The organism is Burkholderia sp. JPY481 (assembly GCF_038900515.1).
Taxonomy (GTDB): domain Bacteria; phylum Pseudomonadota; class Gammaproteobacteria; order Burkholderiales; family Burkholderiaceae; genus Paraburkholderia; species Paraburkholderia youngii.
The window spans coordinates 57,672-288,357 of record NZ_JAYMRT010000006.1 but is presented as its reverse complement, the minus strand read 5'-3'; the positions used below and the strand labels follow the sequence as shown (position 1 = coordinate 288,357).

General features: G+C 62.9%; 187 protein-coding genes and 6 pseudogenes (2 of these 193 only partly in view). 105 read left to right on the top strand and 88 right to left on the bottom strand.

The genetic code is table 11. The annotated features are described in order from the left end of the window. Both VSR82_RS17645 and VSR82_RS17640 read right to left on the bottom strand, forming a co-directional pair. Positions 1–156: the 5' portion of a CBS domain-containing protein gene (locus tag VSR82_RS17645; protein WP_368586438.1), read on the bottom strand. The gene continues 534 nt to the left of window position 1, outside the view; only the first 156 of its 690 coding nucleotides appear in the window; its start codon is at positions 154–156; its stop codon lies beyond the left edge, outside the window. A 312-nt stretch (positions 157–468) separates the two neighbouring features. Next, positions 469–1,449 carry an acetyltransferase gene (locus VSR82_RS17640; RefSeq protein ID WP_429462447.1) on the bottom strand — a complete coding sequence of 327 codons (981 nt, stop codon included), beginning with the start codon at positions 1,447–1,449 and terminating at the stop codon, positions 469–471. Between the two features lie 298 nt (positions 1,450–1,747). Here VSR82_RS17640 and VSR82_RS17635 point away from each other — a divergent pair, with 298 nt between their 5' ends. The 3 genes from VSR82_RS17635 (at position 1,748) to VSR82_RS17625 (ending at position 5,417) form a co-directional block, all read left to right on the top strand. Continuing rightward, on the top strand, positions 1,748–3,439 hold the full coding sequence (locus VSR82_RS17635) for a bifunctional aminoglycoside phosphotransferase/ATP-binding protein (RefSeq protein WP_498857963.1): 1,692 nt from the start codon (positions 1,748–1,750) through the stop codon (positions 3,437–3,439). Positions 3,440–3,655: 216 nt separating this feature from the next. After that, on the top strand, positions 3,656–4,303 hold the full coding sequence (locus tag VSR82_RS17630; protein ID WP_410851751.1) for a response regulator: 648 nt from the start codon (positions 3,656–3,658) through the stop codon (positions 4,301–4,303). 82 nt (positions 4,304–4,385) lie between these two features. Next, on the top strand, positions 4,386–5,417 hold the full coding sequence (locus VSR82_RS17625) for an Acg family FMN-binding oxidoreductase (RefSeq protein ID WP_429462452.1): 1,032 nt from the start codon (positions 4,386–4,388) through the stop codon (positions 5,415–5,417). A gap of 41 nt (positions 5,418–5,458) precedes the next feature. On the opposite strand, the gene VSR82_RS17620 is transcribed toward VSR82_RS17625, so the two are convergent. Then, positions 5,459–6,448 (bottom strand): zinc-dependent alcohol dehydrogenase family protein, encoded by a 990-nt coding sequence (locus tag VSR82_RS17620; protein WP_429462454.1) that lies wholly within the window; start codon positions 6,446–6,448, stop codon positions 5,459–5,461. A 168-nt stretch (positions 6,449–6,616) separates the two neighbouring features. Between VSR82_RS17620 and paaA the strand changes: the two genes are divergently transcribed. The 9 genes from paaA (at position 6,617) to paaK (ending at position 16,427) form a co-directional block, all read left to right on the top strand. Beyond that, positions 6,617–7,615 (top strand): 1,2-phenylacetyl-CoA epoxidase subunit PaaA, encoded by a 999-nt coding sequence (paaA, locus tag VSR82_RS17615; RefSeq protein WP_410853325.1) that lies wholly within the window; start codon positions 6,617–6,619, stop codon positions 7,613–7,615. Between the two features lie 80 nt (positions 7,616–7,695). Next, positions 7,696–7,980: a 1,2-phenylacetyl-CoA epoxidase subunit PaaB gene (gene paaB, locus VSR82_RS17610; protein WP_410853326.1), complete on the top strand. Its 285-nt coding sequence runs from the start codon at positions 7,696–7,698 to the stop codon at positions 7,978–7,980. Positions 7,981–7,996: 16 nt separating this feature from the next. Next, positions 7,997–8,809, top strand: coding sequence for a 1,2-phenylacetyl-CoA epoxidase subunit PaaC (paaC, locus tag VSR82_RS17605; RefSeq protein WP_429463614.1), 813 nt, complete (start codon positions 7,997–7,999; stop codon positions 8,807–8,809). Between the two features lie 7 nt (positions 8,810–8,816). Continuing rightward, positions 8,817–9,392 (top strand): 1,2-phenylacetyl-CoA epoxidase subunit PaaD, encoded by a 576-nt coding sequence (paaD, locus tag VSR82_RS17600; protein WP_410849977.1) that lies wholly within the window; start codon positions 8,817–8,819, stop codon positions 9,390–9,392. A 1-nt stretch (position 9,393) separates the two neighbouring features. After that, on the top strand, positions 9,394–10,482 hold the full coding sequence (gene paaE, locus VSR82_RS17595; protein ID WP_013094343.1) for a 1,2-phenylacetyl-CoA epoxidase subunit PaaE: 1,089 nt from the start codon (positions 9,394–9,396) through the stop codon (positions 10,480–10,482). A 44-nt stretch (positions 10,483–10,526) separates the two neighbouring features. Next, positions 10,527–12,221 carry a phenylacetic acid degradation protein PaaN gene (paaN, locus tag VSR82_RS17590; RefSeq protein WP_498857962.1) on the top strand — a complete coding sequence of 565 codons (1,695 nt, stop codon included), beginning with the start codon at positions 10,527–10,529 and terminating at the stop codon, positions 12,219–12,221. Positions 12,222–12,287: 66 nt separating this feature from the next. Beyond that, the gene (gene pcaF / locus VSR82_RS17585; protein WP_498857961.1) at positions 12,288–13,490 is read left to right on the top strand and encodes a 3-oxoadipyl-CoA thiolase; all 1,203 of its coding nucleotides are present in this window, start codon (positions 12,288–12,290) and stop codon (positions 13,488–13,490) included. A gap of 14 nt (positions 13,491–13,504) precedes the next feature. Continuing rightward, positions 13,505–15,064, top strand: coding sequence for a 3-hydroxyacyl-CoA dehydrogenase (locus VSR82_RS17580; protein ID WP_498857960.1), 1,560 nt, complete (start codon positions 13,505–13,507; stop codon positions 15,062–15,064). A 37-nt stretch (positions 15,065–15,101) separates the two neighbouring features. Continuing rightward, the gene (gene paaK, locus VSR82_RS17575) at positions 15,102–16,427 is read left to right on the top strand and encodes a phenylacetate--CoA ligase PaaK (RefSeq protein WP_410849980.1); all 1,326 of its coding nucleotides are present in this window, start codon (positions 15,102–15,104) and stop codon (positions 16,425–16,427) included. Between the two features lie 86 nt (positions 16,428–16,513). Here the strand turns inward: paaK and VSR82_RS17570 are convergent, their stop codons facing one another. Continuing rightward, on the bottom strand, positions 16,514–17,269 hold the full coding sequence (locus VSR82_RS17570) for a TetR/AcrR family transcriptional regulator (RefSeq protein ID WP_368587741.1): 756 nt from the start codon (positions 17,267–17,269) through the stop codon (positions 16,514–16,516). 248 nt (positions 17,270–17,517) lie between these two features. Here VSR82_RS17570 and VSR82_RS17565 point away from each other — a divergent pair, with 248 nt between their 5' ends. The 7 genes from VSR82_RS17565 to VSR82_RS17535 all read left to right on the top strand — a co-directional run bounded on the left by VSR82_RS17565 (position 17,518) and on the right by VSR82_RS17535 (position 25,035). Continuing rightward, positions 17,518–18,441 carry a VOC family protein gene (locus VSR82_RS17565; protein WP_410849982.1) on the top strand — a complete coding sequence of 308 codons (924 nt, stop codon included), beginning with the start codon at positions 17,518–17,520 and terminating at the stop codon, positions 18,439–18,441. Positions 18,442–18,494: 53 nt separating this feature from the next. After that, complete coding sequence (gene bphD / locus VSR82_RS17560; protein WP_368587739.1) at positions 18,495–19,349, top strand: 2-hydroxy-6-oxo-6-phenylhexa-2,4-dienoate hydrolase; 855 nt, start codon at positions 18,495–18,497, stop codon at positions 19,347–19,349. Positions 19,350–19,455: 106 nt separating this feature from the next. Beyond that, on the top strand, positions 19,456–20,994 hold the full coding sequence (locus VSR82_RS17555) for a bifunctional 3-(3-hydroxy-phenyl)propionate/3-hydroxycinnamic acid hydroxylase (RefSeq protein ID WP_368587738.1): 1,539 nt from the start codon (positions 19,456–19,458) through the stop codon (positions 20,992–20,994). A 96-nt stretch (positions 20,995–21,090) separates the two neighbouring features. After that, complete coding sequence (gene mhpD / locus VSR82_RS17550; protein ID WP_429463616.1) at positions 21,091–21,879, top strand: 2-keto-4-pentenoate hydratase; 789 nt, start codon at positions 21,091–21,093, stop codon at positions 21,877–21,879. Positions 21,880–21,892: 13 nt separating this feature from the next. Next, positions 21,893–22,843 carry an acetaldehyde dehydrogenase (acetylating) gene (locus VSR82_RS17545; RefSeq protein WP_498857959.1) on the top strand — a complete coding sequence of 317 codons (951 nt, stop codon included), beginning with the start codon at positions 21,893–21,895 and terminating at the stop codon, positions 22,841–22,843. 13 nt (positions 22,844–22,856) lie between these two features. Next, a complete protein-coding gene (gene dmpG / locus VSR82_RS17540; protein ID WP_429462467.1) occupies positions 22,857–23,873 on the top strand; it encodes a 4-hydroxy-2-oxovalerate aldolase in 1,017 nt (338 codons plus the stop codon). 70 nt (positions 23,874–23,943) lie between these two features. Then, entirely contained in the window at positions 23,944–25,035 is a 1,092-nt protein-coding gene (locus VSR82_RS17535) for a porin (RefSeq protein WP_368583820.1), read from the top strand. A 139-nt stretch (positions 25,036–25,174) separates the two neighbouring features. Here the strand turns inward: VSR82_RS17535 and VSR82_RS17530 are convergent, their stop codons facing one another. The 5 genes from VSR82_RS17530 to VSR82_RS17510 form a co-directional block, all read right to left on the bottom strand. Further along, positions 25,175–26,494 (bottom strand): MFS transporter, encoded by a 1,320-nt coding sequence (locus tag VSR82_RS17530; RefSeq protein ID WP_429462469.1) that lies wholly within the window; start codon positions 26,492–26,494, stop codon positions 25,175–25,177. Positions 26,495–26,539: 45 nt separating this feature from the next. Beyond that, the gene (gene tcuB, locus VSR82_RS17525) at positions 26,540–27,757 is read right to left on the bottom strand and encodes a tricarballylate utilization 4Fe-4S protein TcuB (protein WP_429462471.1); all 1,218 of its coding nucleotides are present in this window, start codon (positions 27,755–27,757) and stop codon (positions 26,540–26,542) included. Beyond that, positions 27,744–29,153, bottom strand: a complete 1,410-nt coding sequence (gene tcuA, locus VSR82_RS17520; protein WP_429462473.1) for an FAD-dependent tricarballylate dehydrogenase TcuA — start codon at positions 29,151–29,153, stop codon at positions 27,744–27,746. The genes tcuB and tcuA overlap by 14 nt, the downstream gene beginning before the upstream one ends. A 52-nt stretch (positions 29,154–29,205) precedes the next feature. After that, entirely contained in the window at positions 29,206–30,171 is a 966-nt protein-coding gene (locus VSR82_RS17515) for a LysR family transcriptional regulator (protein WP_429462475.1), read from the bottom strand. Positions 30,172–30,469: 298 nt separating this feature from the next. Beyond that, the gene (locus tag VSR82_RS17510; RefSeq protein WP_429462477.1) at positions 30,470–32,521 is read right to left on the bottom strand and encodes a hybrid sensor histidine kinase/response regulator; all 2,052 of its coding nucleotides are present in this window, start codon (positions 32,519–32,521) and stop codon (positions 30,470–30,472) included. Positions 32,522–32,821: 300 nt separating this feature from the next. Between VSR82_RS17510 and VSR82_RS17505 the strand changes: the two genes are divergently transcribed. After that, positions 32,822–33,940: a patatin-like phospholipase family protein gene (locus VSR82_RS17505; RefSeq protein ID WP_498857958.1), complete on the top strand. Its 1,119-nt coding sequence runs from the start codon at positions 32,822–32,824 to the stop codon at positions 33,938–33,940. A 187-nt stretch (positions 33,941–34,127) separates the two neighbouring features. Here VSR82_RS17505 and VSR82_RS17500 read toward each other — a convergent pair. The 3 genes and pseudogenes from VSR82_RS17500 to hppD form a co-directional block, all read right to left on the bottom strand. Then, positions 34,128–35,332 (bottom strand): annotated as a pseudogene (locus tag VSR82_RS17500) (amino acid aminotransferase). A gap of 44 nt (positions 35,333–35,376) precedes the next feature. Continuing rightward, positions 35,377–36,759, bottom strand: coding sequence for an amino acid permease (locus VSR82_RS17495; RefSeq protein WP_498857957.1), 1,383 nt, complete (start codon positions 36,757–36,759; stop codon positions 35,377–35,379). 175 nt (positions 36,760–36,934) lie between these two features. Next, positions 36,935–38,008, bottom strand: coding sequence for a 4-hydroxyphenylpyruvate dioxygenase (gene hppD / locus VSR82_RS17490; RefSeq protein ID WP_429462483.1), 1,074 nt, complete (start codon positions 38,006–38,008; stop codon positions 36,935–36,937). Between the two features lie 288 nt (positions 38,009–38,296). Between hppD and VSR82_RS17485 the strand changes: the two genes are divergently transcribed. Continuing rightward, positions 38,297–38,770: an Lrp/AsnC family transcriptional regulator gene (locus tag VSR82_RS17485; protein ID WP_176125529.1), complete on the top strand. Its 474-nt coding sequence runs from the start codon at positions 38,297–38,299 to the stop codon at positions 38,768–38,770. Here the strand turns inward: VSR82_RS17485 and VSR82_RS17480 are convergent. The 6 genes from VSR82_RS17480 to VSR82_RS17455 all read right to left on the bottom strand — a co-directional run bounded on the left by VSR82_RS17480 (position 38,767) and on the right by VSR82_RS17455 (position 44,289). Beyond that, positions 38,767–38,931, bottom strand: coding sequence for a hypothetical protein (locus tag VSR82_RS17480; RefSeq protein WP_429462485.1), 165 nt, complete (start codon positions 38,929–38,931; stop codon positions 38,767–38,769). The genes VSR82_RS17485 and VSR82_RS17480 overlap by 4 nt on opposite strands. Positions 38,932–39,004: 73 nt before the next feature. Further along, positions 39,005–39,202, bottom strand: coding sequence for a hypothetical protein (locus VSR82_RS17475; RefSeq protein ID WP_368583949.1), 198 nt, complete (start codon positions 39,200–39,202; stop codon positions 39,005–39,007). Between the two features lie 135 nt (positions 39,203–39,337). Beyond that, complete coding sequence (locus tag VSR82_RS17470) at positions 39,338–40,090, bottom strand: dTMP kinase (RefSeq protein ID WP_429462487.1); 753 nt, start codon at positions 40,088–40,090, stop codon at positions 39,338–39,340. Positions 40,091–40,099: 9 nt separating this feature from the next. Beyond that, positions 40,100–41,527, bottom strand: a complete 1,428-nt coding sequence (locus tag VSR82_RS17465; RefSeq protein WP_429462489.1) for a tryptophanase — start codon at positions 41,525–41,527, stop codon at positions 40,100–40,102. A 70-nt stretch (positions 41,528–41,597) separates the two neighbouring features. Next, positions 41,598–43,130, bottom strand: a complete 1,533-nt coding sequence (locus VSR82_RS17460; protein ID WP_429462491.1) for a B12-binding domain-containing radical SAM protein — start codon at positions 43,128–43,130, stop codon at positions 41,598–41,600. A gap of 49 nt (positions 43,131–43,179) precedes the next feature. After that, positions 43,180–44,289 carry a hypothetical protein gene (locus tag VSR82_RS17455; protein WP_368583832.1) on the bottom strand — a complete coding sequence of 370 codons (1,110 nt, stop codon included), beginning with the start codon at positions 44,287–44,289 and terminating at the stop codon, positions 43,180–43,182. Positions 44,290–44,813: 524 nt separating this feature from the next. On the opposite strand from VSR82_RS17455, the gene VSR82_RS17450 reads away from it, so the two are divergent. From VSR82_RS17450 to VSR82_RS17400, 11 genes are read left to right on the top strand one after another with little or no spacing between them, the layout of a single operon-like run. After that, a complete protein-coding gene (locus tag VSR82_RS17450; protein ID WP_368583833.1) occupies positions 44,814–45,584 on the top strand; it encodes a Coq4 family protein in 771 nt (256 codons plus the stop codon). Between the two features lie 17 nt (positions 45,585–45,601). Further along, entirely contained in the window at positions 45,602–45,931 is a 330-nt protein-coding gene (locus VSR82_RS17445; RefSeq protein WP_368583834.1) for an acyl carrier protein, read from the top strand. After that, entirely contained in the window at positions 45,928–46,845 is a 918-nt protein-coding gene (locus VSR82_RS17440; RefSeq protein WP_368583835.1) for a hypothetical protein, read from the top strand. The genes VSR82_RS17445 and VSR82_RS17440 overlap by 4 nt, the downstream gene beginning before the upstream one ends. A 26-nt stretch (positions 46,846–46,871) precedes the next feature. Next, positions 46,872–47,954 (top strand): SDR family oxidoreductase, encoded by a 1,083-nt coding sequence (locus VSR82_RS17435; RefSeq protein ID WP_429462495.1) that lies wholly within the window; start codon positions 46,872–46,874, stop codon positions 47,952–47,954. Positions 47,955–47,972: 18 nt separating this feature from the next. After that, complete coding sequence (locus VSR82_RS17430) at positions 47,973–49,634, top strand: nucleotidyltransferase domain-containing protein (protein WP_498857956.1); 1,662 nt, start codon at positions 47,973–47,975, stop codon at positions 49,632–49,634. Between the two features lie 15 nt (positions 49,635–49,649). Continuing rightward, a complete protein-coding gene (locus VSR82_RS17425) occupies positions 49,650–52,427 on the top strand; it encodes a phosphoenolpyruvate synthase (RefSeq protein ID WP_498857955.1) in 2,778 nt (925 codons plus the stop codon). A gap of 53 nt (positions 52,428–52,480) precedes the next feature. Then, positions 52,481–53,485, top strand: a complete 1,005-nt coding sequence (locus VSR82_RS17420) for a fatty acid desaturase (protein ID WP_429462501.1) — start codon at positions 52,481–52,483, stop codon at positions 53,483–53,485. 16 nt (positions 53,486–53,501) lie between these two features. Then, positions 53,502–55,172 carry a fatty acyl-AMP ligase gene (locus VSR82_RS17415; protein WP_429462503.1) on the top strand — a complete coding sequence of 557 codons (1,671 nt, stop codon included), beginning with the start codon at positions 53,502–53,504 and terminating at the stop codon, positions 55,170–55,172. Between the two features lie 2 nt (positions 55,173–55,174). Beyond that, positions 55,175–56,281: an efflux RND transporter periplasmic adaptor subunit gene (locus VSR82_RS17410; protein WP_429463619.1), complete on the top strand. Its 1,107-nt coding sequence runs from the start codon at positions 55,175–55,177 to the stop codon at positions 56,279–56,281. Further along, positions 56,278–59,523, top strand: a complete 3,246-nt coding sequence (locus VSR82_RS17405) for an efflux RND transporter permease subunit (protein ID WP_498857954.1) — start codon at positions 56,278–56,280, stop codon at positions 59,521–59,523. The genes VSR82_RS17410 and VSR82_RS17405 overlap by 4 nt, the downstream gene beginning before the upstream one ends. A gap of 2 nt (positions 59,524–59,525) precedes the next feature. Then, on the top strand, positions 59,526–61,079 hold the full coding sequence (locus VSR82_RS17400) for an efflux transporter outer membrane subunit (RefSeq protein WP_429462507.1): 1,554 nt from the start codon (positions 59,526–59,528) through the stop codon (positions 61,077–61,079). Here VSR82_RS17400 and VSR82_RS17395 read toward each other — a convergent pair. Next, entirely contained in the window at positions 61,016–61,903 is an 888-nt protein-coding gene (locus VSR82_RS17395) for a class I SAM-dependent methyltransferase (protein ID WP_368583843.1), read from the bottom strand. The genes VSR82_RS17400 and VSR82_RS17395 overlap by 64 nt on opposite strands. Before the next feature lie 231 nt (positions 61,904–62,134). Here VSR82_RS17395 and VSR82_RS17390 point away from each other — a divergent pair, with 231 nt between their 5' ends. Then, complete coding sequence (locus VSR82_RS17390) at positions 62,135–62,491, top strand: hypothetical protein (protein WP_429462509.1); 357 nt, start codon at positions 62,135–62,137, stop codon at positions 62,489–62,491. A 20-nt stretch (positions 62,492–62,511) separates the two neighbouring features. Here the strand turns inward: VSR82_RS17390 and VSR82_RS17385 are convergent, their stop codons facing one another. Beyond that, positions 62,512–65,805 carry an adenylate/guanylate cyclase domain-containing protein gene (locus tag VSR82_RS17385; protein ID WP_429462511.1) on the bottom strand — a complete coding sequence of 1,098 codons (3,294 nt, stop codon included), beginning with the start codon at positions 65,803–65,805 and terminating at the stop codon, positions 62,512–62,514. A 249-nt stretch (positions 65,806–66,054) separates the two neighbouring features. On the opposite strand from VSR82_RS17385, the gene VSR82_RS17380 reads away from it, so the two are divergent. Further along, positions 66,055–68,283: a SulP family inorganic anion transporter gene (locus VSR82_RS17380; RefSeq protein WP_498857953.1), complete on the top strand. Its 2,229-nt coding sequence runs from the start codon at positions 66,055–66,057 to the stop codon at positions 68,281–68,283. Between the two features lie 36 nt (positions 68,284–68,319). Here the strand turns inward: VSR82_RS17380 and VSR82_RS17375 are convergent, their stop codons facing one another. Beyond that, positions 68,320–68,496, bottom strand: a complete 177-nt coding sequence (locus VSR82_RS17375; RefSeq protein ID WP_429462515.1) for a hypothetical protein — start codon at positions 68,494–68,496, stop codon at positions 68,320–68,322. A gap of 422 nt (positions 68,497–68,918) precedes the next feature. Between VSR82_RS17375 and VSR82_RS17370 the strand changes: the two genes are divergently transcribed. Next, the gene (locus tag VSR82_RS17370) at positions 68,919–71,528 is read left to right on the top strand and encodes a PAS domain-containing hybrid sensor histidine kinase/response regulator (RefSeq protein WP_429462517.1); all 2,610 of its coding nucleotides are present in this window, start codon (positions 68,919–68,921) and stop codon (positions 71,526–71,528) included. A gap of 43 nt (positions 71,529–71,571) precedes the next feature. On the opposite strand, the gene VSR82_RS17365 is transcribed toward VSR82_RS17370, so the two are convergent. From VSR82_RS17365 to VSR82_RS17290, 16 genes are all read right to left on the bottom strand, one after another. Beyond that, on the bottom strand, positions 71,572–72,690 hold the full coding sequence (locus VSR82_RS17365; protein WP_429462519.1) for an asparaginase: 1,119 nt from the start codon (positions 72,688–72,690) through the stop codon (positions 71,572–71,574). 73 nt (positions 72,691–72,763) lie between these two features. Beyond that, positions 72,764–74,182, bottom strand: a complete 1,419-nt coding sequence (gene aspA / locus VSR82_RS17360) for an aspartate ammonia-lyase (RefSeq protein WP_498857952.1) — start codon at positions 74,180–74,182, stop codon at positions 72,764–72,766. A 95-nt stretch (positions 74,183–74,277) separates the two neighbouring features. After that, positions 74,278–75,744, bottom strand: coding sequence for a cysteate racemase (gene cuyB / locus VSR82_RS17355; RefSeq protein ID WP_429462523.1), 1,467 nt, complete (start codon positions 75,742–75,744; stop codon positions 74,278–74,280). After that, on the bottom strand, positions 75,741–77,036 hold the full coding sequence (locus VSR82_RS17350; RefSeq protein ID WP_410850016.1) for a dicarboxylate/amino acid:cation symporter: 1,296 nt from the start codon (positions 77,034–77,036) through the stop codon (positions 75,741–75,743). The genes cuyB and VSR82_RS17350 overlap by 4 nt, the downstream gene beginning before the upstream one ends. A 188-nt stretch (positions 77,037–77,224) precedes the next feature. After that, positions 77,225–78,145: a LysR substrate-binding domain-containing protein gene (locus tag VSR82_RS17345; protein WP_429462525.1), complete on the bottom strand. Its 921-nt coding sequence runs from the start codon at positions 78,143–78,145 to the stop codon at positions 77,225–77,227. Between the two features lie 94 nt (positions 78,146–78,239). After that, on the bottom strand, positions 78,240–79,715 hold the full coding sequence (locus VSR82_RS17340; protein WP_429462527.1) for an NAD-dependent succinate-semialdehyde dehydrogenase: 1,476 nt from the start codon (positions 79,713–79,715) through the stop codon (positions 78,240–78,242). A 59-nt stretch (positions 79,716–79,774) separates the two neighbouring features. Then, complete coding sequence (locus tag VSR82_RS17335) at positions 79,775–80,482, bottom strand: GntR family transcriptional regulator (RefSeq protein WP_429462529.1); 708 nt, start codon at positions 80,480–80,482, stop codon at positions 79,775–79,777. Positions 80,483–80,493: 11 nt separating this feature from the next. Then, a complete protein-coding gene (locus VSR82_RS17330) occupies positions 80,494–81,582 on the bottom strand; it encodes an ABC transporter ATP-binding protein (RefSeq protein ID WP_429462531.1) in 1,089 nt (362 codons plus the stop codon). A gap of 28 nt (positions 81,583–81,610) precedes the next feature. Further along, positions 81,611–82,405: an ABC transporter permease gene (locus tag VSR82_RS17325; RefSeq protein WP_018436681.1), complete on the bottom strand. Its 795-nt coding sequence runs from the start codon at positions 82,403–82,405 to the stop codon at positions 81,611–81,613. 1 nt (position 82,406) lies between these two features. Next, positions 82,407–83,291, bottom strand: coding sequence for an ABC transporter permease (locus tag VSR82_RS17320; protein WP_410850022.1), 885 nt, complete (start codon positions 83,289–83,291; stop codon positions 82,407–82,409). A gap of 75 nt (positions 83,292–83,366) precedes the next feature. Beyond that, a complete protein-coding gene (locus tag VSR82_RS17315) occupies positions 83,367–84,398 on the bottom strand; it encodes an ABC transporter substrate-binding protein (RefSeq protein ID WP_429462534.1) in 1,032 nt (343 codons plus the stop codon). Between the two features lie 110 nt (positions 84,399–84,508). Then, the gene (locus tag VSR82_RS17310) at positions 84,509–85,477 is read right to left on the bottom strand and encodes a flavin reductase (RefSeq protein WP_429462536.1); all 969 of its coding nucleotides are present in this window, start codon (positions 85,475–85,477) and stop codon (positions 84,509–84,511) included. Further along, positions 85,470–86,399: an alpha/beta fold hydrolase gene (locus VSR82_RS17305; RefSeq protein WP_429462538.1), complete on the bottom strand. Its 930-nt coding sequence runs from the start codon at positions 86,397–86,399 to the stop codon at positions 85,470–85,472. Before VSR82_RS17305 ends, VSR82_RS17310 begins: the two co-directional genes overlap by 8 nt. A gap of 251 nt (positions 86,400–86,650) precedes the next feature. Then, complete coding sequence (locus tag VSR82_RS17300; protein WP_368583861.1) at positions 86,651–87,337, bottom strand: GntR family transcriptional regulator; 687 nt, start codon at positions 87,335–87,337, stop codon at positions 86,651–86,653. Between the two features lie 247 nt (positions 87,338–87,584). Then, the gene (locus VSR82_RS17295) at positions 87,585–88,595 is read right to left on the bottom strand and encodes a BamA/TamA family outer membrane protein (protein WP_429463621.1); all 1,011 of its coding nucleotides are present in this window, start codon (positions 88,593–88,595) and stop codon (positions 87,585–87,587) included. Positions 88,596–88,899: 304 nt separating this feature from the next. Beyond that, positions 88,900–89,253: a BON domain-containing protein gene (locus VSR82_RS17290; RefSeq protein WP_410850027.1), complete on the bottom strand. Its 354-nt coding sequence runs from the start codon at positions 89,251–89,253 to the stop codon at positions 88,900–88,902. Positions 89,254–89,763: 510 nt separating this feature from the next. Here VSR82_RS17290 and VSR82_RS17285 point away from each other — a divergent pair. The 6 genes and pseudogenes from VSR82_RS17285 to VSR82_RS17260 all read left to right on the top strand — a co-directional run bounded on the left by VSR82_RS17285 (position 89,764) and on the right by VSR82_RS17260 (position 97,546). Then, positions 89,764–90,036 (top strand): hypothetical protein, encoded by a 273-nt coding sequence (locus VSR82_RS17285; RefSeq protein WP_368583863.1) that lies wholly within the window; start codon positions 89,764–89,766, stop codon positions 90,034–90,036. Positions 90,037–91,110: 1,074 nt separating this feature from the next. After that, complete coding sequence (locus tag VSR82_RS17280; RefSeq protein WP_429462541.1) at positions 91,111–91,830, top strand: TetR/AcrR family transcriptional regulator; 720 nt, start codon at positions 91,111–91,113, stop codon at positions 91,828–91,830. Positions 91,831–92,678: 848 nt separating this feature from the next. Further along, positions 92,679–92,984, top strand: a pseudogene (locus VSR82_RS17275) (amino acid permease); the annotation flags it as partial. Between the two features lie 384 nt (positions 92,985–93,368). Then, positions 93,369–93,584, top strand: coding sequence for a hypothetical protein (locus VSR82_RS17270; protein WP_429462545.1), 216 nt, complete (start codon positions 93,369–93,371; stop codon positions 93,582–93,584). A 44-nt stretch (positions 93,585–93,628) separates the two neighbouring features. Beyond that, positions 93,629–94,573, top strand: a complete 945-nt coding sequence (locus VSR82_RS17265; RefSeq protein ID WP_429462547.1) for a hypothetical protein — start codon at positions 93,629–93,631, stop codon at positions 94,571–94,573. 574 nt (positions 94,574–95,147) lie between these two features. Beyond that, a pseudogene (locus VSR82_RS17260) lies at positions 95,148–97,546 on the top strand (mechanosensitive ion channel family protein). A 350-nt stretch (positions 97,547–97,896) separates the two neighbouring features. Here VSR82_RS17260 and VSR82_RS17255 read toward each other — a convergent pair. Next, positions 97,897–98,190 (bottom strand): DUF1330 domain-containing protein, encoded by a 294-nt coding sequence (locus tag VSR82_RS17255; RefSeq protein WP_368583870.1) that lies wholly within the window; start codon positions 98,188–98,190, stop codon positions 97,897–97,899. Positions 98,191–98,424: 234 nt separating this feature from the next. On the opposite strand from VSR82_RS17255, the gene VSR82_RS17250 reads away from it, so the two are divergent. The 6 genes from VSR82_RS17250 (at position 98,425) to VSR82_RS17225 (ending at position 104,847) form a co-directional block, all read left to right on the top strand. Continuing rightward, the gene (locus VSR82_RS17250; RefSeq protein WP_176125497.1) at positions 98,425–99,027 is read left to right on the top strand and encodes an amino acid synthesis family protein; all 603 of its coding nucleotides are present in this window, start codon (positions 98,425–98,427) and stop codon (positions 99,025–99,027) included. Then, entirely contained in the window at positions 98,996–99,814 is an 819-nt protein-coding gene (locus VSR82_RS17245) for an alpha/beta fold hydrolase (RefSeq protein WP_368583872.1), read from the top strand. Before VSR82_RS17250 ends, VSR82_RS17245 begins: the two co-directional genes overlap by 32 nt. A gap of 1 nt (position 99,815) precedes the next feature. Continuing rightward, positions 99,816–100,787, top strand: a complete 972-nt coding sequence (locus VSR82_RS17240; RefSeq protein WP_429462551.1) for a flavin reductase — start codon at positions 99,816–99,818, stop codon at positions 100,785–100,787. An 11-nt stretch (positions 100,788–100,798) separates the two neighbouring features. Next, the gene (locus VSR82_RS17235) at positions 100,799–101,836 is read left to right on the top strand and encodes an LLM class flavin-dependent oxidoreductase (RefSeq protein ID WP_429462553.1); all 1,038 of its coding nucleotides are present in this window, start codon (positions 100,799–100,801) and stop codon (positions 101,834–101,836) included. Positions 101,837–101,848: 12 nt separating this feature from the next. Continuing rightward, positions 101,849–103,318, top strand: coding sequence for an aldehyde dehydrogenase (locus VSR82_RS17230; protein ID WP_498857951.1), 1,470 nt, complete (start codon positions 101,849–101,851; stop codon positions 103,316–103,318). A gap of 116 nt (positions 103,319–103,434) precedes the next feature. Beyond that, a complete protein-coding gene (locus VSR82_RS17225) occupies positions 103,435–104,847 on the top strand; it encodes a purine-cytosine permease family protein (protein ID WP_429462557.1) in 1,413 nt (470 codons plus the stop codon). A gap of 90 nt (positions 104,848–104,937) precedes the next feature. On the opposite strand, the gene VSR82_RS17220 is transcribed toward VSR82_RS17225, so the two are convergent. From VSR82_RS17220 to VSR82_RS17195, 6 genes are all read right to left on the bottom strand, one after another. Next, positions 104,938–106,341 (bottom strand): DNA-binding protein, encoded by a 1,404-nt coding sequence (locus VSR82_RS17220; protein ID WP_429462559.1) that lies wholly within the window; start codon positions 106,339–106,341, stop codon positions 104,938–104,940. Between the two features lie 149 nt (positions 106,342–106,490). Then, on the bottom strand, positions 106,491–107,471 hold the full coding sequence (gene lipA, locus VSR82_RS17215; protein WP_429462561.1) for a lipoyl synthase: 981 nt from the start codon (positions 107,469–107,471) through the stop codon (positions 106,491–106,493). A gap of 5 nt (positions 107,472–107,476) precedes the next feature. Further along, positions 107,477–108,586, bottom strand: coding sequence for an acetoin dehydrogenase dihydrolipoyllysine-residue acetyltransferase subunit (locus VSR82_RS17210; protein ID WP_429462563.1), 1,110 nt, complete (start codon positions 108,584–108,586; stop codon positions 107,477–107,479). Positions 108,587–108,589: 3 nt separating this feature from the next. After that, complete coding sequence (locus tag VSR82_RS17205; RefSeq protein ID WP_429462565.1) at positions 108,590–109,594, bottom strand: alpha-ketoacid dehydrogenase subunit beta; 1,005 nt, start codon at positions 109,592–109,594, stop codon at positions 108,590–108,592. Between the two features lie 34 nt (positions 109,595–109,628). Then, positions 109,629–110,612, bottom strand: coding sequence for a thiamine pyrophosphate-dependent dehydrogenase E1 component subunit alpha (locus VSR82_RS17200; protein ID WP_013094295.1), 984 nt, complete (start codon positions 110,610–110,612; stop codon positions 109,629–109,631). A 79-nt stretch (positions 110,613–110,691) separates the two neighbouring features. After that, on the bottom strand, positions 110,692–111,747 hold the full coding sequence (locus VSR82_RS17195) for an ATP-NAD kinase family protein (RefSeq protein ID WP_368583882.1): 1,056 nt from the start codon (positions 111,745–111,747) through the stop codon (positions 110,692–110,694). Positions 111,748–112,199: 452 nt separating this feature from the next. Here VSR82_RS17195 and VSR82_RS17190 point away from each other — a divergent pair, with 452 nt between their 5' ends. Together VSR82_RS17190 and VSR82_RS17185 are read left to right on the top strand one after the other, a co-directional pair. After that, positions 112,200–114,140, top strand: a complete 1,941-nt coding sequence (locus VSR82_RS17190) for a sigma-54-dependent Fis family transcriptional regulator (RefSeq protein WP_429462569.1) — start codon at positions 112,200–112,202, stop codon at positions 114,138–114,140. Between the two features lie 459 nt (positions 114,141–114,599). Continuing rightward, positions 114,600–116,396: a hypothetical protein gene (locus VSR82_RS17185; protein ID WP_498857950.1), complete on the top strand. Its 1,797-nt coding sequence runs from the start codon at positions 114,600–114,602 to the stop codon at positions 116,394–116,396. Between the two features lie 32 nt (positions 116,397–116,428). On the opposite strand, the gene VSR82_RS17180 is transcribed toward VSR82_RS17185, so the two are convergent. The 3 genes from VSR82_RS17180 to VSR82_RS17170 form a co-directional block, all read right to left on the bottom strand. Beyond that, positions 116,429–116,719 carry a hypothetical protein gene (locus tag VSR82_RS17180; protein WP_429462573.1) on the bottom strand — a complete coding sequence of 97 codons (291 nt, stop codon included), beginning with the start codon at positions 116,717–116,719 and terminating at the stop codon, positions 116,429–116,431. Between the two features lie 205 nt (positions 116,720–116,924). Next, on the bottom strand, positions 116,925–118,337 hold the full coding sequence (locus tag VSR82_RS17175; RefSeq protein ID WP_429462575.1) for an ammonium transporter: 1,413 nt from the start codon (positions 118,335–118,337) through the stop codon (positions 116,925–116,927). A 26-nt stretch (positions 118,338–118,363) separates the two neighbouring features. Beyond that, entirely contained in the window at positions 118,364–118,702 is a 339-nt protein-coding gene (locus VSR82_RS17170; RefSeq protein WP_368583888.1) for a P-II family nitrogen regulator, read from the bottom strand. Between the two features lie 392 nt (positions 118,703–119,094). Here VSR82_RS17170 and VSR82_RS17165 point away from each other — a divergent pair. Further along, positions 119,095–119,358: pseudogene (locus tag VSR82_RS17165) on the top strand (VOC family protein); the annotation flags it as partial. A gap of 146 nt (positions 119,359–119,504) precedes the next feature. On the opposite strand, the gene VSR82_RS17160 reads toward VSR82_RS17165, so the two are convergent. Continuing rightward, positions 119,505–120,632: an aminotransferase class V-fold PLP-dependent enzyme gene (locus tag VSR82_RS17160; protein ID WP_429462577.1), complete on the bottom strand. Its 1,128-nt coding sequence runs from the start codon at positions 120,630–120,632 to the stop codon at positions 119,505–119,507. 130 nt (positions 120,633–120,762) lie between these two features. Beyond that, the gene (locus VSR82_RS17155) at positions 120,763–121,272 is read right to left on the bottom strand and encodes a DUF1269 domain-containing protein (protein WP_429462579.1); all 510 of its coding nucleotides are present in this window, start codon (positions 121,270–121,272) and stop codon (positions 120,763–120,765) included. A 244-nt stretch (positions 121,273–121,516) separates the two neighbouring features. Between VSR82_RS17155 and VSR82_RS17150 the strand changes: the two genes are divergently transcribed. The 4 genes from VSR82_RS17150 (at position 121,517) to VSR82_RS17135 (ending at position 128,136) form a co-directional block, all read left to right on the top strand. After that, on the top strand, positions 121,517–122,179 hold the full coding sequence (locus tag VSR82_RS17150; RefSeq protein ID WP_498857949.1) for a dihydrofolate reductase family protein: 663 nt from the start codon (positions 121,517–121,519) through the stop codon (positions 122,177–122,179). 49 nt (positions 122,180–122,228) lie between these two features. Beyond that, positions 122,229–123,176, top strand: coding sequence for a pseudouridine-5'-phosphate glycosidase (locus tag VSR82_RS17145; RefSeq protein WP_429462583.1), 948 nt, complete (start codon positions 122,229–122,231; stop codon positions 123,174–123,176). A gap of 50 nt (positions 123,177–123,226) precedes the next feature. Next, a complete protein-coding gene (locus VSR82_RS17140; RefSeq protein WP_498857948.1) occupies positions 123,227–126,532 on the top strand; it encodes an adenylate/guanylate cyclase domain-containing protein in 3,306 nt (1,101 codons plus the stop codon). 95 nt (positions 126,533–126,627) lie between these two features. Continuing rightward, positions 126,628–128,136, top strand: a complete 1,509-nt coding sequence (locus VSR82_RS17135) for a pyridoxal phosphate-dependent decarboxylase family protein (RefSeq protein WP_429462587.1) — start codon at positions 126,628–126,630, stop codon at positions 128,134–128,136. Positions 128,137–128,188: 52 nt separating this feature from the next. On the opposite strand, the gene VSR82_RS17130 is transcribed toward VSR82_RS17135, so the two are convergent. Beyond that, a complete protein-coding gene (locus VSR82_RS17130) occupies positions 128,189–129,337 on the bottom strand; it encodes a helix-turn-helix transcriptional regulator (protein WP_498857947.1) in 1,149 nt (382 codons plus the stop codon). 511 nt (positions 129,338–129,848) lie between these two features. On the opposite strand from VSR82_RS17130, the gene VSR82_RS17125 reads away from it, so the two are divergent. Both VSR82_RS17125 and VSR82_RS17120 read left to right on the top strand, forming a co-directional pair. Beyond that, positions 129,849–130,109 (top strand): hypothetical protein, encoded by a 261-nt coding sequence (locus VSR82_RS17125; protein WP_410850052.1) that lies wholly within the window; start codon positions 129,849–129,851, stop codon positions 130,107–130,109. A 542-nt stretch (positions 130,110–130,651) separates the two neighbouring features. Then, positions 130,652–131,062 (top strand): BON domain-containing protein, encoded by a 411-nt coding sequence (locus VSR82_RS17120; RefSeq protein ID WP_429462593.1) that lies wholly within the window; start codon positions 130,652–130,654, stop codon positions 131,060–131,062. Between the two features lie 74 nt (positions 131,063–131,136). On the opposite strand, the gene VSR82_RS17115 is transcribed toward VSR82_RS17120, so the two are convergent. Beyond that, complete coding sequence (locus VSR82_RS17115; RefSeq protein ID WP_498857946.1) at positions 131,137–131,640, bottom strand: nucleotide triphosphate diphosphatase NUDT15; 504 nt, start codon at positions 131,638–131,640, stop codon at positions 131,137–131,139. Positions 131,641–131,714: 74 nt separating this feature from the next. Next, positions 131,715–134,195 carry a GcvT family protein gene (locus VSR82_RS17110; RefSeq protein ID WP_498857945.1) on the bottom strand — a complete coding sequence of 827 codons (2,481 nt, stop codon included), beginning with the start codon at positions 134,193–134,195 and terminating at the stop codon, positions 131,715–131,717. A gap of 356 nt (positions 134,196–134,551) precedes the next feature. Between VSR82_RS17110 and VSR82_RS17105 the strand changes: the two genes are divergently transcribed. From VSR82_RS17105 to VSR82_RS17055, 11 genes are all read left to right on the top strand, one after another. After that, positions 134,552–135,472, top strand: coding sequence for a DeoR/GlpR family DNA-binding transcription regulator (locus VSR82_RS17105; protein ID WP_429462597.1), 921 nt, complete (start codon positions 134,552–134,554; stop codon positions 135,470–135,472). Next, positions 135,462–136,283 (top strand): DeoR/GlpR family DNA-binding transcription regulator, encoded by an 822-nt coding sequence (locus VSR82_RS17100; protein WP_410850057.1) that lies wholly within the window; start codon positions 135,462–135,464, stop codon positions 136,281–136,283. Before VSR82_RS17105 ends, VSR82_RS17100 begins: the two co-directional genes overlap by 11 nt. A gap of 1 nt (position 136,284) precedes the next feature. Then, on the top strand, positions 136,285–137,136 hold the full coding sequence (locus VSR82_RS17095; RefSeq protein WP_368583902.1) for an EamA family transporter: 852 nt from the start codon (positions 136,285–136,287) through the stop codon (positions 137,134–137,136). Between the two features lie 298 nt (positions 137,137–137,434). Further along, positions 137,435–138,592, top strand: a complete 1,158-nt coding sequence (locus VSR82_RS17090) for a 2-aminoethylphosphonate--pyruvate transaminase (RefSeq protein ID WP_410850058.1) — start codon at positions 137,435–137,437, stop codon at positions 138,590–138,592. Positions 138,593–138,603: 11 nt separating this feature from the next. Further along, positions 138,604–139,875, top strand: coding sequence for a phosphonoacetate hydrolase (gene phnA / locus VSR82_RS17085; protein ID WP_429462601.1), 1,272 nt, complete (start codon positions 138,604–138,606; stop codon positions 139,873–139,875). 80 nt (positions 139,876–139,955) lie between these two features. Beyond that, entirely contained in the window at positions 139,956–141,404 is a 1,449-nt protein-coding gene (gene phnY / locus VSR82_RS17080) for a phosphonoacetaldehyde dehydrogenase (protein WP_429462603.1), read from the top strand. 61 nt (positions 141,405–141,465) lie between these two features. Then, positions 141,466–142,497, top strand: a complete 1,032-nt coding sequence (locus VSR82_RS17075) for a 2-aminoethylphosphonate ABC transporter substrate-binding protein (protein ID WP_429462605.1) — start codon at positions 141,466–141,468, stop codon at positions 142,495–142,497. 22 nt (positions 142,498–142,519) lie between these two features. Then, a complete protein-coding gene (locus tag VSR82_RS17070; RefSeq protein WP_498857944.1) occupies positions 142,520–143,695 on the top strand; it encodes an ABC transporter ATP-binding protein in 1,176 nt (391 codons plus the stop codon). Continuing rightward, complete coding sequence (locus VSR82_RS17065; RefSeq protein ID WP_429462609.1) at positions 143,688–144,572, top strand: 2-aminoethylphosphonate ABC transporter permease subunit; 885 nt, start codon at positions 143,688–143,690, stop codon at positions 144,570–144,572. Before VSR82_RS17070 ends, VSR82_RS17065 begins: the two co-directional genes overlap by 8 nt. Beyond that, a complete protein-coding gene (locus VSR82_RS17060; RefSeq protein WP_176123549.1) occupies positions 144,556–145,356 on the top strand; it encodes an ABC transporter permease subunit in 801 nt (266 codons plus the stop codon). Before VSR82_RS17065 ends, VSR82_RS17060 begins: the two co-directional genes overlap by 17 nt. A 93-nt stretch (positions 145,357–145,449) precedes the next feature. After that, positions 145,450–147,093, top strand: coding sequence for a Na/Pi cotransporter family protein (locus tag VSR82_RS17055; RefSeq protein ID WP_498857943.1), 1,644 nt, complete (start codon positions 145,450–145,452; stop codon positions 147,091–147,093). A gap of 30 nt (positions 147,094–147,123) precedes the next feature. Here the strand turns inward: VSR82_RS17055 and VSR82_RS17050 are convergent, their stop codons facing one another. Continuing rightward, on the bottom strand, positions 147,124–148,041 hold the full coding sequence (locus VSR82_RS17050) for an AraC family transcriptional regulator (protein WP_429462613.1): 918 nt from the start codon (positions 148,039–148,041) through the stop codon (positions 147,124–147,126). Between the two features lie 99 nt (positions 148,042–148,140). Between VSR82_RS17050 and VSR82_RS17045 the strand changes: the two genes are divergently transcribed. Continuing rightward, a complete protein-coding gene (locus VSR82_RS17045; RefSeq protein ID WP_429462615.1) occupies positions 148,141–148,890 on the top strand; it encodes an SDR family oxidoreductase in 750 nt (249 codons plus the stop codon). Positions 148,891–148,916: 26 nt separating this feature from the next. On the opposite strand, the gene VSR82_RS17040 is transcribed toward VSR82_RS17045, so the two are convergent. Together VSR82_RS17040 and VSR82_RS17035 are read right to left on the bottom strand one after the other, a co-directional pair. Further along, on the bottom strand, positions 148,917–149,240 hold the full coding sequence (locus VSR82_RS17040; protein WP_429462617.1) for an NAD(P)-binding domain-containing protein: 324 nt from the start codon (positions 149,238–149,240) through the stop codon (positions 148,917–148,919). 43 nt (positions 149,241–149,283) lie between these two features. After that, a complete protein-coding gene (locus VSR82_RS17035; protein WP_429463624.1) occupies positions 149,284–150,024 on the bottom strand; it encodes an SDR family NAD(P)-dependent oxidoreductase in 741 nt (246 codons plus the stop codon). A 119-nt stretch (positions 150,025–150,143) separates the two neighbouring features. Here VSR82_RS17035 and VSR82_RS17030 point away from each other — a divergent pair, with 119 nt between their 5' ends. Continuing rightward, positions 150,144–151,034: a LysR family transcriptional regulator gene (locus VSR82_RS17030; protein ID WP_368583914.1), complete on the top strand. Its 891-nt coding sequence runs from the start codon at positions 150,144–150,146 to the stop codon at positions 151,032–151,034. Positions 151,035–151,067: 33 nt separating this feature from the next. Here the strand turns inward: VSR82_RS17030 and VSR82_RS17025 are convergent, their stop codons facing one another. Further along, positions 151,068–151,958 (bottom strand): LysR substrate-binding domain-containing protein, encoded by an 891-nt coding sequence (locus VSR82_RS17025; RefSeq protein ID WP_429462620.1) that lies wholly within the window; start codon positions 151,956–151,958, stop codon positions 151,068–151,070. A 101-nt stretch (positions 151,959–152,059) separates the two neighbouring features. On the opposite strand from VSR82_RS17025, the gene VSR82_RS17020 reads away from it, so the two are divergent. After that, positions 152,060–152,650, top strand: coding sequence for a LysE family translocator (locus VSR82_RS17020; RefSeq protein ID WP_429462622.1), 591 nt, complete (start codon positions 152,060–152,062; stop codon positions 152,648–152,650). A 65-nt stretch (positions 152,651–152,715) separates the two neighbouring features. Here the strand turns inward: VSR82_RS17020 and VSR82_RS17015 are convergent, their stop codons facing one another. The 4 genes from VSR82_RS17015 to VSR82_RS17000 form a co-directional block, all read right to left on the bottom strand. After that, complete coding sequence (locus VSR82_RS17015; protein WP_498857942.1) at positions 152,716–153,816, bottom strand: NADH:flavin oxidoreductase/NADH oxidase; 1,101 nt, start codon at positions 153,814–153,816, stop codon at positions 152,716–152,718. A gap of 253 nt (positions 153,817–154,069) precedes the next feature. Continuing rightward, entirely contained in the window at positions 154,070–154,267 is a 198-nt protein-coding gene (locus tag VSR82_RS17010) for a hypothetical protein (protein WP_368583919.1), read from the bottom strand. An 88-nt stretch (positions 154,268–154,355) separates the two neighbouring features. Further along, positions 154,356–155,705 carry an NAD(P)/FAD-dependent oxidoreductase gene (locus VSR82_RS17005; protein ID WP_429462626.1) on the bottom strand — a complete coding sequence of 450 codons (1,350 nt, stop codon included), beginning with the start codon at positions 155,703–155,705 and terminating at the stop codon, positions 154,356–154,358. A gap of 379 nt (positions 155,706–156,084) precedes the next feature. Beyond that, a complete protein-coding gene (locus VSR82_RS17000; RefSeq protein WP_410850072.1) occupies positions 156,085–156,555 on the bottom strand; it encodes a ribonuclease in 471 nt (156 codons plus the stop codon). 281 nt (positions 156,556–156,836) lie between these two features. On the opposite strand from VSR82_RS17000, the gene VSR82_RS16995 reads away from it, so the two are divergent. From VSR82_RS16995 to VSR82_RS16985, 3 genes are all read left to right on the top strand, one after another. After that, positions 156,837–158,036 (top strand): NnrS family protein, encoded by a 1,200-nt coding sequence (locus VSR82_RS16995; RefSeq protein WP_429462628.1) that lies wholly within the window; start codon positions 156,837–156,839, stop codon positions 158,034–158,036. 887 nt (positions 158,037–158,923) lie between these two features. Continuing rightward, on the top strand, positions 158,924–159,667 hold the full coding sequence (phbB, locus tag VSR82_RS16990; RefSeq protein ID WP_368583923.1) for an acetoacetyl-CoA reductase: 744 nt from the start codon (positions 158,924–158,926) through the stop codon (positions 159,665–159,667). A gap of 699 nt (positions 159,668–160,366) precedes the next feature. Next, the gene (locus VSR82_RS16985) at positions 160,367–160,786 is read left to right on the top strand and encodes a DUF1810 domain-containing protein (protein WP_429462631.1); all 420 of its coding nucleotides are present in this window, start codon (positions 160,367–160,369) and stop codon (positions 160,784–160,786) included. 73 nt (positions 160,787–160,859) lie between these two features. On the opposite strand, the gene VSR82_RS16980 is transcribed toward VSR82_RS16985, so the two are convergent. Together VSR82_RS16980 and VSR82_RS16975 are read right to left on the bottom strand one after the other, a co-directional pair. Further along, the gene (locus tag VSR82_RS16980; RefSeq protein ID WP_429462633.1) at positions 160,860–161,981 is read right to left on the bottom strand and encodes a Vgb family protein; all 1,122 of its coding nucleotides are present in this window, start codon (positions 161,979–161,981) and stop codon (positions 160,860–160,862) included. Between the two features lie 103 nt (positions 161,982–162,084). Beyond that, positions 162,085–162,852 (bottom strand): annotated as a pseudogene (locus VSR82_RS16975) (zinc-binding dehydrogenase). Here VSR82_RS16975 and VSR82_RS16970 point away from each other — a divergent pair. From VSR82_RS16970 to VSR82_RS16955, 4 genes are all read left to right on the top strand, one after another. Then, positions 162,794–163,099: a hypothetical protein gene (locus VSR82_RS16970; protein WP_429462635.1), complete on the top strand. Its 306-nt coding sequence runs from the start codon at positions 162,794–162,796 to the stop codon at positions 163,097–163,099. The pseudogene VSR82_RS16975 and the gene VSR82_RS16970 sit on opposite strands and share 59 nt — an antisense overlap. Positions 163,100–163,342: 243 nt before the next feature. Beyond that, the gene (locus tag VSR82_RS16965; protein WP_498857941.1) at positions 163,343–163,702 is read left to right on the top strand and encodes a hypothetical protein; all 360 of its coding nucleotides are present in this window, start codon (positions 163,343–163,345) and stop codon (positions 163,700–163,702) included. Between the two features lie 460 nt (positions 163,703–164,162). Next, positions 164,163–165,848 (top strand): FAD-dependent oxidoreductase, encoded by a 1,686-nt coding sequence (locus VSR82_RS16960; RefSeq protein WP_429462637.1) that lies wholly within the window; start codon positions 164,163–164,165, stop codon positions 165,846–165,848. Between the two features lie 5 nt (positions 165,849–165,853). Further along, positions 165,854–166,045, top strand: a complete 192-nt coding sequence (locus tag VSR82_RS16955; RefSeq protein ID WP_013094246.1) for a DUF2783 domain-containing protein — start codon at positions 165,854–165,856, stop codon at positions 166,043–166,045. Positions 166,046–166,052: 7 nt separating this feature from the next. On the opposite strand, the gene VSR82_RS16950 is transcribed toward VSR82_RS16955, so the two are convergent. Together VSR82_RS16950 and VSR82_RS16945 are read right to left on the bottom strand one after the other, a co-directional pair. Then, complete coding sequence (locus tag VSR82_RS16950; RefSeq protein ID WP_368583928.1) at positions 166,053–166,907, bottom strand: IclR family transcriptional regulator; 855 nt, start codon at positions 166,905–166,907, stop codon at positions 166,053–166,055. 5 nt (positions 166,908–166,912) lie between these two features. Continuing rightward, positions 166,913–167,716, bottom strand: coding sequence for an IclR family transcriptional regulator (locus VSR82_RS16945; protein WP_410850079.1), 804 nt, complete (start codon positions 167,714–167,716; stop codon positions 166,913–166,915). Positions 167,717–167,920: 204 nt separating this feature from the next. Here VSR82_RS16945 and VSR82_RS16940 point away from each other — a divergent pair, with 204 nt between their 5' ends. The 6 genes from VSR82_RS16940 (at position 167,921) to VSR82_RS16915 (ending at position 175,213) form a co-directional block, all read left to right on the top strand. Next, complete coding sequence (locus VSR82_RS16940; RefSeq protein WP_368583930.1) at positions 167,921–168,880, top strand: MBL fold metallo-hydrolase; 960 nt, start codon at positions 167,921–167,923, stop codon at positions 168,878–168,880. Between the two features lie 124 nt (positions 168,881–169,004). Beyond that, positions 169,005–170,330 carry an MFS transporter gene (locus VSR82_RS16935; protein ID WP_429462642.1) on the top strand — a complete coding sequence of 442 codons (1,326 nt, stop codon included), beginning with the start codon at positions 169,005–169,007 and terminating at the stop codon, positions 170,328–170,330. A 330-nt stretch (positions 170,331–170,660) separates the two neighbouring features. Then, positions 170,661–172,496, top strand: a complete 1,836-nt coding sequence (locus tag VSR82_RS16930) for an extracellular solute-binding protein (protein WP_498857979.1) — start codon at positions 170,661–170,663, stop codon at positions 172,494–172,496. Between the two features lie 16 nt (positions 172,497–172,512). Next, entirely contained in the window at positions 172,513–172,722 is a 210-nt protein-coding gene (locus VSR82_RS16925) for a hypothetical protein (protein ID WP_368583932.1), read from the top strand. 127 nt (positions 172,723–172,849) lie between these two features. Then, positions 172,850–174,745: an FAD-binding monooxygenase gene (locus tag VSR82_RS16920; RefSeq protein WP_429462646.1), complete on the top strand. Its 1,896-nt coding sequence runs from the start codon at positions 172,850–172,852 to the stop codon at positions 174,743–174,745. Between the two features lie 27 nt (positions 174,746–174,772). Next, on the top strand, positions 174,773–175,213 hold the full coding sequence (locus VSR82_RS16915) for a MarR family winged helix-turn-helix transcriptional regulator (RefSeq protein WP_013094239.1): 441 nt from the start codon (positions 174,773–174,775) through the stop codon (positions 175,211–175,213). 40 nt (positions 175,214–175,253) lie between these two features. On the opposite strand, the gene VSR82_RS16910 is transcribed toward VSR82_RS16915, so the two are convergent. The 3 genes from VSR82_RS16910 to VSR82_RS16900 form a co-directional block, all read right to left on the bottom strand. Then, positions 175,254–175,877: a c-type cytochrome gene (locus VSR82_RS16910; RefSeq protein WP_429462648.1), complete on the bottom strand. Its 624-nt coding sequence runs from the start codon at positions 175,875–175,877 to the stop codon at positions 175,254–175,256. Then, positions 175,870–177,159, bottom strand: a complete 1,290-nt coding sequence (soxC, locus tag VSR82_RS16905) for a sulfite dehydrogenase (RefSeq protein ID WP_498857940.1) — start codon at positions 177,157–177,159, stop codon at positions 175,870–175,872. The genes VSR82_RS16910 and soxC overlap by 8 nt, the downstream gene beginning before the upstream one ends. A gap of 156 nt (positions 177,160–177,315) precedes the next feature. Then, positions 177,316–177,516, bottom strand: a complete 201-nt coding sequence (locus VSR82_RS16900; protein ID WP_368583935.1) for a hypothetical protein — start codon at positions 177,514–177,516, stop codon at positions 177,316–177,318. A 232-nt stretch (positions 177,517–177,748) separates the two neighbouring features. Between VSR82_RS16900 and VSR82_RS16895 the strand changes: the two genes are divergently transcribed. Both VSR82_RS16895 and VSR82_RS16890 read left to right on the top strand, forming a co-directional pair. Continuing rightward, positions 177,749–178,576 (top strand): MetQ/NlpA family ABC transporter substrate-binding protein, encoded by an 828-nt coding sequence (locus tag VSR82_RS16895; protein WP_429462650.1) that lies wholly within the window; start codon positions 177,749–177,751, stop codon positions 178,574–178,576. Positions 178,577–178,669: 93 nt separating this feature from the next. Continuing rightward, positions 178,670–179,635: a sulfonate ABC transporter substrate-binding protein gene (locus tag VSR82_RS16890; RefSeq protein WP_410850085.1), complete on the top strand. Its 966-nt coding sequence runs from the start codon at positions 178,670–178,672 to the stop codon at positions 179,633–179,635. 33 nt (positions 179,636–179,668) lie between these two features. Here VSR82_RS16890 and VSR82_RS16885 read toward each other — a convergent pair whose 3' ends face one another. Then, on the bottom strand, positions 179,669–181,069 hold the full coding sequence (locus VSR82_RS16885; protein WP_410850086.1) for an MFS transporter: 1,401 nt from the start codon (positions 181,067–181,069) through the stop codon (positions 179,669–179,671). A gap of 240 nt (positions 181,070–181,309) precedes the next feature. Between VSR82_RS16885 and VSR82_RS16880 the strand changes: the two genes are divergently transcribed. From VSR82_RS16880 to VSR82_RS16860, 5 genes are all read left to right on the top strand, one after another. Further along, positions 181,310–181,858 carry a DUF488 domain-containing protein gene (locus tag VSR82_RS16880; RefSeq protein ID WP_498857939.1) on the top strand — a complete coding sequence of 183 codons (549 nt, stop codon included), beginning with the start codon at positions 181,310–181,312 and terminating at the stop codon, positions 181,856–181,858. A gap of 45 nt (positions 181,859–181,903) precedes the next feature. Next, a complete protein-coding gene (locus VSR82_RS16875; protein WP_498857938.1) occupies positions 181,904–182,530 on the top strand; it encodes a uracil-DNA glycosylase family protein in 627 nt (208 codons plus the stop codon). 381 nt (positions 182,531–182,911) lie between these two features. Next, a complete protein-coding gene (locus tag VSR82_RS16870) occupies positions 182,912–184,021 on the top strand; it encodes a sugar ABC transporter substrate-binding protein (RefSeq protein WP_429462655.1) in 1,110 nt (369 codons plus the stop codon). Continuing rightward, complete coding sequence (locus tag VSR82_RS16865) at positions 184,021–185,031, top strand: ABC transporter permease (protein ID WP_429462657.1); 1,011 nt, start codon at positions 184,021–184,023, stop codon at positions 185,029–185,031. Before VSR82_RS16870 ends, VSR82_RS16865 begins: the two co-directional genes overlap by 1 nt. Further along, a complete protein-coding gene (locus tag VSR82_RS16860; RefSeq protein WP_429462659.1) occupies positions 185,031–185,858 on the top strand; it encodes an ATP-binding cassette domain-containing protein in 828 nt (275 codons plus the stop codon). Before VSR82_RS16865 ends, VSR82_RS16860 begins: the two co-directional genes overlap by 1 nt. Before the next feature lie 21 nt (positions 185,859–185,879). On the opposite strand, the gene VSR82_RS16855 is transcribed toward VSR82_RS16860, so the two are convergent. The 4 genes from VSR82_RS16855 to VSR82_RS16840 all read right to left on the bottom strand — a co-directional run bounded on the left by VSR82_RS16855 (position 185,880) and on the right by VSR82_RS16840 (position 193,171). Then, entirely contained in the window at positions 185,880–188,036 is a 2,157-nt protein-coding gene (locus VSR82_RS16855) for a TonB-dependent siderophore receptor (RefSeq protein ID WP_429462661.1), read from the bottom strand. A 383-nt stretch (positions 188,037–188,419) separates the two neighbouring features. Continuing rightward, on the bottom strand, positions 188,420–189,568 hold the full coding sequence (locus VSR82_RS16850) for a hypothetical protein (protein ID WP_498857937.1): 1,149 nt from the start codon (positions 189,566–189,568) through the stop codon (positions 188,420–188,422). 33 nt (positions 189,569–189,601) lie between these two features. Next, complete coding sequence (locus VSR82_RS16845; RefSeq protein ID WP_429462663.1) at positions 189,602–190,840, bottom strand: lipopolysaccharide biosynthesis protein; 1,239 nt, start codon at positions 190,838–190,840, stop codon at positions 189,602–189,604. Between the two features lie 69 nt (positions 190,841–190,909). After that, positions 190,910–193,171 carry a polysaccharide biosynthesis tyrosine autokinase gene (locus tag VSR82_RS16840; RefSeq protein WP_498857936.1) on the bottom strand — a complete coding sequence of 754 codons (2,262 nt, stop codon included), beginning with the start codon at positions 193,169–193,171 and terminating at the stop codon, positions 190,910–190,912. 402 nt (positions 193,172–193,573) lie between these two features. Here VSR82_RS16840 and VSR82_RS16835 point away from each other — a divergent pair, with 402 nt between their 5' ends. The 3 genes from VSR82_RS16835 to VSR82_RS16825 all read left to right on the top strand — a co-directional run bounded on the left by VSR82_RS16835 (position 193,574) and on the right by VSR82_RS16825 (position 196,761). Further along, positions 193,574–194,485, top strand: a complete 912-nt coding sequence (locus VSR82_RS16835; protein ID WP_429462667.1) for a polysaccharide deacetylase family protein — start codon at positions 193,574–193,576, stop codon at positions 194,483–194,485. 310 nt (positions 194,486–194,795) lie between these two features. Further along, positions 194,796–195,737, top strand: a complete 942-nt coding sequence (locus VSR82_RS16830) for a glycosyltransferase (RefSeq protein ID WP_410853109.1) — start codon at positions 194,796–194,798, stop codon at positions 195,735–195,737. A 103-nt stretch (positions 195,738–195,840) separates the two neighbouring features. Continuing rightward, the gene (locus VSR82_RS16825; RefSeq protein ID WP_368587803.1) at positions 195,841–196,761 is read left to right on the top strand and encodes a glycosyltransferase; all 921 of its coding nucleotides are present in this window, start codon (positions 195,841–195,843) and stop codon (positions 196,759–196,761) included. Positions 196,762–196,827: 66 nt separating this feature from the next. Here the strand turns inward: VSR82_RS16825 and VSR82_RS16820 are convergent, their stop codons facing one another. Then, positions 196,828–197,955, bottom strand: coding sequence for a glycosyltransferase (locus VSR82_RS16820; protein ID WP_368587804.1), 1,128 nt, complete (start codon positions 197,953–197,955; stop codon positions 196,828–196,830). 104 nt (positions 197,956–198,059) lie between these two features. Then, a pseudogene (locus VSR82_RS16815) lies at positions 198,060–198,656 on the bottom strand (sugar transferase); the annotation flags it as partial. Positions 198,657–199,575: 919 nt separating this feature from the next. On the opposite strand from VSR82_RS16815, the gene VSR82_RS16810 reads away from it, so the two are divergent. Continuing rightward, positions 199,576–200,832 carry a glycosyl hydrolase gene (locus VSR82_RS16810; RefSeq protein ID WP_429462672.1) on the top strand — a complete coding sequence of 419 codons (1,257 nt, stop codon included), beginning with the start codon at positions 199,576–199,578 and terminating at the stop codon, positions 200,830–200,832. Positions 200,833–201,744: 912 nt separating this feature from the next. Here the strand turns inward: VSR82_RS16810 and VSR82_RS16805 are convergent. The 4 genes from VSR82_RS16805 to VSR82_RS16790 form a co-directional block, all read right to left on the bottom strand. Next, entirely contained in the window at positions 201,745–204,006 is a 2,262-nt protein-coding gene (locus tag VSR82_RS16805; RefSeq protein ID WP_429462674.1) for a polysaccharide biosynthesis tyrosine autokinase, read from the bottom strand. Between the two features lie 323 nt (positions 204,007–204,329). After that, a complete protein-coding gene (locus VSR82_RS16800; protein WP_429462676.1) occupies positions 204,330–204,767 on the bottom strand; it encodes a hypothetical protein in 438 nt (145 codons plus the stop codon). Continuing rightward, positions 204,767–206,725, bottom strand: coding sequence for an RICIN domain-containing protein (locus tag VSR82_RS16795; RefSeq protein ID WP_429462678.1), 1,959 nt, complete (start codon positions 206,723–206,725; stop codon positions 204,767–204,769). The genes VSR82_RS16800 and VSR82_RS16795 overlap by 1 nt, the downstream gene beginning before the upstream one ends. A 17-nt stretch (positions 206,726–206,742) precedes the next feature. Beyond that, on the bottom strand, positions 206,743–207,387 hold the full coding sequence (locus VSR82_RS16790; protein WP_368587903.1) for an SCO family protein: 645 nt from the start codon (positions 207,385–207,387) through the stop codon (positions 206,743–206,745). 1,058 nt (positions 207,388–208,445) lie between these two features. Between VSR82_RS16790 and VSR82_RS16785 the strand changes: the two genes are divergently transcribed. Both VSR82_RS16785 and VSR82_RS16780 read left to right on the top strand, forming a co-directional pair. Then, positions 208,446–208,763, top strand: a complete 318-nt coding sequence (locus VSR82_RS16785; RefSeq protein ID WP_429462680.1) for a hypothetical protein — start codon at positions 208,446–208,448, stop codon at positions 208,761–208,763. 198 nt (positions 208,764–208,961) lie between these two features. Beyond that, positions 208,962–210,299: a glycosyl hydrolase gene (locus tag VSR82_RS16780; RefSeq protein ID WP_429462682.1), complete on the top strand. Its 1,338-nt coding sequence runs from the start codon at positions 208,962–208,964 to the stop codon at positions 210,297–210,299. A 338-nt stretch (positions 210,300–210,637) separates the two neighbouring features. Here VSR82_RS16780 and VSR82_RS16775 read toward each other — a convergent pair whose 3' ends face one another. Next, positions 210,638–211,423, bottom strand: coding sequence for a COG4705 family protein (locus VSR82_RS16775; RefSeq protein ID WP_368584189.1), 786 nt, complete (start codon positions 211,421–211,423; stop codon positions 210,638–210,640). A 90-nt stretch (positions 211,424–211,513) separates the two neighbouring features. Then, complete coding sequence (locus tag VSR82_RS16770) at positions 211,514–212,386, bottom strand: endonuclease/exonuclease/phosphatase family protein (protein WP_410850979.1); 873 nt, start codon at positions 212,384–212,386, stop codon at positions 211,514–211,516. Between the two features lie 194 nt (positions 212,387–212,580). Here VSR82_RS16770 and VSR82_RS16765 point away from each other — a divergent pair, with 194 nt between their 5' ends. Next, positions 212,581–213,273: a phosphatase PAP2 family protein gene (locus tag VSR82_RS16765; RefSeq protein WP_429462685.1), complete on the top strand. Its 693-nt coding sequence runs from the start codon at positions 212,581–212,583 to the stop codon at positions 213,271–213,273. On the opposite strand, the gene VSR82_RS16760 is transcribed toward VSR82_RS16765, so the two are convergent. Beyond that, positions 213,268–214,161, bottom strand: coding sequence for an SDR family oxidoreductase (locus tag VSR82_RS16760; protein ID WP_410850978.1), 894 nt, complete (start codon positions 214,159–214,161; stop codon positions 213,268–213,270). The two genes, VSR82_RS16765 and VSR82_RS16760, sit on opposite strands and share 6 nt — an antisense overlap. Before the next feature lie 103 nt (positions 214,162–214,264). On the opposite strand from VSR82_RS16760, the gene VSR82_RS16755 reads away from it, so the two are divergent. Beyond that, positions 214,265–215,122 (top strand): helix-turn-helix transcriptional regulator, encoded by an 858-nt coding sequence (locus VSR82_RS16755; protein WP_368584193.1) that lies wholly within the window; start codon positions 214,265–214,267, stop codon positions 215,120–215,122. Positions 215,123–215,209: 87 nt separating this feature from the next. Next, a complete protein-coding gene (locus tag VSR82_RS16750; protein WP_498857935.1) occupies positions 215,210–217,126 on the top strand; it encodes a potassium transporter Kup in 1,917 nt (638 codons plus the stop codon). A gap of 20 nt (positions 217,127–217,146) precedes the next feature. Here the strand turns inward: VSR82_RS16750 and VSR82_RS16745 are convergent, their stop codons facing one another. Beyond that, entirely contained in the window at positions 217,147–218,733 is a 1,587-nt protein-coding gene (locus VSR82_RS16745) for an alpha-amylase family glycosyl hydrolase (RefSeq protein ID WP_498857934.1), read from the bottom strand. A 48-nt stretch (positions 218,734–218,781) separates the two neighbouring features. Here VSR82_RS16745 and VSR82_RS16740 point away from each other — a divergent pair, with 48 nt between their 5' ends. Both VSR82_RS16740 and VSR82_RS16735 read left to right on the top strand, forming a co-directional pair. Next, positions 218,782–220,446 (top strand): alpha-amylase family protein, encoded by a 1,665-nt coding sequence (locus VSR82_RS16740; protein WP_429462692.1) that lies wholly within the window; start codon positions 218,782–218,784, stop codon positions 220,444–220,446. Positions 220,447–220,577: 131 nt separating this feature from the next. Beyond that, on the top strand, positions 220,578–221,591 hold the full coding sequence (locus VSR82_RS16735; protein WP_498857933.1) for a Gfo/Idh/MocA family protein: 1,014 nt from the start codon (positions 220,578–220,580) through the stop codon (positions 221,589–221,591). A gap of 63 nt (positions 221,592–221,654) precedes the next feature. On the opposite strand, the gene VSR82_RS16730 is transcribed toward VSR82_RS16735, so the two are convergent. From VSR82_RS16730 to VSR82_RS16720, 3 genes are all read right to left on the bottom strand, one after another. Then, positions 221,655–222,002: a hypothetical protein gene (locus VSR82_RS16730; protein WP_498857932.1), complete on the bottom strand. Its 348-nt coding sequence runs from the start codon at positions 222,000–222,002 to the stop codon at positions 221,655–221,657. A gap of 133 nt (positions 222,003–222,135) precedes the next feature. Next, entirely contained in the window at positions 222,136–222,393 is a 258-nt protein-coding gene (locus VSR82_RS16725; RefSeq protein WP_176366812.1) for a hypothetical protein, read from the bottom strand. 125 nt (positions 222,394–222,518) lie between these two features. Next, the gene (locus tag VSR82_RS16720; RefSeq protein WP_410850974.1) at positions 222,519–223,292 is read right to left on the bottom strand and encodes a helix-turn-helix transcriptional regulator; all 774 of its coding nucleotides are present in this window, start codon (positions 223,290–223,292) and stop codon (positions 222,519–222,521) included. Positions 223,293–223,403: 111 nt separating this feature from the next. Here VSR82_RS16720 and VSR82_RS16715 point away from each other — a divergent pair, with 111 nt between their 5' ends. Then, on the top strand, positions 223,404–224,483 hold the full coding sequence (locus VSR82_RS16715) for an alcohol dehydrogenase catalytic domain-containing protein (RefSeq protein ID WP_429462699.1): 1,080 nt from the start codon (positions 223,404–223,406) through the stop codon (positions 224,481–224,483). Between the two features lie 19 nt (positions 224,484–224,502). On the opposite strand, the gene VSR82_RS16710 is transcribed toward VSR82_RS16715, so the two are convergent. Further along, positions 224,503–225,207 carry a GntR family transcriptional regulator gene (locus VSR82_RS16710; RefSeq protein ID WP_410850972.1) on the bottom strand — a complete coding sequence of 235 codons (705 nt, stop codon included), beginning with the start codon at positions 225,205–225,207 and terminating at the stop codon, positions 224,503–224,505. Positions 225,208–225,409: 202 nt separating this feature from the next. Between VSR82_RS16710 and VSR82_RS16705 the strand changes: the two genes are divergently transcribed. The 3 genes from VSR82_RS16705 to VSR82_RS16695 all read left to right on the top strand — a co-directional run bounded on the left by VSR82_RS16705 (position 225,410) and on the right by VSR82_RS16695 (position 229,426). Beyond that, complete coding sequence (locus VSR82_RS16705) at positions 225,410–226,684, top strand: glucarate dehydratase family protein (protein ID WP_429462701.1); 1,275 nt, start codon at positions 225,410–225,412, stop codon at positions 226,682–226,684. 71 nt (positions 226,685–226,755) lie between these two features. Continuing rightward, positions 226,756–228,084, top strand: a complete 1,329-nt coding sequence (locus VSR82_RS16700; RefSeq protein WP_368584203.1) for an MFS transporter — start codon at positions 226,756–226,758, stop codon at positions 228,082–228,084. 52 nt (positions 228,085–228,136) lie between these two features. Next, complete coding sequence (locus VSR82_RS16695) at positions 228,137–229,426, top strand: MFS transporter (RefSeq protein WP_498857931.1); 1,290 nt, start codon at positions 228,137–228,139, stop codon at positions 229,424–229,426. 119 nt (positions 229,427–229,545) lie between these two features. Here the strand turns inward: VSR82_RS16695 and VSR82_RS16690 are convergent, their stop codons facing one another. Then, the gene (locus VSR82_RS16690) at positions 229,546–229,851 is read right to left on the bottom strand and encodes a lysozyme inhibitor LprI family protein (RefSeq protein WP_368584205.1); all 306 of its coding nucleotides are present in this window, start codon (positions 229,849–229,851) and stop codon (positions 229,546–229,548) included. Between the two features lie 296 nt (positions 229,852–230,147). Beyond that, positions 230,148–230,686 carry the 3' portion of a glycosyltransferase family 2 protein gene (locus VSR82_RS16685; RefSeq protein WP_410850967.1) on the bottom strand. 442 nt of this gene lie beyond the right edge of the window, so only the last 539 of its 981 coding nucleotides appear in the window; its start codon lies beyond the right edge, outside the window; it ends in the stop codon at positions 230,148–230,150.

Sequence of the window (230,686 nt, the reverse complement as noted above, 5' to 3'; positions counted from 1 at the left end):
ATCGCCCTCGCTGACGATGCCAATCACGCTGCCTTTGTCGTCGAGAACGGGCATGCCGCTGATCTTGCTGTCGGCCAGCAGCTTTGCCGCGTCGTAGACCGAGCTGTCCGGTGCGATCGACACGACCTGGGTCGTCATGATGTCCGAGGCTTGCATAGTGATCTCCATATCGAGTGCCTTGCGCTGCCGCACATCGATGCAGGCTGGCACGAGGCGACGCAATGGACAGGCGCTGAAGGACGCGTCGCCGTGTTCCCTTCGGCACCCACTTCGAATCCGCTCGCCCGGCGTGTCGACCCGTCGTTGCAACGCGTCGATTCCGCCGCGCGATCCGCGTATCGCAAAGAACCGGCCACTGATGATCAGCCCCCGGTTCCAGTACAGCCCAATGATCGATGCGCAGCGGCCGGCAATCGTTGACCTGCATCAAGCCCGCCCCCGCTGACCAACCGATGATGCAGCAATCGGTTACCGGCCGCCCGCCCCCCGAGATTCGCCGCAAAACGCGATGCTGAACGCTGCCGCGAATTCGTCGAGCCGCCCGCGATCGAGCCCATCGATACCCGCGGCAGCGACCCTGCCGTTTCCGCCGAACTTTCTGCAAAGGACGTCGGCGCCTCGCGGGCAATCGAGCGGAGCCCGTACGCTGCCCGTGTATCGGCCATCGGCGCCGGCTGTCAGTACAGCGTGCGCTCGCGCCGGGTCGCGTCGCGCGACGAGATTCGCGAAATCGCCTCGCACGCGCCGCGCCCACGCCGCGTCGGGAAGAATGTGCAGCGTTGCATTGGCGAGCCGCCGGACTTCCACTTGTCCCAACGCCAGTTCGAGGTCTTCCGTGCGCCGCGCCTGCAGTTCGGGCAACACGCTGGTCGACGCAATGAATTCGAGCGGGTCCGCATAGGGTTGGATTGCGCGGTACATGTCGACGGGATCGATGGCAAGATCGGCGACGCTATCCCCGTACGCGTTGTAGTTGATCGCTTCGCCAAGTTCGCGCAGTTTGCGCTCGTCGGACGGGTTCATCGCGCACGCAGCGGCGGCCCGGTGCGCTGCCGGATGCAGATTGTCGCCATAGGCCGCGACCACCGCCCAGCGCGTGTACCGGCCTTGCAGATGGCGGTCCACGAGCAGCGCCGTGCAGATATCCGGTGAGGTATCGATATGCGTCGTCAGCAATGCGTTTGCGGGTATCGGGCCCGAGTAATGATGATCGAAATAGTCGATCTTTACGCCAAGAGCCAGCAACGCGACGAGTGGAGCGCGGTTCGCATCGAGCGAAATATCCAGCACCGTCACGCTGTCGCCCGGCCGCGCGTTCGCGCGGTGCAGCAGCGTGACCTCGCGCTTGGCTCCGGTGATGAGGATGGTGTCGGCAGGCTCGGCGAGCCGCAACTGATGCAGCGCGCAAATGCCGTCGGCATCGCCATTGAAAATATCGAATCGCTTCATCCGCTACTCCACCCGCGCGTCGCTGCCACGATCGCACGCGGTTCGACCGGGGTCAAACGGTGCTCCCGCGCCACTTCATATGGAAGCGTACGCCGGTCTCGTGCGCTTGACCGCCTCGTCGATACAGATCAAGCCGGTTACCATACGCGATGACTTAAATGAGTAGACGATTTTGGCTCGCACGCAAGGCGCGCGCCGTCCGTCCCACTACGTGGAGGTCAACCGTGTCGAATCAGACGCTCGTGTTTCTCCTTGACACGCGGCCCGGCGCGCCGCTCGTCGCGACATGGAGCCTGGCATGAATTCGCCGCCGAGCCGCAAGCCTTCCGCACGCCGGGTTGATGCCACACTTCGCGGCATCCAGCATGCCGCCAACCGATTGCGCGCCGCGCGGCGCAGCCTGCGCGGACTCGACGCGATGCTGCGCAGGCCGGGCACCTACCGTCATCCGGCGGGCAGGATCGTCAGAATCGAAACGCATATATCCGTCGTGTATCTCGCCGGGCGCTTCGCGTACAAGATCATCAAACCCGTCGCACCGGGCTTCGCGGACTTTACCTCCGCCTCGACACGCCAGCGCTGCTGCGAAGCCCAGCTCCGCCTGAACCGGCCGCTCGCGCGAGGCATCTACGCCGGCGTGATACCGATTGCGCGGCGTGCCGGCGTGCTGGCGCTCTGCGCCGGCGGCGTCGCTGTCGAGCACGTGGTCAAGATGCGCCGCTTCGACGAGGCGATGCTCTTTTCGAGCCTCGCGGCAAACGGAGCACTGACGCCGCGCGACATCGACGGCGCGGCGCAGCGGCTCGCCGACTATCACCTGAGCGCACCGCGCAACGCGCCCTCGTCGCGCTACGGCAGCGCGACGCTGGTGCGAACCCAGGTCGAAACCATCAACGCACCGCTGCTGGCCAATTGCAGCCATCCCGCGCTGCCCGGCATTGCCGCGTGGTGCGCGCGACAGCTCGACGAACTCGCGCCGCTGATCGAGCGGCGCCGCGCCGAGGGTTTCGTGCGCGGCTGCCATGGGGATCTGCATCTCGACAACGTGGTTCGCTGGCGCGGCGCCATCGCGATGTTCGACTGTATCGACTTCGACGAAGCGCTACGCTGGATCGACGTCGCGGCGGACGTCGCGTTTCTCGTGATGGACCTGTGCGCGCGAGCCGAACCGCGTCTCGCCAATCGCCTGTTGAACCGTTGGCTGGAAACCTCGGGCGACTATGCGGCGCTGTCTCTGATGCCTTTGTATATCGCCTATCGGGCGCTGGTGCGGGCGTGGGTCGCGTGCCTGAAAGCGGGACACGTGGCCGGCCGCAACGTCGCGGTCCCGCAACCGGCCCTGCGCTACCTCGAAGTGGCGCGGGCGCAAACAGAGAAGCCGCGACCCGTTCTGCTGCTGTGTCATGGCTTTTCCGGTTCGGGGAAATCGGTCGCGAGCCGGGCTCTCGCGGACCTGTGCGGCGCGGTACGCGTGTCGAGCGATGCCGAACGCAAGCGCATGCGGCCAGTGGCCAACGCGCAAATGACGCCCGGCGCCGAGCACTACACGCAAGCTGCGCGTCACGCGATCTACGATCACCTGCTTGGACTCGCGCACGGCGTGCTGCAAAGCGGTCACAGCATGATCGTCGACGCGACCTTTCTCGAATCGAGTCAGCGCGGCACGTTTTTCGCACTCGCCGAACGGCTTAGCGTACCGGCCCGCATTCTCGACTTTCGCGCCGATCCAGCGGTGCTCGCGCAACGCATCGAAGCGCGCCGGCGTGGTCCGCGCGATCTGTCCGACGCGGACACCGCCACGCTCACCCGTCAACTCGCGAGCGCCGACCCACTGACGCCGGCGGAACAGGCGCTGACCTTATCGTTCGACACCGCTGTACCGATGGCAGCGTTCGACTCGCCCGCGTTCTGGCGACCGGTGATCGAGTTGATGCAGCCGGGTATACGAACCGTCGCGGCTGCATCGCGTATTACGGATGCCGCGTGTTAGCCGGGCAATCGGTCAGTGGATAGCGGATCGTGAACGAGCCGCCGATCGCGAAAGCATCGGAGCCAACGGCCCGAAAAGCCGACTAAAATCGACTTGCGTGCGCGAACACGCGTCGATGCCCGGCGATTCCATGCGCATCGATACAGCGCAAAGGCGCGTACTTCGCGATTGCTTCAGGTTTTCCTGCCAATGGACACAACCGGAAGAGATCACCCGATGATCAAGGTGTTGCTGGCCGACGACCACACGCTCGTGCGCGACGGACTGCGCCATATCCTGCAGCAAGCGAACGGTTTCGAGGTAGCCGGAGAAGCGTGCGACAGCGCGACGACGATCGCGCTGATTCGCGCGACCCAGGCACACGTGCTCGTGCTCGACCTGTCGATGCCGGGGCGCAACGGCATTGAACTGATCAAGCAGATCAAGGAGGAAAACCCCGATTTGCGGATTCTGGTGCTGACGATGCACGCCGAGCAGCAATACGCGGTGCGCGCGTTCAAGGCGGGTGCATCGGGCTATCTGACCAAGGAAAGCGCAAGCGCGGAACTGGTCGGCGCGGTGACGAAAGTCGCGTCGGGGGGCGTCTATGTGAGCCTCGCGATGGCCGAACGCTTCGCGCAGAATCTGAACGAGCCGGCCGACACGCTGCCGCATCAGCGGTTGTCCGACCGCGAGTTCGACGTGTTCCGGCGCCTCGTCGAAGGCCAGAGCATCACCGAAATCGCCCATGAACTCTGCGTCAGCGTGAAAACGATCAGCACGCACAAGACGCGCATCCTCGAAAAAATGCAGATGCCGAACGAGAACGGGCTGGTTCGCTATGCGATCCGCCATAAGCTGTTCGACGACGAGAACGATTTGTAGTGCTTCCCTGCCACGGCGCCCGGTGACACGATAACGACACGAACCGCGCGCTTGCGGCCCTGATCCGACAGGAGACTTCGAGATGAGCGATGCCGCGCAACATGATGCCTGGGAAATCGGTGAACCGCACTTCCCCGCCTCCACGCCAGTGGAACAGCAATTGCGCTTTGCGCTGCACTATGCGGTACTCGCGCCGTCGAATCACAACACGCAACCGTGGCGGTTCATCGTCGACGGCGAGACCGTACAGATCTGCGCCGACCGCATGCGCGCGCTTGCCGTGGTCGATCCTTTCGATCGCGAACTTCTGATGAGTTGCGGTGCCGCCTTGTTCAATCTTCGCGTGGCGCTGTGCCGTCTCGGTCTCGCTTATGCGATCACACTGTTTCCAGCGGAAGCGGATCCGGACATCTTGGCGCTCGTGCGCGTCTCGCGCGACGGGCCTCGCGACCCGCACCTCCATGAACTTTTCGACGCGCTGACCGAGCGCGTGACGACACGTGCGCCGTTCGTCGATAACCCCGTTCCCGCCGCACTGCAACGCAAGCTAAGCGACGCCTGCGACGACGAGGGCGCGCTCGCCTGCTGCGTGGAGCAGAAAACCGCGCGCGAGGCGCTCGCGCAACTGATCGCCGATGCGGATCGAGCGCAGTTCGCCGACCCGCGTTTCAGGCGCGAGCTCGCCAGCTGGATTCACCCGCGGCGGCGCGACGATGGCATGCCCGCTTACGGTACCGCTGTGGGCGCGCTGCTCGATTTCGCGGCGCCGCTCGTCAGCATGGCCGTCCGGGTGTTCGATGCGGGTGCGGGACAGCCGGCCACTCATCAGCACCTCGTGGATGGCTCGCCGCTGATGGTCGGTATCGCGACGATGCGCGACGACCGCGAGGCATGGCTCGCGGCGGGACAGGCGCTCGAACGGATGTTGCTGGTCGCGGCATCGGTGGGATTGACCGCTTCCTACCTGAACCAGCCGATCGAAGTGGACGCGCTGCGCGAGCGGCTGCGCACGCTGTTGCGCACGGACGCGTTTCCGCAGCTGCTGCTTCGCGTCGGGCGCGGCCCGCGCGTACGTCATGCGCCGAGGCGGCCGCTCGCCGATGTGGTCTCCTGAAACGCAAGGGAAGCCTGCTCAGCGCAATGCCAGGCCTTCGGCTATACCGTTACCACGATCTTGCCGAACTGCCCGTTGGTTTCGAGGTAGCGGTGCGCGTCGACGATCTCGTCGAACGCAAAGGTGCGATCGATGACCGGCTTCAGCGCGCCGCTTTCGAGGCCTTTGAGCACGAACTCCACCGCGGCCTTGCGGCGCGTCGGGTCGCCACTCGTCAACCAGATGTTGTGCGCCTTCACGGAATTCATCCTGGCGATCATCTGCAGCACCGGCAGCGTCGTGGCACGTTCGTCGAGCGCGCCGTACAGATACGCGATCCCCTGGAAGGACAACGCCTCGATCAGTTTCGCGAAGTTCGGGCCGCCGACCGGATCGAAAGCGACGCGAGCCCCCTTCCCGTCCGTGATCCGCATGATCTCTTCGACAAGGTCCGACTCGTCCGTCACGATCACGTGGGCGGCGCCCGCGTCGAGCAACTGCTGCCTCTTGGCGGCATGGCGCGTGACCGCGATCGACGTCGCGCCCGCGTAATTCGCTAGCTGGATCGCCGCCAGGCCAACGCTGCTCGAAGCGGCCGGCACGACGACATGGTCGCCCGCGCCCACCTTCGCATCTTCGATCAGCGCGCCATATGCGGTCACGAACATCATCCACACCGATGCGGCCTCGGCGAAGGAAAGCGACTTCGGATGCCTGACAACCGCATGCTCCGGCACGATGATGACTTCGCCGTAGGTGAAGTACTGATTCATCGAGAACGACGGGATCACGCTGACCGCGTCTCCGGGTGCGAAATCGACGACGCCCTCGCCCACCGCGTCGACGATGCCGGCCGCCTCGTACCCGAGCCCGGCCGGAAAGCGCACAGGCTCGATGTACCGGTCGGTACGCCACATCGCTTCCGCGCGATTCAGACCGATCGCCTTCACGTTGATGCGAACTTCACCGCGGCCTGGGCCGCGGACCGATTCTTCGACGAATCGAAGCACTTCGGGCGCACCGGCCTCGGAAAACCTGACAGTCCGTGACATCACTACCTCCTGGATGGATTGAGGGTAGAGCAATCTCGCCCGCGTGCACAAAGATGCCGAGGGTATCCCCGATCCTATGCCACTTGGCGACCGAAAGTAAAATTCAATTGACCGACCGGTCGGTTAATTTATACTGCGTCACATTGCCACTTTTTCTGGATGGTGCAGATGTACACCCAATCCCTCGATATCCCCGGCAACGTCGCCCCGCTGGACGCGGATGCGAATTCGCCCGAACAGGCGCGCTTCGACGCGGTCATGGCAGCCGACGGCAAGATCGAGCCGCAGGACTGGATGCCCGACGCGTACCGCAAAACGCTGGTGCGGCAGATCTCGCAGCACGCGCACTCGGAAATCGTCGGCATGCTGCCCGAGGGCAACTGGATCACCCGCGCGCCGAGCCTCAAGCGCAAGGCGATCCTGATCGCCAAGGTGCAGGACGAAGCCGGCCACGGGCTCTATCTGTATAGCGCCGCCGAAACGCTCGGCGTGTCGCGCGAGCAGCTGATCGACGCACTGCACGCGGGCAAGGCCAAGTATTCGAGCATCTTCAACTACCCGACGCCCACCTGGGCCGACGTCGGCGTGATCGGCTGGCTGGTCGACGGCGCGGCGATCATGAACCAGATCCCGCTGTGCCGCTGCACGTACGGGCCCTATGCCCGCGCGATGATCCGCATCTGCAAGGAAGAGTCGTTCCACCAGCGCCAGGGGTTCGATGCGCTGCTCGCGATGATGGCCGGCACCGACGCGCAGCGCGAGCTCGTGCAGCAGGCGGTGAACCGCTGGTGGTGGCCGGTGCTGATGATGTTCGGCCCGAGCGACAAGGACTCGGTGCACAGCAACCAGTCGGCGCAATGGGGCATCAAGCGCATCACCAACGACGATCTGCGCCAGAAATTCGTCGACGCGACCGTCGGGCAGGCGAAGGTGCTCGGCGTCACGCTGCCCGATGCGGAGCTCAAATGGAACGAGGCGCGCGGCCACTACGACTACGGCGACATCGACTGGGAGGAGTTCTGGCGCGTCGTCAATGGCGACGGCCCGTGCAACCGCGAGCGCCTCGCGACCCGCGTGAAGGCCCATGAAGACGGCGCCTGGGTGCGCGAAGCCGCACTCGCCCATGCGGACAAGCAGCGCCAGCGCGCGCAACAGCACGCCGCCTGAGCGGCACGGCGAAACACCCGCGAAAGACCCGCGAAACACCCGCGAAAGATCAGCGAGAGTCAGGAATCAGGAGATCAGCAATGAACAAGGAATGGCCGATTTGGGAAGTGTTCGTGCGCAGCAGGCAGGGCCTCGACCACAAGCACTGCGGCAGTCTGCACGCGGCCGACGCGCCGATGGCGCTGCGCATGGCGCGCGACGTCTACACGCGCCGCCAGGAAGGCGTGAGCATCTGGGTGGTGCCGTCCTCGGCGATCACCGCCTCGGCGCCCGACGAGAAGGCCGAGCTGTTCGAACCGGCGGGCGACAAGATCTATCGCCACCCGACGTTCTACACGCTGCCCGACGAAGTCAACCACATGTAAGCGCGCCATGACCACTATGTCCCCGACCTCTATCACGCCCGAACATCTGCAGTACGTGCTGCGCCTCGCCGATACCGCGCTGATTCTCGGTCAGCGCAACGCCGAGTGGTGCGGCCACGGCCCGATCCTCGAAGAGGACATCGCGCTGTCGAACATGAGCCTCGACCTGATCGGCCAGGCGCGCCTGCTGTACACGCACGCGGCCGCGCTCGAGCAGCAGCTCACCGGCCGTCAGCGCAGCGAAGACGACTACGCGTACTTCCGCGCCGAGCGCGAATTCGCGAACTACACGCTCGCCGAGCTGCCGCACTACGGCCCGCTCGCCGGCACCGCGCAGGCGCAGAAGGACTACGCGGTCACGATCGTGCGCAACTTCCTGTATTCGACGCTGATGAGGCATCTGTGGGGCGCGCTGACGGGCTCCACCGACGAACAGCTCGCCGCGATCGCCGCGAAGTCGATCAAGGAAACGCAGTACCACGTGCATCACGCGGGCGAGTGGCTGATCCGCTTCGGCGACGGCACCGACGAATCGCACCGTCGCGCGCAGGCCGCGCTCGACTACCTGATGCCGTACACGTACGAGTTCTTCAGCGCGGACGCGGTGGAAGACGCGATCGCCGCGGCGGGCATCGGCCCGCGCACCTCGGCGCTGGAAGCCGCATGGCTCGACGACGTGCGCGCCACGCTCGACGCCGCCACGCTGACGCTGCCCGCGGCGCTGCGGCACGTGAGCACCGGCAAGCACGGCGAGCATTCGGAGCATATGGGCTTCGTGCTCGCCGAGATGCAGAGCCTTGCGCGCCAGCATCCGGGCGCGAACTGGTGAGCCCGCGATGACGACCTCGACCGCCCCGCAGCCCGTGAACACCCCCGCCACGACCGCCGCCACCGATCCCGCGCTCACCCGCGCGTGGAGCGTGCTCGAAGCGGTACCGGACCCGGAGATCCCGGTGGTCTCGATCCGCGAGCTCGGCATCCTGCGCGACGTGCGACGCGCGGCGGACGGCGCGCTCGAAGTCGTGATCACGCCGACCTACTCGGGCTGCCCGGCGATGTCGCAGATTGCCGGGGACATCGGCCGTGCGCTCGAGGCCGCGCAACTGACGCCGTACCGCGTGGCCACCGTGCTCGCACCGGCGTGGACCACCGACTGGATCACCGCCGAAGCGCGCGAAAAACTGCGCGTCTACGGCATCGCGCCGCCCACCGGCAACTGCGGTTCAGCCGCGACGTCTGCGCCACAGGAAAAAGTGCTGCGCTTCGTGCCACGCGCGCTGCCCGCACCGGCCTGCCCGCGCTGCGGCTCCGCACACACCGAGCGACTCGCGCAGTTCGGCTCGACCGCCTGCAAGGCGCTGTATCGCTGCCTCGACTGCCGCGAACCCTTCGACTACTTCAAACCGTACTGATATGGCCACCCCGCAATTCCATCCGCTGCGTATCCGCGAAGTACGTCCCGAAACCGCCGATGCGGTGTCGGTCGCCTTCGAAGTCCCGCCCGAACTGCGCGACCAGTATCGCTTCACGCAGGGCCAGTTCGTCACGCTGAAGACGCATATCGACGGTGAGGAAACGCGCCGCTCGTATTCGATCTGCGTGGGTGTCACCGACTACGACCGCGACGGCGAGTTGCGCATCGGCATCAAGCGCGTGCGCGGCGGGCGTTTCTCGAACTTCGCGTTCGACACGCTGCAGCCCGGCCACACGATCGACGTGATGACCCCGGACGGGCGCTTCTTCACGCACCTGAACGCGGAACAGGGCCAGCAGTACCTCGCGTTCTCGGGCGGCTCGGGCATCACGCCGGTGCTCGCGATCATCAAGACGACGCTCGAAGTCGAGCCGCGCAGCACGTTCACGCTGGTGTACGGCAACCGCAGCGTCGACCAGATCATGTTCGCCGAGGAGCTCGAGGATCTGAAGAACCGCTTCATGAACCGCTTCGTGCTGTATCACGTGCTGTCGGACGACCTGCAGGACGTCGAGCTGTTCAACGGCGTGCTCGACCAGCAGAAGTGCGCAGCGTTCCTCGAACAGCTGCTGCCGGCCGACGCGATCGACGAGGCCTTCATCTGCGGCCCCGCGCCGATGATGGATGCGGCCGAGGCGGCGCTCAAGGCTGCCGGCGTGCCGCCCGCGAAGGTGCACGTCGAGCGCTTCGGCACGCCGCTGCCGCAGGCGGGTGTGCCGCCCGTCGAGATCACCGCGGACACGCCCGCGGCCGACCTCGAAATCGTGCTCGACGGCAAGCGGCGCAAGCTGCGCCTGCCGTATCAGGGCGTCAGCGTGCTCGACGTCGGGCTGCGCGCCGGTCTCGCGCTGCCGTATGCGTGCAAGGGCGGTGTGTGCTGCACGTGTCGCGCGAAGGTGCTCGAGGGCGAAGTGAAGATGGAAAAGAACTACACGCTCGAAGAACACGAGGTCCGCGACGGGTTCGTGCTGACGTGTCAGTGTCATCCCGTGAGCGACAAGGTCGTCGTCAGTTACGACGAACGATAAGCGCAAGCGCGTGACACCCCTGTTTTCGATCAGAGTTCCATCTCATGTCTCATTCACTGTTCAGTAAGCACCAGAAGATTCTCAACGAAGCGGTGGCCGCGATCCACACTCGCGGCTACTGGAGTCCGTTCAGCGAAATGCCGAGTCCCAGGGCATACGGCGAAACCGCGGCGGCCGACGGCGAAGCCGCCTTCAGACGTCATCTCGGTCAGCACTTCGAACTCGACCAGCCGAGCAACAACGGCACGGCCGGCAAGGAAAAATCGCCGTTTGGCTTGCAGTTGAACGTGCGGTATCCGAAGCCCGACGCCGACACCCTGTTCGCCGCTGTCGAAACGGCACAAGCCGAATGGCGAAAGGCAGAACCGAAGGCGTGGATCGGGGTCAGCCTCGAGATCCTCGCGCGACTCAACAAGGCAAGCTTCGAGATCGCGCACAGTGTGATGCATACCACCGGGCAGGCGTTCATGATGGCCTTCCAGGCGGGTGGGCCGCATGCGCAGGACCGCGCGCTGGAAGCGATCGCCTACGCGTGGAACGAACTGCGCCGTATTCCCGATGAAGCGTACTGGGAGAAGCCGCAAGGCAAGAACCCGCCGCTGATGATGGCAAAGCACTATACGGTCGTGCCGCGCGGCATCGGCCTCGTGATCGGCTGCTGCACCTTTCCGACGTGGAATAGCTACCCGGGGATGTTCGCCAGTCTCGCCACCGGCAACGCCGTGGTCGTCAAGCCTCATCCCGCTGCGATCCTGCCGCTTGCGATCACGGTCCGGATAGCACGCGAAGTGCTTGCCGAAGCCGGCTTCGATCCGAACGTCGTCACGCTCTTCGCCACCGACCCCGACGATGGACTGACCGTTCAGGCGCTGGCCACCCGTCCGGAAGTTCGTCTGATCGACTTTACCGGCAGTTCGGCCAACGGCTATTGGCTCGAACATCATGCGCGGCAAGCCTCCGTCTACACGGAAAAGGCCGGGGTCAACCAGATCATCATCGATTCGGTGGACGACATCGGGCCCGCCGTTCGCAACATCGCATTCTCGCTCGCGCTGTACTCGGGGCAGATGTGCACCGCGCCCCAGAACATCTACGTGCCGCGCGACGGCATCAAGACGGCGCACGGCGTCATGTCGTTCGACGCCGTTGCGGCAGCGCTCGTCGAGTCGGTCAACAAGCTGACAACGGATGCCGCCAAGGCAGTCGAAGTGACCGGAGCGATCCAGAACGCCGGTGTGCTGACGCGCATCGAGCGCGCCCGCAAAGTCGGCACCTTGCTGCTCGACAGCCGCACCCTCGCCCACCCCGAGTGGCCGGATGCCGAAGTGCGCACGCCGCTGCTTGCGCGACTGGACGCCCGCAAAGACGAAGCCACGTTCGCGGCGGAATGGTTCGGCCCGATAGCGTTCGTCGTCGCGACGGACTCGACCGCCCAGTCGGTCGAACTCGCGGGCCGGATTGCCAGGACCCGCGGCGCACTGACGTTGTCGGTCTACAGCACCAGTGAAGAAGTGGTCGACGCCACCTACGAGGCGGCACTGCGCGGTGGCGTTGCGCTTTCCGTGAATCTGACGGGCGGCGTGTTCGTGAACCAGTCCGCGGCCTTCTCCGATTTTCATGGCACCGGCGGCAATCCGGCTGCCAACGCATCACTCACCGACGCGGCTTTCGTCGCCAACCGGTTCCGCGTGGTCCAGGTCCGGCGCCACGTGCCGCCGAGCGAACCCGCCCATGTCTGATCGCACCGCGCAACCCTGTTGCGGATGCAAAGCCTGAATCGTTCAATATCTCTACCGGAAAACACCATGACCGAAGCCTTTATCTGTGATGCCATTCGCACTCCGTTCGGACGTTATGCAGGCGTACTGAAGGACGTTCGCGCGGACGACCTCGGCGCCGTGCCGATTCACGCGCTGATGCAGCGCAATCCGTCGGTGGACTGGCAGCAGGTCGCGGACGTCCTCTACGGATGCGCGAACCAGGCCGGCGAGGACAATCGCAACGTCGCACGCATGTCCGCCTTGCTCGCGGGCTTGCCGATCGACGTCCCCGGCTCCACGATCAACCGCCTGTGCGGCTCGGGGATGGACGCGGTGGGCAGCGCCGCGCGCGCGATCCGCGCGGGCGATGGCGATCTTTACATTGCGGGCGGCGTCGAAAGCATGACGCGCGCACCTTTCGTGGTCGGCAAGTCGGCGACGGCGTTCTCGCGCTCGGCCGAAATCCATGACACGACGATCGGCTGGCGCTTCGTCAATTCGCTGATGCGCAGCCAGTACGGCGTCGACTCGATGCCCGAAACCGCGGAGAACGTGGCCGACGACTTCGGCGTGGACCGCGACTCGCAAGACCGCTTTGCGCTGCTCAGCCAGCAACGCGCTGCACGCGCTCAGGCCGACGGCACGCTGGCTCAGGAAATCACCGCAGTGCGCATTCCCCAAAGGAAGGGCGAGCCCCTCGTGGTCGATCGCGACGAACATCCGCGTGAGACGTCGCTCGAGGCGCTGGCAAAACTCAAAGGCGTCGTGCGCCCCAACGGAACGGTGACGGCGGGGAACGCTTCGGGTGTCAACGACGGCGCTTGCGCGCTGCTCATCGCAGGTGAAGAGGCAGCGAAGCGCAATCATCTGACGCCGCGCGCCCGCATCCTCGGTATGGCTACGGCGGGCGTCGAGCCGCGCATCATGGGCATCGGACCCGCACCGGCAACCGAGAAGCTGCTTGCGCGCCTCGGCATGACGCTCGACCAGTTCGACGTGATCGAACTGAACGAAGCGTTCGCGTCGCAGGGTATCGCGGTGCTGCGCCGGCTCGGCGTCGCGCAAGACGATCCCCGCGTCAATCCGAACGGCGGTGCGATCGCGTTGGGCCATCCGCTCGGCGCTTCGGGTGCCCGGCTGGTCACCACGGCGACCTACGAACTCGAACGCCGCAATGCACGCTTCGCGCTTTGCACGATGTGCATCGGCGTTGGCCAGGGCATCGCGATTGCAATCGAGCGCGTTTGAGCGGAGCCACTAGCATGTCGAACGCATTGAAGACTTCCACGATCGTCGGCATCGTCGGCGCGGGCGCGATGGGTGCGGGCATCGCCCAGGTGGCCGCGCTCGCCGGACACCGGGTCGCGCTGTTCGATCTCGATGCCGCTACGGTCGCCAAGGCCATTAAGGGCATCGCCTCGAATCTCGCGAGGCTCGTCGACAAGGGCCGCCTCGACGCGACGGCTGCCGCTCAAGCGAACGGAAGGCTGTTTGCGGTCGACCAGCTCGCCGCGATGCGCGATGCGGGGCTCGTCATTGAAGCCGTCGCCGAACGGCTGGAAGTGAAGCGCAAGATTTTTGCCGAGCTCGAAGAGCACGTGGACGACGCCTGCATTCTCGCGACCAACACTTCGTCGATTTCGGTCACGGCGATCGGTGCGACGCTGAAGATTGCTTCGCGCCTCGTGGGCATGCACTTCTTCAATCCCGCGCCCGTGATGGCGCTGGTCGAAGTGGTCAGTGGCCTCGCCACATCGGCGGACGTCGCGAGCTGCGTGTACGAGACGGCCGCCGCGTGGGGCAAGACACCTGTCTACGCGCGCTCGACGCCCGGCTTCATCGTGAACCGCGTGGCGCGTCCGTTTTACGCCGAAGGTCTGCGGCTTCTGAACGAGCAGGCAGCGAGTGCGGAGTCGATCGATGAGGTGATCCGCGAGGCAGGCGGCTTCCGGATGGGACCGTTCGAACTGATGGACCTGATCGGACACGACGTCAATTTCGCGGTCACCGAATCGGTGTTTCGCGCGTATTTCAACGATCCGCGCTTCACGCCGTCGTTGATCCAGCAGGAACTGGTCAACGCGGGTTTTCTGGGCCGCAAATCGGGACGTGGCTTCTACGAATATGGTCCGAACGCCACGCGCCCGTGCCCGCGGCTCGCGCCGCCCACGGATTCTCCGCGGATCGTCAAACTGTTCCCGCAGTCCGGCGTGATCGCGCGGCTTCAACAACGGCTGCTGGATGCCGGACTCGTTACAGCGACGATGCCCGAAACGGAACGCGTCGACGGTGTGGTCGCCCAGATTGACGACGCGCTGCTGCGACTGACCGACGGGCGCACCGCGACTCAATGCGCCCACGACATGAATCACGACAACGTGGTGCTCGTCGATCTCGCGCTCGACTACGCCGGCTGCAGCACGGTCGCGCTCACCCGTGCGCGGCAATGCAGCGATTCGGCCTATGCGGCTGTCGTCGGCGCGATGCAGGCGGCGGGCTACGCGGTCGTGCCGATGGCCGATGTGGCCGGCATGATCGTGATGCGGACCGTCGCGATGCTCGTGAATGAAGCGGCCGATGCAGTCAACCAGGGCGTGTGCACGGCCGCGGATCTCGACCTGGCGATGGAAAGAGGCGTCAACTATCCGTTGGGCCCGCTGCAGTGGGCGGATAAGGCGGGCGTCGCTGTGTTCTCTACGGTGCTGAGCAATCTCTGCACCCATTACGGTGAAGACCGGTACCGCGTTTCACCGCTACTAGCCGCACTGTCGTGGTCGCGTGCGTCATGGCACGCCCGCCCTGCCATCGACAGCGCAGCCTGACTCGAATCAACCCAATTCCAGTATTCCGGAGACTCCCATGGTCCGACGCATCCCCCAATCCGACGAACTCGAATCGATCGAACGCGCCAGCCGCGACGAGCTGCAGGCTCTGCAACTGACGCGCCTCAAATGGTCCGTCCGCCATGCCTACGACAACGTGGCGCATTACCGCAAGGCGTTCGATGCCGCTGGCGTGCATCCGGACGATCTGAAGGAACTCTCCGATCTGGCAAAGTTTCCGACCATGACGAAGAAGGACCTGCGCGATAACTATCCGTTCGGTCTCTTCGCGGTGCCGCGCGACCAGGTGGTGCGCGTGCATGCATCGAGCGGGACCACGGGCAAGCCGACGGTCGTGGGCTACACGGCACGCGACATCGATACGTGGGCCGACATCGTCGCGCGTTCGATCCGCGCTGCCGGCGGCCGTCGCGGCGACACGCTGCACAACGCGTTCGGCTATGGCCTGTTCACGGGCGGGTTGGGCATTCACTACGGCGCGGAGCGGCTCGGCTGCATGGTGGTGCCGATGTCCGGCGGCCAGACGGAAAAGCAGGTTCAGCTGATCCGTGACTTCGAACCGTCGATCATTCTCGTCACGCCGTCCTACATGCTCAATCTCATCGACGAAATGACGCGGCAAGGGATGAATCCGGCCGAATCGTCGCTGAAGGTCGGTGTCTTCGGCGGCGAGCCCTGGACCCAGGCCATGCGCAGTGAAATCGAAACGCGGGCGGGCATCGACGCGGTCGACATCTACGGCCTTTCCGAAGTGATGGGCCCCGGCGTCGCGGCGGAGTGCATCGAAAGCAAAGACGGCCCGGTGATCTGGGAAGACCACTTCTACCCGGAGATCATCGATCCCGTGACCGGCGAGGTGCTGCCGGATGGAAGCGAAGGCGAACTCGTGTTTACTTCGCTGACGAAGGAAGCCATGCCGGTCATCCGCTATCGCACGCGCGATCTGACCTCGCTGTTGCCGCCGACTTCCCGCGCGATGCGCCGGCTCGCAAAGATCACCGGACGCTCGGACGACATGCTGATCATTCGAGGCGTCAACGTGTTCCCGAGCCAGATCGAGGAGCTGATTCTCGCGATGCCCAAGCTGAGCGCGCAATATCAATTGACGGTCAAACGCGATGGGCATCTGGATTCTCTGGCGGTATGCGTCGAAGCGCGGCCGGAAGTCGGCGAGTCGTTGAGCGACCACGATCGCACAGCGCTCGCGCGCGAACTGCAGCATCGCATCAAGACGATGGTCGGCGTGTCGACGACGGTCTCGGTCGCGCTTGCCGGACATATTCCAATGACCGGTACCGGCAAAGCGAAACGCGTCGTCGATCTGCGGGGCGCGAACCTGTAAGCATAGAAGATGGGCGTTGCGCGCGCGGTCCGCGCAACGCCGCTCCACGCGTTCAACGTCCCGTACACCAACGCCCCGAGGCCGAGTCAGCCAGCGATGCCGCCTTTTTGCACCGCTTTGCTTTTCGGCCGTTTCTCCGCCAGCCTGCCAGAGTCCTTCGCCGGTTTAGCCTCGCGCTTGCGCCCCGCTGCCCGTGTCGCTTCCCGGAACGACGCGGCACGCGCTTCGCCTAGCGCAATCAGCGCATCGGTGAGTTGCGCCATGTGTGTTTCCATCGATCTGTTGTCGCCAGATTGAAAGGAGACGAAAGCGCCGTCGAAACCGAGCATGCCGAAATACGCCAGTTCGTCGGCGACCGCTGACGCGGCGGCATCGCCTTCAGCGCTGAACGCGCTGCGGATCATTTCCCGCATATAGTCGCGGCCTTCGTTGCGTACCTCGACCACCGTCTGAATCGCCTCCGGCTCCGCGGCCTCGTTGCTCATCACCATGACGACCAACAGGCGCAGGAAGTTCTCGCGGTGCTGAAACACCTCCCCCGTCTTCTTCAGATACCAGCCCAGACGCTCGCGCGACGTGCCGCCTTCGGGCGGATTCTGGTGAGCTTCGCGCATCGCGGCGAAGAAGCCCCGCGCGCCTTGGGCCATCACCTCCGCCAACAGCCCGGCCTTGGAGCCGAAATGATGATAAATCGCGCTCTTCGGGATTCCGGTTGCTTCGACCAGCGCCGACATCGACGTGCCGGTGTAGCCATAGGCCGACATCACGCGGGCAGCCGCGTCGAGAATTTCCTGGCGCGATCGCTGGCCGCGTCGATTGCCAATTTGCTGTGTGTTTTCCATCCCAAAAGTATATCGCTTCGCCCCCTTTTCTCCCGTATTGTACCGATCGGTTCATTACTGGTTTGCCCTGGCTGTCTGCGATTGGACCGATCGGTACACTAATTCGAACTGTGGGAATGAGCCAGACCATCGTCCGGATTGGGCGTTGCTCCTCATCGCCCGATCGAGACACGGGCACGCACCGCAGAGTGCTTCGCAACATTTCCGGGCCAATGGCCCGTCATCAGAACTTGAACATAGGGAGAGCTATGCACAGCGTGTCGACACTGGGGTATATGGTCCTTGGCGTAAGCGACCTGGCAGCATGGGAGGGGTTCGCCGTCAACGTACTGGGTTTGCAGGTGGGCAGGCGCGTCGCCGGCGAATCGCTCGGCCTGCGTATGGATGATTACGAGCAGCGCTTCCTGTTGGTCAAGAGCGAGCTCGACGACTTCCTCGCCGCCGGCTGGGAATTCGAAACGGATGCGCAGCTCGACGCGTTCGTCGATCAGGCGCGTGCCCGCGGAGCCGGAATCGTCGAGGCGGATCGCGAAATCGCCGAACAGCGCCGCGTAGCCCGCCTGTTCGTATGCCACGATCCCGACGGCATCAGCCACGAGTTCTATAGCTGCGCGTACCGCGCTCACACACGCGACGCGTTCCGCTCCTCGGTACTGCGCGGAGCATTCAGCACCGGACGCCTGGGTGCTGGCCACTTCGTGACCGTACCGAAGCAGAGTGCGCGCGCCAAGGCGTTTTGCCAGGACGTGCTCGGCCTGAAGCTCAGCGACTCGATCACTGGCGAAGCCGCACCGGGCGTGAACCTCGACGTGACGTTCTTTCACGCTCGCAGCGGACGTCATCACTCGATGGCGGTCGCGGACGTTCCGTTCCCGGTCCCCAAACGTATCCACCACATCATGGTCGAGTGCACCGACGCGAACGACGTCGGCCTCGCCTACGACCGCTGCAAGCAGGCCGGCGTGCCGATCCTGATGGAACTGGGCCATCACCCCAACGACCAGATGTTCTCGTTCTACATGATCTCGCCGTCCGGTTTCGCGATCGAATTCGGCGCGGGCGGCATCGTGGTTGACGACGACACATGGGAAATCAAGCGCTACTCCGAACTCAGCGACTGGGGACACAAACTGAATCCGCCGCCCGGCGCGCCCGCCCCCAACGCGCATTGAATCCCGACTCATCACCTAGCTTGACTGCAAGACCAAATTCCTGGAGCCACAGTATGACCTTGACCGAAGCCAACACCAGCAAGTTCGTGACGATCAACGAACCTGGTCTCGAGAACTTCACCATCCATTTCAACGACGCCGGCCACGGCCCGGCCGTCGCCATGCTGCACGGCGGCGGGCCCGGCGCGAGCGGCTGGAGCAACTACTACCGCAATGTCGACGCGCTGGTGAACGCGGGGTTTCGAGTGCTGCTCATCGACAGCCCCGGCTTCAACAAATCAGGCGAGATCGTCAGCGACGTGCCGCGCAACCTGCTGAACGCGCGCGCGACCAAAGGGGTGCTCGACGCGCTCGGCATCGCCAACGTGCATCTCGTCGGCAACTCGATGGGCGGTGCCTCGGCATTGAGCTTCGCACTGGAGTATCCGGAACGCCTCGATCGCATGGTGTTGATGGGACCGGGCGCTCAGGGTCCGAGCATCCTCCAGCCTCAGCCGGGCGAAGGCATCAAACGCATGTTCAAGCTCTATGCGGAACCCACCTATGAGAACTTCGAGGCCATGCTCGAAGTGTTCGTGTACTGGCCTGGCGCAATCACCGAGGAGTTGCGCCGCGGACGCTGGAACAACATCGAGTCGAACCTGAATCACCTGAAGAACTTCATCGCGAGTTCGAAGCTTTGCCCCGTGACGACATGGGACCTGTCCGCACGCTTTCCGCAAATCGCTCACAAGACGCTGATCACGTGGGGCCGCGACGACCGCTTCGTGCCTCTCGATCACGGCCTGCGCATGATCAATACCTTGCAGGATGCGCGACTCCATATCCTGCCGCAGTGCGGCCACTGGGCTCAGTGGGAACACGCCGACGAATTCAACCGCCTCGTCATCGACTTCCTGAATAACTAAAAAGCGGGCGACGGGCGGCGGTCGCCGTCATCGCGGGTCCTTGTGCTGCGAACACGCGCATCCCGCTGCCACCGTGAACATCCAGAATATCTAGTGGAGACAAGATATGACCAATGAGTACGACGCCGAGGTTGCCATCGTCGGCTATGGACCGACCGGCGTGATCGCCGCGCTGACCCTCGCGAAACACGGCATTTCCACCATCGCGTTCGAGCAACACAAAGACATTTACCAGCGTGCGCGCGCCGTCACCGTCAACGACTGGACGATGCGCATCTTCCAGAACCTCGGCGTCGACGAACCAGTGCTGAAGCAGATCGATCCACAACGCGCGCTACGCTGGATGCGCTATGACGGCACCGAGATCTTGCGTATCGAGCACCCGCCTTCGACGCTCGGCATCAAGCCGCGCTTCTTCAACATCTATCAGCCGACGATGGAGTCGACGCTGCGCGAATGCGCGGCGAAGCACGCCGAGTACATCGACGTGCATTACGGCTTCGAGGTCGTATCGCTGGAGCAGGATGAAACCGGCGTCACGGTAACCGCAAAGGACCTCTCGACGGGCGAAACGAAACAGACCCGCGTGCGCTACGTGATCGGCTGCGACGGCGGCAGCAGTGCCACGCGCGGCAAGCTCGGCGTCAAGCTGCTCGGCGATACGCTCGACGTGCAGTGGATCGTGATCGACTGCCGCGTCAAGCGCTGGTGGCCGGACCGCAACCTGCTGACGTTCTGGTCCGACAAGGAACGGCCGGTGGTGGACATCGCGCTGTCTGGCGGCAACCATCGCTGGGAACTGCCGCTGAAGCCTACCGAGTCGGAAGCGGACTTCGCGACGAACGAGGAAGTCTGGCCGCTGCTGAAAGCACTCGGCGTCACCGAGGACGACGTCGAAATCCACCAGTATGCGTTCTATCGCCACCATACGCGGATGGCCGACAAGTGGCGTGTCGGGCGCGTGTTCCTCGCGGGCGACGCGGCGCATCTGATGCCGCCCTGGGCTGGCGCGGGCATGCAAACCGGCATGCGCGACGCGTTCGATCTGGGCTGGAAGCTCGCTGGTGTGCTCAAGGGCACGCTGCCCGAGCAATTCCTCGACACCTACGAAACGGAACGCCGGCCCAATGCGGCGTTCTACACCGGCCTTGCCGTACAACTCGGCCGCATCATCAAGCAGGAACTCTCCGAAGAAGAGCAGGCCGCGCTCAACGCACCGCCTCCGCCCGACGCGCCGGAGCAGCCGCTCATCGCGCCGCCGGTGCTGGAAGCCGGCTGGCTGCGCGGTCCGCTCGCCAACGACAGCATCGTGGGCCGCATGGTGCCGCAACCCGTCGTCGGCGATAACCGCGGGGTGATGGCACGGCTGGACGACCTGCTCGGCGACGGCTTCGTGCTGCTCGGCGACGACGTCGATCCCGCCACGCTGCTCTCGCCCGCTGAAAAAGCGGCGTGGGACCAGCTCGGCGCCCGCTACATCGCTTTGCGCCAGCAGGATCAGCACACCAAGGGCTGCGACGAATTCGTCGACCTCGACGGCGTACTGCGCCCATGGTTGCGCAAGTACGGTGCGCGCGCAGTCGCGCTGCGCCCCGATCGCTTCGTCGCCTGCGCCGACGTCAGCGGTCTTGCGGTTCCTGCCTGACACGCCGCACTAAGTGACATCGGTCGACGAACGGGTAGGCGACGAATGCCGCCTACCCGTATCCCGACACGCCTCAACCCAGGGAGAAACATGAACATGCATGATGCCAACGTCGTCAATGCGCTGGCCTCGCGTCTGCGCAACGCTGAAGCGTCGCGCCAGACCATCTCGCCCGTACGCGGAGATATCCCAGTCGACGACATCGCTACCGCTTACGCAGTGCAGCAGGCGAACGTCGATCTGCGCGTCGCGAACGGCGAGCGCATCGTCGGCCGCAAGATCGGTCTGACGTCGCTCGCCGTGCAGAAGCAGCTTGGCGTCGATCAGCCGGACTTCGGCGCGCTGTTCGCCGGCATGGCCTACGGCGACAGTGAACCGATGCCGCTGTCGAAGCTGATCCAGCCGAAGGTCGAAGCCGAAATCGCGCTGGTGCTCGAACACGACCTCACGCACGACAAGCACACGTTCGTGGACATCCTGCGCGCCAGTGCGTACGCATTGGCCGCGATCGAGGTCGTGGACAGCCGCATCGAGAACTGGGACATCCGCTTCGTCGATACGGTGGCGGACAACGCGTCGAGCGCGCTGTTCGTGCTCGGCAGCCGGCCGGTGCCGCTGTCGCGGATCGACCTCACCGCGTGCGCGATGACGCTGTCGCGCGACGGCGAAGTGCTCTCGCGCGGCAGCGGCGCGGCGTGTCTCGGCAATCCGCTGAACGCCGCCGTGTGGCTCGCGGATCGCATGGTCCAGTTGGGCACGCCGCTGCGCGCCGGCGACGTCGTGCTGACCGGCGCGCTCGGCCCGATGGCCGCCGTCAAGGAGCCGGGCACTTACTGCGCGCAGATCGAAGGCCTCGGCAGCGTGCGTGCGACGTTTACCGCTTGAATCAGGACGCAATATGACTTCCGAAAAACTGAAAGTCGCGATCATCGGCTCCGGCAACATCGGCACGGATCTGATGATCAAGATCATGCGCAACAGCCGGCATCTGGAGATGGCGGCGATGGTCGGCATCGATCCGAACTCCGACGGTCTCGCGCGCGCCGCGCGGCTTGGCGTCGCGACCACGCATGAAGGCGTCGAAGGTCTGACGCGTCTGCCGGTGTTCGAAGACATCGATTTCGTGTTCGACGCGACTTCGGCCGGCGCGCACGTGAAGAACGATGCGTTCCTGCGTGCTCGCAAGCCTGGCATTCGCCTGATCGACCTGACGCCGGCCGCGATCGGGTCGTATTGCGTACCAGTCGTCAATCTCGACGCGCATATCGACGCACCCAACGTGAACATGGTGACCTGCGGTGGTCAGGCGACGATTCCGATGGTCGCGGCCGTGTCGCGCGTCGCCAAGGTCCACTACGCGGAGATCGTCGCGTCGATCAGCAGCAAGTCGGCCGGGCCCGGCACGCGCGCGAATATCGACGAGTTCACCGAGACGACGTCGAAGGCGATCGAAGTGGTCGGCGGCGCGGCGAAAGGCAAGGCGATCATCGTGCTCAATCCGGCCGAGCCGCCGGTGATGATGCGCGACACCGTCTATACGCTGTCGGAGATGGCCGACCTCGACCAGGTCGAGCAGTCGATCGAGGAGATGGTCGCGAAGGTTCACGCCTACGTGCCCGGCTATCGCCTGAAGCAGAAGGTGCAGTTCGATGTAATCCCGGCGAACGCGCCGCTCAATATTCCGGGCCTCGGCATGTTCAGCGGTTTGAAGACCTCGGTGTTTCTCGAAGTGGAAGGCGCCGCGCACTACCTCCCTGCCTATGCCGGCAATCTCGACATCATGACTTCGGCCGCGCTCGCGACCGCCGAGCGCATGGCGCAGGCGCTCGTACAGGCATCAGAGGCTTAAGGAGACTTCCCGCATGGACAAAAAACTCTATATCTCCGACGTGACGCTGCGCGACGGCAGCCACGCGATTCGTCACCAGTACTCGATCCAGAACGTGCAGGACATCGCGCGCGCATTGGACAAGGCGAAAGTCGATTCGATTGAAGTGGCGCACGGCGATGGCCTGCAAGGGTCGAGCTTCAACTACGGCTTCGGCGCGCATAGCGACCTTGAATGGATCGAGGCGGTCGCCGACGTCGTCGAGCACGCGAAGATCGCGACGCTGCTGCTGCCCGGGATCGGCACGATTCACGACCTGAAGGCCGCGTACAACGCGGGCGCACGCGTGGTGCGTATCGCGACGCATTGCACGGAAGCGGACATTTCGAAGCAGCACATCGAATACGCACGCGAACTCGGCATGGACACCGTCGGCTTCCTGATGATGAGCCACATGAGCACGCCGGAGAACCTGGCAGTCGAAGCGAAGAAGATGGAAAGCTACGGCGCGACCTGCATTTACGTGGTCGACTCAGGCGGCGCACTGACGATGAACGACGTGCGCGATCGTTTCCGCGCGGTGAAGGCGGTGCTGAAACCCGAAACGCAAACGGGCATGCACGCGCACCACAACCTGTCGCTGGGCGTGGCGAACTCGATCGTCGCGGTGGAAGAAGGTTGCGACCGGATCGACGCCTCGCTCGCGGGCATGGGCGCGGGCGCGGGCAATGCGCCGCTCGAAGTGTTCATCGCGGCAGCGGAGCGCATGGGCTGGAATCACGGCACCGATCTCTACACGCTGATGGACGCCGCCGACGACATCGTGCGTCCGCTGCAGGACCGCCCGGTGCGCGTCGATCGCGAAACGCTCGCGCTCGGTTATGCCGGCGTGTATTCGAGCTTCCTGCGTCATTCGGAAGTGGCCGCGAACAAGTACGGCCTGAAGACCGTCGACATTCTGGTCGAACTGGGCAAGCGCCGCATGGTCGGCGGTCAGGAAGACATGATCGTCGACGTCGCACTCGACTTGAAACACGCACGCCAGGCTTGATGGGCGCGAATGAGCCGCCTCATTGAAGCTGCCAAAAAAGATCGATCAAATACACTATCTGGAGACTGGAATGAAAAAACATTCCATTGCAATTCTTTTGGGATTTCTGCCTGCCGGATACGCGTTCGCGCAGAGCAACGTCACGCTGTACGGTCTGATTGACGGCGGCGTGTCCTATGTGACGAACCAGGGCGGGCATTCGGTCACGAAGTTTGACGACGGCATCTATACGCCGAACCTGTTCGGCTTGCAGGGCGCCGAAGATATCGGCGCTGGAAACAAGGTCATTTTCAAGCTGGAGAACCAGTTTCAGCTCGGTACGGGCGCGACGGTGCAGCCGGGCATCTTCGGGCGAAACGCTTACGTGGGTCTGGATAGTTCTACCTTCGGCAAGCTGACTTTCGGCAATGTCTTAGATTTCATGACGACGTCGCTGTCCGAGGCAGGCAATGCTCCCGCCGTGTTCACTGGCGGCTTGTACAACTTCGCGGCAGGCCCGTTCCAGAAACTGAATATTCCGCAAAACCCGACCGGCTGGTTCGACTGGAGCCGCACGAGCGGCATCCCGGCGGCCAATTCGATCAAGTATCAATCACCGGTGTTTGCGGGCTTGTCCGCTGGGGCGTTGTATTCGCTCGGCGGAGTGGCTGGTTCGTTCGGGTCGAATTCGACCATGAGCTTCGGGCTGAATTACGGTGCCGGTCCGTTCGGAGTCGGGGCCGCCTACACCAAAGCGAAATATCCCGGCTCCAGCACCGGCTCGCCGCAAATTCCGATCACGAACTGGGGTGTCGGCGCGCACTATGTAATCGGACCCGTCTACACGGTCGCGGACTTCACGACCGTGCGCAACTCGTTCAACGGCGCCGCGGCCTATGCCGCGCAAGTCGGCGCCAGTTGGCAGATTACTCCCGCATGGTCCTTCGGCGGGAACTATATGTACCTGAAGGGTAACGAGGAACTCGACAACAACCACGCGCATCAGCTCGGCGCAACGCTGAACTATTCGCTCTCCAAGCGGAGCATGGTCTATGCGGAGGGCGTTTATCAGAAGGCGAGCGCAGGTTCGCACGCTGCCATCAACGGCATCATGGGTCCCAACGGATCGTCCAGCACGGCGTCGCAGGCCATTGCACGAGTTGGCCTTCGCACCGCGTTCTGATTCTCGACTGACCTTGTAGTTTCATGCGCATCGGGGCCCGCCGAGGAAACTCGGCGGGCCTCATATCATCTGCACGAGAGCGCGCCGCCAGGCATGGCGGCACCCTCTCCATCCAGCTCGGCGCGTCAACGGCAACACGCTAAAAGCGTTGCGCCGTCGAAGCCGCCCGCCCCGCGCGCCGCCGATAGAGTCCAAGCGTCGCGCCAAGCCCGCACAGCGCGGCGAAACTGAGCCAGTAGCCGGGCGCGGCCTTGTCGTGCGTGGTTTCGATCAGGAAGGTCGACACGGCCGGCGTGAAGCCGCCGAACAGCGCCGTCGCGAGACTGAACGCCAGCGAAAAACCCGCGACGCGCACCTCCGCCGGCATCACCTCGGTAAGCGCGGCGACCATCGCGCCGTTATACATGCCGAAGAAGAACGAGAACCACAGCAGCACGCTCAGCATGCGGCCGAAACTCGGCGCCGCGGCGAGCCACGACAATGCCGGATACGCGGTGAAAATCGCCAGCACGGAAATGGCGAGCAGAATCGGCTTGCGGCCGATCCGATCGGACAGCGCGCCGCCGATCGGAAGCCAGATGAAGTTCGACACGCCCACCAGCAACGTCACCATCAGGCTATCCGACGTCGACAGTTTGAGAACGGACTTACCGAAGGTCGGCGTGTAGACGGTGATCAGATAGAACGTGGTCGTCGTCATCGCGGTGAGCAGCATGCCGGCGATCACCGTGCGCCAGTTGCTGAGCAGCATCGCGAAGATCTCGCGCGTCTGCGGATGATGGCGGCGCGCCTCGAACGCGGCGGTTTCCTGCAGCGAACGGCGCAGGAGGAACAGGAACGGTACGATCGCGCAGCCGATGAAAAACGGAATGCGCCAGCCCCACGCGCCGATCTGCTGCGCGCTCATCCAGTGATTCAATCCGTAGCCGAGCGCCGCCGCCATCACGATCGCGACCTGCTGGCTGGCCGACTGCCAACTCGTGTAGAAGCCACGTGCGCCGGGCGTGGCCATTTCCGCGAGATACACCGACACGCCGCCCAGTTCCGCGCCCGCCGAGAAGCCCTGCAACAGCCGCCCGAGCAGAACGAGCGCGGGCGCGAGCAGGCCGATGGTCGCGTAACCGGGCACGCACGCGATCAGGATCGTGCCGCTCGCCATGATCGACAGCGTGACGATCAGGCCGGTGCGCCGCCCTACCTTGTCGATATAGGCGCCGAGAAAGATCGCGCCCAACGGACGCATCAGAAAGCCCGCGCCGAACACGGCGAAGGTCAGCATCAGCGACGCGAACTCGCTCGACGCCGGGAAGAATATCTTCGAGATCGACGTCGCGTAGAAGCCGAACAGAAAGAAGTCGAACTGTTCGAGAAAGTTGCCGCTCGTCACGCGCAGTACGGCCGCGGCTTTGGACGAGCGCGCCCCGACCGGCGTGCCGGCTAGTGGTTCGGTAGCGTTCATGAATATGTCCCCTGTTGTTATGACAATATGCGGCGCGTGTCGCGCCTAGTCCGAGCCGAGACCCAACGTATTGGGCTGGCGCTTTTCGATAGACGATTTGAGCAGCGCCGCCGAACGGAAAATGCCGTGCGCGAACTTGCCGTACGGAAGCGTTGCGAACAACGCGATCACGATGCCCAGATGCACCGCCAGCAGCCACGGCATCGCCGCCGTTTCGCGCAGCGCCAGCAGCCCGAGGCCCGACGCGCTCGTGAGCAACAGCAGCGCGATGAAGGCACGGTCCATCGGACGCTGGCGCGCATCGCCCTGCTCCGGATGGCGCTTCAGGTTGAGCCACAGCAGCCCCAAGGGCCCGACGATCAGGCCGATCCCGCCCGCCGTACCCAGCAATACCGGCAAGCTGAAGAACGGATACGGGGCTTCCTCGCCGAGCAGGTAGTGATAGAGCGTCGCCACCACCGTTGCCGCGAAACACAGCATGAAGCCGTAGAACGTGAAGTGGTGAAAGCGCCGCCGCGCGAGCGTGAAGGCATCGTTCGATTCGTTGCAGCCGTCGCCATGTCCGCCGTCGAGATACCTGAGCGTCAACGCGTGTTTCGCCGCCTCCGTCACGGCCGGCGCGCTCGCGTTCGCGGTTCCTGGCGACACGTCGCGCCAGAAGCGCGTCACGCCGATGCCGAGCGCCACGATGGCAAACAGGAAGACCGCGCCGAACATCGCCGCCAGCAGGTTGTGCGGGAAGATCGCGTAGAAGTTCGCGGGCGCGACGTTGCCGCTCAAACCGCCATGCATGGCCGTGCCGAGCAGCAGAAAGAGAGCTAGCCCCGCCGCCAGCGCGACCGACAGCGTCACGCCATTGCGCTTGTACAACCCGCCTAGCGCCTTGGGCCACGCGTATTCGGTGTAGGTTTCGAGGCGCACTTGCGCCATCGCCTTCGGCACGTTGACCGCGAATTCGTGCGGCGGCGCGTACTGGCACGCGTGGTAACAGGCGCCGCAGTTATGGCACAGATTGGCCAGATAGTTGACGTCGGCCTTGCCGAATTCGAGGCGCCGCGTCATCGCCGGGAACACCGCGCAGAAGCCTTCGCAATAGCGGCACGCGTTGCAGATCTGCATCTGGCGCGCCACTTCGCCTTCGCTTGCGGTCAGCGGCACGATTGGAATCACGCGCGAGCCGCCGCGCGTGCGTTGCATGTCTTGCTTCGATTCGAACGCCGCGGCGCGCGTGCGTTCGGGCGCGAGCGTGTCAGTGTGCTGCACAGGAAACCTCCGTTGTCTGCAGTGCGGCGCGCGCGGCCTGAGTGCCGGCAATGCGCCCGAACGCCGTGCCGATCGACATGCCGACGCCCGCTGTATAGCCCTTGCCGAGCACGTTGCCCGCCATCATCTCGCCCGCGACGAACAGGTTCTCGCTCGCCTCGCCGCCGAAGTGCACCTGGGCGCGGTCGTTGGTCTTCAGGCCGAGATACGTGAACGTGATGCCGGGACGCAATGCGTAGCCGTAGAACGGCGGCGTGTCGATAGGGCGCGCCCAGTGCGTCTTGGGCGGCGTGACGCCTTCGGTATGGCAGTCGTCGAGCGACGTGTGATCGAAGCTGCCGACGCGGCAGGACTCGTTGTAACGCGACAGCGTCTCCATGAAGCGCGCTTCCGGCAGCTTCAACTGCCGTGCGAGTTCGGGCAGCGTGTCGGCCTTTACGCCGGGAAACACCGGCGGCATGAAGCGGCCGATCGCCTTCGAATCGATGATCGAGTAGCCGATCTGCCCCGGCTGATGCGCAACGAGGCGCCCCCAGATCGCATAGCGTTTCGGCCAGAAGTCCTCGCCTTCGTCGTAGAAGCGCTCGGCCTCGCGATTGACGACCACGCCGAGCGACACGCAGTCGATGCGCGTGCAGATGCCGCCGTCATAGAGCGGCGCGCGCGCATCGATGGCCACGCAGTGCGACTGCGACGGATCGCCGATCATGTCCGCGCCGGCATCCATCATGTGGCGGATCAGCACGCCCTTGTTGAAGCGCGTGCCGCGGATCAGGAAGTTGTCGGCGGGCCATTCGCCGCGCTCGTTTTGTCCCCAGGCCTCGCGCAGCCATTCGCGGTTCGATTCGAAGCCGCCTGCCGCCAGCACGCAGGCGCGCGCCTCGAAGCGCTGGTTACCGCTTCGGGCCGCGACGAAACGGCCGCCGTCGAGTTCCACCGAATCGACGGGCGTGTCGTAGCGAATCTCGACACCCAGCGCTTCGGCGCTGCGGTAATAGGCGTTCACGAGCGCCTTGCCGCCACCCATGAAAAACGCGTTGGTGCGCGCCACATGCAGCGCGCCCGACAGCGGCGGCTGAAAGCGTACGCCGTGCTTTTGCATCCAGGGCCGGCACGACGACGACGCGCGAATCGTCAGCCGCGCGAGATGCTCATTCGTGATACCGCCGGTGACTTTCAGCAGGTCTTGCCAGAATTCTTCTTCCGGATAGGCATCGACGAGCACGTCCTGCGGCGCGTCGTGCATGCAGCGCAAATTGCGGGTGTGTTGGGAATTGCCGCCGCGCCATTCGCGCGGCGCGGATTCGAGCAGCAGAACCGACGCGCCGGCTTCGCGCGCCATCAATGCCGCGCAAAGCGCCGCATTGCCTCCTCCGATTACGAGTACGTCGACCATCTTGTGGGCCTCCTTTCGGACGCACTCTAATGGTCGCGCTCGTCCTCCGCCATCAGCGGGCCGTCAACGGGCCTTCAGTTTTTGTGAAGGCCTCCGACTGACGCAGGCGCGCGCCGGGCCAGCGGCCTTCGCGCACCAGTTCGCGCGCGACGTCGGCGAGCACCACGCGCGCGGCGAGCCCCGCGGGTGAAAGCTCGTCGTCGGAGATGCTCGCGATCATATTGGGCCGTGTGGCGAAGCTTTCGGTCACCGGCACGCTAGCCAAAACCGCGTTCTCCGGCCGCGCGAGCGCGGCGCCGGGCTGGATGGTCGCGGCGATGCCCGTGCGCACGACGTCCATCAGCAGCGCGAGGCCGTCCACTTCGGCCGCGATGTTCGGTTCATATTTGGCCCGCTTGAACGCGGCGGACAGCAGCGAGCGCAGGCCGTGCGCGCCGCTCGGAAGGACGAGCGGAAGCTTGCCGAGTTGCCCGAGACGCACGCTCGCGCCCGCCGGCATGTCTTTGAGCTCGTGCCGGCCGATCACGAACAGCCGCTCGTCGAGCAGCGACACGACGCTCCAGCGCTGCGCGGGCTCCGGGCGAAACAGCACGGCAAGATCGATCTGGCGCGCGCTCAGCATCGACGCCAGATACCCGGACAGGCTTTCGACGATGCGCAGCCGCACCTCGGGATAGCGCGCGCGCATGGCCTGCATGAAGGGGACGCCGAGCACGCTGGCGGTGCTCGGCGCCATGCCGACGCTGACGTGGCCCGAGAGCCGGGCAGCGCGCGCGGCGAGCGCCGCGTCGTCGATATGACGCAGCGCGAGTTGCGCCTGACGCCAGAACGCGAGACCGGCATCGGTCGGCACGACGCCGCTGGAAGTGCGCTGCAGCAGGCGCGTCGACAGTTCGCCTTCGAGGCGGCTGATCTGCTGACTCAGCGCGGAAGTGACGACGCCGAGTTCGAGCGCGGCCTTTCCCATGCTGCCGTGTTCGACGACGCTGAGGAAATAGCGTAATTGTCTGAGTTCCATTTCACGATCGGCGTGGACGAGAATCGCGGCTATTGTCGCAGATTGAAAATGGGTACAGACGGCGCGTCACGGCTCGCATTCACGTGCATACCGCGTCATTGGCCGCTCATGATTCGTCGCCCTTCGGGCTTGACTCATCAAACAGCGTACCCGGCCAGCCAGCGTTCCCATCACATCGGGTCATCCCGTAGAACGATCCCAGCGTCATGCGGGCGCAACGCGCCAGTCCGATCGTGATCGAGCGAATCGTCTGGATCACGGCCGGGCAACGATCATCGCCGGGGTGACGGCCGGTGAGTTATCCGCTCGATTGGCGACTGAGGTCCGGATTTTCTCCGGTGATCCGCCTGATGATCGCGAGCAACTCCTCGATATCGACGGGTTTGACGAGATGCGCATCACACCCCGCCTCCGCCGAGTGAGCCACGTCCTCGGGCTGACCATATCCCGACACGGCGACGATCTCGAGGTGCTTGCCCGCCGCCTGATGATCCCTCAGCCGACGCGCGACCTCATAGCCGCTGATTCCCGGCAGCCCAAGATCGAGGAACACGATCTGCGGCTCGAACGCAGCCGCGATGTGAAGCGCGTCTTCGCCGCTGTGTGCGGTGCGCACATCGTGCGTGTCGAGAATCATCGCGAGCGAAAGCGCGGCGTCGCTGTTGTCGTCGACGATCAGAACCCGCAATCGGTCGGACGCCGGCAGACCGGCTTCGGTACCGTCCTTAGCGTCCTGGTTACGGGCCTGGCAAACGGGTAGACGTATTTCGAATTCACTGCCTCTGTTCTTGCCTTCGCTCCTCGCGGCAATGGTCCCGCCGTGCATCTCGGTCAGCGTCTTGCACACCGACAGCCCGATCCCTAGACCGCCCCGCGACGGCTCGCCGTGGCACGAACCCTGGACGAACAGATCGAACACGTGAGGCAGTGCATCGTCCGAAATACCCGTGCCCGTGTCCGACACAGTCACGGACACTTCCTGACCGACGAGCGTCGCGCATACGACGATCCGGCCACCATCGTCGGTGTATTTGATCGCGTTATCGAGCAGATTCGAAAATGTCTGAGTGATGCGCGCCGGGTCGCCGTGCACGTACACCGGATGTTCCAGCGGCAGACGCACGATGTCGTGATGCCGCTGCAACGCAGCCGGCATCGTGATTTCCAGAGCGTGGTCGAGTGCCAGCCTGATATCGAAGACCTCGCGCTTCAAAACGATCTTGCCGGTGGTGATTCTCGAAACATCGAGCAGGTCGTCGATCAGATGCGACAGGTGACCGGTCTGGCGTTCGATCACATTGCGCAGCCACTCGCGTTTGGCGGGATCGGCTCCCGCGCTGTGACCCAGCAGATGCGCGGCGTTGCGCACGGGCGCCAGCGGATTGCGCAGCTCGTGCGCGAGCGTGGCCAGAAAGATGTCCTTGCGGCGATCGGCGTCGCGCAGTTTCGCCTCCGCGTCGGCGCGCTCCGTCACGTCGCACAAGCTGCCAATGAACGTGTAATCGTCCTGATGAACGGGCGGTCGCAGATACCCGAACATTTCGACGGTCCTGAGCGCACGGTCGATTACACGGTGCAGCCGGAACGCGACATGCACCGGCTCGCCGGAGATTCGCCGGGACTGGAAATGACTTCGCAGCAGTTCGACATCGTCCGGATGAACGACCGACGTCATGAACTCGGTTTCCGTCAACGGCCCCCTGTCCTCGGGTTGCCCGGTGATTTCATACATCCGGCGGTTTTCCCACACGCCTTGTCGCGACGCGCCACACCACTCGAAGATGCCGATGCCCGCCGCGCTCGTCGCGACTCGCAGCCGCTCCTCCGTGAGCTTCAGCGCGGTCAGCGCGGTGTGCAGGCTGTCCTGTGCCGCCGCCACCTCGGCCGTCTGACGTTGCATGTGCGCCTCGATCGCGTTTTCGATCATCGCGCGAAAGGTGCGCTCGACAACGTCGTGCGCGCGCATGTGAACGTCGACGGAAGCGGCAACGGGACCGAAATACGCGCGGATCTCGTGCTTCAGAGAGCGCTGCATCAGATCCATGTTGCGAAACAGATCCGTGACCCGCCAGTCGTCCGGCCAGAACCTGCCAGGCTGCGCGATGCCTACATGATCGGATAGGGACGGGTCGCTGTCGGCGACCAGCAAGGACGCGCATACCTCGGCCAGCATGTAGGCGAAACAGTCGGTCAGTCCGTGTCCACTGTCCGCATCGGCGGGGTGCGCGCCCTGCTCCGAGGTCTCGGCGATCCAGCGCTGCATCAGCTGCTCACGGGTACGTCCCAGCTGGCGCGCCAGCCCGTTTAGCGTGATCGCGCCGCGGGAATCCGGATCGAGATCCCGTTTCATCGAGACGCCCCCGGACGAGCGCGGTGAGCCCGCGATGCCGCCCTGGCACGCTGGCTTATGTCAATCAACTTCTCTCTCATGGCCCGTTTTATATCGGATATGTCGCTTGCGACTATTAATAGTATCGATCGGCCGAGGTTGGACTCCGGCCCGCCGCAAATCGTCTCACACTGTACCTGCTGCGGGGCGGCGGTTTAACCGAGACAAACCCGCAGCCGCGTCTGGCGAGGCTAGACCAAACGCGTGACACTTCCGGGTAAGATTGCCGGAACGCGATCAAGACGCGAAGGAGCCATGGCGATGGAGGAACCTCGGAACTCGACGCGACACAAAGGCCCCAAGGTCGCGTTTGCCCTGCAAGGCGGCGGTTCGCACGGCGCGTTCACGTGGGGTGTGCTCGACCGTCTGTTGGAGGCTTCGTCGCAGGCAATGCCACTCGATATCGCGGCAATCAGCGGCGCGAGCGCGGGCGGCATCAATGCGACGCTGTGCGCGGCGGGTCTCGCAACCAGCGGGGCACCGAAAGCACGCGACATGCTGCGCGCCTTTTGGGAAGCGGTATCGCGCGCCGGCGCGCTGGCGGGCAACGCGCTCCTCGGCTTTTCCGAACCCGGCCCATTCGGCGGCTGGAATATCGACTGGAATCCCGCTGCCATCATGCTGGAGGCCGTCGGACTCGTCGCTTCGCCTTATGGCAATCCGTTCTACCGCGATCCGCTCGGGCCGGTGATCCGTTCCGCGCTCCCCGAACACGATCTCGCCGCGCTCAATACGACGCGCGACGGCCCGCAACTATTCATTTGCGCAACCGACGTACGAACCAACCAACGCGCAATGTTCACCCGCCCCGCTATTTCCATTGACGTATTGCGCGCTTCCGCATGCCTGCCGAACGAGTTTCGCACCGTCAGCGTGGGCGGCATACCGTACTGGGACGGCGGCTATCTGGGCAACCCGCCATTGGCGCCGTTGCTCGAGCATGCCCAGGACCTGATTCTCGTGCTCGCGAATCCGTTCGTGCGCCACGATATGCCGCCCAAAGATGCGCGCGGCATTCTCGACCGGCTCAATGAAATTGGGTTCAACGCGTCCGTGGTGCTGGAGATCAACGCAATCGAAGCGGTCAACCGTGTGCTCGATTCGGTCGGCGAGGAAGCGGCGCGCAAGAGCCGCTACAAGCCCGTCAGGTTCCACCTGATCCGCGACGACGATTTTCTGGCGAAGTTCGGTTTCGTGTCGAAGAGCAGCACGTCGTGGTCGTTGCTCAACACGCTGTTCGAGCGCGGCCGTGAAGTCGCCGATGTATGGCTCAAGAGCGACTATGCGAATCTCGGGCAAGCGTCTTCGGTCGACGTCAAGGCTTCGTTGATCGATCCGACGCTCAAGCACAGCGGCAACGCGAGCGCGCGACAAAACTGAAATGGACGGACGGCGCCTCTGACGACATCGCTCGGACTCGTCGAAGCCGGACGCGGCATCTCGATCATGCCGCGTCGCGCGGCGCCCCGCGACGCTCAATCGAGACTCGCGATCCGTCCGCTCGATCCGGCGTGGATGCAGTCGGACTGGTCGCGTATCAGGCTGGCGCGCTCAGCCTGCGGCGGTGTCAATCGCCTGTCCGCGAGATGACTCTCGCGATGGCCTGCGCCGCCGTCGCAACGTTGTTGTCATTGAGCGCGGCGACGCAGATGCGCCCGGACCGGATCAGGTAGACGCCGTGGCGTTCGCGCAGCGTGTCGACCTGCTCCGCCGACAGCCCCGTGTACGTGAACATGCCGCGCTGCTCGAGGTAGCGCGCGAGCAGCGTGTCCGGCACCTTGCCGCGCAGGCGTTCATGGATCTCCGCGCGCATGCGCATGATGCGCCGGCACATCGAGGCAAGCTCCTGTTGCCACGATTGCCGCAGCGCCGGTGTGGTCAGCACCCGCGCTACGATCTTCGCGCCATGCGTCGGCGGATTGCTGTAGTCGCGCGCACGGCGCTCGTCAATTGACCCAATACGCGCGCGGCAATCTCCGCCGACTCGCAAATCACCGACAGTCCACCGCACCGCTCGCCATACAGCGAGAAGTTCTTCGAGAACGAATTGGCCACCAACGCCGGCACGTTCTGGCGCACCAGTTCACGAATCGCGAATGCGTCGGCGTCGATACCTGCGCCGAAGCCTTGGTACGCCATGTCGATAAAGGGCAGCAGGTTGCGCTTTCTGATGACCTCGATCAGCTGCACCCATTGCGCGTCGTTCAGATCGACACCCGTCGGGTTATGACAGCACGCGTGCAACAGGACGACGCTGCGCGCGGGTAGCGCGTCGATGGCCGATAACATCTCTTCGAACTTCAGCCCGCCGCTCGATTCGTCATAGTACGGGTACGCGTTGACTTCGAATCCCGCGCGCTCGAAGATGAAACGGTGGTTTTCCCACGTCGGATCGCTGACCCATACGCGCGAGCCCGCAAAGTAGCGCTTGATGAAATCCGCACCGACCTTCAGCGCGCCCGAACCGCCCAAAGTCTGCACGGTCGCGATGCGCCCCTCGGTACGCGCCGCCGAGTCGTCGCCGAATGCCAGCGATTGCACGGCATCGCGGTAGTGGGCGAAGCCCGCCATCGGCAGGTACGGCTTGGGACCGAGCTCGGCGAGCAGTTGTCCTTCGGCCTCGCGTACCGCTTGCATTACGGGCAAGCGGCCTTGATCGTCGTAGTAAATGCCGATGCTCAGATTGACCTTATGCTCGCGCGAATCCTTCGCGAAGTTCTCGTTCAACGTGAGGATCGGGTCGCCCGCATAGGCATCGATGTGTTCAAACATGCTAGTTCCCTGGATCAGGCCAAAAGATTGCAAAAGCGCGATGCCTAGCGCGTCGCCACGCCGACGGCGACCGAGGCGGCGGCGCGCCTATTGCGCACGCGATAGCCGACGCCCAGCGCAACGAGCCAAACGGGGATCAGGTAGACCGACATGCGCAGATCCGGTATCAGCCACATCACGACCAGAATGCCGGCAAGGAAGATCAGGCAAAGATAGTTGGTAAGCGGATAACCGAGGCTGCGGAACAGGGTCCTCTCACCGGCGCGAGCTTTCGCAGCGCGGAAACGCAAATGAATGATGCTGATCATTGCCCAGTTGATGATCAGCGCCGAGACGACGAGCCCCATCAACACCTCGAATGCCTTGCCCGGCATCAGGTAGTTGATCACCACGCAGGCGGCAGTCGCCACGGCGGAAATCCCCAGCGCGACGAGGGGAATCCCGCGCGAGTTGACCTTCAGCAGAGCGCGCGGCGCATTGCCCTGGCCTGCGAGGCCGTAAAGCATGCGGCTGTTGCAATAGACACCGCTGTTGTACACCGACAGCGCGGCGGTGAGCACCACCGCATTGAGCACGTTGGCGACGAAGTTGCTGTTCATCGCGTGAAAGATCAGTACGAACGGGCTACCACCGGCGACGACTTTTTCCCACGGATACAGCGACAGCAGCACCCCGAGTGCGCCGACGTAGAAAATCAGGATCCGATAGATCACCTGGTTGGTCGCGCGCGGGATCGTGTGCGAAGGATCTTCGGCCTCGGCCGCCGTAATGCCCACGAGTTCCAGTCCACCGAACGAGAACATGATGACGGCCATCGCCATCACGAGACCCGCCACGCCGTTCGGGAAGAAGCCGCCGTGGCGCCACAGATTCGCCACGCCCGCGTCAGGACCCGCATGGCCCGAAATCAGCAGATAGCCGCCAAAGCCGATCATGCCAACGATTGCCGCGACCTTGACGATCGAGAACCAGAATTCGAGTTCGCCGTACGACTTCACGCTGGTGAGGTTGATCGCGTTGATTACGCCAAAGCACACCAGCGCGGACACCCACGTTGGCAGACCCGGCCACCAGTACTGCATGTAGATGCCAACGGCCGACAGTTCCGCCATGGACACCAGCACGTACAGCACCCAGTAATTCCACCCGGAAACAAAACCGGAGAATTGCCCGCAGTATTTGCCTGCGAAGTAACTGAACGAACCTGCAACGGGCTCGTCGACGACCATTTCGCCGAGTTGCCGCATGATAAAGAAGGCGACGATGCCGGCAATTGCGTACCCGAGCAATACGGACGGCCCTGCCGTCTTGATGGTCTGCGCGATGCCGAGAAAAAGACCCGTGCCGATTGCGCCTCCAAGCGCGATCAACTGAATGTGACGATTCTTCAGGCCGCGCTTTAGCGTGCCCTGCTCCTGATGTGCCACGATGTTGTCTCCTGTGTCCTGCGGTTGGTTCTGGACGCCACGCCTCGTTTTTCGCCTGCTCTGGTCAGAGCAGGCGAAATATGCCGAGGCCTCACAGCCGACGCTTGTGACGCCGGTGTCGTGTCTTGCTGGGATTAGGTATTGTTGAAGTGGCGATGAACGGGTTGTATGCGCGTCAAACTATCAGCGTGCCCCGCTCGATCTGATCGCGTTCGAGCGACTCGAACAGCGCCTTGAAATTGCCTTCCCCGAAACCTTCATCGCCCTTGCGCTGGATGAATTCGAAAAACACGGGGCCAAGCAGCGGTTTGGAAAAGATCTGCAGCAGCAGGCGCGGCGAGCCGTCCGCCGTCGTTCCATCGAGAAGAATGCCGCGCGACTGCAATTGGCCAACGGGTTGATCATGGCCCGGCAAACGCGTTTCGAGCGCATCGTAGTAGTAGCTGTTCGGCCCGGTCATCAGCGGCACGCCTGCCATCTGCAGGTTGTCGATCACCGTGATCAGATCGTCGGTCAGGAACGCGATGTGTTGAATACCCTCGCCGTTGAAGGCCATCAGGAATTCTTCGATCTGGCCGCTGCCCTTGCCGGATTCCTCGTTCAATGGAATGCGGATCTTGCCGTCCGGCGCCGTCATCGCCTTCGACGTGAGCCCCGTGTATTCGCCTTCGATGTCGAAGTAGCGTAGCTCCCGGAAGTTGAACAGCGTCTCGTAGAAGTTGGCCCAATACGTCATGCGCCCGCGATAGACGTTGTGCGTCAGGTGATCGACGAGGCGCAAGCCATGACCGGCCGGCCGGCGCTCGACACCTTCGATGAACTCGAAATCGATGTCGTAGATCGACTTGCCGTCTTCGAAGCGGTCGATCAGATAAAGCGGTGCGCCGCCAATGCCTTTGATTGCCGGCAATCGCAACTCCATCGGACCGGTAGCGATTTCGATCGGCTGAGCGCCCAGCGACAGCGCACGGGCGTAGGCCTTGTGCGAATCCTTCACGCGAAACGCCATGCCGCACGCACTCGGGCCATGCTCGGCGGCAAAGTAAGCGGCCTGACTATTGCGCTCACGATTGACGATAAAGTTGATTTCGCCCTGGCGGTAAAGCAGCACGTCCTTCGAACGGTGGCGAGCCACCAGTGTGAAGCCCATCTGCTCGAACAGCGGTTCGAGGACGTTGGGCACGGGCGAAGCAAATTCAACGAATTCGAAGCCCATCAGTTGCATTGGATTGTCAAACAGGTCGGCCATGATCTCTCGGGTTCAGCGAATGGTGAATGATTGATAGCGAGCGACTAGCACTGAGTGTGATGCGGAGGCATGTTATAGAAATGAAAGTAAATTTTCTCTGTTCGTCTAGCAGGCAGCGTCTTCTCGCCACCTGCGCATCTGAGCATTTCTCAACGTACATGCTCGTGTCGCAGCGACATCTGGAATCAGTTTAATTTTTTATCGATGCAATAGGATTTCGTAGCGGACGCAGACAAACCCTGATTTGTGCATTAACATTTCATTTCACTGCGGAACAAGGAAATAACAGTGCATACAATCGACATAGACCGAATCGACGTGCGTTTGCTGGAGATTCTTCAGTCGCGAGGGCGCATCTCCAATCTCGAGCTGGCGGAGGCGATCAAGCTGTCGCCCGCGCAAACGCTGAGGCGTCATCGCCGGCTCGAGGAAATGGGCGTGATCAAGTGCTACGAGACGCGGCTCGATGCGCAACTGCTGGGCTTCGGCGTAGTGGCTTTCATCCAGGTGACGATGGAGCGAGGCCATGTGCGCGACCTGTCGAAGTTCAAGCGAATGATCTCGGAACTCACCCAGGTTCAGGAATGCTTCGTCGTGACGGGTGATATCGATTACATGCTCAAGGTCGTCGCGCACGACCTCAAGGCGCTGTCGGAGTTTCTGCTCGATACGCTGATGCGCATTCCGGGTGTGAGCGGAGTCAAGTCGAGCGTTTGCCTCGATGAAATCAAATGTACGGGCGCGGTCCCGTTGGCGGCCTAGTGAATCGACTCGGAGACCGTACTGACGATCAGCGAAAACAAGCGGTCCATTTCCCCTTCGATCTCGCTGCCGCTGAACGGATCGCGATTGGCGCCGAACACCTCGTCCAGTTCCATCCAGTCGTCCGCAGTCAGATATCGCAACGCAGCCGGCAAAATCACTTCCTCTTCCAGCCGCCTGTGCTGGCTGTAAAACGCCGCGTATTGAACCTCCGCGGCAATGCAGAGCGCAGAACTAGTGCACTCTGCCGACCGACCTCAACATCGAGCGTCCTTGAGCAGTCAGATGCCCTCGCGCGTACCCAGACGCGAGCTTTTCCAGAAATACGAGTTGATGTTCACACAGCGCGTCGAGATCGCCGGGATCGAAATTTTCCGGACGCGGGTTTGTTTCGAGAAGCATGAGCGTTGCGATCTCATGTGGGCTGAGCATCATCGTCTCCTTGGCTCTGACGTTCCATGCAACATGGTCCTGTCTTGAAGGATAGATGCTCACCAAAACGTGTCGACGTGCATTTTGTCGCACACCTCGGCGCCAGAATGCGGCGTCTCCGCGCAGGTCGAAGCCTCAGCATGCCGCCAGGGTTCGTGCAGGATGTGCCGCCGCGATAGAACCCAACCGCCCCGCAACCCGTTCTATAGCCGCGATATGACTGAGTGCCGCACGGTACGTCTCGTCGATACTGCGCTCTCCATCCAGAGCGACCACGCCGTTGGCCTCGAACACGGCGCGATAAGCCGCCACCTGGCGCGTCAGAAAGCTCATCGGCGGCGGCTGGTCTTTCTCGTCGTTCCTTGACCGCACGCGGCGGTGTGAAGTCGCGCCGCAAACGTTCAGACCAAAGGCGACGTCGGGACGCAGCACATGGCCAGCGATGCTGCGGAGCACCGGCGCGGTCTCAGCGGGATCGGCGCGCGTGCCGATCTCGGCCTGAGAGGTGAACACATAGCGGTCGCAAAAGACCACGTCGCCTCGTTCCAGTGCCGGTATGACCGTGTCGGTCAGATGTTGGAGGAGGTCTCCCATGATGGACAGCAGAATGCCCAGCATGTCGACGCGGCGTACGCTTGCGTCGGGCCCCAGGCTGGTTTTGGAGGTATGCCAGTGGCTGTCGACCATATCCCGGAACACCGCGTCTTTGCGGATGCGACTGGTCGGCGTAAACGTCGTCACGCAATTGAGCCCGGCACGCGTGCACGCGCTTTCGAGCTTTTCCATCAGTGAAGACTTCCCAGCTCCATCCACACCGCACAACGTGACTAGCACGCCCGGATAAGCATGGGTTTTGAGCTCGAGCGTTTCGAACACAGCATTCGACATGAAATCACCTCAGACCATAACTTCGCGACACTCCGCGAGCATCTCGTCACGGGCATCGATCGGTGCGAGGACCGCGGTGAAGTGCTTGAGCATCGGCGGCGCCGAGACGATGCGCATTCCGCGGATCGCATCGCGTCGTTGATAGACGCGGACCAACGCGGCCGCAACCGCCGCGAGATGGCTATCAGTGTAGACACGGCGGGGAATGGCGAGCCGCAGCAATTCCAGCCTCGGAGCGCTGAGCGCGCCCGTCGATGGATCTTCTTTCAGGAACGCCAACGAGCCCAGACCGACGGCGCGCACGCCGCCCTCCAGATAAAGCTCGGCAGCCAGCGCCTCGGCTGGAAACTCCGAGCGCGGCACGTGCGGCAGGAAGGCGGCCGCATCGACATACACCGCGTGTCCGCCGGTGGGCCTCAGGATCGGAACCCCGCCGGCAAGCAGTGTGTCGCCTAGCCGTTCGACCTGACCCACGCGGTGTTGCAGGTATCTGTCGTCGACCATCTCGCGCAGACCGATCGCGAGCGCTTCGAGATCGCGGCCTGCCATCCCTCCGTAGGTGACGAAGCCTTCGTGCAGCACGAGCAGCGGCACGACCTGGTCGTAGAGCGCGCGCGACCGTGTCGCGAGCAAGCCGCCGATATTGACCAGCGCATCCTTTTTGCAACTGAACGTGCAGCCCTCGGCATAGGAAAACTGCTCCTTCAGAATTTCCGCCACCGACCGGTTCGCATAGCCGCTCTCACGCTGCTGGATGAAGTAAGCATTCTCCGCGCAGCGCGCCGCGTCGAAGTACACGGAAATCGCAAACTCATCGGCCAACGCTTTCACCGCGCGCAGGTTCGCCATCGATACCGGCTGGCCGCCGCCCGCGTTGTTTGTCAGCGAGACCATGATCAACGGCACGTTGCCGCGCCCTTCGCTCTCGATCACGTTGCGCAGCTTCTGCACATCCACGTCGCCCTTGAATGGATGCTCGACAGCGGGTTGGTAGCCGATTTCGGCGACGCACGATATCGCGGTCCCGCCGGCAATCGATACGTGCGCCTCGGTCGAATCGAACGGAGCGTTGAACGGCACCACCTGGCCCGGGCGCACGAGGGTCCGGAACAGGAAGTGCTCGGCCGGGCGCCCCTGGTGGGTCGGCAACACGTATTCGAAGCCGAGCATGTCCCGCACGGACTGCGTCAGCTTCGTAAAGCTGCGGGAGCCGGCATACGACTCGTCGCCGGTCATGATGCCTGCCCACTGGTTCGCGCTCATCGCGGTAGTGCCGCTGTCCGTCATCAGATCGATATAGACGTCGTCGGCTTCGAGGCGAAACACGTTGTACCCGGCAGCGGCAAGCCGCGCCTGCCGTTGCTCGCGGTCGATCAGCCTGATCGGCTCGACCATCTTGATCCTGTACGGCTCAGGCTGGCTGTTTTCTGGAAGCATGCACTCCTCCTGCGTTGAAAAAATGCGCGGGCCAGCGGATGACTGGCCGCTTCGGGCATCACATACCGCGTCAGGCGCTTTGCTCGATCGGCAAAATCTCGATCGGCGTCCAGTCCGGATCGCCGCCGTCCGCGGACGTGCGGTGACAAGCGCGCGCGTTATGGGCCGCCTCGAAGCGTTTCTCGATCCGGTTCAGGATCGACCAATACGCGCCGCGCTCGCCTTGCGCGATCGCTTCGACCAGCGCGTCGTTCGCGTTGTAGTTGAACAGGCTCGCATTGGTCCCGAAGAACCGCCGGTCATTGCCGATCAGATCGGCAATGAATTGCTGCGGGTCCGGGCCCAATGCGGTCGGCAGATAAAACACCGGATGCAGAAGATCGTCGTTGCCTTCGATATGGCCGTGCAGATTCGGATTGCCGGCATGGAGGCCTTCGCGGCGGATCATCTGTTCGAGCTCGGTGCCCGGGAAGATTCTCAGTCCGACGGTGACCGAAACGCGCTCCGGATCGACCCGCTTGATGAACTCGATCGTCTCGCGCGCGGTCTCCTGCGTCTCGCCGGGCGCGCCGAACAGCAGTTCGATGATGTGCTCGAGGCCGTGGCGCTTCGCGGTATTGACAGCATGTTCGATGTCGGATGCGCTAAAGGTGCGGCGCAGTATCTTCAGCATCGTTGCGCTAGCGGTGTCGACGCCGAAGTTCATGCCCACGCAACCGGCTGCTTTCATCGCGGCCGCGAGTTCATCGGGAAACGGCCGCGGCATACCGTACGCATACCACTGGATTTTGCCGGCGAGCCCGTGCCGGATGATGGCCGCGCACAGAGCCATCGGATGCGCGACGCTCAGATTGAATTCCGAGTCGTTGATATGAAAGACGTTGACCCCGCGCTCCTCGAGCGATGCCATCTCGGCGACGACATCATCGGGCTCGCGCATGCGCACCGAACGGCCTTTGATCTGCGGCTCGACACAATAGATGCAGGAGCGATTGCAGCCGCGTTTCGTTTCGATGCCGATTTGGCCGCCTTTGGCGAAATAGTGCGGGTTGTTCACCAGTTCGCGTTTGTGAGGCCCTATGCTGGCCAGTGGTCCGCATGTGTTGGGCGCGAGCGGCGTAGCGTGCACACCGGCCGTATCGCGGTAGACCACGCCGGGTATGTGCGTAAAACTCCTACCTTCTTCGAGGCAGGTCAGCAACTCGGGAAAGCTGAATTCGCCTTCCCGGACGATGCCGAAGTCCGCGTCGAGGTAAGCAAGCAATTTCTCCGGCATCACCGAGTAGCCCGCGCCGCCCATCACGATCGGGACCGCGCGCGCACGCCGAAGCATCGCGACGATGTCCCTGATGCGGTCGAGAAAGCTGTAGCCGCTGGAGAAATAGACGTCGTCGGTATTTCGCAGCGTCACCCCCCAGTAATCCGGCGCGGTGGTGCGGCAGTGCTCGGCAATAGCCGCCTCGCAATCGTCGGAGAAGCACAGGTCGAGCAAGTTGAGCTCGAACCCTGCTCGCTCCATCGGCGCCGACAGATAGTCGAAGGCAATCGGCGCAATCGCCGGCTTGATCTGGTTCGTGTTGACGAAGGTGACGCGCTTGGCCATGTTCGATCAGTCTCAGTGGAAAGTTTCGCGAGGGTTCACAGGCATGCGGCTAGACGGCGACGTCGATCGACATCTTCTGGCCCGCGCGGGCCACCGTCATCTCGCTCATGAATTCACTGAACCGATGCAGCATCACCGTCGCGAGGTGCTTCGCCTTTTCCTCGCAGTCGGAGAACGCATAGAAGCCCGGACCCGCGCTGCTCATCCCCGCGTACACCGCGCCCTCGCGTTGCATCGTCTCGTCGAACTCACGCATCACGTCGGTCCGGAAGATGCCTTCGAGCACCTTCATGTTGCTCATGCTGTTGAGTTCCCAGCCGTGCTTCAGAAACGCGAACAGGTCATTGCGATGCAGTGCCGGCCTCAGTTTCTGTTCGATGAAGTTGCGCCACGCGACGCCATAGCGCTTCTGCCACTCGACGAAATGCGTCGGCACGAAGCCCGCCTCGGTGGTGCCGGACATGTCCGCGCCTTCGCCATGCGCACGCAGCGCTTCGGTCGACAGCGTGTCGTAGTTGCCAACGGCCGTGGTCACCCACAGGTTTTCCGAACTCAGGTTGCCGAGGAAACGACCGTTGCCGTGCTTCTCGTCGACCCAGACCAGCCCGCCGAAGAACAGGCACGCTTCGCCGACGCCGGTCTCGAGGCCGAAATACACATGCTCGTCATCCTTCGCGGTCTCGACGTAGTTGCGGGTAATCATTTCCCACATGTCGTGCGGCGAAAACGGTGAGCCGAACAACGCGTTCAAGCCGGCGAGCGTCGCGGTGTTGAACGACACGTTCGAGCCGAATCCGCTGTGCTGATGCTGAATGCTGCGCAGCCGATCCACACGGATGTCGTCGCGTGCGTAGCCGACCGTTCGCTTGAACAACTCGAGCATGTGCCGCCCGCTCGGCACGTCGCAGCCGCCTTCGCCGTTGTTCGTCTTCGTGACGGTGATCCGGTGTCCGACCGTGCTCGTCGATACGCCGAGTCCGCCGCCCCCGAAGCCGGGCATCATTTGCATGAAGTCGAATACGGCGAAGTGAAGGCGCCCTGGCACCGAGACTTCGGCACGATCGTAGCTCGGCACCGCGTCGCGCTCCCAGTGCGGCAGCACAGTCAGATTCGCCCCCGGCAGGAACTGCCCCGCTTTCGCCTTCCAGGCCTGATTCATTGCTCTACCTCCGTCCTCGTGAGTTCTACGAATTTCACAGCGCACCGTCCGTGTTCGCGCTGCTAGTGCACTGTTCGTGCCAGGCGTTCTTTTGCTGCGCGAACTGAGTCCCCGTCAGATGCAATGACGCAAGCAGGCAGCCAGATTTCAAAAGGCGGGGCGATACATCCGCACGTATAGATGTTTGGACGTTGACACGTGAACCGGGCCGGTATCAGACGTCCCGCAGTCGAGCGGCAACCAACAGACGCCCTTCACATGTTGGCCCGGCACCGACATTCGGCAGGCTGCGGGGGGCTCCGCCTGAAAGTGCGTCGGCAAATCGCAGACACCGCTTCAATCCGCGCGATAGCCGCGCCGCCTTTTCAGATCTGGGCACTTCGTTCCGTTCTTGCATGGGATGAGGACGACTTGCGTGGTGCCAACGGATGACTGGCATGAACCCTGCAAAAAGCGTCCGCAAGAAGTGGCGCCAGTCGATTGCCACTCGTGACCCGCCTCTTGATCTTTGCCGGGAGCCGCAGATGACAGCAAGCTTGAAGGACGACGCGCTGGCGCGACGCCATATCGATTGGCCGCGCGCGTTGCGAGCGATCAAGGCGTTGAGGGAGAACGTAGACGACATTCAGCACGCGTACGAAGTGATGATCGCGCTCGACGGCGGTCAGATGGAGACGATGTACCAGCGATTCCTGAGCGAGCCGGGCGCCGGCGCGCTGATTTCCGAGCAGCCGTCACTGCTCGGCACGCTCGCAGATACCGACACGCTGCTGCGCTTGCCGCCTGGCTCGTTCGGCCGCGCCTACATGGCGATGATGGAGCGCAGCGGCTACAGCGCCGATGGTCTGCTGCAAGCGAGCCGGCTGGCCGCCGGCCTCGAAGAAATCCTCCCGGGCCCGGACCGTCAGTGGTTCATCGAGCGCAGCGGCTGCATTCACGATCTGCTGCATGTGTTGACGGGCTACGGCCAGGACTGGGCCGGCGAGACCTCGCTTCTCGCGTTCGACTGCGGCCTCGAACCGATGCGTGCGCGCATCGTCGGTCTGCTCGGCACCGCGCTGACCGCGCCGTGGTGGCCGAACTTCTGGGTCCATCGTTTTCTGCGCCGCGCGTGGCTGCGTGGCAAGCGCGCGCGCATTCCCCTCTCATACCGCTGGGAAGAAGCGTTGGAGCGGCCGCTCGCACTCGTCCGCCTGCAACTGGCGATCGAGCCGGTCGCGCTCGCGCATCCCCAAGGCATCCTGGCCGGTGGCCAGACTCTGCCGTGGCGCTACGCCGCGCCGAGCAACGCGTGAACGGAAAGGAACCCAGCATGGCCAGCACACCGAAAAATGCGTCGATGCGCAACACCGTATTCGGCATCGTACGCACGCAGTTACTGCGCGTCTGCCGCGAGCATCAGCGCGACTTCGACGCCGAGATTCACCTCGAGAGTTCGCTGATCGCCGATCTCGGTCTCGACTCGCTATCGCTCGTCGAAGCGGTGGTCGCAGTCGAGCAGGCGTTCGGCATCGAGCGCCTGCCGCTAGAAGCGTTGAACGAAGAACACGCGGAAACGTACTTCACGGTCGGCTCGCTCGTGGACCTGTGCATCCGGCACGCCCCCGTCCGCCTGGACGCCAACGAGGGGATGCGTACATGAGCTCGCGCCTTTCGCTGGCCACCTCGCATGCAAGACGTGGCCGGCTTGCGGCCGCGGCAGTTGCTGTCGGCAACACGCTCGGCCGCTTGCCGCTGGCCGCCGAGGCGCTGCCGATCGCCGGCGCTTTCGTCTGCTCGCTGCTGCTCTACGGACGGATCGCCGGCGTCGCCGTTGAACCGGGCTGGCGTGTGCTCACCGGCCTCGCGTCCTTTTTCCTGCTGTTCGTCCAGCTTCGCTTCATCGACGATCTCGACGATCTCGAACGCGACTATCCCGCCGGGCACGTGCTGTTGGCGGGCCGCGAGGCACGACGCACACGTCTCGTCGCCAGCCTCGCGACAAGCGCGCTGCTGCTCGTTGCGCTGAACACCGGCATGGCGCACGCGAGAACGGCCGCAACTGCCGCCACCGCTCTCGCCTTCGCCGCGCCGTTCGTATTCAAGCGGCTGCTCCCGAGCCGCCCGCTGCTCTGCTTTCCCGCTTTCGAGGGGGCGCCCTTCGTGATCTTCATGTACGGCTATTTCTTGTGGCGCGACATGGCTGGGCGCGAATTGAGCTTCTACGTCGTGACGTGCGTAACGGGCTTGATGTGGAGCGGCTACGAATTCTGGAAGTTCTCGCGCAAGGTCGGCACCACTGCGCTGCAGCCCTATCACCTGTCGGTGCACGGAATCCGCGTCGCGCTGAATCTCCTGCTGATTCTCGCGCTCGGCATCAACGTGGCGCTGTCGCGCCTCGCAGGCCTGTCGCAAACCTATTCGATCTATGCCGCAACGCTGCCACTCGCATGGCTCGTCTGGCTCAACGCGAGTTGGCCGGGCCCTGCGAGCAGGCCGGCTCGGCCACGCTGGGCGGGCACGCGCTTCATCGTCGCCGTCGAGCTCGGACTGCTGGCCGAGATTCTCCTCAAATGACACCCAACCCTGGATGGTCACCCACGATGGATAAGCACGTTCTCGTCACCGGTGCGCGAGGTCTGTTGGGCGCCGAAGTGATCGCCCGGCTCACGGCGATGGGCTACCCGGTCGTCGCATTCCTGCGCTCCGAAGGACCGGTCGTCCGCAACGACGGCACGCCGCTCGCGGCCACCACGTACGACGGCCACCCGCCTGCAGCCGGGAGCTTCGCATGTGTGCGGGGCGACGTCGCCGAACCCCAGCTTGGGCTCGATCCACGCACCTACGAGGCACTGCGCGCGACGACGGGCGCGATCGTCCACTGTGCCGCGCTAACCAGCTTCGGTCGCAAGCCCGAAGTCTACGAGGCGATCAACTTTCGCGGCACCGAACGCATCGTCGAGTTCGCGCAGCCTCGCGACGACGCGCCGATTCCGCTGCTCTACGTGAGCACCGCCTATGTCTGCGGCGAGCGCCCCGGCGTGTTCAGCGAGGACGATCTCGACCTCGGTCAGCGTCTGGGCAATCCGTATGAGCAGAGCAAGTACCGCGCGGAGCAGTCGGTGCGGGCGGCGATGCGCAACGGTCTGCCGGCCGCCGTGCTGCGCCCGTCGATCATCGTCGGCGACTCGGCGACCGGCGTGATCCGCAAGTTCGACACGCTCTACACGGTCGTGCGCCTGACGGCCGCCGGGCTCGTGCGCACGATGCCCGGCGACTACGGCGCGACGCTGAACATCGTGCCGATCGACTGGGTCGCCGACTGCGTCGTCGAGGCGCTGGTGAATTTCCCGCTGGTGCGCGGACGCACGCTGCATCTGACTTCGGGCGCGCCGACCACGCTGCGCGAAATCAACGACGTCTGCGCGGAGTTTCCGTCGTTTCACGTGCCTCGCTATGTGCCGCGGCATGTGTTCGACGCCGCCGCGATGAAACCGCTCGAGCGGCGCTACTACGACGAGGTCGTGAAGCTGTACGAGTCGTACCTGACGCGTCAGGTGCGTTTCGCCCGCGACGCGACCGCCGCGATCCTGCCGGCCCTGCCTCGCGCGACCGGCAAAACGCTGCTGCGCAGGATCTTCCGTTATGGGATCGCGGCGGGCTACTTCGTGCCGCGTACGACTTGACGCTCAGGGAGCCTAACCATGTTGATGACCGATCCGATGCTCGCCGAGCTCTGGCAAAAAGCGCGCAACGCGTTGAGCGCCCAGTTCGAACAGCGGGCACCGTGCGCCGTCTTTCTCGAAGGCTCGATCGCCGAAGGCTTTGGCAACGAGCGCTCCGATGTCGACTTCGTCGCGATCGTCGATAGCGGGCTGGAGCCGGCCACGATGCCGTACATCCTGTTCATCGACGGCCGCCGCATCGAAGTCAGGTTGCTGAGTCCGGCGCGCCTGCGCCGCGAACTCGCGCAGGTTCGCGCAGCACTCGGCAAAGGCCGTCGCGCGGTCGCGCGGCTGTCGTGGAATCTGCTCGAACGGTGCCAGCGCTTCATCGGCGCGCTGCCGATCGACAACCCCGAGTTGATCGAAACGCTGCAAGCGGAGCTTGGCCGCGACGCGCTCTGCGAGGCGGTGGCGCTGTGGTTCGAGGATTTCGCGCGCCATACCGGCCGTTATGCGGTCGCGATGTTCGCGCTCGGCGAGCCCGACTACGCCCGCGCGTGGATCAGGACCGCCGCGTTTCATGCGGCGAAGAGTCATGTGGCGCGCGTCGGCGAGTGCTACATGAGCCCGAAATGGCTGTCGCTGCAGCTCGAACGCGCGGCTGTCGACGCCGGCCTCGCCGGCCGTCTGTGGAACCTGCTCCACGCGCCGCGCGAGCATGGCGCCGACAGCGCGTTCCTCGCGGCCGGGGTTGCGCTCCTCCGAGAGTTCGGCGTCAACGGTGTGAGCCTCGCGGCGGAGAACGTGCTGATCGGCCCGGGCAAGGACGCGACGACCTGGCAGATCGGCGAACGGGTCCATGTGCTGCGAGGCAGCGACGTCTTCGCCCTCGACGACGAAGCCGCCCAGGCGTGGCGTGCGATCACATTCGACACCCCATGCACGGCGATCGCGAGCCGTGGCGACGCGCAGGCGGCGAGCCGGCAGCGCGCGCTGATCGCCGAGTTCAGCCGGCTGGGTCTCGTCAGCCTGCGCTGGAAGGGCAGCGGAGAAATCCACGCGCGAGAGCAGGCGACCTCGACGCCGGTGTCCCGTGCGCCGCTGATCTCGATCGACGGCGCGCGCCTCGCGGCCGGCCGCGCGAGCGGTGCCCAGTTGCTGCCAATGCCCGCCGGGCGCTTCGCCGAAGCGGGCCTCGAGATGGTCTGGGCCAACATCGGCCTCGAGAATGCGCGCGAGGACGCCCAGGGCGCACTGCAGCGCGGCCAATGGAAGGTGCTCGAGTACGCGCTGCAACGGATGATGCAGACCGCCTGCATGGTCACGCTCGGCGCGCACGGCGTGACGCCGCAGTCGACGATGGAAGAAGCGACGCTCGACGCGATCCGGCTGCTGCCTCTCGATACCGCGCTGATCGACGGCATCCGCGAACTCGAACAGTGCTCGATCGGATCGGCAACCGATGCCGAGCGTTACGTCGCGCTGGCCGATGTGCTCGCGCAGCGTCTGCGCAACCTCGGCGGCGACCCGCAATTTCCGGCGAGCTTCGATACGGCGTCGGGCTGGCGCGGCACGATCCACGCCGCCTACGACTGGATCAACCTCGGCGCGCATCTGCACGCGCGTTTTCCGCAGACCGCTCACGGCGGGCGCGGTACCGCCGAGGAAGCAAGAGATCTGCTCGCTTCGTCGAGCACCTGAGCAACGGGGACCTCAATGAATTTCGACACCATTGCACGCGCACGCGGCGAATTCGAAGCGGGCGGAAGCTACGCACCGCACGAGACCGTCGACGCAAGCAGCAGCGCCGACTCAACAGCATCGCCACGCGTGATCCTCACCGCGGCAAGTCCCGCCGAAACCATCGAGCGGCTCGCCGGCAACAAGGGACGATCGCTCCATCGGCTGGCGAATCTCGGTGTAGCGGTGCCGCGCTGGGCGATCCTCGGCACCGACTGCTTTGCGGAGTTCCGCCGCGACGGCGGCCTCGATCAAACCATCGCAGCGCTGCTCAGCGACTTCACGCCCGCGAACGCCGCCGCGATCGCGAGCAAGATCCGCGAGGCCGTGCTGACGTGCGACATCAGCGCCGCGTTGCGCGCCGACATCGCACGCGCGCACGGCACGATCGGAGACGGACCGCTCGCGGTGCGTTCGTCCGGTGTCGAAGAAGACAGCGCGAGCTTCTCGTTCGCAGGCCAGTTCGACACCTTCCTCGATGTACGCGGGCTCGACTCGACGCTCGAACACGTGCGCCGGTGCTGGGCCTCCGCGTATTCCGAGCGCTCTCTGCGCTACCGGCATCAACACGGACTCGACATGGCCGGCGCCGGCATGGCCGTGATCCTGCAGCGCCTCGTTCAGGCGGACACGAGCGGCGTCGTGTTCACGATCAACCCGGCCAACGGCAACCGAGATGAGCTGGTGCTGAGCGCCGTCTACGGGCTCGGCGAAGGACTCGTGTCGGGCGCCGTCGACGCCGACACGATCACCGTGGACCGCCAGACCGGACAGCACAAGCAGGTGGTGATCGGTGAAAAACGCGAGCGTCATGACGGCCGCCACATCCGCGAGGTGCCGGCCGCGCTGCGCGATGCAGCAGCTCTCTCGAACGACGAGATCGAGCGCGTCGTGGCGGCGGCCCGCACGCTCGAAAACAGGTTCGGCGAGCCGCTCGATATCGAATGGTGTATCGCGGAACATCAGTTGTGGATTCTGCAGGCGCGCCCGGTGACCACGCCGGTCGCACCGGCCCCATCGCGGACCGGCGAATTCCAGCTGTGGGACAACTCCAACATCGTCGAGAACTATCCCGGCGTGACCACGCAGCTAACCTTCACCTTCGCGCAGCACGTCTATGCGCAGGTGTTCCGCGAGTTCTGCCGGCTGCTCGCGATTCCGCACAAGCAGCGGCGCGAGATGGACGGCTTCCTCGGCTCGACGCTCGCGTTCCTGAACGGGCGCGTGTACTACAACCTGCTGCACTGGTACAAGCTTTCCGGGCTCGCGCCGTTCCAGGACCTCGGCCGCAAGATGATGGAAGTCCAGATGGGCGTCGACGAGCCGCTCGATCTGGCGAGCTTCGCCGAGCTGATCAAACCGTACAAGGCTGGCTCGCGCGCTGGGCTCGCCTGCATCCGCGCCGTGAGCGGCGCGAAGTTCGCATGGCACTTCGCGCGTCTCGAGCGCAACGTCAAGCGCTTCCGCGCGTTCTTCTATCCGGTCTACGACGAGTTCAACGCGCCCGACTATCGTTCGCTTCCCGCCGACGCCGTCTATGCGCACTACTGCCGCTTCGAGCAGGCGCTACTGGCACGCTGGGGCATGATGATCGTGCTCGAATCGGCGATCGGTCTCAGTTACGGTGTGCTCCGGCGCCTGATCAAGCGGTGGATTCCCGATGCGCCCGACTGGCTCGAAGTGGCGGTGATCGGCGGCATGGACGACATCGAGTCGATCGAGCCGGTTCGCAGGCTGGCCGCGCTGGCCGAAGCCGTGCGGTCAAAGCCTCGGGTCGAAGCGCTGATCCGCAATACCCCGTCAAGCGAAGCGTATGCGGCGCTGCGCGAATGCGGCGCGCCTGAGGTCGTCGCCGACATCGAGCGCTACCTCGCCGACTTCGCGTACCGCAGCAACAACGAGCTGAAGCTCGAAGAACCCGATCTGCGCGAAGACCCTGGCGTGCTGTTCGATATGTTGAAGGCGTCGCTCGCGCATGGCGCCGCGACGATAGATCGCAGCGCCACCGAAGCGCGCATCGACGCGTTGGTGCGTGAGCGGCTTAATCCGCTGCAGCGCTGGATTTTTGCCCGCGCACGCGGCCGCGTGCGCGCCGCGATTCGGGCGCGTGAGACCGTGCGCTTTTGCCGTTCGCGCGCGTTCGGCGTCGCACGCCGGATGTTCCGCGCGATCGGCGAGGGTCTCGCCGCCGACGGCGTGCTGGCCACAGGCCGCGACATCTTCCATCTGCGCCTCGACGAAATCCGCGGCTGCTTCGAAGGCACCGTGTCCCACCGCGAACTGCGCCCGCTCATCGAGCAGCGCAAGCGCGACGACGCGAGCTATCGCGCGATGGACGACCTGCCGCCACGCTTCGTCACGCATGGGCCGGTTGCTGCGTGGCTCAGCAAGCCGGCGAACCTCGCGGCGCTGCACGCGGCGCCTGCCCATGCGGCCGGCGCCACCCTGCGCGGCACACCCTGCTCGCCGGGCTTCGCCGAAGGATGCGCGAAGGTCGTGCGCGAAGCGAACGAATTCGACGGCGGCATCCTCGTCACCTATCGGACCGACCCCGGCTGGGTCCCGGTATTCGCGTCGGCGACCGGCCTGCTGATCGAGCGCGGCAGTCCGCTGACCCATGCCGCGATCGTCGCACGCGAAATCGGCATCCCGACCGTCGTGCAGATTCCCGGCCTCACCACGCGCGTGCAGTCAGGCATGCAGCTCAAGGTCGATGGCCATAGCGGCGTGATCGAACTGCCCGAGCCGACCTGAAACGAATCCCCACCCCCTGACTGACCATGCAACCGCCTCTGAAGGAAACTGCCATGTACCGCCTGCTCAACGATCGTCGCGACCTGCCGCATCTGTGGCTCTACATCGAGTGCGCGCTGATATTCATCCCCGCCGCGGCCGTGCTGTATTGGCTCGGCCACTTCCCCTGGTGGGCGGGCGTGGCCTATGTGATCGTCTGGAACATGTTCGGCGACCGCTTCACGATGAGCTACCACTGCACGCTGCATCGGCGGCTCTTCAGGAAGAAGTACCGTGCGCTCGAAATCCTGCTCGACTGGGTGCTGTGCCCGTTCTTCGGCCAGACGCCGGGCACGTTCTATGTCCATCACATGGGCATGCATCACATCGACGACAACCTGCCACGCGACCTGAGCTCGACGATGCGCTTTCAGCGCGATAGCGTCATCGGCTTTCTGCACTACTACCTGCGCTTCGCCGCGCTGGTGCCGGTCGAGCTCAGCGTCTATCTGTGGCGCTCGCGCAATACGAGGCTGATCCGGCAACTGCTCGTCGGTGAGATCGCGTTCTACGCAGCGATTGGCGCGGCCGCGTACTGGAACCTGCGGGCGACGCTCGTCGTGTTCGTGTTTCCGTTCGTGTTCGTGCGGCTGATGATGATGATCGGCAACTGGGTCCAGCACGCGTTCATCGACCCCGATCATCCGGACAACCCGTACAGGAACAGCACCAATACGATCGACTCGCGTTTCAATGCGCGCGTCTTCAACGCCGGTTATCACATCTACCACCACGTCCGCAAAGGCACGCACTTCAGCGAGCTCACGAAGGAGTTCGCCGCGAACCTGGAGAAGTACGGTCAGGAGGACGCGGTCGTGTTCGATCGCATCGACATCGCGCAGATCTGGCTGCTGCTCGTCACGCGCCAGCACCGCAAGCTCGCCAGGCATTTCGTGCGCTTGCCGGGGGCGCCGGCGCGCAGCGACGACGAGGTGATCGCGCTCTTGCGTCGCCGTCTGCAGCCCATCCGCGACTGGTCGCCCGCTGCTTCGCTCGATCACGGAATCTCGACCAAGTAAGCGGGGAGCCGTCACCATGAACCTGACGCTAGTCGATGCCGTTTCAGCGCTGCCGCGCGGCGACGCACGAGGCCTTCGCTTTGTCTCCTCGCACGGCGACGAGCACTACTATCCGTACGACGCGCTCGAGCGCGAGGCACGCAAGCGTGCGCAAAAGCTCGTCGCACTGGGCCTGAACAAGGGCGACCGTATCGCACTCGTGATCCTCGACCCGGAAGCGTTCATCCTGAGCTTTCTCGGCGCATCGTTCGCCGGTCTGGTGCCGGTCCCGATCTTTCCGCGCGGAAGCCTGAACTTCAGAACCCGCGAACGTTACGCCGAAACCGTCAGTCACATCGTGCGCTCGGCAGGCGCGCGGATGCTACTCACGTCGAACTCGACACGCGAGACCATCGAGGACGTGCTGGCCGCCGACACCGGCCTCGAACGCATCGTGACCGTCGAAGCGCTGCTCGAGAGCGAGCCGCCCGCGTGCGATTTGCCCACGCTGCATCCCGATGATCTGTGCTTTCTGCAATACACGTCGGGCAGCACGTCGCTGCCGAAAGGCGTGATGGTCACGCATCGCAATCTGATCGCGAATGCGACAGCGTTCCTCGGACCGCGCGGCATCGATCTGCACGAGCAGGACGTCTATGTCAGCTGGCTGCCGCTGCACCACGACATGGGACTCATCAGCGTACTCGGCGCGCTGATCTGCGACTTGCCGAGCGTGCTGCTCTCAACCGAAGCATTCGTGCGCCGGCCCGGCCTGTGGATGGAGGCGATCACGAAGTACCGCGGCACGATCAGCTTCGCGCCGAACTTCGCGTATGCGCTCGCCGCGCGCCGCACCCGCGACCAGGACCTCGAAGGCCTGGACCTGAGTCGGCTGCGCGTGGCCGGCTGCGGCGCCGAGCCGATCAATGCGCAAGCGCTACGCCAGTTCTCCGCGCGCTTCGAGCCGGCCGGTTTTCGCGCTGAAGCGCTGCTGCCGTGCTACGGGATGGCCGAAGCAACGCTCGCGATCACGTTTCACGACCACGGCCAGCCGATCGTCACCGACGTCGTCTATGCGGCCCCGCTGGGGCTCGGTCGGGCGATACCGGCCGCGCGTGATACCGGCTTGCGCACGATCGAACTGGTCGGCTGCGGCCATTGCTTTCCCGGACATGAGCTTCGGATCGTCGATGAATCCGGGCGTGCGTTGCCCGAACGCTGCGTCGGCGAGATCGTCACGCGCGGGCCCAGCATCACCGTGGGCTATTACGGGCTGGCCGACGCGAGCGCCGGCGCGTACCGCGACGGCTGGCTGCAGACCGGCGATCTCGGCTACGTCGCCGGCGATCAGCTCTATATCTGCGGCCGCAGCAAGGACCTGATCGTGATTCACGGCTCGAACCTCTATCCGCAGGACATCGAATGGGCGGTGGCCGAGTTGCCGAGCGTGCAAAGCCGCGGCGTCATCGCGTTCAGCGTGATGCGCGACGGCGACGAGACGCTGGTCGTCTGCGCCGAGGGCAAGCCCGCCGAGGCCACGGCGCTGCGCCGGGCGATCGCGCAGAAGGTCGCCGAATGCGCGGGCCTGCAGGTCGGCCACGTCGCGATCGTGCAGGCGGGCAGCTTGCCGCGGACTTCGAGCGGCAAGGTGCAGCGCCGCCGGACCAAGGCCCAGTTCGAAGCCGGCGAGTTGGAGGAACACTCGTGAGCATGCGCTGGCGCGAGATCATGCTGACGGTGTCGGGCGCACTCGCGCTCGCCGCCTGTCACGCGAAAGAAGCCGAGGTGACGCTGCCGCGCCCGGTCATCGCGGTGGTCGTGCATCGGGACAGCAAGCCCGTGCTCGCGACGCTGCCGGGCGAAGTCAACGCACGCTATGCGACGCCGCTGTCGTTTCGCATCGCCGGCAAGCTGATCGAGCGGAAGGTGCGGCTCGGCGATACGGTCACGGCCGGTCAGGTGCTCGCGCGGCTCGATGCCGACGACGCGCAGCGCAGCCTCGCGAGCGCGCAGGCCCAATTGATGGCGGCGCAGCATCGGCTCACCTTCGCCGAGCAGCAACTCGACCGCGACCGGGCGCAGGCGCAGGAACAGCTGATCTCGACGGCGCAGCTCGAACAGACCCAGGATGCGTATGTGGCCGCCGCCGCGCAGCGCGATCAGGCGGTACAGCAGTTCGCGCTGCTGAAGAATCAGACGCAATACACGGTCCTCACCGCGGACCATGCCGGCGTCGTCACCGCCGAAGACGCCGATACCGGGCAGAACGTCGCGGCGGGACAGCCGGTCTACCACCTCGCGTGGTCCGGCGAGGTCGATATCCTCTGCGACGTGCCCGAGAGCCTGCTGAACGCGCTCGCGGTCGGCAGCGCGGCCAGCGTGTCGCTGCCGGCCGTCACGGACCGACGCTTCACCGCGCACGTCCGGGAGCTGTCGCCGGCAGCAGACCCCGGCAGCCGCACCTATCGCGCGAAGCTGACGCTCGATGCGCCAGGCCCCGAGGTCCGCCTCGGCATGACGGCCACCATCACCTTCGCCGACGCGTCCGGCGAGGCGCAAGCGGACGACCCGATCACGCTGCCCGCCAGCGCGCTCTTTCACGACGGCAACGCGCCGGCCGTCTGGGTCGTGCGCCCCGGCGACGAGGCGCTGGAACTGCGCCGGGTCCAGGTGGGCCGCTATGACGACCGCACGATCTCGGTCGCGCGAGGCCTCACCGACGGCGAGCGCGTCGTGCTGCAAGGCGTGCATACCGTCAGCGCCGGCGAAACCGTGCGCGCGGTCGCGCCGTTGCATCCCGAGGACTTCGCATCATGAGAGCGCTGTTCGGCCAGGGCCCCGACGGAGCGGGCGGACCGGGTGAACCGGGCGGACCGCGACGCCCAGCACCGGACGATTCCGGCCGCTTCAATCTGTCCGCGTGGGCGATCCGCAACCAGGCGCTCGTCTTCTTCGCCGTCGTGCTCGCGACGCTGTTCGGCGTGCTCGCCTATTCCCGGCTCGGCCAATCCGAGGACCCGCCGTTCACGTTCCGCGCGATGGTGATCCGCACCTTCTGGCCCGGCGCGACCGCGCGCCAGGTCGAGGAGCAGGTGACCGACCGGATCGGCCGCAAGCTGCAGGAGACGCCGCATCTCGACTATCTGCGCAGCTACTCGCGTCCCGGCGAATCGCTGATCGTCTTCACGATGAAAGACTCCGCGCCGGTGCGCGAGGTGCGCGACACGTGGTACGAGGTGCGCAAGAAAATCGGCGACATCGCGGATACGCTGCCGCCCGGCGTGCGAGGACCGTACTTCGACGACGAATTCGGCGACGTCTACACGAACATCTATACGCTCGCCGGCGACGGCTTCTCGCCGGCCCAATTGCACGACTATGCGGACGAACTGCGCGGCGTGCTGCTGCGTGTGCCGGGTGTCGCGAAAGTCGATTATTTCGGCGACCCCGACGAGCACATCACGATCGAGATTGCCAACGCGCAATTGACGCGCCTCAGCATCACGCCGCAACAGCTCGCGCGAGCGATCAACGCGCAAAACGCGGTTACGCCGAGCGGCACGCTCACAACCGCGTTCGACCGCGTGTTCGTGCGTCCGAGCGGCCAGTTCACCGACCTGAAGGCGATGAGCGACACGCTGATCGACATCAATCACCGCCTCGTTCGTCTCGGCGACATTGCGACGATCAAGCGCGGTTACGACGATCCGCCGGTCTCGCAGGTTCGCACCAACGGCCGCCCGGTGCTCGCCATCGGCATCACGATGCAGACTGGCGGCGATGTGATTCAGCTCGGCAAGCTGCTCGACGCGAAGACGGCCGAATTGCGCGCGCGTCTGCCCGCGGGGCTCGAACTCGTCCAGGTGTCGAGCATGCCGCACGCGGTCTCGCATTCGGTCAACGGCTTTCTGCGCGCCGCCGCCGAAGCGATCGTGATCGTGCTGGCCGTGAGCCTCATCTCACTGGGCTGGCGCGCCGGCGTGGTGGTGGCGATCTCGATCCCGGTCGTGCTCGCGGTCACTGCGCTATGCATGAACGGGTTCGACATCGGCCTGCACAAGATCTCGCTCGGCACGCTGGTCCTCGCACTGGGGCTGCTCGTCGACGATGCGATCATCGCGGTCGAGATGATGGCCGTGAAGCTCGAACAGGGTTGGGGCCGCGCGAGGGCCGCGGCGTTCGCCTACAGCAGCACCGCGTTTCCGATGCTGACGGGAACCCTGGTCACGGTGGCGGGATTCCTGCCGATCGCGCTGGCGAAATCGGCCACCGGCGAATACACGCGCTCGATCTTTCAGGTGTCCGCGATTGCGCTGGTTGCTTCGTGGTTCGCGGCGGTCGTGCTGATTCCGTTGCTCGGCTATCACCTGCTGCCCGAACGCAAGGACAGCGCGCGCGAGACGCCGCCCCGGCGCGCGCTTCGCAAGCTGCGCCGGCGCGACGACGCGCAGACGCGCCGCGCCCCGCTGGCGGCGCCGCGCGCCACCCGCTTTCATGACCGCTTGCGCGACTGCATCGCGTGGTGCGTGAAGCGCCGCCTCGTCGTGATTGGCGTCACGGCTGCGCTGTTCGTCGTCGCGCTGGCCGGCTTCGCGCTCGTGCCGCAACAGTTCTTCCCGAGCTCCGAGCGGCCCGAACTGCTCGTCGACCTGCGGCTGCCCGAAGGCGCGTCGTTCGAAGCGACGCTGCGCGAAGCCGCGCACCTCGAAAAGACGCTAGCGGGCCGGCCCGAGATCGATCATCTGGTCGATTTCGTCGGCGCGGGCGCGCCGCGCTTCTATCTGCCGCTCGACGTCCAGATGCAGCAGCCGAACTTCGCGCAGCTCGTGATCACCGCCAGGTCCGTCGACGAGCGCGCGAAGCTCGAACGCTGGCTCGCGAGCACGCTGCAAAACAGCTTTCCCGCCGTGCGTGCGCGCGTTTCGCCGCTGCAGACGGGCCCCTCGGTCGGCTATCCGGTGCAGTTTCGCGTCAGCGGAAACGACCTCGCCACCGTGCGGGAAATCGCGGAAAAAGTCGCGGCAACCATGAAGGCCGATGCCCGCACGACGGGTGTGCATTTCGACTGGGACGAACCCGGCGAACGCTCGGTGCGCTTCGAGATCGACCAGCAGAAGGCGCGCGAGCTCGGTGTCACGTCGGAAGACGTGGCGAGCTTCCTCGCGATGACGCTGTCGGGCTATACGTTCACGCAGTACCGGGTGCGCGACCGGTTGATCAGCGTCGAGCTGCGCGCGCCGCAGCGTGAGCGGGTCGATCCCGCCGAGATCGTGAACCTCGCGATGCCGACGCCGAACGGCCCGGTTCCGCTCGGCACGCTCGCGCATCTGCACAACGAGCTCGAATACGGGGTGATCTGGGACCGCGACCGTCAACCGACGATCACGGTCCAGGCCGACGTGCGCGGCAACGCGCTGGACCTCGACGTGACCCAGGCGATCGATCGGACGCTTGCGCCGCTACGCGCGTCGTTGCCGATCGGCTACCGGATCGAGACCGGCGGCGCGGGCGAGATCAGCGGCAAGGCGCAGGCGTCGGTGATCGCGCAGTTGCCGCTGATGCTCGTCGTGGTGCTCACGCTGCTGATGATTCAACTGCGCAGCTTCGCGCGCGTGCTGATGGTCGTGCTCACCGCGCCGCTCGGGCTGATTGGCGTGGTCGCCGCACTGCTGCTGTTCGGCAAGCCGTTCGGCTTCGTCGCGATGCTCGGCGTCATTGCGATGTCCGGAATCATCATGCGCAATTCGGTGATTCTCGTCGATCAGATCGAACGCAATATCGCCGCGGGCCAGGGGCGCTTCGACGCGATCGTGGGCGCCGCGGTCCGGCGCTTCCGCCCGATCATGCTGACCGCCGCAGCCGCCGTGCTCGCGCTGATCCCGCTGCTGCAATCGGCCTTCTTCGGGCCGATGGCGACCGCACTGATGGGCGGCATCACGGGCGCGACCGTGCTGACGCTGTTCTTCGTTCCCGCGCTCTACGCGACCGCGTTCAAGGTGCGGCACTTCGAACGCGGTGTGCGAACCGCGTCTCCGACGATCGAATACACGTGGAGCTGATCGTGCGCACAGACTGCAACTCCGTCGACGGGCCGGCGAGCGCGCCGCATTTCACTGGCGCGCCGCGCCGAGCGCGGGCCGTAGCGAGCCATGGCTGGCGCGCGGCGTTCGGCGCGGCCGCTGCGATCGCGCTTGGCGCATGCTCGTTCGGTCCGAGCGGCGAGCCGCCGGCGATGCCCTCGCCCGCCCATTACGGCGTCGAGCCGCAGCCCGCGCAAACGGTCGAGGCGCTCGGTGTCGCGCAGCGCTTCACCCCCGCCGCGCAGCCGGTACCGCAATGGTGGCGCCTGTTCGGATCGACGGCGTTGAATGATCTCGTCGAAGAAGGCCTGCGCAACAGCCCGACGCTCGCCGCCGCCGACAAGCACCTGGCCGCCGCGCACGAACAACTGCGCGCGCAGATCGGCGCCACGCTGCTGCCGTCGGTCGACCTGGTCGCGCAGGCCTCGCGCGGACGCGATCTCGGCATTCCGGTTCCTGGCGCGCCGAATACGCTGCTTTACAACGAGTTCATCGGCGTAGTCCAGGCGCAATACACGTTCGACCTGTTCGGCGCGGTGCGCAAGGCCAACGCGGCGCGCTCCGCGCGGGTCGACATCGACGCGTATCAACGCGAAGCCGCGCGCCGCGCGCTGGCCACCAACATCGTCACGGCGACGATCGAGGCGGCGATGCTGCGGGCCGAAATCGATGCGACCGAGCGCCTGATCGTGCTGGCGGGCGATCAGGCTCACGATACCGAACGGCATTACCAACTCGGATCGCTGACGCGCGGCGACGTGTCCACTGCGCGGCAAAGCATCGCCGCGCTCCAGGTCAGCGTGGCCGATCTGCGGCAACGGTTGACCGTGACCCGGCACGCGCTTGCGGTGCTGCTCGGCCGCACGCCCGACGCGGCGCCGCCCGAGCCCGATCTGGCGAGCCTGCATTTGCCGCGGGACGTGCCCGTCGTGCTGCCATCGGACCTGTTGCGCTCACGGCCCGATATCGCGGCCGCCGAGGCGGCGCTGAAAGCCGCCGCGGCCGATGTCGGCGTCGCCACGGCACAGCTCTTTCCGAGCCTGACGCTGAACGCCTCGATGGGACAAGGCGGGTTCAGTTGGCCGCTCGCGCTGTCGGGCGCCGGCGCGATCTGGAGCATCGCCACGACGATGTCGCAAGCGCTGTTTCATGGCGGCGCGCTCGTCGCGCAGCGGCGCGCGGCCATCGACACCTACGAAGCCGCCGTGTTCGAGTACAAGCAGACCGTGCTGGCCGCGTTCGAGAACGTCGCCGACACGCTCGCGTCGCTCGAACACGACGCGCAGGCGCTCGAAGCCGCGAGCGGCGCCGCCCGCGACGCACGCGAGACGTTCGACGATGCCACGTCGCGTCACCGGCTCGGCGCGCTGCCCGCTGCATCCGCTCGCGGCGGCGAGCAGCAGTACGAAGCAGCGAGGCTGGAAGAAATCCGCCTGGTCGGCCGGCGCCTGGCCGATACGGCGACGCTGTTTCAGGCGATGGGCGAGTTGCCGCCGGGCAACACCCAGACACCCGAGCATCTGGCCGGCAAGTGATCCGCGCGCCGCTCCCGACGGCGCGCGCTTGCGTTCAAGCCTGCGGGTTGCCGCGGAACGCCGACAAGATAAGTCAGACCGAGCGGCGAGCCCTGCACCGGCAGCGTGCCGATGTCCCACTCGAAGCTCTGCTGATCGGGGATACTCGCGACCATCTCACGCATTTCGTCGGGGTTGTAGATGCGCAGCATCGACACGATGCCGTCGAACAGACACAGCAGCGGGATCGCCGGCAGCACATAGGTGAGCGCTAGCCGCGACCAGCGAAACGGTCGGATCAGCGGAGTCAGCGCGAGCATCATCAGCGGCATCACCAGGATGAACACGATACCGAGCAGCCGGTGATCCGCACCCTCGACGACGACGATCGCGCGGCGTTTCGTCACAGCGTCGGCGAGGATCGCGCGCGCATCGTCCGGCCGAAAATGGTGGAACGAGTTGAACATCGTGCGCACGCCGTCGAATCTCGATGGCACGTTCATCGCGTCCACCGGTTCGCTCACATAGGTGACACAGTTGGTCGCCCCGGCCGAGATCCGCTCGTATGCCGCGCGATTGGGATAGAAGTCCGTCAACTGCACCATCACGCGGCCGGACAGCGCGAGCAACGGTGCAAGCGTCTGCCACGGCCCGCCGCCGCCCGAGCACAGATCGACGATCCGGTCGCTGCCGACCCGGCGCATCGCCGCGCGCAGCTTGCCCGCGATCACGTTGAAGCCCTTGTGGGAATTGGCCAGAAAATGCAGCCAATCCGTCCCGCCGTCACGGAGGGCGCGTGGGCACCACGGCTGGTCTTCGATTTCGAGCAGATGCAGGCGTCGCATGATCACGCGGGCAACCGGGGTAACTGAAAACCACGCCGCTCGGTCAGTCCTGGCGAGCGGCAACTTACTACCGAAGTTAAACGAGCAAACGCGCGGCCTTCTTCAACGGTATGAGTCGACTATACGCTGAGCCGCCCCGCGCGGGCGACGCTCGCGGTTCACATCCCGCATAATGACAACGGATTAGGACTTACCCGCATCAGCCGCCGGACGGCGGCCGGGAGATGAACGATGCAAAACGACAGACCGCCGCCGCGGCGGGTGACATATGAGAAAGGGATCCGGATCGGTGGCTCGGGCTGGTTCGGCCGGTTGCTGACCGTCGCCTTGAGCGCGATCCTGTTCGTGGTGGCCGCGATGCTATCGATCGTGCTGTTCGCCGTGCTGTTCGCGGTCGGCACGGTCGTGGTCGGCTATCTGTGGTGGAAGATGCGCAAGTTGCGCCGGCAGGCGGCCGCGTATGGCGACGACGGCCGCACCGTCGACATGGAGGTCGTTCACACGGACACGCCCGACGACGATGGCCGCACCATCGACATGGAGGTGGTCCACAAGGACCCGCCTCGCGACGATTCCGCGCCACGCTGACGATCGGCTCCGCGCGTGCGTCAGGCCGCAAGGACCGCTTCGACCGCGCTCACGTAGTTGCGAAAGCCGGCCTGCTGTAGCGCCTCAAGCAGCCGCAGCAGTTCATGCCGTGCGGCGTCGGTGAGCGGCGCCTGAAGCGCGAGCGCAAGCGCACGGCCACGCGCCGCGAATAGCTCGGACCACGGCAACGGTTCGCGCTGCGTGTAGGCCTCGAGTGCGTCCACGTAGTGCAGCGTGCCGGCAGGATCGCCCGCCTCCAGCATCGCTTCGATGGCGTCGCGGTAAAACCACAGGTGATTGTGGCCGACCGCGCCAAGGCGCAACAGCGCCTCGCCTTCAGCCAGTAGCCGCGTCCGCTCGTCCTTGTCGTCAACCGCGCGGCTCAGTGCGCTCAAGGTCTTTGGCCCGGAAAACTGACTGCCCACTTCGCGTGAGATGGCCAGTGCTTCGCGCAGCGCCATTACCGCTTCACTGCGGCATCCCTGGTCCAGTAACAGGCGCCCCTGCATCTCCAGGTTCTGCGCTTCGAAGCGGCGCGCACCCAGTTGCCGGATCACGCGCAGCTCCTGCGCCAGATGCTTGCTGGCCGCCTGCACGTCGCCCAATTCCTGGCACGCGAATACCCCCAGCGTCTCCCCCAGCAGTTGCGCGCGAGGCTGCCCGATCAGCTCGGCGGTGTGGGCGGCGGCAATGGCGTCCTCGCGTGCCGGACCCGCGTCGTTCAGATAGATGCGGCTGAAGCCCTGCATCGACAGATTGGCGACCTCGATGCGGCCGAAGCCGTGTTCACGGCTCATCGCCACGCATTCGCTGAAATGATGGAACGCGGTGCGCATACGTCCCTGCGCATACGCCGCGTCCGCCAGGCCGCCGAGCGCGCGAGCCTCTGCCTCGGGCAGATCGAGGCGGCGCGCATAGGCGAGACCGCGCTCGTGTTCGGCGCAGCAGGCGTCGATCTTGCCGAGCGGAAACAGAATGTTGCCGCGCAAATAATGGAGGCTTGCCAGCTCGGCCAGCCGGTTGTCCCGCTCCGCGATCCGTTGCGCTTGCGCGAGCAGGCCGAGTGCTTCGTCGAGACCCTCGCTGACCCGCAGACCTTCCGCGAGCCCGAGCTGGCAGTCGCATCGGGCGGTGTCGTCGGTGGCGGCGGCGAGTGCGGCGCGGTAGGTCGCGATCGATCCCGCTATGTCGCCGAGGTCGCGCTGAAGTTCGCCCTTGCAGCAGCTCAGTGCATGGCGGTCCGCGTCCGACTGCGCGATCTCGATGCCCCGCTCGGCCAGCCGCAGCGCGGCTTCGAAACGATGAGCGGCGCGCTCGGCCACCGCCGCGCCCAGGTAGGCGTGCGGCGCATGCGGGTCTTCGGCGCGGTCGAGATGCTGGGCGTGCAACGTGGCATCGCTCTGTGCGAACCATTCGGCCGCGCGCAGATGAAGTTCGCGGCGGCGCGCGCGCAATAAGGTCGAATAGGCGCTTTCCTGGATCAACGCGTGCGCGAACAGGAAGTCCTCGCCTTCCGGCAGCACCAGTGCATTGACGAGCAGGCCGGCGCAGACATAGCCGGGATCGTCGACCAGTTCCCGCAGCAGCGCCAGGCCGAAACGCTGGCCGATCACCGCGGCCGCCTGGAACGCCAGGCGGTCGCGGGGCGCGAGCCGGTCCATCCGCGCGAGTACCAGACTGCGGATCGACGCTGGCACGTTGCTGCCGCTGCCTTCTTCAGCGTTGCGCAGCAGTTGTTCGAGAAACAGCGGATTGCCGCCCGCGCGCTCGATGCAGGCGAGCGCGACGCGCTGCGTCGCATCGATGAAATTGCCCGCCAGGCTCAGCGCCTCGTCCTTGCGCAGCGGTCCGAGATCGATCGTGGCGAACGGAGTGTCGCGGCAACGTGCGCGCCAGCCTGCATCGATCGGATCGCCTTCCACGCGCGAAGTCGTCACCAGCAGGCCCGTGCCGTTGGCAATGCCGGACGCGAACGCCGACAGGTAGCCGACGACTTCGGCGTCGGCCCAATGCAGGTCTTCGACGACGATGAGCGTCGCCGCGTGCGCGCAAGCGTCCTCGGTCAGCTTCGTGGCGAGCGCCTGCTTGCCGCGCTTGCGCGCGCCGTGGTCCATGGCCTCGTAGATGGTTTGCCATTCGGCGCTCGGCGGAAGGTCGAGGAAGTCGTGCAGAAACACGGTCTGCTCGGCCTTGACGATGCCTTGCGCCGCGACCTGCGCGGCAGCGGCCTGCCGCGCCTCGCTCGATGCACCGGCCGGCAAACCGAGCAGGCTGCCGACGATGGTTCGCACCGGGTCCTGGCCCTTGCCGACGCCGAAATCGAGCACGAGGCTTCGATGCAGCGTGAAACCCTGGGCCTGCGCATGGCGGCGCATCTCGTCGACGAGCCGCGTCTTGCCGATCCCGGCTTCGCCTCGCACATGCACGACGTGCCCCGCGCGCTTTGCCATGCACGCATGCAGGATGCCGTGGAACTGTTCGAGCTCGGCTTCGCGTCCGACGAAATGGCTGTGGCTCGTCCTGACCGGCTCGCTGCCGAGCGCGACGAGGCGCCATGGCCGCACCGGCGTGTCAATGCCCTTGAAGCGGCGCTCGCCGATCGCTTCGCAACTGGCGACGTCGCCGAGCGTGCGCGCTGCGTCGTCGGATAACCAGGTTTCGCCCGCTGGCGCGGCAGCCACCAGCCGGGCGGCGAGGTTGACCGGATCGCCATGCACGGTGTAGTCCTGCGCGTCGGCTCGGCCCAGCGCGCCTGCGATGACCTCGCCGCTCGCAATGCCGATGTGCGCCTGCAATGCCCGCCCGGTCTGCGTGGCGAGCCGCGCCACGCCGTCGTGAATGTCGAGTGCGGCACGCGCGGCGCGCAGCGTGTCCGTCTCGTGCGAGCGCGGTGCGCCGAACAGCGCCATCACCGCGTCGCCGATGTGCTTGTCGATCGTGCCGCCATAGGCGAGCACGATCCCGTCGACCAGCGCCGTGTAGCGTCCGATCAGCGCGCGCAAGTCTTCGGGATCGAGCGAGCGCGACAGCATCGTGTATCCGCACAGATCGGCGAACAGAATCGTGACCTGCCTGCGCTCGTCCGCGGGCACTTCGTTGTCGGCGGCAGACTGAGGCGATAGCGGCGCCGCTATCGTTGGCGATGCCGTCGCCGCGGCCAGAATCCGCTTGCGGTGGCCGAGCGACTGTACGCCAAGCTCTTTCAGGTCCGCGTCGGTCAGCTGCCCGAGCAGCGACATGTCGATGTCGTTTGCCGCGAACGCGTGGACGTACTGCTCGAGCCCGAGGCCCCGCAGCCATTTCTCGATATCCATGTTCGTCGCCCTGCCTCCGATGCGTGGCCCCGCGGGCAAAAGCTCTGATGAATAGCGCGCGTGCCGGCCGCCGGCGTGAACGGCCCTGAGGTGCATTGCACTCCCGTGGAGTGCGCCAGCTACGAGGCCGATGAATAATCAGTGTAGGTGTCCGATCAGCACGCTGCATCGCGTTTGACAGCCGTTCGAGCCGCGCAGGATACTGGCTGGCGCGCCTCGCGGCGCCCTCGCATTCGATCGGGAATCCACGTGAAGCCGGGCAAGACCGTTTCCGTCTCCGACGTCCCGCTGCGCTCGCGTTTGGCGGGCCTGCCAGGCGACGTGGCGGCGGGCGCCGTTTCGACGCTCGTCATGCTGTGCTATGCGATGAGCCTCGGCACGATGATCTTTAGCGCCGATCTTGCGCGCTACGCGATGCTAGGCGTGCCTACCGCGCTCGTGAGCTGCGTCGTCACGGCGCTGGTGATCGCACTGACGAGTTCGATGCGCATCAACATCGGCGGACCCGACAGCAATGCGGCGGCCTTTCTCGCGGGCGTGGCGGCGGGTGTGGCCAGCAGCGTGCGCGCGGACGGCGGCTCACCGCAGACGCAGATCCTCACGGTGCTGATCGCCATCGCGCTTTGTTCGGTGATGACGGGCATCGTGCTCTATGCGATCGGCTCGTCCAGGCGCAGCCGCTCGCTGCAGTTCCTGCCCTATCCGGTGCTCGGCGGGTTCCTCGCCGGCACGGGCTACCTGCTGCTCGCCGGGGCGTTCCGCGTGCTGACGGGCCAGCCGCTGGAGTGGCACACGCTCGCGTTGCTCGCGCACCTTCACTGGATCACATGGATTCCCGCGCTCGTCGTCGGCGTGCTCGCCACGGTGCTGATGCGCACGTGGCAGCACATTGCCGCGCTGCCGCTCATACTGGCCTTCGGTGTCGTGCTTTTCTACGTTCTGCTACAGGTTGCCGGAATTTCGATCGATGACGCGCGCGGCATGGGTCTGCTGCTGCCGCGCGTCAAGCTGCAACTTGCCGGGCTGCCGGAGTTGCACCTGGCCGCGAGGCTCGGACAGGGCGCCATCGACTGGTCGGCGGTCGGCGCGCATCTTCCCGAAAGCCTGGTGGTGACATCGGTGTCGGCCGTGACGATCCTGATGAATTCGACGGCGATCGGCACCGCTACCGGAGAGGACGTCGACCTCAATCGCGAGATGCGCGCCGCCGGCCTCGCCAATCTCGCGAGCGGACTGCTGGGCGGCATGGTCGGCTACCAGTCTTTCAATCGCTCGATGCTCAATGCGCGGGTGGGCGCGACGAGCCGGGTAGCGGGCGTGTTCGCGTCGCTTGCGTGCGTGGTCGTGCTCGCCACCTCGCCCGACATCGTGGCGCTGTTTCCGGTGCCAGTGCTGGTCGGTCTTCAACTGTTCATGGGGCTGCGTCTGCTCGTGCATTGGCTCGCGGGCGCCTGGACCAGGCTCGACTGGTATGAGTATCTGCTCGTGCCCGTGATTCTCGGCACCATCGCGGCGTATGGCGTGATCGTCGGCGTGGTCGTGGGCGTCGTTGCGGCGTGTGTGATGTTCACGCTGCTCTACGGCCGGGTCGGCTGCATACGCATGGAGTTCGACCTGCGCGCGCGGTCCTCGAATGTGGAGCGCAGCATCGAAGACACCCAGGCGTTGCGTGCAATCGGCGCCCAGGTATGCGGAATGTGCCTGCAAGGGTTCCTCTTTTTCGGCACGGCCAATTCGATTCTGCAGCGCCTGCGGGAACGCTTCGGTGGGAACAACCAGATGCCGATCCGCTTCGTCGTGCTCGACTTTGCGGCGACCCATGGCATGGATGCGTCCGTATCAATCAGCTTCGTCAAGCTGAGGCAATTCTGCGCGGCAAAAAACGCGGACCTCGTATTGACCGCGCTGCCGCCGCGCTCACGCGATCTGCTCGAGAAGACCGGCACGCTCAATCTGAAGATCCATCAATTCGATACGCTCGATGCGGGTCTCGAGTGGATCGAAGACAAGCTGCTAGCGTCGAACTCGCTCGCGCTCGCGCATGGCGGCGATCTGCGGGCGATGTTGGAGCCGCATTTCACGGCCAGCGCGTTGAACGGCTTGATCGCGTGTCTGGAGGTGCGTGATCTGCTTTCGGGCCAGGCACTGTTTCGTCATCGCGAGCCGGGCGATGCGCTGTATTTCATCGCGCAAGGACGTGTCGCGGTCTCGCTGCCCCTCGCCGATGGCCGTTCCGCGCGTCTGCGCTCGTTCGGCCCTGGCACGGTCGTGGGGGAAATGGCGGTGTACACGCAGCAGCAGCGCAGCGCGGACGTGATTGCCGAGGCGCCGACGCGCGTGTACCGACTGTCGATCTCCCGGCTGCTCGAACTCGAACAGCACGATCCGGCAACCGCGCAACAGTTGCACCGGTTTTTCGTGAAGACGATTGCGTTACGCCTTGCCGTTGCCGATGAGGCGCTACGCGCGGCTTTGTAACTGATGGATGCAGAACCGGCGCATCGCGCGCGATCGTCAGTTGTAGCCGAGGATCGCCGCCGTTGCGACATCCGTGCGGTCGATCGGGTTGCCAGCAAGCAGTACGGTTGGCTCTTTCAACAACAAGCGGTATGACGGCACGTAGGTTTCGCTCATCCCATCCGCGTCGCGCGGCTGACCTTCCTGCGGCTTGCTGTTTTCGGGGTAATTCATCGTTGTCTCCTTCTGGATGGCCGGAGTTCACGTCACGGATGCTTTCAAAGCAGCAATGACCCATGCGTCCGTTGCGGCGAAAACTCGCAGCCTGATATACATCATTGAGCAAATTCAATGCCACGGCGGCATCCGTCCGCAACGAAAGCAAGCGGTGGCAGTACCGACGGTCGACGATGTGAATGTCTTCCGGCACGCACGTCCAACATATCACACTGTGAGATATATTTTTCCATAAACACACCGTTATTGCATGGGCAAGTCTTCGACTGCGTGGCTCGCCTTTACCGCATCAACATTCGCATGGTACAAACATCGTGTTTCGCAGTTCGGGCTGGCTAATGTAAGCAGGCACACCATGCGGGCAGCGCTGGATCATCTTCGGCGCCGTGTCTGCAGAGGAAACCGATGCAAGGACGCTGATGAACGATCCTGCTCACTTCCTTCCCTCATTCGTTTGGCGTGCCGATCGCGACGGCGTCATTCGCTATGCCAACCCGTGGACATCACGGTATCTCGGCATTCCCGCTCTTGAACTGGTCGGGATGCACTGGAAGGCCTTCGTTCATCCCGACGACATCGATCATGTGCTCGACGCAGTGCGGCAGATGCGGGACGGCACGCTGCTCGGCAATGTCGAAGTGCGTCTGCTGCGCGCGGACGGCGAGTATCGCTGGCACGTGTTGCATCTTCAAGCCGAGCGCGACGCGAGTGGCCGCATCGGCGAGACGGTGGGCGTCGCGACCGATATCCACGAAGCCCGTCACGCGTGGGCCATGTACGAGGCGAGCGAGCGACGCCTGAAGGCTGCCTTCCACGGCGCTCGCATGGGTGCGTGGGAATGGGACATGAAGAACCGCGTGGTGCGAATGACCTCGCAACTCGCGGATCTGTACGGCTTTCCGCCCGGCACCGATGCGCTTGCGCTATCCGATCTGGAGAATCAGATCGAGCCCGAGTATCGGGCGCTATTCCAGCGCAAGCTCGATGACGCCCTGCAACACGGCGGTCCCTTCGAATTCGATTTCGTGCTGCATGGTGGCTCGGCTTCGCCACGCTGGCTGCGCATGCGCGGCCATGCGGAATTCGACGAGCACGGCACGCTCGCGCACGTGTACGGCGTCACCTTCGATATCAGCAAGCAGCGGGCAGCCGAAGAACAGCTCAGTCTCAGCGAGCGGCGTTATCGGGTGCTGGTCGAATCGACGGGCGCGCTCGTGTGGTCGGCCGAGCCGAACGGCGACATCCGGCCCGCAGACGAGCACTGGAGCCGGTTCACGGGCGACGACGTGGTCCGTCTGGCGGACTGGGGCTGGCTCGACTACGTTCATCCGGACGACCGCGAGGCGGCCCGGCAGGTGTGGGTCGATGTGCTGCAGCGACGCGCACCCGCATCGACCATGTTCCGCATGCGACGTCACGACGGCCAGTACAGGATGATGCACGCCCAGGCGGCGCCCCTGTTCGACAGCCACGGCAAACTACAGGAGTGGTTCGGCACCTCGACCGATGTGACGCCTCAGTATGAAGCGCAACTGGCGATCGAGGCGCGCAACCTGCGTCTGTCGGTGGCGATGCAGGCGGCGCGGCTGAACATCGTCTGCTTCGACCTGGCCTCGCGCACGCTATCGTTCGAAGAGGGCCTCGCACCGCGGATAGACCATGTGCTCAGCTACGACGAGGCGCTGCGCAACGTGCACCCCGACGACCGCGCGATGCTCGAACAATATGTCTGCCGACTGGCCGAAGGCCACGACCCGGTCGCGAACTTCGAATTCCGTTTGCAGAACGCGCACGGCGAACAATGGATGCACGGCAGCGCGATGCTCCAGCGAAGCGCGGACGGCAAGCCGTTGCGCATCATCGCCAGCGTGATCGACATCACCCAGCGCAAGCAGCTCGAACTGATGCTGCGCGAAACCGATCGCCGCAAGGACGAGTTTCTCGCGATGCTCGCGCACGAGTTGCGCAATCCGCTCGCGCCACTGCGCACGGCCATCGCATTGCTCGACAAGCAGCCCGGCACGGTGTCGCGCCCACATGAGCTGATCGACCTGATGCGCCGGCAGGTCGAGCACATGACGCGAATCGTCGACGACCTGCTCGAAGTGTCGCGCATCACGCAAGGACGCATCGTGCTGCAACTCGAGCCCGTTCTGGTCGGCACGGCCGTCTATCACGCTGTCGAGGCGATCGCGGCGATGGCCGAAGCTCGTCATCAGCAGTTGCACGTCAGTGTTTGCGATCCGACTACGTGGGTATCTGGCGACATCACGCGGATTTCGCAGATCTTCGTCAATATCCTGAACAACGCGAGCAAGTACACGCCGGAGAACGGGCATATCTCGGTGAACGTAGCGGCCGACGACGAATGGGTTTCCATCGTCACGCAAGATACCGGCACAGGCATTTCGGCCGAGCTTCTGCCGAAGGTGTTCGAGCTCTTTTCGCAAGGCGAACGCACGCTCGATCGCTCGGATGGCGGCCTCGGCATCGGTCTGTCGCTCGTCAAGAAGCTCGTCGAAATGCACAACGGCACGATCGCCGTGCATAGCGACGGCCCCAATCTCGGCACCACGGTGACGGTCCGACTGCCGCGTCTGCACCACCATGAGCGCCATTCGGCGGTCGCGCTGTCGGAGCCCGCGCCGGGGCACGCGCGAACCGCGTTGCGCGTGCTGGTCGTCGATGACAATCGCGACGCCGCCGATTCACTCTCGATGCTGTGCGAATCCGAAGGGCATGCTGCCCGCGTCGCGTACTCGTCAGCCGAGGCGCTGGAAGCCGCCCCGTTATTCGCACCGGACGTGGCGTTGCTCGATATCGGCTTGCCGGATATCGACGGATACGCACTGGCGAGACAGCTTCGCCGCAAAGGCGATGCGAAGCCGTTGCTGATCGCGATCACGGGTTACGGACAGACGGACGACAGGCTGCGCGCGCAATCGGCGGGCTTCGACTATCACTTCGTCAAACCCGTCAATATCGACAGCCTGCTGAAGCTGCTTTCGTCGCTGATGCAGGGGCGATAGAGCGGCTATCCGTCGCTTGCGATGCCGCACCGCCGCCAACCGCTCACCACGTGCCGCTAAACGCCTGCTGTACCTTGAGCGCGTCGGTCACGCCGTTGGCCACCAGCAACTGCGTCAGCAAGCGCGCCTTCTGCGGATTCAGATCGAGCGATGCGACGAAGCCGCGCTTGTCGTCGTCCACCTCGACGTTCCGGTTCACGAATCCCGACACGAGGCGGGTCGAACGAACCACCACGATGCCTTTTGCGGCAGCGCGGTCGAGCGCCGCGAGGGCTTCCTTCGACATGTCACCATCGCCTTCGCCGGCTACCACGATGCCCTTCGCACCATCGGCAATCGCATGCTCGATCTGGCGGCCATCCATGTTGCTATGCGCATAGACGATATCGACGCGCGGCAATTGCCCGTTCGCGGGCAGGCTCAGCGCGGTGCGCGCCGATTGCACCGCCGGCATCACGAAGCGCACGCTGGCCGGATCGACGTAACCGATCGCGCCCGCGTTCGGCGACGCGAACGCCTGTACCGCCGTCGTATTCGTCTTGGTGATCCAGCGCGGCGCGTGAATCTGATCGTTCATCACGACCATCACGCCCCGGCCGCGCGACTGCGGGCTCGCCGCCACTTCGACGGCTTCGTACAGATTGTTGGGACCGTCGGCGCTCGTGGAACCGCCCGGGCGCATCGAGCCGACCAGTACCACCGGCTTGTCGGAGTGCAGCACGTTGTTCAGGAAGAACGCGGTTTCCTCGATCGTATCGGTCCCGTGCGTGATCACGACGGCGTCGGCCTCGTTGCGCTCGAAGGCCTCGTCGATCCGCCGCGCAAGCTGCAACCAGATCTTGTCGTTCATGTCCTGCGAGCCGACGTTCGAGACCTGCTCCGCGTTGATGCTCGCGAGCTTCTCGATGCCCGGCACGCCGCGCACCAGTTCCTGCCCCTTCACGTTGCCCGAGTTGTAGCCGATCGCCGAGCGCGGATCGGCGGTACCGGAAATCGTGCCGCCGGTGGCCAGCAGCAGAACGCGCGGCATTGCGGTGACGGCGCTTGCCTGTTGCAATGACGCGTCGGCCGCCTGCGCGCCGGTACCCGCGGCAAGTGCGGCGATCAGCAGTGCCGCCGAACCGCACAACCGCATTGCTTTTCGATTGATCTTGATGCTCATGTTTCGTCTCCACATCGTTTGAAAGAGCCGCGTGCGTATGCACGCGACCTGTGTCCAGCAAAACCGTCGTCGCTCATTGCGCTGGGGACATTTTTCTCGGTTGCGTCAGCATCGCTGGTTGAAGGATCTGGTCGAGCTGCGCCTGGCTCAGCAGCCCTTTGTCGATCACGATCTGCGCGACGCTCTTGCCCGAGGCCAGCGCTTCCTTCGCGACTTCGGTCGAGTGTGTATAGCCGATGTACGGGTTCAGCGCGGTCACGATGCCGATCGAGTTCTCGACGATCGCGCGCAGACGCTCGCGATTCGCGCTAATGCCGTCGACGCATTTCGACGCGAGCGTCAGGCACCCCGCGCGCAAATGGGCGACGCTCTTGAACAGGCTGTGCGCGATGATCGGCTCGAACGCGTTGAGCTGGAGTTGCCCTGCTTCGGCGGCAAAGCTCACCGTCACATCGTTGCCGATGACTTCGAACGCGATCTGGTTGACGACCTCCGGAATCACCGGATTCACCTTGCCCGGCATGATGCTCGAGCCCGCCTGCACCGGCGGCAGGTTGATTTCGCCGAGGCCCGCGCGCGGGCCGCTCGAAAGCAGGCGAAGATCGTTGCAGGTCTTCGACAGTTTGACGGCGACGCGCTTCAGTACGCCGGAAAGCTGCACGAACGAGCCGACATCCTGCGTCGCTTCGACCAGATTCGGCGACGTGGTCAATGCGATACCGGTTATTTCGCTCAGGTGCCTGCATGCAAGCTGCGCGTATTCCGGATGCGTGTTGATGCCGGTGCCGATCGCCGTCGCGCCGAGATTGATTTCGCAGATCAGTTGGGCGGCCTCCTTCAGCCGCTCTTCATCTTCGCCGAGCATCACCGCGAAGGTGCTGAACTCCTGGCCGAGCGTCATCGGTACGGCGTCCTGAAGCTGCGTGCGGCCCATCTTCAGGTCGTTGCCGAATTCCACCGCCTTGCGTTCGAACGACGCGCGCAACACGCCCATCGCATCGACGAGTTGCATGATTCCGGCGTGCGTGGCGATCTTCAGCGCGGTCGGATAAACGTCGTTGGTGCTCTGGCCGAGATTCACATCCTCGTTCGGATGGAGAATCGCGTATTCGCCGCGCTGTCGCCCGAGATGTTCGAGCGCGAGATTGGCGATCACCTCGTTCGCGTTCATGTTGGTCGAGGTGCCCGCGCCGCCCTGAATCACATCGACGACGAAATGCTCGTGCGCGGTGCCTGAACGCACCTGCCGGCATGCATGCACGATGGCCTGCATCTTCACTGCGCTCAACAGGCCGAGATCGTGATTCGCGAGTGCCGCGGCTTCTTTCACGCTCGCCAGTGCGTTGACGAGGTTCGGATACACGGAGATCGGAAGGCCGGTGATCGGAAAGTTCTGCAACGCGCGCAGCGTATGAACGCCGTAATACGCGGTCGCGGGCACGGCGAGATCGCCGAGAAGGTCGTGTTCGATACGTTCGGTCGGTGCAAGCATGAGGTCCTCTCAGGTTCTGAAAACGACAGGCGAGCGGGGTCATCCGGCACACGTCGTGTGCAGGTCCGTCGCGTTGAATGGGTGATGCGGTTGGCTTATCGAGGCGGCGCGGTCGCGCAGGCGACGCACTGCTTCGCGAGCACATCGGTCGGATCGACGACGCTCACGCGCGCGCCGTTCGCGCCGATCACATAGGGCTCACGCAGCAGCAGCGGCAGTTCCGTGCAGCCGAGAACGATTACTTCTACGCCTTCGGCGATGAGCCCATCGATCGCCGCGGCGAGGTCTTGCTGGCACTGCCCGGCGGTGAATCCGGCCTTCACGCCTTGCTTGCCGTAAATCGCGTCCATCACGCGCGCCTGCAGCGCGGGTGACGGCACGACCTGCCGCAAACCCTGCGATTCGAGCGCCTTCTGGTAGACGCCGCTCGCGAGCGTGCCGGAAGTCGCGAGCACACCGACCGAGCGCAGCGCGGGAAACGACTCGCGCAGATAACGCACCGTCACCGTCAGCATATTGACGATCGGCACGCCGAGATAAGGCTGAATCCGCTCGACGAAGGCATGTGCGGTATTGCAAGGAATCGCGATCAGATCCGCGCCGCCCGTTTCGAGCTTCTTGCAGGTCGCGTACAGCGAGATGGTCGGGTCCGGTCCGTCGCCGATCAGATTCTCCGTGCGATCCGGGATCTGCGGGTTCTGCTCGACGAGCAGCTTGATGTGGTCCTGATCGCGCTGCGCGGGCGTCGCCCGCACGATCTTGTGAATGAAATCGACGGTGGCCGCCGGACCCACGCCGCCCACCACGCCGACCTTGAAGATCGTCTCCGGCGTGTGGTACTGGCCGGACACGACATATTGCGCGTAAGCCAGGTTCGAATCGACGAGCGGCACACGCAACGCACCCAGTTCGTCCGCGACCAACGCGATCTCGGTGAGCCCCGGCACGATCACATTGGCGCCCTGCGCGATCAGATCTTCGCAAGCCGCGCGCAGCAACTCGACCGGACGGCCACGCAGATTGCCGCTCTTCACGCCATCCTCGCCATAGACCGCTTCGGTGACGAAATCCGTTCCGTCGCTGATACGCGGATGGATCAGTTCGAATTCGGGCGCCGCGAAGTACTTCTCGAACAGACGCTTGCGCCGCGTATAGGCCGACGCGAGTACGCCCACGCGGCGTACCGCGGGAAATCTTCTGCGCACGTGGCTGCGCACCGCCTCGACCATATCGACGATTTGCAGCGGCGAATTGGCTTTCAGTTCGTCGATGAACGTGTGGCTCAGGAAGCACGGCAGCACGACTGTCGTCACGCCGCGCTTCTCGAAACTGCTGATCAGATCGAAGATGTACAGCTTGCGCTGCGTCAATGTCTCGCTGTCGGCATCGGCGCTGCGAAACGGCTGCTGCTCGAAAATCGCATCGAAGTGCTCGGCGTCGCGCGTGGCCGGCGTCGATTTGATCAGTTTGAAGAACACGTCCGCACTCGCGAGCGGGCCGAGCCCGCCCACCACGCCGAACTTGCGCGCGCTCGTGGCAGCGGTTGCATCGATGCCGCTCATTTCGTCTCGCCTTCGAGCTGACCGAACGAAGCCGTCGCGATCGCCGCGCGGCGCTCCTGGCGCGCCACGCGCTTGCCTTCCCACTTCGCGATGGCCGCCGTCGCGATGCTGTTGCCGATCACGTTGGTCGCCGTGCGCCCCATGTCGAGAATCTGGTCGATCGCGAGCACCAGCACGACGCCCGATGGCGGCAGATGAAACATCGGCGCCACCGCCGCGACGACGACCACCGAGCCGCGCGCGACGCCCGCCATCCCCTTGCTGCTCACCATCAGCACCAGCAGCATCACGATCTGCGTGCTGATCGGCATGTCGATGCCGAACGCCTGCGCGATGAAGATCGCGGCGAACGCCTGATACATCATCGAGCCGTCGAGATTGAACGCATAGCCGAGCGGCAACGTGAAGCCGACCACTTTCTTGTCGACGCCGAATTCCTCCAGCTTCTCCGTCAGGCGCGGATACGCAGCCTCGCTGCTCGCGGTGGAGAACGCCAGCATCGCGGGTTCGCGGATCGCTTTGAGCAAGGCCCAGATCGGCTTGCCGAGAAACGCGTAGCCGGCAAGAATCAGCGCCGCCCACAGCAGCGCGAGCCCTGTATAGAAGCTCGCGACGAGCTTGCCGTACGTGGTCAGCACGTCGAGACCATGCACCGTGATCGCCGAGGCCAGCGCGCCGAACACACCGAGAGGCGCGAGACGCATTACGTAATCGGTCAGTTTCAGCATGGTGGGCACGAGCGCTTCGACGCCCGCGATCAGCGGCGCGACGCGCGGGTCCGACTTGATCACGCTGAGCACGATGCCGAACAGCACCGAGAAGACGAGGATCTGCAGGATATCGTTGCGCGCCATCGCATCGATGATGCTGGTGGGGAACGCGTGCGTGACGAAGTCCTTGAAGTTCAGGCTCGACGTATTGAGGCCGGTGGCCACGTCAGCGCTCGTCTGGGCCATGTGCAAACCCGCGCCCGGTTGCAGCAGATTCGCCAGCACGAGGCCGAGCGCGAGCGAGAACAGCGACGCGCACAGGAACCACGCGATCGAGCGCAGGCCGATGCGGCGCACGTCGCTGGTGCCTTCCATGCCGGCGAGACCCGACACGAGCGTGGCGAACACGAGCGGCGCGATGATCATCTTCACGAGCCGCAGGAAGATATCGGTGATGATCGAAAAGTAGCCGGCGATCTCCTTCGCGTGCGCGGCATCGGCCGCCGTGCGATGGCAGACATAGCCGACGGCCACGCCGAGCAGCATGCCGGCGAGGATGTAGAGGGTGAGCCGATTCTTCATGTGTCTCCGTCCTGGGATGGCGCACGAACGGTCGGCATCGACCGGCGCGCGCTCGGGAATGGCCGGCACATCGCATGTCGATGTACCGCTTTTTTGTGTCTGGACGGAATTCTAGAGACGGCGGAACCGCCTTGAATGCTAGTGTTGCATACGGCTATGCAAGTTTCGCATAACGCGGGATAACCCTATCAGCGCTGTTCGGCGAGCCCCGACGAAGCCCGAAGATGCCGCCACAGCGTATCGAGCAGTTCGCTGCGATTCGTCAGATCACGGTACACGCGCAACTCCAGTTGCAGTTGCCATTCCGAGCGGCCGGCGGCGACGAGTTGGCCGCTATCGAGTTCGGCGGCGATCGAGCTCTTCGGCAGCCATGCGACGCCCTCGCCTTCCAGCACGAGCTTCTTCACGACCTCGGCCATGTCGGACTCGTAATGAAGATGCAAGGCGGGCGACGCTTTGCTTTGCTCCATCAGCAACTTGAAGCAGCGCCCAAAGTAGCTGGTCTCCGTATAGGCGATGAACGGCATCGGATGTTCGATCAGGCCCGGCAGACGGTACACGTGCGCAAGCCGCTGGTTGGGCCTGCATACCGGCATGAAGGTGTCGACGCCCACGGTCACGCATTCGTACCTGGCCGGATCGAGATGCAACGGCAGTTGCGGATGGTGGTAAGCGAACATCAGCTCGCAGTTGCCGTTGACCAGCATCAGTATCGAATCGTGCACATTTGCCGGAATCACGCGCGCGCGTACTTCGCCGACATGCTTCGACAGCGTGCGCAACCACGCGGGCAGGAAGTTCAGCGCGATCGTGTGGCCCGCCGCGATCTGCAGGCTCGTGCCCGCGATGCGCTGTTCGGTGCGAATGATCGCGCGCGTGTCGAACAGCTTGTCGAGGATGTCTTCGGCCGCGTCACGAAACAGTTGGCCTGCCGGAGTCAAGGTCGGCGGAAAGCCGGTACGGTCGACGAGATCGGCGCCGACCCATTGTTCGAGCTGCTGAATCCGTCTGCTGAAACCCGACTGCGTGACGTTGCGAAACTCCGCCGCGCGGGAAAAGCTCTGATAGCGGGCGAGCGCGATGAAGTCTTCGATCCACTTGATTTCCATCAGCCATCGGTCTCCGGTCCGGCGACGAATCGGCTCGCCGCTGCGCCCGCAATTCTACGCTTGGCCGTGCCGCGCGCTGACTATCGGAGCGAGGTCAAACCGCCACGCACAGGTACTTGATCACGAGGTAGTCATCGATCCCGTAGTGCGAACCTTCCCTGCCGAGACCCGACTGCTTCACGCCGCCGAACGGCGCCACTTCGTTGGAGATCAGGCCGGTGTTGATCCCCACCATCCCGTATTCGAGTTGTTCGGCCACGCGCCAGATGCGGCCGATATCGCGGCTGTAGAAGTAGGTGGCCAGACCGAACTCGGTGTCGTTGGCGAGCCTCACCACTTCTTCGTCGCTCGAGAAACGGAACAGCGGCGCGAGCGGGCCGAAGGTCTCGTCTTTCGCCACGGCCATCTGCGCGGTGACGTTGGTCAGCACCGTGGGCTCGAAAAAGCCGTGGCCGAGCGCGTGTCGCTTGCCGCCGGTGACAAGCGACGCCCCTTTGCCGAGCGCATCGGCGATGTGCGCTTCGACCTTGCTGAGCGCCGCGTCGTTGATCAGCGGACCCAGCGTGACGCCGCCCTCCATACCGTGCCCGACCTTCAGGGCTTCGACTGCCGTAGCCAGCTTCGACGCGAACGCGTCGTACACCCGCTCATGCACGTAGAAGCGATTCGTGCACACGCAGGTTTGCCCGTTGTTGCGGTACTTCGATGCAATTGCGCCTTCTACCGCTGCATCGAGATCGGCGTCGTCGAATACGATGAACGGCGCATTGCCGCCCAGTTCGAGCGTGACCTTCTTCACCGTGGGCGCACTTTGCGCCATCAGCAATCTGCCCACCCCGGTCGATCCGGTGAACGACAGCTTGCGAACCACTGAACTGCTCGTCATCGCCCCGCCGATTGCCTTCGGATCGCCGGTCACGACGTTGAGCACGCCCTTGGGCACGCCGGCCCGCTCGGCCAGAACCGCGAGCGCGAGCGCGGAGAACGGCGTGGCTTCGGCGGGCTTCACGACGATCGGGCAGCCCGCCGCGAGCGCCGGGCCCACCTTGCGGGTAATCATCGCGTTCGGAAAATTCCACGGCGTGATCGCGGCGCACACACCGATCGGCTCCTTGAGGACGACGAGCCGCTTGTCCGATGCCGGCGTCGCGAGTGTGTCACCGGCCACGCGTTTGCCTTCCTCGGCGAACCACTCGATGAACGACGCGCCGTAAGCGATTTCGCCTTTCGCTTCGGCGAGCGGCTTGCCCTGTTCCGCGGTCAGGATCAGCGCGAGGTCGTCGGCGTTCTCGATTATCAGCTCGTACCAGCGGCGCATCACGACCGCGCGCTGCTTGGCCGTGCGGGCTCGCCACGCTGGCCACGCGGCGTTGGCCGCATCGATTGCCCGCGTCGTTTCGGCCTCGCCCATCGACGGAACGCTGCCGAGCGTTGCGCCCGTTGCCGGGTCCGATACGTCGAAGCTCGCACCCGAGTCGGCCGGGCACCATTGCCCGTCGATATAAGCCTGATGGCGCAGAAGCGCCGCGTCCTTCAACAGGGTCTTCAATTCCACGTTGCTTTCCTTCATTACACAAAATGCGGTTGATGCGATGTTCCGCGCGCCGGTTGATTGGAAACGCCCGAGTGCTAGCGCGCCTGACGCCATACCGCCTGCTCGTGCCCTTCCGCCAGCAGCTTGCGGGCGATTTCGGCCACCCGGTGCACATGCGCAATCGCGGCCTCGCGCGCGGCCGAGGTATCGCGCGCCTCGATGGCCGAAAGAATCCGGTGCATCTCGTCGACGGCCTGGCGGCCGCGGTCGTCGGAAGCGATCGTCAGCGCTCTGAGCCGGTTGATGCGCGCGGTCAGCGACTGCACGATCTCCCAGGCCACATGCTTTTTCCCGCTGATGAACATGCGTTCGTAGAACGCCGAAGTGAGTGCCCTGACGGCCTGATGATCCTGCGCTTCGAACGCCGCCTGGATCTGCTCGATGAAATCAGCCAGATCGGCAACTGTCTGCTCGTCCGCATGCTGAGCGCACGCCATCGCCGCCTCGCCTTCGAGCAGCGCGCGTATCTCGTAGATCTCCGCCGCCGTATCGAAGTCGAGCACGGCGACGATCGGCCCCTGGTTCTGTATCGAGTCGACGAGCCCTTCCGTTTCCAGATGCCGCAACACCTCGCGCACCACGGTGCGGCTCACGCCGAGAATCTCGCACAGCGAGCGCTCGACGAGCCGCTCGCCGGGATGGAAATGGGCCTCAAGGATCGCCGTGCGCATTTTTTCGAGCGCGAGTTCGCGCAAGGTGGTCGTCGGGCGTTGAACCTTCAGCGATGGCAGTGCGCCGCTCATGACAGTCGCCGTTATGCTTGAGCGAACAGGCGCACATCGCGTGCGTCCCAGTCGACGAGCGCCTGGGTGCCGATCGCGATACCGCTGTCGTGCCGATGCGCGGCCGGCATCCGGATCGAGATTTCCTGCTGCCACGGCGTCGCCACCGCGTAGTGCATCGCGTCGCCGAGATACGTGATATCACGCACCGTCACAGGCAGGCCGCTCGTGCCGCTGGCAGTTTGCAGCGCGCTGATGCGCATCTGCTCGGGGCGGATCATCAAGGTGCCGTCGTCGCCCGCGGTAAGCGCGGGACTGAAGGCGTCCGACGCGATCTCGTGACCGTTCGGAAACACGCCGTTCATGCGGCCGTCGCTGTTCTTCGTGACCTTCACCGGCAAAAAATTCGAATTGCCGATGAAGCTCGCGACGAAGCGCGACGCCGGGTTCGCGTACAGCTCTTCACCGGTGCCCACCTGCTCGATGCGGCCTTTGTTGAACACCGCGATGCGGTCGGACAGGCGCAGCGCTTCCTCCTGGTCGTGCGTGACGTAGAGGATCGTCACGCCCGTCTCCTGGTGGATGCGGCGCAATTCGAGCTGGATTTCCTCGCGCAGCTTCTTGTCGAGCGCCGACAGCGGCTCGTCCATCAGCAGCACGGGCGGATCGTAGGCGAGCGCGCGAGCAATCGCCACGCGTTGCTGTTGCCCACCCGACAACTGCGCGGGCATCCGGTCGCGGCACTCGGACAGATGCACGAGCTTGAGCATCTTGTCGACTTTCGCGTTGATCTCGGCTTGCGGGCGCCGGCGCACGCGCAGCGGAAATGCCACGTTCTCACCCACGGTCAGGTGCGGAAACAGCGTATAGCGCTGAAACACCATGCCGATGTTGCGCTTGTTCGGTGCGACCGCCAACAGCGGTTTGCCGTCGAGCAGCACGCGGCCGTCGGAGGGCTCCTGAAAGCCCGCGACGATATACAGCGTCGTGCTCTTGCCCGAACCGGACGGTCCGAGAAAGGTCATGAACTCGCCCTTGCGCACATCGAGGGAAACCTGGTCGATGGCGACGACGTCGTCGTAGGTCTTGCGCAGACGCTGGATTTGCAGGAATGCAGTCATGGCTTGTTTACCTCGCTGATTACGTCGATTAGCGCGCGCGGCGCAGCACGGCGCCCGCCAGCATCAATACGGTCGTCAATGCGACGAGCAGTGAAGACGCCGCCGCAACGACGGGCGTCAGGTCCTGCCGCAGCGTCGACCAGATTCGCACGGGCAACGTTTGCAAGGTCGGGCTCGACATGAAGATCGACACCACGACTTCATCCCACGACGCCAGAAACGCGAAGATCGCGGCGGCGAACAGGCCGAGCCGGATCGCGGGAAGGGTCACGCGCAGCTTCACGGTCAGCGGCGACGCGCCGCAGATCAGCGCCGCGTCTTCGAGCGCCGTATCGAAGCTCACCAGCGAGTTGCTGATGGAGATGATCGAGAACGGCAGCGCAATGATCAGATGGCCGATCACGAAGCCGGTCATCGTGCCGTTCAGGCCGATGCGCAGAAAGAACGCATACAGCGCGACGGCCAGAACGACGACGGGCAGCACCATCGGTGTCAGGAAGAAGCCTTTCACCGCTTCACGGCCGCGGAACTTGCCGCGCACCAGCGCAAGCGACGCAAGAAAACCGAGCAGCACCGAAAGCGCCATCACGATCACCGCCAGCTTCGCGCTCGTCAGCAGCGAATCGATCCAGCCCGCGTCCGTGAAAAGCTGCCGATACCACTCCAGCGTCCAGCCCGGCGGCGGGAAGATCAGCCACTGCGAATCGCCGAACGACAGCGCGACGATGAACAGGATCGGCAGCAGCAGAAACAGTGCGACGGCCGCGCCTATCGCCACCAGTGCCCAGCGAAGCCCGCCGAGACGATCGAAATCGAGCAACATGTCAGCGTCCTCCCTGAATTGCACGCGCACTGCCGGTGAAGCGCAATTGCAACGCATAGAGCACCAGCGTCACGCTCAGCAGTACGAAAGCGGCGGCACCGGCGAGGCCCCAGTTCAGCAGTTCCTGCACGAGCTGTGCGATGAGTTCGGCAAGCATCATGTAAGACGGGCCGCCGAGCAGCGCGGGTGTGACGAAGTAGCCGAGCGCCATCACGAACACCATCAGCGCGCCGGATGCCACGCCCGGCATCGCGAGCGGCACGAGGATGCGCCAGAACGCCTGCCAGCGGCTCGCACCGCAAACCGCGGCGGCGCGCAGCGTCGACGGATCGATGCCGCGCAGCGTCGCGTGCAGCGGCATCACGAGGAACGGCAGCATGATGTACGTCATGCCGATCGTCACGCCGGTGAGGTTGTTCACGAGCGCGAGCGGCTCGTGAATCAGGCCGATCGCCATCAGCGCGCGGTTGATCGGACCCGTGCCCTGCAACAGCACCATCCACGCGAAAGTCCTTGCGAGCAGGTTGGTCCACATCGACAGCAGCAGGATCGCGAATAGCAAAGAGCTGAGCTTGCGCGGCGCGATCGCGAGCAGCCATGCCATCGGAAAGCCCACTAGCACCGTCACGAGCGTGACGACCGTCGCGACGAGAAAGGTATTGCCGAAGACGCGTAGATACGTGGTCGAACCAACCAGTTGCTGATAGTTCTCCAGTCCCGGCGTCGGCTCGAGCACGCTGCGCAATAGCAGCGACAGCACCGGCAGCAGGAAGAAGATCAGCAGCAGCAGCATGGCCGGCGTCAGCAGCCATATGCTGCGCCAGTCGCGCCGCTTGCGCGCGGCCGTCGCGGGCGGATGCGCGACGGTACTCATTACGTTGGGCATGATGTCTCCTGCTCGGTGTCTCTGTGCGCGCCGATTCACTGCGCGGCGCTCGGCTCTAACGTCGGTCCGTGCGGCTTATTTCGATTGCCATGCGTACCAGCGCTTCGCAATCGCGTCGCGGTTGTCGGCCCAGTACTTCATGTCGAGATTGATCTGCGAGTCCTTGTACTGGTCGGGCAGCGTCTTCGCCATCGCGGCCGGCATCAGCGCGGCCGACTTCACGTTGATCGGCGCGTAACCCGTCTCCGCGGCGAATTTCGCCTGCGCCTGCGGGCTCGTCGCGGCCGCCAGATACTTCATCGCTTCCGCGCGATGCTTGGCACCCTTCGGAATCACGAGCATGTCGGCGGCGGTCAGGTTCTGGTTCCACGAAATGGCCACCGGCACACCGGTCTGCGCGAGCGCGTGCAAGCGACCATTCCAGAACATCCCGATCGGCGCTTCGCCCGATGCGAGCAGTTGCTGCGATTGCGCGCCGCCGCTCCACCAGACGATGTCGCCCTTGATCGTGTCGAGCTTCTTGAACGCGCGATCGAGGTCGAGCGGATAGAGCTTGTTCGGCGGCACGCCGTCGGCGAGCAGCGCGATTTCCAGCACGCCCGGTGCCGACCACTTGTAGAACGTGCGCTTGCCGGGGAATTTCTTGGTGTCGAACAGATCCGCCCACGTCTGCGGCTGTGCGCCCGTGTACTTCGACTTGTTGTAGCCGAGCACGAACGAGTAATAGAAGCTGCCTACCGCGTCCGGCGTCGCGAAGCGCGGGTCCAGTTCGTCCTTCTTCACGACCGAGTAGTCGATCGGCTCGATCAGGCCGGCCTTTTGCGCGGCGTACGCGAAGTCGCCCTCCACATCGACGACGTCCCAGCTCACGTTGCCGCTATCGACCATTGCCTTCAGCTTGCCGTAGTCGGTCGGGCCGTCCATCAATACGGTGACGCCGCTCGCCTGCGTGAACGGCTGCGCCCAATTCTTCTGTTGCGACGACTGCGTGGTGCCGCCCCAGCTCGTGAAGACAATCGGGTCTGCGGCGAGTGCGGGCGCTGTCGCGAACGCCGTCGCGCAAGCAACGAACAACGGTGCGATAAACGGAATGCTTCTGCTGCTCATGTCTGTCTCCGGGATACGGTTGGGTGTTGCTTCGTCGGTCCGGCGGCGAGAAAACGCGCCGGCTTCATCGTTGTGAGTTGTGAGTTTTGGGTTGCAGCGGTGCCGAGCTGTCAATGCGCGAGGCCGAGCGGCTGCACGGTGCCGGCTTCGCTGTCGCCGACATAAATGCCGAACGCGTCCTGCCTGCGTTCGCGCTCATAGCGTTCGAGCATCGAGCGCACGGCGGCGTCGCTCACGTCGTCCCACGGAATCTGGGACAGCGGCACGATGCGCACGCTGCTGTCGAGCCACGGCGAGCCGTTCGGAATCACGCGGCCGCGATAGTAGATATGCACGCCGGGCTCCTTGCCGCTGCCGTCCTCGAATACCGCGAACAGGAAGTCGAGATGCACGCGCAGGCCGAGCTTCGCGAGCACGCCGTGCAGGCTCGCGGGGTCGGTGGCCGGGTCGAGCTTGATGCCGGTTGGCAGCCCCAAACCTTTGCCGGTGTCGACGAGCACCAGCCCGTCGCGATGCTCGAGGATCGCGCCGACTTGCGCGCGCGTACCGGCCGCGGCCAGCGCGTCCTGCGACAGGCTGAAGTTCACGTACGCGCCGCGGCAGTAGCCAAGCGGCGACGAACTCGTTTGCACGAAGTCCACCACGCGACCGATCAGGATGATGTGATCGCCCGCATCGATCACCTGATGCGTCGTGCAGTCGAAGCTCGCCGCTGAGCCATCCATCACCGGCGCGCCCGTTTTGCGCGTGCTCCACGGCACTTGCGAGAACTTGTCCGCGGCCTTCGAAGCGAACACGCCCGACACATGCTTCTGGTCTTCGGCGAGCACGCTCACCGCGAAGCGGTGCGTGTCCGAGAACACCGCATAACTCGCCGCGGTCTTCGCGATGCACACGAGAATCAGCGGCGGATCGAGCGATACCGACGTGAACGAGTTCGCCGTAAAGCCGCGCGGCGAGCCGTCTGCCTGGATCGTCGTGACGACGGTGACGCCCGTCACGAAAGCGCCGAGCGCGCGTCGAAAATCGACGATATCGAAAGCGGGTTGCGCGCTCGGGGCGGTAATCGACTCAGCCATGGCGTTCTCCGGTTGGTACTGCGACTGCGGTAGTTGCTGCGTTCGTTGCTGTGGTCGTTGCGGGCTTCTTCCGTCGCAGCGCCGATGCTTCGACGAGGAAAGCGAGCAGGCTTGCGTTCACGCGCGCCGGGTCGGTGACGTTCATCATGTGGCGCGCGTTCGCGATGATTTCGGCGCGGCCATGCGGTGCCGCCGCGGCCATCGCCCGCGACATCTGCGCGCTCGAATTCGGGTCGCCCTCGCCCGTCAGAAATAGCGCGGGAACCGCGAGACTCGCGAGACGCCCGACATGCGCGTCGTCCGAGCAGGCGAACAGACGGTAGGTGCGCGCGTAGCCCACCGGATCGACGGCAAGCAGCAGCGCGCGCACCGCCCGCGCGGCCTGGGTGAGATGTCCCGGAATGGGATCGCCGAACCAGCGCGACAGTGTTCCGTCCACCCCGGTGTCGGCACGCGCATCGCCGAGCGTGGCCGCGCGCGTCATCACCGCCTCGCGCTGCGCCGGCGTGCGGTCGTACACCGCGTTCAACGCGGCGACGCTCAGCGTGCGCTCGGGGTGGGTCAGCGCGAATTCGAGCGCGACCAGCGCGCCCATCGAGTGCCCCACCACGTGCGCGCGCTCGATCCGCAGCGCGTCGAGCAGCGACGCGAGCTGCGCCGCGTATTCGTCGAGCGAGGGCTCCGCGCTTGGCAGCACGCTGTCGCCGTGCCCCAGCATGTCGTAGACAACGACCCAAAACGATTCGGCTAACGCATCGATCTGCGGCGCCCACACGCTCTGATTCATGCCCACGCCGTGGATCAGCACGACGGTTTCGGCGGCGGCGTCCGATTGCGGCGCGTACACGCTGTAGCAGGTGCCCGCGGTTCGGCCACGCTGACCATGCGAAATCACGCGCGTCGGCGATAAATCGGGCTTCATCGGACACGCTCCACTTCGAACGTCATGGGGTTCTCCTTTCAGGCTTCGAGCCGCAATACAAAATCGATGAGATTATGGTATGCCATCTTATGGCCTACGACAATGCATGACGTATTATGGAATACCATGATATTGGGGGGAGTTGCTCAGGCACGCTTTGGGCTAAGCGTTGTGTGTTTGGCTGATCAAACAAACAAAAAAAGGCCGCCGGCAGATGCCGGCGGCCTTGATGGGGCGGCTGCGGATGGGGTTTAGGCGTCGCCGGTCGCTTCGTTCTGCTCCGCAAGAACCGTCAAAGCCAGTTCCGACACCCGCTTGATATGCGCGAACGACGCTGCGGAAGCCGCGTCGCCGTCGCGCCGCTCGATCGCGTCGAGCAGCAGGTTCATCTCGCGGTTCGAGTCGCTGCCGCGGCCCGGCGTTGCGATGGTCAATGCGCGCAGCCGGTTGATGCGCGCGTTCAGCGACGTGACGACCGCCAGCGACACCTGTTTGTTGGCGGCTTCGAACAGCGTTTCGTAGAAGCGCTCGGTGTATTCGAGCACGCGCGGCAGATCGCGTTTCTCGAACGCGTCTTCGATGACTGCGCGGATCTCGCGCAGTTGCCGCACGACTTCTGGCGTCGCGTTCTCGGCGCAGGCCCGCGCGGCGTTCGCTTCGAGCAGCCCGCGCAATTCGTAAATCTCGCCGACCTGTGCGGGGTCGAGCCGCGCGACGATCGGACCTTGCCGCGCGACGATCTCGACCAAGCCTTCGGTCTCCAGATGCCGCAGCACCTCGCGCACGACAGTGCGGCTCACGCCAAGCTCGTCGCACAGCGTGCGTTCGACGAGGCGGGTGCCCGGCCGGAAATACCCCTGGACTATCGCGGCGCGCAGTTTGTCGAGCGTGAGTTCACGCAAGGTTTTGACATTGCGGTCGATTTTGAGGTCGTGCATAGGCGGCAGTGGGACGATGGACGAAGGCCCCCACCAAGGGCGCGGGCGTGGAATGCCATATTATGACTTATCCGGCGTCCAGGCTTGCACACGAGGGCACAATCAGCCGCCCAGTGGTTCTGCCCAGGGGTTCTTTGCAAAGGAAACCTGTTTCGGATTCTGGCCTGCCCTGACGGGTTGGTTTCCTCGTAGCGATCGATCGTTTCCGTATCGATGACCATGACGAAGGGCGCGATCGCGTCGTGTCTCAACGCCATGCGCTGCCGACCTGTACGTAGAACGCGTTCTGATCCTTGCTGTGGGCAATGTCGATACCAATCGAAACGCCGAGCTTGCGCGCAATCAGATATCGGAACCCGACGCCGACACTCTGGACGTCCTGAGCTTGGGAGAAGCTCTCCAGTCGCCCGTAGGCCTTGCCGGCGCCTGTAAAACCTAGCACTCGCCAACGCGGCGTAAGATCCCACCGCAACTCCGCCTCGATCGAGATCGCATTGCGGTCCTGGTAACGGCCCTTCTGCACGCCACGCAAATCGACGTACGGCTGCGCATAAAACGGAATGTAATTCTGCGTACCGCCGAAGCCCGTGCGCGCGAATTGGCTCTCGAGTTCGGCGAAGCTGCCGGAGCCGGGATAGAAGATGTTGTCGAGCGAATCATAGTCCACGATCAGACTGCCGGCGCCGATCCGCTGATCCTTCTGGAAGTTGCGCACCTCGGTGGGAACGACTCCGCCCGCGAAGTTCGACGAAGCATCGAAGAACACATAACGCACGCCCGCATACCAGCGGCTATTGCCAATGCGCGCAAGAAACTGCTGAAGCAGACCCGCGCCCAGCAAGGTGTAGGCCCTTGGCTGCTTGGATAGACCGAAGTAGTCGAGATGCGCGTCGACTTTCGCGACCGCGCCGAGGTAGCGGAAACGGTCGTCGTCCCACGTGTGGAAATGAGCGGCCGCCGCGGCCCAGGTGCCGTTCTGCGTGTACAGACCACCCAGCGCCGTGACGTTCGGCGGACCACGGTTGGCAGGTTGGCCCGTCGAATCCGTCGCGCCTGATTCGCCAATCGGCCCGGAAAAGAACAGCAGCCCAAGTCCGAAGCCATAGCCAACGGCCGGTTCGGTGATCACGACCGGCACGGGTAACGCGCCTTTGTGTTTGATGAGGAAATCGCTCATGTCGAGTTTCCCATCATCAGGATCGGTAAAACTGAGCGGCTGCTTTTCGTCGACGCACGCGTCAAAGGACAGAGCCGTGATCGTTGCAAGGACAGCGGCGGTCCACGTCGATCTCGTTATATGACTGTGCACGTGTGCACCGGCCCTGGACGAAAAAGCTCGCAGCAATTAGCGGCTGTCAAAAGTGAAGCGGGCGTTCAGAAATCCCTGCTGCGCGTGAGCCACGAGCAGCTATCCTCACGCCGCTCATGCGACGTTCATTGAGTTGCAGACCGATTGAATAGCACCAAGGACAGCGCTCATTCAAATCCTTCAAGCATCCGTTCTCTGGAAATAGTGATTCATGTAACGCAATTTACGATTCACACGACGGAAAACAATAATGTCAGTCGTGAATCGCCAGGGCATTCGTCACCGACGTAACGCCGGGAACGTCCTTCGCAATGTTGCCGGCCTTTTCGATCTGGTAATTATCCGGGACATGCCCTGCGAGCGTCACCGCACTACCTTTGACCAGCACTGTGAAGTGCGAGGTGTCGACCCCACCCTTTGTAAGCGCGCGCAGCACCTTTTTGCTGAGGGCTCCATTCGCTTTTCTAATGTCCGACTTCGATGGAGCCGCCGTCGTGCCCGATTCCGTGGACGTGGCGGCGGACTCGTTTCCTTGCGGCCATGCGTTGATGGACGCGACAGCGATCAATGCTCCACTAGCCAGCTTGAGTGTTCTGTTTGCTTTCATGGCTTTCTCCCTTATTGACGCGGCATCCGCAGTCACGCGCCGACCCGCGCCGCGCCGCAGCCGTACCGCCAATCGCAATCTTCATCTCGGCCCGTCTGTGACGACGTCCAGACAGCACATCCGATCAGAGAGCGACGATCAGGTCTCCGGCGATCGCTGCCGGGTGTACGCCAAAAATAATTCCTCTGTGGCCTGCACGCTATTGGACTTTGGTCTCATATTCGAGCGATGTGTCAGACGAAGCATGCTGAGCAGAGCCGCGAGTGTGATGCCGAATTGGATGAAGGTGCACGCCACGAGCCCCGAAGTGATCACGCGCAGACATGCGGTCGTGTTGGCCTTCACACCTTTCCGGTTCGTGAGTCCGTGGAAGAACTGCGCGCCTAACTAGAGTTTCGTGAGCACCATCGGTCTTCGGTCCCATTGGCTTCATGCACGTGGTCGTATAGGTTGATATTCAACCGACCTTTAGGGCGGCGACATATCCACAAACTCGCACCGGAGTAGATCATGAGGATTTCAGCATTTGCGGCCTCAGCCATCTTCGTTGTAGTGCTATCGAATTCGTACGTATGGGCCCAGGACAATTCAGCAAGCAATGCGCCTGCGACCACAGAGCATCCCGACGAAATCGTGCGGATGCACCAACAGGTTGCAGCAGCTAATCGTGTTTACAACAAGAAGGTAGCCGCTGCAAAGAAAGTTTTCGATGAGAAAAAGACAGCAGCCGGAAAGGAGCGTGATGCTGCAATAGCGGCAGCACACCAGGGAGTTGGCGAATAGGCCGAGTTCGGCGAGCTTTCCTGTAAGTCAATGTTCTTTCGTCAAGGAGGTCCAAATGGCGGCAGACTCCCGACACGCCGGCGAAGTGTTCGGGTGTCCCGCAGTGTTTGGGTCTCTTCGGGCGACACTGCCTTTATAAGATCCGACGTTCGGCAGACGCCTGCAGCAGCATCGCTCTCTCTCGTGCGAATGCTATTCTGTTGTGGGCAGCTACCAGGAATCCACTGCCATTCTTGCGCGGGACGGTAATCCCTCAGTGTCATCCACCATGCTGGGCGAATACATGAAAGAGGCATGACGCGACCTGGCCCGTCCGCCAGTATCGTCATGGAAGCATCCCCGGAGGATTCACATGTTGCTGTTGTCGCTGATGCGACGCGAAATTGCAGCGCCGGTCAAGCTCATCGCGAACGGCGGGGTCGCTCAGCAACCGGGCGCTTCGGTGTTCCCCATATCGAGCACACAGGGGCTGGGAGATTGCGATCCAGTCCGCGTAGGTCCCTGTGTCTGCTAGCTCCCTTGCGTAGCGCAACACCGACTCAGGCAGCTTGATTGCTGGATACCGATTTCTCATCCGTCTCACTCCTCAGGTCAATGCCCGGACAGTGCCGGTCCGTCACGCGCTGTGCGAAAGCGTTCGTGGCGTGCATGACGACGGGATCTGGCTTAGGCCAGACTCGCGCTGCATCGTCAGTGGGGCCGCGCTCGCATTCAGCCGCTTGCGCGGGACCGAAAGCCGTACCGCGACCGTTTCCCCGGCGCGCGCGTCACGCCGCGCAATGTGGACCTGGCTGATACCCAGCATGGCGCGTAACGCTCGCCGCACAATCTGTAATGCGCCACTGAACCGCGGTGTGCGGGTTGCCGGCTCCCAGCGCCGTGACAACCTCGCGTGCAACAGCGGCAAACTCCGCGCCTTTCTTTGCCGGCGTACCAACTCCGCGAGCGACTCCAGGTTCGTCTTCTCCGTCACCCGTGCCCAATGAATCTTCCAATAGGTCCACAAGCCAACACCAGGGTAAGCCATAAGAAATGTACTGCTCGGTTCATAACTTTAGGGACTATCATCGTTCAATGGAAAAGCGGCAAAAGACGACCAATCGTCGAGGTCGGCGATCGCGCCAGGAAATCCTCGACGCGGCATCGCGTGTGATGTCCGCTTACGGTTATGCCGGCACTTCAATGTCCGCCCTTGTCAATGCAACAGGCATCCCGAAGAGTGCGATCTACCATCACTTTGGCTCTAAAGCCGGACTGCTGGCCGAAGTGATGGCTCAGGGGGCCCGGGGCTTTTTCGCAGCCATGCAGGAAGCTCACCGGAATCCACCTGAAGATGGCACACCGCGTGAGCGGCTAGGCTGGTACCTCAAAAAGGTGGGCGAGGTGTTTAAGACTCGGGAAAACTTCCTGCGATTGATGCTCGTCCTGGTCATGAGCAACGAGGCCGCGGAACCTGAAGCTCTGCGGATGGTTATCAAAGTTCGCAACGAGGGCCTCGGCTATATGCGAGAGTTGGTCCAGAACGCTTTCAGCGTTCAGGACGACACCCGGGCATCAGAGGTCGTCGACGACGTTGCTCACTTTGGCATGCTTGGCTTTGACGGTGCCTTTATTTCCTTGCAGTCTGGCGACGAAAGATCAATGGACACGCAAATGGAACAGCTCACCGACGCCATGATCGCACTCGGCGAGGCGCGTGTTGCATCCTTGAAGAGCGCTCGCTCCCGCGCCGAAAACGCGCGCAGAATCATGCATAGCCCTCCCCGGAAATCGAAGACAGTATCATCTGAATGAAAGGGACGCACGGGAGCGATACGTTAAGAGCTATCGGCGTAAGATTACGAGCGCAAAGGTTTTGTGGCAAAAGGCGACCTTACTCAGGATCGCACAATGCGATCAATGCGCTCTCGTACCAGCTAATTTCTGCGCTAGCATCGGAGCTCGATCAGCATGCAGACGCCGACGGCCATTGCGCACGGAGGCTGTCATTGCTATGACCTCCCAACATCTTCCGAACGGGCGGCGTCGCCTATCTCGCATGAAACTGCACCCGGTAGCGGGTCGGAATGCGGTTACTAAGTGCTATTCACGCATGCCAACCCGGGGACATTTCAAATGGCGATTTTTCCACTGAAAGCAGCCGTAGATTTGCCAATTGCATCTCCGTTTGCGGCAGGCCTCCGGTTCCGGCAAGTATTGGTCCGATAATCATTCGATTGATCGGTTCGGTCATCCTGAAAGGCCATTCGGTGCTTCGATGTAAATGGTGAGAAACGGGAGTAACTGAGGCGTACCTGGTCTCACAAAGCGGTGTCGTCCACTTTGCTGCCGGAGAAAGACATGACCGGCGTTCATACAAATCGGTCTTGCATACCCCTCGAAATACCGCTCCTTACTTTCCGCGCAATTCTTGTATTTCCAGTTAACACACGCCAGCAGTAGCGACTTCTACGAAAAGCTTTGCCCTATTGGACCAAGGTCCTATTGTGAGCCGTGTCGTTCCCTAGCAGATTTGAAACGCGATCAGGCGCGCTTTCCATTTTTGCTTCAGGAAATTCGCGCACTCCTCACACAAGAAAGCGCTTTCACTGGTCGGTGCAACGCGAGTCTGCGGCGCGACCGGCTTGTACCGGAGACCATCCATGTCCGATTCGACGTCCACGCCTCGTGCCGCCCCGACACCCGAAAGCGCCGCGACGCCCGCCTCAGCGAACAAGCTGCGCCTCGGCGCGCTCACTGCCCTCGTCGTAGGCTCGATGGTGGGCGGCGGCATCTTTTCACTGCCACAGAACATGGCGGCCAGTGCGGATGCCGGCGCCGTGCTGATCGGCTGGACAATTACCGCGGTCGGCATGCTGATGCTTGCATTCGTGTTCCAGGCGCTAGCCTTGCGCAAGCCCGAACTCAACGGCGGGGTCTATGCATTTGCGAAGGCTTCAGTAGCGGAACCTTCACGGCCGACTTCTGGGGTCAACTGAACCCCAATCTCGGCAGCGCGACGAACCAGGTTCGCAACATGATGCTCGTGACCGGCGTGACTTTCTATTGAGCACTGAGGGGAAAACGTATTGGCGCACGCTCACTTTGCGCAGAGCGGGAACGTCACTGATGCGGATCTGCTCCGTGGAAGACATCCGCCACAAGCCACATCGACTTCCTCAGTGGCGCGCACGTGCTGCCCGACACATACACGACGCCAACCAGACAACTTGCTGAGAAACGCGGTGCTCGTGGGCATTCTCTCTCCAGAATCTAGCAGGCCAGTGGCTGTCCGATCCTGAAATCGATCGTCCGGCAGACCGGTATCGTATGAGTCTCGGCAGGAGATCGCCATGCCCACCTATGTTTCTCTTTCCCTACTTCTATTGCCACTTCTCGGTGCCGGCTGCAATACCCCATCCATTCCCCTTGGCAAGCCGGTCAACATTTCGATCGCCCTCGAGCAAGCCCTCAAGGGCTCATGCAACTTCAGCAATGAACAGGCAGCTCAGAGGCAGGCCCGGGGTGTCGATGCCTACTTATCATGGAGAACCGGCCAGGTTGCTTAAGAATGCGTGCACTGCCGTTACATCGGACTCTTCACACGTCACGGATGTGTGTCGCTCTGTCCTTGCTCCTGCTACCCGGTCTCGTGATTGCCCAGACGACCCTAGCGCGATCTTCGATCAACACTGTGATCGGCGGCAATGTAAAGCAGCACGCGGACGCTGTGCTCGCGATCATGAGCTACACGACGGTCCCGGACGTCACGACCAGCAATCTGTCGGTCAATAACGGCCTGACCGGTAATCCCGGCTTCGGGCAGACGCAATTCGGCGGCGGTTTCACGCTCAGCAGGTCGTTTCCGTTGTACATGGAGGGCACGCTCGCCTACAGCCGCTACGATCCGATTTTCATCGCCACGGATGGCGCCCAGCAGCGTGCGGTGCCCACCAAGTGGAACACCTTCAGCGGCACGGTCGGCCTGGGCTGGGATTTCCGCATCACCGACGAACTGGCATTCCGCCCAATCCTGAACGGTACGATCGGGCGCGTGTCGAGCGACCTGAAGGTGGGGCAGACGCTGTTCAATCACGTCACCGACAGCAACCTGCAGTTCCTCGAGAACGGCTCGCTCGATGCCTACGGCTATGGCGGCTCCCTGACGCTCGACTACGAGCACTACCGCGAAAACTACGAAATCGACGCTGAATTGCGGGCGACCGATATCTACCTGCGCAGTTTCGGCGGTTCATCGCAGGCCGTTCAGGGCTCGGCCACGGCCCAGCAAGTGAGCCTATGGACACGCTGGCGCGCGCCCACCGGCTGGCACGCGCTGGACCGGCCAGTCCGCTATGTGCTCGAAGCCGCTTACTCGCACTATTTCGGCGACAGCGCCGGGGTGCTGGGTTTCAACGACCTCACGTCGCTGGGAGTCGGCCTCGAACTCGATAGCAGCAGGTATCCCATCATCGTCACCCGCACGCGCGCGATGGTGCGCTACGTGTTCGGTCGCAACGTGCACGGCGTGTCGTTCGGATTCGCGATGAGTTTCTAGCGGGTCCGACGAGCCGACCGCAAGGTCCAGCGCGGTAAAAAGTGCAGCGCCGGGCTGCTATCGGACTTTGGTCCCATTGGTTTTGCCCGCTTGACCGTGTACGGTGAGACTCCAGAGACGATTGAACGTCGCCGTGTCCGCAATTTGCCCGGCAGTCAATCATTAAATGTCTTGTCAGGATCGCCCTCCTGGAAACAGGTTCGCTCATGTCGATGGCATTCGTTATGGAAGTCGGAGGCTACCGCTTCTCGAGCGTTCAACGTCTGACGCGCATTTTGCCTTCTCTCGTCGCCGCAAAAACACAGGGCGTCGCACTGCAGCACGCGAGGCACTGATTTTCTCGAGGGGGAAAAGAGTCACTTCTAATGTCTGCTGCGCGAACGCACCCGACTACGCGGCACCGTACTGGTGGCGACCTTCCTGAAGGATGTCCATGAACGCGTTCATGCGGCGTCAATCTGGCCACGCCCGGCCTCTTTCCGCGCCGAATACTCTCGGGGCTGTAGCTGCTCCGTCGCATACACCAAGGATGGGCGGAACGGCAGGACGAACCACACGGCGTGCTCGCGCATGCATGATGCTGATTGGCATCCTCGCGCTGCTGCCAGCATGGGTCAGCGCGGCCGCAGCAGCGCCCTTGCCTGCCCCGCTGCAAAGCAGCATCACCGCTATGACGGGTGCGTCTACACAGCCGCCCTCGGCGCCACAGGCCGCTTCTGCACCTTCGCCCGCCAGTCAGGCAGAACTTACGCGTTCGCTGAACACCCTGATCGTCACGCTTGAGAATGAGAAAGGGCGCGAAGCGCTTATCGCCCAGTTGAAGGGACTCCGCGACGGGACACAAGCTCCGGCACCCGTTGCGGCGTCGGCGCAGACTAATGGCGCTCTTCTCGGCGTGATCGCATCGGGCATTGCGTCGGTCGAAACGAATCTGAACGAAGGCCGGACACCGCTGCACTTCTGGGCGGCACGTTTTGCTTCGGCCGCTAGCGAACTGCGAGCCCTGGTCATGGGCGGGAGGGGCGAGACACTCGGCCAGGCTTTGCTCGGCATCGCCGCGACGCTTGCGGGGTGGGGCGCGTATGCCGCGCTGCTAGTCCACTTGCAGCGGCGCGTCCTTGCGCACTATGGCCGGGACGTCACACTAGCTGCGGATCCGAGTTTCGTGGACCTGTTGAGCTTCACGCTGCGCAAGACAGGGCCATGGATCATCGCGTTCGTAGCGGTACTGCTATTTGGGCAGAGCATGCCCGAAGCCATTGGCCGTACGCTCGGACTCGTGATCGCCTACGCGATCGTCGTGGGTATAACCTTCCGGGTGCTCTGCGTGGTCGTGATTTCGGCGTTTAGCACGGCACACCGGCGTGTCGCAGTGCGGCAGTTGTTGGCGGGCGGCCTCTTGCCGATCTTCGCGATAGGGGCATTCGGCGCGCTCGGCGACGCAATGGCCGACCCTGACGTGACGCGCATTGTCGGCCCGAATGTTGCCGGCATCGTGTCGAGCTTCGCAAACATGGCGGCGGCCGTTTTGAGCGGTTACTTCGCGCTTGCATACCGCCGCCCCGTCACGCATCTGATTCGCAATCGACCTTATTCGCGAAGACGCGACCACAAACTTGCCACCGAAGCGCTCGATATCCTCGCCTCGCTGTGGCACATCCCGATACTGCTGATTGCAGTCGCTTCGGTCGTCGCCACCATTGCTGGACGCAGCGACGAGGGCAACGTATGGCAGCCGTCGCTGCTCAGCGCGCTGTTGCTCGTGCTCACGCTATTTGCGTCGGTGCTGCTGCCGCACCTGACGCGTCGAATGGACAGCCGCGCCGAGCGCCGCGCGCCACACCTGATGCGGCTCCTGCGCTTTGCCAGTTCGCTGCTCGTTCTCGTGATGTGGCTCGCGTACATTCGATTCGAACTGGTTCTGTGGAGTGGCCCGATTGCAAGGCTGGTCAAACGAAGTGCGATGACACCCGGTTTCAGACATGCGCTTTTTACAGTCATCGCGACCGTTTTCGGCGCATGGTTCGTCTGGATTCTCGTCGACACGGTCATTCTCGAGGTTCTAGGCCCGAGCAGTTCACGCAACAAGGCACTGGAGCCCGGCGTTCGTGCGCGTACGATGTTGCCGCTGGTGCGCAATGCAACCCTTGCGACGGTGGCAACCCTGGCCGCCATCATCGGCGCGGCCAGCCTGGGCATCAATCTGACGCCCCTGCTCGCGGGCGCAGGCGTAATCGGTCTTGCATTCGGCTTCGGGGCGAAATCGCTCGTCACTGACCTGATCACGGGACTCTTCATCATCGTCGAGGAGACCATCTCCGTCGGCGACTGGATCGACGTCGATGGCGGCCATGCGGGCATCGTCATGGATCTGACGATCCGCACGGTCCGGTTACGCGACGGGCAGGGCGCGGTACACACGATTCCGTTTTCGCAGATCAAAATCGTGAAGAACCTGTCGCGCGACTTCGCAGAGTGCCGTTCTCTGCTGACATTGATCAAGTCACGCGCATCATCGCGGAAGTGGGCACGGATTTGATCAAAGACTATCGCTTCCGCGACGAGATACTCGCGCCGATCGAGGTGTGGGGGCTCGAGCGCTTCGACACCAACTGGCTAGTGGTGAAAGGGCAGATCAAGACTCGACCGCTGCAGCAGTGGAGCATCTCCCGCGCGTTCAACGCAAGGCTCAAGCTTAAGATGAATGCGGCCGGCATCGAGATCCCATTGCCGCAAATGCAGCTTCATACGTCGTCGGAAGAGACCAACCTGTCGCTGCAAACCGACGATCTCCCCTACGGAGAGGGTCCGCAAGCGGCAAGCGCAGGCAGTGCGGCCCCGCCCCGGCCGGATAGCGCTGCCCTACCGGAACTCCACGTACTGCGGCAGCCGCCCCCTCCCGGGAAACCTGACGGCCAGGCTGTTTCTGCATCGTCAACCGCTCCCCGTCGCGAGGGTGAGATCCGTAATTGAGGCGAGCCTGGCGGTGAAGATTTCCTGCCCGACGTGACGGTGGTGAAGGGCTGGCCACCCTCCCCGCCTTGACAGTACAGTCAGCACGTACATCGATATCCGAACTGATGCCGGCAGGCGAGGAGGTCATCGCAAAGCGAACCCTGGCAGCTTTCCCCGATAAGAACTTGCTGCGTGCCTGGCTGCGCGGCACGCCCCAAGGACGTCAGTACAGATTTTCATTTGCAAATCCGTTTTTGCAGCGCGCCGCGCGCCTAGACCATATTTGTTTGCAACGAGGGAATTGCGAGGAAGAACGAATATTCATACAAACAGTGACTTAGCCATTTTCGTCAGGACACGTTTTGTTTTCAAACATCCACCAAGCCCTCCACGATCGTGATCTGCGCCCGGCAATGTCCATCGCGCTTCTGTTTGGCGGCCTGATACTCCGGCGAGTGATAGCAGTCGAGCGCCGTTTGCATGTCCCTGAAGCGAATCACGACGTGCCGCTCGAACGACTCGCCTTCCAGCACCTCCGACGCGCCGCCGCGCGCGAGAAACACCGCGCCGTACTTGTTGAACGCCTGCGGTGCGATGTCCGTGTAGCCCTTGTATTTCGCCGCGTCGAGCACGGTTACGTGGGCGATCCAATATGCAGCCATATCTCCTCCTTCTAAATCCGGAATGGTTTGCGCAATGCCTGCCGCTTCCTTGATGGTCTGACAAACCGCGCGCTGCGTGTTTTTGGCGTCGCTGCTCGCCGTCAAATCCCTCGCAAAAACGCCCTTCTCCCCGCCCGACGCGGCTTCCGCCGACGCCGCGGGTTAACACTCATGGCATGCCGTAACATGGTATACCACAATGCCTCACACATCCAACCCACGCAGGAAGCTGCCATGAGCCTGATTCGCAAATCCATCCTCCATGTCGAGACCGTCTTCGTCGACGGCGACAAGGTCGCCGCGAAGCCGCTGAAAATGATCGGCGCGGCCGCCGTGATCAAGAACCCGTGGGCGGGCCGCGGTTATGTGGAAGACCTGTCGCCGGAGATTCGCGCGCTCGCGCCGCAACTGAGCGAGCACCTGACCAGGCTGATCATCGACGAAGCCGGTTCCGGCGAAGCGGTCGAAGCGTTCGGCAAGAGCGCGATCGTCGGCCTTGCGGGCGAGATCGAGCACGCGTCCGCGCTGATCCACACACTGCACTTCGGCAACACGTATCGCTCGGCCGTCGGTGCGAAGTCGTATCTGGCGTTCAACAACACGCGCGGCCCCGCCAATGCGCCGCTGCTGATCCCGATGATGGACAAGAACGACGAAGGCCGCCGTTCGCACTATCTGACGCTGCAGTTTGCGATTGCGGACGCGCCGGCCGCAGACGAACTCGTGATCGCGATTGGCGCTGCTACTGGCGGCCGTCCGCATCACCGCATTGGCGATCGCTACAAAGACCTCGCAGAGCTCGGAAATGACGTCAAGAACCCTGCAGCTGTCAAATAAGCGCGTCGCGCACTATCTGGAACAGGGCAGCGGCGAACCGCTGGTGCTGATCCACGGCGTGGGCATGCAGGCGCACGCGTGGTATCCGCAGATCGAAGCGCTGTCGCCCGAGTTCCGGGTGATCTCGGTCGATATGCCCGGCCACGGTCGAAGCGATCCGCTCGAACCGGGCGCCGGCTTGCAACAGTTCGTCGAGTGGGCAGCGAGTTTCATCGAGGCGCTGGATATGGGCCCCGTCAATCTGGCCGGTCACTCGATGGGTTCGTTGATCGCGGCGGGCGTCGCGGTCACGCGGCCCGATCTGGTCAAGCGCGTCGCCGTGTTGAACGGTGTGTATCGGCGCACCGCGCAAGCGCGCGATGCCGTGCTGCGTCGCGCGGCCGAACTGCGCTCGGGCGCCGTCGATGTGGCAACACCGTTGCAGCGCTGGTTCACGGCCGAGGAATCGCAACGGGTTGCCGCGCAACGGGTCGAGTCGTGGCTGAAGTCGGCGGACCTGTGTGGCTACGCGACCGCCTATACGGCCTTCGCGAACGGCGACGACGTATATGCCGACGGCTGGAACACAATCGCCCGCCCTGCTCTCGTGCTCACCGGTTCCGACGATCCGAACTCGACCCCGGCGATGGCCAGACAGATGGCGCAAGCCGCCCGTCACGGCCACGCGGTCGTGATCGACAACGAGCGACACATGGTGAATCTGACCGCGCCTCGCGAAGTCAATCGCGCCCTGCGTGCCTGGTTGCAGACGACGCCGCAGACGCAAGACCACGAATTGGAAGTGTGAAATGAGCCAACAGACGAGCCAGCATGTTAGTCAGGTAGCTAGCCAGGAAGCGCCGAAACTCAACACGCGCGAGCTGCGCGACGCGTTCGGCGCGTTCATGACCGGCGTGACGATCGTGACCACCGCGAGTGACGACGGCAAGCCGCTCGGCTTCACCGCCAATTCGTTTTCGTCCGTTTCGCTCGACCCCGCATTGCTGCTGGTGAGCATCGCGAAGACGTCGAGCAACTTTCAGACGTTTTCCACCAGCGGGCACTTCGCGATCAACATCCTCGCGGAAGGGCAAAAAGATCTGTCCAACATTTTCGCGCGACCGAGCGACGATCGCTTCGCCAACGTGGCCTGGCATCTGAGCCAAAACCGCAACCCGCTGATCGACGACGTCAGCGCGTGGTTCGACTGCACGACGCACGCGGTGATCGACGCGGGCGACCATGCGCTGATCGTCGGCAAGGTCGAGGCGTTCCATTCGGCCGGGTGCGCGGGTCTCGGCTACTACCGCGGCGGCTATTTCACGCCGGCCAGAGTGTCGGCCGAAGTCATCGCGGGCCCGAAGGTGATCGTCAGCGCGATCATCGCGCGCGACGACAAAGTGCTGCTCGTCAAAACAGCAGACGACAAATGGGGACTTCCATCGAAACAGATCGGCAACGAAGGCGCCGACAAGGCACTCGCCGAGATCTTCGAGAAGTACCAGCCCGACGCATCGGCAAGCTTCATCTATTCGGCCTACAACAACACCGAAACCCAATATCAGTACATCTCGTTCCTGTGCAGCGCACCGGATGAACTCGCCGCTTCGGGTCACGCTTCGGGCAAATTCATCAGCCTCGACGACATCGACACGCAAGCGTTGCAGGACAGCGCGTTAGCCAGCATGCTGCACCGCTACCGCGAGGAAAGCCGGTTGAAGAGCTACGGGTTGTACTTCGGCGACCATAGCAACGGCACAGTCCGCCCGCTTCATTCCTGAAAGGTCACATCATGCGATTTTCCCTCTTCGTTCACATGGAGCGCGTCTCCGAGCAGACCAGTCAGAAGCAGCTGTATGACGAAATGGTCGAGCTTTGCCAGATTGCCGATCGCGGCGGCATGCACGCTGTCTGGACCGGCGAGCACCACGGCATGGACTTCACGATCGCGCCGAATCCGTTCATCAATCTCGCGGACCTCGCCAACAAGACGAAGCACGTGAGGCTCGGCACCGGCACGGTGGTGGCGCCGTTCTGGCATCCGATCAAGCTGGCCGGCGAAGCCGCGATGACAGACATCATTTCGAACGGCCGGCTGGAGTTGGGCATCGCGCGCGGCGCGTATTCGTTCGAATACGAACGCCTGCATCCGGGGCTCGACGCGTGGGGCGCGGGTCAACGCATGCGCGAACTGATCCCGGCCGTGAAAAAGCTTTGGGAAGGCGATTACGCGCACGAAGGCGAATTCTGGGAATTCCCTGCCACGACGTCTTCGCCGCTGCCGCTGCAGCGCCCGCACCCGCCAATCTGGGTGGCCGCGCGCGATCCGAACAGCCACGAATTCGCGGTGTCCAACGGTTGCAACGTGCAGGTGACGCCGCTGCATCTGGGCGACGAAGAGGTCGAGAAGCTGGTTGGCCACTTCAACGCCGCGTGCGAGAAGTTCAGCAACCTGCCGCGCCCGCAGATCATGCTGCTGCGTCACACGTATGTGGCGAGCAGCGAAAACGACGCGCAGATCGCCGCCGACGAAGTGAACACGTTCTACAACTACTTCGGCGCGTGGTTCAAGAACGAGAGACCGGTAAGCCGCGGCATGATCAAGACGCTGAGCCCGGAAGAGATCGCTGCTCATCCGTTCTATACGCCCGCGGCGATGCGCAAGAACAACGTGATCGGCACGCCCGAGGAAGTGATCGCGCGCCTGAGGGCATACGAGGCACTCGGCTTCGACGAGTACTCGTTCTGGATCGACACGGGCATGAGCTTCGAGCGCAAGAAGGCATCGCTCGAACGCATGATCAACGACGTGATGCCTGCATTCCGGTAAGGGGCCGACGCCATGGATTCGCATTTTCAGCTGTATATCGACGGACAGTTCGAACCCGGCGCCGCCACGTTCGCGAGCGTGAACCCGGCCACCGGCAAAGCATGGGCGCAGATGCCCGAAGCACGCACCGAGCAGGTCAACCGCGCGGTCGAGGCGGCCAATCGCGCGCTCACCGATTCCGCGTGGGCCGGCCTCACCGCGTCGGCGCGCGGCAAGCTGCTGTACAAACTGGCCGGGCTCGTCGAGAAGGCTGCGCCGCGACTCGCTGAAATTGAAACGAACGATACCGGCAAGATCATTCGCGAGACCTCCAGCCAGATCGCCTACGTCGCCGAGTATTACCGCTACTACGCCGGCATCGCCGACAAGCTCGAAGGCAGCAGCATTCCCGTCGATAAGCCGGACATGCAGGTGTGGCTCGAACGGCAGCCCGTCGGCGTGGTCGCCGCGATCGTGCCGTGGAACAGCCAGTTGTTCCTGTCCGCCGTCAAGCTCGGACCGGCGCTCGCCGCCGGTTGCACGGTCGTGCTCAAGGCGTCCGAGGAAGCGCCGGGGCCGCTGCTCGAATTCGCGAAGCTGGTGCACGAAGCCGGCTTCCCGCCGGGCGTCGTCAATGTGATCACCGGCTTCGGGCCGGAATGCGGCGCGGTACTCAGCGGCCATCGGAAGGTCGACAAGGTTGCGTTCACGGGCGGCCCGGAAACTGCGCGGCACATCGTGTCGAATACCTCGAACAACCTCGCGAAGGTGTCGCTCGAACTGGGCGGCAAGTCGCCCTTCATCGTGTTCGCCGATACCGATATCCAGAGCGCCGTGAACGCGCAGGTCGCGGCCATCTTCGCGGCGAGCGGCCAAAGCTGCGTGGCGGGCTCGCGGCTGCTGATCGAAGCCTCCGTGAAAGAGCGGTTTCTCGCCCTGCTGGTGGAGCGTGTATCGCGCATCCGCGTGGGTTCGCCCAACGAGATGTCGACCGAGTACGGACCGCTTTGCACCGAGAGGCAACTGCGCAACATCGAGAAGGCCGTCGCGAACTCGGTACGCCAGGGCGCCAGGGTACTCGCCGGAGGCAACGCGCTCGCGCGCGACGGCTACTACTACGCGCCGACGATTCTCGACTGCACCGGCGTAAGCAACGCCGACAGCATCACGACGGAGCTGTTCGGGCCGGTTCTTTCGGTCGATACGTTCACCACCGAGCAGGAAGCGATCGACAAGGCGAACAGCACCGCCTACGGTCTCGCCGCGGGCATTTTCACCACCAGCCTGACTCGCGCGCATCGCGTGTCGAAGCGCGTACGCTCGGGGATCGTGTGGATCAACACCTATCGCGCGGTGTCGCCGCTGGTGCCGTTCGGCGGCTTCGGCCTGTCTGGCCACGGCCGCGAAGGCGGCTTGGCCGCGGCGCTCGAATACACGACGACGAAGTCGGTATGGCTGCGCACCTCGGACGAACCGATCAGCGATCCGTTCGTGATGCGCTGAGTCCAACGCGCGGTCCATTCCCCCGCAGCACCGTTTCAAAGCCATAGAGGGCAACGCCATGTCACGTCTATCGAACGTGGCATCGCGCACGCCTGTGCGATAAAGATGGAGACACTATGAAAAGCCCGTCGAACGACAACAGCGTTCTGGCCATTGAAAGCAACTCGATCGAGTACGTCGCTCCGTCGGATCGGCACGGCAAACCGGTCGATCTTTTCACCCTGTGGTTCTGCACGAACGTCGCGCCGCTCGCGGTGATTTCCGGTGCGACTTCCGTACTCGTCTTTCACCTCGATGTGGTGAGCTCGATTCTCGCGATCGCCGCCGGCCAGTTCTTCGGCGCGGTCTTCCATGCGCTGACCTCCGCGCAAGGCCCGCTAGTCGGCGTGCCGCAGATGATTCAAAGCCGCGCGCAGTTCGGCCGTTATGGCTCGCTGCTCGTGGTCGGCTTCACCACGCTGATTTATCTCGGCTTCTTCGTCTCGAACATCATCCTCGCGGGCAAGACGCTGCACACCGCTGTCCCTGTGGTACCGGTGGCGCTTGGCACCGTGCTGGGCGCGATTCTCGCCACGCTGGTCGGCGTTATCGGCTATCACTTCATCCACCGCTTCAACAAGGTGGGCGCATGGTTCATGGGCGGCGCGCTGGTGATCGGCATGATCATGATGGCGCCTGGTCTCGACGCGCGAATTCTTCAGCAAGGCCATTTCGATCTGTCGAACTGGTTCGCGATGTTCGGACTTTGTGCCGTCTGGCAGATCAGCTTCGCGCCCTACACGTCCGACTATTCGCGCTACCTTCCGGCCACCACCGGCTTTATGAAGACCTTCGCGTTCACGTATTTCGGCACGTCGCTCGGCACGATCTTCGCGTTCCTGTTCGGCGTACTTGCGATCAGCACCAGCCACGCCACCGATGCGATGCAAGCCATCCGCACGCAAACCGGCCTGTTCGGCTACGTGCTGATCTTGCTGTTCCTGGTCAATATCATCGGCCACAACGGCATGAATCTGTATGGCGGCGTGTTGTCGTTCATTACCGCCGCGCAAACGTTCCGTCCAAACTGGGTGCCGGGCCGCAACGTTCGCATCGTCGTGTCGACGGTGCTGCTGATTTCGTCTACCGTCACTGCGTTGTGGGCTTCGAGCAACTTTATCGCGATCTTCCTGACCGCGATCTTCGCGATGCGAATCGTGCTCGCGCCATGGGTAGCGATCAATCTCGTCGACTTCTACCTGATCAGCAACCGGCGCTACCGCGTGTCGGAAATCATCAGCAGTAACGGCGGCGTGTACGGTTCGTTCAATTTCAAGGCCATCGCGATTTACGTCTTCGGCATCGCGGTTCAGGTCCCGTTCATGGAGGAGAGCTTCCTCCACGGTCCGTGGGCATCGATCATGGGCGGCGCGGACGTCTCGTGGATCGTCGGACTGGTGGCGACGGCAGTGACCTACTACCTGTTTGCATCGAACGACGGCTCGCGCGCCCGCCATACTTCTCCGGCAGGTGTTCCCGCTGCCGAGTGAGCGGACCCAGCCTTCGACACCGCCGCCCTCCCTACGAGCCCATTGCGCGTCGCCATTCCCGCGACGCGCGCCATCACATCAACGATCCCGTCACGCAGGCGAGCTTTCGGTGTTCAGCTTCGACACCGCACCCGTCTGCTCGTCGTAGCGGTAGCCTTGTTTCTCGAGGTGAGCGGTGATCGTTTCGACGATCACTTGCTGCTGGATCTCCTTGCGCAGCAATTCATGCTCCGGCTTGACCTGACTGAGTTCAGCGGAAAGCCGGCGGCTCAAGGTCGCTTCGCCTGCGCCGCGGGCAAGAACGACCACCATTTTTTCATTCGCCTGAGTCAGCTGCTGCTTCAGTGCGTTCGAGTAGTCGGACCATTTCCTGACGGTCTCCCGTGCTTCGGCAATCGCGGCGGCATGCGCTTCCGCGTCGCGCGACATCTGCGCCTTCAGTGCTTCGAGTTCCTGCGAGTCGACACCCGCCGACGACGCCGATTCCACGTCCTCGGCCTTCTCGCTCGCCGCCGCGCTTTCGGCCAGTTCGGCCGCGCGCTGCTGCTCCGCGTCGGCACGTTCCTGCGCTTCGGACAAGCTGGCCGACAACCGCGCGATTTCGGAGGCGTCCGCATCGCGCTCATCGCTCAGGGTGGCGATTTGCGTCTGGGCATTCTGCAATTCGAGCGCGGCGGCATCCCGTTCGGCCTGCGCGCCCGCGATCTCTTCGCGTCGAGCCGCATGCGCTTCCTGCTCGGCCTGCAGCTCCGCGCGAATCGCTTCGAGCTCGCTCTGAAGACGAGCGACCGCTTCGGCATGCTCCGCTTCCTGCGCCGCGCGCTCTGCTTCGCCTGCCGGCGTTTCGACAACCGGCTCAGCCGACTCGCTCGCCACCTCGCCTTCGCCTGCGGCATCGCTCCCGTCGCCCGCAATCGCTCCACGCCCGGCGGCCTGTTCCGCGCGCTCCAGTTCCGCTTCGAGGTGCGAAACGCGCTCGGCCAGCTCCTGCGCGCGCTTCTCGGCTGCGTCGGTGCGTTGCACCGCGAGCGCGATGTCCTCTTCCAGCCCGGCCACGGCATCGACCTTCTCGTCGTAGGCTCGGGTCATCTTGTCCAGCTGGACTTGCAGCGCATCCAGTTCCTGGACGGTGGTTTGCAGTTCGGCGAGCGCTTCGTCGCGCTCGTTGCTGGCGTCTTCGACACGCTGGCGCATCGCGGCGAGGCGTCGCGCCACCGAGCGTTCCGCTTCGTCCTGCGCCGACGTCCACAGCCGGTCGAGCGCTTCGCGCATGGTGTCCGTCACGGTTTCCGGCAAAGCAGGACGTTCGACGACCTGCGGCACCCGCGCGGCGCGCGTTTCGCGCCACTTGCGCAATGCCGCGGACACCGCGACCACCGAACCGCTATGGACTTCGGACCAGATGGCTACGGGGGACACCTTTTGGCCCTCGTCGGCCATCCGGTTTGCGATTTCAGCTACGAGTTCGTCCGTGATCGTAATGTTGCTTGACATGTCTGCCTCGACAAAGTGCACGTGGTGACGAATACCGTTTCGTCGTCCGGGAGGCAGCCGCACGCTGGGACTCGCCTCGTATAGCCACCAATTGTCGGCTACCTGGCTGGCGGCCAATCGGTCGAAAAGCCGAGGTTACGGGGAGGTATTCACGGGATTGGCGCGCGGCCTTGCGGCGTCCGATCCGCGTGATACGACGAACGCACGAGCGGCCCCGCCACCACTTCGACGAACCCCATCTTCAAACCTTCATCGCGCAGCATGTCGAAAGTCGCGGGCGGCACATATCGCCGCACCGGCATGTGATACCGCGACGGCGCGAGATACTGACCGATCGTCAGCACGTCGACGTCGTGCGCGCGCAGATCGCGCATCGTCGCGAGCAATTCGCCGTCGGTCTCGCCAAGGCCGGCCATTAGCCCGGATTTGGTCAATACCGCCGGGTTCTGGCGTTTCGCGCGCGACAGCAGTTCGAGCGAGCCGCGATAGTCCGCGCCGGCCCGCGCCGCCCGATACAGCGACGGCACCGTCTCGATGTTGTGATTGAAGACGTCCGGCCACGCGCCGGACAGCGCATCGAGCGCGCGCTCGATGCGCCCGCGAAAATCCGGCGTCAGGATTTCGACGCGAATTCCCGGTACGCGCTCGCGCACGAGCTTGATACAGCGCGCGAAGTGCGCGGCGCCGCCGTCGCGCAGATCGTCGCGGTCCACCGATGTAATCACGACGTAGCGCAGCCCGAGCGCCGCGACGGCGTCGGCGAGCCGCGCGGGCTCGTCGTCGTCGAGCGCTTGCGGCCGGCCATGCGCGACGTCGCAGAACGCGCAGCGCCGCGTGCAGATCCCGCCCATGATCATGAATGTCGCGGTGCGCTGCGCAAAACACTCGCCGATGTTCGGACACATCGCCTCCTCGCAGACCGAATGCAACTTGTGCTCGCGCAGCACCGCCGCCACGCCCGCGACGGTTTCGCTCATCATCGGCCGAGCATGCAGCCAGGGCGGCTTCGGCAAGACGGCCGCATGGTCCGCCGGCACGATCTTCACCGGAATGCGGGCGAGCTTGTCGCGATTGCGCTTGCCATGCTGGCCAAGCGCCGTGAAGCTGTCGGTAGGACAAGCGGCGTCCATCGCGGTTATCCGAAGAACTCGTTGAGCAGGCGGTTCACGTCCGATGCAGCCTCCATCTGCACCATGTGCCCCTTGCCGTCGATCACGTGCACGCGCACCTGCGCAGGCAGCCCTTGCGCGTGCGCGGCCGGAATGATCTGGTCCTGCGCGCCCCAGATCACCAGCGTGCACGGCGCGAGCGTGTCGAGCCGGTCGCGATAGACGCGGCTTTGCACCCCGCCTTCGAACGCGGACGCCGCAATCTTGCGCAGCGCGTCGTTCACGCCTTCGAGCCGCTTGTACTTGACGATGTCTTCGACCAGTTGCCGCGTGACCAGCGATCCGTCGGCGAACAGCTTCACCAGATGCGGCTTCAGCGTGTTGCGGCTGCTGCCCGAGACGAAGCCTTCGATGTACTCGCGGTTGATCTCGTCGCCGAGCCCCGCGCCCGCGATCAAGGCCAGCGACGCGACGCGTTCGGGCGCCTTCGCGGCAACCGTCATCGACACGGCGCCGCCCATCGAATGGCCGACCAGATGCGCGCGCTCGATGCCCCGGTCAGCGAGAAACGCGATCACGCTGTCCGCCAGCTCGTCGAGGCTGCCCGTGTCGAGCGCCTTGCCCGACTCGCCATGCCCCGGCAGATCGAGCGCCCACACGGCGCGGTGCGCGGCGAGATCTGCATGGTTGAATAGCCAGTTGTTCAGATCGCCGCCGAAGCCGTGGATCAGCACCGCGGGCGTGCCGCCGTCGCCGATCTTCAGGTAACGCACGGTGCGCCCGCCGATCTGCGCTTTTTCCGGCTGCGGTCCCGCGTCCGCGGCATCCGCGGCGGCCGGCACGAAGTCGCGCTGGAACGCCTCGACGGCAGCATCGATGTCGGCGTCGGACGTCTCGGCGTCCGCGACGACGCCGAGCAACGCGCCGATCGGCAGCGTGTCGCCCTGCTGCGCGATCTGCCGGCGTAATGTGCCGTCGAAAGCGCACTCGACGCCCGACGAAATCTTGTCGGTCTCGACGTCGAGTATCTCGTCGCCCTTCGCGACCTTTTCGCCGACCTCCTTCAGCCAGCCGTTGACCTGCCCCTGCTCCATCGACAGCCCCCACTTGGGCATCGTGATCATGTGAATCGGCATTGCTCAGCTCCTTACTTTCCGCACGGCCGCGGCGATGTTTTCCGCCGACGGGATATACAGGTCTTCGAGCACGCCTGCGAAAGGCGCGGGCGTATGCGGCGCGGTCACGAGTTCGATCGGCGCCTTCAGCGAATGGAACGCGCGCTGCGCGACCAGCGCGGCGATATCGGTCGCCATCGAGCAGCGCGGATTCGACTCGTCGACCACGACGACGCGCCCGGTACGCTCGGCGCTTTCCAATATCGTTTCCTCGTCGAGCGGCGAGGTCGTGCGCAAATCGATCACCTCGGCCTGGATGCCCTCTTTCGCGAGCTTTTCGGCGGCATCGGTCGCGTGATGAACCATGCGGCCATAGGTGACGATCGTCGCGTCGTCGCCTTCGCGTACCACGTTCGCTTCGCCGAACGGAATCGCATACGACTCTTCCGGCACGTCGCCCTCGCGGCCATACAGCAGTTTGTGCTCGCAGAAGATGACCGGGTCGTTGTCGCGGATCGCCTGGATCAGCAGACCCTTCGCGTCGTACGGCGTCGACGGGCACACCACTTTCAGGCCGGGTACGTGGGTGAACAACGATGTCAGCATCTGCGAGTGCTGCGCGGCCGCGCGCAGGCCCGCGCCCTGCATCGTGCGAATCACGACCGGCGTCACTGCCTTGCCGCCGAACATGTAGCGAAACTTCGCGGCCTGATTGAAGATCTGGTCGAAGCACACGCCCATGAAATCGATGAACATCAGCTCGGCCACCGGACGCATCCCGCATGCGGCCGCACCGACCGCCGCGCCGATGAAGCCGCCTTCGGATAGCGGCGTGTCGAGCACGCGCCCCGGATACTTGTGAAAGAGCCCTTTCGTCACACCGAGCACACCGCCCCACGCATCCTGCTCGCCTGGGGACCCGGCGCCGCCTGCGTTGTCCTCGCCCATCACGATGACGGTTTCGTCGCGCGCCATCTCCTGGCTCAGCGCTTCGTTGATCGCCTGCGAAAACGTGATCTTCCGTGCCATGACTGTCTCCTGATTGAATGGTTCGCGCTGTGGATTACGGATAGGACACGTAGACGTCGGTCAGCAGGTCAGCGGCGGTCGGCAGAGGCGCGGCCTTCGCTTCCGTCACCGCGCCGTCGATCAACTGCTTCACCTCGGCATCGACGCCGCGCAATTCGTCGGCGCTGAGCATTTCGGCGCGAACCACGCGCTCCTCGAAGCGCTTCAGGCAGTCTTTTTCGTCGCGCAGCTTCTGCACCTCACCAGGTGCGCGATAGGTTTGCGCATCGCCTTCGAAGTGACCGAAATAGCGGGACAGCTTGACTTCGACGAGCGTCGGGCCACCGCCGCCGCGCGCCCGCTCGATCGCGGCGCCGAGCGCCTCGTGCACCGCGAAGAAATCGAAGCCGTCGACGATCACGCCGGGCATCCCAAAGCCGCTCGCGCGGTCGGCGATGTTGTCGGCCGCGACCGACCACGTCGACGAGGTCGCCTCCGCATAGCCGTTGTTCTCCGCGACGAAAATCGCCGGCAGGCGCCAGACGGACGCCAGATTCATCGATTCGAAGATCACGCCCTGGTTCGACGCACCGTCGCCAAAGAAGCACACGCCGACGCCGCCGGTCTTCTTTAGCTTCGCGGCGAGCGCGGCGCCGCACACGAGCGGACCGCCCGCGCCGACGATCCCGTTCGCGCCGAGCATCCCTTTCGACAGATCGGCGATATGCATCGAGCCGCCTTTGCCACGGCACACGCCGGTGCTGCGGCCGTAGATTTCCGCCATCATGCCGCGCACGTCCACGCCCTTCGCGATGCAGTGGCCATGACCGCGGTGGGTGGTCGCAACGTAATCCGCGTCGTTCAGATGCATCATCGTGCCGACCGCCGACGCCTCCTCGCCGGCATACAGATGCACGAAGCCGGGTATCTCGCCGGTCGCGAATTCGACGTGCAGACGCTCCTCGAACTCGCGGATCGTGCGCATCATCCGGTACGCTTCCAGCAGCTTTTCCTTGCTCAACTGCGTCGAAACAGACATGGTGTGTCTCCTTGGAATGATCTCGATGGTCACTGCTACTTCAGCCGGCTTTGCTTCCAGCGTTCGCTTCCTCCTTTGATTACCTCCGACGCGCCGCCGCTTCGCGCATCAACTGCCGCGACGCGCAAAAGCGCAGCGTGCGGCCGACATCGACCGTGAGCGGTCCCGCCCAGTCGAGCGCGATCTCGTAGCGGTCGTCGCGTTCGAGCTCGATCTCGCGCTCGCCGTCGAAGGCGAGCGTTCCTCGTTCGGTATGCAGCGGCGTCCAGCAGCCCGCTTCGAAGCGCTCGCAGGTGCGCATCGTCACCTGATCGACACGGCCCGGTGCGAGCGGCGCGAAGATCGGCACGCCGGATTCGCCCGCGCGCGCGAACGTCAGATGCAGCCCGTACGGCGCCCCGCGCTCGACCGGCGCCCACGCGCCGCCGATCGACGACAGGCCGATGCCGTCCGGCGCCGCGAACGTCAGAAACAGCGCTTCGAGATCCGCCGGCTCGCAGACTGCCCGCGCACCGACGAAACGCTGCCGGCTCACGCACACATCGACCAGCGCGATTTCCTCGCGTCCCTTGTTCGGGCCCGCGACACAGCGGACCACGAGACGCTTGTTGCGCGTCAGCGCGACCTCGGGCGGCACGAGCCCGGAAGCGGCGAGCGCGCCCGCGAGGCCCGCCACCGTCGCTTCGCGCATTTCTGGAAATGCGTTGTTGGTGCCCGTCGATAGCGTGAGCAGCGGCACGTCGCCGCAATGCGCGGCCACCGCGCGATGCGTGCCGTCGCCGCCGAGCACCGCGATCAGATCGACACCCGAGCCGACCATTCGCGCGACACCCGCGTGGGTGTCCGCCGCGCTGTCCGTGATCGGCAGTTCGAGGAATTCGACCTTCGGCCAGGGCTGCGGCTCGGCCACGGCCGCATGGGTTTCGAGCGCACGCAGCACCAAGGCGGCGACACCGGTGCGGTCGCGCAAGGTCAGCACGCGAGCGACACCGAGCATGCCGAGGCCCGCGAGCAGGCGCACGACCATGTTCGCTTTCTCGGCGGTCGGAAACACCGAAGCGTGGGTGGTGAGGCGTCGAATATCACGGCCCGATGCCGGGTTCGCGATCACGCCGACGGTGATGGGGGATAACACTGGCTTGTCTCCTGTGCGCGAGTTGCGAAGCGGACTTGCTGGGTGAAGCGCGCTCGCTTTTGCGCTTGCTATCGCGTTTGCTTTCGTCTGCCAGCGATACTGCAAAGGTCGGGCCAGTTGCTTGCGTGCCGTGCGCACGCGCCGGAAGCGCCGTGTCCAAAAGGCAGACGCGGAGAATCGGCGTTTGCGGCCGCTTTCATCAGACCTGCGCCGCGCAGTTCACTGTGTCTCACGAGCGCGCTTCGCGACGCGGAGCAAGGCTCGACGCACGTCGCGGCGCTTGCGCGGCACCGCGCCAGACAAGGGTTTGCGCGATGCGACCTGCGTCTCGCCAGTCTCTGAGACGTTCGTCTCACGCGGCTCGAGTGCTGCGCCGCAATGTGATTGCCCGTTCCGGATGTGCTACAAGACAGGGACTCGCCCTACTCGGTGTCGCTCGCCTGGAGCCGGCCATGCCCTATGTTTCTCAAACGCAGCACGTCGATCGCGTACGCGGGGCCATCGAAGGACGCTTGCCCGCGCCAGCGAATTCGCCGCGCCTCGTGTCGTCGTGGCAACGCTCGTACGAGCAGTACCGGCTCGACCCCAGCTCCGCGATCGGCCCGCGCGTGCTGTCGTCCGCCGAGCTGCGTGAAGTCCAGGGCAAGGAGGAAGCCTTTCTGCGCGCGTCGGGCCAGTGCCTGACGCGGTTGCACGAAATGATTAGCGTCGCCGACTATTGCGTGATGCTGTCCGACGCGCACGGCGTCACGATCGACTATCGGATCGACCGCGACCGGCGCAACGATTTCAAGCATGCGGGGCTGCATATCGGCTCATGCTGGTCCGAGCGCGAAGAAGGCACCTGTGGCATCGCGAATGTGCTCACCGATCTCGCGCCGATCACGGTGCACAAGACCGATCACTTCCGCGCCGCGTTCACGACGCTCACGTGCAGCGCTTCACCGATCTTCGCGCCGACCGGCGAATTGATCGGCGTGCTCGACGCCTCGGCGATCCGATCGCCCGACAACCGCGACAGCCAGGGGCTGGTGTTTCAGCTGGTGCGGCAAAGCGCGAGTTTGATCGAGGACGGCTACTTCCTGAACCAGACCGCGCAGCACTGGGTGCTGTTCGGCCATCAAAGCCGCCATTTCGTCGAAGCGCAACCCGAAGCGCTGATCGCATTCGACGAATGCGGCAACATCGCCGCCGCCAACCGCAAGGCGCATGAGAGCATCGCGGGCCTCGACGGTCCGCGCCACATCGACGAGATATTCGACACGTCCGAGGTCCGTCTGCACGACGTCGCGCGCACCGACATGATCGTGGCGCTGCGGCTGCGCTCGACCGGAGCGATGCTGTATGCACGCATTCGCGCGCCGATGAGACGCGCGGCTCGCCCGCTCGTCACGACACGGCCGGGCGATCTGCACGCCGATAGCAGCATCGGCGCAATGAGCCGCTTTCTGCACAGCTCGGACGAACGAGTCGCGCGCAACGCGGAAGTCGCCTTGCGGATCGCCGGCAAGCGGCTGCCGGTTCTGCTGCTCGGCGAAACCGGAGTCGGCAAGGAGGTGTTCGCGCACGCGGTGCACGACTCGGGTTCGCGGCGCACGCGGCCGTTCGTCGCGGTGAATTGCGGCGCGATTCCGGAGCCGCTGATCGAGAGCGAGCTATTCGGTTATGCGCCTGGCGCGTTCACCGGCGCGCGCAGTCGCGGCGCGCGCGGCAAGATCGCGCTCGCGCATGGCGGCACGCTGTTTCTCGATGAAATCGGCGACATGCCGCTCGGCCTGCAAACACGGCTGCTGCGCGTGCTCGCCGAGGGCGAAGTGGTGCCGCTTGGCGGCGACACGCCGGTGCGCGTCGATATCGACGTGATCTGCGCGACGCACCGCGATCTGATGCAGATGGTCGATGCCGGATCGTTCCGCGAAGATCTTTACTATCGCCTGAGCGGCGCGACGCTGCGGATACCGCCGCTGCGCGAGCGCACCGACATCCGCGATGTGATCGATACGGTGTTCAACGAGGAAGCACAGGCGGCCAGCCACGTGCTGATGCTCGATCCGCAATTCGCCGACCGTCTTGCCGCTTTCTCGTGGCCCGGCAATATCCGGCAGTTGCGCAACGTGTTGCGCTATGCGTGCGCGGTCTGCGATTCGGCTCGCGTCGAATTGCGGCACGTGTCGCCGGACTTCGCCGCGCAACTCGCGCCCGCTGCGACACCGGCTCTCGGGGCGGACTCCACGTCGCCAGCGAGCGCCGACGACGAGCGGGCACGCATCGTCGCGGCGCTCACGCGTTGCCAGTGGCGGCCTAACGCCGCCGCGCAGGCGTTGGGCATATCGCGCGCGACGCTGTACCGGCGCATTGCGCGGCTGGGCATCGTCGGGCCGCATCGCGCATAGGCGGCATCACAGCGGCACTTTGCACGCACGGCCTCGAATTCGAAGGTTGAGTTCGGAGCAGGAACTCGCAGCGAGACGCGATCTCTTACTGGGCTGCGCACGCGGCTCGGCACTGCTGTCGATCTACCGGTAGCGAAAGGCGGCGGCCAGCCAGGTCCGCCGCTGCCCACACCTCGCCCGATTCCCACGCCCTCACCCAGCGAGTGAAATCTTTCCGCAGTTCATCCATTGCGAGCGAAAAGATTTTATTTCCGCACCACCCTGCTCCCACGCACAACTTGTGCCGACAGACAGCCATGACTTGCCGGACTCAGTGATCGGTCGCAGCAACGAAAGACCATCCACTACCGCACATCAAATGTCCTGAACGGCTCACGCGACGCACTCGCGACCCGCAGGACTCCCCATCTCTCTCCAGATTTTCTCGTGGGCCGCCTCGCGGCAGCCCGCGCTATTGTCATGATTGGACGACGTCAATTTCTTGGCTGTCTTACTGCGTTCGGCGGAAGCGTCGTATTGAGCGCGTGCGGCGGCGGTGGTGGTAGTAGTGGTACGCAGGATACCGGCGGTTCTCCCACGGGCAATTCCGCCAGTCCGTCGGGCACGGCGGCAGCACCGTCCACCGGCACGGCAACCTCCGGCATCGCGGCCTCGACGGGCACGACCGGCACCACCAGCTCGAGTATTGCGCCCTTGACAGGTAGCGCGACCACCGTGGCGAACGGCTCGTCGCCGGCGCCATCGAATGGAACGGGACCCGCCGATACGTCCGGCTCGACCTCGGGCGACAGCTCCGGCTCTGGATCAGACCCGAACTCGGGGTCGCCCGGCAACGCTTCGAACGCTTCGCCGCAGAACACGACGATCCCGCCGGCGACGGTGATCATCGACGGTCAGAACGCGTCGTGGACCCTGGTCGGCGGGTCTGTCTACCGGAACGGCATCGCGGCGGGCAACACCTACAACGTCTCGTTGATCCTCTGGTACGGGAATGCGATCTATCACGTGGGAACCGGCGGTCAGTTTTACGGATGGAATGGAACGACATGGCGCGCGTGCAACGACCCGCGTTTGGGCGGCACCTCGGCCGACGGCGCGATGATCCCACCCGCGACGTATCTGATCGACAAGGCCGGCTCGATATGGACCGTCGTGAACGGCGTCGTGTACCGCAACCGCAGTGCCGTCGGCACGATGTCGAATGCAGCGCTGCTGCTGTGGCACGGCGGCAAGTTCTGGGCACAATCGACCGGCGGTCAGTTCTATGTATGCGGCGATGCCGATCAATGGTTGCCATGCAACGATCCGCGCATCGCGACCGCGGCACCGGCCGGCTCGTTTCACGGTATCAACGGGCATTACGACTACCTGTATTCGACCTCAGATATCGTATCGATCATGCAAGCCCTCGGCTGCTCGACGTACCGGCTCAGCTGTACGGACTACGCACCGCAACTCGCCAAGGTCCTGGCGTTGGCGCAAGCATTCCAGCCGGCGGGCTTGAAGCTTTTCGTGCTGGTCGACGTCGGCATCTACGACGGTAACGGCAACCTGTTCACGAGTGAATCGGCGGCCTATACGCGGGGCTTCAATTGCGCGGTGACGGTCGCGTCGGCATTGCAACCCCACGGCGTGACCATGTATGAATGCGGCAACGAACTGACGCGCGCGAACGGGATCATTCTCGACTCCACCAGCGCGGGAACGAGCCTGGCCGACTTCAACAACGCGAACTGGCCGCTGATGCGCGGTGCGATGCGCGGCATGATCGACGGAGTGAAGTCGGTGCAGGCGGACGCTAAGTGCGGCGTCAACTTCTGTGTTGCGGATACCGGCGCATCCGACGCTCTGTGGGATGGCAAACAGCCCGATGGCACGAGCGGCCATCCGACCGTGAAATGGGACCTGACTACGTGGCACAACTACGAGGTGTACGGCGACATCTTCGACATCGGCACCGACGGGTCCGGCCCGGGCTTCGATTTGCCCACCTATTGCAAGGCCCGCTATGGCGTCCCCTTCATGATCTCGGAATGGAACACTGGGCCCGAGAAGAGCGAGGCATACCGGGCCAACTACATCAGCTCGCGTCTGCTCAGTTACTATCAGGCGAGAAAGACGAAGAACATCCAATCGGCGATGTATTACGAGCTCGATAGCGGGGACTCCACTTACGGCCTGATGATCAACGGCACGGCGCTTCCGCTTCCGTATAACGCGTTCGCGAGCTTTGTCGCGAGCCATGTCGATAGCTGAGCGTATGTCGCGACGCGTACTTTCCGATCGCCTTAAACAAGGAGAATGGCCAATAACTGACCGGCGGTCGCAATAACGACAGCCAGTTCGACCGGATTGGCCAGAAGAAGGCCGAGAAAATCTGAATCGATAGAGCGCGCGCGCCAGGTCCCGACAAAACCGACCGAGAGAATCAGCCCGAATAGAAGGTCGAAACCAAATCCTGCGGCGATCCATTTGTTATGTCTGACGACATGCTCAGCGAATGCGAACATTGCCAGAAAGGCGATTTGGGATATAAGAACAACCAGTACCGCAATATACTGCTGATCATCCTTTTTCATTGGCTGGCGGATATCCGGTTGCTCGAACCCGCTACGACCTCCTCGCTCGTCTGGCCGAACTTCGGCAATACGGGCGCCTACGGGACAGACGCCCGCATGCCTCAAGTACGAAGTGGGCTCCGGCTTCGGTCGTGGCCTGAGCGCTGTCAGTGCCAGGCCACGACCGACTGTGACCGTCGTACCCACTCCATTCGCGGCGCAACCGTTATTCGACCGCCTCTCCGTGCAGCACCAGATCCAGTCCTTCGCGCTCTTCTTCCTCGGCAACGCGCAAGCCCATCACCGCGTCGATTACCTTGAGCAGGACAAACGAAACCACCCCGCTATAGATCAGCGTCGTCGCGACACCCTTGAGCTGCAGCAGCACGTCACCGTCCGCGCCACCGATGTCCTTGACCGCGAACACGCCCGTCAGGATCGCGCCGACGATCCCGCCCACGCAGTGCACGCCGAACGCGTCGAGCGAATCGTCGTAGCCGAGCTTGTGCTTGAGCCACGTGGCCGACCAGAAGCAGACCACACCGGCAACGATACCGATCACCAGCGCGCCGACCGTGCCGACGAAGCCCGACGCCGGCGTCACTGCCACCAGACCCGCGACCGCGCCCGACACGATACCGAGCACCGACGGCTTACCCTTGGCCGCCCATTCGGCGAACATCCACGCGAGCGCCGCCGCGGCGGTCGCCACCTGCGTCGCGAACATCGCGAAGCCGGCACGGCCGTCCGCCGCTACCGCCGAACCCGCGTTGAAGCCGAACCAGCCGACCCACAGCATCGCGCCACCGATCAGCGTCAGCGTCAGGTTGTGCGGCGCCATGGCTTCCTTGCCGTAGCCGACGCGCTTGCCGAGCACCAGACAGCAGACCAGACCCGCGATACCGGCGTTGATGTGCACCACCGTGCCGCCCGCGAAGTCGAGGATCCCCGCGCTAGCCAGCCAGCCGCTCGGTTCCCACACCATGTGCGCGATCGGCGAGTAGACGAGGATCGACCACAGCGTCATGAACACCAGCATCGCCGAGAACTTCATGCGGTCCGCGAACGCACCGGTGATCAGCGCCGGCGTGATGATCGCGAAGGTCATCTGATAGACGAAGTAGACCGTCTCGGGGATCGTCGGCGCGAGATGGCTGACGGTCAGCGTCGTGGCCTTGTCGCCCTTGATGTAGTTCATGCCCGTCATGAACACGCGCGAGAACCCGCCGATGAACGAGCCGCCCGGCGTGAACGCGATGCTATAGCCGATCACGGTCCAGACGATCGTCACGACACAGGTGATCGCGAAGCTTTGCATCAGCGTCGCGAGCACGTTCTTCTTGCGGACCATGCCGCCGTAGAACAGCGCGAGGCCCGGAATCGTCATGAACAGCACCAGCGCGGTGGAGGTCAGCATCCACGCGGTGTCGCCGGAGTTGATCTTCGACGAATCGACCGAGAACGGTGCGGTCGGCGCGGCCGGCGCCGATGCAGCGGCATCTGCCGCGGGAGCCGCGGACGCTTGCGCGACCGGCACGGAGGCGGCCGCGGGTGCCGACGCGTCTTGCGCGAATGCGGGGCTCAGCCCGCCCGCGAGCAATGAGCCCGCCATCAACAAAGTCATCAACAGTTTGCGCATCTCTCTTTCCTCTTGTCCGAATGTCTTTATAGGGCGTCGGCGCCGGTCTCGCCGGTGCGGATCCGGATCACCTGCTCGATCGGCGTCACGAAGATCTTCCCGTCACCAATCTTGCCCGTACGCGCCGCACGCTCGATCGCTTCGATAGCCTGATCGACGATGTCATCCGGGACGGCGACCTCGATCTTCACTTTCGGCAGGAAATCGACGACGTACTCCGCGCCCCGATACATCTCGGTGTGGCCCTTCTGACGCCCAAAGCCCTTGACCTCCGTCACCGTGATTCCAGAGACGCCAAGCGATGACAAGGCTTCACGAGCCTCATCAAGCTTGAATGGCTTGATGACCGCAGTTATTAGTTTCAATTTGCCTCTCCGTTGATCGCCCATCCCGATGCTGGCCTACGATGACCGTGGCTCAGCGCGCGGGGACGTTCAAAGCAACTGTCATGCCATTTGCACGAACGGTATTGGAGCGGGAGAGTTATCGGAGGCGCCGCGCGTTGGGTTTTACGGCGATCAGATGGATGTTGAGAGGAACGGAGCAGGATTGGGTGGCGGGACCGTCAGAAGGCTTCTTCGCCGAATGCGGCATGTACCCAGGCACCATGTGCGAGCGCGCTTTCCTTAGTCCGCCCAAGATGGGGCATGCGTGCACGGTTCTGTCGCTCGCTATTACAGATTCATTAATCGAAGCTTCCAGGTTTCCACTCGCAGGCCCGGCACTCGCGAACGCCTAAAGGGCCGAGGATGGCTGTGGTATGGCTCGACCGCTTTTCCTTATCCGCACGCCCTATGATGGCAACTCAGCAGAACACGGAAACGGCCAGATGGTCGCATTGCTTGCGCCTGATCGTCGTTCAGTCGACAGCGCATACGCTACCGCGTTGGCAAACACAGATTCTTGCGAAGGCCCTCCCGGTTTGCGCGCGCACTATCACCCGAACTATTACGGCGCGTATTTCCGCGACCCAGAGGGAAACAGGATTTGCGTGTGTTGTCACGATCCAGTGACTCAGTAGAAATCACAAAATCTCCTACTCGGTGAAAGCAAGTGGTATAGCGGCGGAGCCGATCATCTACAACTACGTTCGCAGCTATAGCTCAGGCATTGGAGTGCGCATAGCTATTCCGGCAGAGCCATGCGCACATGCTTTGGAAACACGCGCTAGAGAATACTGTCCAGCGCCTTGGCGAACCTGGCGACCGAACCTTCGACGTCATGCAGTTTGTCCAGGCCGAATAATCCTACGCGGAAGGTTTTGAAGTCGTCAGGCTCGTCACATTGAAGAGGAACACCGGCCGCGATCTGCAAACCGGCATCGGCGAATTTCCTGCCGGATCGTATGCCGTCATCGTCCGTATAGCAGACCACGACGCCCGGAGCCTGAAAACCTTCGGCCGCCACGCTTTTGAAGCCTTTGTCGCTCAGTAGTGAGCGAATGCGCTTGCCGAGTTCGAGCTGCTCTGCCCTCACTTTGTCGAGGCCATATGCTTCGGTTTCCTTCATGACGTCGCGCAGCGTCGCGAGACTGTCCGTCGGCATCGTGGCGTGGTACGCGAACCCGCCGTTCTCGTACGCTTCCATGATCTGCAGCCACTTGCGAAGATCACAAGCGAAGCTGGTGCTGGTCGTCGCGTCGATTCGTTCGCGGGCGAGCGGGCTGAGCATGACCATGGCGCAGCAAGGTGACGCGCTCCATCCTTTTTGCGGTGCGCTGATCAGGACATCGATGCCACTCGCCTGCATGTCCACCCAGATCGTGCCGGAGGCGATGCAATCGAGAATGAACATGCCGCCGACCGCATGCACGGCGTCGGACACCGCGCGCATATAGGCATCGGGCAGCATCACCCCGGATGCGGTTTCGACATGCGGCGCAAACACCAGGTCCGGCTTGTGTTCCTTGATCGCAGCGACCACTTCTTCGATCGGAGCCGGGGCATAGGCGGCCTGCCTTCCCTCGCCGACCGGGCGCGCCTTCAACACGATCGATTCAGACGGAATGCCGCCCATGTCGAAAATCTGCGACCAGCGGTAACTGAACCAGCCATTGCGGATGACCAGACACTTCCTGTTCGTCGCGAACTGCCGGGCGACGGCTTCCATGCCGAACGTCCCGCTGCCGGGGACGATCACGGTCGACTTCGCGTTGTAGACTTTTTTCAGGGAGGCGGAAATATCGCGTACGACGCCTTGAAAGAGCTCCGACATATGATTGATTGATCGGTCGGTGTACACGACCGAATATTCGAGGAGTCCCTCGCGGTCGACATCGGGAAGTAAACCTGGCACGTTCGCCTCCAGTAATTGACGAGTAAAAGAATCGAAAACAGATTCTAACGAAAGCTGCCCGCGACGGCATCGGCCGGGACGCCTCTGTTACCCATCCGGCTGACGCCGATGGCCTCGTCTCAGCCGCTTCTCACGGGAAGATCGGCGTCGTGGGCTCCGCGCCCTCCAGATCGGCCTTCGGTACATGCTGCGCGACCATCTGCTCGATCTCCTGTTCGCGCGATCCAGGCACGTCGGCCATGATCAGGAGCTGGCCGTCACGTATCGCGCCCCGAAAGCGCTCGAGTTGTGCGTTCGGTTCGCCGACGCCGATCATCGCGGCCGTCCAGGCCCCGAAGCCGGCACCCGCCAACGTCAATGCGACGACGGCTCCGCCCGCAATGGCGAGCTCCGCGGGAGGAAACGCCAGCGCCACGAGGCCAACGAGCGCTCCGGTCGCACCGCCGAGCGCCACGCCGCGTTCGAGCGAGTGCACGACATCGCTGCTTTGCAGCAAAGTTGCCTCGGGTAACTCTTCGAGTGCGACGCTGTGATTCGCGAGAACATGGATATGCCGCCATGTGATTCGCGAGCGCAGCAAGTCGTCTACGATCGCCTTCGCCGTCGTCGTGTCGGGTGCGAGGAAATAAAGACGTCTCATCTCGATCCTCCCATCAATCAAGGCGTCCGCCAACGGGACGATGCTGTTTATCGTACGCCTGACGCAGGCGATACTGTGGGCGGATGATCACTGCTGTATGCCAACCTACAAATCCAGAAAATTCTCTTGAACACGTATGGTTAAGCATAAATCTGCTGCCAGACTATTTCGCGTAGTTCCGCAAATCATGCAGATCTACGGTCCACAGTCCACATTACGTTAGGCGTCCAATCGGAGGGAAACGATGACACGCGTTCGCGTTCAGGGCTTCACCATCTCGCTCGACGGATACGGTGCAGGTCCGAATCAGGACATCAATAATCCGCTCGGCATTGGCGGGACGGAATTGCATCAGTGGCTAGTCCCAACCCGCACTTTCCAGCGAGCCTTGTTCGGCAAGGACAACGGTACGACGGGGGTTAACGATGATTTCGCCGCCCGCGGCTTTCAGAATGTCGGGGCCTGGATTCTTGGCAGGAACATGTTCGGCCCCATTCGTGGGGAATGGCCGGACACAAGCTGGAAAGGCTGGTGGGGAGACAGTCCGCCGTATCACGTCCCGGTCTTCGTCCTGACCCATCATCCGCGTGCCCCCATCGAGATGGCGGGCGGCACGACGTTCCACTTCGTCACAGGGGGCATTCGCGAGGCGCTCGACCGTGCACGCGAGGCCGCTGCCGGAATGGACGTGCGGATCGGCGGTGGGCCGCAGACGATCCGGCAGTATCTCCGCGAGGGCCTCATTGACGAACTGCACATTGCTATCGCGCCGGTCCTGCTCGGCCGGGGAGAATCGCTGTTCGAAGGGGTCGACTTGCGGGCTCTGGGATACGAATGCGTTGAATTCGTAGCGTCGGAGAAAGCGGCCCATGTCATTTTAAGGCGCCAGGGACACACGGACACCTAACCCGGTCTTGTCCCGCATACTTCGATGAATCGCCCCCGAAAGGATCGACATGGATGCCAACCTTGCACGCTCCTGGTTGACCTGGAGCGCGCCTGCCGCCGCTGCGCAGGCCGCCGGCCGCCCGCTCGTGGCGCTGGAATCGACCATCATCGCCCATGGCATGCCCTACCCGGAGAACGTTCGCACCGCGCGCGAAGTGGAGGCCTTGATCCGTGACGCGGGCGCCGAACCGGCGACGATCGCGCTGATCGGCGGTCGAATCCGCATCGGTCTTTCAGACGACGAACTGGAAATGATCGGCCATTCCGACCACGTGCATAAGGTCAGCCGCCGCGACCTTCCGGCCGTCCTCGCTGGCGGCGGCCTGGGCGCCACGACCGTGGCTGGCACGATGATCTGCGCGGCGTTGGCCGGCATCGAGGTCTTCGTCACCGGAGGCATCGGCGGCGTACACCGAGGTGCACAGGAGACCTTCGACATCTCGGCCGACCTGCAGGAACTCGCGAAGACCTCGGTCGCGGTGATCTGCGCCGGTGCGAAGTCCATCCTGGACATCGGGCTCACGCTGGAATATCTGGAAACCCACGGCGTGCCGGTGCTCAGTTGCGAACAGGACAATTTTGCGGCGTTCTACACGCGTGACAGCGGCTTTCGCGTGGACTTCAGGCTGGACGACGCGGCGGAGCAGGCACGTTTCATCCGCACCAAGTGGGACCTCGGCCTCGACGGCGGTGTGGTGTTGAGCACGCCAGTGCCGGAAGCGGCAGCGATGTCGTCCGAAGAGATCGACGCGCTGACCCAGCAGGCGCTCGACGAGGCCGCTGCGCAAGGAATCACCGGTAAGGCGGTGACCCCCTTCCTGCTGGCGCGCATCAAAGCGTTGACAGGCGGGCGCAGCCTCGCGACAAACATCGCGCTCGTAAAGCACAATGCCGAGGTCGGCGCAAAGCTGGCGCTCGCGTTGGCACGCTCGAACCGCGGGTCGGGCGCGGTGTAACCGCGTGCTATCTTTGACGAATTCGAAACCTTCCTGTCAGGACGGTGCTCGTGGACGTCGCCGTATGGCTGCACAGCCTCGGAATGGAGCGGTATGAACCGGTGTTTCGCGAGAACGCCATCGACGCCGACGTGCTCCGCAATCTCACCGCCGACGATCTGAAAGAACTGGGTATAGCGTCGGTAGGTCATCGCCGCAAACTGCTCGCCGCGTTGAGTGAATTGCGGGCGCAAACCGAACCCCGGCACAGCGCCGCGAGCCCAGCCGAGGCGAAGGGCGAACGACGGCAAGTCGCCGTCCTTTTCGCCGATCTCGCCGGCTTCACGCAGATGAGCCGTGAAGTCGACGCGGAGGAAGTACTCGCCGTGCTCGAACGCTACTTCGAGCAGGCTGACCGCACCATCGAGCAGCACGGCGGGCACGTCGACAAGCATGTCGGCGATTGCGTGATGGCCGTATTCGGCGCGCCGGTCTCGCATGGAAACGATGTCGAACGCGCCGTGCGGGCGGCACTCGCGATCAGGGACGGAATGCCCGGCCTATCGCGTTCTCTCGGCCGCTCCATCTCCGTGCATATCGGCATAGCCGGCGGCGAAGTCGTCGCAAGCGGCACCGGCAGCGTGACTCACCGCGAATACACCGTCACCGGCGACACGGTCAACCTCGCCTCGCGTCTCACGGATGCGGCCGAGGCCGGGCAGATCCTGATATCGGAAACCGTGCGGCGCCCGCTGGCTGACCGCCTCGACTGCGCCGAACGCGGCGCGTTGTCGGTCAAAGGCTTCGCGGAAGCGGTCACGGCGTGGTCTATTGCCGCCCTGCTGCGCTCACGCCCGGGCCGGCCGTTGGTCGGCCGGCATCGTGAGATGCAACAGTTTCGAACCGTGCTCGATTCGTGCCGTGAGACCGCGGCCGGACGCACCGTACTGCTGCGCGGTGAGGCCGGAATCGGCAAAACACGGCTGGTCGAGGAATTCGAACGCGCGGCACGGGAGTCAGGATTCCTTTCTCATACGGGCCTCGTGCTCGACTTCGGTGCGTCAACCGGACGTGGCGCAATTCAGTCTCTCGTGCGCGGCCTGTTGGCACCCGACGGTTCAACTAATCGAGATACGAGTGCCACCGGCGTCGAACACGCGCTCGATGCCGGTTTGATCGACGCTGGAGACGCGCTGTTTCTCGAAGATCTGGTCGATGTGCCGATGGGGTTCGAGGATCGGGCGGTCTACGAAGCCATGGACAACGAAATGCGCGTTCGCGGCCGGCGCAACGCCCTCACCCGGCTCGTCCAGCGCGCGAGCCGCCAGCGGCCTCGGGTACTGGTCGTCGAGGATATTCACTGGTCGGACGAATCGACGCTCCGCGACCTCGCCGGACTGTCGGCAACGATGGCGCAATGTCCGGCCGTACTCGTGCTGACCGCGCGGACGCACGGCGATTCGAGCGAGGAGCCATGGCGCGCGGCGATCGGCGAGCCGTATTCGCTGATCGATCTGGGTCCGCTGAGCACCGGCGACGCGCAAGCGATGGCCAGATCGTTCCCCGCGGCGCAGGCGGATCTGGCGGGACGCTGCATCGCACGGGCGGCCGGCAATCCGCTGTTTCTCGAGCAGTTGCTGAACGATGCGCAAGACGGTCAAGGGACAGGCGTGCCGGGGTCGGTGCGAAGCCTCGTACAGGCGCGACTGGATCGACTCGATCCGGCCAATAAGACAGTGCTGCAGGCTGCCTCGGTGCTCGGCCAGTTGTTTGAGAAGGATGCAGTCGATTTTCTCGTCGATGGCGACGGCGCTAGCGCCGATGCCGGTGTTGCGCTGGAACCGCTCGTGATCGGTCTGCTGTTACGACGTCAAGGCAGCGGATTCATCTTCCATCACGCACTCATTCGCGACGCCATTTATGACGGGCTGCTGAAAAGCCGCCGCCGCGATTTGCATCGACGCGCCGCACAGTGGTACGGCGAGCGCGACCTCGTGCTGCGGGCCGAACATCTCGATCGCGCGGGAGACCCCGGGGCAGCGCTCGCCTATTGCGACGCAGCGCGGGCGCAGGCGTCCGGCTACCACCATGAAACCGCGCTGCGGCTTGTCGAACGCGGGCTCGATCTCGCGGATCAACGTAGCGAGCGCGCCGCACTCGAGTGTCTGCGTGGCAACGTCCTGCATGACCTGGGTGACATGAAGTCGGCGCTCCATGCATTCGAAACCGCCCTCGAATTCGCGACGTCCGACGCGGAGCGTTGCCGCGCATGGATCGGGCGGGCGACTGTGAAGCGGATCATCGACGATCTCGACGGTGCATGGGCCGACCTCGATCATGCCGCCGAAGCCGCCCAAGGCCTTGCGCACGAACAGGCGCGCATTCACTTCCTGCGCGGCAATCTGTGTTTTCCGCGCGGCGATATCGACGGTTGCGTGCGTGAACACGGACGCAGCCTTGCCCTCGCGCGCGACGCGTGTGATCCGGAACAGGAGGCGGCCGCACTTGGCGGCCTTGGCGATGCAGAGTACATGCGCGGGCGGATGATCAGCGCCCACGAGGCCTTCAGCCGTTGCATCGAACTCTGTCAATGCCATGGCTTCGGACGCATCGAGGTTGCCAATCTGCCGATGCGGGCCATCACCACGTGGTTTACCGGCGAAGCCGCGAGCGCCCTCGACGCCGCCCTCGCCAGCGTCGCCGCGGCGCAGAAGGTGGGTCATCCCCGCGCGCTTGCCGTCGCACATCATGCGGCATGGCACTGCCTGCACGATCGCGCGGAGTGGGATCGCGCGTGGGAGCACGTGGCTCCTGCGCTACAGTGCGCGCGCGAGCTGAAATCGAGGCGCTTCGAAGGTGAAGCGCTTGCATTTAGCGCGGAAATGCATCGTGTCGCCGGCCGTCAGCGCGAAGCGCGCGCCGATATCGAAGCGGCGCTGTCGATCAGTCGCGAGACCGGCATGAACTACCTGGGCGCGGCTTATCTCGGCGTGCTCGCGCGCACGACGGACGACCCCGTGGTCTTCGCACAGGCGCTCGCGGAAGGCGAAGCTTTGCTCGCTGCCGGTGCGGTGAGCCACAACCACTTCCTCTTTCGACGCGATGCGATCGATGCATGCATCGACCGCGAACGCTGGGATGCGGCCGCGCATCATGCCGCGGCCCTTGAAGACTACGCGCGCCGCGAACCATCGCCCTTTTCTGCATTTTTCGTGGCGCGCGCACGGGCGCTCGTCTCTTATGGCACTGGCAATCGCGATCCCGCGTTGCTGAAGGAACTGCGGCGGCTACGGCAGGAGGGCGGCAGCCTGGGTTTCCTTTATGCGCTCCAGACGATCGACGCTGCGCTCGCGGACGAGGCGGATCGAGGACGATGAGTTCACCACTGGTGTGAAAGGCGTCCTTTGTTCGTCCTGTGTCTCGTGCTGGCGCTATTCTTGTTCGCTCAACATTGAATCCAACAGGTGCCGTGATGGATAAGAACGACGCAGCCGGTTTGCTCCCTATCCACGGCGTGCCGCGTGCCGAGGAAACCCTCGATCCCGACGATTGGACGGCGCTGCGCGCACTCTCGCACCGCATCGTCGACGATGCGATCGACTACCTGCGCGACGTCCGCAGCCGGCCAGTGTGGCAAAGCATGCCCGAAGACGCCAAGGCCTTGTTCGAGCAGCCGCTGCCACGCTCGGGAGCATCGGCGGAAAGCATCTATCACGAGCTTTGCGACAATTTGATGCCCTATCCACTGGGCAACGTGCATCCTCGCTTCTGGTCCTGGTACATGGGCGCAAGCAACTTCACCGGGGCACTGGGAGACTTCCTGGCGGCCATTCAGGGTTCTAACCTGGGCGGCGGCAATCATGCGGCGGCGTTGATGGATCAGCAGGTCGTCGACTGGTGCAAGGAGATGGTCGGCTTTCCCGCTTCGGCCAGCGGCACATTGGTCAGCGGCGGCTCAATGGCCAATATCATTGCGTTGACAGTGGCGCGCAACGCGAAGGCTGGAATCGACGTGCGGGAGCATGGTGTCGCCGCCATCGAGCGGCCGTTGCGGTTTTATGGCTCCGATCAGATGCATAGCTGCCATCGTAAGGCGATGGAGTCGCTCGGCCTGGGAAATACGGCGTTGCGGCGGATTCCGACCGATGGGGCGTTGAGAATCGACGTTGCCGCTCTGCGGAATGCGATCGCAGAGGACCGGGCCGCGGGGTTTCAGCCTGCGTGCGTGATCGCAACGGCAGGGACCGTCAATACCGGCGCGATCGACGATCTGATCGCGCTGGCCGATTTGGCCGCTGAAGAGGACGTCTGGCTACACGTCGACGGATGCATCGGCGCGCTGATAGCGATCGCGCCCGACAATGCACATCGCGTTGCGGGCATCGCACGCGCTGATTCGATCGCCCTCGATCCTCACAAGTGGTTGCACGCCCCGTTTGAGGTCGGCTGCGCGCTCGTTCGCGACGCCGCTGCGCATCGTGGCGCATTCGCGCTGACTCCGGAATATCTGCAACCGACACCGCGTGGCATCGCTTCGGCTCCGTGGTTATACGAGTATGGATTGCAGACGTCCAGAGGTTTCCGTGCGCTGAAAGTGTGGATGGCTCTGAAAGAGCATGGTGTCGAGAAGTTCGGCCGTCTGATCGATCAAAACATCGCGCAGGGTCGCTACCTCAGTGAGCTCATCGTCTCTGAGCAACGCCTCGAGTTGGTCGTGCCGACCAACATCAACATCGTATGCTTCAGATATCGGCCAGAGAAGGAAATGGAAGAGGAAGCGTTAAAGGCTCTCAACATCGAGATCATGTTGCAGCTTCAGGAGGCTGGTATCGCTGCGTTGTCCGATACGACGGTGCAAGGAGTACATTGCCTCAGGGTCGCGATATGCAATCACCGGACACGTCGGGACGACCTGGATCTGCTGGTCAAGGAAATCGTTCGACTCGGAGACCGGATTTTGCGTGGAAGTCGTAGCGATTGACTCCCGGTTCCTCGGCATCGTTCGGCCGTGAACCGCAGATGGCGGGCATTCTCTATTCGCGAAAGATATCCGTGCCACCACGCAGCAGGAGCGAGACCAACTGTGACTGGCGATGCGTTTGTGTTTTCCCCTCAATGTCCTTCAGATATTCTCGTGCGGTCTTAGATTTGATTCCCATGATCAACGCGGCTTCGTCAACATCATGCCCGCGCGCCAATAGTGCTGCGAACTCGGCCTCGCGCCGGGTGAGCCCGAATGTTTTCGCTACGTCCGACTGATTGACTGCAACGGGTCGCTCCGGATCGAAAATTAATAAAGCCGTGCAAACAAGTGGACTGATCCCACCCAAGGATTCAGGCGGCATCACCGGTATGGCGCGAACAATCAACGGTAATCGCGGAGATCGTCGAGAAACATAGCAGCGAGGCGCTGCACGCATCGTCAGGCGACTGATGGTCAGATGCGACCGGTCACCATTGATATCGATCGCGCAAGCAATCGTGTCCCGCAAGCTTTTCGCGTCCGACAGAACAAGGGCAGATACTTCCTGATGGTTAATTATCAAACCATCGTGAGGTTCGCAAAGCGCCTCTGCATAGCGATTGACAAAGACGGGTTGGGCTTTCGAGTCCAGAAGCACGACGCCTATATTGAGGCGCATCAAAAGGTCGAATGCACCATTGGCGCGCAGATCAGCCGACACCATATGACTGCGCGCGTTCAACGCCGCGGCTAGGTGTGGCGCAATCATTGCGGCAGCCGAAAGATCGGCCTCGCCAAAGTCTATGGCACCGAGCTGTCTACCAGCCGAGAAATAAACCTGCTGCATATCGGTGCGGGAAACCGGCAGAACGAGCCCATAGAACATATTCGCGGGCTTGACTACCTCGTTATAGATGTGAGTGCGTTTGAACTCGGAGTCTGAGATTTCTGATGACTGTCGTCGCGGTGTTCCGACTGGAATATTTTTGATCCACTGCGGAAGGCGGTTTTGAAATTCGCGCTGAAGCCCTCGGGCAAAAACCGGCTCGAGCCCCGCCGACACTGAAAGCGCCGTCGCGCCTCTCTGGGTCGCGATTAAAAATCCCCAGTCCGCACCGATGGCCGTGACAATACTTGCCGCAGCCTCTTCCCACGCTTGCGGCGCTAGAACCGCTTCGTAGATACGCTGAATCGCCAAATGAATATTGTCTGTGCCCACAATCGCCTGATCCTTGCCACGAGAGGGATCACCTAACCTCGACGATTTCCAGTTTAAGCACGTCTCGACGCTTTAAAACGCCTTTGGGCGGCATTACGCCGCCAGAATCGATGGAAAATGTGGTCGAATATTCATCGTGTAACTACAACAAAATATCGTTCATCTCGTTGACGCAAATCATGATTCACTTTGGCGTCAATCATTCGTTACTCCCAAATGGGGGTATGCATGCGATACAAGCTGGTCAAAAATAGTTGGCGACATGGTTCGGAAAGCACGCATTTCCCTGTTACGTCGAGTTGAAAGACGCCGACGCTCAAGATCAACCGGCGTGACAAACGTTTCTCCTGGTAGCCGCAAGGCCCGCTTTTGCCGCCTGACCGTGGCGCCGAGATCACCCTATTTGATCGCTCGGCCGGAGTATAGCGATGCCCGTTGTTAGGGTTGCCGATTCGAAGTGACTTTTTATCTTTCCTGAATCGAACAGCCCAATATTGATTGGAGTCGAACCATGTTGCCATTTCTCTCGCTGCATGCACTTGCAGCGCAAAGCGGTGATGGGCTGCGTCCCGAACTTCTTGCTCTGTTCCTGCGCCACGCACAATCGGAAATCGGCCTCTGTGCCGACATTGAGCCGGACGAAACAGCGATTCCGTGCAAGCCGCCAGAGGCCCTGCAACGTGCCTCGGCAAATGAAGATATTCGTGAAGAGTGCCACGCGAAAAGCCCGGAAACCCCTCACTCTAGCGAGTGCGATGCGCGGGTAAATTAACCGTTGAGAACTGGCGGCGTCGCGATTCCATGGAATGCTTCAAGTCGCTTGAAACCGGGCGGCGCTTTAGGGTGCCTCCCGCTGTGTGCGGATGGCGACTGCGACGTTCGACAGCGTCACGATTCGCCCAAATGCCTGGCTGATTGCGACTCCCCGGTGGCAAAAAAAACCCAGATACACTGCTGCTGCCAGGCTCCTAAGAACACGTGCTCCTCCTGCTCAACCGCACGGCCGCCGGCGCCTTTACCACCTGAGGCCCAGCTTCGCGCAAACCGAATATTCACGCCCCGCCTATCAACCTGGCGCGTTGCTATCTGTTCCCTGTTCTGATTTCCGCGTAAGGCGTACTCTCTTGAACGTATGCGTCGGAATTGACGGCAGTGGACTACGTGGGTTTGCGTCACCGCCCTATTCCTTTTGTTGCCGGGCAGGACGCGTTCACGGAAATGCCACCAAATCGCTCAACCGCGCTACGAACGGCGGAGCCGCGCCCCATCTTTCTGTCTTGAACCGCAAGGTCGACAGAACTCAACGGAGGCAGCATGAATAAAAGCAATGCGAGCAGAATAATCGGCGCAACCTTAGTCGCGGCCATCGCGAGTGCCTCGGCCTATGCGAACGCGCAACCAGGTCTGAGCACGACGACCGACGTGGTCGCACAAAAGGTGGCGGCCTCGAGCTCACCGCCTCGACCCAAGCCGGATACTTCGATAGTTCGCGACGTTCGCCGTGCCCTCAGGCGCGTACCGGATATGGATGATTCAAAGATTCACATCAGGGCGAGCCACGGCGTCGTTACGCTCACCGGGACGGTGCCGGAAAGCTGGCAGATCTCGCGCGCCGCCAATGCGGCGAGATCAGTGCTCGGTGTCAAGTCGGTGAGGAACAGATTGACAGTGCGAGAAAGCGACGCAGCAACCATTGAGCAGCGTCCCACGGTATCGGCCGGATAGGTAGGCGATGCTCGACAGATCGACCGGATTGCGCTTTCCGTGCGGACCGGTCGCCTACGTCTACTGTCTCCCCCTTACGGCGATCCCGTTCCCTGCGCCCGAGAAAAATAGAGCTCGGTTGGTTCGAAGAGATTCGCCGGCAGAGCGTCTTCCGCGAACCATGACCATGCTTCGCATTTGTCCGGCTCCATACATATTGGCGTTCCTGTTGAATCGCCCTCGACGAACAAAGTGATATGCCGAAGCTTGCCGGACTCGATCCATCCCGTCCTCCAGGTTGTTGCCACCGGTTCCGTTAGCACCAGACCCGTCTCCTCGAGCAACTCGCGCGAAGCAGCGGCAAGCGGATCTTCACCCATGTCGACTTTGCCGCCGGGGAAGCCCCATGTGCCGTAGCCATATTCGCTACGGCGCAGACCCAGAAGATAACGGCCTTCGCGCTGAATCACCACGCCGACACCGAGCAAGGTTTCAGCCGCGTATGACGCGTCACCGTGACGAAAAGAATTCATTCGGCAAGTCTCCCATGCTACGCATCCGTTCCGACGCGGCGATCGATCGGTTGTCATCAAATCCATGAATCGTTTCGTGGACGCCGACACACAGGCTCTATCGCGGGACCGTTCAAGGTTTGGATCGAAGGACGTTGCATCTAGCTCTTCACGCGTTCGGATCGCGGATCGTACGGCGCCTTCAGATGCACGGTTGCCCTCACCTGTTCGCCCGCCACGTCGATCGTATAGCGGCCTTGCGTGAGCCACGCGGCATCCGCGGGACCATCGGCACGGTTCACGAAACCCATTGCGACCGGACATCGCATGGTATGCCCGAACGCGGCTGAGGTGACCGCCCCTACCGGCTCGCCGTCGCGCAGGATAGCTTCGCCACCCCACAGCATCAGATGCTCGACGCCGTCGGCTGTCAGGGTCACGAGACGCCGGCGCAGCGGCGCGTCGCGCAGACGCAGAAGCGCGTCGCGGCCGCGAAAATCAATGTCCTTGTCGAGCTTGCAGGCAAATGCGAGGCCCGCCTCGAACGGATTGCAATCCGGCGTCAGCTCGCGGCCCCAAGCCCGATAGCCTTTTTCGATCCGCAGCGATTCGATCGCGTAGTAACCGGCGTTGACGAGGCCGAACGGCTCGCCAGCCGCGTGCAAGGTCTCATAGACCCCGACCGCGAATTCGACCGGCACATACAACTCCCAGCCCAACTCGCCGACGTAGGTGAGGCGCGTCGCCCGCACCGTCGCGTAGCCGATGTCGACTTCGCGGCTCTGGCCAACTGGGAACGCCTCGTTGCTCCAGTCCGCCTTCGACACGCTTTGCAACAGCGCGCGAGCGTGCGGCCCCATCACCGCGAGCACCGCGTACTGACTCGTGACATCGACCACCACGCAGTGGCGCTCGGGCGCAATCGCCTTCTCCAGATAATCGAGGTCGCGCGTTGCCTGCGCCGAGCCCGTCACGATCAGGTATTGGTCGTCGGCGACGCGGGTCAGCGTCACGTCCGATTCGTAGTTGCCGCGCTCGTTCAGCACGCCGGAATAGACGGTGGTGCCGGGCGGCACGGCGACGTCGTTCGCTACGATGCCTTGCAGCACCGCTTCGGCGTCGCGCCCCTTGACGAGCAGTTTCGCGAACGAACTCATGTCGAACAGGGCGACCCGTTCGCGGCACGCACGGTGCTCGGCGCCGCTCCACGGTAGCCAGTTCTGCTGGCCGAACGCGTAGTCGATGCGCACTTCTTCGGGGCTCGGTGCGAAAAAATTGGCGCGCTCCCAGCCCATCTTGCTGCCGAAGCACGCGCCGTCGTCGCGCAGCAGCGCATACAGGGGCGAACGCCCGAACGGCCGCGCCGAATCGAGCTCGCGGTTGGGCCACGGCATCGCGTAATGCAGGCCGAGCGTTTCCTTCACGCGATCGTGCAGCCACGTGTCGTTGCCATTGAAGCGCGCAAAGCGGCGGATGTCGACCGGCCACAAGTCCATGGTCGGCTCACCAGCGACGATCCATTCGGCGAGCGCCATGCCCGCGCCGCCCGCCGACGCGATGCCCATCGAATTGAAGCCGGCCGCCACGAAAAAGCGGCGCAGCTCCGGCGCCTCGCCAAGGATGAAGTTGTTGTCCGGCGTAAACGATTCGGGGCCGTTATAGAACTGCCTGACTTGCGCGGTTTCGAGCGCCGGCACGCGCACGAGCGCGTTTTGCATCAGGATCTCGAACTGATCCCAATCATCCGGCAGCAGTTGGAACTCGAAGTTCTCGGGGATGCCCGCCATGCCCCACGGCTTCGCGTTCGGCTCGAAGCCGCCCATCACGAGGCCGCCCACTTCCTCCTTGAAGTAGATGTAGCCGTCCGGATCGCGCATCACGGGCAGATCGCGGTGCACGCCGGCGATCGGCTCGGTGACGATGTAGTAGTGCTCGGCCGAATGCAGCGGCACCGTGACGCCGCACATCCGCCCGACCGCCTTGGCCCACTGGCCTGCGCAATTGACCACGATATCGGCGTGCAGCGTACCTTCGGCGCCGTCCTTGCGGCGCCAGGTGACGCCGCAGGCCTCGCGGCCCTGGCGCGCCGGCCGAGTCTGCACTGCGGTGATGCGAACGTTTTCGACGATACGTGCGCCGCGCATGCGTGCGCCGCGCGCGAGCGACTGCGTCAGATCGGTGGGATTCGCCTTGCCGTCGCCCGGAAGCCAGACCGCGCCGAGCAGATCGTCGGTGCGCATCACCGGCCACAGTTCGCCGGCCTCGCCCGGCCCAATGACTTCGCAGGCCACGCCATAGGCGCGGGCGACTGCCGCCGTGCGTTTCAGCTGGGTCATGCGCTCTGCGGTGCGCGCGACCGACAGCGAACCGCACTGCTTCCAGCCCGTGGCAAGGCCGGTCTCGGCCTCGAGTTCCGCGTAAAGCTTCGTCGAGTAGCGGATCAGCTTCGTCATGCTTTCCTGCGCCCGCAGCTGCCCGACGAGACCGGCCGCATGCCAGGTGGTGCCGCACGATAGCTGCCCCTGTTCGAGCAGCACGATGTCGGTCCAGCCGAGCTTGGTCAGGTGCCACGCAACCGAGCAACCGACGATGCCGCCGCCGATGATGACGACACGAGCGTGGCTTGGAATTTCCGTCGACACCGGGCGACCTCGCTTTTTTGGAAGTGTGTGGCAATGTGTGGAAAACGCTGTGGCCATAGACTGCAACAAAAAAACGCAAAAAACAACAAAAACCGGAAATCGCCGGGAGCAGCGGAGAGCGCGAACACGGTGAAAATTCGCCGAAAAGCCTTGAGTATTGGGCATTGTACGCAGGCCCGTAATCCGCGAGACACCTTCCCACCTCGCCTTTTTCGAGCTGGGGCCACGGGTATCCAACCGCAATAAAAATCCCGATCGACGAGGAAAGTTGTGTTATTTTGTGGCATCCTGACGGTCGAAACCCGTCACGCCGTTACGCGTCGCGCCCCTTTCTGTTTTTGTCACGCTGGCCGCTTATGTATCCGTTGCTACGTCGTGCCGAGATTTTGCGGATCGCCCAGTCACGGGGCACCACCTCGATCACCCAGCTCGCCGAGGCGCTCGCCGTATCGGACGAAACGATCCGCCGCACCGTCAAGCCGCTAATCGAGGAGGGCCTGCTCATCAAGGTGCACGGTGGTGTGATGCTGCCCAGCCATCTAGAGGAGTCGCCGTTCCGGCGGCGTATGCACGAGCACCGGGCGGAAAAGGAAATCGTCGCGCAGCAGATTTGCGAATTCGTGCAAGACGGCGACTCGCTGATCCTCGACAGCGGTACGACCTGCACTCACATCGCCCAGGCACTGCGCAGCCGCTCCCGCCTGACGGTGATCACCAACTCCGCCGCCATCGCCAGCCTGCTCGCGCAGCACAACGGCAATCGCGTGTTCATGGCGGGCGGCGAACTCTGCGCAGACGACGCCGCCGCGCTCGGCGAGCCCGTGCTCGCCTACATCCGGCAATTTCACGTCAAGTACGCAATCGTCTCGGTGACGGCCGTCGATCGCGCGGGACGCTTCATGGACGCACAGCCGTGGGATGTCGAGTTCGCGCGTGCCGCGTTCGGGCAGGCGCGGCAGCGGGTGGTCGTCGCCGTGCACGCCAAGTTCGAGCACAGCGCGCTGGTGCGCGCGATGAACGCCGACGAGATCGACGTGCTGGTCACCGATGCGCCGCTCGACGCGCACTATGCGCAGCTCTTCGCCGCGGCACGCGTCGAAGTGCGCTATCCGGGCAGCGCGGCCGCGCCGGTGATCGCCGCCCTCGCACGGGAGACGGAAGGCCCGGGCGAGGCAGCGCATCGATCGCATCCGCGCGGTCTGCCCGACGCAACTTGCCATTCATCCAGCGACGTCCTCGCCGACGATGCGCACGGAGAGCCACACCATGCTCGATAACCGCTCAGCCGGGCCCGTGCCCGCTTCATTGAACCCGAACCGCCGCCTCGCGATCGAGCGCATCGACTACATCGTGCAAAGCCTCGAGGCGAGCGGCTCGGTCAGCGTCGCCAACCTGTCGGCGACGCTCGGCGTGTCGCGCGAAACGATCCGCCGCGACCTGAAGATCCTCGCGGAGCAGGGCCGCGCGAATCTCGTGCACGGCGGCGCGGCGAAGCGCCCGGTCGCCGAACCGTCGTTGGCGAGCCGCGAAGCGGTCAACGCGCTGGGCAAGGCGGCGATTGGCGCCGCGGCCGCACGACTCGTCGCGGACGGCATGGTCGTGCTGATCGATTCGGGCTCGACCACGCTCGGTCTGGCCGAGGCGCTGCAGCATCATCGCGACCTGACCGTCATCACCAACAGCCTGCCGATCGCACTGATGCTGTGCCGCGCGCCTGGCGTGAAGGTCGTCGTGCTCGGCGGCGACATCGACCCGAACGACGAAGCCGCTATCGGCGTCGAGACGATGACCGCGCTCAGCCATTTCCGCGTCGATCTCGTGTTTGTCGGCGTGGGCGGCATCTCGCCCGAAGGCGAATTCACCGATTACTCGCGGCTCGCCGCCGAGCAACGCCATTTGATGATGAAGTCGGGCAAGAAGGTTTACGTGCTCGCGGACCACAGCAAGTTCGAACAGCAGACGCCCGTGCTGATCGCGCCCGTGCCGCACATCGCCGGACTGATCGTCGACGCCGAGCCGCCCGCGGGCATCGTGCGCGCCTGCGCCGAACAGCGCTGGGAAGTCATCATCGCCAATCGCCACAGCTAGCATGACGATGACGCTTCCCGTGTTCTTCGCCGTGCTGTCGGCCGCGCTTTTGCATGCGGGCTGGAACGCGGTGATCAAGGTGCGGCTCGATCCTTTTCTGGCGATGACCCTGCTGTGCATCGCCTGCGGTCTGATCGCGCTGCCGTCGCTCGCGTTCACCGGATTCGCCCGGCCTGCTGCGTGGCCCTGGGTGGCGGGATCGGTGGCGCTTCATTTCGGTTACTACGTGTGCCTGAGCGAGGCATACCGTCGTGCCGACATGAGCCAGATCTACCCGATCGCGCGCGGCTCCGCGCCGCTGATCACCGCGCTCGTCTCCGTCACGATCTTGCACGAGACGATGAGCGCGGGCGGCGTCGCGGGCATCGTGCTGCTCGGCAGCGGCGTGTTGCTGCTGTCGCTGCGCGGCCGCCATCACTCCGCGTCGGAAAACCGTGTCGCGCTCGGCTTCGCGCTGCTCACTGCGGTGACGATCGCGGGCTACACGGTCGTCGACGGCGTGGGCGCGCGCGTCGCCGGCAATCCGAACTCCTACGCGGCGACGCTGTTCGTGTTCGATGCGTTGCCGATGCTGACGCTCTGCCTGTATCGCTACGGGCCGGCCGGCATGGCGCCGATGCGGCGTTTTCTGCTGCCGGGCTTCGCGGGCGGCGCGATGTCGCTCGCGGCATACTGGATCGTGATCTGGGCGATGACCGTCGCTCCCATCGCCCTCGTTGCGGCAGTGCGCGAGACGAGCGTGGTGTTCGCCGGCTTCATCGCCGTCTATGTGCTCAAGGAGCCGTTCAGCCGCGTGCGCACCGCGGCCGCTACGTTGACGTTGGCCGGCCTTGCGCTGATGCGGCTGTTCTGATTCTCAGCGTGGGTTTCGGCGATGACGGCAGGCCACGGGGCTTCTGACCGGTGACGCATCCGGCCGCGCCCTGCACTCCACCAACCCCGGTTATCCCCTCCTGTCTCCCCATGCGGGTTTGTCCCGAGCGGCGGCCGCTTTCCCATATCCATCGCGGACTTCGCGAACTTTCAGGCGGCGTTTCGCGCGTCCGACTGGAATGTGGCATTTTTTGGCATCTTGACTGTTTTTGTTGCGGCTCCTAGAGTGGGTCTCACGCACCTGCGCAGTACCCAAATCGACCCACAAGGAGACATCGATGACCGGTTCCACGTATGCATCGCCGGCTAGTTCCGAAACTGGCGATCCGCTGTTGCTGACCCCCGGACCACTGACCACGTCACGCACCGTCAAGGCCGCGATGGTTCACGACTGGGGCTCCCGCGACGCCAACTTCATCGAGATCAATCGCTCGGTTCTCGCGCGCCTTGCCGCGATCGCCAATGGCGCGCGCGACTGGGTGACGGTACCGATGCAGGGCTCGGGCACCTTCGCCGTGGAGGCGATGCTCACCACCTTCGTGCCGCCAGGCGGCGAGGTGCTGGTGCTGATCAACGGCGCGTATGGCAAGCGCGCGAAGCGCATCCTTGAAATCGCCGGCCGCAAGACCGTCGTGCACGAAACGGCCGAGGACACGCCGCCCGATCTCGCCGAGATCGACAAGCTGCTGGCCGCCTCGCCGTCGATCACGCATGTGTTCGCGGTCCACTGCGAGACCACTGCGGGCATCCTGAATCCGATCGCGCAGATCGGCGCGCTCGCGGCCCGCTACCGCAAGGGCTATCTGGTCGATTCGATGAGCGCGTTCGGCGCGTTGCCGCTCGACGTGCAGACGATGCATATCGATGCGGTCGCCGCATCGTCGAACAAGTGCATCGAAGGCGTGCCCGGTCTCGGCTTCGTGATCTGCCGCCGTGAGGCGCTGGCCCGCACGCAAGGCAACGCGACCACCCTCGTGCTCGATCTGCACGAGCAGTGGACCAACCTCGAAAAGACCAGCCAATACCGCTTCACGCCGCCCACGCACGTGATCGTCGCGTTCCATCAGGCGCTGGAGGAATTCGATGCCGAAGGCGGCGTCGCGGGACGCGGCGCGCGCTATCGCAACAACTGCCGGATTCTCGTCGAAGGCATGCGCGCGCTCGGCTTCAAGCCGTTGCTGGCTGAAGCGCTGCAGGCTCCGATCATCGTCACCTTCCATATGCCCGAGGACCCGCGCTTCGAATTCCAGCGCTTCTACGACAGCCTGAAGGCGCGCGGCTACGTGATCTATCCGGGCAAGCTGACGGTTGCGGACTCGTTCCGGATCGGCTGCATCGGCCGGCTCGGTGAGCGCGAAATGCGCGCCGCGCTCGGTGCGATCAGCGAGGTGCTCGATGAAATGGGCATGAACGCGCCGGTCGCGAAAACGGCTTGAAGGGGGACATCATGAGTACGCTGCAAGACACCGTGCTGAGCATCAACGGCCGCGACTACCGCTTCCCATCGGAGCCGGTCGTCGTAATCTGCCTCGACGGTTCGGAGCCCGCCTATATCGAGGAAGCCGCGAAGGCCGGGCACGCGCCGCATCTCGCGAAGCTGCTGCGCACGGGCACGAGCCGCATCGCCCAATGCGTGATTCCGAGCTTCACGAACCCGAACAATCTGTCGATCGTGACGGGCTGTCCGCCGAAGGTGCACGGCATCGCGGGCAACTACTTCTACGACCGCGCGAGCGGCGAAGAAGTGATGATGAACGACGCCCGCTTCCTGCGCGCACCGACGATCTTCGCCGCGTTCCACGACGCCGGCGCGAAGGTCGCCGTCGTCACCGCGAAGGACAAGCTCCGGACGCTGCTCGGCAACGGGCTCGACTTCACGAGCGGCCGCGCGATCGCCTTTTCGGCTGAAAAGGCCAACGAGGCTACCCGCGCACAGAACGGCCTTGGCGACGTGCTCGCCTACGTCGGCAAGCCGCTGCCGGATGTGTATTCGGCGGACCTGTCCGAGTTCGTGTTCGCGGCAGGCGTAAAACTGCTCGACACGTTCCGGCCCGACCTGATGTACCTGTCGACGACGGACTACGTGCAGCACAAGGCGGCGCCCGGGTCGCCCAAAGCCAACGAGTTCTACGCGATGTTCGACCGCTACGTCGGCGCGCTCGATGCGGCTGGCTGCGTGCTGGCGATCACCGCTGACCACGGCATGAACGGCAAACATCGCGCGGATGGCGCGCCCGACGTGCTGTACCTGCAAGACCTGTTCGACGAATGGACCGGCAAAGGCCGCTCGCGCGTGATCCTGCCCATCACCGATCCGTACGTCGCGCATCACGGGGCGCTGGGCTCTTTCGCCACCATCTACCTGCCCGAGGGGATCGCAGCGGCTGAAGCAGCGGCGCTGCTCGAACGGCTGCGCAAGACCGAAGGCATCCAGCTCGCGCTGACGAGTGCGGAGGCCTGCGAGCGCTTCGAGCTGCCGCCCGACCGTATCGGCGACGTCGTCGTGGTCGGCACACGCGCCAAGGTGTTCGGCACGAGCGCCGCGCGTCACGACCTGTCGGGCCTGACCGAGCCGTTGCGTTCGCATGGCGGGCTATCGGAAGAGAACGTGCCGCTGATCGTCAACCGCAAGACCGATTGGCCGGCAGACCGCGCATTGCGCAACTTCGACATCTTCGATGTCGCGATGAACCACGTATTGCAGGGCGCCGCGGCGTAACGCGTCGATCACAACAACCCGCGCGCCCCGCTTCTCGCGACGGCCTGCGGGCTCCACCGGATCATTGAACGAGGTATTCGATGAACGTCATGACCAAACCCGCCTTCAGGCAGGAATCGATGCGCATCGCCGGCCAGCACACAAGCACCGACGAGCTGATCGAAGTCTTCAACCCGTACACGAACGAGGTCGTCGGCACCGTGCCCGCGGGTCGTCCCGAACACGTGCAACAGGCGTTCGCAAAAGCGCACGCATTCAAGCCGCGGCTCACGCGCTTCGAGCGTCAGCGCATCCTGCAGCGCACGGCCGAGATCCTGAGCGAGCGCAAAGAAGACTTCGCACGCCTGATCACCGCGGAGTCGGGGCTGTGCTGGAAGGATGGGCTGTACGAGGCGAGCCGCGCCTACGATGTATGGTCGTTTGCCGCGCAGCTCACGATCAAGGACGACGGCGAGGTCTATTCCTGCGATATCAGCCCGAACGGCAAGAACCGCAAGATTTTCACGACGCGGCTGCCGCTGCTCGGCGTGATCTCGGCGATCACGCCGTTCAATCATCCGCTGAACATGGTGAGCCACAAGCTGGCGCCCGCGATCGCGACCAACAACCGCGTGGTGCTGAAGCCCACCGAGCTCACGCCGCTGACGGCGCTCGCGCTTGCCGACGTGCTCTATGAAGCGGGCCTGCCGCCGGAAATGCTGAGTGTCGTCACCGGCAATCCGCGCACGATGGGCGATGCGATGATCACCGACCCGCACTGTGATCTCGTCACGTTCACAGGCTCCGTGCGAGTCGGCAAGTACATCGCGCAGCACGCGGGCTATCGCCGCACGGTGCTGGAACTCGGCGGCAACGATCCGCTGATCGTGATGGAGGACGCCGATCTCGACAAGGCCGCGCAGCTCGCGGTAACCGGTGCGACGAAAAATTCGGGGCAGCGCTGCACGGCGGTCAAGCGGATTCTCGTCGTGCAAAGCGTGGCCGATGCGTTCGTCGAGCGAGTGCTCGTGCATGCGAAAAAGCTCAAGTGCGGCGACCCGATGGACCCGTCGGTCGACGTGGGCACCGTCATCAACGAGGCGTCCGCGCAACTGTTCGAGCGGCGCGTGGCCGATGCGCAGGCCCACGGTGCCCGGGTGCTTTACGGAGCGCCGCGCGAGGGCGCGCTGTTCCATCCGACCGTCGTCGATCACGTGCCGTACGACTGCGAGCTCGTGCGCGAAGAGACCTTTGGCCCGGTGATTCCGATCATCCGCGTGCCCGATGCGCTCGATGAAGTGATCCGGGTTTCGAACTCGACCGCGTATGGCCTGTCGTCGGGCGTCTGCACGAACCGGCTCGACTACATCACGCGCTTCGTCAGGGAGCTGGAAGTCGGCACCGTGAACGTGTGGGAAGTGCCCGGCTATCGCACGGAGATGTCGCCGTTCGGGGGCATCAAGGATTCAGGCAATGGTTACAAGGAGGGCATGGTCGAGGCAATGAAGAGCTACTCGAATGTGCGGACCTGGTCGATGCCCTGGGAGTGACCGGCCGCGCGACCAAGTGAAATGCTGACCTCATCCGAACTCAACGCAAGGAAGGATGGATATGAAAACTCGTCTGATCGCCCTGGCCGCCTGCGCGCTCGCCATGGCAACGCCCCCCCTCTACGCACAGTCCGACGTCGTGACCATCTATGCCGCGGATGGTTTGCACGACGGTTCGCCGAGCTGGTTCGGCAATCAGTTCGACGCCTTCACGAAGGCGACCGGCATCAAGGTGCAGTACATCGAGGCCGGCTCGAGCGGCGTGGTGGACCGGCTGAGCAAGGAGAAGTCGAACACTCAGGCGGACGTGCTGGTGACACTGCCGCCGTTCATGCAGAAAGCCGCGGCTGACGGCCTGTTGCAGTCCTACTCGCCGGCGGGCGCCGACAAGATCGAGACGCGCGACAAGGACCCGAAAGGGCTGTACTACGCGATGGTCGGCAACTACCCGAGCTTCATCTACAACTCGGCGGTGCTCAAGAGCCCGCCCAAGACCTACGCGGACCTGCTCGCGCCGCAGTTCAAGCAGAAGATCCAGTACTCGACGCCGGGTCAGGCCGGCGACGGCACTGCGCTGATGCTGCAGACCTTCCACGCGTTCGGCGGCAAGCCGGCCGGCTTCGACTATTTGCGCAAGCTGCAGACCAACAACCTCGGGCCGTCCGCATCGACCGGCAAGCTCACGGCGCTCGTCAACAAAGGCGAACTCTTCGTGGCCAACGGCGATATGCAGATGAACCTCGCGCAGATGCACGACAACCCGAACGTCGCGATGTTTTTCCCGGCCGGTCCAGACGGCCGCCGCACGACCTTTGCGTTGCCCTACTACGTCGGCCTCGTGGCGAACGCGCCGCATGCCGGCAACGGCAAAAAGCTGATCGATTTCCTGTTGAGCGCGCCGGCGCAGCAGGAGGTCAGCAAGGTCGCGTACGGCTTCCCGGTGCGCACCGATGTGCATCCGTCGGACAGCAACTTCCAGGCGTTGAACACGTTGCTGAAGGGCGTCGACATCTGGCAACCTGATTGGAACCAGGTGCTCCAGGAGCTGCGTCCCGACGTGGCCGCCTACAACCAGGCAATTTCCATCGACTAACCCTGCTACCGACGAGCGACTAATGGCAAACACCATGACCATGGAACGGGGGCCGCAGCGGCGCGCCTCCGCTGCGCCGACCGTCATCGCGCACGGGGCGAGCGGCATCGGTTTCGAAGGCGTGTCGGTGGCTTACGGCAGCCAGACCATTCTGGAGTCTCTGACGCTGACCGTGAAGCCCGGCGAGATCGTCGCGCTGATCGGCCCGTCCGGCTCCGGCAAGACGACCGCGTTGCGCGCCGTCGCCGGCTTCGTGCAGCCGAGCGCCGGGCGCATCACCATCGGCGATCGCGACGTGACGCGGCTGCCGCCGTACGCTCGCAACATCGGCATGGTGGTGCAGAACTACGCGCTGTTTCCGCATATGCGCGTCGAGGACAACGTCGCCTTCGGGCTGCGTGCCCGTGGCGCGGACGCCGAGGTGATACGCGAACGGGTGCCCGAGTGCCTCGGGCTCGTCGGCATGGCGAAGTACGCGAAGCGCTATCCGCGCGAGCTGTCGGGCGGCCAGCAGCAGCGCGTGGCGATCGCCCGCGCGCTCGCGATCCGTCCACAGGTGCTGCTGCTCGACGAGCCGCTCTCGGCGCTCGACGCGCAGATCCGCCGCTCGATGCTCGACGAACTCGCGAAGCTGCACCGCACGCTGCCTTCGCTCACGGTGCTGTACGTGACGCACGACCAGACCGAAGCGCTGACCCTCGCGAACCACATCGGCATCATGCGCGACGGCCACCTGGTTGCTTACGGCGACGCGCAAGGGCTCTATCGTCATCCGCCGAACCGCTTCGCCGCCGAGTTCCTCGGCCGTGCCAACGTGCTGCCGGCGCAGCAGCTCGAACCGCTGGCCGACGGGCGCGCGCGCGTGCGCTTTCACGGCCAGCTGCTCGAAGGCTGCAACCATCACGGACTCGCGGCCGGCGCCGCCTGCTTCGTATGCGTGCGGCCACACCATCTGCAGTCCGTTGCGGGCGGTGTTGCGCGAGGCGCCGATGGGCAACGCATGAACCAGATGACGGGGTCCGTCGTCAGCGTGCAGTGGCTCGGCGAAATGCACAGCATCGTGCTCGATGTCGAAGGCGAGTTGCTGCGGCTCACTTGCGCGCCGCTCGCGGAGCCGCCAGAGCCGGGCACTGCACTCAGCGTACGTTTCGATCCCGCGGATGTCACTCTCGTACCGGAGGCTGAACGTCATGGCTGATATCGTCATCGCGCCGCCGGCCCGCGCGCGAGCGCCGGCCGCGGGGCCAGGCGGCCTGTGGATCGCGCCGCCGCTCGCGGTGCTCGCCGCGCTGTTCTTCTACCCGTTCGGGCTGATCGTCGTGCAGGCGTTGGGCGGCGACCAGCATGTGCTGTCGTTCGCGAACTTCGAGCACGTGCTGCGCTCACGCCAGTTCCTGAGCGGGCTTTATCACACGATCGCGATCGCAGTATCGGCCTCGGCGGGATGCCTCGTGCTCGGCTTCGTGTTCTCGCTGGTGATCGCGTTCGTGCCGTTCCCGGGCGCGCGTTTCGTGGGCCGGCTCATCGATACGTTCATCGCGCTGCCCACCTTCCTCGTCGCGCTCGCGTTCACGTTCGTGTACGGTTCGGCCGGACTGCTGAACCAGTCGCTGATGCAGATGTTCCATCTGCCGCTGCCGCCGCTGAATTTCCTGTACACGCAATGGGGTGTCGTGCTGTCGGAGATCACGGTCTATACGCCGTTCATCATGCGTCCGCTGCTCGCGTGCTTCTCGCAGATCGACAGTGCGCAGATCGAAATGGCGGGCAGCCTCGGCGCGCGGCCGCTGCGCATCATCCGGCAGGTCATCCTGCCCGCCGCGTTGCCGGCGCTGCTGGCGGGCGGCAGCCTGTGTCTGCTGTTGACCGTCAACGAGTTCGGCATCGTGCTCTTCATCGGCGCGAAAGACGTGATCACGTTGCCGCTGCTGATCTACGACAAAGCGATCCAGGAATTCGACTACACCACCGCATGCGTGATCGCCGTCGTCAATATCGCGCTGTCGCTCGGGCTTTATGCCTGCTACCGGGCCGTCGTGTCACTTTGCGGAGGTCGCCGTGCTGCTCTGGGCTAAATGGGGTAAATGGCTGACGTGGGGCGGCACGGCGTTGCTGTTCTGCGCGGTCTATGGGCTGCCGGTCGCGATGATTGCGCTCGCCAGCATCAGCGGACAGTGGAACGGCATCCTGCCGAGCCACCTGACACTCGAGCACTACGCGCGTGTGCTGCATACCGATTCGGCGAGCCAGCTGCGCGTGAGCGTGCTGACCGGCGTGGTCGCGAGCGTCGCGGCGCTCGTCAGCGGCACGTGGGCCGCACTCGCGCTGCGTCGCATCAAAGGCCTGCCGCGCCGCGTGCTGGACGTGATCTTCTTCGTGCCGAGCGCGGTGCCGTCGGTGTCGATCGGGCTCGGCTTGCTGGTCGCGTTCAGCCGGCCGCCCGTGCTGCTCAACGGCACGGCGACGATCGTCTTCATCGCGCACTTCCTGCTGATCTCGGCGTTCACCTACGGCAACGTGGCGGCAGGGCTCGCGCGGGTCGCGCCCGAATACGGCGAGGTGGCCCAAAGTCTCGGCGCCCGGCCGCTCTACCAGCTCTCGCGCGTGACGCTGCCGCTCGTCGCGCCGTACCTGCTCGCATCGTTCAGCCTGAGCTTCGCGCTGTCGATGGGCGAGCTCGGTGCGACGCTGATGATCTATCCGCCGGGCTGGGTCACGCTGCCGGTGGGCATCTTCGCGCTGTCCGACCGTGGAGCGATCTTCGACGCTGCGACGCTCACGATGATTCTCGGTATCGGCACACTCGCGGTATTGATGGGGCTCTCGCGCATCTCGAACCGTGCGATGGTGCGTGGATGACGGTGTCCCTGCGGATACTCGACGAGGCAATCGCGGCGGGCGCAGAGCGGGCCTGAAAGATGCGCACAACAAAAACATAAGGGGAGGTGCCAGATGATCATGATCGTGCTTCATCTCGCGGGTGGCGTCGCGCTGCTGACGTGGGGCCTGCATATGGTCGAGTCCGGCCTGATGCGCGCGTTCGGCGCCTCGCTCAAGCGCTTCATGGCGAAGAGTCTCGGCAATCGGCTGAACGCGTTCTGCGCCGGGCTCGCAATCACCGGCGCGCTGCAAAGCAGCACGGCGACCGGCATGATCGCGTCGTCGTTCGCGGCCCGCGGTTTGATGCGGCCTGTTACCGGACTCGCGATCATGCTGGGCGCCAACGTCGGCTCGACGCTGATCGTGCAGGCGTTCTCGCTCGATCTGAGCTGGATCTCGCCGGTGTGTCTGCTGGTCGGCATGACGCTCTTCGAGAAGGGCAAAGGCTCCCGCAATCGTGATCTCGGCCGCGCGTCGATCGGGCTCGGACTGATGTTGCTTGCGCTCACGCTGCTCGTCTCGACCGTGCAGCCCGCCGAGACCGCCCCTGCCCTGCGCACGGTGCTCGGCGCACTGGCAGGCGAGCCGGTGCTGAATGCGGCGCTCGCGTGTTTGCTCACGTGGGCCGCGCATTCGAGCATTCCGGTCGTACTGTTCGTGATGTCGCTCGCCAACCTGCATACGGTGCCGATGGACACGGCGCTCGCGATGGTGCTCGGCGCGAACATCGGCAGCGCGCTCAACCCTTACTTCGAGGCCGCGAAGGGCGCCGATCGCAGCCGCCGGCGCCTGCCGGCCGGCAACCTCGTGCTGCGCGGCGGCGTGTGCCTGCTGATGCTCGCCGCGTGCTCGCCGCTCGCAACGTTGCTGCAGCAGGTCTACGGCAGCCCCGCCCGTGCAATCGCCGACTTCCACACGGGCGTGAACGTGGCGATCGCGGTGGTCTTCATGGGCCTGCTCGCCCCTGTCGCGCGCCTTCTCGAACGGCTGCTGCCAGCGCCGGGCGCCGCCGAGAACGGCGACGCGCCGCGCTACCTCGACGAGGCCGCGCTGCGGGTGCCCTCCCAGGCGCTCGCATGCGCGACCCGCGAATTGATCCGGATGGGCGATATCGTCGAAGCGATGCTGTGTGCGAGCGTGCCGGTGCTGATCGCAAACGACCGGCGCGCGGTGCACGAGATCGCGGCCCGCGACGATGCGGTGGATATGCTGCACGATGCGATCAAAAGCTACGTGACCGAGGTGACGCGCGAGTCGCTCGACGACGAAGACCGGCGCTGGGCCAACGCGATCATGACTTCCGTGATCAACCTCGAACATATCGGCGATATCGTCGACAAGAATCTGATGGAGCTGGCGCAGAAAAAGATCAAGGCACAGGTGAGCTTTTCGGCCGAAGGCGCCGAGGACTTGCGCGCGCTGCACCAGTTGGTGATCGACAGTTTTCACCGGGCTCAGGCGCTGCTCGTGTCGGGAAGGACGCAGACCGCGGCGCAGCTGCTCGAAGACAAGCAGGCGCTGCGGCGTCTTGAACGCGCCGCGCGGGATGCTCATCTGGACCGGTTGCGCGAGGGCAAGCCCGACAGCATCGCGTCGAGCTCATTGCATCTCGACGTGCTGCGCGATCTCGTGCGGATTCAGTCGCACATCTGCGCGCTCGCCTATCCGCTGCTCGAGTGCGAGGCAGCTAACGATGGCGATGCGCAGGTCGCGTGAGGCGAGATACGGTGCTTGCGCTGCGGAACTTCATCGAGCGGCGACGACATTCGCTGCGTCTCGCGCATACTGCGTCGGCGGCAGTCCGACATGACGCGTGAACGCGACGCTGAATGCGCTCGCCGAGCTGTAGCCGACACGTTCCGCGACCGCCGCGATGCTGACTTCGCTCTGGCGCAGCAGGTTCTTGGCGATAGCCATGCGCCACGACAACAGATACTCCATCGGTGCGACGCCGACTGCGCGGCTGAATCGATCGAAGAAAGAGGACCGTGAAAGCGCGGCGGCCTTTGCGAGTTCCGCGATCGTCCAGGGCTGGTGCGGGCTTTCGTGCATATGACGGATCGCGAGCGCGAGGCGGGGATCGGCGAGGCCGCGGACGAGTCCGGGCGATGCGCCGGTTCCAGTGGCTCGCAAAGCTTCGATGAACAGCACCTCGAGCAGTCGCGCCAGCACGACCTCACGCGCGGGCCGCTGCGCGCGCGATTCTTCCCTCACGAGCTTCACGAGTGTCGCGAGCCTGCGTTCACCGCGCACGTGCACGAGCTTGGGCAACAGCGAGACGAGCAAGGCCGCGTCCGGCGAACCGAACGCGCAGAGGCCCGCAAGCCATTGGGCTTCTGGCGCGCCCGATGCATCGCCGAAACGAAAACTGCCGTCGGGCAGCGCCGCGGGCGCGCTACTGGACACGTCGTCATCGTCGGGCGGATCGCTGCTCGTCATCGTGAAACTGAAAACTTCGGGCACGAGCACGAAGTCATCGGCCTGAAGAATCAGCGGCTCGCAACCATTGACGGATAGCCGCAGCGATCCTTCTAGCACCACGCAGTAGAACGGCTGGCCGACTTCCGTACGGCTCGCGCGCCAGCGCCCGGCGCCGCTGAGCACCTTCGAGAACGTGGGGGTCGGCTTGAGCAGTGTGACGATTTCGGCGAGCGGGTCGATCATGATCGGACGATTTCGAATGAAACCTGGACGCTCGATTGTAGCGAGTCCTCGCGGTCAGGACTTATTGTGTCGGGACTGTCACCAACCACAGGATTCGACATGAAGACCGTCTTGATTACCGGCTGTTCGTCCGGCTTTGGCCTCGAAATTGCGCGTTATTTTCTGGATCGCGACTGGCGCGTGATCGCCACGATGCGCACGCCGCGTGAAGACGTGTTGCCGCGCTCCGATCGTCTTTCGATTCTCGCCCTCGATGTGACGGACCCGCAAAGCATTCGCGCGGTCATCGATGCGGCAGGTCGGATCGACGTGCTCGTCAACAATGCGGGTATCGGCTTTCTGAATGCGCTCGAAGGCACGCCGATGGACACCGTGCGCGATATCTTCGAGACCAATACGCTCGGCACCATCGCGATGGCGCAGGCCGTGTTGCCGCAGTTGCGCGAGCGCCGCGAAGGGGTGATCGTCAATGTGACGTCGACCGTCACGTGCAGACCGCTGCATCTGCTGTCGGTCTACACCGCGAGCAAGTCCGCGGTCAACGCGTTCAGCGAATCGCTCGCGCTCGAACTGGAGCAGTTCAATGTGCGCGTGCGGGTCGTGCTGCCGGGACGCGCGCCGTCCACCCGCTTCGGCGACAACGCGCGGGCACGCATGAAAGACGGATTTCCCGAGCCGTACAACGCGCTCGCGCAGCAGGTTTTCGCGAGGTGGGAGAAAGAAACGGCCGTCACGCATGCATCGGATGTCGCCGAAGCGGTTTGGCTCGCCGCGACCGATTCATCGAGCCCGTTCAACATCCCCGCCGGCGAGGACGCTGTCGAGTGGTACCAGGCGAGCACCAAGTAGCACGCCGGCAAACATCGTTGCGGTCTTCACCTCGCGGCATTAAGCAGACCCATCAGCTCATCCGGCGAGATGCTGTCGTTGTCGATCGCATCGACAACGACCTTGTCCCGCCTGGACTGCTGATCGCCAGTGACGGTGTGGGCACGAACCCGCACGGCGAGGATCATGACCTCCGTGCTGGGCTCAGCTTGCAAACTCATGGCCGTAACCTGCGCACCGAGTTGCTTTGCCATTGACTCGATCGACTCAGCGCATTGCGCGTTGACGACTCCAATAGCCATGCCACTGCCGGCGAGCTCGCGGCCAAGCGCCGCTGCGAGTTTGCCTGGATCGATAGTTGAATACGTCATGGTGCATTCCTTCCGATGTCGGACTCGAGTCTGCGCGCAACCCTCAAACCTGGCCGATGCCGCCGTCATTCATCAAATCGGCACCCGTCATATAGGAACTCTGTTCTGAGGCGAGAAAGAGCGCCGCGCTCGCCATCTCCTCGGCGCGGGCGAGTCGGCCGATCGGGACCATGCTCTTGTACATGCTCACCAGATCCTCGCGTGTCGCCGACTGGGAATCGAGTATCGGTGTGTCGGTGACACCAGGGCTCAGCATGTTGACGCGAATGCCGCGATCCTTGAATTCGGCGGCCCAGGTGCGAGCATAGGAACGCAACGCGGCCTTCGTCGCAGCGTAGGCGGTGTGCCCTGGGATGCCCATCACGTGCATGGCCGACGAAACCAGGATGATCGATCCGCCACCCGTCATCATCGGCAGCAACTTTTTCACCAGAAATACGGGGCCGCGCGCCATCAGGTTGAATGCCTTGTCGAAATGCTCAGGCGTGATGGTGTCGATCGAAGCCTGCTCGGTAAAGCCCGCGTTCGACACGATGATATCGACGACACCTTTTTCGTCCCTGACTGCCGCAGCGACATGATCGAGGTCATCGAGATTCGCGGCGTCGGCCTGAATAGCGGTAACGTTGCGTCCGATCAGTTTGACGGCCTCGTCGAGCTGGGCTTGCCGACGGCCGAAGATAAAGACGTGAGCGCCTTCGGCGACGAACCGCTGGGCGATCGCCAGGCCGATACCCGTCGTTCCGCCGCTAATGACAGCGATCTTGCCTGCGAGAGTATTCATTGAAACTTCCGTCTGTTGGTAAAGGAAGTCCCATCGTAATTGCGGCCCCGACGAATGATAATCGGCGGATTTATCATAAGATCCATTCACGGAGAGAATAGGCCCACGAGAGAAATGCAATGGATCGGTTTCACGAATTGAACGCTTTCTTCGCCGTTGTCGAAGCGGGCGGCTTTTCCGCCGCGGCGCGCAGAACCGGCGAGTCACAGTCCGCCATCAGCAAGTCGATCGGCGCGCTGGAAAAGCGCCTCGGCGTACTGCTATTCAACCGCAACACACGCAGCGTGACCTTGACCGATCAGGGGCAGAAATACTACGAGCGGACCAAGCCGTTGCTCGACGAGATCGAGGTGGCCGACAGCGAACTATCCAGCAGTACGCTAGATGTCTCGGGCCTTGTGCGGATCGCCTGCGCTTCTACGTTCGGCCGCCTGCACGTTCTTCCGCTGATTCCCGAACTGCTGTCGCGCCATCCCGGTCTTCGGGTCGATCTGGTGTTGTCGGATTTCGTGCGCGATATGGTGGAGGATCGAATCGATCTCGCGATTCGAGTGGGCTCCGTCAACGATCCGGATTCGGTCGTGAAGCGGATTGCCAGCACTCCGCTGGTCTGCGTCGGATCGCGTCGCTATTTCGAGCAATACGGTGTACCGAAGGAACCTACGGAACTCGCCAATCACAATTGCCTGCTCTACGGTGGTCTACTGGAGTCGGCGAACTGGCCGTTTCATGGGCCACGTGGCCGGTTCAGCGTGCCGGTGCGAGGCAACCTGTCGTCGAATAGCGTCGAGACGATCCGCTCGGCCGTGCTCGCGGGCGTGGGAATCGGCCTCTTCGCAAAGCTCTCGCTGGCCGACGAACTCAAGCATCCGGATATCGTGACCGTGCTAGACGATTTCATTCGGGACGCGCGTGATGTGAGCATCATCTGGCCGCGACGACGTTTCGTGCCTGCGCGCGTGCGCCGGGTCACTGATTTTTTCGCGGCTGCGCTGCCGCAGCGCTTGTAGGAATGCTCCGGAGCGCACCTCAGACGCAATACGTCACGCAATGTTCGCTAGCGGCGCGCGTCGCGCGCCTGCGTCGCTCGACATCGACTCGCGTACATGGCGCGCGAATTCCTGCGCCGCTGGCTGAACCGTCGCGGGCAAGCGCAGACAGATCGCGAACGGAGGCAGTGCAGGCAAGCCGCTTACGCGAGGTGTGAGCGTCTCCAGATCGGCCGGCACCGTGGAGGCGAGCCAGCTCGTGACCGCGAGGCCCGCGCGCACCGTTGCGGCGGTCGCCTCGATGTTTCCGCTCTCGAACACCGTGCGCCACGCGATGCCCTCGTCCGCGAGCGCGCCGAGCACCACCGAACGGAAAGCGCAACGCTCGTCTACCATCGACAGCGGCAACGGCCGCTTCTGCCACGCCTCACTGCCGCGCCCGTTGACCCAGACCAAAGGTTCGATGCAGACCACTTCACCTTCGGCTTCGCTCGCGACATATTCGACCAAGGACACGTCCACGCGACCGCTATTCACTGCGTCGCTCAGTTCTGGCGACGCCGCGCACATCAACGTTATTTCGACATGCGGATGGGCGTCGGCGAATGCCTTCATTGCGGGCGCGAGCCGCGTCACGAGATCGTGGGGCACGCCCACACGCAAGGCGCCGCGCAACGGCTGCGCGGTCATGTCGGCCCAGATTTCATCGTTCAACTGAAGCAGCTTGCGCGCCTTCACGAGAAACTGCTCGCCCTCGCGGGACAGTTCCAGCCGGCGCGTCTTGCGAACGAACAGAAGGCAATCCAGCACATCTTCGAGGCGCTTCACCTGCTGGCTGACGGCGCCTTGCGTCATGTGCAGCAGATTCGCAGCGACCGTCATGCTGCCGCTATCGGCGACGGCAACGAAGGTGCGGATCAGATCGAGGTCGAGGTTTCGGCTCATCTATGCATTATGTCGCGTAATGTACCGCATCAATATTATTAGCTTTCACGATGCTTTGACGATCCGTACAGTGCAAGTTCTTTGATTTCCAATCTGCACCGATGACCTCGATACTGCCGCTTCTGCTCTTCGTCGCCGTCGCCACCGCGACGCCCGGTGGCGCGACCACGCTCGCCACCGCCTCGGGCGCACGCTTCGGTTTCGTACGCTCGATACCGCTGATGCTCGGCATCGCTCTGGGCCTCGCGCTGCTCGCTGCGCTCGCCGCGCTCGGGCTGGGCGGTCTGCTTCTGGCGCTGCCGTCGCTGCAAACGGCGGTGAAGGCACTCGGCTCGGCCTATCTGCTATGGCTCGCGTGGCGCATCGCGCGCAGCGGGCCGCCAAACGCGGGCGACGGCCCCGCGCGTCCGGTTACGCTCGTCAACGGTTTCCTGCTGCTCTGGCTCAACCCGAAAGGCTGGGCGATGACGGTTGGCGCGGCGGCGTCGTTCGCGCTGCTCGCAAACAACCCGAACCGCCTCGCGATGCTGCTCGGTGCAGCATTCGGAGTGGCTGCGTGCGCTTCTCTCGCGCTGTGGTGCGCGCTCGGCGTGCTACTCGCGCGGCTCTTTCGGACCCCACACCACTGGCGCCTTCTCAATCTCGCGATGGGCGTGCTGCTCGCCGCATCCGTCATCCCGACCTGGCGATAAGCCTGAAGCGGCGTTCGTCGATATGTCGAATCATTGGTCGCCGCCCCATTGCCGGCGAAACCGACTCAAACGAACACCTTTCGCAGCCGACTGGGCTGAGAGCGGAGATACTGCTTCGGCGCCCTGACTTGAGTCCCAAAGTGAGCGGCAGCATGCCAGGGCCAGCGAGGGTCAAAGAGCACGGCCCGAGCAAGCGCGATCAGATCGGCGTCTCCGGTGCTGAGAATTGATTCGGCCTGTTCGAATTCGGTGATCATGCCGACGGCGATGACTGGGAGCGTGGTCGCCTGCTTCACGGCCCGCGCGAAAGGAACCTGATAGCCAGGCCCGAGCGGAATTTGCGCGGCTGGGTTCGAACCGCCACTTGAGACATTGATTGCGGCACAGCCTCTCGCCTCCAGCGCGTGGACAAAGGCGATCGCGTCCTGCACGGACCACCCGCCCTCCACCCAGTCGGTAGCGGATACCCGCATCGTCACAGGGCGATCATGCGAAAACGCTTCTCGCACGGCTTCGAAAACTTCGAGTGGAAAACGCATCCGGTTTTCCAATGAACCGCCGTATTCGTCGTCCCTGTGATTTGACAGAGGCGAGAGGAATTGGTGGAGTAGATAGCCGTGCCCACCAAGGATCTGAATGAAATTCAGCCCGAGCCGGGAGGCACGCTGCGCTGCGGCAGAGAACGCGTCGCGAATGGCGGCCAGGCCATCGCGGTCCAAGGCGGTGGGTGGTGTCTCACCGGCGGCAAAAGCGACCGGGGATGGGCCGTAGGTGTGCCAACCATTCGCGTGATCATAGGGAATCTGAGCGCCGCCGTCCCATAGTTTCTGCCGAGATCCTTTTCGGCCAGCATGGTTGAGCTGGATTCCAATCGGCGTGTCAGACCACCGCCGAATGCCGCGCAGCACTCGTGCCATGGAGGCTTCGCAGTCGTCAGAATAGAGCCCGACGTCACCATAGCTGGTGCGTCCGTCCGGGGTGACCGCGGTGCCCTCGATCGTGAGTGCCGCCGCACCTGAAAGCGCCAGTTGGCCGAGGTGAATCAGGTGCCAATCGTTCATCTGGCCGTCTTCGGCGGAGTACTGGGCCATCGGGGCGATCACGATCCGGTTGGCTAATTCGAGGTTGCCGACTCGTATCGGCGTGAATAGCGTTGGCTGGCTCATATCGACCCCTTGACTCAACGCCACCGCAAACCTGGCTGACTCCGCGAATTCTGATGACCTCGGCTAATGACGGCGCTATTGCCTGCGAGAGTGGACATGGAGATCTGCTGTCTGGTGATGGATGACAGCCAGATCGTAGTTGCAAGATAAGGGAGTGATAATTCGCAGATTCTTCATAAGGCCAATTCCCGACGAGAATAGCCGTGGGGTCCGGCGCGATCGGTGAATTGGCCGTTCTATGAACCGAAGCGCGTCAGTTGTAGCCGAGCACAGCGGCAGACGACACGTCCGGCCTCTCAGGTACATTCGAGGCGATCGTCGATGCCGTCGATGCAAGAAACGATCGGTACACGGAGCGCGCCCGATTTTCAGAGCCATCCTTGCCGTTGCGAGCGCGCGTGGCGCCACTGTTCGAGTCGACGCTGAAAGGCGATTGGTCGAAGCTGTTCATGGTGTTCTCTCCGTCTTGCTGTTGTTTGGAATCGGTCGATTTATTTGTCACGGCCAGACCGTTCTGGCCATTTACAACGAACTGTTGCTCAGTGCAGTTTGACGTGCGGCGCCGTGCTTCGACGGAGCCGATGCGCGAGGGTATTGACGATCATGCGTGCGTAGCCATGCAGCGCGGCAACGTGCATCCGATACAGCGACAGGTACATGAAGCGAGCAAGCAGTCCGTCCACGAGCATGCTGCCGCCGATAAGCCCTCCCATCAGACTCCCCACCGCATTCGCATGCCCGAGCGACACTAGCGAGCCGAGATCGCGATAGGCAAACTCCGGAAGCTTTTGCCCCTCGATGCGTCGCCCGAGTGCCTTGACCAGAAACGATGCCTGCTGATGAGCCGCCTGGGCGCGCGGTGGAACATTGCGCTCGAAGCCCAACCAGGGACACGCCGCGCAATCGCCGAATGCAAAGATATGGTCGTCCAGCTCGGTTTGAAGCGTGCGACGCACACTGAGTTGTCCCAGATGATTGACTGTCAGACCATCGAGCGTTGAAAGCACCGCGGGCGCCTTGATGCCCGCGGCCCACACAGTGAGATCCGCCCGTATCGTCTCTCCGTTTTTCGTGCGGATAAGTCCGGGCGTGACTTCCGCGACCCGCTCGTCGACCATCAACTTGACATTGAGTTTGCCCAGCATTCTTGCAGCCGCGGTGGACACGCGCTCTTTCAACGCGGGCAGAATCCGCGGCCCTGCTTCAATGAGCACGATGCCGACGTCGTGTGTGGGGTCGAGCCGATGCAAGCCATACGATGACAGTACCTTCGCGGTATTGCGCAATTCAGCGGACAATTCCACGCCGGTAGCGCCACCACCAACGATCGCGACCTGAACACGAGGCGCGCGTTCGCCAGGCACTCCACCCGCTTCCCGCTCACTCGCGTCTTGTGTTTGTTCGGCGCGAATGCAGGCTGCAATCAGACGCTTTCTGAAGCGTTCCGCTTGAGCGACGTTGTCAAGCGCGAGCGAGTTCTCCGCCGCGCCCGGCACGCCGAAGTAGTGCGTTGTGCTACCGATGGCCAGAATCAACGAGTCGTACTCGATTCGGCGCGGCGGTATCAGTTCGGTTCCGTCGTCGTCGAGCAGTGGCGAAAGAAGAACGTGTCTCGAGCCACGATCCAGTCCGACGAGTTCGCCCTGGATGAACTGGAAGCCGTGCCACTGTGCTTGCGCGGCATACGCCAGTTCCTGTGCGAAGGGATCGAGACTTCCCGCTGCGACCTCGTGCAACAGAGGCTTCCAGATATGCGTCGGGTTGCGGTCGATCAACGTAATGGACGCATGTTGCGCCCCGCCTCTTCGTCGACCGCCATAACGATCGCCTAGCCTCGTTGCGAGTTCGATGCCACCCGCCCCTCCTCCCACGATCACAAAACGATGCACGCAGATTCTCCCTGGTCGACGACGCGCGGTACGGAAATCCAACACAACGGTTGAGAACCACTATCGCAGATGCCCGACGGCGGGAAAATCTCATAGTTCTGATGGCTGCCTTCAGGTTTTCTGATCGACTGATCGCACCGTCTGAAAACCGCTTGAGATCGTCTGCTGGGAGATACGGATCGTTGTCAACGCGGACCTATCGGAGAACTTCGGTCAGCGCCAATGGGACGCGGTGGCCGCCGCCATAGAGTTATCCATTGCTCAAATGCGACGAGCGCATCATCGCTGGCGCGATCGGGATTGATCGCTAGCGCACAGTCAGGAGCGCGGGATTGATGCTTTCGTCAAACGTGCGGCGCTCGTGCAGGTGATTCCGTCTTTATTCTGCAATGCGCTTAAAGCTAGCGTAGTAATCGTCGGTGTAATAGCACTCGCCGAGCTGCTTGCGCGGCCCGCCACAGACGATCCGGCGCTGCCCGCGATCCGTCGCACCAGGTGTGCGTACCGTATAGGTGTGGTAGTAACCGCGCGGATGTTTCGGCAGCAAACCCGCGGTGTTACGAAACAGGACGCCGTCATCGCTAAACGGGAAGGGACCGCCTGCTTTGATCAGCCGCAGCGTTTCGGCAGCCTCGGCCGGCAGCTGCGCCTTGGTGACGGTGACCAGCGCCACCGTGCCTTGCGCGCCTGAGGCGGCGGCCGCTTCGCTCGCGCCTGGTGCAGGTTGAACCGGCGCCGAGCTCGCGGATGCGCCCGATGCCTCAGTGGCGTTTTGCGGTCCCTGCTTGCCGCATCCGCCGAAGATCACGCTCAATGCGACGATGCAGGAGAAAGCTGACGCTCTCTTCACGGAACGGTTCTCCCTTCGTTGACCAGCGCCCGACGACCAGGATAGATGTAAAGGTATCGCTAATGACGGGGCGAATCAACGTTCGGTCGGAAATTGGCACTTTTCCATGACAACCAGGCCGATGTGTTCCACCGCGCGTAACGGTGCCGTTAGTAAGGCTTCGTCTGCGGGACGCCATGGGGAGGGCAGACGGCTACGCTGGCGCGAACATTCGTCGCATGTGGCGAAAAGGTCCTGCGTGTATAAGGTGAATCACCACCTAGTCGCCGTTTGGAGCAGTCATGAAGCGGACCATCAGGATCGCATCAGGTCAAGTCGACACACCGCCCCGCATCGCTCTGTGGGCGCTCGGATTCAGGCCTTTCTATCTGGCCGGCGCTCTGTTCGGCTGTCTTGCGATGCTGCTCTGGCTCGGCGCGCTGGCAGGCTGGCCGTTGCTGGACTCCACGTCCTACATGTCGGGAACGCTGTGGCACGTTCACGAAATGATCTTTGGATTTGGCGCCGCAATCGTCACCGGATTTCTGCTGACAGCGGTTCGCGCGTGGACCAGCACGAATCCCGCGCATGGCGCGAACCTCGCGGCGCTGCTGCTTCTTTGGCTTGCAGGCCGGATCATGATGTGGAGCGCTTCGGGTCCGGTTGGCGTCGTCGTGGACGTGGCGTTTCTGCCGGTGGTTGCGCTCGTTCTGTTGCGCGTGCTGCTGAGTGCGAAGAATCGGCACAACGTCTTTCTGCCGGTCGCGCTCGGACTGCTCGCGCTTCTCAACGTCCTCTTCCATGTGTGGGCGAGCCATGGTCACGGCGACTGGGCGCTGCGCAGTGCGTGGCTCACGGTCGGCATGCTCGTTCTGTTCGTGACGGTGATCGGCGGGCGCATCATTCCGTCGTTTACTGCCAATGCCGTTCCGGGCTTTAGCGCGAAACGCTGGCGATTCGTCGAAGCGACCGTCATTCCGGCGACGCTGCTCGCGTTTCTGCTGGACTCGCTGGGTGCGCCATCGACGGCAATCGTTGCTGCGTCCGCCGCAGCGGCGGCGCTCCACGGGCTCCGGCTCAGCGGATGGCGTTCGTGGCGCGTAGGCTATCGCCCTATCCTCCTGATCCTCCATATCGCCTACGCGGGAATCCCATTGGGCTTCGTGATGCTGGCACTCGGCGCGCTCGGCGTCGCTCCGCATTCGCTCGCGATTCATACCTTCACGGTGGGAGTCATTGGAACGGCGATCATCGCGATGATCACGCGCACCGCGCGCGGACACACCGGACGCGAACTCGTGGCCGGTAAGGTCGAGATCGCCTGCTACGGTCTATTCGTTCTGGCAACTTTGGTTCGGGTACTCGGCCCCTGGCTCGCGCCGCAGTTCACGATGGCCTGGATATACGCATCCGGTCTGTGCTGGGTGGCCGCGCTGGTTCTCTATTGCGTCCGCTACGCCGCGTGGCTTGTCCTCGCCCGTGCCGATGGCAAGCCGGGTTGAAGACCGGGTCCTCCTCGAAGCGGCTAGCAAGTGAGATCCGTCGTTGCCGCTTCGAACGCCTTCACTTCGCCCCGACGCCGACAGTCATGATATGCGTCATGTCCAGACAGCAAGTCGCGATTCATCCGGCATAGCTGAGTGCGTCAGGCGTTACTGATTATTCGTCGTGCGCTCGCGCTCGCGCTCGCGGCGTTGCCATCGAACCCGTCGAAACAGAGTCTCCTTCTCACGCGGCAAGCATCGACGCCGACGGTCTCGATTACCGAGTGCGGGGCCGCGTCGTCGATATGAACCATCCGGTTTCGTGGTCGAACGCCCGTGCGCACGAACGATCGTTCGCACTAGCTGGAAGGACACTGGGGGCAATAGTCAGTAGGCCAACAATGTACAAAAACTACATTTCCTTCATTGCAAATATGTAGTTTTTCTACTACTATCGCCTCGTCGGTCGTATCTACGGCCGTTGCGATAGCTAGCCGACACGGTGCGCCTATCGCAATCGAAGGACAGCGAATGGCTTGTCTGCATCCTTGATTGTTACCGGTAACATAATGACACGGTGAGCCACGCGAGGCGCGTCTTCCTGTTGAATCAGGTCTACGTCGAACCTGCTTTCGCAGTTTCATCTGATTAATTAGTCATGCAAATAACATTTATCAGAAGCGGAGTTCTCGTCCCGCCTGATCAGCAGACGAATGGTGCCCAACCGGCAAGGCAGACCGTGCTATTTGTCCGCAACAGAGACACAGAACCGACTCATTTCCGCCGGACGACCCGACGCGATCCAGGTCGCGGCAATACGTTGTGCCAAAGCAATGGCGGGTTGTGCGAGACGGCCATTGGGTTATTCACGTTCCTCGCAGATATGACGATCACGGATGGAAAGAATGACGAAACGAATTGCTGTAGTGACTGGCGGTATGGGTGGTCTAGGAGAAGCGATCAGTACGAGACTGCACGATGCAGGTTATGCGGTGGTAGTCACGTACTCGCCGAACAACACCGGCGCGGCGGCATGGCTCGCGAACATGGAAGCTCAAGGCAGGAACTTTCGCGCGTATCCGGTCGATGTGGCCGACTACGATTCATGCCAGCACTGCGCAGCCAAAATTCAGTATGAAGTCGGCCCGGTCGACATTCTGGTGAATAACGCCGGAATCACCGAGGACATGACGCTCCGGAAGATGAACAAGGTCAACTGGGACGCAGTCATCCGCACCAACCTGGATTCGGTGTTCAACATGACGAAGCCACTTTGCGAGGAGATGGTCGCGCGGGGTTGGGGACGCATCGTCAACGTTTCGTCCGTCAATGGCTCGAAAGGGTCGATCGGCCAAACCAACTACGCGGCAGCCAAGGCCGGCATGCACGGCTTCACGAAATCGCTGGCGCTGGAAGTAGCGCGTAAGGGCGTTACCGTCAACACGGTCTCGCCGGGTTACCTGGCCACGAAGATGGTCACGGCGATACCTCAGGAGATCCTCGATACGAAGATCCTCCCGCACGTTCCCATGGGGCGTCTGGGCAAGCCCGAGGAAGTGGCGGCGCTCGTGCTTTACCTCTGCTCGGACGACGCCGGCTTTGTGACCGGCGCCAATGTTGCGATCAACGGCGGCCAGCACATGCAGTAACAGTCGCGCGCCCCCGCGCCAGCCGGTTCATGCAGAGACACCGCACGAGCCGGCCCGAACCGCATACGCAACACACCTATGCCTCGCTGAGAGGAACGCGTCATGAGTGAAACCTCGATAGGCCTGGTTATTGGAGGCACGGCGCTCGGTGTCGCAATGTTCATGGTCGCTAGCCACTATCGCCGCGAGCGAATGCGGGCACGAATGCTGCGGGAACTGAATCGTCACGATCCGTGGCATCAAACGCGCGCGCGAAAGTGATTGCACCGCCGAACATCGATATCCACAAGCGCAAACGATTGCTGAAAGAAGCAGGCTCAACTGACGCCTGACGCACAGACCGGATTCAGTCGGTCACCACATTGAGAGAAGTGGATGAAAACTACAAGCAGAAAACTTTCTGGAGACAGAGCGAGCCCCTATTCGCCGCAGACTGCCGAGGATGCGATTTCCCATCTCGAACGGGTCCTGTCGGCGGGTGCCGCGCAATCTCTGTTCACCGACGTCTACTGGCGCGCGCGGGTTCAGCAACTGAGCGCTACACGAGGGCTGACTCCATTGCAGCGAGCAAGGCTCGTGAGACTACTCAAGTCGCTTCCATTGCCGGGACGGGGCGAAGATCGATCGTAGACCTGTACCGTCATGCGCGCGAGAATCATGATTCAACGATAGGTTTTCACGTTTGCAGCGGAGTACGAAATGGACGATCCCTACGACCTTCAACGCTTCCTCGATGCACAGGACCCGGTCTACGCCCAGGTATGCGACGAACTGAAGCATGGACGTAAGCGAAGCCACTGGATGTGGTTTGTGTTTCCTCAAATCGAGGGGCTCGGCATGAGCGCAATGGCTCAGCGATTCGCACTTTCGTCGCTGGCCGAAGCGCAAGAATACCTGCGCCACCCGATACTCGGCCCACGTCTGCGCGAAGCGACACAACTGGTCAACCTCGTCAAAGACCGCTCCATCGAGGAGATTTTCGGGTATCCGGATCACCTCAAGTTTCGCTCGTCGGTGACGCTGTTCTCGCGCGCCTCGAACGACAACGATGTATTTGTCGAAGCTTTGCGCAAATATTTCGGCGGCGAAGCCGATCCGCGAACCCTCGAGCTGCTCTAGGCCATTTTTAGTAACGGGCCCGCGCACGTGGGCCGCGACGGACTGTGCATTCCGGTCTCGGTGCAGTGTGGCGTCACTGCCGGCCGGCATCGGCTGCACGGGACCGGTAAAGCAGCAGATGATCATTCGCGGATTCCGACAGCCAGACCTCGCCTGGACGGCCCATCATCTGGCGCACGTTCGCGTGGTCACGCGGCAGTGGCAAGACGTCGAACCGCTCGGTACGCGGATCGAAGCGCACCAGCGCATTAGCGCTCCACTCACTGAGCCAGACGATGTCCTGGTCGTCGACGAATATTGCGTACGCGTGCGGACCGTTGCCGGGCAGTCGCCATTCTCGCCATTGATGCGTCGCGGGATCGAATACACCGACTTTTCCGGCGTTCCACTCGCTGACCCAGACGCGCCCGCTGGAATCGGCCCAGACGCGGCGCGCGCCCTGATTCGCGGTTGGCGGCTCGATGACCTGTGCCGCGCCCGTCGTCCGGTCGATCCGACCGAGGTAACTTCCCGCCAGCGAAGCGAAATACAGATCCCCAGTGCGCGTCACGCAGATACCGTAGGGCCCGGCGCCGCGTGGAGCATCGAAGACGCGCATGCGAGCGCTTTGCGGATCGAGCTCGCCGTATATACCACTTTGCCCGGTAAACCACAGATGCCCCTGCTTGTCGAACACGGCGGTATTCAGATTGGCGTCTGACCGGTCCTTGGGGAGCGGAAAACGCGTGACGGCGAGCGTCTTCGGATCGATGCGCACGATTGCGTTCTGCCCGCCGTCAGTGACCCACGCTGCACCATCGGGGCCGACGACCACGCCATGTGGCGCCGATCCGGTGCCGAGCGCGATCGTGTCGATTTTGCCGCTGCGCGGGTCCAGGCGCCCGGCCGCTCCCCGTGCCTGCGCGGTGTACCACACGGTGCCGTCATGCGCCGGTGCGACGTCATGCGGTGCGCTGCCGGCCGGCAAGGCGAAACTTTCGAACGATGACGGCCGCTGTGCTTGCGCATACGCGAGGCCAAGGTTGCCCGTACTCATCGCGCAAGCAATGGCGTAGATCGCCAAGGCAATCACAAACCGGGCGGTCGATCGCAGGGCAAACTTCGTTGCACGAAGTCGTTCGAGCGCCGCATGCCGCAGAAGGAATGCGAACATCCACCAAAGGAGCCCCGCGAGTAACAGCAGAAGAATCAGCATCGGCGGTCTCCGTCGCTGTCTGTGTCAGCTAACGTATCACGAATGCCACTTGCCGAGCTCAACCCCACGCTTCAGTGCTTGGCAGCGCTCTACGCGTCTGCTTTCAGCCGATCTCGATCACCGCCTTCCTTGCCTGCCGACGCTCCTCCAGCGCCACATGCGCTTCGTCGACGTTGTCTAGCGTATAGCGACCATTGATCTCGACATTGAGCGCACCTTGCCGGATGGCAGCGAACACATCGTCCGCGCGACGCTGCACCGTGGCCGCATCGGCGAGATGATCGGCGAGCCGCGGACGCGTGAGAAACAGCGAACCCGCCTCGCCCAGTTCGTAGGGATCGAGGTCGCGCATCGGCCCCGTGACCAAACCATAGTTGATGAAGGCCGCGCACGCGGACGGCGCGAAAGCTATCGCGCAAGGTGGTCTTGCCGACCGCATCGAATACCACATCGACGCCCCTTCCAAGGGTCAACTCGCGAATCCGATCAGCGAAGGCTCCGTTTTCATAGAGCATCACGTGATCCGCGCCGCGCGCTCGCGCGATAGCAGCCTTTTGCGGCGTACTCGTCGTCGCGAACATTTCCGCGCCTGACGCCTCGCAAGCTGCACGAGCAACTGTCCGATGCCTCCCGACGCCGCATGCACGAGACAGGTCATGCCCGCTTCGAGCTTGGCCACGTCTTCGATCAGATAGTGCGCCGTCGAACCCTGAAAGATCGATGCAGCCGCAATGTCGTAGCGGATATCGGCGGGCAGGCGCGCGAGCCGGGCGGCGGGCACGATCGCAAAGTCGGCGTATGCGCCCCACGATATGCACCATGCCACGCGATCGCCCGCGCAAAGCGACGTCACACCTGCTCCCGTCCAGATTCATGAATATGGCGGTCCCGAGGTGCTGCGCCGCGTCGAGCTCGACATACCGAAGCCGGGTTCCGGCGAGGTGCTGGTGCGGGTCGCCGCGGCGGGGGGCAACTTCATGGACATCCACACGCGGCACGGCCAGTATCGCGATTCACGCTCTCGCGTAAACCCGTCTCCATTGGTTTCGTTGAATGATCGTCTGCACAACTGCGTAAATCAACACGCGGAGGTCCGCCGGAAGGGCAATCAGCGGTGACACCGCCAGGTCAGGCACCAAATCCGGCTCTGCCAATAGAGGGTTTACCCTGGCAAATTCCGCTGAAAGCTATTTGAAATGAAGGTGGCCTTCGTTAGAATGAGTCCTGTGCTGAGACAAATCCGAAAGAGTCCATCAGCGCCTCGCTGTACCGGAGGCAACCGCAGTCGGCTGACAACCTCACATCACTTCAGAAGGCAGTCGTCATTATTCAGTAGACCTCAATTGAACGGAGAGTAAATCATGAGCCGCCTTACCAACCGAATCGCCACAACGCTCGTCGTGCTTGGCCTGATGACTTCGGGCGCAGCTATCGCGCAGCAGCCAACCGCGACGGCGCCCCCGGTCGCAGAGGTTGCTACCGTACCGGCGACTACCCACAATGACCCTATCGTTCAGAAGCGAAACGAGATTCGCGAGGCCAACCGCGAACAACGCGCCCGGACCGCGGAAGCCAGAAAGGCATTCAGGGCTGAAGCTCGCGACGCCCGGCAAGAACGCAACCAGGCGGCGAGCGAGTCCCGCGACTGCGCACGCGCGGCCTTGGCTGAATCGGCACAACCTGGCACGACTCAGGCCGGCGCGGCGCATACCACCCAATGAGTCATAAACGCTACGGGGTTTGTTCAGGAAGAGCGGGCGACGGTCCTCAGCGGAGAACAATCCAATCAAAGATGATCAGTCGATACCCGGCCCTTCCTACCAGCGGAGCCCTCGCATGTGCGAGTGGCTCCGCATTTTTTATATGGCCGTTTTAGCAACTTCACCGAAGCATGCCGGCCGGCCACCTCACTCAAAACCCGAACTGTGCGACGCAGTCAACGAGGTTTGCAGCCTGTTTCCTCAAGCTCCCCACCGCCGCGGCGTTTTACTCGACGAGCGCTGCGTTGCGCTCCGTAGTTTTGTCCATCTGATTGACCGCCTGCGCACGCGGAATGCAAACCGCACCAGGGTAAATACAGATTCGAGCGCTCCCAAAGCTTTATAGAATGAGCAACATTAGCAAGGAGCAATAATGCTTGCTATAGATTAATCGAAGATATCCCGCAGAACCGGAGACGCCATGCAGATCGACTACCAAACGATGCGGTTCGACTACGAGCGAGCCGCCGACCACGATGCCGGTGCCCCGCTCACCTATCCGGTCGTCGTGATCGGCGCTGGCCCGGTCGGCTTGTCCGCGGCCATCGATCTGGCCCAGCAGGGCGTTCGCACCGTGCTGCTCGACAACGACGACACGCTGTCGAGCGGGTCGCGCGCAATCTGTTTTGCGAAGCGCACGCTGGAAATTTTCGACCGGCTCGGCTGCGGCAAACAGATGGTCGACAAAGGCGTGAGCTGGAACGTCGGCAAGGTGTTCCTGCAGGACGAGTTGATCTATACGTTCAATCTGCTGCCAGAAACAGGCCACGCGCGACCTGCGTTCATCAACCTGCAGCAGTACTACGTCGAAGGCTATCTGGCAGATCAGGCGAAGCAGACCGCGAATCTGCAGATGCGCTGGAAAAGCAATGTGATCGGTGTGACCCAGCAAGACGACTATGTCGAGTTGCAGGTCGAAACGCCGGACGGCATTTATCCGATGCGCGCGCAATACGTGGTCGCCGCCGACGGCGCGCGCAGCGCGGTGCGCAAGACGCTCGGTCTCGACAGCCACGGTCGCACCTTCAAGGACCGCTTCCTGATCGCGGATGTGAAAATGAAGGCGCCGTTTCCGACCGAACGCTGGTTCTGGTTCGATCCGCCCTTCCATCGCAATCAATCGGTACTGCTGCACAGGCAACCCGACAACGTCTGGCGCATCGATTTCCAGCTCGGCTGGGACGCCGATCCGGTCGCGGAGAAACAGCCTGAAAAAGTGATTCCGCGCGTCAAAGCGCTGCTCGGCGACGATGCCGAGTTCGAGCTCGAATGGGTCAGCGTCTACACGTTTTCGTGTTTGCGGATGGACAGCTTCCGGCATGGCCGCGTGCTGTTCGCGGGCGATTCGGCGCATGGCGTATCACCGTTCGGCGCGCGCGGCGCGAATAGCGGCGTGCAGGACGCCGACAATCTCGCCTGGAAGCTGCGGCTCGTCGTCAACGGCGACGCGCCGCCAACGCTGCTCGATACCTATGCATCGGAGCGCGAATATGCGGCGGACGAAAACATCCGGAACTCATCGCGCGCCACCGACTTCATCACGCCGAAAAGCGCGGTCTCGCGGATGTTCCGCGACGCCACGCTCAAGCTCGCGAAGGAGTGCCCGTTCGCGCGGCGCATGGTCAACAGCGGCCGTCTGTCGGTGCCGGCGATTCTGCGTGACTCGCCACTCAACACACCCGACGCCGACGCGTTCACCGGCGCGATGGTGCCCGGCGCAGCTAGCACCGACGCGCCCGTCAAGCTCGCTGGCGAAGACGCCTGGTTTCTGAATCAGACCGGACATGGCGGCTTCACGGGTGTGCACTTCTGCGGCCAGGGAGACGACCCGACGAAATGCGCCGAACAGCTTCGCGCGCTCGCATCTCTGGCGGTGCCGGTCCGCTCGTTGATCGTCGTGCCGCGTGGAGCGGCCGTGACCGCTCTGCCGGACATGCCTCACGTCACGGTGATCGAGGACGTAGAAGGCATCGTCACGCATCGCTTCGATGCGCGGCCTGGCACGTTTTATCTGCTGCGTCCGGACCAGCACGTCTGCGCGCGCTGGCGCGCTCTCGACACCGCATCGGTCACCAAGGCCGTGGATCGCGCAACCTGCAACGGATAACCATCATGACCAAGCTGAACATCGAAACGAACATGGCCGATCCCGATGCGTTCTATGAAAAACTCATCGACGCGCACAACGGACTGACCGACGAGCAAAGCCACTTCATGAACGCGAAGCTCGTGCTGCTGCTCGCGAACCACATCGGCGATGCCGACGTGCTGCTCGAAGCGCTCGCGCTGGCGCGCGCGGACTGAATGAGGTTCAGCGCCCGATCCAGCCGAACCGCCACGACAGCCGTCGTGTCGTGGCGAGCAGCGTCTGCGCGGTCGCGCCGCCCATGCTGAAGTCGGAGCCGCCCGACGGACCGATCACCGCGACCACCAGACTGACGCTGCCCGTGTGATCGAACACGGGCGCGGCCAACGCGCCGATGCCCGGCACCGGCGCATCGAGTGCGTCATCGATACCATCCTCCCGCACCTTCGCGCGGCGTGCCAGATAGGCCGGGACCAATGACGGCGCGCCCTTTTTCGACGACACGAACACCTCCGCGGCCGGCGCGCCAGCAAGTCTGATCGATTCCTGCGACAACAGCCCGGCCAACACGTCGTCCGCGAGATGCGCGGCGAACACGCGCCCTATCGCCGTGTTGACGAGCGACATCACCGTGCCTACGCGCAGGCTCACGTGCTGCGGTCGCGCCGATTCTTCGAAGCGGATAACGGTAGGTCCCAAAGGTCCAAGAATCGCGACCGCGACGCTCATGCCGGACTCCGCCGCGAGCGTCACGATCTCCGGTTCGGCATCGCGAATCGGCGACATGCGCTGCAACGCGATCAGGCCGAGTTCCATGCCGAGCGGTCCCGCGCTGAAAAGACCCGCGTCGTCGCGGCTCAGCAAGCCCACCTTGAGCAGACTCACCAGATGCGGAAACGCCTTGGCAGCGGGCATATCGGCGGCGGCGGCCAGATCGCGCAGCGACAGCGGACGGCCGGCGGCAACGAGCGCCAGCAGGAGATCACCGGTGTTGTCGAGCGCGCTGATGCCGCGCTGAGCTTTCGTATCGCTGAGTGGGGGCGTGTTCGCGTCGGACGCGTCCGGGGTTTCGATCTGCATGATTCTCAGGTGGGTGTGACCAGCGCTTCGGTGATGCGTCGGGAAGTGTCGAGCAACTGACGTGCGACCGCGCCATCCCACGCGACGTCGATCGAGCCCGACGATCCGATCGCCGTCAACGCGAGTTGCATCCGTTGGTCGCCATCGAACACCGGCACACTCAGACTGCTGATGCCCGGGCTCGGCGCATCGATGCCGCGCTCGATGCCGCGCGCGCGGATCTCATCGAAGCGCTCGCGCCATTCGGCGCTGGCCGGCCCTTTGGCGCCGCGGCTGCGCGCCGGTGCAGGCTCCGCCGCTTGCGCCTGGCTTCGCGCCATTTCCGCGACCTGCTCGGGCGCGCAGAACGCGCAGAAGACGCGGCCCGTCGAGGTCGCTTCGAGCGACATCACCGTGCCGATGTGCAGATTGACATGCAGTGGCGCACCGCTGCGCTCGTATCGCACGATGGTCGGTCCCTGCACGCCCGCCACGCAGATCGCCACGCAAAGACCGATCCGCTCGGCGAGCGCAGCCGCGTGGGGCGCCGCGATGCGATAGACGGGCTGCTGTTCGATATGCATCAGGCCAAGCCGCAACGATAGCGGGCCCGGCTCGTAGTTTCCGGTCAGCGCGTCGCGTTTGACGAGGCCGAGGCGCGTCAGGCTCACCAGATACGTATGCGCCTGCGCCGACGACAGTTGCGCCTCGCCGGCCAGTTCGGTCAGCCCGAGCGGTTCGCGCTGTCGCGCCAGCGCCTGCAGCAGCCGGCCGCCGACCTCGACGCTTTGAATGCCACGCTGTTTCTTTTCGCTTGTCGTATCAGCCATCGTGTTGTCCGACCTTGTCCGAAGGAGGTTTGGCCCGTTCGGTGTCGCCCGTGGAAGGCCTAGATGGTATCCGATCGGACCGTGCCGACCAACCAACGGAGTTTACCCTAGCTTAGTCAATGACAAGGTATTTTGTCATTGACAAATATCCGAGCGACGACGACTATTAGTCATCCCCCAACGAGTCGTGAGACGGAGACAGACATGGCGAAGGCTTTCGCATCCCAGGCCGACCTGGAAGAAAAGAAGATCACGTGGACCCAATTGTCGGAAAACGCGTATGCGTACACGGCCGAGGGCGACCCTAACTCGGGCGTGATCATCGGCGACGACGGCGTGCTGATCGTCGACACCACCGCCACGCCGGCCATGGCGCAAGACCTGATCGCGAAGATCCGCAGCGTCACCGACAAGCCGATCAAATACGTCGTGCTGTCGCACTATCACGCGGTGCGCGTGCTGGGTGCGTCGGCGTACTTCAAGGAAGGCGCGCAGCAGGTGATCGCGAGCCGCGGCACCTACGAAATGATCGTCGAGCGCGGCGAAGCGGATATGAAGTCGGAGATCGAACGCTTCCCGCGCCTTTTTGCAGGCGTCGAAACGGTGCCCGGCCTGACGTGGCCGACGCTGGTGTTCGAAAAGGAAATGACGCTCTTTCTCGGCAAGCTCGAAGTGCGCATCGCGCATCTCGGCTCGGGCCACACGAAGGGCGACACGATCGTCTGGCTGCCGTCGCAGAAGGTGTTGTTCTCCGGCGACCTGGTCGAGTACGACGCGGCCTGTTACTGCGGCGACGCGCAACTCGAACAATGGCCAGCGACGCTCGAAGCATTGCGCGCGCTGAATGCGCAGAAGCTGGTGCCGGGTCGCGGCCCCGCACTGCTGTCGCCGGCGGAGGTAAACAAGGGCCTCGACTACACCAAAGACTTCGTGACCACGCTGTTGCAGGCGGGCCGCGATGCATTCAGGGACAAGCTCGATCTGAAGGGCGCGATGGCGCTCACGCGCAAGGCGATGGACCCGAAGTTCGGCAACGTCTTCATCTACGAGCATTGCCTGCCGTTCGACGTGTCGCGAGCCTACGACGAAGCAAGCGGTATCAGCCATCCGCGCATCTGGACCGCGCAGCGCGACAAGGAAATGTGGGACGCGCTGCAGAGCTGATCGCCCCACGCACTCCGGGAAAGACCGTCCGGTCTTTCCTTATCCCGTTCAAACCATGAAGGCGCGCTAGACGCCTCGGGCGCGCTCGTCTTCGCACAGGCGCGCTCCGCACCTGGAGCGAGACATGCAGCATTCCCTCGATGGCAACGTCATTGGCCACGCCGCGTCGGTCGCGAGCGACGATTCGATGTTCAGAAAGGTCGCGTGGCGCATCGTGCCGTTTCTGTTTCTTTGCTACGTCGTGTCGTTTCTGGACCGGATCAACATCGGCTTCGCGCAATTGCAGATGAAGCATGATCTCGGCTTCAGCGACGCGATGTACGGACTCGGCGCAGCCGTGTTCTATGTCGGGTACGTTCTGTGCGAGGTGCCGAGCAATATTCTGTTGGCCAAATACGGCGCGCGTAAAACCTTCATGCGGATCATGCTGCTGTGGGGCATCGCGTCGATGTGCATGATGTTCGTGTCGAAGCCCGCGCACTTCTACGTACTGCGCTTCATGCTGGGCGTGTTCGAGGCGGGCTTTTTCCCCGGCATCGTGCTGTACTTGACGTACTGGTTTCCGGCCAGCCGGCGCGCCGCCGTGATTTCGGTGTTTTTCGCAGGCGTGGCGGTCGCGGGCGTGCTCGGCGGACTTTTCTCCGGCTGGATCATGCGCGACATGAGCGGCGTGCTGAACCTGTTCGGATGGCAATGGATGTTTGCGATCGAAGGCGCACCGGCTGTAATTCTCGGACTCCTGTCGTGGCGCTTTCTGCTCGACAAGCCGCACGACGCGAGCTGGCTCACGCAGGCTGAAAAGGATCGGCTCGTCGCTCTGTGCGCGCAAGGCCAGGGGAAAAACAGTGGGCGTGACGGTCGCAGCTTCGCTGCGGCGTTGCTCAATCCGCGCGTCTATCTGTTCGCGTTCATCTATTTTTCGCTGACCTGTGCATCGCTGACGCTCAACTTCTGGATGCCGTTGATGATCCGTGATTTCGGCGTTCAGGATGTGGTCGCCGTGAGTCTTTATACGGTGGTGCCGAATGCGATCGGCGCGGTGGGTCTGATTCTGATTGCGCGCCGCTCGGATCGAACAGGGGAACGGCGGAAACATTTCGCTTTCTGCACCGTGGTCGGTGGTCTCGCGCTTGCGGCGCTTACACTGCACCTGAACAGCTTTGCCGCGATGCTGGCAATTTTGTCGCTGGCCTCTGTGTTGATCTTCGCGGCGCTGCCGATCTTCTGGGCCGTTCCTACCAGCTATCTGTCTGGCAAAGCGGCTGCGTCTGGCATTGCGTTCATTAGCAGCATTGGCATCACGAGCGGCATCGTCAGCCCGTGGGTGATCGGGCAGATACGCACGGCGACGGGCAGTATGGATCTCGCCGTTTATATTCTGGCTGGGCTGCTTGTGCTTAGCGGGGGCGCGTTGATGGCGGGCGTCAAAGGCGATGTGATGCGACGGTGATGCGTGATTGACTGGTTGTCGCTGGCGTCGCAGAGTCAGGTTGCGCGCCGCGAAACGAGTGTTCGCGCCGCAATCGGGATAGACGATCCTTCAGGCACGGCTAATGCAGATCACGATGGCACCGGCTCCAGCATCGAAAGGAAAAGCCATGTCCACCATGCCATCCGCCATCAGACATCCAGCCGGACATCCGTCGTATCGGGATGTCGTGACGGGCGCGAGCGGCTGATGCGCTCCGCTCGATCGTCTGCCGCGTGGATGCACCGGTGCGGATACCGGGACGGAGTCGTGACTCTCCCAACGATCCGCTCGTCCAACAGATGGCGCTTGATGGTCGCGCTCGTGCTGAGCGGATCGGCGATGTGGAGTGCCGATCCCGCTTGCGCAGTCTACGCGATCGCGCAATACGGCGAGCCCAAATATCCCGCTGATTTCAAGCACTTCGACTACGTCAATCCCGACTCCCCACGCGACGGCGCGCTCGTTCTCGCGAATCCGAACCGGCTGACCAGCTTCGACAAATTCAACCCATTTACGCTGCGAGGCAATCCCGCACCGGGACTGGGACTGATGTTCGAAAGCCTGACGACCGGCAGCGCCGACGAAGTGGCGAGCGCGTACTGCCTGCTCGCCGACGACATCGACGTCGCCAGGGACGGCCTGTCGACAACCTTCCGCATCAATCCGAAAGCGCGCTTCTCGAACGGCGACCCCGTCACCGCAGCGGACGTCAAGTTCTCGTTCGACACCCTGAAAAGTCCGCAGGCGCTACCGCAGTTCGCGGTGTACTTCGGGCAGATCGCGCGAGCGGTGGTAATCGACCGGCTCACGATTCGCTTCGATTTCAAGGTCGCGACACGCGAGATGCCGCTGCTCGCGGGCGGAATTCCGGTGTTTTCGCACAAGTGGGGCATGCGGCCGGACGGCACGCGCATTCCTTTCGATCAGCTCGCGTTCGAGAAGCCGATCGCAAGCGGCGACTATCTGATCGACCGATACGACAACGGCCGAACCATCAGCTACGAGCGCAACCCGAACTACTGGGGCGCGTCGCTGCCCGTCCGCGTCGGCACGCACAACTTCGCGCGCATCGACTACAAGCTGTATGCGGACGCGGTCGCTCAACTCGAAGCGTTCAAGGCGGGCGAGTATGACGTGCTCGTCGAACACACCGCACAGAGCTGGGTGCGGCGCGATATCGGCAAGCGCTTCGACAGTGGCGAGCTGATCAAGCGCGAGTTTCCTCATCACAACGGCGTGGGCATGCAGGGCTTTTTCATCAACCTGCGGCGGCCGCTCTTTCAGGACGTGCGCGTGCGCGAGGCGCTCGATCTCGCGTTCGACTTCGAGTGGCTCAACCGGCAGCTTTTCTACGATCAGTACAAGCGCACCGACAGCTTCTTCGTCAACACGGACCTGCAGGCCAAGGGCAAACCCAGCGAAGGCGAACTCGCGATTCTGGAGCCGTTGCGCAATCAACTCGATCCCGCCGTGTTCGGCGAGATGCCGCAACAGCCCGACACCGATCCGCCCGGATCGCTGCGCGCCAACCTGATCAAGGCGCGCGAGCTGCTCGCGCAGGCGGGCTGGACGTATCGCGACGGCGCGCTGCGTAACGCGAACGGTCAGCCGTTCGTCTTCGAGCTGCTCGGCGACACGGGTGGCGGCGTGTCGATGGAGCCGGTCGCCGCTGCGTTCGGCCGCAATCTGCAGAAGCTCGGCATCACGATGAACTTTCGCACCGCCGATTTCGCACTGATTCAAAAGCGCATCGACGCGTTCGACTTCGACATGACGACCGTACGTCTGCCTGACGTACAGGTGCCGGGCACCGAGCAGCTATCGCGCTTCGGCAGCCAGTACGCGGACGAGCCGGGCTCCGACAATCTCGCCGGTGTGAAGTCGCCGGCCATCGACGCGATCCTGCGCAAGGTGCTGGGCGCGCAAACGGACGAGCAGCTCGTCGATGCGACCCACGCGCTCGACCGGGTGTTGATGAACGGCTATTACGTGATCCCGCATTGGTATTCCGCGGTCCATCGCATCGCGTACCGGAATAGCCTCGCCTATCCGGCGAAGCTGCCGCTTTACTTCTCCGCCGACGAATGGGTTCTGTCGACGTGGTGGCGCAAAGCGGCTGGACCGAAACTTGCACGCCCTCCATGATTGGAGGACAACGATCATGAGCAGACTACTCTTTGCAACCATCGTATCGGTCGGCCTCGCGGGGTGCGTCGTCGCCCCGCCGCCGCCCAGCTATGGCTATGGATATGAGCCAGCACCCGCCTACGGCTATGCCCCCGGGTACTACGTCGCGCCGCCGGCCGTGAGCCTGGGCATCGGCATTGGCGGTTACTGGGGTGGCCATGGAGGCCATTGGCACGGCCATTGAATCAGACGATCCAGGTGGCTCTTCCAAACCAGGGTAAACATCCATCCTCGCACGAAGTACTTCAAAATGGTTGGGGTACGGAGTATATTCGCGTTCAGCAGATATTTACTGAACGGAGGAGGACGGTATGCAATTTCATCTCAACGGTTTCCGGGTCGGCGATCCGACGATCGAGCCAGCCATCAGCAACGCGCATGATGCGCAGATGCCGGAGAAGGTCGACGTGCTGATCGTCGGCAGCGGCCCTGCCGGAGTCGTGCTGGCGGCGCAGCTGTCGCAATTCCCGTCGATCAACACGCGCATCGTCGAACGTCGTGACGGACCGTTGCAGATGGGACAGGCCGATGGCGTAGCGTGCCGTACCGTCGAGATGTTCAATGCGTTCGGCCTCGCAGATCGCCTGCTGCAAGAAGCCTATTGGGTCAATGAAACGGTATTCTGGCGACCCGATGCAAATGACCGCGGCGCGATCAGTCGTACCGGCCGAGTTCAGGATACCGAAACGGGACTGTCGGAATTTCCGCACGTCATCGTCAATCAGGCGCGTATCCAGGAGTATCTGCTCGACGTGATGCGTCGCTCCGCGCGCCGGATCGAGCCGGACTACGGCCTCGAACTGGTCGACGTCCAGCGCGACGATACGAACGAATACCCGGTGCTGGTCACGCTGCGGCGCACCGATCCCGCGCGTCTCGACGAGACCGTGACCGTGCGCGCGCGCTATGTCGTCGGTTGCGACGGCGCGCGCAGCCGGGTACGCACCGCCATCGGACAAACGCTACGCGGTGACGCGGCCAACCATGCGTGGGGCGTGATGGATGCGCTGGCCGTTACCGACTTCCCGGACATCCGGCTGAAAGCGGCGATTCAATCCGCGAGCAAGGGCAACCTGCTGATCATTCCGCGTGAAGGCGGATATCTGGTTCGCTTCTATGTCGACCTCGGCGACGTCACGCCGGAGAATCGCGACAACCTCAAGCAGATCACGGTCGATCGCATCATCGAGACGGCGCAGAGCATCCTCCATCCCTATACGCTCGACGTTAAAGAAGTGGCGTGGTTCTCGGTCTACGAGGTCGGTCAGCGTCTCACCGACCGCTTCGACGACGCTATCGCCGCCGACGGCACTTCACGCGAACCGCGCGTGTTCATCGCGGGCGACGCCTGCCATACGCATAGCGCCAAGGCGGGCCAAGGCATGAACGTGTCGATGCAGGACGGCTTCAATCTGGGCTGGAAGCTCGGCGCGGTGCTGGAAGGCCGCAGCGACGCCGATCTGCTGCGCACGTATTCGGACGAGCGCCAACCCATCGCGCAGGAGCTGATCGATTTCGACAAGGAATGGTCGGCAATGATGGCCGCTCCGCCGAAGGACCCCAACCGGCCCGAAGCAGGCGGTGTCGATCCCGCTGAGCTTCAGGCGTACTTCGTTCGCGCTGGCCGCTACACGGCTGGTGTCGCGACGCGTTACCGGCCGGCCACCCTGACCGGTGAAGCGACGCATCAGGCGCTCGCCAAAGGCTTTACGATCGGCACGCGCTTTCACTCGTCGCCTGTGGTTCGCCTCGCTGACGCGAAGCCGTTCCATCTCGGGCATGCCGCGCAAGCGGACGGCCGTTGGCGTCTGTACGCTTTTGCGGACGCAACGGGTCGTGCGCTGAATGCGTTGTGCGAGTATCTCGACAAGTCGCCGGAATCCGTTTTGCGGCTCTTTACGCCGAAGGATGCAGACGTGGACAGCGTTCTCGATCTGCGCGCGGTATTGCAACAGCCGCATCGCGAAGTCCGTCTCCAGGACATCCCTGCTCTGCTGCTGCCGCGCAAGGGTCTCCACGGCCTGATCGACTACGAAAAGGCATTTACGAGCGACGCGACGACTGATATCTTCGACGAGCGCGGCATCGATCGCGAACAAGGTGCACTCGTGGTGGTACGTCCCGACCAATACGTGGCCCATGTTCTCCCATTGAATGCATACGCGGAGTTGAACGCCTTCTTCCGGCCCATCTTTCGCGCGCGTTAAACCATAACTAAATCCGACACTCCGAAATTGCCGATCAAACCTGAAGACGCCGGCGCGCTCCCGAAATTTACTGGCAGCCTGGTGCGCCGTGCCCAGCAGCGCCATGCAGCGGTCTGGCTGAGTGAGGTCTCCGCTGAGATCACGAGCGTGCAGTACGCGGCGCTCGAGGTCTTGCACGAGACACCTGGCGTCAGTCAGCGGCAACTCGGAGACAAACTCGATGTGGATCGTTCGACGATCGCCGATCTCGTTGCACGTATGGTGCGCAATGGCCAGATCGAGCGCGCCGACGATCCTGTCGACAAGCGCAGTTATGTGTTGTATCTCACCGCTGCCGGCAAGAAGCAACTTGCGGCCTTGCGTCCGCGCGTCGAGCAGGTCGAGCGCATTCTCACTGAACGACTGACGGCAAGCGAATTGGCGCAGTTGCGCCGCTTGCTTGCGGCGCTGTTGCCGCCGCAGGCTTGATGCGCTTACCGCTTCAATAAGCCCGTCGGTCGAATTCTTGTCAAAGCTTGCCCGGTCGAGGGTCGGGCACGAAGCCATCCCGGTTGGGCATACGGATAGCGGCGAGCGAATGCGCGTCGAGACGCGCATCGTCCGGCACGATGCCGTTGCGGTTCAAGATCCACGCGCTGAGCGCATACACCTCATCCGCGCTCAGCGACTGCGGCGCGTTATACGGCATCGCCCGGTTTATATAGTCGAACAGCGTCGTCGCATACGGCCAGTAGCTGCCAACGGTGCGCTTCGGATTCGCGGTCGCGAGCGTGCCCGCTCCACCGATCAGTTGATCGCCGATCAGCCCCTCGCCTTTCGCGCCATGACAGGCCGCGCATTTCGCCGCGAAAATGCGGCCACCCGTTGCGACGTCGCCGCTGCCGGTGGGCAAGCCTTGGCCGTTCGGCGCGACATCGATATTCCATGCGCTCAGAGCGGATTCGCTGACAGGCTTGCCGATCGCGTCGACGGATGAACGCCAGCGCGCTTGCGCGGCGGCAGCGGACTGCACGTCGCGGGTTGCATCGAAAGAAGACGAACAGCCAGCGAGCAGACTGCTAGCCGTGACCCATGCCAGCAGAGCGCGCATCGTTTTCGATTTCGAAGCACCGAACTGCACAGGCTCACGCATTTTTAACGCTCCCATCGGCTTCGATGCGCCACTGCTGAATGCCGTTGTAGTGATAGTTCGAGTTCAGTCCACGGGCCGCGACGAGCGCCTCGCGCGTCGGTTGAACGTAGCTGGTCGAATCCGTTGCGCGCGACAGGATGGCGCTCGGCGCACCGTTCCACACGAAGCCGGCCTGGAAGCGGGTCAACGCGCGATCGCGCGCCGGCTCGTCGAGCACCGCGGCCTGCCATGTCGCTCCACTGTCGGTGGATACCTCGACCTTGCGAATCGCTCCGCGCCCCGACCACGCGAGCCCGACGATCGGATAGAAGCCCTGCGCGGTCAGCCGCTGTCCGGCGGAAGGCCGCGTGATCACCGACTTCGCATCCATCTCGAACACGAATTGACGCGCGCGGCCGTCGGGCAGAATGCTCGTGTATTTGGACGTTTCTTCGCGGGTCTGCAACGGCGCATCGACGACTTTCAGCCGCCGCAGCCATTTCACGTTGGTATTGCCCTCGAAGCCCGGCACCAACAGACGCAGCGGATAGCCGTTCTCCGGCCGCAGGCGTTCGCCGTTTTGCGCATAGACGACGAGCGCGCGCTCGAGAATCCGCTCGAGCGGCAAACTGCGCGTCATCGCGGCGGCGTCTGCGCCTTCCGCGAGCAGCCACTGCGGCGTTGCGCCGTCGCTGGTCGGCGTGCGTCCGCCGACGGCTTCGAGCAGCGTCGACAGCCTGACGCCGGTCCACTCGCAGCACGACAGCAGTCCGTGCGTGATCTGCACGGGCAGCCCGCTCGGTCCTTTCCATTCGCTCGCCGTGTTGCCCGAACACTCGAGAAAATGAATGCGCGACTCCGAAGGCAGGCGCAGCAGATCGTCCATCGTGAAGAGCTTCGGCTCGCGCACGAGACCGTGAATCACGAGCCGGTGCGCGTCGGGATCGATATCGGGCACCCCGGCATGATGCCGCTCATAGACGAGCCCGTTCGGGGTGATCGAGCCATGCAGATCCGCGAGCGGCGTCAGCGACGATGCGGCGCCCGGCATCGGCCACGCCCGCGCGGCACGGCGAATCACGTTCGACTCGCGCGGCGACGGCAGCCCGTACGGATGCTCGAGAATCGGCGCGCCGGGTGTTTGTGTCCAAGGATCGACGCCCAGCGGCTTGAGCAGCGTCGCCGCCTTCAGGTTCGGCGCGGCCAACGCGGACAACGCGAGACCGCCCAACAGGCGCCGACGCGGCGACGCGGGTTTCGACGCATCATGCGCGTCGCTAGTGATACTGGGATGTCGCGACATGCTCGTGCCGGCGAGGCGGCCTGGGTTGATCGACAAGCGCACGAGTATAGGTAGTGCGAGCGTCCCGATCAAAGCCGATTGCGACTATGGTTATGACGGCGAGCGATATGCCGCGCGCGGATTAGAAAAAATTGCCACGGCCATCCGATGACACCGTCAATCCGGTGCGATTTCCGCGATCACGCTAAACGATTCGAGCGTATAGCCCATATTGAAATACCCCGCGCGCGCGTAAGTCGCAATGCGCTCAAGGCGCTCGGGATCGTTGCGCGGCCGGTCGCGATGGACCCGCTGCCGCACGGCTTCGAAGGAGCCGGACACGGCCCGCCGATAGAACGATGCGAGATTCAATGACATCGTGCGCCCTCCTGCTGATGGCATGCATCGAATCTAGTCAGCAGCGCGCGCTTGTGCAAACAAGCATTTGTGCAATGCTTTGCGCCGCCCATGCGATGTCGGTCCGGCGGTGCCGACACGACGGGTTGTCCGCTTACGCTCAACCGCGATAACGATAGCGCTCGATATTATTTGTGCGCTAACGAGCGCCTCTCTACGATCTGGTGTCCTCCACTTCGATCGCATTCCCAGCATGACTACGACAAATGCACTCAGGGCCGCACTTCTCTCCGTTCTCGTTACTTGCGGCATCGTCGGTGCTCAACCGGCGCTTGCGGCAGGACAAACGGTGCGAGTCGGGATCATGTCCGGCGAGGACGAAGACGTGTGGCGTGCGGTCGCCGCCAACGCGGCCAGGCAGGGCATCACCGTCAAGATCACGACCTTCTCCGACTATACGCAGCCGAACGAAGCGCTCGCTGAACACGACCTCGATGCGAACTCGTTCCAGCACAAGCCCTATCTCGATGCGCAGATCGCCGCCCGCCACTATCAGATCGTGCCCGTCGGCTATACCTACGTGCAGCCAATCGGTCTCTACTCGCGCAAGGTGAAATCGGTCGCGGCGCTGCCGCAGAATGCGACCATCGGCGTGCCGAACGATCCGAGCAACGAAGGCCGCGCGCTGCTTCTGCTGCAAGCGAACGGGCTGATCAAGCTGCGCCCCGACGTCGGCCTGCTGCCGACCGCGCGCGACATCGCGGACAATCCGAAGCACATCCAGATCAAGGAGCTCGACGCGGGCATCGTCGGCCGTGCGATCGGCGACCTCGACGCCGCCGTCGTCAATACCGACTGGGCGATCAAGGCGGGCATCAAGATTCCGCAGGAACGCATCGCGCAGGAGAAGGTGCCGGGCAACCCGTATCGCAACTTCATCGCGGTCAACGCGAAAGACGCGAACGCTGCGTGGGTGAAGACGATCGTCGACAGCTACCAGCAGGCCAACGTCGCCTCGGCGATCCTGACCGTCTATCACGGCGCCACGCTGCCGGCATGGGACGGCGCGCCGCAACACTGACCCGACACGCGGATCACGCACGACTCGAGCGGCGGCGCTTCGGCCGCCGCGCATTCAGTCCTCTTCATTGCCCTCCTGATCGTATCGCCCGTCATGTCCATTATCAGAACGCCCCACGACCGCCGCACCTTCCTGAAACTTTCGCTCGGCGCCGCGGCGGCCGCGGCAGCGCCGCTTTCGTTCGCGCAAGGCAACGCGCGCACGCTGCGCGTCGGCAACCAGAAGGGTTATCTGAATCTGCTGAAGGGCCGGGGTACGCTCGAGAAGCGGCTCGCGCCGCTGAACGTATCGGTGACATGGACCGAGTTCGCGGCGGGCCCCGTGCAACTGGAAGCACTGAACGTCGGCTCGATCGATTTCGGCGACGTCGGCGAAGCACCGCCGATCTTCGCGCAGGCCGCCGGCGCACCGTTGGCCTATGTGGCGGCGACCGACAAGCGGCCGCAGTCGGAAGCGGTGCTGGTGCCGCCGCAATCGACGATCCGCTCGGTCGCGGACCTGAAGGGCAAACGGATCGCGCTTAACAAAGGCAGCAACGTCCACTACTTTCTCGTCAAGCTGCTGCGTCAGCATGGCCTGCAATACGGCGACGTAAAGCTCGTGTTCCTCGCGCCCGCCGATGCACGCGCGGCGTTCGAGCGCGCGTCGATCGACGCGTGGGTCATCTGGGATCCGTTTTTCGCCGCGGCGGAGCATTCGCTCGGCGCTCGCGTGATCGCCGATGCGAGCGGCGTAGTCGGCAATCGGGCGTTCTACTTCTCGTCGCAGAGTTATGCGGCGAACAATCCCGACGTGATCCGCATCGTGATCGAAGAACTCGACAAGGTCGATCAGTGGGGCAGGCAAAACAAGGATCAGCTCGCGAGCGAACTCGCGCAGCTATGGGGTCTGCCGAAGCAGGTCGTGGACGCGGCGGTGCAGCGTCAGCAGTTCGGCACGCAGCCGATTACCCGCGCGATTCTCGGCGAGCAGCAACAGATCGCCGATACGTTCCTCGATCTCGGCCTGATTCCGAAGCACGTCGACGTGCTGAAAGCGGCGCCTTCGAATCTCGCGTAGGCGCACCGGTGGCGCAACGACGCCGCACCTGCATCAACGCTCGGAGACCGGCCGCGTCGGCGGAGCCTGTTGTTCCTGCGGCGCGTCGCTGTACTCCGTCATGCGCCGCATCGAACTCACGCAGGCCGCGACCAACGCGAGCGCCGCGCCAATGCCGGCAATCAGCGTCAGGTGCCGGCCATGCACGAGCCCGAACACGATCGACACCACCACCGCGCCGCTCGACTGGCCGAGCAGACGACCCATCGCTTGCAGGCCGGATGCGCCGCCGCTGCGATGCCGCGGCGCACTGCCGATGATCACGCGATTGTTCGGCGACTGGAAGATGCCGAAGCCGAGGCCGCATACCGCGAGCCGCCACACGATGTCGAAACGCGTCGCCGTGTCGCCGAGCTGGCAGAGCATCGCGAGTCCGCAGCCGAACACGACGAGCCCGACGCTGCTGATGCGTCCCGGCGCCCACCGGTCGGACAGCCGGCCCGCGACCGGCGCGATCAATGCGGTCACGAGCGGCCACGGTGTCATCAGAAAGCCGGTTTGGGTTTCCGAGAGCTTCAGCGTCTGCTCGAAATAGAACGGCAGCACGATGTACGCCATCGTCTGTGCCGCGAACGAGCAGATGGACGTCGCCATCGACAATGAAAACACCGGCATGCGCAGCAGGTCGATGGGCAGCATCGGCTTCGCGAGGCGGCTTTCGCGCCGCACGAACAGCACGCCGGCCACCAGTGCGAGCGCAACCATCACGGCGCCGCGCTGCGTCGCGCCCGGCTGGTTGAAAGCCGCGAGACCCGAGATCAGCAGGCCGAAGGTGAGCGCGTTGAGCAGGACGCTCAGGCCGCTCAGGCGAGCGCCCGAGGTCGGTGTCACCGGCAAGGTGCGCGCGCCGATCGACAGCGCCAGGACGCCGAGCGGCACGTTGACGAGGAACAGCCACTGCCAGTGCGCGACCGACAGAATCGCCGACGCGATGCTCGGACCCGCCGCCGACGAAACGGCCACCACCAGCGACGATAAACCGACGCCGACGCCCAGCCGCGCCTTCGGAAAAACGAAGCGCACCAGCGCGATACTCACGCTCATGATGCCGCCCGCACCGAAGCCCTGGAACACGCGGGCGACCGCCAGCACCAGCAGCGTGTGCGCATTAGCGCAGGCGAACGACGCCAGCGTGAAGAGCACGAGTCCGCAGCAGTAGACGCGCTTGTAGCCGAGGCTGTCGCCGAGCACCGCGAGCGGCAGCAAGGACACCGTGATCGCCAGCTGATACGCGTTGACGACCCAGATCGCATTCGCGGGCGATACCGCCAGGTCGTTGCTGATGGTGGGCAGCGCGACGTTGACGATGGATGTGTCGAGCACCGACATCGTCATCGCGATGGCGATCGCGAGGTACGCAAACGCGCGTTGGGGATTGGGCAGGCCGTCGGTCATGGTGCAAGCGGGTCGAAAGAAAATACGCGGGCGACGGTGTGCCGCGCTGTTGCCGTCGCGGGTGCATTGTTGCAACTCTGACTCGCGGGAGCAAGGTTGTACCGGATGCCGGGATGATGGCTACCCGGCTTCTCAGGCATGGCACGTGCGGCGCCTGAATCGGGACGCAGTTGACCTTACTGCGCCAAAGGTTGTAGACGTGTAGGAATCGTCGCCGCTATCAGCGTCGGCGAGACACGCATGAAAACGAAACGCCCTTTTTACACGATCGGCCACTCGACGCGTCCGCTGCAGGAATTCGTCGACTTACTGAAAGGCGAACAGATCGCCTTGCTCGTCGACGTGCGCAGCATCCCGCGCTCGCGGACCAACCCGCAGTTCAATCGCGACACGCTGCCCGCCTCGCTCGCGGCGGAACATATCGACTACGTGCATCTCGCGGCGCTCGGCGGACGCCGCAGCAGGCACAAGGATGACGCGCCGTCGCCGAATGCGTACTGGACGCATCCGGCCTTTCGCAACTATGCCGACTATGCAATGAGCGACGCGTTCCGCGAGGGACTGAAGCAACTGCGGACGCTCGGTCATCGGCAGCGCTGCGCGATCATGTGTTCGGAAGCGGTCTGGTGGCGTTGCCACCGGCGTATCATTACGGACTATCTGCTGATGCACGATGAAACCGTGCTGCACATCATGGACGCGCATCACACGAACGCCGCCACGATGACGCCTGGCGCCGAGCCCCAGGCCGACGGCACGCTGATCTATCAGGCTCAGACCCAGAACTGAGCCGACTCACCACACGACTGCACGCCAGTCACCCCGCATCGCTTTATGGCCGTTACCACCAAACGTAAGCCGAAACACGACACCTCGCTCGACACGCTGCTTCACGATATCCGCGCCTGCACGCTGTGCGCACCCATGCTGCCGCACGCGCCCCGACCCGTGCTCGCGGCGTCCGCCAGCGCACGGATTCTGGTCATCGGGCAAGCGCCGGGCGCGCGCGTGCATGCGTCCGGGGTGCCGTGGAGCGACGCGAGCGGCGCGCGCCTGCGCACATGGCTCGGCGTCGACGACACGACCTTCTACGACGCTTCGAAATTCGCCATCGTGCCGATGGGCTTCTGTTTTCCGGGCCGCGGCGCGAGCGGCGATCTGCCGCCGCGTCCCGAGTGCGCGAGCCGCTGGCATCGCGAATTGCTCGCGCGGATGCGGTCGGTGAAATTGACGCTGCTGATCGGACAATACGCGCAGCGCTTCGGTCTCGGCGACGCGTTTGGCCCGACCTCGACCGATACGCTCGTCAGGTGGGCCCAGTTTGGACCGCATCTGATGCCGCTGCCGCATCCGTCGCCGCGCAATGTCGCGTGGTTCAAGCGCAATCCGTGGTTCGAAGGCGAAGTGCTGCCGACGCTGCGCGCGCATGTGGCGACGGTGTTGGCGGGCGGGGCGCTTTGAGCGCCGCGCCTCGCGAAGCCGCGGCCGCATGCTGTCTGCTGCAGCGCGTCAGCCGGTGCCACGCCGTGCGTTCGCCGGTCCGCCGACAGCGGCGCAGACCATCCATTTCACCCAGTCGGGCGCCCCTAACCACACGTTCGCGACCCCGCCGTCCCACTCTTCGGAATGGTGCGGGTATACATGGATTAGGCGGTGCAACCGCACTGCACTAACATTTTTGCGGTACCGCACGGCGCGTATCGAGCGCCTCGAATCGGGGTTGCACGTCGCCACGCCAAAGTCTCGCGCTGCCCAGCGCACTCCCGGTGCCTTCCAGCATCTGCACACGATCGACGCAACGTCGATCGCATCGACCAACGAAGACAAGAATCGGAGGATGAGATGGCACAGCAACGGGATGACAACCAGCAACAAGACAACAACTCTTTCAATCCGACGCGGCGCGGGCTGATGCAGGGCGCCGGACTCGGCGCGGCGCTCTCGCTGATGGGAGCGCTAGGCGGCGCGGACGGGCTGATCGGCAGCGCGCAAGCGGCGGAGTCGGCGTTTCCGTCGCACAAGAAGTGGAAGATCGTGTTCGTCAATCACGTCACCACCAACCCCTTCTTCGTGCCGACGCAATACGGCATTCAGGATGCCTGCTCGCTGCTCAACATGGATTATCAGTGGACCGGCTCGGCCACCTCCGACGCCGGCGAAATGGTCCGCGCCGTGAATTCGGCGATCGCCGCGAAGGCCGACGCCATCGCGGTGCCGATCGTCGATCCGAGCGCTTTCGACAAGCCCATCCAGGCTGCGCTCGACGCCGGCATTCCGGTGTTCGCCTATAACGCCGACGCGCCGCGCGGCAAGAAGAATCCGCGCCTCGCGTATATCGGCCAGGACCTGTATCTGTCCGGCTACCAGATGGGCGAGCGCATCGTGAGCCTTATCGACAGCGGCATGGTCGCGCTGTTCATTGCGACGCCGGGGCAGCTCAACATCCAGCCGCGTATGGACGGTGCGAGCGACGCGATCAAGAAGTCCGGCAAGAAGATCGACATTCAGACCGTGGCCACGGGCGCGACCGTCAACGAGGAGTTGTCGAAGATCAAGGCGTTCTATCTGGGACACCAGGACCTGAAGGGCATGTTCGCCGTGGATGCGGGCAGCACGCAGGGCGTTGCGCAGGTGATGAAGGAATCGAACCTCCCCGCGAAGGGCGTGCACGGCGGCGGCTTCGACTTGCTGCCGACCACGATCCAGCTGATCCACGAAGGCTACCTCGACTTCACCATCGACCAGCAGCCGTACGTTCAAGGTTTCTATACGGTGATGCAGGCGTTCGTGTTCCTCAGCTCGGGCGGCCTCGTCGGGCCGGCCGAAATCAATACCGGCCTGAAGTTCGTGACCAAGGAGAACGTCGAGCCGTACCTCAATACCTCGACGCGCTTCGAAGGCAAGACCGATAAGCAGCAAATCGTCCCGCGGTCCGGCGCAATCAAGTCCTGATGAATACAGTGAACGAAACCAGCAACACCGAAGCAGTCCGCGCGCCCCGGCGCGCGGGCGTTTCATTCGCGTCTCAATGGGCGGCAGAGCTGCGCATCCTGCTCGTGGCCGTGCTGCTGGCCGCCTACTTCGAATTCGCGAACCACGATTTCCTGCTCACCAACGCGAGCCTCGTCAACCTGTCGCAATTCATCGCGCCAGTAGCGATCATCGCGTTCGGCGAAATCATGCTGATGATCGGCGGCGACATCGATCTGTCGGCGGGCATGGTGTTCGCGTTCGCGCCATTCATGATGGTGTTCGCGAATGACGCGGGCGCGCCGATGTGGCTCGCCGTAATCGCGGGGCTCGTGGCGGCGGGAATGGTCGGCTTCGCGAATGGGGCGGTGACCGTGTGGCTGCGACTGCCCTCTTTCGTCACGACGCTCGGTACGCTCTTTCTGATCAACGGCATCACGCTCACGATCTCGCGCGGCACGCCCGCCCCCACGCCGGGTTCGCCCGCGTTCGCCGCGGTCATGGGTGCGTGGGGCTACAGCGAGATCATCTGGACCCTCGTGATCGCGTTCGCGATGCACGTGCTGTTGCGGCATACACGCTGGGGCCTGCACACGCAGGCCGCGGGTGCGAATCCGCTCGGCGCGAGCGAGGCCGGCATTCATGTGAAGCGGCTGCGCCTCGGCAACTTCATTCTCGCCGCGGTGCTGGCGGGCTTCACCGGCATGCTAGAAGCCTTTCGCATTACCTCGATCGACCCGCAGGCGGGCGGCAACCAGATTATGTTCCTTGCCGTGGCCGCGGCCGTGATCGGCGGCACGCCGCTGACGGGCGGCTCGGGCACCATCGTGGGCGGCCTCATCGGCGCAGCGGTGCTCGGCATTCTCAACGACGGCTTTACGCTGATCGGCATCAACGCGTTTACGTTCAACATCATTCTTGGCGCCGCGATTCTGGCGGCGATGATCTTCAACATCCACGTCGGGCGCATTCGCCGCAAGGGTGGACGCTGATGGACCAATCGCAAACCTCCTCTGCAGGGGTGAATGCCACCTCGGCTGCGCTCGGCGCGGCGAATACGCCGCTCGCGCTGCGCGGCGACAATCTCGTCAAACGCTTCGGCGCGGTGACGGCGCTCGACGGCGTCTCGCTCACGCTCGGCAAGGGCGAGATCCTCGGCATCCTCGGCGACAACGGCGCGGGCAAGTCCACGCTCGTGAAAATTCTCACTGGCTTTCATCAGCAGACGAGCGGCACGCTCCACATCGACGGCGAGGAGACGCTGTTGCGCTCGGTCGATCATGCGCGCGCGCTCGGCATCGAATGCGTGTATCAGGATCTCGCGCTCGCGAATTCGCTGAGCATTTACCACAACATGTTCCTGAACCGCGAAATCGTGCGGCGCGGACCGTTCAGGCTGCTCGATCACAACCAGATGCGCGAGCGCGCGGCGCAATGTCTCGACGATATCGGCGTGCACGTGCCTTCGGTGGATTTGCCCGTGGAGCGTCTGTCGGGCGGCCAGCGCCAGGCGATCGCCGTGGCGCGCGCGGTGCATTCGAACGCGAAGATCCTGTTGCTCGACGAGCCGCTCGCCGCGATGGGCGCGCGCGAGGCGGGGCTCATCATCGACCTGCTGATGCGCCTGAAGGAAAAAGGCGGCCTGTCGATCATCATGATCATGCACAACTATGCGCAGACGCTCGATATCGCGGATCGCATCATGTTGATGCAGCGAGGCCGCGTGACCTACGAGCAACAGAGCGCGCTGACTTCGGTGGCGGAACTGATGGACATCGTGCAGCGGGAATACCGGGCCATGCGCGCCGGCGCGCAGTGAGCCCGTTGACGTTGGTCAGGATCAGAAATCGATCTTCGCGTTCACGCTGACCATGCGCGGATCGCCCGGGGCGATGTAGTCCGTGTACTGGAACATCCAGTAGCGGCGATTGGTGATGTTGTCGATCGCCGCACGCAGCGTCACGTCGTGCCCACCGATTCGCGTCAAATAGTTCGCTCCGACGTTCACGATCATGTAGCCGCTCGTCTGCAGGTCGCCTGCTGGACGCACCTTCGTGCTGCTGGTGAACTTCGCGTCCGCGCCGAGCTGCAGGCCCGGCACGGCGGGCACGTCGTAGGTCACGCGGCCGGCGGCGACGAACAGCGGCGCTCCGGCCACCCGGTTGCCGTTGAAGGCCTGTCCCTTCGCGTACCAGGTGTCGAGCAGCATCAGGTTGCCGGTCACCTGCCAATTGCGGCCGAGGCGCACACTGCTGCCCGCTTCGAGACCCTGGTAGATTGAGTTGCCGTCCTGCACGTAGACATTCTGGCTGTTCGCGTACGCGGCTCCGCGTTCGATGCGGAACAGCGCGGCCGTCGCCGCCCAGCGCTCATGCTCGCTCTTGATGCCGACCTCGTACTGACGCGAGCGCAGTGGACGCAGCAGCGCGCCGGCGTTCGCGTAGATGTCGGCCACCATCGCGCCCTGCTCGAGCGACTCCACGTAGCTCGCGTAGAGCGTGGTGTGCGGCTCCAGTTTGTACATCAGCGCGACGGTCGGCGTCAGCACGCCGTTCTGCCCGTACGAAGACGACAGCGAACCGTTGATGTGGTACGACTGCTGATCGAAGTTCGTGTAGCGCAGGCCCGCGAGCAGCGACCAGCGATCCGTCAGCTGGATCGTGTCGCTCGCGAACAGCGCCTTCTGCGTGATCTCGTTCGCACGATATTTGTCGAGCCCGGCGCCCGAATAAAAGCGCCACGGGTTTGGCTGATACAGGTTGCCGTTGCCCAGCGTGAAGTAATTCGAAACGGCGCTGTAGTCGTTCGTCTGGTACTGCCACGACGCGCCGAGCGCCAGTTGATGCGTGAAGAGGCCGGTCTTCACCGTGCCTTCGAATACGCCCTGCCAGTAGATGTCCTGGTGGCCTTCGTCGCCGTTCCAGCGGCTGTCGGTGTAGTCGCCCGCCTGGTTCAGCAGCGTCAGCGTGCTTTCGTTGCGGTCGCGCGACGACTTGCTGTAGCTCGCCGACGTGTTGAACGACCAGTTCGGCGTGATCTGATACCTGACGCCCGCCGTGTACAACTGCAGGTTGGTGTTCAGATGCTGATCGGTGCCGCCGAGCAGGTTGGTGCCGCCGCTGACCGGCGCGGGCAGGCTCGTGCCCGTAAGGCTGCCCGTGTAGATCGCGGGGGTCTGGCCGCTCGAGCGGCTTTGCTGATAGATCGCGTCGAAGTAGACGTCGACGTCGCGCGTGAGGCGGCCGTCGAGCGACACCGCCAGCGAATTGCGATTGATGTCACCCGCGTTGTAGGTCTTGCCGGCCTCGTGCGTGTAGTTGACGCGCGCGCCGAACATGTCGTCCGGACCAAAGCGCCGGCTGAGATCGACGTGCTGGCTGAACACGCTGTCCATCCGGTAGCCGGCCGACACGCTCGTCACCGGCTGATCCGCCGGCTTCTTCGTCACGTAGTTGACGACCCCGCCCGGCTGCACGAAGCCGTACATGAAACCGCCAAGGCCCTTCAGCAGTTCGACGCGTTCGAGGTTTTCATAAGGCATCGTGATGCCGTACGAGATGAACGGATTGCCGTTGATGCGAAAGCCGTTCTGCCAATCGATCGGCAGGCCGCGAATCGAGATGTACGTGGCCCACGCGCTGTACGCATTGGTGCTGTCGGTGACCGATGCGTCGACCGCGAACACGTCGCCGAGCTTGTTCGCCTGACGGTCGGCGAGTTCCTCGCCGGTCACGACCGTGGTCGAGAACGGCGTGTCGAGCTGCGAGCGCGTACCCAGCGCACCGACCGACACGGGCGTGCGCAAGTGCATCGGCGAATCCGTCTGGGCGGCCGCGCTGACGTTGACGGCCGGTAGCGCCTGATCGCCGCCGCTAGCGGCCGTCGCCGTGGCAGCTGGGCTACTGGCCGGCGTCGCGGCTTCTTCCCCGCTGGAGGCGCTTTGCGCGAAAGCGGATTGCGCGGCGCCGGCAAAGGCCAGCCAAACCGCAATCTGCATGTGACGATGGAGTGTGAGCCTTGTTGGACGTGTGGTTTTTTGATTTTTCATGTCTACCAGCGAGCAAGCGCCTCTGTCGGTTGCAAATGCGATTGATTCGCATTCATGAGGCGCGATGGTAGCAAAGGCTTTTGCCTTTTGAAAGCTTTACGGTGGGATTCGAATCGCTTGCGGTGGTGACGGCGCCACAGAAGTGCCGCCCCGCGTGGGATGCACCGCTCTAACAGGTGTGGGTCGATGAAGCCCCACGGGAGGAAGGGTTTCTCTCTGGGAACTTATCGAAGTCGACGAGTCCGGCGAGCGTTCCGCCGGAATCCGCGGAGGTTAGTAATCGAGCGCGCTGGCCTTCCGTGGCCACGCTGTACGCGGCCCGTCATAGCGAATCAGGAGGCGCTGCGATGCCTCGACAATGCGGACCGGTGATGGATGTCGTCGTTCACTAGCGCGGCACTCTCAGCCGATACAGTCAAGTGTCCTTCCAATGAGAGCCGCAGGACGAGAAGCATGATCAACGGCGACACCGGCGAAAGATGTCGCAGGAATGATCCGTAGTCCGGCTCGAAGATAGCTTGCGTTGACAGGAAACTAACCAGAAAACAAAAACACAGCGTCTCGAATCGGCCCACCGGAAATAGTGTCGCGGCGGAGCGATATCGCAAGAACACGGCCGCAAAGGTAAAAAACACGCCAATGCCGCCCAGCATTTGCAGCGGAGAACCCGACGTGATCAACCGCACCGGCAAAACGAACGTCGCCAGTGTGATGGCCACGTTTGCCACGCCGACGAACATACTGCTGCCCGGAATGAACTGCACGATCATCGACCCCACTTCCTCAGGATCCCGCCACTCATTGGCATTCTGCCTCGCGAAATCCAGTGATTCGCCATAGGCCTTCTGGAACACGAACGCCACAATCACAAACATAGCAAGTGCGAAAAGGATCAATGAAATCGGCTTTCTGAAGCCGTTTGGCGCCAAATAAAGAAACACGGTCGCGACCAGTGTAATAGCCCAGTACGACCTGAAGTACACGGCCACCAGCGTCGCCAGGACTACAAACAAAGCCAATATCGCGCGCGATGAGTTGTAAAACAGCAACAACAGAACCAGAATCGAAATAACCACTTCTTTTGACGGAACGCCGATGTAGACAGTCTGATTGACGAGCCAGAAGGCGACCAGAAAGAACTCGGTCGGCTTCAGCGAAGTGACACCAGACCTCCAGATGGCGAAAAACATGCCGATAGTCGACGCGAGAAAGCCCACCAACGAAATAGAGAAACTCTGGAGGCCGAAAAAGTTGAAAAACCACGCGAGATTGTCGAATGAGTCTCCAAACGCCTTGAAAGCCGTGACGGTCTTCATCCGGTCGAAGATCACCAGTTCGTCAAAAAGAAACCGCGCCGGCAAGGTGCTATCGTGAAACGCGGAGATCGCATACAGCGCAATGAATAGAATGAACCAGACCGCCGTCGAGACGCCTGGACTCGCATTCCTGCCGATGATGCCGGGGAGTTTTACAATGCGCATTCTCTTTCCCTGAACGATTGAGCGACTCGCCTGTCACGGCGCTTCAAAGCTAGGTTGTCGATTCAGATAGGCGTCCGGTCCCTTGCCGATCTTGAGCGCCTGGTAAGTACCCACGCTTGCCACAAGCGTTCCACAGACACTGAGCAGAACAAGCGATTGGATGAAACCGACGCCGAGGAAATGAGCCGTCGCAAAGATCAGGAAAATCGATACGGCGTTGACCATTTGAATCACCATGTCGATCTTCAACCGGTTCGCAACAATGAATACCTGAGCCATCGAGCCATAGATCGCCATCGTGATGAAATAGGGAATAAAGATCAGGTACACCGACATCGACGGTTCCCATTCGTCGCCCATCTTCACGTGGATAATGAGGCTAAGGCCTGCATAGCACGCCGCCACCAGAGAAATGCTGATCAACGTCAGCATAGTAAAGAACTGCTTCGACGGATTCACTCCGTCTTTTCTGTGGCCGTCGAAATAATCGATCAGATCGCGGCGGAAGACGGCGCCCAGACTTTGCGACAAAAGAGATGCAGGGAAGTAACCCACGCGATACGCCAGCGCAAAGATGCCGGCGTCACGATGATCGAAGATCATCGGCATCAGGATCGCGGACGCATAGATCACGAATGAATTCAGCGTAGTGGTCGGAATACCGAATTTTGCATACTGGATCTGAAGCGTGGAGAACTTAAGGAAGGACACTGGGATCATCTGGCGGCCCGAATAAAGGCAGATCGCGGCCGGCACAACGGACGAGCCCAGAAAAATCCAGCTATAGATGTTGAATACGGTGGTGCCGCTCACCTCGCCTTTGGAAAACATCACCATGCCGACAAAGTAGACGGCGAACGCGGCATTGGGAAAGAATCGGATCGTCGCGATCTGCGTGTACTTTCGTTCGGTGGTGAGCGCTCCGCACAATGCCTGTTGCAGGAACACGCCAAGTGCCAAACCGATAACCGGTATGTATTCCGTGTGACCGGCGGCTGCGGTGGCCACCACCAGTGCCACGCCGATCATGATGGCGACCGCGCTGGAACTCGTCATTGCGCGCACGGCTTGCGCCTTGTCCGCCGCCATGCATGCGACCTCCAGACGCAAGCCGATCACCGACCCGATAAAAAGACCACCTGCCATGAGTTGGCTGAAGTACCCCAGAGCCGTCGGTCCGCAAAACTTCCCGATCAATAGAATCGAAACGAAATTGAGCGCCTGACTCAGCACCACTCCAGCGACACTTACGATCGAATGTTTGATATTCACAATTTATCTACGTCGAAGTCCGGGTGAATTTTTTCTTCGCTCTACACGACGATGGTGGTCGTCTGAAAGCTAGCCTTTCTGCGTCTTTCCGCTGGCCGGCAATGCGTCGAGATAGGAAGCATTGCGATAGAGGCCGGCTCGCGAGCCCAGACTGTAACGATAGACGTCCGTATCGATCCCGTTGAAGATCACACCCTTCACCCGGGCATTCGCCTGCTTGAGTTGTTTGGTCGCCTCCTGCACCTGCGCGATGGAAGTCGTCTCGAAGCGCGTCACCAGCAACACGGTGCCGCAGCTATCCGCGAGCGCGGTCGCGTCGGATACGGCCAGCACGGGCGGTGTGTCGATCAGCACGATGTCGTAGTCGCTCGTCTTCGCGAGGAACTGCTGCATGCGCTCGCTTACCAGCAGCTCCGCCGGGTTCTCCGGGATCGCGCCGCGCGCAACGAAGTCGAGGCCCGGGCGCACGTCACGCATGATCACCGCGTCGGACGTCACCTCCGACGACAGATAGTCCCCCAGGCCCGGCGTCGAGTCGAGGCCGAAGTACTGCTCCAGATGGCCTTTGCGCAGATCCGCGTCGATCAGCAACACCCGCTTGCCTGCTGCCGCGACGACCGCCGCCAGATTCGCCGAGAGAAACGACTTGCCCACCTGTTCGGTCGGCCCCGTCAGCAGCACGCGGTTGTCGCCCGACTCCGATTCGAGCATTGCAAAATGCAGCGCGGTTCTGAGCCGGCGCAGGCTTTCAATCGACGGATCGCGCGGAAACTCGCTCGCCAGCAGGAACTTCTCGTCCGCGGGCAGCTTCGGCGCCTTGCCGATGCGCGCGACTTTCGCCTGCGACAGCGGCACGGTCGCATACACGTTCAGGCCCGTCTGCTCCTCGATCTCCTGCGCGTCGGTCACGCCCCGATAGAGCGCCGTACGCGCGAACGCTGCACCCACACCCAGAATCAGGCCGCCCAACGCCGCATAGATAATCACCAGCAGTTTGTTCGGCTTGATCGGGTCTTTGGGCACCACCGGGTTATCGATCAGCCGCACCGTCCCCACCTTGCCCGCGCGAACCAGCTTCAGCTGTTGCATGTTGTTCAACATGCCAACATAAAGCTCGTTGTTCACGTTCATGTCACGCGTCAGGCGTACCGCATTCTGCTCCAGGTCCGGCAACGCCTGTTCCTGCTGCGACAGGCTGCCGATCCTGCTGCCCAGCATGCCGATCTGCTGATCGAGCGCCTGGATCGCCGGGTGACCCGGCGCGTAGATCGCGCTCATTTCCGCGCGCTTCTGCTTCAGTTCCAGCAGGCTGCGCTGCGTGGCCACGCTCTGATCCAGATAGGCCTTGCCCTGCTCACTCAGATTGAACACGCCCATGCGGTTGCGCATGTCGTTATAGCGCCCCTCGGCGCGCTCCAGGTCGCTCTTGAGCTGCGGCAGCTGGGCGCTCAGGAACTCGAGCGACTTCTCGGCTTCCGCCGCCTTGCGCTTCAGATTCTGGTCGACATACGCTTTGCCGATTTCGGCAAGCGTGCTGGCCGTCAGCATCCGCTCGGAGCCCGTCAGCGACGCGCCGATGATGCCGCTGTCCTTGCCCTTCTGCGACACGGTCAGCCTGTTCTGCAGGTTTTCCACCGTCTTCTCGCGCGACTGCCGCTCCAGAATGAATTGCGTGCCCGGCCTGGCGTTCAGCGCATCGACCCGCAGCGTGATCGCGCCTTCAGGCAGTGTCGTGTCGAGCGTGGCGCCCACGCGGCCCTCGATCGGCTCGCTCAGATCCGACTGCTCCAGCCGGTAGCGCCCGTCCTCCAGAACGGTCAGCACGAACTTCTCGCCTTCGAATGCTTCCGGAACGTTGAAGCTGGACACCCTGACCGATTCATTGCCCCACGCATATCCGCCAAATCCAAAGAGACCTGGCGAGGAAAGGCTTTTGGCCTGCCGCCCCAGCCACTCGCCGATCAACGGAAAGCGCTTCGGCCTGGCGCTGATATCGAGGTGCAGATCGTCGACGGCTTTGCCGACCACCATTCTCGACTGGATGATTTCCATCTCGGCCGTCGCCTCTGTCTTGACGTCGAACATGCTCGAGACGTCGCCCAGAGGACTCTTTGAATTGTTGGTCGGGATGCTGTCTTCCACCTGCACGAGAATATCGGCCTGGTACACCGATGGCGCGATAAACGCGTACGCCACGCCCAGGGCGAGCACGCTGCCGGCGATTCCACCGACCAGCCAGCGGTTGGCCATCAGTACGTCGAAATAACGTGAAAGACTGACATCGTTATTGCGCACCACGGCAGCATTCGTAAGGAGAGAGTTCTGATTCATCGAAACCCCAGGGCGGGTGTACGAAAAGGATGGAAGCTGGATTCAAGATGCAGGCGATACGGCGTTGCCAATTCTCGGTTTCTGTCACGGGACGGCAACATTTTGAATGCTGACGCTGCGTGCGTCAGTTCGGTGTGCAACGCAATTTTGCGATGTTCCTCCGCTTTGCGCGCCACCAACTTCAGAATAATCGTCTTACCGTATAAACATAAAGACTGCCTAATTCTCCGCTGAACCCCTGTTTCCCCGCAGTAGATCCAGCTCTGGAAAAATAGCGCATACGGCGCACTAACGAGTATCCCAGAATACCTGAAGGCCGTCATTATCTCTGTACGCTAACGCACATCGCTTTCGTGGCTGCAACGTCAGAATCCCATTCAATGCCGTTAGCTTGGGATGCATATGAAACAATTGATGCGTGAGATTTTCACACGCGCGCTCCTTTTCAGTGGAACCCCCGCCGCGATTCGCGCCTTGCTTTGGCGGGATCGCACCGCGATTCTGCTCTATCACGATCCATCACCCGCCACGCTCGAGGCTCATTTCGAGTACCTGAAAAACAAGGTTGAGTTCGTGCCCTTGTCGCAGGCAAATTCGCGTGGTAGTGGTCGCCCGCGCGTAGCCGTCACGTTTGATGACGGCCATATTGGCAATGCGAAGTTGCTGCCCGTATTCATTAAGTACGGTGTGTACCCGACCATTTACATTTGCAGCAGCATCGTGGCGCAAGATCGTACTCACTGGTTCCTACATCCTGTCGCGAAGGATGCAGGTGTGAAGCGGCTCATCCGCATGAAAAACCGGGAGCGCCTGGCTGAACTGGACGCGCGAGGCTTTCATCAGGACTTGCTTGACGCATCGGCGACGATTAGTGGTCTCAGCGCCGCCCATATAGAAGAGATGCGCCCTTATGTCGACTTCCAGTCGCACACGCGCTATCACCCTACACTGACCTTCTGTGAAGATGAAGAATGCTTTGAAGAGCTCGCGCTTTCAAAATTGGAGGTAGAACGGATCGTCGGTAAGCCATGCGAGCATTTCGCGTATCCCTATGGCATTTTTGGCCCGCGCGAAGTCGAACTGCTGAAGGCCGCCGGCTACAAGAGCGCACGCACGACCGACGTCGGCTGGAACGACGAAGGAAGCGATCCGTTCCGGCTCAAGGCGTTCGACATTGACGATCACTCTTCCGTAGCGTGGTTCGCCGCGCAGCTTACAGGCCTGACGTTGGCACCGCGCTATCTACGACTGGGACGCGTCCGGCGCTTCGCTCAGCGCATCTTCAGCAGACCCCGTGTATTGAATCAGGCGTAAATAGCGCAGCGCCGCCGACCACCGCGCACGGACCGAATTGGGTCGAGGCGAGGCAATGTCGCCCGAGCGACGACGAGACAGACCGCGCTGTGGCGTAGGAAATTTGAGCACCGCGCGGCATTCGGCCAGGCAGCGAATCACCACGATAGGTTATTTGCGAATAAAACTGCTATCGCGGGCGGTCCCGGCTTCGAGCAAGACAAGCGGTCAACGTTCGCTCACCTGCCAATTAAAGGCGGAAGTAAGCCGCCGGAGCACTAGTCGTACGTTCTTACTGTTCCTTATCTCTATGGTTAAAAAGGAAGGCGGCATGCGTAAAATCTTCATCACATCTCCCGGTAACGCCAATTATCCGGAAATTACGGCCTATCAAAACTATTTCAAATCCCGCGGCGTGGATGTGGTGGTTGGAACAATAAGCGAGTACCGTGCGCTCGAAAACAAGGCGGATTTCGTGTTGTGGGAAATCATGGGTTTTTATCCAAATCGGTTTGAATCCGACTTCGTCATCCACGACTACCGTTCTCTGTCCGTTGGGGGCTGGCCGGCGATAAAAGACGTCGCCAAGCGGTACCTCAATTGCCAGCCGAATCTGCGGATCTTTCAAAACAAACGCCAACAGGAGATCATGGGTTTCGGCCACGGTGTCCCCAGTGTCATCCTGCCTATGGGCGTGCCGAACTGGATCTTCGAGGTACAGGATGATGGCCAGACAGAAAAAAAGGCTGATTTCTGTTATATCGGTGAAATGAGCGTCGAGCGAGGCTTCGATCGCGTGCTGGAAGCGTTTATAAACAAGTTCCAGAAGCGCGACACCTCCCTCCTCCTCGTGGGAAAACCGGACCCGCGCATCTACGAAAGATTCTCGAATGCGAAAAATATCATTTTCACTGGGCCGTTGCCGCAGCGTGAGGCGCTGAAGCACGTGGCCGAATCCGAAGTTGCGGTGTGCTATTTCCCCTATCACCGGCCGCATTGCTATCAAACGCCGACCAAGCTGCTCGAGTATGCCGCGCTCGGCAAGAAAATCGTCTGCAACGACTCGCCGTCCAATATCAGATGCTGTGAAGAGATGGGCATCCACAGCGTGATCACGACGGCGAACATCTTTGATGGAATCGATGAGGACACCGCGCGCGGCGCGACAGTAAATCGCCGGACGGACTTTGCAGATCTCATTTGGGACCGGGTAATAGAGCAATCCAACGTCGCGGCGTTTCTGCCGAAGGATATCAAGCTAGCCAACGCTTGACCAATTCATTGGCGTACGACATTGCAACGATCGCGCGCCGACCTGTCTCGTGGTAGCGCAGAGCCGGCCGCCGCAGAGACCACACTTGAACGGTGACAATGACATGCAGATATTCATTCTTCACCCCGGCAAGGCGAACTATCCGGAGATAGACGCCTACACGAAGTACTTTATTGGAAATGGCTGTAAGGTAACGTCAGGAACGCTGGATGATTACAAAAAAGTCAAGAACCCGGAGGAATACATTCTCTGGTGCATCATGGGCTTCTACCCCAGGATTCCCCCCGCAAAATATGTGATCCACGACTATCGTTCGCTATCGGTCGGACGCAATAGTGCGCTAAAGGACACTATCAAGAAAACGTTGCAACCGCGGCCCAATCTTCGAATCTTTCAAAACGATTCGATGAGCGCAGTGATGGGTTTCCGCGACGGAGTGGATACTATTTTTCTGCCAATGGGCGTGCCAGACTGGATTTTCACCGCGGATGCTGACCGCAACCAGACGCTTCCGGCGGGCACGTATTGCTATCTGGGCGAGATAACGCGAGAACGCGGCTTTGACGGCTTCATCAGGGACTTCCTGGGCGCCAAGCGCGTGTCGGATACCCTCGTTCTGATTGGGCCTGTTGAAAAGGAAATATCCGACGCATATCTTCAATCGCCCGGCATCCTGTTCACCGGTCGTCTTCCGCAACGCGATGCCCTCGCGGTGGTTCGCAATTGCGAGATCGCTATCTCAACCATCCCTTACAAGCGTCCATACGACGTGCAGACGCCGACCAAGCTTTTGGAGTATGCCGCACTCGGCAAGAGAATCATCTGCAATGACTCGCCGTCGAATCTGAACGCCGCCGCCAAGTTTGGAATTCAATGCAAAATAACGGGCCCAGACGTATTCTCTAGCATCTCCAATTTCGATGGCGATATGGTGCCGAAAAACGATCCGTCTACACTGCTGCATTTGCGGTGGACGAATATAATCGCCGCCTCGGGCGTGGAACGTTATCTGGCGAGAATCTAAAAATTAAAATGGTTCGCGCGAAACTCGCACAAATCATTTCGATTATCAGCGCCCACGGGCGCTTTTTTACTCGCTCAGCACCGGACGGCCCTCGCGAATGCTTCGCAGTTGGGTCGAATAAAGCAGTTGGACGTTGTTGAAGAAGCGATCTTCGCTGAATCGGTTACGCGCCTCCTCCTGCGCCCGGCGCGACAAACCTTCACGGAATTTCTCGTCGGTTAGCATCTTCTGGATCAGCGATGTCGCTTGCGCAGCCGTCCGATAAAGGACGCCTGTCGAATTGTGCCGAATGGTATCCATATTGCCAGGACAATCTGACGCCACAACGGGTGTGCCGAGCGTCATTGCCTCAATCAAGGAGATGGGCATCCCCTCCCAGGACGCTGTCGACAAATAGATATCCGCTTGCACGACAGCCTGGATCACGTCAGCACGGGTAAGCCAACCGGTCACACGCACACCAGCGTCCTCGAGCGTCCTCCGAAGATCTGCGTCACCGTCGCCGATCCAGACGAACTCAGTGTCGTCCCGATCAAACGATCGTGCAATCTCCGCGAACAGATGCGGATTTTTTTGCACACGAATGCCGCCCACAGTCGCAATGATTCGCCGTCGTTTCGTCGACCCGTCTTTTTCAGCGCTTCTCAGACGAGTGTCGCTATGGACACCGACCGCCCGATCGATCGCATTCTCGACCAGTACTGCATCTCGCCGAAGATAGCGGCGGATTGCCGTGCATTCGCTCTCAGAGCAGCCGACATATGTGCAACTCTTCAAACATGCAAGCCACTCCAAGGCGGCGAAACAGTATCGCTTCAACCTGCCAATGTCCCGCCGTACAAACGAGATGCAATGCGGGCTATACAAAAACGCCGTTGATGGCAATGCAAACAAGGTCGACATTCGTCCCAGGAAGCCCGCGAACGACGAATGCATATGGATGATATCCGGGTTCAGTCGGATCAACTGCTGGCGCAACACAGACATGATGTGCGCCAATGATGGTCCTTTCATCTGCAGATGCTGCAGGACGACATCAGGGTGAAACATTGCGCGCAAGTTTTTCGGCGTCTCCTCGCGCTCCGAATAGATCACATAAACCTCGTGACCTTCCTTGGCGAGCCGCGTTGCAAGCGTGCTCACAACTGCAAGCGTTCCTGTGGCAGTCGATTCAATTACGTGGACCACTCTCATAACTTTTTCTCGTGGATTGCTCAGCAATAGCGGATCACCTCACCGATCGGTCACGGCGATCGGGACGACATGCGATTTCCTATAGCGGAAAACCTCAGCCCGGCTCAGTAGGCGCCGTCTTTTGCGAACACCACTTTGACGGTTTTCAGAAGAATCGACATATCGAATGTCAGTGAGCGGTTCATTGCGTACCTAACGTCGAGCGAAACTCGCGTCGGATAGTCCACATCGTTTCGGCCGCTCACCTGCCATAGGCCCGTCATTCCCGGCTTCAGCGCCAGATAGTAACGAACATCACGGCCATATCTCACCAGTTCCTTTTGCACGATAGGGCGGGGGCCCACCAGGCTCATATCGCCGCGCAGCACGTTCCAGAGTTGCGGCAACTCATCGAGGCTCGTCTTGCGCAGAATGCGGCCAACCGGCGTCACCCGAATGTCGTTTTTAAGCTTGAAATCTCGGTCCCATTCCGCACGTGCCTGCGGATCTGTTGCGAGCAGTTTGGCAAGAACCTCATCGGAGTTCTTGACCATGGAGCGGAACTTAAGGCACTTGAAAGTACGTCCTCCCCGGCCAATTCTTGGATGACCATATACGGCGTTTCCGTGATCGCTCATGACGACCAGCGCAATGATCAGTAGAACCGGGGAGAGCAGTATCAGCAGAACTGACGCTCCGCAAACGTCCATTGCTCTCTTCACTGCGTCATCCCACCTTGCACCCAGGAGGTTCTCGCCCGGCGGATTCGAGTCATCCGAGGCGACCTTTTTTGAATTCGCCTCAAGGCACGCCTCTTCCAGTTTCGGATCCGCGGCGGCGTTGGATTCGAACATGCTATCTCCTTAGTTCGGGAACTCGTGGGGAAGGTGCCGGCGTAGGCACCCTGCGCTTGCAAGACCGGTTTTGGTGTGGAAGCGAATCGTTTAGTGTGGCTAATTTCATTGATTCACTGATGACTTCACGTGCAGCGTAACATCCCAATTCTGGACCGAATGTTAGTAATAGCGCATAAAGACGCCATCGTACAGTTCGCTCGCGACACATCATCTTCAACAGGCGCAACCGACTGCGCTTTTATCAATCAGATCCGCAGAATTCGAATTGATGACTTCACCACTGATCGTTCTTATCTCTGCTCACCATTGATAAATATCATGACAAAGCGATCACATCAGACACATGCTTTTTATCAGACAGATCAACCTCGCTTTATAAAGCCTTCGATTTTCAATTGTCTAAAGAGATACGACTCTTTTCGCACCTAAGTTGACACTTATTGGCGCGTTCAATGAAGGTTAAAAATGAAGATTTGATGAAGAACAGCCTATTTTCCGGGCTATCGCGTCAAAGCCTACGCGACCACTCGTCGCTGCGCTTCCGATCCACAAAAGTATCCCGGCTCTACGCTAGACCCGATGTGCGTTCCCGCACACGGTCGATCATTGTGGACCTCGACGCGATGACTTCGTTGATGCTGTGCTTGAAACGTCGACGCAATGTCTGATGCGCGTGTTTGACTATTCGTGCGACCAATGTCGGCTTCAACAATTGATGTTCATCTTCACACTTAACTTTCACGTTTTCGGACAAATTCTGGGTGTCAGCCCTTATAGTTAAGATATGAAATCAACTCTTATCTTGTTCGCCGCCTTGACACTTTTGTGTGGGCGGCCAATGTCGTCATTCGCGAAGGACGGTCACGCCAAAACGACGGACATCACTACCGCCAATGCTCATCGGCTTGCGGCGCTGCAGCCGCCGCCCACCGGAAGCGGAAACGACCGTTTTGCAATGGACGTGAACTGCAATCTGTGGAGTGCGGATCAGATGGCACTGAGCGAATGCTCAAAGGACCTGGATCTGATTGCCGGTTTGGGCGTGGGTACGGTTCGCCTCGGTGTTTCGTGGGACTTCATGACGCTGGCCGACGGCAGCACGCTGGACCCCAATAAGGTGACCTTTCTGAAGGCGCTTCTCAACGCCGCGCGCACGCGCGGTATGAAGATTCTTTTCCTGGTGGGCATGTACGCGCCGTCTAGCGCATACCAATGCCAGGCCACCCAGAATCCGCCGAGCGCATCGTCGGCGCGACTCGACTTCTGCGACGCGGCGTTCACGAAGTATTTCGGCTCGCTGATGGACATCGCGCTGCCGTTTACGGCTGACATTGAACTGTTCAATGAAACCAACTGGTCGTTCTCCGCCTCGGACCCATCTTACGGTGATCCGCACGGTATCTCCGGCTACATTCTGAATCGCAGCAAGACGCTCTATTCGGAAGCCAAACAGATTCTGAACATGAAAAGGCAGTCCGGCTACAAAACGGTTCTGCACACTCAGGGGATCTCGTACTTCTACAACTCGACGTATCCGAATAACGGCTGGCAACCGCCGGCGGGCAACGAGCTGATCCAGGCGACCGACTACATCAAGGCAATGGGCAACAACTCGAAGAGCGCAGCCAGCCCGTTGAATACCACGATCGATGTCGTCGACGTTCACCCGTACTTCAGCAGCGCCGATTACCACATGCTGATGCAGTCGTTCAACACGACCGTTTCGAATCTGGTTGCCAGTGGTTCCAAGCCGATATGGATTACGGAAACCAACAACGGTACGAGCCGCACGGACGCCGGGCAACTCGCAGCATTCAACCAGTTGAAAGTTTTGATGAACAACGGTTCGGTGGCGAAGGCGTTCTGGTATGTCGTGCGTAACGGCGATCCGAGCAACGGAGAAGGCGACGGCTACTCAATCTACGATTACAACCGTAACCTGATTTGTCCACAGCTTGCCGCCGCCATTCGAGCCTACACCGCGGCGATCCCGCGAGCGCAGCGATTCCTGTCGGCCCCCTACCTGGCGCCGGTCAAGTGAAACCGCCTATTGCGATCGATCAGTTGAACGCGAACGCCAACTCCGGCGTTTGCGTCATTTTTGTTGGTTTTACCCTGCTCCAACGTGCTTGATAGTTTTGAAATGGGGAAGCAGCGGACATCCTCAATGACGGACGAATCATAAAAATCACAATGCGACTAATCATCCTCCTTTGATCCTCTCGCGCGCGCAACGCAAAGCGCACACGCAAAGACCCCAATCGCTACGCCGATCAGCAGGCAGGCGGCATGCGTCAAGAAAGTTATCATCTTCCACTCCCCTTACGATCACATCGAGATATTAAGAATTTGAACAGCACGATGTCATCGGTGACGTAGCTATGGGCTGGGATGTTCCCTAGCGGCACCGGACAGTGCGATGAAGGCGACCTAAAGTCCGGCAGAGATTGACAAAAGCACAGTGCCCTGTTTGCGAATGAATACCGATCAAATAGCGAAACTCACTATAGCATGGGTTTAGCCCCTCTCTCGGCGCCAATCTCCAGAATGGCAATGGCCTCGTGGCCAACGCGCAGATTCAGTAAAGTATGACGCACAAAAGTGGTCGACACGGTAGGAGAACGCGAAGATGCCGGCATCGCGATAGGCGGAGATCACCGGCCATCGAAATGGCAGACACGTGGGCGACAAAGGAATTTGGCATGGTGACACTTACGACCAATTTCCCGTGTGAGACCTGAAGCCCGAACAGCTTAACAGGCTGCAGGAATCAACTTTCGAGCCGAGTCGAGACAATGGCGGCCGGCACGACGTAAAGATCAGAAAGATGCAGCCATAGATGAGGACGCCGGCGCCCGTCTGCTCAGCTTTCGAAGGCGCCAACAGGCAGGTCTAGTGGCCGGCGAACTCAGTGAGCGGTAAGAAACCGGCCGTGGCCCTCGCTTCGCGAAGCTTAGTTTTTCTTTGTCTTTCCGCTGGCCGGCAATGCGTCGAGATAGGAAGCATTGCGATAGAGGCCGGCGCGCGAGCCCAGACTGTAACGATAGACGTCCGTATCGATCCCGTTGAAGATCACACCCTTCACCCGCGCATTCGCCTGCTTGAGCTGTGCGGTCGCCTCCTGCACCTGCGCGATGGAAGTCGTCTCGAAGCGCGTCACCAGCAACACGGTGCCGCAGCTATCCGCGAGCGCGGTCGCGTCGGATACGGCCAGCACGGGCGGTGTGTCGATCAGCACGATGTCGTAGTCGCTCGTCTTCGCGAGGAACTGCTGCATGCGCTCGCTTACCAGCAGCTCCGCCGGGTTCTCCGGGATCGCGCCGCGCGCAACGAAGTCGAGGCCCGGGCGCACGTCACGCATGATCACCGCGTCGGACGTCACCTCCGACGACAGATAGTCCCCCAGGCCCGGCGTCGAGTCGAGGCCGAAGTACTGCTCCAGATGGCCTTTGCGCAGATCCGCGTCGATCAGCAACACCCGCTTGCCGGCTGCCGCGACGACCGCCGCCAGATTCGCCGAGAGAAACGACTTGCCCACCTGTTCCGTCGGCCCCGTCAGCAGCACGCGGTTGTCGCCCGATTCCGATTCAAGCATTGCAAAATGCAGCGCGGTTCTGAGCCGGCGCAGGCTTTCAATCGACGGATCGCGCGGAAACTCGCTCGCCAGCAGGAACTTCTCGTCCGCGGGCAGCTTCGGCGCCTTGCCGATGCGCGCGACTTTCGCCTGCGACAGCGGCACGGTCGCATACACGTTCAGGCCCGTCTGCTCCTCGATCTCCTGCGCGTCGGTCACGCCCCGATAGAGCGCCGTACGCGCGAACGCTGCACCCACACCCAGAATCAGGCCGCCCAACGCCGCATAGATAATCACCAGCAGTTTGTTCGGCTTGATCGGGTCTTTGGGCACCACCGGGTTATCGATCAGCCGCACCGTCCCCACCTTGCCCGCGCGAACCAGCTTCAGCTGTTGCATGTTGTTCAACATGCCAACATAAAGCTCGTTGTTCACGTTCATGTCACGCGTCAGGCGTACCGCATTCTGCTCCAGGTCCGGCAACGCCTGTTCCTGCTGCGACAGGCTGCCGATCCTGCTACCCAGCATGCCGATCTGCTGATCGAGCGCCTGGATCGCCGGGTGACCCGGCGCGTAGATCGCGCTCATTTCCGCACGCTTCTGCTTCAGTTCCAGCAGGCTGCGCTGCGTGGCCACGCTCTGATCCAGATAGGCCTTGCCCTGCTCACTCAGATTGAACACGCCCATGCGGTTGCGCATGTCGTTATAGCGCCCCTCGGCGCGCTCCAGGTCGCTCTTGAGCTGCGGCAGCTGGGCGCTCAGGAACTCGAGCGACTTCTCGGCTTCCGCCGCCTTGCGCTTCAGATTCTGGTCGACATACGCATTGCCGATTTCGGCAAGCGTGCTGGCCGTCAGCATCCGCTCGGAGCCCGTCAGCGACGCGCCGATGATGCCGCTGTCCTTGCCCTTCTGCGACACGGTCAGCCTGTTCTGCAGGTTTTCCACCGTCTTCTCGCGCGACTGCCGCTCCAGAATGAATTGCGTGCCCGGCCTGGCGTTCAGCGCATCGACCCGCAGCGTGATCGCGCCTTCAGGCAGTGTCGTGTCGAGCGTGGCGCCCACGCGGCCCTCGATCGGCTCGCTCAGATCCGACTGCTCCAGCCGGTAGCGCCCGTCCTCCAGAACGGTCAGCACGAACTTCTCGCCTTCGAATGCTTCCGGAACGTTGAAGCTGGACACCCTGACCGATTCGTTGCCCCACGCATATCCGCCAAATCCAAAGAGACCTGGCGAGGAAAGGTCTTTGGCCTGCCGCCCCAGCCACTCGCCGATCAACGGAAAGCGCTTCGGCCTGGCGCTGATATCGAGGTGCAGATCGTCGACGGCTTTGCCGACCACCATTCTCGACTGGATGATTTCCATCTCGGCCGTCGCCTCCGTCTTGACGTCGAACATGCTCGAGACGTCGCCCAGAGGACTCTTTGAGTTGTTGGTCGGGATGCTGCCGTCCACCTGCACGAGAATATCGGCCTGGTACACCGATGGCGCGATAAACGCGTAGGCCACGCCCAGGGCGAGCACGCTGCCGGCGATTCCACCGACCAGCCAGCGGTTGGCCATCAGTACGTCGAAATAACGTGAAAGACTGACATCGTTATTGCGGACCACGGCAGCATTCGTAAGGAGAGAGTTCTGATTCATCGAAACCCCAGGGCGGGTGTACGAAAACGGTGGAAGCTGGATTCAAGATGCAGGCGATGCGGACCCGCCGCCTGCTCGAATCAAATCGTCTTATCGTCTACACAGCTTCCGCCGGACCTGGCGCAGACTTCTAATTTTTCGGCATCGGATAGATTGCGCCGGCAGACAGACATCGAGTTATTCATATCAGACGCAACCGCAGCCTATCTGACGGCTTGCCGCACCTCCGTACGCTGCCACACGTTGTCGCTTTTCGGCCCAACGTCACACTCGATTCAACCGCGAATAGTCGGATATGAGTCGCGCGACCGCACGCAAAGGTGCTACGGCTTGGTGACGAAATGCCAGAGCGCCGCACACTCGCTATCCGATATCCGGTAGTGAGGCATGGCTTTGCGCAACAAAACGTTGGCCGGGTCGATGCCTTCCCTCAGCGCCCTGCAGAACGTTGCCTGATCGTAACTGCTCGCCGGACCGTCCCTTCGACTCTTCGCAGGAAACAGGCTGCCGGCGGTCAACGGTGGCGCGAATGCGTCGGCCGCGCCGGTTTGCGAATGACAGTTCGCGCAACGGGTGGTCGAGCCGGGCAGCAGATGATCGTCGTCGCGCAATTGCGCCGCGACGGAATGCTGCCCATTAAAGATCGCGCACCCGAGATCCTTTGGCTCGCAAAGCGGCGCGGCGTGCGCAACATGCGTGATGCCCGCCAACCCTAGTATCAGCGCCACACGCGCCGCGGTCCGCCGTGACAGTAACGCCATCACTGAATCTGCACCGTGCGCGAAACGCTCGGCACGCCCTTCGCGTTCAGGCCAAACAGCATGTAGTAGCCAGGCACGACTACACCCGGATCGGAAGGAATATTGATCAGATATTCACCCGCCGTTCCTACCGTGAAACTCACGGGTACCCGCCGCTGCTCGTTGTTGACCGCGTGGGTCGACGAAGACATGCGCATCAACGCAAAGGCCGTGATGCCACTGCTGCCCGTCACCGCGATCGATGTCCCGAGCTGTGCGGTGGTCGGCGCGGCTGTGAGGGTCGGTCGGGTTGCCGCCGAGCCGTCCGCGTTCAGCAGGTACGGCGGGGTGAGTATTTCGAGGTTCGTGTGATTTGTCGAGCAACTTCCGCACAGTCCGCCGCCGCCACTCAGTACGCGACCGTCCGGCAACAGCAGTCCGATGCTGTGATAGTTACGCGGCACGGCTTGCGGCGGGAGCAGCGAGAAAGTCTTGGTGGTAGGGTCCCACAACTCTGGCGCCAGCACGGCGGTGTCGTCCGAAAACGTTACCGGGTACGCCTCTCCACCTAAGACCACCACCTGACCGTTCGGCAAGACCACGCTGGTGTGAAAGGCGCGGCGGTAATTCATCGGCGTAAGCGTTTGCGTCACCGCGGTGCCGCTACTGATGTCGATTAGCGTGGCGTTCGCAGTCGCGTTGGCGTACTCGTAGCTCGTCGCACCGCCAACAGCCAGGATCTTGCCAATATCGTACATAACGGCGTTGCCGTTCATCGCATCGGTATCGCTGCCCCGGTTGCCGGCAGGCGTCACGTTGCCCCCGCCGGCGGTATCGAACCAATGCATCGCAACGCTCGGACCGGCGTGGAAGACTCGCCCATTTGCCACCGCAAACAGCCATGCATGATTGTCGGAGCGGAAAATGCCAGCCGCGTCATTCGTGAGGATGTAGTCGGCGAGAATGGCGCTGTTGACCTGCCAACCCGTACTCGGTGACCAGGTTTCGCCGGTCTTGCCGCCTTCGCCTCCGTTCCACGAACCACCCACCTGGAATACGTTGCCATTGCTCAACGTTACGCTGCCCTGATAGGCGCGCGCAATTTTCATTAAAGGACCTGACGACCATTTTCCAGTCGAAGGCGTGTAAAAGCTCGTCTCGTCACTGCTCGAGCCACCGGTGACGTAAATACGACCATCCGGAAGATTGACGATGCCCGGACAGAACATATCGTGGCCGGTATTCGTCACGTACACCTGTTTGCTGGTGCCGGTAGTCGGGTTGAAGATTGCGGTGTACGTGTTGCCGGGGGTGACTTCGCCAGCCGTAAAGTCCAGCTTCTTGTCAGCGGACCACACTACCACCGTTCCATCGGGAAGATTCGCCGCAGCAGCCGGCACGATCGACAGGTTATAGGGTGTAGTCCACTTCGCCGGCAATGTTTTCGCGGTCAAGCCGCTGATCTGCCACGTCTGCAGCGGGGCGCCGCTGCAGGGCTGCTGCGTGATCTGCGAGCCCTGTGCCGTGAGACTCGCAACCGCCAGACACAAGTTGCTCTGCGACGCGACGATCGCAAAGCCGCCACCTTGCGGTATGAGTTGAAAGCTTTGATTCGGCTGGCCATTGCAGGTCCACTGGTCCGCTCCAGCGCCGGCGTCCGTGCTTACACCGTAGATGTCGAGGCACAGATTACTGTTGACGTTGACGAACTGATAAAGCCCGTTGTTCTGGGTCAATGTCCAAAGCTCGTTGTTCTGCCCATTGCAGGTCCACTGGATGACCGAGGCGCCAGGCGTTGTCGATTCGGCGTTCACATCGGCGCACAAGCTGGTCCCGTTAACGGTGATCGTGCTCGATGTCTGCGCGTGCGCAGTCGTGGAGAAGATTGAAAGCACCGGCAAGAATGCAATTAGCAGCAATGCTTTCACCCACCTGTCGAATAACTGCGACCTCAACCTAAGCGATTTTTTTTGTGACATGTTCTCAGTCCAATAGGTTACACACGCCCTAATGCGCCCAGTACCTCGCAAACTTGATCCGCGCGGGGCAGGTCATCGCTTCGCCAGCGCAACATTGCGTTAGCGTCGAAGCAGTAGATTTGGGTCGAGTGATCGGCAATGTTGCCGAGTGGCAAGGTGCTGCCCGAAAGCGCGGTGCGCATCCGGTCGACGTCCTGCAACGTCGGCGTGGCCGCCCACCATTCGGGTCCGGCCTGGAAGCGCTTGAGCCATGCGTGCAACGCAGGCGGCGAGTCGGAAAGCGGATCGATTCCGATCGACACCAACTGAACGGGATAGCGATGCTGCAACTGCGATATCCGTTGCTGAACGGTGCTGAACAGCGCACCCTGCAAAGGACAAACTGAACTGCATCCTGTGTAAATCGTCTGCAACGCAGTCACTTTCCGATGCAACAGGTCGGTCAGCAGCTGCTTCTGGCCGCTTTGATTGATCACCCAGTAGTCGTCGAGACGAATAGGCGGCGTGACGAGTCCCACGCTTGCGTGCTGCGCATATAGCGGAAAAGAAATGCCGGCTAACGCCGCCGCCGATACGCCACGCAGCAGCGCACGGCGACTCGGGTTTCCGAGCGGCGCGCACGCACGCAACGCCGCGCGACTCGGCGCGTGTTGATGAAACATGAATGTGATCTCCCGCAACGTGTAACTATCTTCAGTACTGTTCGTCGCCATCTTTATTGCGTGTTACCCGCGCGGCAAATTCGCAGACGTCGCGCGACGGCTACGTTCGCTCTCTGGCGAATCAACGGCAATGGTGAGCGTAGCAGGGAACCTTCCGGAAAATGACAGCGTCTGGCCCGCGACTTGCCGCGTTTTGTGAGGTCGACCACATAACCATGAACCTCCAAAAAACTGGGCGCTGAGAAGGTCCAAGCAAAGCTCTTTTTTGACTTGCAAATCGCGAGTTGCGCACTGAATCATGAAGCGCGGTGGAAGTGAACAGGTGTTTCGCTGGCGATGATGTGTAAGTCTCCGCCCCTTGCTCGCGTTGATCTCTTTATTTTCAAAGCTCAAAACCGAACCGTCGCGAAATCCGCATTTTGCGATTTATTTAATGCGCCCGGACAGTTCAAAAAAAATCCATCGCCCGTCACCTTCTCTTTCGAAAACCATACTAATGAATTCAGTTAGTTTTCAGTCATCGGCCAAGAACTATACGTTGGCGCAAAAGAGGTACCCGACCCCTGTCCCTAGCCGCCAAGTAACAATTTTGTAACGGTTCTTTTGTCGTTTTGTGAACTCAGCTGGAAAGCGTGGGAACGCCTCTGGATAAGCATGGGAGGGGACGCGGGGCACTTAGCGATCCGCTCCCATATCACACATCGCGTTGTTACGTTTGGTTACGACCCTCAGGGCAATTTTCGTTCCATTTCTGTATCATTCGTTTCGTCGGATCAGTCAGGGAAAACCTAGGTCGATTCTATCAGTAGAACTTCGCAATTTGCGACGAATCGCCAAATCGTCGATTTAAATGATTAAAGTGGTTTTCGGCGCATCGTATTAAATCCGAGGATTAAATTCGATTAATGCACCACGCGAGTCCGGCAACGGGCGCCCTTGACAAAAGCGGATCATTAATTAGTTGTACTCGTGTTGTTGCGTAATTATTCGTGGCGACGTCCTTATCACGCGAACGCTGTTCGTTTTAGCGGCCAAGGTTTATCGGCCTTGATAGACAGATGTCATCTTTCAGCAGACTCTCTCCAAGACTAAAACCATCATTTCGTCAAGTTCCTGAGATCGCAAAAACTGTTTCAGTGCTTGCACTTACCGCAGGAATCCTGAGCCTTGCAGGTTGCGGCGGTGAAACAAGCGATGATGGCAGCACCCAGTCCGTGACTGCCAACTCCTCCGTCTCTGCCAACGCAGTCGCGAACGCGACTACGAATGCGTACAGCAACGGCGTAGTGCCCACCGACAACGGTTCACCGCCGGTTCAGGCGAACGGTCAGCCTTATAACCGCGCCCAGGTGCAACGGGCGGGACAAGGCGATTGAGCCGTTTCGCGACGATCCATACGAAAGCCTCATATCCCGCGCAAGACCATTTGCAATCGTGACGTCAGCGACAGCTGACTCACGTATCGACGTGTTTGCGTTACGTGTGCCATCGCTTCAGGAGCTGATGGTCATCGGCAAACGTAACGCCAATGTTCTCGGTCCATTCTCCGTCAGTAGCAATCTATAGCTAATCCAATGAAATTCAGACTCTGCTCCTTATTCACCGTTTTAGCCCTGTTGTGCGGGCAATCGATGCCAGCATTCTCGAAGTCATTCTCCAGGGCACATTGGGGCAACACCAACACCACAGCGACAACCTCAACAGCCACCACATCCACGGCAGCCACCACATCCACCGCAGCCACCACATCCACCGCAGCCACCACCGCAAACGCCACTGCCACGCTGCAACCGCCGCCCACCGGCAGCGGAAACGACCGCTTTGCAATGGACGTGAATTGCAATCTCTGGAGCGGAGATCAGACCGCGCTCAACGAATGCTCAAAAGACCTGGATCTGATTGCCGGATTGGGCGTCGGTACGGTTCGCCTCGGTGTTTCGTGGGACTTCATGACGCTGGCCGACGGCAGCACGCTGGACCCCAATAAGGTGGCCTTTCTGAAGGGGCTTCTGAACGCCGCACGGACGCGCGGCATGAAGATTCTTTTCGAGGTGGGCATGTACGCGCCGTCTAGCGCATACCAGTGCTCGGCCACCCAGAATCCGCCGAGCGGATCGTCGCCGCGACTCGACTTCTGCGACGCAGCGTTCACGAAGTATCTCGGCTCGCTGATGGACGTCGTTCTGCCCTTCACGGCTGACATCGAACTGTTCAATGAGACCAACTGGTCGTTCTCCGCTTCGGACCCGTCTTACGGCGATGCGAATGGTATTTCCGGCTACATTCTGAATCGCAGCAAGACGCTCTATTCGGAAGCCAAGCAGGTCCTGAACACGAAGAGCCAGTCGGGCTACAAAACGGTTCTGCACACTCAGGGCATCTCGTACTTCTACAACTCGGCGTATCCGAATAACGGCTGGCAACCGCCCGCAGGTAGCCAGCTGATCCAGGCGACCGACTACATCAATGCCATGGGCAACAACACCAAGAGTGCTTCCAGCCCGTTGAACACCACGATCGACGTCGTCGACGTTCACCCGTACTTCGGCAGCGCCGAGTACAACATGCTGGTGCAGGCATTCATGACCACCGTGTCGAACCTCGTCAGCAGCGGCGCGAAGCCGATCTGGCTGACCGAGACCAACAATGGCACCAACGGTACGGATGCTGGACAAACGGCCGCGTTTAATCAGTTGAAGACTCTGATGAACAACGGTTCGGTGGCGAAGGCGTTCTGGTATGTCGTGCGTAACGGCGATCCAAGCAATGGCGAAGGTGACGGCTATTCGATCTACGACTACAACCGCAACCTGATTCGCCCGCAGCTTGCAGCCGCGATTCAGGCGTACACGGCGACGATTCCGAGTTCGGAACGCTTCCTGTCGGGTTCTTATCTGACGCCGATCCAGTAAGCCTGCATGCTGTAACCCATGAATGAAGGGAGCGCCGACTATGGCGCTCCCTTCTTTTTTGCCGGTTGGGTACACCCTGTGTGCGATCCCTCACGCCAGGCAGCAAACTCGTCCGACCGCGGACGAGTCAACTCAGCGCCGTGCCTTTCTTCTTTTCTTCGGCTTCGGTGGCGTGAGTGCGGCGCTCCAAAACGCGGAGGCCGCGCGTTTGGCCGCCGCCGTCGTTCTTACCCGCGCCGAGTTCGCGACGGTATTGGCGCCGCTTAGCCACATGCTCAGGAACGGGTTCTTCCTGGTCCAGGGATTTTTCATGTCGGCCTCAATTGAAAGGATGCCTACTACCGCGTCGCTCGCCCAGCAGGACGCTGCGGTAACAAAACCACACACAGGGCCATGAACGAAACCAGAATCACCGACGCATAGAGTCGGCTGATCTCGAGCCCACCTTGAGAAACGGGTTTGTCGAGCAGATCCCCCAAGGTCGCGCCGAGCGGACGCGTCAGGATGAACGCTGCCCAGAAGATGGCGGTCCGCGACAGCCGCGACCAGTAATACAGCGCGCCGACGATCAGCAGACCCGCACCGAAGATCAAAGCGCCGTTCTCATAGCCGAGCCCCAATCCGCCTTCGTCCGATCCCGCCACCCAATCGCCCAACGCCGTACCCAATGTCTGCGAAAAGAGGATCGTCACCCAATAGAACCACTCGGCTCTGGACGTGGTTACGCTCTGCACTGACACCGTACCTTCCGATTTGTACCAGACGCCCAGGCTCGCAAGCAGAAGCGCGAAGACGATCATGACACCGCCAGGATAGCCGACTCCCACGGATCGATCGAAGAAGTCGGCCAGCGTGGTACCGAGCGTGGTCGTTGCGACGATAGTCGCCCAATAAAGCGTGGCATTGAACCGCTCTGCCCTGATCTGCCCTGCGACCAGCGCAATAAAAATAACTGCAAAAATTGCGGTGCCGATCAGATAACCCAATTTGAGTGACATAGTCACCCAATCGCCGCCCGTTTCACCAAGTGTCGTGGCCGCGATTTTGATGATCCAGAAGCCCAGCGTGACCTGAGGGACTTTGCTGACTGCATGCGCGCGAATTTCCGATTGGCTGCTATTCATGTGAGGTGCTCACTATTTTCGTGGCTTGAACATAGGCTCAACCTTCGCAGAACAACGCTTAACAGACCCTTAAGCATTCCCGCAGAACTTTCAACGCAGCTCCAGCCACATCGGCTGATGATCGGACGAGCGGCTGTGCGGATCGACATCGCACGACGCAATGCGTGTGCCCAGGTCTTGCGTGACGAAAACGAAATCGCACGCGAAAGGTCCGTCGGGCCATTGCTCGCGATCGTACAGGCCGACCGTCGCGGCACGCGGCTCGCCAGGGTGCGCGCGGGCCCACGCATCGACGAAGCTCGGCGCGTCGGCGATCGGTTCGAGCATCCGGCAAAAGGCGCTGTCTTCGAATGCGCTGTTGAAGTCACCGCAGACAACCGCGCTGACCGGGCGCGCCGTATCGGCAAACGGGCTGTCCGGCTTTTCACCCCGCGCGGGAAAGTGCGCGTGATTGCACGCTTCCTGATGCAACTCGCGCAGTCTTGCGACTTGCGCGAGCCGCTGTTTCTCCGAATAGAACTCGAGGTGCGTGCTGATGACACGAAGCGGACCGACGTCGGCTTCGAGCACCGCTTCGAGCGCGACGCGCAGCATCGACGGCTTGGCGGGATCGGCAGGCCACGGCAGCGAATGGCGCAGCACTTGACGAACCGGTAAGCGGGTCACGATGGCATTACCGAACTGCCGCCGATGACGGCTCGCGCCCAGCGACGGAAGATCGGAGCCGATCGCATCGAGCACGGTCATCTCCGGCAGAAGAGCGGCAAGTTCGGCAAACTGATCGGACGATGGCGCGCCTTTCAGTCCACCTGCCGCCGGTGCTTCGTTGAAGCCGCGCGTGACTTCCTGCAGACACAGCACGTCGAAGTCGCATAATGCGCGTGCTTCCCGCACGATCCGGCCGAGGTCGACGCGGCCGTCGACGCCGCAACCCCACTGAATGTTCCAGTCGACCAGCTTCATGATGGCCTCCTTGAAAGCTCCGACTATAGGTCATCGCTGCGCTTGGCGCTGGCACGGGTCGCCGGGTCACTGAAAGTTAGCGATGAAATCGTGCAGTAAAAATTGTCAGTGAAAGTAAGCGCCAAAAAATGCCGTGCGCGCGATGAATTATGCTGACCTTCATCCCGCGACCGGCTCAATTTCCTTAGAAAATAATGAATAGCTTCGATTTATCCATCGAAACATATCTATCCAACATACATTTCAGTCATTTCGCGACGCTATCCATCCAAGCCATCGACAACCTGTACACCTTCAAAGGTCTCGTACTCGTTCCCGTGCTGTGGTGGATGTGGTTTCAGCAAGACGAATGCCGCGAATGGCGGCGAGAAATGGTTCTCGCGACGGTTGTCAGCGGCCTCGCGGCGCTCTTCGTCGGAAGACTGCTGACTCACTGGTTGCCGTTCAGGGTGCGCCCCGTCTATAACCCCGAACTGCATCTGAGCTTTGCCAGCGGCGATATCAAAAACGCCGTGCTGACCAACTGGAGTTCCTTCCCGAGCGATCACGCGATGCTATGGATGGCGGTCGCTACCGGCATTTTCCTCGTGTGGCGGGGCATCGGCGTGCTGGCGCTTCTCTATACCGCGCTGTTCATTTGCCTTCCGCGCGCCTATCTCGGCTTTCACTACCCCACCGATTTGCTGGTGGGCGCCGCGGTGGGGATCACGATCACCTTGATCATGACGCGCGATGCGATACGCCCGCGCTACGCGACGCCGGTGCTGCGATGGATCGACCTCCACCCGGGGCCCGCGGCAGCGCTGGCCTTTGTGCTCTGCCTCCAACTCGTCACGCAGTTCGACGAACTGCGCAGGCTCGCAAGCGGCATATTGAAGCACCTATGATGGAACGTAGCGCGCTTCGTTCAGATCCGACAGTAGCGTGGGACCGGTCGGTCGCCAGCCCAAACGCGCCTGCGTCTGCGCGCTCGATGCCGGCATATCGAGCGCGGCGAACATCGCCATCCATCCGAAGTAAGCCTGCGCTTCGCCGCGTGCGATCGAGACGACCGGCAACTTCAGGCCGCGCCCCAGCGCCTCGGCGATCTCTCGTGCACTAACACCCTCTTCGCCGACCGCGTGATAGCGCGCACCGCGTTCGCCCTTCTCGATCGCAAGCCGGTACAGCCGCACGACATCCGACAGATGCCCCGCCGGCCAGCGATTACGTCCTTCCTCCACATATGCGCACACGCCTTTGTCCCGAGCGATCTGGATGAGCGGCGTGATGAGGCCCTGCCTGTATGGGTTGTGCACTTGCGGCAAGCGCATCACCGACACGTTGACGCCGTCCTCCAGCAGCGCATTGCCGGCGAGCTCGGAGCCGATGCGCGGGTTCGGGTGGCTGGTGTTGAACACGTCCTCGGCGGCCGGCTGCCCGTTATCCCGGCTGCCGACGCCCGTGCCTGATGTGATCAGAAGCGGCCGATCCGAGCCCGCCAGCGCCGCGCCAAGCGCTGCGATCGCACGCTTGTCCTTCTCGCAGTTCTCCACGAAGTGCGAGAAGTCGTGATCGAAAGCAAGGTGTATGACGGCGTCGGACTTCGCAGCGCCGCTGCGCAGGCTGTCGGTGTCTTCGAGCGTGCCGCGGTGCACCTCCGCGCCCGCTGCGACGAGCGCCTGCGCGCCCTGATCGGAGCGGGTCATGCCGATCACCTGATGCCCGGCTTCGATAAGTTCGGGCACCAAAGCCGAGCCGATAAACCCGGTTGCGCCTGTCAGAAAGATTCGCATGGTCAAGTCTCCAGAATAGCCACGGACGCACTATGCGATCATTCGCTATGCTATTGAAGTAGTGAGCTTATCCCGGTAAAGCGACTAACAGGTTAATCGTCCAGTGAACACCGCCCAATCCCTCGGAGACTTTCTGCGCAGCCGCCGCACGCGGCTCGATCCGGCCAGCTTCGGCTTCTCGGGCCGCCGGCGTACGCCCGGATTACGCCGGGAAGAAGTGGCGCAGCGCGCGAATATCAGTTCGACCTGGTACACCTGGCTCGAGCAGGGCCGCGGCGGCGCGCCGTCCGCCGCGGTGCTGGAGCGCATCTGCGCGGCGCTGATGCTGACCAACACGGAGCGCGAACATCTGTTCATGCTGGGTCTCGGGCGCCCCCCGGAAGTGCGCTACCGCTCCACCGACGCAGTGGATCCGCGCTTGCAGCGCGTGCTCGATTCGCTCGAAGCCAGCCCGTCGATCATCAAGACGGCGACGTGGGACGTGGTCGCGTGGAATCGAGCGGCGGCGGTCGTGCTGACCGACTACAGCGCGCTACCGCCGGGCCAGCGCAACATCCTGCGCTTCCTGTTCGGCGACCCCGACGCCCGCGCAAAACAGCATGACTGGGAGAGCGTCGCCCGCTCCGTCGTGGGGACGTTCCGCGCGGACGTGGCACGCGCGGGGCTCGCCTCCGAGGTCGGCGATCTGGTCGACGATCTGTGTCGCGAGAGCCCCGACTTCGAGCGCATGTGGCGCGAAAACCAGGTATTCGGCCACAGCGAAGGCCAGCACGTTAAGCGCCTGCTGCATCCTGCGTTCGGGACCATCGAAATGGAATATTCACTGTTCGCCGTCGATGGCCGGCCAGATCTGAGCATGCTCGTCTACACCCCGCTCGACGCGCGAATCGCCAGGCGCATCCGTAGCGCCGTTTCATCGATGGACGAGACTGACAGCGCCGCGCCTCTGACCACCGCGTGATCGGCTTCGACGGTCTGGCGCGACCGACGGATCGCACTTCGGCCCACAAATTGCTTGTACGGCATCGCACAACCTTCGCGTAAAAAAATGCCTGAGCAAAACAGGGAGCAAAGCGACGATTCGTCGTCTCGCCGCCAGCGCAGCGGCGGCACGCTCGTGCTTGGCGCATTGGGTGTCGTATTCGGCGACATCGGCACGAGTCCCATCTATGCATTGCGTCAAGCCGCCATCGAAACCGGTTCGATCGACGTGCAGGTCATCATGGGTACGCTGTCGATGATCGTATGGGCCGTCGTCATCGTCGTCATGCTCAAGTACGCGTGGTACGTGATGCGCGCCGACAATGAAGGCGAAGGCGGCATCATCGCACTGACGGCGCTGGTCCGATCGGGCTATGAGGACGAAGGGCGGCGGGTGCCGCGTGCGCTTCTGCTGGCGGGACTCTTTGGCGCCGCGATGTTCTATGGCGATTCGATGGTAACGCCGGCCGTATCCGTGCTGTCGGCCGTCGAGGGACTGAGCGAGATCAGTCCCTCGTTCGATCCATGGGTCGTGCCAATCGCAGCAGCCATCCTGATCGCGCTCTTTTCGTTTCAGCGACGCGGCAGCTCGGTGGTCGGGCGCGCATTCGGTCCCGTGATGGCCGTGTGGTTTCTGTCTCTTGCCGCTGTGGGGTTGTATCGGATCGCGCAACATCCCGTCGTGTTGCATGCGCTATCGCCGCGATGGGCCATATCGCTGATGATCGGCCATCCCCGCATGGCGTTCGCGATTCTCGCCGCCGTGATTCTCGCGCTGACCGGAGCGGAAGCCTTGTATGCCGACATCGGTCACTTCGGACGCCGCGCGATCCGCATTGCGCTCTTCGCCATCGTGTTTCCGTCGATCATCATCGGCTACTTCGGGCAGGCAGCGACCTTGCTGTTCGTGCCCGGCTCTTTTCAGCAGCCGTTCTTCCACGCCGCGCCGTCGTGGGCGCTCGTGCCAAGCGTCATCATCGCGATGCTCGCGACGATCATCGCTTCGCAAGCGGTGATTTCAGGCGCATTTTCAATGACGAGTCAGGCGATCGAATTGGGCTTTCTGCCGCGCCTGCGGGTCGTCGAAACATCGACGGAGCAGCGCGGACAGGTCTATGCGCCCGCCGTCAACCTGATCCTGTTCGTGGCGGTGGTGTTTCTCGTGCTGGCGTTTCGAAGCTCGTCGAACCTGACTTCGGCGTACGGCATCGCGGTCGCACTGACGATGCTGATCACCACGATCCAGATGATCAGCGTGTCGCGCAACGTCTGGCATTGGCCCGTCTACGGCGTGGCGCTCGTGAGCGCGCCGTTGCTCGTCGTCGACGTGACGCTGGTGTCCGCGAACGTGCCGAAAATCGCTTCCGGCGGCTGGTTTCCTGTCGCCGTCGGGCTGATTCTTTTCGTGCTGATGTCGACATGGAATCGCGGTCGCGAGATTGCCGCAACCCATGCGAACGAAGCCGATGCGCTCGACGCATTCCTGCGCGACGCGCTAGCCGGTCCCGTACCTCCGGCGCGCGAGCCAGGCACGGCGGTTTATCCGGGCAACGCATCGGGCAAGACACCGGCGACATTCAGGAGCAACATCCGCCACAATCGCGTGCTGCACGAGACGACGATTTTCTTCGCCAACATATCGGAGTCAGCGCCGCGTATCGATGACGAAACGCGCATCGACGTGCGAGACCTCGGCCACGGATGCTTCGAGATCATTGCGCATCATGGATTCGTCGAGCGCCCTAACCTGCCGCGGCTGCTCGAATCGCTGGCGGGCCGGTTCGATGGCTGGCACTACGATCCCAGGCACACCACGTTTTTCCTGCCGCGCGATGAAGTCATCAAGGGACGTTCGCACGGCAGCATGACGCGCTGGCGCGAGGCGCTGTTCGGACAGATGGCGTTTCATTCCACGCCCAGCGCGGAATACTATGGGCTTCGAGCGGAAGACGTCGTTGAACTGGGCATTCAGGTGGCGCTTTGAACCGGTGAGTCAGCTACCGTTCACGATGGAGAGTCGACGATCACGATGACCGCCTCGCTGGCGGCAAGCAAATTGGCGCCCTGGACGAAGGCGTCACCGATGCGCGTGGTTACCGTCGATAGCAGCACCATGCCCGCGCGCGATTGCACGGTGGAAGCTTCGGCGCCCATGTTCAGCGCGATGAACAGACATTGATTGCCGTAGCGCCGCTCGTAGGTCAGCACGTCGCCGTCGGCAACGACATTCTCTATCGCGCCCCGCACGAGCGCGGCGCTGCTGCGGCGCAGGCTCAGCAAACGCCGATACAGCGACAACATGCTCGACATGTCGCCGTCCTGTTCGCGCACGCTCGTCGCGGTCGCAATCGGCAACCACGGTCTGCCGTCCGTGAAGCCCGCATTCGGCAGCGAGCCATCCCATTGCATAGGCGTGCGCTCGGGATCGCGTCCCTGGCAAATGCCCGGTTGCCGCAACTCCGCCGGGTCCTGAATCTCATCGGACGCGATATAGCCGTCCATCATGCCGATTTCATCGCCGTAGTAGAGCGTCGGCGTGCCTCGTAGCGTCAACAACAGCACAGCTGCTACCCGTGCCTGTGCCGCGCCGACGCGCGACGCAATGCGCGGATTGTCGTGGTTTCCCAGCACCCAGTTCGGCCACGCGTATTCGGGCAACGCAACGTCGTAATCGCGGATCATGCGGGCGATGTTTTCCGCATTCCATCTCGCGCTGAGCAACTGAAAATTGAACGGCATATGCGCTCCTTCGCCGTTCACGCCGTAATACTTCACCAGTTGCGGGACAGTCAGATAGATTTCGCCGATCAGCACGCGCTCGCCGTACTCGTCCAGCGTGGCTCGCATAGAGCGCACGAGTTCATGTACTTCCGGCTGATCCTCGGTGTAAGTTTGCAACAGTCGATGATGGTCCGGCTCGCCGGGCAGATAGCCTGGATTGGGGGGATTGTCGCGAAACTGCGCGTCCTTGATCAACAGCCACAGCACGTCCACGCGGAAGCCGTCCACGCCGAGATCGAGCCAGAAACGCAGCACCTGATCCATCGCGCGGCGCACTTCGGGGTTGCGCCAGTTCAGGTCAGGCTGCTCGCGCAGAAACGCGTGATAGTAGTACTGCCCCGTCAGCTCCTCCCACTCCCACGCCGAGCCGCCCATGCGGCTCAACCAGTTGTTCGGCGGCCCGCCATCGGGCGACGGATCGCGCCACAGATACCAGTCCCGTTTCGGATTGTCTCGCGACGAGCGGCTTTCTTCGAACCACGGATGCCGGTTCGACGAATGATTCGGCACGAAATCGAGCAGCACCTTGAGCCCGAGCCGATGCGCGTGGCCCATCAATTGCTTGAACCCGTCCAGAGTGCCGAACATCGGATCGATGTTGCTGGAGTCCGCGACGTCATAGCCAAAGTCGGCCATCGGCGACGGGTAGATCGGGGAGATCCACACCGCATCGACGCCTAGCGCCGCGACATACTCAAGGCGCGCGCTGATGCCGGACAGATCGCCGATGCCATCGCCGTTGCTGTCCTGAAACGAGCGCGGATAGATCTGATAGATCACACCGCGTTGCCACCACGCCAGCTCCGACATTGCAATTCCTCTTCACGATCGATCGTTTAGGCGCCACGCGCGGAACCTATGCTAAATGACCTCTGGTACAAGAACACGATCATTTATTGCCTCTCGGTAGGCACCTTCATGGACGCGAATGGCGACGGCGTCGGCGACTTCCAGGGCCTGATGCGCAGACTCGATTACCTGCAAGGGCTCGGCATGACGACGATCTGGCTGATGCCCTTCCACCCATCGCCAGGACGCGATAACGGTTACGACATTTGCGACTATTACAACGTCGATCCGAAGTACGGCACGCTCGGCGATTTCGCCGAGTTCACGCATGCGTGCGCCCAGCGGGGCTTGCGGGTGATCATCGATCTCGTCGTCAATCACACGTCCGACCAGCATCCATGGTTCCTGGAAGCACGCAGCGATCCTGCCTCGAAATATCGCGACTGGTATGTCTGGTCGGACGACAAACCGCCCGATGCGCAACGCGGCGTGGCGTTTCCGGGCGTGCAGAAGTCGACCTGGAGTTTCGACAAGCGGGCAAGACGCTGGTACTTCCATCGCTTTTACGATTTTCAGCCGGACCTGAATACCTCCAATCCGCATGTGCAGGCGGAGTTGCTGAAGATCATGGGCTTCTGGATTCAGCTTGGCGTGTCCGGATTCCGCATGGACGCGGTGCCCTTCGTGATCGCGACGAAGGGTCCGAAGGTGCGCTGCCCTGCCGAGCAATACGACATGTTGCGGACGTTTCGCGAGTTTCTGCAGTGGCGCGAAGGCGACGCGATCATTCTGGCCGAAGCCAACGTGCTGCCCAAATCGGATCTCCAGTACTTCGGCGACGAGGGCGAGCGCTTGCCGATGATGTTCAACTTCCGCGTCAATCAAAACACCTTCTACACGCTCGCGACGGGCAACACGAAGCCGTTGAAGGACGCGCTGCTTGCGACGAAGCCACGGCCGCCGACCGCGCAATGGGGGGTGTTTCTGCGCAATCACGACGAACTCGATCTGGGCCGGCTCACGCCCGCTCAGCGCGAGGCAGTGTTCGCCGCGTTCGCCCCGGACCCTGACATGCAGCTGTATGGGCGCGGCATCCGCCGCAGACTTGCGCCGATGCTGTCGGGCGACAGACGCCGCCTTGAACTCGCCTACAGCCTGATGCTGAGTTTGCCGGGCACGCCCGTGTTCCGGTACGGCGATGAAATCGGCATGGGCGACGATCTGCGCCGGCCCGAACGCCAATGCGCGCGCACGCCGATGCAATGGTCGGGCGAGCCGCAAGGCGGCTTCACCAGTCATTCAAAGCCGCCTGTCCCGACGATCTCCGGCGGGGCTTATGGCTTCGAGCGGGTCAACGTGGCGCAGCAGCGGCGCGATCCCGATTCGTTTCTCAACTGGACCGAGCGGATGATTCGCATGCGCCGCGAAGTGCCGGAAGTCAGCTGGGGGGACTTCGAAGTGCTGCCCACCTCGCGAAACGACGTGCTCGCGCTCGGTTATCAGTGGCGCAACAACTCCGTGCTGTTTCTGCATAACTTCCGCGCCGAAGCGTGTACCGTCGAATTCCGCCTGAGCTCCAACGAACCTGGCCGCGATTCGCTGATCAATCTTCTGTCCGACGACCACAGCCGCGCTGACGATGACGGCTGTCACACGGTGCTGCTCGAGCCGTTCGGATATCGATGGTATCGGGTGGGCGGCCTCGACTATCTGCTCAAGCGGAGCGAGGTCTAACAACGACGAGCCACGGCTAAACTGATACGATCGCATGCTCCTGGTCGTTCGCGGACTCACGCGACTTGCCGACTCACGCGAATGCTCAGCCTGCTCGACTCATCGGATACGCAATCGGAAAAAGGGATGTCATGGCAAAGGATCAAATAGTCTGGGGAATTTTGGGCGCCGCAAAGATCAACGACAAGGTGGTCGTGCCCATGCACAACGCGCCGAAGTGCCGGGTGAAAGGCATCGCGTCGCGCTCTCTGGAGAAGGCGCGGGAAGCCGCGGCCAAATATGGCCTGGCTGTCGCATACGACGGTTACGAGGCGCTGCTCGCGGACCCGGAAATCGACGCGGTCTATATTCCATTGCCCAATCATCTCCACGTGGAATGGACGATCAAAGCGGTCGAGGCGGGCAAGCACGTGCTGTGTGAGAAGCCGATCAGCCTGGACGCGCAACAGGTCGAACGACTGATCGCAGCGCGCGACAAGAGCGGCCGATACATCCAGGAAGCCTTCATGGTTCGCACGCACCCGCAATGGTTGAAGGTGCGGACCTTGATCGACGAAGGCGCAATCGGCGAATTGCGGGCAGTGACCGGCGGCTTCACCTATTACAACACCAACGAAGAGAATATCCGCAACAAGAGCGAGCTAGGCGGCGGCGGGCTGCTCGATATTGGTTGCTATCCGATCACGACGTCGCGCTTCACGATCGGGCGTGAGCCACGGCGCGTAGTAGCGCTGGTCGAGCAGGATCCTGCCTTCAAGGTAGACCGGCTCGGCTCCGTGCTGATGGACTTCGATGGCGTGCAGGCGAGTTTCTTTTACTCGACTCAAACCTATCCGTACCAGCGGATGCAATTTCACGGTACCAAGGGGCGAATCGAAGTCGAAATTCCATTCAATGCACCAAACGATCGACCGACGCGGCTGCTAATCAGTGAGCACAATAGCGACGGTGTCGCGACTGATCGCTGGCTGGAACTTCCGGTGTGCGATCAGTACGGCGTAGCCGCCACCACGTTCGCGGAAGCGATCCTGAGCGGAGGCCCGCAAGCTATTGCGCTGGAAGATGCGCGCGCGAATATGCGGGTGATCGATGCCGTGTTCCGCTCGGCTCAGTCAGGCGCGTGGGAAAAAATCGCACAAGATTGAAGTGCAATGCTCGGGGGCACTTGCGCGGGTCAACGCGCGGGAAGTGCCCCTGCTGTCTGATCTCTACTTGGCTGGCGCAGTCACATCGCAATCGCCGCCATGGGTGCCGCTGCCAGTGTTTTTCAGCGTCAGCACGAGTCTGCTGCCCCGGTTTGCCGTCATGATCTGACCGTAGCTAACGGTCGGAATGAACTGGATATCCGGCGCGACCGCCACTGGCGGATTTCTCGCCCCGTCGATGGTCAGGTCGAGCTCCACGGTGATCGAGTCGATTGCGGCGCCCAGGCCCTGCTTGCGGCCGGCCTGATCTTTGCGGAAATTGCACAGGCCCTGGAGAACCTGCTCGAGGGCAGTCGGGATATCGACCGGCTTGCCCGGTGCGATCGGAGGCGTGTTGCAGCCAACGATCATGAACGGCAAAGTGCAAAGCGCTACATATCGCCAGGCTCGCATCGGCTCCCCCGCTCGATCTGGTGGACGTGGTGTCTGCCTTCCCATGCTGTCGCTGGTTCAGTGCCCAGCCGGCGCACGCGAACGCAAACGCTCAATACTTGATATTCCTGGCCGCCTGACGGCCGCCCTGCTTGGTTTGCCGCTTGTCCTGCCGGCACTGCGAATTGCTCTTCTGATCCGCGGCTCTGCACTCCTGCTTCGTATGACGGGCACCCTGGCGTGTCTCCTGGCGCACGTCGCGTCCAGCACGACGTTGCTGAGCCTGTTCGGTTGCCCAGGCGCTTCCCGCGCAAGCCATCGCGGACACGGCCATGACCGCGAGCGCGAACTGCCGGCTCCATGAAAACATGGCAGCCTCCCTGTCAGGTTGACGATGATTATTCCGGCTTTGTACAAGGGTGCCACGCGTGGATGCCGCGTCAATCGGACCAAGGTCCTAGGACCGTCGCGATGGCTTTGCCAGCTGGGCGGAGCTCAAACGGGGGTGTAGATCGAGAGTTTCAGCGACGGGTCGTCGTTCGCCTGAAACGTAGCGTATTGGTAACGTTGGTTTCCACGCTGAGGATGCGCGAGCACCTTCTCGCCAGATGCGCCGCCACGGACGTCATGCGCGATCCACCAGCCGGCGAACTCCGCACTCGACGAACGCAGGCGCTCCACTAGCTGGACGAACGATGGATCGGTGGCAAACAGATCGTGCGTTGCGCGAAAGAGCGCGATCATGCGGCGCGCTTCGTCTTCCCACGCGGGTCCGAATAGCCGCCGAGCTTCCGGTTCGATGAACATGAAAACGAGGATATTGCGGTCCGCCTCGTTCAGGCGATCGAAGCCGAGCAGATCGGCGGCCGCCCGGTTCCACGCCAGGATGTCCCACCGCCTGCCGGTCACGTATGCCGGCAGACCCAGGTCTGAAACGATGCGCGCGATTGCCGGCGGCACTTTCTCGGCAGCAAGCGTCCGCCGATCGTTGCTGCGCGCGAGCGCCCGCAGATGCGCGGCTTCCGCTTTGCCAAGCCGCAGCGCGCGAGCAAGCGCGTCGAGAGTGGCATCGGACGGGCTGACCGTTCGCCCCTGCTCCAGCCGCACATACCAGTCCACACCGATGCCCGCCAGTTCGGCAACTTCTTCGCGCCGCAACCCCGGCGTACGACGGCGCCGGCCGCTGCCGAGCCGCGCCGATGCCGGGCTCAGCTTCTCCCGGCGCGAACGCAGAAAATCGCCAAATTCACTCCGTCTCGATGCCGGCATGTTCGTCCTTGCAAGGAGGTATCGATGAATCCTGGGATAGTACCAGGCCTTGTTGCCTATTCTAGGTTCGCCAGAATGGGCTCGTCAGACCATCCTTGACGGAGAACGACGATGAAAGCTGCAATCCTGAATTCACTTGACCGGCCCCTCGCGATTACGCAGATGCCAGATCCGGAAATCGGCACGGGCGAGGTGATCGTGGATGTCGCCGCCGCGCCGGTGTTGTCGTACGCGAATGAGGTGTTCAATGGTCAGCGCCGCTATCCGCTCGAGTTGCCCATCGTGCCCGGCTGCGGCGCGATCGGTCGTGTAAGAGCGAGCGGTCCCGATGCGACTCATCTGAAGGTGGGCGACTGGGTGTTCTGCGATCCCACCGTGCGCTCGCGCGACGACGCGTTGATGCCCGATATAACGCTGCAGGGCTGGAGTTCTCGCGGAGACGGCGGCTTGCAACTGCAGCGGTACTTTCACGACGGCCCGTTCGCCGAACAGGTGCGCGTGCCGACCGAGAACGCGGTTCGTATCGCCGACATCGAGCGTGGCGAGGCGGCGCGATGGTGTGCGCTCAACGTGATGCTCGTGCCTTATGGCGGCCTGCTTGCGGCCGCGCTGCGGGCTGGCGAAACACTGCTCGTGAGCGGTGCTACGGGCAACTTCGGCAGCGCATGTGTAGCTGTCGCCCTTGCGATGGGAGCGCGCTGTGTGGTCGCGCCGGGACGCAATGAGCAAGCACTCGACGATCTGACACAGCGCTTCGGCGAGCGCGTGCGCCCAGTCAGACTTTCAGGCGATGAACAGGCGGATCGCGAACGGATGCAGCAGGCGGCTCCTTGTCCGATCGATTGTGTCATCGATCTGCTGCCGCCCTCGGCGCCGGTCACGGCCGTGCGCGCCGCGATGATGGCCGTGCGGCCGTACGGCCGCGTCATCTTGATGGGTGGCGTGGGCATGCTGGGCGGCGCCGGTCTCGAGCTGCCGTATCCGTGGCTCATGCGCAACGACATCACCGTGCGCGGCAAATGGATGTATCCGACGGAAGCGGTGACGCTGATGACGGGCCTGATTCGCTCGGGATTGCTCGATCTCCGTCATTTCGACGTCAAGACATTCCCGCTCGATCATGCCAACGAAGCGGTGTCCCACGCGGCCGCGAACGGCGGTCCATTCAGAATGACCGTGATCCAGCCATAGCCAGCGATTCAGCGAGCCCTCACTCGTCCGCCAAAAAATTCGGATGACTCGTGCGAATCTGATCGATCTGGCTCAGCGTCCCCGACAGATGTTTGCGCAACGCCGCCTGCGCGGCCTCGACATCGCCCTTGTCGATCGCATCGACGATCTCCGTATGATCGCGCACGACCGCCATCGTCTTGCCCTCCACCGGCAGATTCAGGCGCCGCAGCCGGTCGATATGGCCGCTCAGCCTGCGCACCAGATCCCATAGCTGCGGCACGCCCGCCGCCTCGTACATCTGCCGATGAAACGCCTGATCGAGCAGCGAGAACTGCTCGTAGTTCTTCAGGTCGAGCAATTCCGTTTGCCGCGCGATCGTGACGCGCAGTTCCGCGATCAGCGTGGCGTTGCGCTGCTCCGCGAGCGTGCGCACCACTTCGAGTTCGATCGAGCGGCGAAGGAAATGCGCCTGCAGCGCGGACGTCACCTTGATCTGGCTCACGACCGTCGCGTGCTGCGGATAGATATCGACGAGACCTTCCTCGCCGAGCTTCATCAGCGCGTCGCGCACCGGCGTCTGGCTGAGCCCGTAGCGGTTCGCGAGCTCGGTGCGCGACAGCACCGTGCCCGGCGTCAATTCGAGCGAAAGGATCATTTCGCGCAGTCGTTCGAAGACTTGCGGCGCGGCGTGGCGGGAGCGGTCGAGCCGGGTGACCGTCGCCGAGTGAGCGTGGTTTTTCATGGCAAAAAATTGAAGCTTGGAAGCAGGCGGACCGACGGGGGTCCGCTGAGGCACTAGTACTATAGCCGACGCCTGCCGCTTCCAGCGGCCTTGCGAGCGCGATTCGCGACGAAGTCGGCATGAGAGTTTACCCCACTAACGCACTAATATATTAGTGCTTTACGATTCGGCCCATCAAACTCCACTTATGCCGATTGCCATCATGACTCGCGACATCACCATCACGCAGGTGCGCATCACCCCGATCGCCTTCCGCGACGGCCCCCTGCTCAACGCCGCCGGAATCCACGAACCCTGGGCGCTGCGCGCAATCGTCGAACTGGAGACGAGCGACGGCCGCGTCGGCATCTCCGAAACTTACGGCGACGAACCGATGCTGCGTGTGCTCGAACAGGCGAAGTCACTGGTGATCGGCTTGTCGCCGTTCGACCTCAACCGCATGGAAGAACGCGTGCGGGGCACGATCAAGGCGACCCGGGGCGCGGTCGAATTCGAACTCGCGCCTGGCTCGCACGCGGCGAAGAACGCGCCCAAAGTCATCAGCACGCTCGAAGTCGCGATGCTCGACCTGCAAGGGCAAATCGTCGGTGCGCCGATCGTCGATCTGCTTGGCGGCAAGGTGCGCGACGCCGTGCCGTACAGCGCCTATCTGTTCTTCAAGTACGCCGAGCACATCGACAAGCCCTATGCGCCCGATGCCTGGGGCGAAGGCCTGAGCCCGGAGCAGATCGTCGCGCAGGCGCGCCGGATGATCGAGCTTTATGGCTTCCAGAGCATCAAGCTGAAGGGCGGCGTGTTCGAGCCGGCACACGAAATCGCGTGCATGCGCGCGCTGCATCAGGCGTTCCCCGGCGTGCCGCTGCGCCTTGACCCGAACGCGAACTGGACGCTCGAAACGAGCATCGCCGCCGCCCCTGAACTCGACGAACTGCTCGAGTACTACGAAGACCCGTGCCCGAGCCTCGAAGGCATGGCCGAACTGGCGAAGCACACGCGCCTGCCGCTCGCGACCAACATGGTCATCACGACGATGGGAGATTTCCGCCGCGGCGCCGAGATGGGTTCGGTCAAGGTCCTGCTGTCGGATCACCACTACTGGGGCGGCCTGCGCGCGACGCAGACGCTTGCACGCATGTGCAAGCTGTGGGATCTGGGCATGTCGATGCACTCGAACTCGCACCTCGGCATCAGCCTGATGGCGATGACGCACGTCGCGGCCAGCATCCCGAACCTGACCTATGCGTGCGACACGCACTACCCGTGGCAGGAGGAAGAAGTCATCAAGGGCGGCCGTGTGACGTTCGACAACGGCTCGGTGCGCGTGCCCACCACGCCGGGCCTCGGCGTCGAGCTCGACCGCGAGCGGCTCGCCGAACTGCATGCGCAGTATCTGTCGTGCGGCGTGCGCAATCGCGATGACCTCTCGCAGATGCGCAAGTACGAACCGGGCTTCACCGGCAAGAATCCGCGCTTTTAATTCTCGCTTCCAATCCGCGCCTACGAGGCTCGCGACGCGCAATGCGCGTCGCCATCGAAGGAGACAACCCCATGAGTAGCCCGATTGCCGACACGGCGCGGCCCGCGCTCGCCGGCGCGCTGGCGAGCGCGGTGCACAAGATCAAATGGCGCGTGCTGCCGCTGTTCGTCGTGATGTTCATCGTCAATTACATCGACCGCGTGAACATCGGCTTCGTGCGCCAGCATCTGAGCGCCGATCTGGGCATCGGCGCGGCGGCCTATGGGCTCGGTGCGGGGCTCTTCTTCATCAGCTACGCGATTTTCGAAGTGCCGTCGAACATCCTGCTGCAGCGCTACGGCGCGAAGCTGTGGCTCGCGCGTATCATGCTGACCTGGGGACTGGCCGCGGCCGGCATGGCATTCGTGCGCGGCGAGACGTCGTTCTACGCGATGCGGCTGCTGCTCGGCGCAGCCGAAGCGGGCTTCTTTCCCGGCGTCATCTACTACTTCACGCAATGGCTGCCGAGCAACGAGCGCGGCAAGGCAATGGCGATCTTCCTGAGCGGCTCGGCGCTCGCGTCGGTACTGTCCGGGCCGATCTCCGGCGGGCTGATGCTGATCGAAGGCGCGGGGTTGCGCGGCTGGCAGTGGATGTTCATCATCGAAGGCATGTTCTCGGTCGTGCTCGCGGGCTTCATCCTGCTGTGGCTCGACTCGAAGCCGCGCGACGCCGCGTGGCTCACCCGCGCCGAGCAGGACGCAGTGCTGGATGCGATCGACGAAGAGCAACGCCAGCGCGCCGCCGCGCACCCGGTCAAGCCGTCGCTCGGAACCCTGCTGCGCGATCCGCAAATACTGATCTTCTGCCTGATCTACTTCGCGGTGTCGCTGACCATCTACGGCGCGACTTTCTGGCTGCCCAGCATCATCCACAAGATGGGCCATTTCAACGACTTCCAGGTCGGCCTGTTCAACTCGATCCCGTGGCTGATCTCGATCGCGGCGATGTATCTGTTCGCGATGCTCGCGGCGCGCTTCAAGTTCCAGCAGGCGTGGGTGGCGTGCGTGCTGCTGATCGCCGCGCTCGGCATGTATGCGGCCGGCCAGGGCGGCCCGGTGTTCTCATTCGTCGCGATCTGCTTTGCCGCGATCGGCTTCAAGGCGGCCTCGTCGCTGTTCTGGGTGATCCCGCAGGGCTATCTCGACGCGCGGATTTCCGCCGCGGTGCTGGCGCTGATCAACTCGATCGGCAACCTCGGCGGCTTCGTCGCGCCGGCCGCCTTCGGCTTCCTCGAACAGAAAACCGGCTCGATCGAGGGCGGCCTCACCGGACTCGCGGTGATGTCGGTGATTGCCGCCGGGGTCGTGTTCTTCTCGCGCATGAGCCCGCGCGAAGGATTGCCCGCCTCAGCGCATTGACCGTATCGAACAACCGCATAGACACCATTTTCAGGAACCTTCAGGAGACACGATGAAAACACTAGAAGCAACGACGGCTGCCGCACGGACGGCCGTCGGACGATACCGATGGACCATCTGCGCGATGATCTTCGCGGCGACGACGATCAACTACATGGATCGTCAGATGCTTGGGCTGCTCGCGCCGCTGCTGCAAAAAGATATCGGTTGGAACCAGGTGCAGTATGCGCAGACCGTGATGGTGTTTACGGTCGCCTATGCGGTGGGTCTCGCGATCTTCGGCCGCATCGCCGATCGCGTCAGCACGAAGAAGGTCTACGGCAGCGCGATGGCGCTGTGGAGTCTCGCGGCGATGCTGCACGCGGTGGCATCGACCGTGCCGGGTTTCGCGGCTGTACGCGGTTTGCTCGGCTTCGGCGAAGCGGCCAATTTCCCGGTCGCGATCCGCACTACCGCCACGTGGTTTCCGAAGAAGGAACGCGCGCTTGCGACGGGCTTCTGGAACATGGGCGCGACGATCGGCGGCATCGTGGCGCCGGCCTTCGTGCCGATCGCCGCGGTGATGTGGGGCTGGCGCGCGACGTTCATCGCGGGCGGCGCGACCGGTTTCGTCTGGCTGGCGGTGTGGTGGCTGGTTTATCGGCAGCCTTCGGAGCATCCGTCGGTGTCGAAGGAAGAACTCGCCTACATCAATGCGGATCGCGAGGAAGTCGTCGAGCAGAAAGTCAGCTGGTTGTCGGTGCTCAAGTACCGCGAAACGTGGGCGTTCGTCTTCGGCAAGCTGCTGACCGATCCGGTGTGGTGGTTCTATCTGTTCTGGCTGCCCAAGTGGCTCAATGAGTCGCGCCATATCGATATCGCCCACATGGGCCTGCCGCTGATCGCAATCTATACGATGTCGTCGGTCGGCAGCGTGGCGGGTGGCTGGCTGTCGTCGCATCTGATGGCGCGCACCAACCGGCCGAATTTCGCACGCAAGCTCACGATGCTCATCTGTGCATTGTGCGTGGTGCCGATCGCAACGTTGTCGGCATTCCAGAGCCTGTGGTGGGCGGTGCTCGCCGTTGGTCTCGCGGCAGCGGCGCACCAGGGCTGGTCAGCGAATCTGGTCACGACGGTCGGCGACGTGTTTCCGAAGCGGGTGGTCGGCACGGTGGTCGGTATCGGCGGCGTGGCGGGGATGGTCGGTTCGTTCTTCTTCTCCGGCGTGATCGGCGAGACCTTGCAGCGCACCGGGAAATATTGGGCACTCTTTGCGGTCGGCGCATCGGCGTATCTGATTGCGCTGGGCATCATTCACCTGTTGATGCCGCGGATGACGGCGGTGAAGTTGCGCGATTGATGTAACGGTTGTCGGTGACACAACCGAAGGGCGGGGGACGCATCAGTGGCGTCCCCCGCCCTTTTTTGTCTGGACGGGGATGCAGCCGAGTTGATCCAGTGAGTGATTGGCACTCGCGCTTACTGATTGATTGGCTTTGTCAGTTCATCGAGCCGATGCGTGGTAATTCTCGTCATGCAGTCCCAAAACTCGACGAATCGCAACGATGCCTGTCCAGCCTCATACACTTCCGCATAACACTCGTTGTCGCGATAGAGGTTCCAGCTCTCCTGTGCTCTCCGGAAATATGGAAGTGCCTCGGGTTCGCCATTCGCTCGTAGCTCCTGGTCGCCGTCAACCATGATCCGCTCTATTGCAGATATCTTCTTCTCGAGCGTCTCCGAGATGCGTTCGAAATCGTGCTGAGCGCAAGCCGAAACGTCCATTGTCGCTAAGGCGTCATTCTTGCAAAATCTGTCAATTTGCTCCTGAGTTTTCCGGTGAAATATTGGCTAGCCGGCGCAGCTTTCGTGTAGTCGAACGCAGAGCCATAGATAGAGCCTGACGAATATGTATGTAGTCGGCGATGCGTAAGCGCCAAGCGACACAATTAACTACAAGTTCCAGTACTCTCGGCGTACCTGTTGGGGAAACAAGAGTGCGTTCGATTCGGTCACGCGATCTCGTGTACCTCCAACGCGCTCGGCGCTAAATGATGTGCCGGATGACGCATTCTGCTGTGTCAGCGGCGGTTGAAGCGTCTTACGACGCAATAAAAGATCCACGGATGGATCTTGAGCATGGTCATAGTGATGGAAAGCTTCAGATGCCGATCGGCAAACAGGCCAAGCAGGTGCTTCACGCGCAGCTTCTCCGATACGCTTTGCAGAATAGGGCTCGCGAGGCGGTAAGTCGGCGCGGTGATTGCGGTCTGAAACGCGATCGCGCGGAATGCCCAGCTGTATTTGAGCCGGAAGAAGAGGCGCTTGTAGTCGGTAATCGGGAGGGACGCGGTATTTTTTTCCACGCGGTCCATGATGGCAAAAAGGTCGACGACCTGCGGGTTGAAGCGTCTCGAAATTCCTGATTCACGGATCATGTACGAATAGAGGTTGTCCGGGATGAGGCGCACCACTTTCGAGTTGGCGAGCGTTTGCACCGACACGCAAACGTCTTCGAAGATGAGACCGCACGGATGTTCGGCTGCAACGAAAATGGAGCGGCGCACAAGCTTGTTCCAGCAAAAGGCTTGCAGCTTGAGTTCGAGAATTTTCTGGACGG

Coding starts and splice junctions, on each gene's coding strand:
- VSR82_RS17640 (WP_429462447.1), bottom strand. CDS start 1,449: ATGAAGCGATTCGATATTTTCAATGGCGATGCCGACGGCATTTGCGCG.
- VSR82_RS17635 (WP_498857963.1), top strand. CDS start 1,748: ATGAATTCGCCGCCGAGCCGCAAGCCTTCCGCACGCCGGGTTGATGCC.
- VSR82_RS17630 (WP_410851751.1), top strand. CDS start 3,656: ATGATCAAGGTGTTGCTGGCCGACGACCACACGCTCGTGCGCGACGGA.
- VSR82_RS17625 (WP_429462452.1), top strand. CDS start 4,386: ATGAGCGATGCCGCGCAACATGATGCCTGGGAAATCGGTGAACCGCAC.
- VSR82_RS17620 (WP_429462454.1), bottom strand. CDS start 6,448: ATGTCACGGACTGTCAGGTTTTCCGAGGCCGGTGCGCCCGAAGTGCTT.
- paaA (WP_410853325.1), top strand. CDS start 6,617: ATGTACACCCAATCCCTCGATATCCCCGGCAACGTCGCCCCGCTGGAC.
- paaB (WP_410853326.1), top strand. CDS start 7,696: ATGAACAAGGAATGGCCGATTTGGGAAGTGTTCGTGCGCAGCAGGCAG.
- paaC (WP_429463614.1), top strand. CDS start 7,997: ATGTCCCCGACCTCTATCACGCCCGAACATCTGCAGTACGTGCTGCGC.
- paaD (WP_410849977.1), top strand. CDS start 8,817: ATGACGACCTCGACCGCCCCGCAGCCCGTGAACACCCCCGCCACGACC.
- paaE (WP_013094343.1), top strand. CDS start 9,394: ATGGCCACCCCGCAATTCCATCCGCTGCGTATCCGCGAAGTACGTCCC.
- paaN (WP_498857962.1), top strand. CDS start 10,527: ATGTCTCATTCACTGTTCAGTAAGCACCAGAAGATTCTCAACGAAGCG.
- pcaF (WP_498857961.1), top strand. CDS start 12,288: ATGACCGAAGCCTTTATCTGTGATGCCATTCGCACTCCGTTCGGACGT.
- VSR82_RS17580 (WP_498857960.1), top strand. CDS start 13,505: ATGTCGAACGCATTGAAGACTTCCACGATCGTCGGCATCGTCGGCGCG.
- paaK (WP_410849980.1), top strand. CDS start 15,102: ATGGTCCGACGCATCCCCCAATCCGACGAACTCGAATCGATCGAACGC.
- VSR82_RS17570 (WP_368587741.1), bottom strand. CDS start 17,269: ATGGAAAACACACAGCAAATTGGCAATCGACGCGGCCAGCGATCGCGC.
- VSR82_RS17565 (WP_410849982.1), top strand. CDS start 17,518: ATGCACAGCGTGTCGACACTGGGGTATATGGTCCTTGGCGTAAGCGAC.
- bphD (WP_368587739.1), top strand. CDS start 18,495: ATGACCTTGACCGAAGCCAACACCAGCAAGTTCGTGACGATCAACGAA.
- VSR82_RS17555 (WP_368587738.1), top strand. CDS start 19,456: ATGACCAATGAGTACGACGCCGAGGTTGCCATCGTCGGCTATGGACCG.
- mhpD (WP_429463616.1), top strand. CDS start 21,091: ATGCATGATGCCAACGTCGTCAATGCGCTGGCCTCGCGTCTGCGCAAC.
- VSR82_RS17545 (WP_498857959.1), top strand. CDS start 21,893: ATGACTTCCGAAAAACTGAAAGTCGCGATCATCGGCTCCGGCAACATC.
- dmpG (WP_429462467.1), top strand. CDS start 22,857: ATGGACAAAAAACTCTATATCTCCGACGTGACGCTGCGCGACGGCAGC.
- VSR82_RS17535 (WP_368583820.1), top strand. CDS start 23,944: ATGAAAAAACATTCCATTGCAATTCTTTTGGGATTTCTGCCTGCCGGA.
- VSR82_RS17530 (WP_429462469.1), bottom strand. CDS start 26,494: ATGAACGCTACCGAACCACTAGCCGGCACGCCGGTCGGGGCGCGCTCG.
- tcuA (WP_429462473.1), bottom strand. CDS start 29,153: ATGGTCGACGTACTCGTAATCGGAGGAGGCAATGCGGCGCTTTGCGCG.
- VSR82_RS17515 (WP_429462475.1), bottom strand. CDS start 30,171: ATGGAACTCAGACAATTACGCTATTTCCTCAGCGTCGTCGAACACGGC.
- VSR82_RS17510 (WP_429462477.1), bottom strand. CDS start 32,521: ATGAAACGGGATCTCGATCCGGATTCCCGCGGCGCGATCACGCTAAAC.
- VSR82_RS17505 (WP_498857958.1), top strand. CDS start 32,822: ATGGAGGAACCTCGGAACTCGACGCGACACAAAGGCCCCAAGGTCGCG.
- hppD (WP_429462483.1), bottom strand. CDS start 38,008: ATGGCCGACCTGTTTGACAATCCAATGCAACTGATGGGCTTCGAATTC.
- VSR82_RS17475 (WP_368583949.1), bottom strand. CDS start 39,202: ATGCTCAGCCCACATGAGATCGCAACGCTCATGCTTCTCGAAACAAAC.
- VSR82_RS17470 (WP_429462487.1), bottom strand. CDS start 40,090: ATGTCGAATGCTGTGTTCGAAACGCTCGAGCTCAAAACCCATGCTTAT.
- VSR82_RS17465 (WP_429462489.1), bottom strand. CDS start 41,527: ATGCTTCCAGAAAACAGCCAGCCTGAGCCGTACAGGATCAAGATGGTC.
- VSR82_RS17460 (WP_429462491.1), bottom strand. CDS start 43,130: ATGGCCAAGCGCGTCACCTTCGTCAACACGAACCAGATCAAGCCGGCG.
- VSR82_RS17455 (WP_368583832.1), bottom strand. CDS start 44,289: ATGAATCAGGCCTGGAAGGCGAAAGCGGGGCAGTTCCTGCCGGGGGCG.
- VSR82_RS17450 (WP_368583833.1), top strand. CDS start 44,814: ATGACAGCAAGCTTGAAGGACGACGCGCTGGCGCGACGCCATATCGAT.
- VSR82_RS17445 (WP_368583834.1), top strand. CDS start 45,602: ATGGCCAGCACACCGAAAAATGCGTCGATGCGCAACACCGTATTCGGC.
- VSR82_RS17440 (WP_368583835.1), top strand. CDS start 45,928: ATGAGCTCGCGCCTTTCGCTGGCCACCTCGCATGCAAGACGTGGCCGG.
- VSR82_RS17435 (WP_429462495.1), top strand. CDS start 46,872: ATGGATAAGCACGTTCTCGTCACCGGTGCGCGAGGTCTGTTGGGCGCC.
- VSR82_RS17430 (WP_498857956.1), top strand. CDS start 47,973: ATGTTGATGACCGATCCGATGCTCGCCGAGCTCTGGCAAAAAGCGCGC.
- VSR82_RS17425 (WP_498857955.1), top strand. CDS start 49,650: ATGAATTTCGACACCATTGCACGCGCACGCGGCGAATTCGAAGCGGGC.
- VSR82_RS17420 (WP_429462501.1), top strand. CDS start 52,481: ATGTACCGCCTGCTCAACGATCGTCGCGACCTGCCGCATCTGTGGCTC.
- VSR82_RS17415 (WP_429462503.1), top strand. CDS start 53,502: ATGAACCTGACGCTAGTCGATGCCGTTTCAGCGCTGCCGCGCGGCGAC.
- VSR82_RS17410 (WP_429463619.1), top strand. CDS start 55,175: ATGCGCTGGCGCGAGATCATGCTGACGGTGTCGGGCGCACTCGCGCTC.
- VSR82_RS17405 (WP_498857954.1), top strand. CDS start 56,278: ATGAGAGCGCTGTTCGGCCAGGGCCCCGACGGAGCGGGCGGACCGGGT.
- VSR82_RS17395 (WP_368583843.1), bottom strand. CDS start 61,903: ATGCGACGCCTGCATCTGCTCGAAATCGAAGACCAGCCGTGGTGCCCA.
- VSR82_RS17390 (WP_429462509.1), top strand. CDS start 62,135: ATGCAAAACGACAGACCGCCGCCGCGGCGGGTGACATATGAGAAAGGG.
- VSR82_RS17385 (WP_429462511.1), bottom strand. CDS start 65,805: ATGGATATCGAGAAATGGCTGCGGGGCCTCGGGCTCGAGCAGTACGTC.
- VSR82_RS17375 (WP_429462515.1), bottom strand. CDS start 68,496: ATGAATTACCCCGAAAACAGCAAGCCGCAGGAAGGTCAGCCGCGCGAC.
- VSR82_RS17370 (WP_429462517.1), top strand. CDS start 68,919: ATGAACGATCCTGCTCACTTCCTTCCCTCATTCGTTTGGCGTGCCGAT.
- VSR82_RS17365 (WP_429462519.1), bottom strand. CDS start 72,690: ATGAGCATCAAGATCAATCGAAAAGCAATGCGGTTGTGCGGTTCGGCG.
- aspA (WP_498857952.1), bottom strand. CDS start 74,182: ATGCTTGCACCGACCGAACGTATCGAACACGACCTTCTCGGCGATCTC.
- cuyB (WP_429462523.1), bottom strand. CDS start 75,744: ATGAGCGGCATCGATGCAACCGCTGCCACGAGCGCGCGCAAGTTCGGC.
- VSR82_RS17350 (WP_410850016.1), bottom strand. CDS start 77,036: ATGAAGAATCGGCTCACCCTCTACATCCTCGCCGGCATGCTGCTCGGC.
- VSR82_RS17345 (WP_429462525.1), bottom strand. CDS start 78,145: ATGGAAATCAAGTGGATCGAAGACTTCATCGCGCTCGCCCGCTATCAG.
- VSR82_RS17340 (WP_429462527.1), bottom strand. CDS start 79,715: ATGAAGGAAAGCAACGTGGAATTGAAGACCCTGTTGAAGGACGCGGCG.
- VSR82_RS17335 (WP_429462529.1), bottom strand. CDS start 80,482: ATGAGCGGCGCACTGCCATCGCTGAAGGTTCAACGCCCGACGACCACC.
- VSR82_RS17330 (WP_429462531.1), bottom strand. CDS start 81,582: ATGACTGCATTCCTGCAAATCCAGCGTCTGCGCAAGACCTACGACGAC.
- VSR82_RS17325 (WP_018436681.1), bottom strand. CDS start 82,405: ATGTTGCTCGATTTCGATCGTCTCGGCGGGCTTCGCTGGGCACTGGTG.
- VSR82_RS17320 (WP_410850022.1), bottom strand. CDS start 83,291: ATGCCCAACGTAATGAGTACCGTCGCGCATCCGCCCGCGACGGCCGCG.
- VSR82_RS17315 (WP_429462534.1), bottom strand. CDS start 84,398: ATGAGCAGCAGAAGCATTCCGTTTATCGCACCGTTGTTCGTTGCTTGC.
- VSR82_RS17310 (WP_429462536.1), bottom strand. CDS start 85,477: ATGGCTGAGTCGATTACCGCCCCGAGCGCGCAACCCGCTTTCGATATC.
- VSR82_RS17305 (WP_429462538.1), bottom strand. CDS start 86,399: ATGAAGCCCGATTTATCGCCGACGCGCGTGATTTCGCATGGTCAGCGT.
- VSR82_RS17300 (WP_368583861.1), bottom strand. CDS start 87,337: ATGCACGACCTCAAAATCGACCGCAATGTCAAAACCTTGCGTGAACTC.
- VSR82_RS17290 (WP_410850027.1), bottom strand. CDS start 89,253: ATGAAAGCAAACAGAACACTCAAGCTGGCTAGTGGAGCATTGATCGCT.
- VSR82_RS17285 (WP_368583863.1), top strand. CDS start 89,764: ATGAGGATTTCAGCATTTGCGGCCTCAGCCATCTTCGTTGTAGTGCTA.
- VSR82_RS17280 (WP_429462541.1), top strand. CDS start 91,111: ATGGAAAAGCGGCAAAAGACGACCAATCGTCGAGGTCGGCGATCGCGC.
- VSR82_RS17270 (WP_429462545.1), top strand. CDS start 93,369: ATGCCCACCTATGTTTCTCTTTCCCTACTTCTATTGCCACTTCTCGGT.
- VSR82_RS17265 (WP_429462547.1), top strand. CDS start 93,629: ATGTGTGTCGCTCTGTCCTTGCTCCTGCTACCCGGTCTCGTGATTGCC.
- VSR82_RS17255 (WP_368583870.1), bottom strand. CDS start 98,190: ATGGCTGCATATTGGATCGCCCACGTAACCGTGCTCGACGCGGCGAAA.
- VSR82_RS17250 (WP_176125497.1), top strand. CDS start 98,425: ATGAGCCTGATTCGCAAATCCATCCTCCATGTCGAGACCGTCTTCGTC.
- VSR82_RS17245 (WP_368583872.1), top strand. CDS start 98,996: ATGACGTCAAGAACCCTGCAGCTGTCAAATAAGCGCGTCGCGCACTAT.
- VSR82_RS17240 (WP_429462551.1), top strand. CDS start 99,816: ATGAGCCAACAGACGAGCCAGCATGTTAGTCAGGTAGCTAGCCAGGAA.
- VSR82_RS17235 (WP_429462553.1), top strand. CDS start 100,799: ATGCGATTTTCCCTCTTCGTTCACATGGAGCGCGTCTCCGAGCAGACC.
- VSR82_RS17230 (WP_498857951.1), top strand. CDS start 101,849: ATGGATTCGCATTTTCAGCTGTATATCGACGGACAGTTCGAACCCGGC.
- VSR82_RS17225 (WP_429462557.1), top strand. CDS start 103,435: ATGAAAAGCCCGTCGAACGACAACAGCGTTCTGGCCATTGAAAGCAAC.
- VSR82_RS17220 (WP_429462559.1), bottom strand. CDS start 106,341: ATGTCAAGCAACATTACGATCACGGACGAACTCGTAGCTGAAATCGCA.
- lipA (WP_429462561.1), bottom strand. CDS start 107,471: ATGGACGCCGCTTGTCCTACCGACAGCTTCACGGCGCTTGGCCAGCAT.
- VSR82_RS17210 (WP_429462563.1), bottom strand. CDS start 108,586: ATGCCGATTCACATGATCACGATGCCCAAGTGGGGGCTGTCGATGGAG.
- VSR82_RS17205 (WP_429462565.1), bottom strand. CDS start 109,594: ATGGCACGGAAGATCACGTTTTCGCAGGCGATCAACGAAGCGCTGAGC.
- VSR82_RS17200 (WP_013094295.1), bottom strand. CDS start 110,612: ATGTCTGTTTCGACGCAGTTGAGCAAGGAAAAGCTGCTGGAAGCGTAC.
- VSR82_RS17190 (WP_429462569.1), top strand. CDS start 112,200: ATGCCCTATGTTTCTCAAACGCAGCACGTCGATCGCGTACGCGGGGCC.
- VSR82_RS17185 (WP_498857950.1), top strand. CDS start 114,600: ATGATTGGACGACGTCAATTTCTTGGCTGTCTTACTGCGTTCGGCGGA.
- VSR82_RS17180 (WP_429462573.1), bottom strand. CDS start 116,719: ATGAAAAAGGATGATCAGCAGTATATTGCGGTACTGGTTGTTCTTATA.
- VSR82_RS17175 (WP_429462575.1), bottom strand. CDS start 118,337: ATGCGCAAACTGTTGATGACTTTGTTGATGGCGGGCTCATTGCTCGCG.
- VSR82_RS17155 (WP_429462579.1), bottom strand. CDS start 121,272: ATGAGACGTCTTTATTTCCTCGCACCCGACACGACGACGGCGAAGGCG.
- VSR82_RS17150 (WP_498857949.1), top strand. CDS start 121,517: ATGACACGCGTTCGCGTTCAGGGCTTCACCATCTCGCTCGACGGATAC.
- VSR82_RS17145 (WP_429462583.1), top strand. CDS start 122,229: ATGGATGCCAACCTTGCACGCTCCTGGTTGACCTGGAGCGCGCCTGCC.
- VSR82_RS17135 (WP_429462587.1), top strand. CDS start 126,628: ATGGATAAGAACGACGCAGCCGGTTTGCTCCCTATCCACGGCGTGCCG.
- VSR82_RS17125 (WP_410850052.1), top strand. CDS start 129,849: ATGTTGCCATTTCTCTCGCTGCATGCACTTGCAGCGCAAAGCGGTGAT.
- VSR82_RS17120 (WP_429462593.1), top strand. CDS start 130,652: ATGAATAAAAGCAATGCGAGCAGAATAATCGGCGCAACCTTAGTCGCG.
- VSR82_RS17115 (WP_498857946.1), bottom strand. CDS start 131,640: ATGGATTTGATGACAACCGATCGATCGCCGCGTCGGAACGGATGCGTA.
- VSR82_RS17105 (WP_429462597.1), top strand. CDS start 134,552: ATGTATCCGTTGCTACGTCGTGCCGAGATTTTGCGGATCGCCCAGTCA.
- VSR82_RS17100 (WP_410850057.1), top strand. CDS start 135,462: ATGCTCGATAACCGCTCAGCCGGGCCCGTGCCCGCTTCATTGAACCCG.
- VSR82_RS17095 (WP_368583902.1), top strand. CDS start 136,285: ATGACGATGACGCTTCCCGTGTTCTTCGCCGTGCTGTCGGCCGCGCTT.
- VSR82_RS17090 (WP_410850058.1), top strand. CDS start 137,435: ATGACCGGTTCCACGTATGCATCGCCGGCTAGTTCCGAAACTGGCGAT.
- phnA (WP_429462601.1), top strand. CDS start 138,604: ATGAGTACGCTGCAAGACACCGTGCTGAGCATCAACGGCCGCGACTAC.
- phnY (WP_429462603.1), top strand. CDS start 139,956: ATGAACGTCATGACCAAACCCGCCTTCAGGCAGGAATCGATGCGCATC.
- VSR82_RS17075 (WP_429462605.1), top strand. CDS start 141,466: ATGAAAACTCGTCTGATCGCCCTGGCCGCCTGCGCGCTCGCCATGGCA.
- VSR82_RS17070 (WP_498857944.1), top strand. CDS start 142,520: ATGGCAAACACCATGACCATGGAACGGGGGCCGCAGCGGCGCGCCTCC.
- VSR82_RS17065 (WP_429462609.1), top strand. CDS start 143,688: ATGGCTGATATCGTCATCGCGCCGCCGGCCCGCGCGCGAGCGCCGGCC.
- VSR82_RS17055 (WP_498857943.1), top strand. CDS start 145,450: ATGATCATGATCGTGCTTCATCTCGCGGGTGGCGTCGCGCTGCTGACG.
- VSR82_RS17050 (WP_429462613.1), bottom strand. CDS start 148,041: ATGATCGACCCGCTCGCCGAAATCGTCACACTGCTCAAGCCGACCCCC.
- VSR82_RS17045 (WP_429462615.1), top strand. CDS start 148,141: ATGAAGACCGTCTTGATTACCGGCTGTTCGTCCGGCTTTGGCCTCGAA.
- VSR82_RS17040 (WP_429462617.1), bottom strand. CDS start 149,240: ATGACGTATTCAACTATCGATCCAGGCAAACTCGCAGCGGCGCTTGGC.
- VSR82_RS17035 (WP_429463624.1), bottom strand. CDS start 150,024: ATGAATACTCTCGCAGGCAAGATCGCTGTCATTAGCGGCGGAACGACG.
- VSR82_RS17030 (WP_368583914.1), top strand. CDS start 150,144: ATGGATCGGTTTCACGAATTGAACGCTTTCTTCGCCGTTGTCGAAGCG.
- VSR82_RS17025 (WP_429462620.1), bottom strand. CDS start 151,958: ATGAGCCGAAACCTCGACCTCGATCTGATCCGCACCTTCGTTGCCGTC.
- VSR82_RS17020 (WP_429462622.1), top strand. CDS start 152,060: ATGACCTCGATACTGCCGCTTCTGCTCTTCGTCGCCGTCGCCACCGCG.
- VSR82_RS17015 (WP_498857942.1), bottom strand. CDS start 153,816: ATGAGCCAGCCAACGCTATTCACGCCGATACGAGTCGGCAACCTCGAA.
- VSR82_RS17010 (WP_368583919.1), bottom strand. CDS start 154,267: ATGAACAGCTTCGACCAATCGCCTTTCAGCGTCGACTCGAACAGTGGC.
- VSR82_RS16995 (WP_429462628.1), top strand. CDS start 156,837: ATGAAGCGGACCATCAGGATCGCATCAGGTCAAGTCGACACACCGCCC.
- phbB (WP_368583923.1), top strand. CDS start 158,924: ATGACGAAACGAATTGCTGTAGTGACTGGCGGTATGGGTGGTCTAGGA.
- VSR82_RS16985 (WP_429462631.1), top strand. CDS start 160,367: ATGGACGATCCCTACGACCTTCAACGCTTCCTCGATGCACAGGACCCG.
- VSR82_RS16980 (WP_429462633.1), bottom strand. CDS start 161,981: ATGCTGATTCTTCTGCTGTTACTCGCGGGGCTCCTTTGGTGGATGTTC.
- VSR82_RS16970 (WP_429462635.1), top strand. CDS start 162,794: ATGCACCATGCCACGCGATCGCCCGCGCAAAGCGACGTCACACCTGCT.
- VSR82_RS16965 (WP_498857941.1), top strand. CDS start 163,343: ATGAGCCGCCTTACCAACCGAATCGCCACAACGCTCGTCGTGCTTGGC.
- VSR82_RS16960 (WP_429462637.1), top strand. CDS start 164,163: ATGCAGATCGACTACCAAACGATGCGGTTCGACTACGAGCGAGCCGCC.
- VSR82_RS16955 (WP_013094246.1), top strand. CDS start 165,854: ATGACCAAGCTGAACATCGAAACGAACATGGCCGATCCCGATGCGTTC.
- VSR82_RS16950 (WP_368583928.1), bottom strand. CDS start 166,907: ATGCAGATCGAAACCCCGGACGCGTCCGACGCGAACACGCCCCCACTC.
- VSR82_RS16945 (WP_410850079.1), bottom strand. CDS start 167,716: ATGGCTGATACGACAAGCGAAAAGAAACAGCGTGGCATTCAAAGCGTC.
- VSR82_RS16940 (WP_368583930.1), top strand. CDS start 167,921: ATGGCGAAGGCTTTCGCATCCCAGGCCGACCTGGAAGAAAAGAAGATC.
- VSR82_RS16935 (WP_429462642.1), top strand. CDS start 169,005: ATGCAGCATTCCCTCGATGGCAACGTCATTGGCCACGCCGCGTCGGTC.
- VSR82_RS16930 (WP_498857979.1), top strand. CDS start 170,661: ATGGTCGCGCTCGTGCTGAGCGGATCGGCGATGTGGAGTGCCGATCCC.
- VSR82_RS16925 (WP_368583932.1), top strand. CDS start 172,513: ATGAGCAGACTACTCTTTGCAACCATCGTATCGGTCGGCCTCGCGGGG.
- VSR82_RS16920 (WP_429462646.1), top strand. CDS start 172,850: ATGCAATTTCATCTCAACGGTTTCCGGGTCGGCGATCCGACGATCGAG.
- VSR82_RS16910 (WP_429462648.1), bottom strand. CDS start 175,877: ATGCGTGAGCCTGTGCAGTTCGGTGCTTCGAAATCGAAAACGATGCGC.
- soxC (WP_498857940.1), bottom strand. CDS start 177,159: ATGTCGCGACATCCCAGTATCACTAGCGACGCGCATGATGCGTCGAAA.
- VSR82_RS16900 (WP_368583935.1), bottom strand. CDS start 177,516: ATGTCATTGAATCTCGCATCGTTCTATCGGCGGGCCGTGTCCGGCTCC.
- VSR82_RS16895 (WP_429462650.1), top strand. CDS start 177,749: ATGACTACGACAAATGCACTCAGGGCCGCACTTCTCTCCGTTCTCGTT.
- VSR82_RS16890 (WP_410850085.1), top strand. CDS start 178,670: ATGTCCATTATCAGAACGCCCCACGACCGCCGCACCTTCCTGAAACTT.
- VSR82_RS16885 (WP_410850086.1), bottom strand. CDS start 181,069: ATGACCGACGGCCTGCCCAATCCCCAACGCGCGTTTGCGTACCTCGCG.
- VSR82_RS16880 (WP_498857939.1), top strand. CDS start 181,310: ATGAAAACGAAACGCCCTTTTTACACGATCGGCCACTCGACGCGTCCG.
- VSR82_RS16875 (WP_498857938.1), top strand. CDS start 181,904: ATGGCCGTTACCACCAAACGTAAGCCGAAACACGACACCTCGCTCGAC.
- VSR82_RS16870 (WP_429462655.1), top strand. CDS start 182,912: ATGGCACAGCAACGGGATGACAACCAGCAACAAGACAACAACTCTTTC.
- VSR82_RS16865 (WP_429462657.1), top strand. CDS start 184,021: ATGAATACAGTGAACGAAACCAGCAACACCGAAGCAGTCCGCGCGCCC.
- VSR82_RS16860 (WP_429462659.1), top strand. CDS start 185,031: ATGGACCAATCGCAAACCTCCTCTGCAGGGGTGAATGCCACCTCGGCT.
- VSR82_RS16855 (WP_429462661.1), bottom strand. CDS start 188,036: ATGCAGATTGCGGTTTGGCTGGCCTTTGCCGGCGCCGCGCAATCCGCT.
- VSR82_RS16850 (WP_498857937.1), bottom strand. CDS start 189,568: ATGCGCATTGTAAAACTCCCCGGCATCATCGGCAGGAATGCGAGTCCA.
- VSR82_RS16840 (WP_498857936.1), bottom strand. CDS start 193,171: ATGAATCAGAACTCTCTCCTTACGAATGCTGCCGTGGTGCGCAATAAC.
- VSR82_RS16835 (WP_429462667.1), top strand. CDS start 193,574: ATGAAACAATTGATGCGTGAGATTTTCACACGCGCGCTCCTTTTCAGT.
- VSR82_RS16830 (WP_410853109.1), top strand. CDS start 194,796: ATGCGTAAAATCTTCATCACATCTCCCGGTAACGCCAATTATCCGGAA.
- VSR82_RS16825 (WP_368587803.1), top strand. CDS start 195,841: ATGCAGATATTCATTCTTCACCCCGGCAAGGCGAACTATCCGGAGATA.
- VSR82_RS16820 (WP_368587804.1), bottom strand. CDS start 197,955: ATGAGAGTGGTCCACGTAATTGAATCGACTGCCACAGGAACGCTTGCA.
- VSR82_RS16810 (WP_429462672.1), top strand. CDS start 199,576: ATGAAATCAACTCTTATCTTGTTCGCCGCCTTGACACTTTTGTGTGGG.
- VSR82_RS16805 (WP_429462674.1), bottom strand. CDS start 204,006: ATGAATCAGAACTCTCTCCTTACGAATGCTGCCGTGGTCCGCAATAAC.
- VSR82_RS16800 (WP_429462676.1), bottom strand. CDS start 204,767: ATGGCGTTACTGTCACGGCGGACCGCGGCGCGTGTGGCGCTGATACTA.
- VSR82_RS16795 (WP_429462678.1), bottom strand. CDS start 206,725: ATGTCACAAAAAAAATCGCTTAGGTTGAGGTCGCAGTTATTCGACAGG.
- VSR82_RS16790 (WP_368587903.1), bottom strand. CDS start 207,387: ATGTTTCATCAACACGCGCCGAGTCGCGCGGCGTTGCGTGCGTGCGCG.
- VSR82_RS16785 (WP_429462680.1), top strand. CDS start 208,446: ATGTCATCTTTCAGCAGACTCTCTCCAAGACTAAAACCATCATTTCGT.
- VSR82_RS16780 (WP_429462682.1), top strand. CDS start 208,962: ATGAAATTCAGACTCTGCTCCTTATTCACCGTTTTAGCCCTGTTGTGC.
- VSR82_RS16775 (WP_368584189.1), bottom strand. CDS start 211,423: ATGAATAGCAGCCAATCGGAAATTCGCGCGCATGCAGTCAGCAAAGTC.
- VSR82_RS16770 (WP_410850979.1), bottom strand. CDS start 212,386: ATGAAGCTGGTCGACTGGAACATTCAGTGGGGTTGCGGCGTCGACGGC.
- VSR82_RS16765 (WP_429462685.1), top strand. CDS start 212,581: ATGAATAGCTTCGATTTATCCATCGAAACATATCTATCCAACATACAT.
- VSR82_RS16760 (WP_410850978.1), bottom strand. CDS start 214,161: ATGCGAATCTTTCTGACAGGCGCAACCGGGTTTATCGGCTCGGCTTTG.
- VSR82_RS16750 (WP_498857935.1), top strand. CDS start 215,210: ATGCCTGAGCAAAACAGGGAGCAAAGCGACGATTCGTCGTCTCGCCGC.
- VSR82_RS16745 (WP_498857934.1), bottom strand. CDS start 218,733: ATGTCGGAGCTGGCGTGGTGGCAACGCGGTGTGATCTATCAGATCTAT.
- VSR82_RS16740 (WP_429462692.1), top strand. CDS start 218,782: ATGCTAAATGACCTCTGGTACAAGAACACGATCATTTATTGCCTCTCG.
- VSR82_RS16735 (WP_498857933.1), top strand. CDS start 220,578: ATGGCAAAGGATCAAATAGTCTGGGGAATTTTGGGCGCCGCAAAGATC.
- VSR82_RS16730 (WP_498857932.1), bottom strand. CDS start 222,002: ATGATCGTTGGCTGCAACACGCCTCCGATCGCACCGGGCAAGCCGGTC.
- VSR82_RS16725 (WP_176366812.1), bottom strand. CDS start 222,393: ATGTTTTCATGGAGCCGGCAGTTCGCGCTCGCGGTCATGGCCGTGTCC.
- VSR82_RS16720 (WP_410850974.1), bottom strand. CDS start 223,292: ATGCCGGCATCGAGACGGAGTGAATTTGGCGATTTTCTGCGTTCGCGC.
- VSR82_RS16715 (WP_429462699.1), top strand. CDS start 223,404: ATGAAAGCTGCAATCCTGAATTCACTTGACCGGCCCCTCGCGATTACG.
- VSR82_RS16710 (WP_410850972.1), bottom strand. CDS start 225,207: ATGAAAAACCACGCTCACTCGGCGACGGTCACCCGGCTCGACCGCTCC.
- VSR82_RS16705 (WP_429462701.1), top strand. CDS start 225,410: ATGACTCGCGACATCACCATCACGCAGGTGCGCATCACCCCGATCGCC.
- VSR82_RS16700 (WP_368584203.1), top strand. CDS start 226,756: ATGAGTAGCCCGATTGCCGACACGGCGCGGCCCGCGCTCGCCGGCGCG.
- VSR82_RS16695 (WP_498857931.1), top strand. CDS start 228,137: ATGAAAACACTAGAAGCAACGACGGCTGCCGCACGGACGGCCGTCGGA.
- VSR82_RS16690 (WP_368584205.1), bottom strand. CDS start 229,851: ATGGACGTTTCGGCTTGCGCTCAGCACGATTTCGAACGCATCTCGGAG.